The sequence below is a fragment of the Streptomyces sp. MMG1121 genome, from assembly GCF_001280015.1.
Classification (GTDB): domain Bacteria; phylum Actinomycetota; class Actinomycetes; order Streptomycetales; family Streptomycetaceae; genus Streptomyces.
On the sequence record NZ_LGDV01000190.1, the window covers coordinates 1 to 228896 of the forward strand.

At 70.5% G+C, this 228896-nt stretch carries 212 protein-coding genes, 4 tRNA genes, 1 pseudogene and 1 riboswitch (1 of these 218 running past the window's edge); of the genes and pseudogenes, 135 read left to right on the forward strand and 82 right to left on the reverse strand.

Features of this window, described 5'->3' with window-relative positions:
- The 3 genes from ADK64_RS19490 to ADK64_RS19500 all read left to right on the forward strand — a co-directional run.
- On the forward strand, positions 1-1265 hold a 1265-nt coding region (locus tag ADK64_RS19490), incomplete at its 5' end, for a PP2C family protein-serine/threonine phosphatase (RefSeq protein ID WP_053660702.1).
- 151 nt (positions 1266-1416) lie between these two features.
- Complete coding sequence (locus tag ADK64_RS19495) at positions 1417-2904, forward strand: aminopeptidase P family protein (RefSeq protein ID WP_053660704.1); 1488 nt, start codon at positions 1417-1419, stop codon at positions 2902-2904.
- A 67-nt stretch (positions 2905-2971) separates the two neighbouring features.
- The gene (locus ADK64_RS19500) at positions 2972-4339 is read left to right on the forward strand and encodes a PLP-dependent aminotransferase family protein (protein WP_053661185.1); all 1368 of its coding nucleotides are present in this window, start codon (positions 2972-2974) and stop codon (positions 4337-4339) included.
- An 81-nt stretch (positions 4340-4420) separates the two neighbouring features.
- Here ADK64_RS19500 and ADK64_RS19505 read toward each other — a convergent pair whose 3' ends face one another.
- Complete coding sequence (locus tag ADK64_RS19505) at positions 4421-4867, reverse strand: ATP-binding protein (protein WP_053660706.1); 447 nt, start codon at positions 4865-4867, stop codon at positions 4421-4423.
- Between the two features lie 186 nt (positions 4868-5053).
- Here ADK64_RS19505 and ADK64_RS19510 point away from each other — a divergent pair, with 186 nt between their 5' ends.
- The 9 genes from ADK64_RS19510 to ADK64_RS19550 all read left to right on the forward strand — a co-directional run bounded on the left by ADK64_RS19510 (position 5054) and on the right by ADK64_RS19550 (position 14943).
- Positions 5054-5917 (forward strand): hypothetical protein, encoded by an 864-nt coding sequence (locus ADK64_RS19510; RefSeq protein ID WP_053660708.1) that lies wholly within the window; start codon positions 5054-5056, stop codon positions 5915-5917.
- 146 nt (positions 5918-6063) lie between these two features.
- Positions 6064-6816, forward strand: a complete 753-nt coding sequence (locus ADK64_RS19515; protein ID WP_053660710.1) for a YcnI family protein — start codon at positions 6064-6066, stop codon at positions 6814-6816.
- Positions 6817-6894: 78 nt separating this feature from the next.
- A complete protein-coding gene (locus ADK64_RS19520; protein WP_053660712.1) occupies positions 6895-7548 on the forward strand; it encodes an SCO family protein in 654 nt (217 codons plus the stop codon).
- An 8-nt stretch (positions 7549-7556) separates the two neighbouring features.
- Positions 7557-8027: a copper chaperone PCu(A)C gene (locus tag ADK64_RS19525; RefSeq protein WP_053661186.1), complete on the forward strand. Its 471-nt coding sequence runs from the start codon at positions 7557-7559 to the stop codon at positions 8025-8027.
- Between the two features lie 13 nt (positions 8028-8040).
- A complete protein-coding gene (locus ADK64_RS19530) occupies positions 8041-9948 on the forward strand; it encodes a copper resistance CopC/CopD family protein (protein WP_053660713.1) in 1908 nt (635 codons plus the stop codon).
- An 8-nt stretch (positions 9949-9956) separates the two neighbouring features.
- Positions 9957-11240, forward strand: a complete 1284-nt coding sequence (gene efeB, locus ADK64_RS19535) for an iron uptake transporter deferrochelatase/peroxidase subunit (RefSeq protein WP_053660715.1) — start codon at positions 9957-9959, stop codon at positions 11238-11240.
- A 100-nt stretch (positions 11241-11340) separates the two neighbouring features.
- On the forward strand, positions 11341-12273 hold the full coding sequence (gene pheA / locus ADK64_RS19540; RefSeq protein ID WP_053660717.1) for a prephenate dehydratase: 933 nt from the start codon (positions 11341-11343) through the stop codon (positions 12271-12273).
- Positions 12274-12868: 595 nt separating this feature from the next.
- The gene (gene serS / locus ADK64_RS19545) at positions 12869-14146 is read left to right on the forward strand and encodes a serine--tRNA ligase (protein WP_053660719.1); all 1278 of its coding nucleotides are present in this window, start codon (positions 12869-12871) and stop codon (positions 14144-14146) included.
- Positions 14143-14943, forward strand: coding sequence for an HAD family hydrolase (locus tag ADK64_RS19550; protein ID WP_053660721.1), 801 nt, complete (start codon positions 14143-14145; stop codon positions 14941-14943). Before serS ends, ADK64_RS19550 begins: the two co-directional genes overlap by 4 nt.
- Before the next feature lie 17 nt (positions 14944-14960).
- Here the strand turns inward: ADK64_RS19550 and ADK64_RS19555 are convergent.
- The 6 genes from ADK64_RS19555 to ADK64_RS19580 all read right to left on the reverse strand — a co-directional run bounded on the left by ADK64_RS19555 (position 14961) and on the right by ADK64_RS19580 (position 19150).
- Positions 14961-15045: transfer RNA gene (locus ADK64_RS19555), tRNA-Ser, on the reverse strand.
- A 253-nt stretch (positions 15046-15298) separates the two neighbouring features.
- Positions 15299-15550 carry a hypothetical protein gene (locus ADK64_RS19560; protein ID WP_053660723.1) on the reverse strand — a complete coding sequence of 84 codons (252 nt, stop codon included), beginning with the start codon at positions 15548-15550 and terminating at the stop codon, positions 15299-15301.
- A gap of 80 nt (positions 15551-15630) precedes the next feature.
- Complete coding sequence (locus ADK64_RS19565) at positions 15631-16350, reverse strand: ABC transporter permease (protein ID WP_053660725.1); 720 nt, start codon at positions 16348-16350, stop codon at positions 15631-15633.
- Positions 16351-16360: 10 nt separating this feature from the next.
- Positions 16361-17272 carry an ABC transporter ATP-binding protein gene (locus ADK64_RS19570; RefSeq protein ID WP_053660727.1) on the reverse strand — a complete coding sequence of 304 codons (912 nt, stop codon included), beginning with the start codon at positions 17270-17272 and terminating at the stop codon, positions 16361-16363.
- On the reverse strand, positions 17269-18177 hold the full coding sequence (locus ADK64_RS19575; protein ID WP_053660729.1) for an ABC transporter permease subunit: 909 nt from the start codon (positions 18175-18177) through the stop codon (positions 17269-17271). Before ADK64_RS19575 ends, ADK64_RS19570 begins: the two co-directional genes overlap by 4 nt.
- On the reverse strand, positions 18167-19150 hold the full coding sequence (locus ADK64_RS19580) for an ABC transporter ATP-binding protein (RefSeq protein ID WP_053661189.1): 984 nt from the start codon (positions 19148-19150) through the stop codon (positions 18167-18169). Before ADK64_RS19580 ends, ADK64_RS19575 begins: the two co-directional genes overlap by 11 nt.
- A 246-nt stretch (positions 19151-19396) precedes the next feature.
- On the opposite strand from ADK64_RS19580, the gene ADK64_RS19585 reads away from it, so the two are divergent.
- The 7 genes from ADK64_RS19585 (at position 19397) to ADK64_RS19615 (ending at position 26163) form a co-directional block, all read left to right on the forward strand.
- Positions 19397-20239, forward strand: coding sequence for a M24 family metallopeptidase (locus ADK64_RS19585; RefSeq protein ID WP_053660730.1), 843 nt, complete (start codon positions 19397-19399; stop codon positions 20237-20239).
- Entirely contained in the window at positions 20236-21990 is a 1755-nt protein-coding gene (locus ADK64_RS19590) for an SDR family oxidoreductase (RefSeq protein WP_199829652.1), read from the forward strand. The genes ADK64_RS19585 and ADK64_RS19590 overlap by 4 nt, the downstream gene beginning before the upstream one ends.
- A gap of 1 nt (position 21991) precedes the next feature.
- Positions 21992-22948, forward strand: coding sequence for a MerR family transcriptional regulator (locus ADK64_RS19595; protein WP_053660732.1), 957 nt, complete (start codon positions 21992-21994; stop codon positions 22946-22948).
- 120 nt (positions 22949-23068) lie between these two features.
- The gene (locus ADK64_RS19600) at positions 23069-23617 is read left to right on the forward strand and encodes an RNA 2'-phosphotransferase (RefSeq protein ID WP_053660734.1); all 549 of its coding nucleotides are present in this window, start codon (positions 23069-23071) and stop codon (positions 23615-23617) included.
- Positions 23618-23639: 22 nt separating this feature from the next.
- Entirely contained in the window at positions 23640-24110 is a 471-nt protein-coding gene (locus ADK64_RS19605) for a hypothetical protein (RefSeq protein ID WP_053660736.1), read from the forward strand.
- Positions 24111-24152: 42 nt separating this feature from the next.
- The gene (locus ADK64_RS19610; RefSeq protein ID WP_053660737.1) at positions 24153-25055 is read left to right on the forward strand and encodes an LLM class flavin-dependent oxidoreductase; all 903 of its coding nucleotides are present in this window, start codon (positions 24153-24155) and stop codon (positions 25053-25055) included.
- 220 nt (positions 25056-25275) lie between these two features.
- Positions 25276-26163 (forward strand): HAD-IIB family hydrolase, encoded by an 888-nt coding sequence (locus ADK64_RS19615; RefSeq protein WP_199829653.1) that lies wholly within the window; start codon positions 25276-25278, stop codon positions 26161-26163.
- Between the two features lie 60 nt (positions 26164-26223).
- Here ADK64_RS19615 and ADK64_RS19620 read toward each other — a convergent pair whose 3' ends face one another.
- The 4 genes from ADK64_RS19620 to ADK64_RS19635 form a co-directional block, all read right to left on the reverse strand.
- Positions 26224-27912 carry a GAF domain-containing protein gene (locus ADK64_RS19620; protein ID WP_078992727.1) on the reverse strand — a complete coding sequence of 563 codons (1689 nt, stop codon included), beginning with the start codon at positions 27910-27912 and terminating at the stop codon, positions 26224-26226.
- Between the two features lie 117 nt (positions 27913-28029).
- Positions 28030-31548: a thiol reductant ABC exporter subunit CydD gene (gene cydD / locus ADK64_RS19625; protein WP_053660744.1), complete on the reverse strand. Its 3519-nt coding sequence runs from the start codon at positions 31546-31548 to the stop codon at positions 28030-28032.
- A 59-nt stretch (positions 31549-31607) separates the two neighbouring features.
- The gene (gene cydB, locus ADK64_RS19630; protein WP_053660746.1) at positions 31608-32615 is read right to left on the reverse strand and encodes a cytochrome d ubiquinol oxidase subunit II; all 1008 of its coding nucleotides are present in this window, start codon (positions 32613-32615) and stop codon (positions 31608-31610) included.
- Positions 32616-32630: 15 nt separating this feature from the next.
- The gene (locus ADK64_RS19635) at positions 32631-34139 is read right to left on the reverse strand and encodes a cytochrome ubiquinol oxidase subunit I (protein WP_053660748.1); all 1509 of its coding nucleotides are present in this window, start codon (positions 34137-34139) and stop codon (positions 32631-32633) included.
- A gap of 209 nt (positions 34140-34348) precedes the next feature.
- Here ADK64_RS19635 and ADK64_RS19640 point away from each other — a divergent pair, with 209 nt between their 5' ends.
- Complete coding sequence (locus tag ADK64_RS19640) at positions 34349-34726, forward strand: cyclophilin-like fold protein (RefSeq protein WP_053660750.1); 378 nt, start codon at positions 34349-34351, stop codon at positions 34724-34726.
- Between the two features lie 13 nt (positions 34727-34739).
- On the opposite strand, the gene hisC is transcribed toward ADK64_RS19640, so the two are convergent.
- The gene (gene hisC / locus ADK64_RS19645) at positions 34740-35819 is read right to left on the reverse strand and encodes a histidinol-phosphate transaminase (protein ID WP_053660752.1); all 1080 of its coding nucleotides are present in this window, start codon (positions 35817-35819) and stop codon (positions 34740-34742) included.
- Positions 35820-36284: 465 nt separating this feature from the next.
- Between hisC and ADK64_RS19650 the strand changes: the two genes are divergently transcribed.
- The 3 genes from ADK64_RS19650 to ADK64_RS19660 all read left to right on the forward strand — a co-directional run bounded on the left by ADK64_RS19650 (position 36285) and on the right by ADK64_RS19660 (position 39836).
- Entirely contained in the window at positions 36285-37397 is a 1113-nt protein-coding gene (locus tag ADK64_RS19650; RefSeq protein WP_078992728.1) for a LacI family DNA-binding transcriptional regulator, read from the forward strand.
- A 302-nt stretch (positions 37398-37699) separates the two neighbouring features.
- Positions 37700-38779 (forward strand): metallophosphoesterase, encoded by a 1080-nt coding sequence (locus ADK64_RS19655; RefSeq protein WP_053660756.1) that lies wholly within the window; start codon positions 37700-37702, stop codon positions 38777-38779.
- A gap of 181 nt (positions 38780-38960) precedes the next feature.
- Positions 38961-39836 carry a hypothetical protein gene (locus ADK64_RS19660; protein ID WP_053660758.1) on the forward strand — a complete coding sequence of 292 codons (876 nt, stop codon included), beginning with the start codon at positions 38961-38963 and terminating at the stop codon, positions 39834-39836.
- 277 nt (positions 39837-40113) lie between these two features.
- On the opposite strand, the gene thiC is transcribed toward ADK64_RS19660, so the two are convergent.
- Positions 40114-41898, reverse strand: a complete 1785-nt coding sequence (thiC, locus tag ADK64_RS19665; RefSeq protein ID WP_053660760.1) for a phosphomethylpyrimidine synthase ThiC — start codon at positions 41896-41898, stop codon at positions 40114-40116.
- Positions 41891-42068, reverse strand: a riboswitch (TPP riboswitch). It overlaps the preceding gene by 8 nt.
- An 80-nt stretch (positions 42069-42148) precedes the next feature.
- Between thiC and ADK64_RS19670 the strand changes: the two genes are divergently transcribed.
- Positions 42149-43648, forward strand: coding sequence for a YibE/F family protein (locus ADK64_RS19670; protein WP_053661193.1), 1500 nt, complete (start codon positions 42149-42151; stop codon positions 43646-43648).
- Between the two features lie 182 nt (positions 43649-43830).
- Here the strand turns inward: ADK64_RS19670 and ADK64_RS19675 are convergent, their stop codons facing one another.
- From ADK64_RS19675 to ADK64_RS19690, 4 genes are all read right to left on the reverse strand, one after another.
- Positions 43831-44268, reverse strand: coding sequence for an SsgA family sporulation/cell division regulator (locus tag ADK64_RS19675; protein ID WP_053660762.1), 438 nt, complete (start codon positions 44266-44268; stop codon positions 43831-43833).
- Between the two features lie 99 nt (positions 44269-44367).
- Positions 44368-45081 (reverse strand): IclR family transcriptional regulator, encoded by a 714-nt coding sequence (locus ADK64_RS19680; RefSeq protein WP_053661194.1) that lies wholly within the window; start codon positions 45079-45081, stop codon positions 44368-44370.
- Positions 45082-45635: 554 nt separating this feature from the next.
- Entirely contained in the window at positions 45636-45848 is a 213-nt protein-coding gene (locus tag ADK64_RS19685; RefSeq protein WP_053660764.1) for a DUF5326 family protein, read from the reverse strand.
- A gap of 177 nt (positions 45849-46025) precedes the next feature.
- Positions 46026-46343 carry a cupin domain-containing protein gene (locus tag ADK64_RS19690; RefSeq protein WP_053660766.1) on the reverse strand — a complete coding sequence of 106 codons (318 nt, stop codon included), beginning with the start codon at positions 46341-46343 and terminating at the stop codon, positions 46026-46028.
- Positions 46344-46402: 59 nt separating this feature from the next.
- Here ADK64_RS19690 and ADK64_RS19695 point away from each other — a divergent pair, with 59 nt between their 5' ends.
- From ADK64_RS19695 to ADK64_RS19715, 5 genes are all read left to right on the forward strand, one after another.
- Complete coding sequence (locus ADK64_RS19695; RefSeq protein WP_053660768.1) at positions 46403-46780, forward strand: phage holin family protein; 378 nt, start codon at positions 46403-46405, stop codon at positions 46778-46780.
- Positions 46781-46787: 7 nt separating this feature from the next.
- The gene (locus tag ADK64_RS19700) at positions 46788-47279 is read left to right on the forward strand and encodes a low molecular weight protein-tyrosine-phosphatase (protein ID WP_053660770.1); all 492 of its coding nucleotides are present in this window, start codon (positions 46788-46790) and stop codon (positions 47277-47279) included.
- Positions 47276-48424, forward strand: a complete 1149-nt coding sequence (locus ADK64_RS19705) for a cystathionine gamma-lyase (protein WP_053660771.1) — start codon at positions 47276-47278, stop codon at positions 48422-48424. Before ADK64_RS19700 ends, ADK64_RS19705 begins: the two co-directional genes overlap by 4 nt.
- A 233-nt stretch (positions 48425-48657) precedes the next feature.
- Positions 48658-49563: a LysR family transcriptional regulator gene (locus ADK64_RS19710; RefSeq protein ID WP_053660773.1), complete on the forward strand. Its 906-nt coding sequence runs from the start codon at positions 48658-48660 to the stop codon at positions 49561-49563.
- A 134-nt stretch (positions 49564-49697) separates the two neighbouring features.
- Positions 49698-50180, forward strand: a complete 483-nt coding sequence (locus ADK64_RS19715) for an NUDIX domain-containing protein (protein ID WP_053660775.1) — start codon at positions 49698-49700, stop codon at positions 50178-50180.
- Positions 50181-50185: 5 nt separating this feature from the next.
- On the opposite strand, the gene ADK64_RS19720 is transcribed toward ADK64_RS19715, so the two are convergent.
- Both ADK64_RS19720 and ADK64_RS19725 read right to left on the reverse strand, forming a co-directional pair.
- Positions 50186-51643, reverse strand: coding sequence for a globin domain-containing protein (locus ADK64_RS19720; protein WP_199829654.1), 1458 nt, complete (start codon positions 51641-51643; stop codon positions 50186-50188).
- A gap of 324 nt (positions 51644-51967) precedes the next feature.
- A complete protein-coding gene (locus ADK64_RS19725; protein WP_078992729.1) occupies positions 51968-52600 on the reverse strand; it encodes an HAD family hydrolase in 633 nt (210 codons plus the stop codon).
- A gap of 150 nt (positions 52601-52750) precedes the next feature.
- Here ADK64_RS19725 and ADK64_RS19730 point away from each other — a divergent pair, with 150 nt between their 5' ends.
- Entirely contained in the window at positions 52751-53617 is an 867-nt protein-coding gene (locus ADK64_RS19730) for a GNAT family N-acetyltransferase (RefSeq protein WP_053660779.1), read from the forward strand.
- A gap of 80 nt (positions 53618-53697) precedes the next feature.
- Here the strand turns inward: ADK64_RS19730 and ADK64_RS19735 are convergent, their stop codons facing one another.
- Positions 53698-54117, reverse strand: coding sequence for a GlcG/HbpS family heme-binding protein (locus tag ADK64_RS19735; RefSeq protein WP_053660782.1), 420 nt, complete (start codon positions 54115-54117; stop codon positions 53698-53700).
- Between the two features lie 115 nt (positions 54118-54232).
- Entirely contained in the window at positions 54233-55441 is a 1209-nt protein-coding gene (locus ADK64_RS19740) for an MFS transporter (protein WP_053660784.1), read from the reverse strand.
- A 142-nt stretch (positions 55442-55583) separates the two neighbouring features.
- Between ADK64_RS19740 and ADK64_RS19745 the strand changes: the two genes are divergently transcribed.
- A complete protein-coding gene (locus ADK64_RS19745) occupies positions 55584-56042 on the forward strand; it encodes a MarR family winged helix-turn-helix transcriptional regulator (RefSeq protein ID WP_053660786.1) in 459 nt (152 codons plus the stop codon).
- 9 nt (positions 56043-56051) lie between these two features.
- Positions 56052-56504: a GNAT family N-acetyltransferase gene (locus tag ADK64_RS19750; RefSeq protein ID WP_053660788.1), complete on the forward strand. Its 453-nt coding sequence runs from the start codon at positions 56052-56054 to the stop codon at positions 56502-56504.
- Between the two features lie 69 nt (positions 56505-56573).
- Here the strand turns inward: ADK64_RS19750 and ADK64_RS19755 are convergent, their stop codons facing one another.
- A complete protein-coding gene (locus ADK64_RS19755) occupies positions 56574-57959 on the reverse strand; it encodes a serine hydrolase domain-containing protein (protein WP_053660789.1) in 1386 nt (461 codons plus the stop codon).
- Positions 57960-58322: 363 nt separating this feature from the next.
- On the opposite strand from ADK64_RS19755, the gene ADK64_RS19760 reads away from it, so the two are divergent.
- A complete protein-coding gene (locus tag ADK64_RS19760) occupies positions 58323-58889 on the forward strand; it encodes a dihydrofolate reductase family protein (RefSeq protein WP_053660791.1) in 567 nt (188 codons plus the stop codon).
- A 268-nt stretch (positions 58890-59157) separates the two neighbouring features.
- On the opposite strand, the gene dnaB is transcribed toward ADK64_RS19760, so the two are convergent.
- Positions 59158-60636, reverse strand: coding sequence for a replicative DNA helicase (gene dnaB, locus ADK64_RS19765; protein ID WP_053660793.1), 1479 nt, complete (start codon positions 60634-60636; stop codon positions 59158-59160).
- A 481-nt stretch (positions 60637-61117) separates the two neighbouring features.
- Between dnaB and ADK64_RS19770 the strand changes: the two genes are divergently transcribed.
- Entirely contained in the window at positions 61118-62455 is a 1338-nt protein-coding gene (locus ADK64_RS19770) for an MATE family efflux transporter (protein WP_053660795.1), read from the forward strand.
- 126 nt (positions 62456-62581) lie between these two features.
- Here ADK64_RS19770 and rplI read toward each other — a convergent pair whose 3' ends face one another.
- From rplI to rpsF, 4 genes are all read right to left on the reverse strand, one after another.
- Complete coding sequence (rplI, locus tag ADK64_RS19775; RefSeq protein WP_053660797.1) at positions 62582-63028, reverse strand: 50S ribosomal protein L9; 447 nt, start codon at positions 63026-63028, stop codon at positions 62582-62584.
- 18 nt (positions 63029-63046) lie between these two features.
- Positions 63047-63283 (reverse strand): 30S ribosomal protein S18, encoded by a 237-nt coding sequence (rpsR, locus tag ADK64_RS19780; RefSeq protein ID WP_003949403.1) that lies wholly within the window; start codon positions 63281-63283, stop codon positions 63047-63049.
- 81 nt (positions 63284-63364) lie between these two features.
- Positions 63365-63970, reverse strand: coding sequence for a single-stranded DNA-binding protein (locus ADK64_RS19785; RefSeq protein WP_053660798.1), 606 nt, complete (start codon positions 63968-63970; stop codon positions 63365-63367).
- A gap of 77 nt (positions 63971-64047) precedes the next feature.
- Positions 64048-64338 (reverse strand): 30S ribosomal protein S6, encoded by a 291-nt coding sequence (rpsF, locus tag ADK64_RS19790; protein WP_053660800.1) that lies wholly within the window; start codon positions 64336-64338, stop codon positions 64048-64050.
- Positions 64339-64611: 273 nt separating this feature from the next.
- Between rpsF and ADK64_RS19795 the strand changes: the two genes are divergently transcribed.
- From ADK64_RS19795 to ADK64_RS19805, 3 genes are all read left to right on the forward strand, one after another.
- Positions 64612-64929 (forward strand): hypothetical protein, encoded by a 318-nt coding sequence (locus ADK64_RS19795; protein ID WP_053660802.1) that lies wholly within the window; start codon positions 64612-64614, stop codon positions 64927-64929.
- Between the two features lie 178 nt (positions 64930-65107).
- Complete coding sequence (gene femX / locus ADK64_RS19800) at positions 65108-66229, forward strand: peptidoglycan bridge formation glycyltransferase FemX (RefSeq protein ID WP_053660804.1); 1122 nt, start codon at positions 65108-65110, stop codon at positions 66227-66229.
- An 83-nt stretch (positions 66230-66312) separates the two neighbouring features.
- Complete coding sequence (locus ADK64_RS19805; protein WP_053660806.1) at positions 66313-67344, forward strand: alanine racemase; 1032 nt, start codon at positions 66313-66315, stop codon at positions 67342-67344.
- 121 nt (positions 67345-67465) lie between these two features.
- On the opposite strand, the gene ADK64_RS19810 is transcribed toward ADK64_RS19805, so the two are convergent.
- Positions 67466-69016 (reverse strand): glycosyltransferase family 87 protein, encoded by a 1551-nt coding sequence (locus tag ADK64_RS19810; protein WP_199829655.1) that lies wholly within the window; start codon positions 69014-69016, stop codon positions 67466-67468.
- 109 nt (positions 69017-69125) lie between these two features.
- Complete coding sequence (locus tag ADK64_RS19815; RefSeq protein WP_053660808.1) at positions 69126-71849, reverse strand: transglycosylase domain-containing protein; 2724 nt, start codon at positions 71847-71849, stop codon at positions 69126-69128.
- A gap of 396 nt (positions 71850-72245) precedes the next feature.
- Here ADK64_RS19815 and ADK64_RS19820 point away from each other — a divergent pair, with 396 nt between their 5' ends.
- From ADK64_RS19820 to ADK64_RS19830, 3 genes are all read left to right on the forward strand, one after another.
- Entirely contained in the window at positions 72246-72929 is a 684-nt protein-coding gene (locus ADK64_RS19820; RefSeq protein ID WP_053660810.1) for a PadR family transcriptional regulator, read from the forward strand.
- 43 nt (positions 72930-72972) lie between these two features.
- Positions 72973-74055 (forward strand): inositol-3-phosphate synthase, encoded by a 1083-nt coding sequence (locus ADK64_RS19825; RefSeq protein WP_053660812.1) that lies wholly within the window; start codon positions 72973-72975, stop codon positions 74053-74055.
- A gap of 93 nt (positions 74056-74148) precedes the next feature.
- Positions 74149-75420, forward strand: coding sequence for an MFS transporter (locus tag ADK64_RS19830; RefSeq protein ID WP_053660814.1), 1272 nt, complete (start codon positions 74149-74151; stop codon positions 75418-75420).
- A 75-nt stretch (positions 75421-75495) separates the two neighbouring features.
- On the opposite strand, the gene ADK64_RS19835 is transcribed toward ADK64_RS19830, so the two are convergent.
- On the reverse strand, positions 75496-76938 hold the full coding sequence (locus ADK64_RS19835; RefSeq protein WP_053660816.1) for a CCA tRNA nucleotidyltransferase: 1443 nt from the start codon (positions 76936-76938) through the stop codon (positions 75496-75498).
- A 298-nt stretch (positions 76939-77236) separates the two neighbouring features.
- Here ADK64_RS19835 and ADK64_RS19840 point away from each other — a divergent pair, with 298 nt between their 5' ends.
- From ADK64_RS19840 to trxA, 7 genes are all read left to right on the forward strand, one after another.
- Positions 77237-79618 carry a DUF6049 family protein gene (locus ADK64_RS19840; RefSeq protein WP_053660818.1) on the forward strand — a complete coding sequence of 794 codons (2382 nt, stop codon included), beginning with the start codon at positions 77237-77239 and terminating at the stop codon, positions 79616-79618.
- Between the two features lie 44 nt (positions 79619-79662).
- The gene (murJ, locus tag ADK64_RS19845; protein ID WP_053660820.1) at positions 79663-82056 is read left to right on the forward strand and encodes a murein biosynthesis integral membrane protein MurJ; all 2394 of its coding nucleotides are present in this window, start codon (positions 79663-79665) and stop codon (positions 82054-82056) included.
- A 118-nt stretch (positions 82057-82174) separates the two neighbouring features.
- Positions 82175-83896, forward strand: a complete 1722-nt coding sequence (locus ADK64_RS19850; protein ID WP_053660822.1) for a protein kinase family protein — start codon at positions 82175-82177, stop codon at positions 83894-83896.
- 26 nt (positions 83897-83922) lie between these two features.
- Positions 83923-84645 (forward strand): RNA polymerase sigma factor SigM, encoded by a 723-nt coding sequence (sigM, locus tag ADK64_RS19855; RefSeq protein WP_053660824.1) that lies wholly within the window; start codon positions 83923-83925, stop codon positions 84643-84645.
- Positions 84642-85532 (forward strand): anti-sigma factor family protein, encoded by an 891-nt coding sequence (locus ADK64_RS19860; RefSeq protein ID WP_053660826.1) that lies wholly within the window; start codon positions 84642-84644, stop codon positions 85530-85532. Before sigM ends, ADK64_RS19860 begins: the two co-directional genes overlap by 4 nt.
- Before the next feature lie 156 nt (positions 85533-85688).
- Positions 85689-86657, forward strand: coding sequence for a thioredoxin-disulfide reductase (gene trxB, locus ADK64_RS19865; protein ID WP_053660828.1), 969 nt, complete (start codon positions 85689-85691; stop codon positions 86655-86657).
- A complete protein-coding gene (gene trxA, locus ADK64_RS19870; protein ID WP_420713008.1) occupies positions 86650-87030 on the forward strand; it encodes a thioredoxin in 381 nt (126 codons plus the stop codon). The genes trxB and trxA overlap by 8 nt, the downstream gene beginning before the upstream one ends.
- Before the next feature lie 81 nt (positions 87031-87111).
- Here the strand turns inward: trxA and ADK64_RS19875 are convergent, their stop codons facing one another.
- The 9 genes from ADK64_RS19875 to rpmH form a co-directional block, all read right to left on the reverse strand.
- Positions 87112-87729 carry a GNAT family N-acetyltransferase gene (locus ADK64_RS19875; RefSeq protein ID WP_053660832.1) on the reverse strand — a complete coding sequence of 206 codons (618 nt, stop codon included), beginning with the start codon at positions 87727-87729 and terminating at the stop codon, positions 87112-87114.
- A gap of 319 nt (positions 87730-88048) precedes the next feature.
- Complete coding sequence (locus ADK64_RS19880) at positions 88049-89146, reverse strand: ParB/RepB/Spo0J family partition protein (protein WP_053660833.1); 1098 nt, start codon at positions 89144-89146, stop codon at positions 88049-88051.
- Positions 89143-90216 carry a ParA family protein gene (locus tag ADK64_RS19885; protein WP_078992755.1) on the reverse strand — a complete coding sequence of 358 codons (1074 nt, stop codon included), beginning with the start codon at positions 90214-90216 and terminating at the stop codon, positions 89143-89145. Before ADK64_RS19885 ends, ADK64_RS19880 begins: the two co-directional genes overlap by 4 nt.
- A gap of 265 nt (positions 90217-90481) precedes the next feature.
- Positions 90482-91198: a 16S rRNA (guanine(527)-N(7))-methyltransferase RsmG gene (gene rsmG, locus ADK64_RS19890; RefSeq protein ID WP_053660838.1), complete on the reverse strand. Its 717-nt coding sequence runs from the start codon at positions 91196-91198 to the stop codon at positions 90482-90484.
- A gap of 117 nt (positions 91199-91315) precedes the next feature.
- A complete protein-coding gene (locus ADK64_RS19895; RefSeq protein ID WP_053660840.1) occupies positions 91316-91828 on the reverse strand; it encodes a protein jag in 513 nt (170 codons plus the stop codon).
- 15 nt (positions 91829-91843) lie between these two features.
- A complete protein-coding gene (yidC, locus tag ADK64_RS19900; protein ID WP_053660842.1) occupies positions 91844-93130 on the reverse strand; it encodes a membrane protein insertase YidC in 1287 nt (428 codons plus the stop codon).
- A gap of 3 nt (positions 93131-93133) precedes the next feature.
- Positions 93134-93499 (reverse strand): membrane protein insertion efficiency factor YidD, encoded by a 366-nt coding sequence (gene yidD, locus ADK64_RS19905; protein ID WP_053660844.1) that lies wholly within the window; start codon positions 93497-93499, stop codon positions 93134-93136.
- Positions 93496-93867, reverse strand: coding sequence for a ribonuclease P protein component (gene rnpA / locus ADK64_RS43180; protein WP_078992730.1), 372 nt, complete (start codon positions 93865-93867; stop codon positions 93496-93498). Before rnpA ends, yidD begins: the two co-directional genes overlap by 4 nt.
- 20 nt (positions 93868-93887) lie before the next feature.
- Entirely contained in the window at positions 93888-94025 is a 138-nt protein-coding gene (gene rpmH, locus ADK64_RS19915) for a 50S ribosomal protein L34 (protein ID WP_005482975.1), read from the reverse strand.
- Positions 94026-94417: 392 nt separating this feature from the next.
- On the opposite strand from rpmH, the gene dnaA reads away from it, so the two are divergent.
- The 10 genes from dnaA to ADK64_RS19965 all read left to right on the forward strand — a co-directional run bounded on the left by dnaA (position 94418) and on the right by ADK64_RS19965 (position 108015).
- The gene (gene dnaA, locus ADK64_RS19920) at positions 94418-96436 is read left to right on the forward strand and encodes a chromosomal replication initiator protein DnaA (RefSeq protein ID WP_078992731.1); all 2019 of its coding nucleotides are present in this window, start codon (positions 94418-94420) and stop codon (positions 96434-96436) included.
- Positions 96437-97354: 918 nt separating this feature from the next.
- A complete protein-coding gene (gene dnaN / locus ADK64_RS19925) occupies positions 97355-98485 on the forward strand; it encodes a DNA polymerase III subunit beta (RefSeq protein ID WP_053660849.1) in 1131 nt (376 codons plus the stop codon).
- A gap of 199 nt (positions 98486-98684) precedes the next feature.
- Entirely contained in the window at positions 98685-99560 is an 876-nt protein-coding gene (gene gnd, locus ADK64_RS19930) for a phosphogluconate dehydrogenase (NAD(+)-dependent, decarboxylating) (RefSeq protein ID WP_053660851.1), read from the forward strand.
- Positions 99561-99604: 44 nt separating this feature from the next.
- Positions 99605-100729 (forward strand): DNA replication/repair protein RecF, encoded by a 1125-nt coding sequence (gene recF, locus ADK64_RS19935; protein ID WP_053660853.1) that lies wholly within the window; start codon positions 99605-99607, stop codon positions 100727-100729.
- Entirely contained in the window at positions 100726-101265 is a 540-nt protein-coding gene (locus ADK64_RS19940; RefSeq protein WP_053660856.1) for a DUF721 domain-containing protein, read from the forward strand. The genes recF and ADK64_RS19940 overlap by 4 nt, the downstream gene beginning before the upstream one ends.
- Before the next feature lie 363 nt (positions 101266-101628).
- Positions 101629-103698 carry a DNA topoisomerase (ATP-hydrolyzing) subunit B gene (gene gyrB / locus ADK64_RS19945; RefSeq protein WP_053660858.1) on the forward strand — a complete coding sequence of 690 codons (2070 nt, stop codon included), beginning with the start codon at positions 101629-101631 and terminating at the stop codon, positions 103696-103698.
- A gap of 42 nt (positions 103699-103740) precedes the next feature.
- Positions 103741-106338, forward strand: coding sequence for a DNA gyrase subunit A (gene gyrA / locus ADK64_RS19950; protein ID WP_053660860.1), 2598 nt, complete (start codon positions 103741-103743; stop codon positions 106336-106338).
- A gap of 18 nt (positions 106339-106356) precedes the next feature.
- Complete coding sequence (locus ADK64_RS19955) at positions 106357-107082, forward strand: DUF3566 domain-containing protein (protein ID WP_053660862.1); 726 nt, start codon at positions 106357-106359, stop codon at positions 107080-107082.
- A 112-nt stretch (positions 107083-107194) separates the two neighbouring features.
- Positions 107195-107271, forward strand: a tRNA-Ile gene (locus ADK64_RS19960).
- Positions 107272-107592: 321 nt separating this feature from the next.
- Positions 107593-108015 carry a hypothetical protein gene (locus ADK64_RS19965; RefSeq protein WP_053660864.1) on the forward strand — a complete coding sequence of 141 codons (423 nt, stop codon included), beginning with the start codon at positions 107593-107595 and terminating at the stop codon, positions 108013-108015.
- Positions 108016-108147: 132 nt separating this feature from the next.
- On the opposite strand, the gene ADK64_RS19970 is transcribed toward ADK64_RS19965, so the two are convergent.
- Both ADK64_RS19970 and ADK64_RS19975 read right to left on the reverse strand, forming a co-directional pair.
- Complete coding sequence (locus tag ADK64_RS19970) at positions 108148-112254, reverse strand: WD40 repeat domain-containing protein (RefSeq protein ID WP_053660865.1); 4107 nt, start codon at positions 112252-112254, stop codon at positions 108148-108150.
- 505 nt (positions 112255-112759) lie between these two features.
- Positions 112760-113269, reverse strand: a complete 510-nt coding sequence (locus tag ADK64_RS19975; RefSeq protein ID WP_159046297.1) for a hypothetical protein — start codon at positions 113267-113269, stop codon at positions 112760-112762.
- 131 nt (positions 113270-113400) lie between these two features.
- On the opposite strand from ADK64_RS19975, the gene ADK64_RS19980 reads away from it, so the two are divergent.
- Positions 113401-113868, forward strand: a complete 468-nt coding sequence (locus ADK64_RS19980; RefSeq protein ID WP_053660869.1) for a hypothetical protein — start codon at positions 113401-113403, stop codon at positions 113866-113868.
- Positions 113869-113998: 130 nt separating this feature from the next.
- The gene (locus ADK64_RS19985; protein WP_053660871.1) at positions 113999-114196 is read left to right on the forward strand and encodes a ferredoxin; all 198 of its coding nucleotides are present in this window, start codon (positions 113999-114001) and stop codon (positions 114194-114196) included.
- A gap of 3 nt (positions 114197-114199) precedes the next feature.
- Here ADK64_RS19985 and ADK64_RS19990 read toward each other — a convergent pair whose 3' ends face one another.
- Positions 114200-115027 carry a glycosyltransferase family 2 protein gene (locus ADK64_RS19990; RefSeq protein ID WP_199829656.1) on the reverse strand — a complete coding sequence of 276 codons (828 nt, stop codon included), beginning with the start codon at positions 115025-115027 and terminating at the stop codon, positions 114200-114202.
- 149 nt (positions 115028-115176) lie between these two features.
- Positions 115177-115521, reverse strand: coding sequence for a DUF6344 domain-containing protein (locus ADK64_RS19995; RefSeq protein WP_053660873.1), 345 nt, complete (start codon positions 115519-115521; stop codon positions 115177-115179).
- Positions 115522-115870: 349 nt separating this feature from the next.
- On the opposite strand from ADK64_RS19995, the gene ADK64_RS47440 reads away from it, so the two are divergent.
- Positions 115871-115999, forward strand: coding sequence for a DLW-39 family protein (locus tag ADK64_RS47440; protein WP_003999697.1), 129 nt, complete (start codon positions 115871-115873; stop codon positions 115997-115999).
- Between the two features lie 359 nt (positions 116000-116358).
- The gene (locus ADK64_RS20000) at positions 116359-117645 is read left to right on the forward strand and encodes a hypothetical protein (RefSeq protein ID WP_053661198.1); all 1287 of its coding nucleotides are present in this window, start codon (positions 116359-116361) and stop codon (positions 117643-117645) included.
- On the opposite strand, the gene ADK64_RS20005 is transcribed toward ADK64_RS20000, so the two are convergent.
- Together ADK64_RS20005 and ADK64_RS20010 are read right to left on the reverse strand one after the other, a co-directional pair.
- Positions 117609-119018, reverse strand: a complete 1410-nt coding sequence (locus tag ADK64_RS20005) for a serine/threonine-protein kinase (protein ID WP_053660875.1) — start codon at positions 119016-119018, stop codon at positions 117609-117611. The two genes, ADK64_RS20000 and ADK64_RS20005, sit on opposite strands and share 37 nt — an antisense overlap.
- 139 nt (positions 119019-119157) lie before the next feature.
- Positions 119158-119706, reverse strand: a complete 549-nt coding sequence (locus ADK64_RS20010) for a helix-turn-helix domain-containing protein (RefSeq protein WP_053660877.1) — start codon at positions 119704-119706, stop codon at positions 119158-119160.
- Between the two features lie 182 nt (positions 119707-119888).
- Between ADK64_RS20010 and ADK64_RS20015 the strand changes: the two genes are divergently transcribed.
- Together ADK64_RS20015 and ADK64_RS20020 are read left to right on the forward strand one after the other, a co-directional pair.
- Positions 119889-119961: transfer RNA gene (locus ADK64_RS20015), tRNA-Ala, on the forward strand.
- Between the two features lie 104 nt (positions 119962-120065).
- On the forward strand, positions 120066-120266 hold the full coding sequence (locus ADK64_RS20020) for a hypothetical protein (protein ID WP_159046298.1): 201 nt from the start codon (positions 120066-120068) through the stop codon (positions 120264-120266).
- Positions 120267-120398: 132 nt separating this feature from the next.
- Here the strand turns inward: ADK64_RS20020 and ADK64_RS46005 are convergent, their stop codons facing one another.
- Complete coding sequence (locus tag ADK64_RS46005) at positions 120399-120569, reverse strand: hypothetical protein (RefSeq protein WP_159046299.1); 171 nt, start codon at positions 120567-120569, stop codon at positions 120399-120401.
- 108 nt (positions 120570-120677) lie between these two features.
- Between ADK64_RS46005 and ADK64_RS20025 the strand changes: the two genes are divergently transcribed.
- The 34 genes from ADK64_RS20025 to ADK64_RS20185 all read left to right on the forward strand — a co-directional run bounded on the left by ADK64_RS20025 (position 120678) and on the right by ADK64_RS20185 (position 157481).
- Positions 120678-121205, forward strand: a complete 528-nt coding sequence (locus ADK64_RS20025) for an NUDIX domain-containing protein (protein WP_078992733.1) — start codon at positions 120678-120680, stop codon at positions 121203-121205.
- Positions 121206-121443: 238 nt separating this feature from the next.
- A complete protein-coding gene (locus ADK64_RS20030; protein ID WP_234384644.1) occupies positions 121444-122472 on the forward strand; it encodes a LuxR C-terminal-related transcriptional regulator in 1029 nt (342 codons plus the stop codon).
- A 613-nt stretch (positions 122473-123085) separates the two neighbouring features.
- Positions 123086-123241 (forward strand): hypothetical protein, encoded by a 156-nt coding sequence (locus ADK64_RS46010; protein ID WP_159046300.1) that lies wholly within the window; start codon positions 123086-123088, stop codon positions 123239-123241.
- 52 nt (positions 123242-123293) lie between these two features.
- The gene (locus ADK64_RS47445; RefSeq protein ID WP_234384645.1) at positions 123294-124124 is read left to right on the forward strand and encodes a hypothetical protein; all 831 of its coding nucleotides are present in this window, start codon (positions 123294-123296) and stop codon (positions 124122-124124) included.
- A gap of 285 nt (positions 124125-124409) precedes the next feature.
- The gene (locus ADK64_RS20040; protein ID WP_107093023.1) at positions 124410-125654 is read left to right on the forward strand and encodes an AMP-binding protein; all 1245 of its coding nucleotides are present in this window, start codon (positions 124410-124412) and stop codon (positions 125652-125654) included.
- 51 nt (positions 125655-125705) lie between these two features.
- The gene (locus tag ADK64_RS20045; RefSeq protein WP_053660885.1) at positions 125706-126728 is read left to right on the forward strand and encodes a pyridoxal phosphate-dependent aminotransferase; all 1023 of its coding nucleotides are present in this window, start codon (positions 125706-125708) and stop codon (positions 126726-126728) included.
- Positions 126725-128662 carry an alpha/beta hydrolase family protein gene (locus tag ADK64_RS20050; protein ID WP_159046301.1) on the forward strand — a complete coding sequence of 646 codons (1938 nt, stop codon included), beginning with the start codon at positions 126725-126727 and terminating at the stop codon, positions 128660-128662. The genes ADK64_RS20045 and ADK64_RS20050 overlap by 4 nt, the downstream gene beginning before the upstream one ends.
- The gene (locus ADK64_RS20055; protein ID WP_053660888.1) at positions 128637-129893 is read left to right on the forward strand and encodes a hypothetical protein; all 1257 of its coding nucleotides are present in this window, start codon (positions 128637-128639) and stop codon (positions 129891-129893) included. Before ADK64_RS20050 ends, ADK64_RS20055 begins: the two co-directional genes overlap by 26 nt.
- An 84-nt stretch (positions 129894-129977) precedes the next feature.
- Complete coding sequence (locus ADK64_RS20060; RefSeq protein ID WP_053660890.1) at positions 129978-130850, forward strand: TauD/TfdA family dioxygenase; 873 nt, start codon at positions 129978-129980, stop codon at positions 130848-130850.
- Positions 130851-130893: 43 nt separating this feature from the next.
- Positions 130894-131118, forward strand: coding sequence for a hypothetical protein (locus ADK64_RS20065; protein ID WP_053660892.1), 225 nt, complete (start codon positions 130894-130896; stop codon positions 131116-131118).
- A 163-nt stretch (positions 131119-131281) separates the two neighbouring features.
- Positions 131282-132328, forward strand: a complete 1047-nt coding sequence (gene pyrB, locus ADK64_RS20070) for an aspartate carbamoyltransferase (protein WP_053660894.1) — start codon at positions 131282-131284, stop codon at positions 132326-132328.
- Between the two features lie 124 nt (positions 132329-132452).
- A complete protein-coding gene (locus tag ADK64_RS20075) occupies positions 132453-133730 on the forward strand; it encodes an MFS transporter (protein ID WP_053660896.1) in 1278 nt (425 codons plus the stop codon).
- Positions 133696-135711, forward strand: coding sequence for an inositol monophosphatase family protein (locus ADK64_RS45100; protein ID WP_107093024.1), 2016 nt, complete (start codon positions 133696-133698; stop codon positions 135709-135711). Before ADK64_RS20075 ends, ADK64_RS45100 begins: the two co-directional genes overlap by 35 nt.
- Complete coding sequence (cysC, locus tag ADK64_RS20085; RefSeq protein WP_234384646.1) at positions 135708-136289, forward strand: adenylyl-sulfate kinase; 582 nt, start codon at positions 135708-135710, stop codon at positions 136287-136289. The genes ADK64_RS45100 and cysC overlap by 4 nt, the downstream gene beginning before the upstream one ends.
- Positions 136286-137206: a sulfate adenylyltransferase subunit CysD gene (gene cysD, locus ADK64_RS20090; protein WP_053660899.1), complete on the forward strand. Its 921-nt coding sequence runs from the start codon at positions 136286-136288 to the stop codon at positions 137204-137206. The genes cysC and cysD overlap by 4 nt, the downstream gene beginning before the upstream one ends.
- Positions 137206-138510, forward strand: a complete 1305-nt coding sequence (locus ADK64_RS20095; protein ID WP_053660901.1) for a sulfate adenylyltransferase subunit 1 — start codon at positions 137206-137208, stop codon at positions 138508-138510. The genes cysD and ADK64_RS20095 overlap by 1 nt, the downstream gene beginning before the upstream one ends.
- A complete protein-coding gene (locus tag ADK64_RS20100) occupies positions 138503-139852 on the forward strand; it encodes a cation:proton antiporter (protein ID WP_053660903.1) in 1350 nt (449 codons plus the stop codon). Before ADK64_RS20095 ends, ADK64_RS20100 begins: the two co-directional genes overlap by 8 nt.
- The gene (locus ADK64_RS20105) at positions 139849-140292 is read left to right on the forward strand and encodes a hypothetical protein (RefSeq protein WP_053660905.1); all 444 of its coding nucleotides are present in this window, start codon (positions 139849-139851) and stop codon (positions 140290-140292) included. Before ADK64_RS20100 ends, ADK64_RS20105 begins: the two co-directional genes overlap by 4 nt.
- A 43-nt stretch (positions 140293-140335) precedes the next feature.
- On the forward strand, positions 140336-141193 hold the full coding sequence (locus ADK64_RS20110; RefSeq protein ID WP_053660907.1) for a TauD/TfdA family dioxygenase: 858 nt from the start codon (positions 140336-140338) through the stop codon (positions 141191-141193).
- A gap of 52 nt (positions 141194-141245) precedes the next feature.
- Positions 141246-142277, forward strand: a complete 1032-nt coding sequence (locus ADK64_RS46015; protein ID WP_053660909.1) for a hypothetical protein — start codon at positions 141246-141248, stop codon at positions 142275-142277.
- Entirely contained in the window at positions 142274-143596 is a 1323-nt protein-coding gene (locus tag ADK64_RS20120; protein ID WP_053660911.1) for an ATP-grasp domain-containing protein, read from the forward strand. The genes ADK64_RS46015 and ADK64_RS20120 overlap by 4 nt, the downstream gene beginning before the upstream one ends.
- Positions 143597-143637: 41 nt before the next feature.
- Positions 143638-144162 (forward strand): thiamine pyrophosphate-binding protein, encoded by a 525-nt coding sequence (locus tag ADK64_RS20125; protein WP_053660913.1) that lies wholly within the window; start codon positions 143638-143640, stop codon positions 144160-144162.
- On the forward strand, positions 144162-144767 hold the full coding sequence (locus tag ADK64_RS20130) for a thiamine pyrophosphate-dependent enzyme (RefSeq protein ID WP_053660915.1): 606 nt from the start codon (positions 144162-144164) through the stop codon (positions 144765-144767). Before ADK64_RS20125 ends, ADK64_RS20130 begins: the two co-directional genes overlap by 1 nt.
- Before the next feature lie 74 nt (positions 144768-144841).
- Positions 144842-145735: an isocitrate lyase/phosphoenolpyruvate mutase family protein gene (locus ADK64_RS20135; protein WP_053660917.1), complete on the forward strand. Its 894-nt coding sequence runs from the start codon at positions 144842-144844 to the stop codon at positions 145733-145735.
- A 55-nt stretch (positions 145736-145790) separates the two neighbouring features.
- Positions 145791-147248, forward strand: coding sequence for an aldehyde dehydrogenase family protein (locus ADK64_RS20140; RefSeq protein WP_199829657.1), 1458 nt, complete (start codon positions 145791-145793; stop codon positions 147246-147248).
- A gap of 214 nt (positions 147249-147462) precedes the next feature.
- Positions 147463-147660: a tautomerase family protein gene (locus tag ADK64_RS20145; RefSeq protein ID WP_053661209.1), complete on the forward strand. Its 198-nt coding sequence runs from the start codon at positions 147463-147465 to the stop codon at positions 147658-147660.
- A gap of 105 nt (positions 147661-147765) precedes the next feature.
- On the forward strand, positions 147766-149196 hold the full coding sequence (locus ADK64_RS20150; protein ID WP_078992736.1) for an FAD-binding protein: 1431 nt from the start codon (positions 147766-147768) through the stop codon (positions 149194-149196).
- A 41-nt stretch (positions 149197-149237) separates the two neighbouring features.
- Positions 149238-150521, forward strand: a complete 1284-nt coding sequence (locus tag ADK64_RS20155) for a multidrug effflux MFS transporter (RefSeq protein WP_053660923.1) — start codon at positions 149238-149240, stop codon at positions 150519-150521.
- A 186-nt stretch (positions 150522-150707) separates the two neighbouring features.
- Positions 150708-151610 carry a LysR family transcriptional regulator gene (locus tag ADK64_RS20160; RefSeq protein ID WP_053660925.1) on the forward strand — a complete coding sequence of 301 codons (903 nt, stop codon included), beginning with the start codon at positions 150708-150710 and terminating at the stop codon, positions 151608-151610.
- 293 nt (positions 151611-151903) lie between these two features.
- Positions 151904-152842, forward strand: coding sequence for a hypothetical protein (locus tag ADK64_RS20165; RefSeq protein ID WP_053660927.1), 939 nt, complete (start codon positions 151904-151906; stop codon positions 152840-152842).
- Positions 152839-153696, forward strand: a complete 858-nt coding sequence (locus ADK64_RS46020) for a hypothetical protein (protein ID WP_053660929.1) — start codon at positions 152839-152841, stop codon at positions 153694-153696. Before ADK64_RS20165 ends, ADK64_RS46020 begins: the two co-directional genes overlap by 4 nt.
- Positions 153693-155912 (forward strand): isocitrate/isopropylmalate family dehydrogenase, encoded by a 2220-nt coding sequence (locus ADK64_RS20175; RefSeq protein WP_053660931.1) that lies wholly within the window; start codon positions 153693-153695, stop codon positions 155910-155912. The genes ADK64_RS46020 and ADK64_RS20175 overlap by 4 nt, the downstream gene beginning before the upstream one ends.
- Positions 155909-156607, forward strand: coding sequence for an RraA family protein (locus tag ADK64_RS20180; RefSeq protein ID WP_053660933.1), 699 nt, complete (start codon positions 155909-155911; stop codon positions 156605-156607). The genes ADK64_RS20175 and ADK64_RS20180 overlap by 4 nt, the downstream gene beginning before the upstream one ends.
- On the forward strand, positions 156594-157481 hold the full coding sequence (locus ADK64_RS20185; protein WP_053660935.1) for a DUF6282 family protein: 888 nt from the start codon (positions 156594-156596) through the stop codon (positions 157479-157481). The genes ADK64_RS20180 and ADK64_RS20185 overlap by 14 nt, the downstream gene beginning before the upstream one ends.
- Positions 157482-157575: 94 nt before the next feature.
- Here the strand turns inward: ADK64_RS20185 and ADK64_RS20190 are convergent, their stop codons facing one another.
- On the reverse strand, positions 157576-158277 hold the full coding sequence (locus ADK64_RS20190; protein ID WP_053660937.1) for a DUF5324 family protein: 702 nt from the start codon (positions 158275-158277) through the stop codon (positions 157576-157578).
- Positions 158278-158559: 282 nt separating this feature from the next.
- Between ADK64_RS20190 and ADK64_RS20195 the strand changes: the two genes are divergently transcribed.
- Complete coding sequence (locus ADK64_RS20195) at positions 158560-159090, forward strand: peptidylprolyl isomerase (protein WP_053660940.1); 531 nt, start codon at positions 158560-158562, stop codon at positions 159088-159090.
- 112 nt (positions 159091-159202) lie between these two features.
- Positions 159203-160096, forward strand: coding sequence for a rhomboid family intramembrane serine protease (locus ADK64_RS20200; protein ID WP_053660941.1), 894 nt, complete (start codon positions 159203-159205; stop codon positions 160094-160096).
- 236 nt (positions 160097-160332) lie between these two features.
- Here the strand turns inward: ADK64_RS20200 and crgA are convergent, their stop codons facing one another.
- A complete protein-coding gene (crgA, locus tag ADK64_RS20205; protein ID WP_053660944.1) occupies positions 160333-160587 on the reverse strand; it encodes a cell division protein CrgA in 255 nt (84 codons plus the stop codon).
- Between the two features lie 153 nt (positions 160588-160740).
- On the opposite strand from crgA, the gene ADK64_RS20210 reads away from it, so the two are divergent.
- The 6 genes from ADK64_RS20210 to ADK64_RS20230 are packed head-to-tail and all read left to right on the forward strand — an operon-like array spanning position 160741 to position 164966.
- A complete protein-coding gene (locus ADK64_RS20210; protein ID WP_053660946.1) occupies positions 160741-161529 on the forward strand; it encodes a DUF881 domain-containing protein in 789 nt (262 codons plus the stop codon).
- A gap of 25 nt (positions 161530-161554) precedes the next feature.
- Positions 161555-162244 carry a class E sortase gene (locus ADK64_RS20215; protein ID WP_053660948.1) on the forward strand — a complete coding sequence of 230 codons (690 nt, stop codon included), beginning with the start codon at positions 161555-161557 and terminating at the stop codon, positions 162242-162244.
- A 52-nt stretch (positions 162245-162296) separates the two neighbouring features.
- Positions 162297-162458, forward strand: coding sequence for a hypothetical protein (locus ADK64_RS45110; RefSeq protein ID WP_199829658.1), 162 nt, complete (start codon positions 162297-162299; stop codon positions 162456-162458).
- Positions 162455-163093, forward strand: coding sequence for an aminodeoxychorismate/anthranilate synthase component II (locus ADK64_RS20220; protein WP_053660950.1), 639 nt, complete (start codon positions 162455-162457; stop codon positions 163091-163093). Before ADK64_RS45110 ends, ADK64_RS20220 begins: the two co-directional genes overlap by 4 nt.
- The gene (locus ADK64_RS20225) at positions 163090-164199 is read left to right on the forward strand and encodes a class E sortase (protein WP_053660952.1); all 1110 of its coding nucleotides are present in this window, start codon (positions 163090-163092) and stop codon (positions 164197-164199) included. The genes ADK64_RS20220 and ADK64_RS20225 overlap by 4 nt, the downstream gene beginning before the upstream one ends.
- Before the next feature lie 14 nt (positions 164200-164213).
- Entirely contained in the window at positions 164214-164966 is a 753-nt protein-coding gene (locus ADK64_RS20230) for a class E sortase (RefSeq protein ID WP_053660954.1), read from the forward strand.
- 79 nt (positions 164967-165045) lie between these two features.
- On the opposite strand, the gene pknB is transcribed toward ADK64_RS20230, so the two are convergent.
- From pknB to ADK64_RS20260, 6 genes are all read right to left on the reverse strand, one after another.
- Entirely contained in the window at positions 165046-167037 is a 1992-nt protein-coding gene (pknB, locus tag ADK64_RS20235; RefSeq protein WP_053660956.1) for a Stk1 family PASTA domain-containing Ser/Thr kinase, read from the reverse strand.
- A gap of 172 nt (positions 167038-167209) precedes the next feature.
- On the reverse strand, positions 167210-168688 hold the full coding sequence (locus ADK64_RS20240) for a peptidoglycan D,D-transpeptidase FtsI family protein (protein WP_053660958.1): 1479 nt from the start codon (positions 168686-168688) through the stop codon (positions 167210-167212).
- A complete protein-coding gene (locus ADK64_RS20245) occupies positions 168685-170130 on the reverse strand; it encodes an FtsW/RodA/SpoVE family cell cycle protein (protein ID WP_053660960.1) in 1446 nt (481 codons plus the stop codon). Before ADK64_RS20245 ends, ADK64_RS20240 begins: the two co-directional genes overlap by 4 nt.
- Before the next feature lie 27 nt (positions 170131-170157).
- Complete coding sequence (locus tag ADK64_RS20250; RefSeq protein WP_199829659.1) at positions 170158-171702, reverse strand: Stp1/IreP family PP2C-type Ser/Thr phosphatase; 1545 nt, start codon at positions 171700-171702, stop codon at positions 170158-170160.
- A gap of 140 nt (positions 171703-171842) precedes the next feature.
- A complete protein-coding gene (locus tag ADK64_RS20255) occupies positions 171843-172376 on the reverse strand; it encodes an FHA domain-containing protein FhaB/FipA (protein WP_053660962.1) in 534 nt (177 codons plus the stop codon).
- A gap of 10 nt (positions 172377-172386) precedes the next feature.
- The gene (locus ADK64_RS20260) at positions 172387-173244 is read right to left on the reverse strand and encodes an FhaA domain-containing protein (protein WP_053660965.1); all 858 of its coding nucleotides are present in this window, start codon (positions 173242-173244) and stop codon (positions 172387-172389) included.
- Positions 173245-173690: 446 nt separating this feature from the next.
- Here ADK64_RS20260 and ADK64_RS20265 point away from each other — a divergent pair.
- A tRNA-Leu gene (locus ADK64_RS20265) sits at positions 173691-173774 on the forward strand.
- A 137-nt stretch (positions 173775-173911) separates the two neighbouring features.
- On the opposite strand, the gene ADK64_RS20270 is transcribed toward ADK64_RS20265, so the two are convergent.
- Positions 173912-174508: a TetR/AcrR family transcriptional regulator gene (locus tag ADK64_RS20270; protein ID WP_053660967.1), complete on the reverse strand. Its 597-nt coding sequence runs from the start codon at positions 174506-174508 to the stop codon at positions 173912-173914.
- A 157-nt stretch (positions 174509-174665) separates the two neighbouring features.
- On the opposite strand from ADK64_RS20270, the gene ADK64_RS20275 reads away from it, so the two are divergent.
- From ADK64_RS20275 to ADK64_RS20295, 5 genes are all read left to right on the forward strand, one after another.
- Entirely contained in the window at positions 174666-175157 is a 492-nt protein-coding gene (locus tag ADK64_RS20275; protein WP_078992737.1) for a nuclear transport factor 2 family protein, read from the forward strand.
- Complete coding sequence (locus ADK64_RS20280) at positions 175154-176005, forward strand: NAD(P)H-binding protein (RefSeq protein WP_053660969.1); 852 nt, start codon at positions 175154-175156, stop codon at positions 176003-176005. Before ADK64_RS20275 ends, ADK64_RS20280 begins: the two co-directional genes overlap by 4 nt.
- Positions 176006-176215: 210 nt before the next feature.
- On the forward strand, positions 176216-177640 hold the full coding sequence (locus tag ADK64_RS20285) for a DUF2252 domain-containing protein (RefSeq protein WP_053661217.1): 1425 nt from the start codon (positions 176216-176218) through the stop codon (positions 177638-177640).
- Positions 177641-177821: 181 nt separating this feature from the next.
- Positions 177822-178634, forward strand: coding sequence for a hypothetical protein (locus tag ADK64_RS20290; protein ID WP_053660971.1), 813 nt, complete (start codon positions 177822-177824; stop codon positions 178632-178634).
- 69 nt (positions 178635-178703) lie between these two features.
- Complete coding sequence (locus ADK64_RS20295) at positions 178704-179033, forward strand: rhodanese-like domain-containing protein (protein WP_053660974.1); 330 nt, start codon at positions 178704-178706, stop codon at positions 179031-179033.
- A gap of 32 nt (positions 179034-179065) precedes the next feature.
- On the opposite strand, the gene ADK64_RS20300 is transcribed toward ADK64_RS20295, so the two are convergent.
- From ADK64_RS20300 to paaA, 6 genes are all read right to left on the reverse strand, one after another.
- Entirely contained in the window at positions 179066-180196 is a 1131-nt protein-coding gene (locus ADK64_RS20300) for an acyl-CoA dehydrogenase family protein (RefSeq protein ID WP_053660977.1), read from the reverse strand.
- Between the two features lie 179 nt (positions 180197-180375).
- Complete coding sequence (locus ADK64_RS20305; RefSeq protein WP_053660979.1) at positions 180376-181440, reverse strand: 2Fe-2S iron-sulfur cluster-binding protein; 1065 nt, start codon at positions 181438-181440, stop codon at positions 180376-180378.
- Positions 181440-181985, reverse strand: coding sequence for a 1,2-phenylacetyl-CoA epoxidase subunit PaaD (paaD, locus tag ADK64_RS20310; RefSeq protein ID WP_053660981.1), 546 nt, complete (start codon positions 181983-181985; stop codon positions 181440-181442). The genes ADK64_RS20305 and paaD overlap by 1 nt, the downstream gene beginning before the upstream one ends.
- The gene (paaC, locus tag ADK64_RS20315; RefSeq protein WP_078992738.1) at positions 181979-182710 is read right to left on the reverse strand and encodes a 1,2-phenylacetyl-CoA epoxidase subunit PaaC; all 732 of its coding nucleotides are present in this window, start codon (positions 182708-182710) and stop codon (positions 181979-181981) included. Before paaC ends, paaD begins: the two co-directional genes overlap by 7 nt.
- Entirely contained in the window at positions 182707-182994 is a 288-nt protein-coding gene (gene paaB / locus ADK64_RS20320) for a 1,2-phenylacetyl-CoA epoxidase subunit PaaB (RefSeq protein ID WP_053660983.1), read from the reverse strand. Before paaB ends, paaC begins: the two co-directional genes overlap by 4 nt.
- The gene (gene paaA, locus ADK64_RS20325; RefSeq protein WP_053660985.1) at positions 182991-184109 is read right to left on the reverse strand and encodes a 1,2-phenylacetyl-CoA epoxidase subunit PaaA; all 1119 of its coding nucleotides are present in this window, start codon (positions 184107-184109) and stop codon (positions 182991-182993) included. The genes paaB and paaA overlap by 4 nt, the downstream gene beginning before the upstream one ends.
- A gap of 389 nt (positions 184110-184498) precedes the next feature.
- Here paaA and ADK64_RS49065 point away from each other — a divergent pair, with 389 nt between their 5' ends.
- From ADK64_RS49065 to ADK64_RS20340, 3 genes are read left to right on the forward strand one after another with little or no spacing between them, the layout of a single operon-like run.
- Positions 184499-185506, forward strand: coding sequence for a DUF5819 family protein (locus tag ADK64_RS49065; protein ID WP_107093027.1), 1008 nt, complete (start codon positions 184499-184501; stop codon positions 185504-185506).
- Positions 185503-186711 (forward strand): HTTM domain-containing protein, encoded by a 1209-nt coding sequence (locus ADK64_RS20335; protein ID WP_053660989.1) that lies wholly within the window; start codon positions 185503-185505, stop codon positions 186709-186711. The genes ADK64_RS49065 and ADK64_RS20335 overlap by 4 nt, the downstream gene beginning before the upstream one ends.
- A 10-nt stretch (positions 186712-186721) precedes the next feature.
- Positions 186722-187465 carry a TrmH family RNA methyltransferase gene (locus tag ADK64_RS20340; protein WP_053660991.1) on the forward strand — a complete coding sequence of 248 codons (744 nt, stop codon included), beginning with the start codon at positions 186722-186724 and terminating at the stop codon, positions 187463-187465.
- A 2-nt stretch (positions 187466-187467) separates the two neighbouring features.
- Here ADK64_RS20340 and paaN read toward each other — a convergent pair whose 3' ends face one another.
- Positions 187468-189159, reverse strand: a complete 1692-nt coding sequence (gene paaN / locus ADK64_RS20345; protein ID WP_053660993.1) for a phenylacetic acid degradation protein PaaN — start codon at positions 189157-189159, stop codon at positions 187468-187470.
- 159 nt (positions 189160-189318) lie between these two features.
- On the opposite strand from paaN, the gene ADK64_RS20350 reads away from it, so the two are divergent.
- The gene (locus ADK64_RS20350; protein WP_053660995.1) at positions 189319-190833 is read left to right on the forward strand and encodes a 3-hydroxyacyl-CoA dehydrogenase; all 1515 of its coding nucleotides are present in this window, start codon (positions 189319-189321) and stop codon (positions 190831-190833) included.
- The gene (locus ADK64_RS20355) at positions 190830-191432 is read left to right on the forward strand and encodes a TetR/AcrR family transcriptional regulator (protein WP_053660998.1); all 603 of its coding nucleotides are present in this window, start codon (positions 190830-190832) and stop codon (positions 191430-191432) included. Before ADK64_RS20350 ends, ADK64_RS20355 begins: the two co-directional genes overlap by 4 nt.
- A 26-nt stretch (positions 191433-191458) precedes the next feature.
- On the opposite strand, the gene ADK64_RS20360 is transcribed toward ADK64_RS20355, so the two are convergent.
- Positions 191459-191956 (reverse strand): Lrp/AsnC family transcriptional regulator, encoded by a 498-nt coding sequence (locus ADK64_RS20360; protein ID WP_420713002.1) that lies wholly within the window; start codon positions 191954-191956, stop codon positions 191459-191461.
- A gap of 175 nt (positions 191957-192131) precedes the next feature.
- Here ADK64_RS20360 and pdhA (ADK64_RS20365) point away from each other — a divergent pair, with 175 nt between their 5' ends.
- The 5 genes from pdhA (ADK64_RS20365) to ADK64_RS20385 all read left to right on the forward strand — a co-directional run bounded on the left by pdhA (ADK64_RS20365) (position 192132) and on the right by ADK64_RS20385 (position 197999).
- Complete coding sequence (pdhA, locus tag ADK64_RS20365; protein WP_053661002.1) at positions 192132-193286, forward strand: pyruvate dehydrogenase (acetyl-transferring) E1 component subunit alpha; 1155 nt, start codon at positions 192132-192134, stop codon at positions 193284-193286.
- Entirely contained in the window at positions 193283-194287 is a 1005-nt protein-coding gene (locus ADK64_RS20370) for an alpha-ketoacid dehydrogenase subunit beta (RefSeq protein ID WP_053661004.1), read from the forward strand. Before pdhA (ADK64_RS20365) ends, ADK64_RS20370 begins: the two co-directional genes overlap by 4 nt.
- On the forward strand, positions 194287-195642 hold the full coding sequence (locus tag ADK64_RS20375; RefSeq protein ID WP_053661006.1) for a dihydrolipoamide acetyltransferase family protein: 1356 nt from the start codon (positions 194287-194289) through the stop codon (positions 195640-195642). The genes ADK64_RS20370 and ADK64_RS20375 overlap by 1 nt, the downstream gene beginning before the upstream one ends.
- A gap of 90 nt (positions 195643-195732) precedes the next feature.
- Positions 195733-196644 carry an NTP transferase domain-containing protein gene (locus tag ADK64_RS20380; protein ID WP_053661008.1) on the forward strand — a complete coding sequence of 304 codons (912 nt, stop codon included), beginning with the start codon at positions 195733-195735 and terminating at the stop codon, positions 196642-196644.
- Entirely contained in the window at positions 196641-197999 is a 1359-nt protein-coding gene (locus ADK64_RS20385; protein ID WP_053661010.1) for a molybdopterin molybdotransferase MoeA, read from the forward strand. Before ADK64_RS20380 ends, ADK64_RS20385 begins: the two co-directional genes overlap by 4 nt.
- 142 nt (positions 198000-198141) lie before the next feature.
- On the opposite strand, the gene ADK64_RS20390 is transcribed toward ADK64_RS20385, so the two are convergent.
- Complete coding sequence (locus ADK64_RS20390) at positions 198142-199116, reverse strand: potassium channel family protein (RefSeq protein ID WP_234384647.1); 975 nt, start codon at positions 199114-199116, stop codon at positions 198142-198144.
- A 216-nt stretch (positions 199117-199332) separates the two neighbouring features.
- Here ADK64_RS20390 and ADK64_RS20395 point away from each other — a divergent pair.
- Together ADK64_RS20395 and ADK64_RS20400 are read left to right on the forward strand one after the other, a co-directional pair.
- Positions 199333-200019, forward strand: a pseudogene (locus ADK64_RS20395) (potassium channel family protein); the annotation flags it as partial.
- A 167-nt stretch (positions 200020-200186) separates the two neighbouring features.
- Positions 200187-201167, forward strand: coding sequence for an NAD(P)H-quinone oxidoreductase (locus tag ADK64_RS20400; protein WP_053661012.1), 981 nt, complete (start codon positions 200187-200189; stop codon positions 201165-201167).
- A gap of 18 nt (positions 201168-201185) precedes the next feature.
- Here the strand turns inward: ADK64_RS20400 and ADK64_RS20405 are convergent, their stop codons facing one another.
- Entirely contained in the window at positions 201186-201875 is a 690-nt protein-coding gene (locus tag ADK64_RS20405) for a hypothetical protein (protein WP_053661014.1), read from the reverse strand.
- A 207-nt stretch (positions 201876-202082) separates the two neighbouring features.
- On the opposite strand from ADK64_RS20405, the gene ADK64_RS20410 reads away from it, so the two are divergent.
- On the forward strand, positions 202083-202625 hold the full coding sequence (locus ADK64_RS20410; RefSeq protein WP_053661016.1) for a bacterial proteasome activator family protein: 543 nt from the start codon (positions 202083-202085) through the stop codon (positions 202623-202625).
- Positions 202626-202729: 104 nt separating this feature from the next.
- On the opposite strand, the gene ADK64_RS20415 is transcribed toward ADK64_RS20410, so the two are convergent.
- Positions 202730-204367 carry a protein kinase domain-containing protein gene (locus ADK64_RS20415; RefSeq protein WP_053661017.1) on the reverse strand — a complete coding sequence of 546 codons (1638 nt, stop codon included), beginning with the start codon at positions 204365-204367 and terminating at the stop codon, positions 202730-202732.
- Positions 204368-204711: 344 nt separating this feature from the next.
- Here ADK64_RS20415 and ADK64_RS20420 point away from each other — a divergent pair, with 344 nt between their 5' ends.
- The gene (locus tag ADK64_RS20420) at positions 204712-206355 is read left to right on the forward strand and encodes a protein kinase domain-containing protein (RefSeq protein WP_078992740.1); all 1644 of its coding nucleotides are present in this window, start codon (positions 204712-204714) and stop codon (positions 206353-206355) included.
- A 72-nt stretch (positions 206356-206427) separates the two neighbouring features.
- On the opposite strand, the gene ADK64_RS20425 is transcribed toward ADK64_RS20420, so the two are convergent.
- Positions 206428-207444, reverse strand: a complete 1017-nt coding sequence (locus ADK64_RS20425) for a phosphotransferase (RefSeq protein WP_199829660.1) — start codon at positions 207442-207444, stop codon at positions 206428-206430.
- A 119-nt stretch (positions 207445-207563) separates the two neighbouring features.
- Positions 207564-208241, reverse strand: coding sequence for a response regulator (locus tag ADK64_RS20430; RefSeq protein WP_053661019.1), 678 nt, complete (start codon positions 208239-208241; stop codon positions 207564-207566).
- 323 nt (positions 208242-208564) lie between these two features.
- Here ADK64_RS20430 and pdhA (ADK64_RS20435) point away from each other — a divergent pair, with 323 nt between their 5' ends.
- From pdhA (ADK64_RS20435) to ADK64_RS20445, 3 genes are read left to right on the forward strand one after another with little or no spacing between them, the layout of a single operon-like run.
- Complete coding sequence (gene pdhA, locus ADK64_RS20435; RefSeq protein WP_053661021.1) at positions 208565-209758, forward strand: pyruvate dehydrogenase (acetyl-transferring) E1 component subunit alpha; 1194 nt, start codon at positions 208565-208567, stop codon at positions 209756-209758.
- A 1-nt stretch (position 209759) separates the two neighbouring features.
- Positions 209760-210737 (forward strand): alpha-ketoacid dehydrogenase subunit beta, encoded by a 978-nt coding sequence (locus ADK64_RS20440; RefSeq protein WP_053661022.1) that lies wholly within the window; start codon positions 209760-209762, stop codon positions 210735-210737.
- 10 nt (positions 210738-210747) lie between these two features.
- Positions 210748-212148 carry a dihydrolipoamide acetyltransferase family protein gene (locus tag ADK64_RS20445; protein WP_053661024.1) on the forward strand — a complete coding sequence of 467 codons (1401 nt, stop codon included), beginning with the start codon at positions 210748-210750 and terminating at the stop codon, positions 212146-212148.
- Between the two features lie 252 nt (positions 212149-212400).
- On the opposite strand, the gene ADK64_RS20450 is transcribed toward ADK64_RS20445, so the two are convergent.
- From ADK64_RS20450 to ADK64_RS20475, 6 genes are all read right to left on the reverse strand, one after another.
- Positions 212401-213090, reverse strand: a complete 690-nt coding sequence (locus tag ADK64_RS20450; RefSeq protein ID WP_053661026.1) for a contact-dependent growth inhibition system immunity protein — start codon at positions 213088-213090, stop codon at positions 212401-212403.
- Between the two features lie 31 nt (positions 213091-213121).
- A complete protein-coding gene (locus ADK64_RS20455) occupies positions 213122-213427 on the reverse strand; it encodes an RNase A-like domain-containing protein (RefSeq protein WP_053661028.1) in 306 nt (101 codons plus the stop codon).
- Positions 213424-214053, reverse strand: coding sequence for a hypothetical protein (locus ADK64_RS20460; protein WP_159046302.1), 630 nt, complete (start codon positions 214051-214053; stop codon positions 213424-213426). Before ADK64_RS20460 ends, ADK64_RS20455 begins: the two co-directional genes overlap by 4 nt.
- Before the next feature lie 89 nt (positions 214054-214142).
- Positions 214143-215894, reverse strand: coding sequence for an RNase A-like domain-containing protein (locus ADK64_RS47450; RefSeq protein WP_234384648.1), 1752 nt, complete (start codon positions 215892-215894; stop codon positions 214143-214145).
- On the reverse strand, positions 215894-216211 hold the full coding sequence (locus ADK64_RS20470) for a WXG100 family type VII secretion target (protein ID WP_053661032.1): 318 nt from the start codon (positions 216209-216211) through the stop codon (positions 215894-215896). Before ADK64_RS20470 ends, ADK64_RS47450 begins: the two co-directional genes overlap by 1 nt.
- A 59-nt stretch (positions 216212-216270) precedes the next feature.
- Positions 216271-216699: a WXG100 family type VII secretion target gene (locus ADK64_RS20475; protein ID WP_053661034.1), complete on the reverse strand. Its 429-nt coding sequence runs from the start codon at positions 216697-216699 to the stop codon at positions 216271-216273.
- A gap of 132 nt (positions 216700-216831) precedes the next feature.
- On the opposite strand from ADK64_RS20475, the gene ADK64_RS43205 reads away from it, so the two are divergent.
- From ADK64_RS43205 to ADK64_RS20490, 4 genes are all read left to right on the forward strand, one after another.
- Complete coding sequence (locus tag ADK64_RS43205; RefSeq protein WP_107093028.1) at positions 216832-217074, forward strand: DUF397 domain-containing protein; 243 nt, start codon at positions 216832-216834, stop codon at positions 217072-217074.
- Positions 217075-217083: 9 nt separating this feature from the next.
- Positions 217084-218745 (forward strand): murein biosynthesis integral membrane protein MurJ, encoded by a 1662-nt coding sequence (gene murJ, locus ADK64_RS20480; protein ID WP_053661036.1) that lies wholly within the window; start codon positions 217084-217086, stop codon positions 218743-218745.
- Positions 218746-218880: 135 nt separating this feature from the next.
- On the forward strand, positions 218881-219699 hold the full coding sequence (locus tag ADK64_RS20485; RefSeq protein ID WP_053661038.1) for a hypothetical protein: 819 nt from the start codon (positions 218881-218883) through the stop codon (positions 219697-219699).
- 65 nt (positions 219700-219764) lie between these two features.
- Entirely contained in the window at positions 219765-220685 is a 921-nt protein-coding gene (locus ADK64_RS20490) for an alpha/beta fold hydrolase (RefSeq protein WP_053661040.1), read from the forward strand.
- A gap of 36 nt (positions 220686-220721) precedes the next feature.
- Here the strand turns inward: ADK64_RS20490 and ADK64_RS20495 are convergent, their stop codons facing one another.
- The 5 genes from ADK64_RS20495 to ADK64_RS20515 all read right to left on the reverse strand — a co-directional run bounded on the left by ADK64_RS20495 (position 220722) and on the right by ADK64_RS20515 (position 224148).
- Positions 220722-221177 (reverse strand): hypothetical protein, encoded by a 456-nt coding sequence (locus ADK64_RS20495; protein WP_159046303.1) that lies wholly within the window; start codon positions 221175-221177, stop codon positions 220722-220724.
- Positions 221174-221632 carry a sigma-70 family RNA polymerase sigma factor gene (locus ADK64_RS20500; protein WP_078992743.1) on the reverse strand — a complete coding sequence of 153 codons (459 nt, stop codon included), beginning with the start codon at positions 221630-221632 and terminating at the stop codon, positions 221174-221176. Before ADK64_RS20500 ends, ADK64_RS20495 begins: the two co-directional genes overlap by 4 nt.
- Before the next feature lie 115 nt (positions 221633-221747).
- The gene (locus ADK64_RS20505; RefSeq protein WP_234384649.1) at positions 221748-222767 is read right to left on the reverse strand and encodes a DUF1648 domain-containing protein; all 1020 of its coding nucleotides are present in this window, start codon (positions 222765-222767) and stop codon (positions 221748-221750) included.
- Positions 222767-223141: a GntR family transcriptional regulator gene (locus tag ADK64_RS20510; protein WP_234384650.1), complete on the reverse strand. Its 375-nt coding sequence runs from the start codon at positions 223139-223141 to the stop codon at positions 222767-222769. Before ADK64_RS20510 ends, ADK64_RS20505 begins: the two co-directional genes overlap by 1 nt.
- Positions 223142-223236: 95 nt before the next feature.
- Positions 223237-224148 (reverse strand): D-alanyl-D-alanine carboxypeptidase family protein, encoded by a 912-nt coding sequence (locus tag ADK64_RS20515; RefSeq protein ID WP_053661045.1) that lies wholly within the window; start codon positions 224146-224148, stop codon positions 223237-223239.
- Positions 224149-224370: 222 nt separating this feature from the next.
- On the opposite strand from ADK64_RS20515, the gene ADK64_RS20520 reads away from it, so the two are divergent.
- Together ADK64_RS20520 and ADK64_RS20525 are read left to right on the forward strand one after the other, a co-directional pair.
- Positions 224371-225021 (forward strand): GntR family transcriptional regulator, encoded by a 651-nt coding sequence (locus ADK64_RS20520; RefSeq protein ID WP_053661048.1) that lies wholly within the window; start codon positions 224371-224373, stop codon positions 225019-225021.
- Positions 225022-225026: 5 nt separating this feature from the next.
- Entirely contained in the window at positions 225027-226328 is a 1302-nt protein-coding gene (locus ADK64_RS20525; protein WP_107093031.1) for an MFS transporter, read from the forward strand.
- Positions 226329-226401: 73 nt separating this feature from the next.
- Here the strand turns inward: ADK64_RS20525 and ADK64_RS20530 are convergent, their stop codons facing one another.
- Complete coding sequence (locus ADK64_RS20530; RefSeq protein ID WP_053661052.1) at positions 226402-227226, reverse strand: maleylpyruvate isomerase family mycothiol-dependent enzyme; 825 nt, start codon at positions 227224-227226, stop codon at positions 226402-226404.
- A gap of 182 nt (positions 227227-227408) precedes the next feature.
- On the opposite strand from ADK64_RS20530, the gene ADK64_RS20535 reads away from it, so the two are divergent.
- On the forward strand, positions 227409-228209 hold the full coding sequence (locus ADK64_RS20535; protein WP_053661054.1) for a carbon-nitrogen family hydrolase: 801 nt from the start codon (positions 227409-227411) through the stop codon (positions 228207-228209).
- Positions 228210-228249: 40 nt separating this feature from the next.
- Here ADK64_RS20535 and ADK64_RS20540 read toward each other — a convergent pair whose 3' ends face one another.
- Both ADK64_RS20540 and ADK64_RS20545 read right to left on the reverse strand, forming a co-directional pair.
- Complete coding sequence (locus ADK64_RS20540; RefSeq protein ID WP_053661056.1) at positions 228250-228744, reverse strand: LURP-one-related/scramblase family protein; 495 nt, start codon at positions 228742-228744, stop codon at positions 228250-228252.
- A protein-coding gene (locus ADK64_RS20545; RefSeq protein ID WP_053661058.1) for a helix-turn-helix domain-containing protein crosses the window boundary here: on the reverse strand, positions 228741-228896 show its 3' portion. The gene runs 846 nt beyond the window's last position; 156 of the gene's 1002 nt are visible here — the last part of the coding sequence; its start codon lies beyond the right edge, outside the window; the stop codon is at positions 228741-228743. The genes ADK64_RS20540 and ADK64_RS20545 overlap by 4 nt, the downstream gene beginning before the upstream one ends.

Sequence of the window (228896 nt, forward strand, 5' to 3'; positions counted from 1 at the left end):
CCCCCGCCCCCGGCACCCTCCTCCAGGACCGGCTGGCCGGCTGGGTCTCGGACCTCACGACCCTCCACGAACTCACCGAGCGCCTGTCCCGCACGGACACGCTCGACCCCGCCCTGCACGAGCTGCTGCGCGCCGGAGCCGCCCTCGTCGGCGCCCGCCGCGGCCTCGTCGTCCTGGAGCCCGCCGACGGACTCGGCCCGTGCACCACCCTCGGCCTCGGCCTCGGCCACGCCGACCTCGGCCACATCGAGACCGTCCCGCACCACGCGCTGCCCTACGACACCGGCGCGGGCACCGAGATCGCGCACCCCGACCTGCTCGCCGAGGACGGCCTCGACCCCCGGCACCGCGAGGTGGCCGCCCGCCTCGGCTACGCCGCCAGCTACGCCCTCCCCCTCGCCACCGACGCCGCCGGCCGCCTCGGCGCCGCCGTCTGGCTCTACGACGAGCCGGCCGAGCCCGACGAACGCCGGCGCCATCTCGCCGGCCTCTACGTCCGGCACGCCACCGAGCACCTCGCCCGGCTGCTGGAAGTGGAACGCACACGCGCGCGCGTGGCGACCATCACCGAGGAACTGCTGCCCTCCCGGCTGCCCCGCGTGGCCGGCGTCCAGCTCGCCGCCCGGCACCGCACCGGCCCGCGCGGCGGCGGCGACTGGTACGACGCGCTGCCGCTGCCCGACGCCGCCCTCGGCCTGTCCGTCGGCTCGGTCACCGGCTCCGGCCCGAGCGCCGTGGCCGCCATGGGCCGGCTGCGCGCCTCCCTGCGCGCGTACGCCGTGATGGAGGGCGAGGACCCGGTCGCCGTCCTGTCCGACCTGGAGCTGCTGCTGCGGCTGACCGAGCCCGCCCGCTCGGCCACCGCCCTGTTCGCCTACTGCGAGCCCGCCCTGCGCAAGGTCACCCTGGCCGGCGCCGGGCACAGCCCGCCGCTGCTGATCGGCGCGCGGCGCACCGAGTTCGCCGAGACCTCCGTCTCCGCGCCGCTCGGCATGCTCGCCTGCTGGGAGGCGCCCAGCGTGGAGATCCAGGCCGAGGCCGGAGAGACCGTCCTGCTCTACACCGACGGGCTGCTGCACCGTACCGGCGATCCCATGGACCGCGCCTTCACCCGCCTCCACGCGGCCGCCGCCGGCATCCCGCGCGCCCTGCGCCACGACCCCGGCGCCGTCGCCGACCACGTCCTGCGCACCGTCCTGCCCGACGGCCTGGACACGGCCGACAGCGAGGAGGACGTGGCCCTGCTGGCAGTCCGCTTCGACTGAGCCCACGGACATGCATGGCCGGGCATAACAGGTCATCCGGCCCGGTACCACTCCGGTGCGACCGTACGATGATGGAGGCCCCCCGCTCGGACACGATCGCGAGCGTCACGGGCCACCGGGGGAGATCACACGCCGTACCGAGGAGGATCACGTGGCCGACGAGCTCAACCCGGCTGTGCCCGATGACGCTGCTACCGCAGCGGGCCCGGAGACTGAGTCCGAGAAGCCCATCAAGCAGCGGAAGAACGGCCTGTACCCGGGCGTCTCCGACGAGCTGGCCGAGAACATGAAGTCCGGCTGGGCCGACACCGAGCTGCGTGACCTGGAGCCGATCACGCAGGCCGCCGAGACCGCGCGTCGCCGTACCGCGCTCTCCGCCCGCTTCCCGGGCGAGCGCCTGGTCGTCCCGGCGGGCAACCTGAAGACCCGCTCGAACGACACCGAGTACCCCTTCCGCTCCTCCGTGGAGTACGCCTACCTCACCGGCGACCAGACCGAGGACGGCGTCCTGGTCCTGGAGCCGAAGGACGACGGCCACGTCGCCACGATCTATCTGCTGCCCCGCTCCGACCGCGAGAACGGCGAGTTCTGGCTCTCCGGCCAGGGCGAGCTGTGGGTCGGCCGCCGCCACTCCCTCACCGAGTCCGCGACGCTGTACGGCATCCCGGCCTCCGACGTGCGCGAACTGGCGGACAAGCTCCGCGAGGCCACCGGCCCGGTGCGCGTCGTGCGCGGCTACGACGCCGGCATCGAGGCCGCGCTGACCGACAAGGTCACCGCCGAGCGCGACGAGGAGCTGCGCGTCTTCCTCTCCGAGGCCCGGCTGGTCAAGGACGAGTTCGAGATCGGCGAGCTGCAGAAGGCCGTCGACTCGACGGTGCGCGGCTTCGAGGACGTGGTGAAGGTCCTGGACAAGGCGGAGGCCACGTCCGAGCGCTACATCGAGGGCACGTTCTTCCTCCGCGCGCGCGTGGAGGGCAACGACGTCGGCTACGGCTCCATATGCGCGGCCGGCCCGCACGCCTGCACCCTGCACTGGGTCCGCAACGACGGCCCGGTCCGCCCCGGCGACCTGCTCCTGCTCGACGCCGGCGTGGAGACGCACACGCTCTACACCGCGGACGTCACGCGCACGCTGCCGGTCAACGGCACGTACAGCGAGCTCCAGAAGAAGGTCTACGACGCCGTGTACGAGGCCCAGGAGGCCGGTATCGCGGCCGTCCGGCCGGGCGCCAAGTACCGCGACTTCCACGACGCCGCCCAGCGTGTGCTCGCCACGAAGCTCGTCGAGTGGGGCCTGGTCGAGGGCCCGGTCGAGCGGGTCCTGGAGCTGAGCCTGCAGCGCCGCTGGACGCTGCACGGCACCGGCCACATGCTCGGCATGGACGTCCACGACTGCGCCGTCGCGCGGACCGAGACGTACGTCGACGGCACGCTGGAGCCGGGCATGGTCCTCACCGTCGAGCCGGGCCTGTACTTCCAGGCCGACGACCTGACGGTGCCGCAGGAGTACCGGGGCATCGGCGTCCGCATCGAGGACGACATCCTCGTGACGGCGGACGGCAACCGGAACCTGTCCGCGGGTCTGCCGCGCCGCTCCGACGAGGTCGAGGCGTGGATGGCGGCCCTGAAGGGCTGACCTGAGCTTCAATGGCCGGGTGCCGGGGAGGTGCCCGGCCATTGGCACGCCTAGGGGGAGGGTGTTCGTGGACGACTTCTGGTCCGGTGCGGGTGTGGACCTGCATCTCGAGACCGACACGGGGGACGGCCGCCGGATCGGGCTGGAGCGGGCACTCAGGGACGCCATCCGGGACGGACGGCTCACGCCCGGGACCCGGCTGCCGGCCACCCGGCGCCTCGCCGCCGACCTCGGGGTCTCCCGGGGCACGGCGAAGTCGGCGTACGACCAGCTGGTGGCGGAGGGTTACCTGACGGCACGTCAGGGATCGGGAACCCGGGTCGCCGCGCTGCGCCCGCAGGCCGCCGAGGCTCCGCCGGCGCCCGCACACGCGCGTGCACCGCGTTTCGACCTGCGCCCCGGCAGCCCGGACGTCGGCGCGTTCCCTGCGGGAGCCTGGCTGCGCGCGCTGCGCCGCGCCATCGCGACGGCACCCTCCCTGGCGTACGACTACGGCGACCCGCGCGGCCGGATCGAGCTGCGCACGGCCCTGTCGGGCTACCTGGGCCGGGCACGCGGGGTCATCGCACCCCCGGAGCGGATCGTCGTCACCTCCGGGTACGTACAGGGCCTCGCGCTCCTCACGCGCGTGCTGGACGGCGCCACCGTCGCCATGGAGGACCCCGGGCTGCCGTTCCACCGGGAGGTGGTGCGGCGCAACGGCGGGACCGTGCGCCCTGCGCCGGTCGACGCGCGCGGGGTGCGCCCCGAGGAACTGGGCGAGGCGGCCGCGGTGGTGGTCACCCCGGCGCACCAGTACCCGACCGGGGTGACCCTGCACCCCGAGCGGCGGCGGGCGCTCGTCGACTGGGCACGCGCGCGCGGGGCGCTGATCATCGAGGACGACTACGACGGCGAGTTCCGCTACGACCGCCAGCCGGTGGGCGCGCTGCAGGGCATGGCGCCCGGCCAGGTCGTCTATCTGGGCACCGCGTCCAAGACGCTCGGCCCGGGGCTGCGCCTGGGCTGGATGGTGCTGCCCCCGCACCTGGTCGACGCGGTCGCCGACGCCAAACTGCACAGCGACCACCACACCGAGACCATCGGCCAGCTGGCGCTCGCCGAGCTGATCGACAGCCACGCCTACGACCGTCACGTACGCGCGTGCCGGCTGCGTTACCGGCGCCGACGCGACCAGCTCCTGGACCGGCTCGGCACGGACCGCGGGGTGCGCGGCATCGCGGCCGGACTGCACGCGCTGATCGAAGTCCCCGACGAGGCCGGGGCCCTGGCCCGCGCGGAGGCCGAGGGCCTCGCCATCGGCACCCTCGGCGACCACTGGCACACCCCCGCCGCCACCGACCGCCCCCAGGGCCTGGTCGTCGGTTACGGCACACCACGCGAACGGACCTACCCCGAGGCGCTGGAGGCACTGGCGAAGGTGCTGGACGGCTGAGCGGGTCCTCGCGCGGGGCGTCCGGTGCGGGTCCTTGCGCGGGGGCGTCCGGTGCGGGCCTTTGCGCGAGGGACCGTCCCGTCAGGCGGTCAGCAGTGACGGATCCTTCTTCCACTTGAGGATCTTGTCGAAGCTGACCACCGTCCCGCCCCGGCCGGGCTTGGCGCCGATGTGGACGTGATCGGCCAGTTCCCGGATCAGACACAGGCCGCGGCCGTGCTCGGCGTCCGCGCGGGCGGTGCGGATGTCCTGGGTGCGGACGAACCCCGGCCCCGAATCGGCCACTTCGATGCGGCACTTCTCGCCGTCGAGGTACGCCGTCACCCGGTACGCCTGCGAGGAGCCGTCGCGAGCGGTGTCCCCGCCGTGCTCGACGGCGTTCGCGCAGGCCTCGGTCAGGGCGACCGACAGGTCGTAGGAGATGTCGGGGTCGACGCCCGCCGTCTCCATGGTGCCGATCAACAGCCGCCGGGCGAGCGGCACGCTCGCGGCCTCGCGACGCAGATGGAGTGACCACCAGATGCTCATGCTCCAGCCTCCTGGCCGCGGCTCGACATACCGTTACGTATTGCCGCCCAAAGGGGGCCGTAAGCGCACCGTTGACGTGATGCCGCCCATACAGCCGATGCGCCACGGGAGGAATCGGTGTATGAGGGACGGCTCAGGCGCCCTGCCGTAGGGCGCCGATAAGGGCAGTGCGATGATGAGGCCGCCATGACTGCCCCCCACGCGCGCACGGCGCACCCCGGAGCCGGGCTCCGGATCCTGCGGGCCGCGGTGTTCGCCGCGGTCTGTGTCGTGCTGGCCGCGTGCGGGCACTCCCTGGGCGCCTGTGCGAGCGTGCCGTTGTGGACGCTGGGCGTGGGCTTCCTCGGCTGTCTGCTGGTCGTGGTGCCGCTGGCCGGGCGGGCCCGCTCGCTGCCCGGTATCGCCGTACTCCTCGCACTCGGCCAGACCGCGCTGCACACGCTGTTCGGGCTGGGTCAGCACGGGGCCGCGATGGCCTCCGGTGGCATGGCGACGGGGTCGATGAACGCCACCGGCACGACGGGCTCCGCGCTGAGCGACACCGCGCTCGTCGAACAGGCCGCGCGGCTGCTGTGCGGGGCGGGCGCCACCGGCCTCACCCCCGGACACGCCTCCCACCTGCTGCTCGACGCCCATCTCATCAACCGTGCGGGCCGGCCCGTCGCCGCCCCGGGCACCCTGCCCGGCGCGCACGGCGCCACGGGCTCCGTCGGCTCCGCCGCGGCGCTGCTGCCCTCGCTGCCGATGCTGCTCGGCCACGTCCTCGCGGCCGTCGCCGCCGGCTGGCTGCTGCGCCGCGGCGATCTGGCCCTGCTGCGGCTGATCGAACTGTCGGCGCACGGAGTCGCGGAGGGCGCGCTCGTCCGGTCCCTGCGCGCGGCGCTCGCGCTGGCGCACGCCCTGTGCGCCGGGCTGCTGCCCGCCGCCCGCCCCGGCCCGCGCACCCGGCGCGATGCCCGGGACGACGCGCCCGCCCCGCACACCACCGCACTCCAGCACACGGTGATCCGGCGCGGCCCGCCCGCCGCCGCCTTCCTCCTCGCCGCCTGACGCGCTGGGCGCACCACTCCACCGGAGAGTCCGCCGCCGTCGCGCGGCACGCGCGCGTGCGCATCCGGGAACGCTCCGAGCAGCACCGGTGCGCACACGCGTACCTCTCCATGCCACCGGAACTCTCAGAGTGGAGTGCTCCTGCCATGCAGGCTTCTCGTTTCGCCCCTCGCCGCACCGCCTCGCGTCTCGCCGCCGCCACCGCGATCGCCGGCACGGCCGTCCTGGCGCTGTCCGCCCCCGCCTTCGCGCACGTCTCCGTGCAGCCGGAGGGTCCCGCGGCCAAGGGCGGCTACGCGGTCGTCGACTTCAAGGTCCCCAACGAGCGCGACAAGGCCTCGACGACCAAGATCGAGGTCAACTTCCCCACCGACCACCCGCTCGCCTCGGTCATGCCCCAGCCCCTGCCCGGCTGGAACGTGCAGGTCACCAAGTCCAAGCTGGACAAGCCGCTGACCATGCACGGCGAGAAGATCGACGAGGCCGTCACCAAGGTCACCTGGACCGCCGCCGACGGCAAGGGCATCCAGCCCGGCTTCTTCGAGAAGTTCCCGCTGTCCATCGGCGCCCTGCCCGAGAACACCGACCAGCTGGTGTTCAAGGCGATCCAGACGTACTCCAACAAGGAGGTCGTCCGCTGGATCGAGGTGCCGCAGGCGGGCCAGGGCGAGCCGGAGAACCCGGCCCCCGTGCTGGAGCTGTCCGCCGCGGCCGACGGCCACGGCGGCTCGGCGAACGCCAAGGACACCTCCGACAAGACCGAGACCGCGGCCTCCGCCTCGGACTCCGGCTCGCACGACACCGACACCACCGCGCGCGTGCTCGGCGTGGCCGGCATCGTCGTCGGCGCCGCGGGCGTCGGCTACGGCGTCTTCGCGGGCCGCCGACGGACCGCCTAGCCCCCTCTTTCCGGACCGCGCATCGGGGTCGTACGGCCCCGATGCGCACCGGAGTTCTCACATCTGGGACATTTTTCTATGCGCAAGAAGACGTTCGCCGCGGCCGCGCTGCTCGCCGCCGCCACCCTGACCCTCTCCGCCTGCGGCAGCGGGAACGACAGCAAGTCGCCGGTCGCCGTGGTCTCGCAGGAGTCCGACTCGGGCAAGGCCGCCACCGTCCTCGACCAGCCCTTCGACAAGCCGGACCTGGTCCTCACCGACACGCACGGCAAGAAGTACGACCTCCGCAGGGAGACCCAGGGCCATCCGACCCTGGTCTACTTCGGCTACACGCACTGCCCCGACATCTGCCCGACGACGATGAGCAACATCGCCGTCGCCAAGAAGGCGCTGCCCAAGGCCGAGCAGGACGACCTCCGGGTCGTGTTCGTCACCACCGACCCCGGCCGCGACACTCCCGCCGAACTGGGCAAGTGGCTCAAGGGCATCGATCCGCAGTTCATCGGCCTGACCGGGAACTTCGCCACCATCCAGGCCGGCGCCCGCTCGCTCGGCATCTCCGTGGAGCCGACGTCGAAGGACAAGAACGGCAAGCTCGTCTCCGTCCACGGCACCCAGGTCATCGCGTTCTCGCCGAAGACGAACGGCGGTTACGTCCTCTACGGCGAGAACGCCACGGTCGACGACTACACCAAGGACCTGCCCAAGCTCGTCAAGGGGGAGAACCCGTGAACCTGCCCCTGACGCGGCGCCGGGCCGTCCTGACCACCGCCGCGCTCGCCGGCACCCTCGCCCTCGCGGGCTGCTCCGGCTCCGATTCCGGTTCCGGCTCCGCGAAGGCCGAGCTGTCGGTCAGCGGGACGTACATGCCGCAGCCGGTCTCCGCCGACATGGCCGCCGGCTTTCTGACGATCACCAACAAGGGCGGTGCCAAGGACGAGCTGACGTCGGTGAGCAGCCATGCCGCCGGCCAGGTCACCATGCACAGCACCATGGGCGGCGCCATGCAGGAGCAGAACTCCTTCGCCATACCCGCCCACGGTCAACTCGTGTTCAAAAGCGGCGGCAACCATCTGATGTTCGAGAAGCTGAAGCGACAGCCGAAGCAGGGCCAGACGGTCACCGTGAAGCTCACGTTCGCGAAATCCGGGCCCCTCACCGTCGAGATGCCGGTGAAGTCCGCGACGTACAACCCGTCGACCGGCCACTGAGGGAGGGACCACCTTGACGCGGACCATCACCCCCCGACTGCGCACCCTGGTGCTGCTGCTTCTCGCCGTCACCGGCGTGCTGTTCGCGGGGGCCGCACCCGCCTCCGCGCACGCCGCGCTGACCGGCAGCGACCCCGCACAGGGGGTGGTGGTCAAGCAGGCTCCCACGGAGGTGTCGCTCACCTTTTCCGAGAAGGTCGCGACGAACACCAACTCGCTGCGTGTCCTCGACCCCGGGGGCAAGCCGGTGCAGACGGGCCAGCCCTCCAACGTCAGCGGCACGACCTACGCCGTGCAGCTCAAGAGCGGCCTCGGCAAGGGCACCTACACGGTCAGCTGGCAGGTCATCTCGGCCGACAGCCACCCCGTCTCCGGCGCCTACACCTTCTCCATCGGGGCGCCCTCGAAGACCGTCGTCTCCAGCGACGCACCCGTCGTGGGCGGCGGAGTCGTGGGCGCGCTGTACCAGGTCGGGCGGTACGCCTCGTACGCCGGCTTCATCGTGCTCGCGGGCGGCGCGGCCTTCGTGCTCGCCTGCTGGCGGCGCGGCGCCGGCGTACGGGCCCTGCAGCGGCTGGTCGTCGGCGGCTGGCTCACACTCACCGCGGCCACCCTGTGGCTGCTGCTCCTGCGCGGCTCGTACACCACCTCCGGGAAGGCCGACGACATCTTCGACCTCGGGCTGCTCGGCCAGGTGCTCCAGACCAAGACCGGTGCGGCCCTGGTCTCCCGGCTGCTGCTGCTCGCCGCCGCCGCGCTGTTCATCGCCGTCCTCTTCGGCGCCTACGCGAAGCGCGAGGAGGGTGCGGAAAAGCGCGACCTGAGCTTCGGACTCGCCATCGGCGGTGTGGTCGTCGCGGCCGGGCTCGCGACCAGCTGGGCCATGGCCGAGCACGCCTCGGTCGGGATCCAGCCGGGCATCGCCATGCCCGTCGACGTCGTCCACCTGCTCGCCGTCGCCGCCTGGCTGGGCGGGCTCACCGCGCTGCTGGTCGCCCTGTACCGGGCGCCCGCCGAGACACCGGTCGAAGCCGCCGCCGTGCGCCGCTTCTCCCGGCTGGCCTTCGGCTCCGTCACCACGCTCGCCGCGACCGGCACCTATCAGTCCTGGCGTCAGCTCGGCTCCTGGTCGGCGTTCACCGACACCCGGTACGGCCAGCTGCTGCTGGTCAAGATCGGACTGGTCGGGGTGATGGTCGCCGTCGCGTCGGTGTCGCGGCGGTGGACGCGGCGGCTCGCGGACACGACGGTGGCCGCAGGGAGCGCGAAGCCCGAGAAGGAGCGGGTGGCGTCCGGTGCGGCCCAGCAGTCCACCGGCAAGAGCGAGAGCGGCGGCGGCTCCCAGCGGGCCGCGCAGCTCGCCCGGCAGCGGGCCGCCGTGGACGCCGCGCGGCAGAAGCGGCTGCGCGACGGGGACCTCCATCGCTTCGGGCTGCGCCGCTCGGTGCTCGCCGAGGCGGGCGTCGCCGTCGTCCTGCTCGTCGTGACCACGTGGCTGACCCAGACCGAACCGGGCCGCACCGAGCTGGAGGCCAAGGCCGCCACCTCGTCCACCGGCTCGGCCACCGCGCCCTCGAACGGCGCGCTGACCCTGGACATGCCCTTCGACACCGGCGGCACCAACGGCAAGGGCGTCGTCAGCGTCGACCTCGACCCCGCGGGCGTGGGCGCCAACGAGATGCACATCTACGTCCAGAAGCCCAACGGCCAGGCCTTCGACATCCCCGAGGTGAAGGTCGCCTTCACCCTCGAGGCGAAGAAGATCGGCCCGCTTCCCGTGACTCCCGACCACATCACGACCGGCCACTGGTCGGCGAGCGGAGTGCAGATCCCCATGGCCGGCGACTGGAAGATCGCCGTCACCGTGCGGACCTCCGACATCGACCAGGTGACCGTGTCCAAGAACGCGCAGATCGGCTGAACGACACCATGCCCGACCCGTCCATCCCGCAGGCCCGTACAGCCACCGAGGTTCCCGGGGAGCCCGGTCCCCCGAGCGGCCACGGCATCTCCCGGCGCGCGCTGCTCGGTACCGCCGGCGCCACCGGACTCGTCCTCGGCGCGACCGGCGGGGCCGTGGGCTATGCCGCCGCGCCCGCCCGGGCCACGCCGCTGACGTCGGTGGGCTCCGACCGGGCGATGTTTCACGGGAAACATCAGCCCGGCATCACCGAGGGACTCCAGGCGCGCGGCCATCTCGTCGCCTTCGACCTCGCGGCCGGCGCCGGCCGCAAGGAGGCGGCGGCTCTGCTGCGCCGCTGGTCGACGACGGCCGAGCGGCTGATGGCGGGCGAGGCCGCGCCGCACGACGACACCGATGTGGCCCGCGACGCCGGCCCCTCCGCACTGACGATCACCTTCGGCTTCGGGCACGGCTTCTTCGGCCGGACCGGGCTGGAGAAGCAGCGGCCGGGCGCACTGGACCCGCTGCCGGACTTCTCCTCCGACCACCTGGACAAGGCGCGCAGCGACGGTGATCTGTGGGTGCAGATCGGCGCGAACGACGCCCTGGTCGCCTTCCACGCCCTGCGCGCGATCCAGCAGGACGCGGGCGGCGCGGCCCGGCTGCGCTGGCAGATGAACGGCTTCAACCGCACCCCGGGCGCCACCGCGCACCCCATGACGGCCCGCAACCTCATGGGCCAGCTCGACGGCACCCGCAATCCGAAGCCGGCCGACTCCGACTTCGACCAGCGGATCTTCGTGCCCGCCTCGGGCGAGCCGGCCTGGATGGCGAACGGCTCCTACGCCGTCGTACGCCGTATCCGCATGCTCCTGGACGACTGGGAGAAGCTGTCGGTGACGGCTCAGGAGTCGGTCATCGGGCGCCGCAAGTCCAACGGGGCGCCACTGTCCGGCGGCGCCGAGACGACTCCGATGGACCTGGAGAAGGCCGACGCCAAGGGCGAGTACGTCGTCCCGCTCAACGCACACGCCCGTATCACCCGGCCCGACCAGAACGGCGGCGCGGCCATACTGCGGCGCCCGTTCTCCTACCACGACGGCTTCGACACGGACGGCGCGCCCGACGCTGGTCTCCTCTTCGTCTGCTGGCAGGCCGACCCGCTGCGCGGCTTCGTACCCGTGCAGCGCAAGCTCGACCGGGGCGACGCGCTGTCGCAGTTCATCCGGCACGAGTCGAGCGGGCTGTTCGCGGTGCCGGGCGGGGCCGCGCAGGGCGAGTACGTGGGGCAGCGGCTGCTGGAAGGGTGATCCCTCTCCATTCGCTGGTTTTCCGGGTTCAAACCACCCGGTCGAGTGGTTGTCGTGAGACACCCGAGCCGGGGCCGCGCGCGGCCATTAGGGTGAGGACATGCCAGCGAGCTATGCGTATCTCGGCCCCGAGGGCACCTTCACCGAAGTCGCCCTGCGGACGCTCCCGGAAACGGCCACCCGGGAACTCGTCCCGTATGTGTCGGTGCAGTCCGCGCTGGACGCGGTGCGGGCCGGCGAGGCCGAGGCCGCGTTCGTGCCGATCGAGAACTCCGTCGAGGGCGGCATCACCACCACCCTGGACGAGCTGGTCGCGGGCACACCGCTGACCATCTACCGCGAGGTGCTGCTGTCGATCACCTTCGCGCTGCTGGTCCGGCCCGGCACGAAGCTCACGGACATCAAGACGGTCTCCGCCCATCCGGCGGCCCAGCCGCAGGTGCGCAACTGGCTGCGCACCCACCTCCCGGACGCGGTCTGGGAGTCGGCCGCCTCGAACGCGGATGCCGCCCGCCTGGTCCAGGAGGGCCGCTACGACGCCGCCTTCGCGGGCGAGTTCGCCGCCGCCCGGTACGGCCTCGAGGCCCTGGAGACCGGGATCCACGACGCGGAGAACGCGCAGACCCGGTTCGTGCTGGTCGGCCGCCCGGCCCGGCCCGCCGCGCCGACCGGCGCCGACAAGACCTCGGTGGTGCTGTGGCAGCGCGACGACCACCCCGGCGCCCTGCGCGACCTGCTCGGCGAGTTCGCCTCGCGCGGCATCAACCTCATGCTGCTGCAGTCCCGCCCGACCGGCGCCGGAATCGGCAACTACTGCTTCTGCATCGACGCCGAGGGCCACATCTCCGACCGGCGGATGGCGGAGACGCTGATGGGGCTGAAGCGGATCTGTCTCCAGGTGCGTTTCCTCGGGTCCTATCCGCGCGCGGACATCACGCCGGCCGAGGCCCGTACGACGCCGCCGGGGACGTCGGACGAGGAGTTCATGGCGGCGGCGGACTGGGTCGCGCGCTGCCAGGACGGCCGGTTCTGATCCGGTGGCAATCCAGCCATAGACTGCTTCGAGCTTGTCCTACCTGCATATCTTCGTTATCCACAGAAGTTATCCACAGGTCCGCTTCTCGACCTGGGGACAAGTCGACAGGGGTGTGCGACTCAGTCGACAAATCGCCCCTGGAGCCGGTAGCGCGTCCATCACCCGGCAGGTCACCCTTCGTCCACTCGTTTCCTTTGGTTCATCTTTTGGGGCGACCCCTTTCCACCCGAAAGCGGGTGTCGCCCCTGTTTGAACCGGGAATTCTTCAGTCCGGCGACAACTTCCGGAGTGATCAATTCCGAAGTCCACAGACCTTCCACACAGCCTGTGGATAACTTTTCCGAGGGTGTGGATTTCTGTGGACAGCGGGGCCGCGAAGTCCCGTCCTCCACAAGGGAATCCGGTCAACCAGGCGCCCGGAGCGTGCCCCGTCCCAGGGAGTGAGACACTTTTCCTTGACGCGTTCCGGCATCGTTCTGACACGTTCCGCAATTTACGCATAACGGATCGTAAGCGGTCGAACAGGAACGAATCAGAACTCCTCGGAATAGTGATTCGTGAGCGGCGAGCCCGCACCGGTAGCCTTGGCCTCGTGATTGACCTTCGCCTGCTTCGTGAGGACCCCGACCGTGTGCGCGCATCCCAGCGCGCCCGTGGAGAGGACGTCGCGCTCGTCGACTCTCTCCTGTCTGCCGACGAGCGGCGCAGGTCCTCCGGCGTCCGCTTCGACGAACTGCGCGCCGAGCAGAAGCAGCTCGGCAAGCTGATCCCCAAGGCCACCGGCGACGAGAAGGCCGAGCTGCTGGGGCGTGCCGAGCAGCTGAAGGCCGACGTCAAGGCCGCCGACGTCGAGCGGGACGCGGCCGACACCGAGACGCAGGAGCTGCTGCTCCAGCTCGGCAACCTCGTCCACCCCGACGTACCCGTCGGCGGCGAGGAGGACTTCGTCACGCTGGAGACGCACGGCACGATCCGTGACTTCGGTGCCGAGGGCTTCGAGCCCAAGGACCACCTGGAGCTCGGCACGATCCTCGGCGCCATCGACGTCGAACGCGGCGCCAAGGTCTCCGGCTCCCGCTTCTACTTCCTCACCGGCGTCGGCGCCCTGCTGGAGCTGGCCCTGGTGAACGCGGCGATCGCCCAGGCGACCGCGGCCGGCTTCACGCCCATGCTCACCCCGGCCCTGGTGCGCCCGCAGTCCATGGCGGGCACCGGCTTCCTCGGCCAGGCCGCCCAGGACGTCTACCACCTCGACAAGGACGACCTGTACCTGGTCGGCACCTCCGAGGTCCCGCTGGCGGCCTACCACATGGACGAGATCATCGACGCCGACCGGCTGCCCCTGCGGTACGCGGGCTTCTCGCCCTGCTTCCGCCGCGAGGCCGGCTCGCACGGCAAGGACACCCGGGGCATCTTCCGGGTGCACCAGTTCGACAAGGTCGAGATGTTCACGTACGTCACGCCCGAGGACTCCCAGGCCGAGCACCAGCGCCTGCTGGAGTGGGAGAAGCAGTGGCTGACCTCGCTGGAGCTGCCGTTCCGCGTGATCGACGTCGCCACCGCCGACCTCGGCTCCTCGGCCGCCCGCAAGTTCGACTGCGAGGCGTGGATCCCGACCCAGGGCAAGTACCGCGAGCTGACCTCGACCTCGGACTGCACCGAGTTCCAGTCCCGCCGGCTGTCGATCCGGATGCGTGACGGCAAGCAGGTCAGGCCGCTCGCCACCCTGAACGGCACGCTGTGCGCCGTGCCGCGCACGATCGTGGCGATCCTGGAGAACCACCAGCAGGCCGACGGCTCCGTGCGCGTCCCCGAGGTGCTGCGCCCGTACCTGGGTGGCCGGGAGGTCCTGGAGCCGGTCGCCAAGTGACCGGCTTCCCGTACCGACTGATCGCCACCGACCTCGACGGAACGCTCCTGCGCTCCGACGAGTCGGTCTCGCAGCGCACCCGTGACGCGCTCGCCGCGGCCACCGCGGCGGGCGCGGCGCACATCGTGGTCACCGGCCGCGCGGTCCCCTGGACCCGGCACATCCTGGACGACCTCGGCTACCAGGGCCTCGCCGTCTGCGGCCAGGGCGCCCAGGTCTACGACGCCGGGCAGCACCGCCTGCTCACGTCCGTGACGCTGGACCGGCAGCTGGCGCGCGTGGCCCTGGCCAAGATCGAGGCCGAGGTGGGCCCGCTGTATCTGGCGGCCAGCCGGGACGGGCTGGACGGCGAGGTACTGGTGGGGCCGGGGTACGCGGTCACGGGCACGCTGCCCGCGACCCCGTTCACGGACGCGTCCGACCTGTGGACCGCTCCGCTGAACAAGATCTACATACAGCATCCGACGATGAGCGACGACGAGCTGGCGGAGGCGGCCCGGCGGGCGGCCGGCGGTTTCGTCACCGTGGCGATGGCCGGCGAGGGCATCGTGGAACTGCTGCCGCTCGGCCTGTCCAAGGCCACGGGCCTGTCCCTCGCGGCCCGTCGGCTGGGCCTGAAGGCGGCCGACACGATCGCCTTCGGCGACATGCCCAACGACATCCCGATGTTCGCCTGGTCGGCTCGGGGCATAGCCATGGCCAACGCCCACGAAGAACTCCGCGAGGTGGCCGACGAGGTGACGGCCACCAACGAGGAGGACGGGATCGCGGTGGTGCTGGAGCGGTTGCTGGGCTGAACGTTCGGCTTCTTCTGCGGAGGATGCACGGATCGAACGTGCGCGGGGTTGCCCCCGACCATGGCTTAGCAAGCCAGTGCCTTACCACTCGGCCAATCCTCCGGGTGGGCGGCCCACGCAAGCGCAGCGCTCACGTGCTCGAAGCGGCCGCCCCGGGCGGTTCCCGTGGCTCCACGGTGGGGTAACTACACCGGAGCCGGCCTCGGGCCGCCCTGTCGGGAGCCGGGCGTACTGCCGTGCATGGACATCGCCCACCTCCACTCCCGGATCGCGGCGCCGGGACATTCCCGGCGGACGGGGCACAACCACTCTGCCTCGCGGCCGATTTGGGCGCCACCGAATAAAAGGGGCGCTGTCACCGGCGGCGCCACCTGCGCCTGCGCGCCTTGCTGAAGAACCAGCCCGCCGGCGGCTCGTCGGAGCGCCACGGCTGCGGCTCGGGCTCCTCGGAACGCCAGCGGGCGGCGAGCATACGCGCCCGCGCGGACGGTTCGGAGGTCTCGGCGCCGCGTACGAAGGCCTCGTCCAGGACCAGTTCGTCCAGCCCGTCCCAGACGTCACCCTCGGACCGCCCGCGCCCGTCGTTCGCCGGTATCTCCGCTGCCATCGACGACCTCCCAGCCGTACATCCGCTTTGTCCAGTGTGCCCGGGCCGGTGTGAGGCCCCCGTCAAGCCGCCCCGGAGGCCTACTCCTCGCCCGCGAGCTTCAGCGCGCGCAGCTTCTGGCCGGCGTACCAGGTGGCCAGCACGGTGACCGCCACCAGCAGCACGGTGGCCGTCGGCAGGTCCACGGAGGAGGTGACGAGGTCCCCGCCGGCCACCTTGTGGGCGACGGCCAGCGACCACTGCTGGATGCTGAGCGTGCGCGCGCCGGGCACCAGGGAGCCGAACAGCGCCTCCCAGACCAGCGCGTACACGAGCCCGAAGACCACGGCGTGCCGGGAGACCGTGCCGAGCAGCAGGAACAGCGCCGAGTAGGCGATCGAGGAGACCAGCGCGGCGATGGTGTAGGCGACCGCGATCTGCTGGCCGTTGCCGTTGAGGATCAGGCCCGCGATCAGGGTGGGCACCGCCGAGAAGACCATGGTCACGGCAATGGCGACGATCAGTTTGGTGAAGATGATCGTGGGTCGCTTCAGCGGCTTGGACAGCAGGTAGACGACGGAGCCGTCGTCGATCTCGGGACCGATCGCGCCCGTGCCCGCGATGACGCCGATGATCGGCACCATCGTGGCGATCCCGAAGCCGCCGAGGACGTCGGACGCGGTCTGGTCGTCGGCTCCGGTCAGGGCCCGCACGGCGACCGAGAGCACGATCAGCAGCAGCGGCAGCGCGCCGAGGATGAGGGCCCGGCGACGGCCGAGCAGGGCCCGGTAGGTGAGCCGGGCGACGGTGGGGTCGTACATCTTGGGCCTCCTACGCCGCGACCAGATACGAGAACACGGACTCGAGGGACTCGTCGGACGGCGAGACCGTGAGCAGCCGGATGCCGTGGTCCCGGGCGACCTTCGGCAGCAGGGTGGTGAAGCGGCCGAAGTCGACGGCCTGGATGCGCAGCGCGCCCTCGGCGTGGTCGACCTCGATGCCGGCCGTGGAGGGGTCGGCGATCAGCGCGGCCGCGAGGGCGCGGTCGTCGCTGGAGCGGACCAGATAGCGGTGCGGACGGTCGGTCATCAGGCGGCGGATCCTGCGGAAGTCGCCGCTGGCCGCGTGCCTCCCGGCGACGACGACCTCGATGTGCCGGGCGAGCTGCTCGACCTCTTCGAGGATGTGCGAGGAGAACAGCACCGTGCGGCCCTCGTCGCCCATCTTGCGCAGCAGGTCCATCAGTTGCATGCGCTGACGCGGGTCCATGCCGTTGAACGGCTCGTCCAGCAGGAGCAGCGACGGCTCGTGGACCAGGGCGCTCGCCATCTTCACGCGCTGGCGCATGCCCTTGGAGTACGTGGAGATCCTGCGGTCCTGCGCGTACTCCATCTCGACCGTGGCGAGGGCGCGTTGGGCCGCCTTGGCGCCGAGGCCGTGCAGTTCGGCGTTGGCGACGACGAACTCGCGGCCGGTGAGGAAGTCGTACATCGCCTCGCGCTCGGGGACGATGCCGATGTGCTGGTAGATGGCCTCGTTGCGCCACACCGGCTGTCCGTCGAGGGTGACCGTGCCGGTGGAGGGGGCCAGGAAGCCGCCCATCATGTTGATCAGGGTGGACTTTCCGGCGCCGTTGGGGCCGAGCAGGCCGGTGACGCCGGGGCCGATGGTCATGGTGATGTCGTTGACGGCGACCACGTTGCCGAACCAGCGGGAGACGTGGTCGATGCTGAGCGTGGTCACAGTCCCACCTTCTTGTAGCGGCGCATCAGCAGGCCGTAGCTGCCGGCGATGAGGGCGAGGAGGACCAGGACGTAGACCACGCCCTGTCCGGCCGACGGGTCGACCGCACCGGGGCTGCGGGAGGTCGCGCCCAGGAAGGCCGACTGGACGCCGTCGATGAGCGTGATGGGCGAGAACAGGCCGATCCACGGGATGGCGGAGGTGTGGTTCTGCACGTCGGCGATGGCCTGGAGCGTGCTGACCGCGCCGTAGGAGATGGTCAGCACGGCGATCACGGCGGCGATGCCGAAGCCCCGGCGCGGGGTGACGGCGGCGATGACCAGGCCGATGCCGGCGAAGAGCAGGGATAGCAGGGCCACGGAGACCAGTCCCTCGGCGAATTCCTTCGTCTGGTGGGCGAAGCCCAGCTTGGCCAGCAGCGCGCCGACGTACATCACGAGCAGGGGAGCGGCGGTCAGGACGAAGATCGCCGAGGCGAGCGCCGCGAACTTGGCGCGGACGTAGTCGGCGGTCTCGATGGGCCGCGAGAAGTACAGCGGTACGGTCTTGAAGCGCAGGTCGCGGGAGACGGCCTGGGGTGCCTGGGAGGCGACGTACAGGCTGATCACGGCCTGCAGCATGATCGCGTAGCGGGTGTAGGCCACGGGCAGTTCGTGCGCCTTGGTGAAGACCGCGACGGCCACCATGATGGCGGCGGGCACGCACATCACCGCGAACAGCAGCATCGGCAGCACCTTGGACTTCGCCGAGCGGCCGAGGCCGTAGGAGCCGCGCAGGGACTGCGCGTACAGCGAGCGGCGGGCGTAGGCGCGGCCGAGGCGGGGGCCGTCGTAGCCGCGGTAGCCGATGTCGTGGATGCGGGTCTGGTCGCCGGCCGGGGCCGCCGGGGGATGCTCAACCGCCATGTCCGACGGCCTCCTTCCGCTGCTCGTCGCTGCTGTGTTCGCCGTCACCGTCGGTGAACACCTCGGAGATGTGGTGCCGGCGCTGCTCCATGCGCACCAGGCCGAGGCCGAGGTCGGCGACGACGTCCCGGACGAGGTCGTACGTCTCCTCGCCCGCGGCGGTCAGCAGCAGGATGTGGCCCGCGCCGGGGAGTCCGGAACCCTCGCCCCGCGTGTCGACCCCGCGCGCGTGGAGCGCTTCGCGGACCGCGCGGGTGCCGTCGGGGTGGCTGTCGCTGTCGGTGACCTCGATCGCGAGGGTGGTCGTGGTCTGCGTGAAGTCGGTGGTGGAGCTGGAGCGCAGGAGCTTGCCGCCGTCGATGACGACGACGTGGTCGCAGGTGCGCTCCAGCTCACCCAGCAGATGGGAGGTGACCAGGACCGAGATGCCGAAGTCGGTGTGGATACGGCGGATCAGGCCGAGCATCTCGTCCCGGCCGACCGGGTCGAGGCCGTTGGTCGGCTCGTCCAGGAACACCACCTGCGGGTCGTGCACCAGCGCCTGGGCGAGCTTCACCCGCTGCTTCATGCCCGTCGAGTAGCCACCGATGGGGCGGTAGCGCTCCTCGTACAGGCCCACGTGGCGCAGGGTGTCCGCGGTGCGCTCGCGCGCGGCGGTGGGCGGCAGGCCGGACATGCGCGCCATGTGGACGACGAACTCGGTGGCCGAGACGTCCGGCGGCAGGCAGTCGTGCTCCGGCATGTACCCGACGCGCTCACGGATGGCGCCGCCCTTGGTGGCGACGTCCAGGCCGAGCACCTCGGCGCGGCCCTCCGTGGCGGGGGACAGACCCAGCAGGATCTTGATCAGGGTGGACTTGCCGGCGCCGTTGGCTCCGACGAGTCCGGTCACACCGGGTCCGATGTCCACGGACAGCCGGTCGAGGGCGGTCACCCGGGGGAACCGCTTGCTCAGGCTTTCGGTCGCGATCACAGTCACGCCTTCGACGGTAGTGATCCGGACCACCCCGGTCGTCAGACCACAGAGCCGTCTTCGGGTCAGTCCCAGGTATTACGGGACCCTAAGGGATCCCCTGCCCGGGGGTTACCGCGCGTTGTCCACAGCCTGCCGCCCCCCTATTGACGCCGCCTCTAACAACTGTCACATTCACCAGTGTCAAGTTACGGACGCGTACCGCAGCCGACGGGACGAGTCGGCGGCACGACGGGACGGGGCGGCATGACGACGGCAGTGAGCAGCGAACTCTCCGTGCAGCTACGGGGGTTCAGGCGGGTGCAGCGCCTCGCCTACGAGTGCGCGGAGGCGGTCGCGGCCCGTCTGGAGCCGGGCGTGACCGAGCGCGAGGCGGCGCGGATGCAGCGCGAGTGGCTGCGCGAGCGCGGCGTGCGGGACTGGTTCCACCTGCCCTTCGCCTGGTTCGGCGACCGCACGGCGTTCGTGAACTTCCGCATCCCCTTGCAGTTCTTCCCGACCGACCGCGCCCTGGCACCCGGGATGCCGTTCATCCTGGACATGGCGCCGGTCTACGAGGGATACACCGCGGACATCGGCTACTCGGGCTCGCTGGGTGTGAACCCGGTGCAGGACCGGCTGATGGCCGACCTGGAGGCGCACCGCGAGCTGATCCTGCGCGAGGTGCGCGAGCGGCGCCCGCTGCGCGAGATCTACGAGGACGTGGACCGGCTCATGGTCCGCCAGGGCTACGCCAACCGGCATCGCGCGTACCCGTTCGGCGTGATCGCCCACAAGGTGGACCGGGTCAGGCAGCGCCGCCTCTCCCCCCATCTGTTCGGGTTCGGCACGCAGTCCCTCAAGGGCCTGGCCGCCGACGCGCTGCACGGTCACCGCGAGGGCTGGTCGCCCCTGTGGTCGCCGTACCGCTTCTCGGACCACCCGCCGCAGCCGGGCCTGTGGGCGGTCGAACCCCACCTCGGCTTCCGGGGCACGGGCGCGAAGTTCGAGGAGATCCTCGTGGTCACCGACTCGAGGGATCCCGAACAGAGCGCTTTCTGGCTGGACGACGATCTGCCGCACGTGCGGCGCTGGGCGGAGGAGAAGTGACGCTGAAGGGTGCCCGGGAGCGCCGGGTGACGACCGGCGGGGTCGAGCTGTGCGTGGCCGAGCTGGGCGATCCGGAACAGCCGACGGTGGTACTGGTGCACGGCTACCCGGACAGCAAGGAGGTCTGGTCGGAGGTGGCCGGCCGGCTCGCCGACCGCTTCCACGTGGTCCTGTACGACGTCCGGGGCCACGGCGGCTCCACGGCGCCGAAACCGCTGCGCGGCGGCTTCACCCTGCCCAAGCTCACCGACGACTTCCTGGCCGTGGTGGACGCGGTCAGCCCGGACCGGCCGGTGCACCTGGTCGGGCACGACTGGGGCTCGGTGCAGTCGTGGGAGTTCGTCACGGTGGGCCGCACGGAGGGCCGTATCGCCTCCTTCACCTCGATCTCCGGCCCGTCCCTGGACCACTTCGGGCACTGGATCAACGCGCGCGTGAAACGTCCGACGCCCCGCCGGGTGGGCCAGCTCCTCGGCCAGGGCGCCAAGTCCTGGTACGTGTACATGCTGCACACGCCCGTGCTGCCCGAACTGGCCTGGCGCGGGCCGCTCGGCAAGCGCTGGCCGCGGATGCTGGAGCGGCTCGAGAAGGTCCCGGCGGGCGACTACCCGACGGCCTCCCTCTCCTCCGACGCGGCACACGGCGCCTGGCTGTACCGGGACAACGTCCGCGCCCGGCTGAGCAGGCCGCGCCCGGACGCGTACGCACACGCGCCCGTGCAGCTCATCACGCCCCAGGGGGACGCGTTCCTCTCCGAGCGGCTCTACGACGACCTGGAGCGGTGGGTGCCGCAGCTGACCCGCCGCACGCTCCCGGCCAGGCACTGGGTCCCGCGCACCCGGCCCGACCAACTCGCTTCCTGGATCGGGGAATTCATCATGTCCGTGGACGGCGGCCGCCCGGGACCCAAGGCCACCGGCTGCCATGCCGACCGGTTCGGCGGGCAGTTGGTGCTGGTCACCGGCGCGGGCAGCGGGATCGGCCGGGCCACGGCGTTCGCCTTCGCGGAGGCCGGCGCGCGCGTGGTCGCCGTCGACCGCGACACCGAGGCCGCCGCCCGCACCGCCGAGCTGTCCCGGCTGATCGGCGCGCCCGAGGCCTGGGCGGAGACCGCCGACGTCTCCGACGAGCAGGCGATGGAGAAGCTCGCCGAGAAGGTGCACCGTGCGTACGGCGTGCTGGACGTGCTGGTCAACAACGCGGGCATCGGCCTGTCCGGTTCCTTCTTCGCCACCACGACCGACGACTGGCGCAAGGTCCTGGACGTGAACCTGTGGGGCGTGATCCACGGCTGCCGGCTCTTCGGCGCGCGGATGAGCGAGCGCGGCCAGGGCGGCCACATCGTCAACATCGCCTCAGCGGCCGCGTACCAGCCCTCCCGGGCTTTGCCGGCCTACAGCACCTCCAAGGCGGCGGTGCTGATGCTCTCCGAGTGCCTGCGCGCCGAACTCGCCGGGCAGGGCATCGGGGTGAGCGCGATCTGCCCCGGCTTCGTCAACACGAACATCACCTCCACGACCCGCTTCACCGGCGTCGACGAGGCGGAGGAGCGCCGTCGCCAGAAGAAGTCGACCCGGCTGTACGGCAGGCGCAACTACCCGCCGGAGAAGGTGGCCGCGGCGATCCTGGACGCAGTGACCGGCGACAAGGCGGTCGTGCCGGTGACCCCTGAGGCCCGCGGCGCCCACCTCATGTCCCGTTTCGTGCCGGGGGCGTTGCGGCGGATCGCGCGGGTGGAGCCGAGGCTGTGACGTGACCGCCCCGCCGCCCGCGCGGACGTACCGCATCGAGGATCTGGCCCACCACACCGCCACGACCGTCCGGACCATCCGCGCCTACCAGGACCGCGGTCTGCTCCCCCGGCCCGAGCGCCGGGGCCGCGCCAACCTCTACTCCGAGGCGCACGTCGCCCGGCTCCACCAGATCGCCCATCTCCTCGACCGGGGCTACACCCTCGCCTCGATCAAGGAGTTGCTGGAGGCCTGGGACACCGGCCGGGGCCTGGGCGGGGTGCTCGGCCTGGTCACCGAGGTGGAGGGGCCCTGGACCGACGAGCGCCCCGACCGCGTCGGCCGCGCCGAACTGGACGCCCGTTTCGGCGGCACGCCCGACGACGGCGCCGTGGCCGAGGCGGTCGAACTCGGCGTGCTGGAGCGGATCGAGGGCGACCCGGACACCTTCCTGGTCCCGAGCCCCCAAGAGCTGTCCGTGGCCGTCGAGTTGCACGCCGCCGGAGTACCGCTGTCCGCGATCTCAGAGCACCTGAGGGAGTTGAGGGGTCAGGTCGAGCACATCGCCGCCCGTTTCCTGGAGTTCACCACCGAGTACGTCTTCGCGCGCTACCTGGACGATCCAGGCCACCGCACGGACGCGCACGCGGCGGAGGCGGCCTCACTCGTCCGCCGGCTGCGCCCCTTGGCCCAACAGACGCTGGAGGCAGAACTGGCCCGCGCGATGCGCACGTTGGCGACCCGGCACCTGCGCACGCACCTCGGTGCGGAGAGCCCCGGAGAGCCCGCCGAGGAGCTTTCCGCCACCCGTTCCGTGACTCTCCCCGCCGAGACGATCTCCGCTGTGGAAAACCTCGTTGGGCCGGACCATGTCGCCGAGTTCATCGCACTGACGGCCGAACGGGAGGTGCGGGCACGGGGATTGGATCATCTGGTCTCAGATTCCTTGGGGCGTACGGAACTTCGCAAATCACCCTAATCTGCACGCCACTTATCCACAGTCTCGTCAATTCCCCTGTGGATAACCGCACTTGGTTGTGGATCAAACCTGGGGAGAAAAAAACCTGCGTGATCCGCGTCTCTCCCGCACGCTGGACCCATGAACGAACAACGCACCGTGAAGGTGTCGAAATACCTCTCCAAACACCTGCGCCACCAGCCGGAGCGCATCGGGCTCGACCCGGACCCGGCCGGCTGGGTGGAGATCGACGCGCTGATCGCCGCGGCCGCCGCCCACGGCTTCCCGTTCACGCGCGGGGAGCTGGATCACGTGGTGGCCGCCAACGACAAACAGCGCTTCGCGATCGAGGGCGGCAGAATCCGCGCCAGCCAGGGCCACAGCATCGACGTCGACCTCGGCCTGCCCCCGGCGACCCCTCCGCCGTACCTCTACCACGGGACCGTCGCCCGCACCCTGGACGCGATCCGCGCGGACGGGCTCAGGCCCATGAGCCGGCACGACGTCCATCTGTCCGCCGACCGGGAGACCGCCACCCGGGTCGGCGCCCGCCGCGGCCGCCCCGTGGTCCTCGCCGTGGACACGGGCGCCATGCACCGTGACGGCCATGTGTTCCACGTCAGCGCCAACGGGGTCTGGCTGACAAAGGCCGTACCACCGCGCTACCTGCGGTTCCCCGGGCCCGGCTGAGCCCGCGCGCGGACGTGTGGTCATGATCGGTGGTATGGACCACTCGCCCGAGCACCTGCCGACCACCCAGGCCGCCGTCACCGCTCTGCGCACCCTCGCCGCCCGCTTCGCGCGCGAGATCGAGGTGACCGACGACATCGGCGCCGACCAGACCTCCCGCCGCAGCGCCGCGGGCGTCGGCGCGACCACGGACCCGGACGGCTCCCTGCCGCACGAGGCGTACGTCGAGTTCGGCGGCGTCCCCCGGGTGAGCGTGCGGCTGTACCCGGACGACGACGCGCTGATCACCGTCGAGGGCATCGAGTGCCCCGACATCGCGCGCGACGACGTGCCGGCCTTCCTCCGCTCCGTCTTCGAGGGCCTCGCCCATGTCAGGGCGCGCCGCTTCCCGCCCGGCTACCGCCTGGTCGTCCCGCTGCCCGGCGACCGCGCGCACACGGAGTACGTCCCGATGATCCTGCTCAGCCCGTGGCTGAGCCGCAACGTTCGGTGACCTGTTCGTCCGTTGTCAGTGGGGCCGCTTACCCTCGAACGCATGAGTCTGCGTCTGAGCACCGTGATCCTGCCCCACCGCCGCTGGAGCGAAGGCGGCCGCACGGCCTGGACGCGGGCCGAACAGCTCGGCTTCCACACCGCGTACACCTACGACCACCTCTCCTGGCGCAGCTTCCGTGACGGCCCGTGGTTCGGCGCGGTCCCGACGCTGACCGCCGCCGCCGGCGTGACCGAGCGCCTCCGCCTCGGCACGCTGGTGACCTCGCCGAACTTCCGGCACCCGGTGACCCTCGCCAAGGAGCTGATCTCCCTCGACGACGTCTCCGGCGGCCGGGTCACCCTCGGCATCGGTGCCGGCGGCACCGGCTTCGACGCGAGCGCCCTCGGCCAGGAGCCGTGGAGCCCGCGCGAGCGCGCCGACCGGTTCGCCGAGTTCGTGCCGCTGCTCGACCGGCTCCTCACCGAGGACTCCGTGTCGCACGAGGGCCGCTTCTACTCGGCGCACGAGGCGCGCAACATCCCCGGCTGCGTGCAGCGGCCCCGGCTGCCGTTCGCGGTGGCGGCCACGGGCCCGCGCGGCCTCAGGCTCGCCGCGCGCTACGGGCAGGCGTGGGTGACCACGGGTGACCCGAAGCTCTACGAGACCGGCACCCCGGAGCAGTCCGTCGAGGCCCTGCGCGGGCAGATCGGCAAGCTGTCCGAGGCCTGCGCGGCCGCCGAGCGGGACGTGGCCGGGCTGGACAAGGTCCTGCTCACCGGTTTCACCCCGGACCGCGCCCGGCCGCTCGAGTCCCTGGACGCGTTCGTGGACTTCGCCGGCCGGCACCGGGACCTGGGCTTCACCGAGATCGTCATCCACTGGCCCATCCCGGACTCGGACTTCGCCGCGGACGAGAAGGTGTTCGAGCAGATCGCCATGGAGAGTCTCGCCCAACTGGGCTGACGTCAAAGGGCGTCCGGTCCCCCGCCGGGTGTCCGCCCTGGACGCCGCCGCCCGGGTATTGCCCATGGCTTCCGCGCGAGCGTCGTCCTGGCTTGCACGCGCGTCATACACGGCTTGCGCGTGGGAGTCGTTCCTCGCTCCCGCGCGCGTCGTCCACCGCGTCCGCGCGGGCGTCATCTGTGTCTCATCTGTGCATAGGGGCGCACGGCCGTGCGGGCATATGCGCGAGAATGGCCGGGTGACCTCAGCGACCAGACAGCCCGGGACCCCTGCCGCCGCCACGCCCCCGCGGCTGATCGCCACCGACCTCGACGGCACACTGCTGCGCGACGACAAGTCGGTCTCCCCGCGGACGGTCGCCGCGCTCGCCGCCGCCGAGGAAGCGGGCATCGAGGTCTTCTTCGTCACCGGCCGCCCGGCCCGCTGGATGGACGTCGTCAGCGACCACGTGCACGGCCACGGCCTGGCGATCTGCGGAAACGGCGCCGCCGTGGTCGACCTGCACGGCGGCTCCGGCACCCACCGGTTCGTGAAGGTGCGCGAGCTGGCCCGGGCGGGCGCTCTGGACGCCGTACGACTGCTGCGCGCAGCGGCGCCCGGCACGGTGTTCGCGGTCGAGCAGACGTACGGCTTCCACCAGGAGCCCGACTATCCCCAGCTGCACAGGGAGATACCGGACCACCTCCTGCCCGCCGAACGGCTCCTCGCCCCCGACGGTCCGGACGCCGACCAGCCCGTGCTCAAGATCCTGGCCTACCACCCCGATCTCGACCCGGACGCCTTTCTCACCCTCGCCCGGCTCGCGATCGGCGACCGCGCCAACGTCACCCGATCCAGCCCCAGCGCCCTGCTGGAACTGAGCGGCCCCGAGGTCTCCAAGGCCAGCACACTCGCCCTGTGCTGTGCCGAGCGCGGCATCTCGCACGAGGAGGTCGTCGCCTTCGGCGACATGCCCAACGACCTCGAGATGCTGACCTGGGCCGGCCGGTCGTACGCGATGGGCAACGCCCACCCGGACGTCCTCGCCGCCGCGTCGGCCCGCACGGTCGCCAACAACGACGACGGCGTGGCGGTCGTGATCGAGCAGTTGCTCGCGGAACGGGTCTAGAGCCGGTCCAGAGCTGGTCCAGAGTGCCGGCCGCGAAGCGCTCCCGCGCACGCGGTGTTCTCAGTGCGGCGCCTCCCACACCACCGTCGTCCCGCTGCCCCCGGGGCCGATGCCGGGGCCGAGCCGACTGTCCCCGCCGAGGGACTCGGCCCGGCGCTTCAAGTTCCGCAGACCGCTGCGCCGGCCGCCCTCGCGGATGCCGACTCCGTCGTCCGCGACGGTCAGCCGGACACCCGGGCGCGCGTCGGCAAGGGTGACCGTCGCATCGACCACCACGTCGATACGGGAGGCCCCGGCATGCCGGAAGGCGTTGGACAGCGCCTCCCGCAGCGCCGCGATCAGATTCTTGCCGGTGAGGTCGCCGACGAGCGTGTCGAGGGGGCCGAGAAAACGGTGCGAGGGCGTGAACCCCAGCGGTACGGCGGCCATGTTGATCTCGCGCAGCACCCGCGTCCGCAGCCCTGACGGCGCCTGAGCCGGGCCCTGCTGCAACGCGAAGATCGCGGTACGGATCTCCTGGATGGTGACGTCGAGTTCGTCCACCGCCTTACCGACCCCCTCCCGCACCTCCGGCACCACGGCCCGCCGCTGGGCGCTCTCCAGCATCAGCCCCGTGGCGAACAGCCGCTGGATGACCAGGTCGTGCAGGTCCCGGGCGATGCGGTCGCGGTCCTCGAACACCGCGAGCCGCTCCCGGTCGCGCTGTGCCTCGGCCATCATCAGCGCCAGCGCCGCCTGTGAGGCGAACTGCACGGCCAGCGTGCGCTCGGTCCGGGTGAACGGCCGGCCGCCGCGCGCACGGGGCGTGACCAGCGTGCCCAGCACCCGGCCGTCGCTCTGCAGCGGCACCATCATCGCCGGGCCGTAGCCGCTCGCGTACTGCGTCAGCATCCGGGAGTCGGAGGCGGCGTCCGTCACGAACACCGCCTGTCCGTCGAGGAGTTCGGCCACGATCCGGCTCTCCGGCGGGATGATCGCACCGAGCATGCCCGTCGGCTCGCCCGAGGCCACGGCGACGATCTCCAGGCCGCCCTCCTCGGCGGGCAGCAGCACGATCCCGGCCGCCGCTCCGGACAGTCGGCGCGCCTGCTCGGCGACGACCTGAAGGGCCTCGTCGGCGTCCCCGCCCGACAGCAGGGCCGTGGTGACGGCCACGGATCCGTCGATCCAGCGCTCCCGCTGCATGGCGGCCTCGTACAGCCGGGCGTTGCCGACCGCGATGCCGGCCTCGGCGGCCAGCACCTGGACCATGGCGAGGTCGTCGTCGTGGAAGGGCCGGCCGTCGCGCTTCTCGGTCAGATAGAGGTTGCCGAAGATTTCGCCCTGCACCCGGATCGGGACGCCGAGGAAGCTGCGCATCGGCGGATGGTGCACGGGGAAGCCGCAGGAGCGCGGGTCCTCGCTCAGGTCGGCGAGCAGGACCGGCTCCGGGTTCCTGATGAGCGCACCCAGCAGCCCCTTGTGCCCGTCCGGGAGCCGGCCGATCCGGCGGGCCGTCTCCTCCTCCACCCCCTGGTAGACGAAGTCGGAGAGCCCGTCGCCCTCCTCCGCGACGACCCCGATCGCCGCATACCGGGCCCCGGTCAGATCGGCGGCGGTCTCACAGATCCGGTCCAGCGTGGAATGCAGCTCCAGCCCACTGCCCACGGACCGCATCGCCTCCAGCAACTGCGGCACACGCAGAGCGGGCTCGACGCACGGTCCGCGATCGGCGGACCGTGCGGGGTCGGGCGGAGGCGGGACGCACATGCCTTGAGGGTAATTAGTCCCTTTTATCCGGGAAACTCGACGACTCCACCCAGGAACTCGGCAGCCCGATACCCAGGAGCCCGATATGGCTCCGGGACCGCTGCCACCCGAGACCCCTCACCGCGCCTCCACCAGCGACTCCGCCTCCTCCTCGCGCCGTGCCATCGCCCGCAGGGGCCCGTCCACCGCGACGAGTTCCGCGTACGCGCCCCGCTGCACCACCCGGCCCGCGTCGAGCACGATCACCTCGTCCACCGCGTCCAGCCCGGCCAGCCGGTGGGTGATCAGCAGGGTCGTACGGCCCTCCGTGGCGGCCAGCAGATCAGCGGTCAGCGCGTCGGCCGTCGGCAGATCCAGATGCTCGGCGGGCTCGTCGAGGACCAGGACGGGGAAGTCGGCCAGCAGGGCGCGGGCCAGGGCGAGCCGCTGGCGCTGACCGCCCGACAGCCGCGCCCCGTGCTCGCCGACGAGCGTGTCCAGGCCGGCGGGCAGCCCGTCCACCCAGTCCAGCAGCCGGGCCCGGGCCAGTGCCCGGCGCAGGTCGGTCTCGGTGGCGTCCTTCCTGGCCAGCAGCAGGTTCTCGCGCACCGAGCTGTCGAAGAGATGCGCATCCTGCGCACACAGCCCGACGAGCCGCCGTACGTCATCGCCGGCCAGCGCGTACGCGTCCACACCGGCGAGCGTGTAGGCGCCCTCTTCCGGGTCGAGGAAGCGCAGCAGCACCTGGGCGAGAGTGGTCTTGCCGGAGCCGGAGGCCCCGACCACGGCGATCCGGCGGCCCTGTTCCAACGTGAGGTCGAATCCGGCCAGTGCCTCCCGCTGCTGCCCCTCGTACCGCGCGGCCAGCTGCCTGACCACGAGCGGGAACGGTGAAACGGGCGCCCGACGCGGCCGCTCCGGCTCGTGTACGGGCTCGGGGGCGTCCAGGACCTCGTAGACCCGCTCCGCACTGCGCCGCACCCGCTGCCGGTGGCGCACGGCGACCGGCAGCCCCAGTACGGCCTCGAAGGCGGCCAGCGGGGTGAGGACGACCACGGCCATCGCCACGCCGCCGAGCCGTCCCGCGGCCACCGCCTGGGCACCGCACAGCGCGGTGGCCGCGACAGTCAGGCCGGAGATCAGCGCGGTGAGCCCGTCGCCGAGCGCGGTGGCCACGGCGGCGCGCGAGGCGATCCGGGTGAGGGTGCCGTCGGCGCGCCGGGCCGCGTCCGTGCGGGCGGGCAGGGCACCGGCGACGGTCAGCTCGGCAGTGCCGGTGAGCAGATCGGCGACGCGGGTGGCGAGCACGCCCCGGGCGGGTGCGAGGCGCCGCTCGGCCCGCCGGGCCACGGCCGCGGTGACCAGCGGGACGCCGACGCCGGCCGTCACGAGGCCCGCCGCGAGGGCGGCTCCGGCCTCGGGCAGCAACCAGGCGGTGAAGCCGACGGAGGCGGCGCAGACGAGGACGGCGACCGACGCCGGCAGCAGCCAGCGCAGCCAGTAGTCCTGGAACGCGTCCACGTCCGCGACCAGCCGGGTGAGCAGGTCACCCCGCCGGGCGGTGCGCAGCCCAGCCGGTGCGAGTCGCTCCAGACGCCGGTAGACGGCGACCCGGGTGTCGGCGAGCATCCGCAGCACGGCGTCGTGCGACACCAGCCGCTCGGCGTACCGGAAGACGGCCCGTCCGATCCCGAAGGCCCGCGTCGCGGTCACGGCCACCATCAGATACAGCACGGGCGGCTGCTGCGAGGCCCGCGAGATGAGCCACCCGGACGTCGCCATCAGCCCAACCGCGCTGGCGAGCGCCAGAGCACCGAGCACCAGAGCAAGCACAAGCCGCCCCCGCCGAGGCCCGGCAAGCCCACGAACTCGGGCCAGCAGACGCCGGGGCCGCACAGGAGTCGGTTCCGCCGGGTCCCTTTCCGGCCCGTCGAGTCGGGATGGGGGGCCCTCCGCACGACCGGAGCCGAGCGTGGGGGAGGGTGGGCACGGACGAGGATCCACGGGAGCCAGTTCCCTGGCAGGATCACTGCCGGCCAGCCGCACGACGCGGTCTGCCACGTCCAGCAGCGCCGGCCGATGCACGACAAGCAGCACGGTCCTGCCGACAGCAAGCCGTCGCACCGCAGCGACGACCTCCGCCTCGGTCACGCCGTCCAGCGCAGCCGTCGGCTCGTCCAGCAACAGCACAGGCCGATCGGCAAGAAACGCCCGCGCCAACGCGAGCCGCTGCCGCTGCCCGGCCGACAGTCCGGCCCCGTCCTCCCCGAGCACCGTGCCGGCGCCCTCGGGCAGCGCGTCCACGAACTCCAGCGCGCCCGCGTCCCGCAGCGCCCGGCGTACGGCGCTGTCGTCGGCGTCGGGCCGCGCCAGCCGTACGTTCTCCGCGATGGTCCCGGCGTAGAGATGCGGGTGCTGCGGCACCCAGGCGATCCGCGACCGCCACTCCTCCAGGTCGAGGCCGGCGAGATCCACGCCCCCGATCCGCACCTGGCCCTCGGCGGGCCGTACGAAGCCCAGCAGTACGTTCAGCAGCGTCGACTTGCCCACACCGCTCGGCCCCACCAACGCGACCGTCTCACCGGGTTCGACGGTGAGAGACACGTCGGTCACGGCGTCTGCGGAGCGGCCGGGGTAGCGGACGGTGATTCCGTCGAAGTCCACCCCGCCTTCGGGCACCGCGCCGGTGCCGGACGCCGGGAGCGGCGTCTCCAGCACGGTGAAGATCTCCTGCGCGGCGGCGAGTCCTTCGGCAGCCGCGTGGTACTGCGCGCCGACCTGGCGCAGCGGAAGGTAGGCCTCGGGCGCCAGCACCAGGATCACCAGGCCGATGTACAGGTCCATGTCGCCGTGTACGAGCCGCATGCCGATCGTCACCGCGACGAGGGCCACCGACAGCGTGGCGAGCAGTTCCAGCGCGAAGGAGGAGAGGAAGGCGATGCGCAGGGTCCGCATGGTCGCCTGCCGGTACTCATCGGTGATCCGGCGGATGGACTCGGCCTGCGCCTTGGCCCGGCCGAACACCTTCAGCGTGGGAAGGCCCGCGACCACGTCCAGGAAGTGTCCGGACAGCCGGGACAGCAGCCGCCACTGACGGTCCGTCCGGGACTGGGTGGCCCAGCCGATCAGCACCATGAAAAGCGGGATGAGCGGCAGGGTGCCGACGATGATCGCCGCCGAGACCCAGTCTTCGGTGACGATCCGCGCCAGCACCGCCACCGGAACGACCACGGCGAGCCCCAACTGCGGCAGATAGCGCGAGAAGTAGTCGTCCAGGGCGTCCACGCCGCGCGTGGCCAGGGTGACCAGCGAGCCGGTCCGCTGACCGCTCAGCCACCCCGGACCGAGCGACGCCGCCCGGTCCAGGAGCCGCCCGCGCAGTTCGGACTTGACCGCCGCGCTCGCCCGGTGTGCGGCGAGTTCGGTGAGCCAGGAGACCAGCGCCCGGCCGACGGCGACAGCCACCAACAGCAGGAGGGGAGTGCTGAGTTCGCCGGCTGAGCGACCGTGCTGGAAGGCACCGACGACGACTTCGGCGATGAGCATCGCCTGGGCGATGACCAGTCCCGCGCCGACGGCTCCCAAGGCGACGACCGCCACGAGGAAGAACCGGGTGGCGCGGGCGTAGCGCAGCAGACGCGGATCGATTGGTTTCACGTGAAACGTGCCCTTCGGCCCAGAGGGCGTGTTTCACGTGAAACACGCCCTCGGCGGACTCAGTGCGCGATATCGGCGGCGATGTGCTGCGTGCCGATCCGCTTGCGGAACACCCAGTAGGTCCAGCCCTGGTAGAGCATGACCAACGGAGTGGCGATCGCCGCACACCAGGTCATGATCTTCAGGGTGTACGGGCTGGACGAGGCGTTGGTGACCGTCAGGCTCCAGTCCCCGTTGAGGGTGGACGGCATGACGTTCGGGAAGAGCGACAGGAAGAGCATCGCCACGGCGGCCACGATGGTGACGCCGGACAGGGCGAACGACCATCCCTCGCGCCCCATCTGGTTGGCCACCAGAGCGGCCACCAGGGCAACGACCGCCACGATCAGCGCCACCAGACTCCTGCCGTTACCGGTGTCGGCCTGCGTCCACAGCAGGAAGGCGAGCGCCACGACAGCCGCGACAAGGCCGACCCGCAGGGCCAGCTTCCGTGCCCGCACCCGGATGTCCCCCACGGTCTTGAGCGCGGTGAACACCGCTCCGTGGAAGGTGAACAGCGTGAGCGTCACCAGGCCGCCGAGCAGGGCGTAGGGGTTGAACAGGTCCCCGAGAGTGCCGACGTACTCGAAGTGCTGGTCGATCTTCACGCCCCGCACGATGTTCCCGAAGACCACGCCCCACAGGAACGCCGGGATCAGCGAGGTCCAGAAGATCGCGTGCTCCCAGTTGCGCTGCCAGTTCTCCTCGGGCCGCTTCGCCCGGTACTCGAATCCGACGCCCCGGACGATCAGGCAGACCAGGATGACCAGCAGGGGCAGATAGAAGCCGGAGAAGAGAGTGGCGTACCAGTCCGGGAAGGCGGCGAAGGTCGCGCCGCCGGCGGTGAGCAGCCACACCTCGTTGCCGTCCCAGACGGGCCCGATGGTGTTGATCAGCACCCGCCGCTCCGGCCGGTCACGGGCCAGCAGCTTGGTGAGGATGCCGACCCCGAAGTCGAAGCCCTCCAGGAAGAAGTAGCCGGTCCACAGAACGGCGATCAGAACGAACCAGACGTCGTGAAGATGCATGACTGTTCCCCCGGCCTAGTAAGAGAAGGCCATCGGCTTGTCGGCGTCACGGGTGTCGCCGCCGATCTTCGTGGGCGGGTTGAGGTCGGCCTCGGTCAGCTCGGGCGGACCGGCCTTGACGTACTTCGTGAGCAGCTTGACCTCGATCACGGCGAGGATCGCGTACAGCGACGTGAAGACGATCATCGAGGTGAGGACCTCGCCCTGGGAGACCCCGGGGGAGACCGCGTCGCGGGTCTGCAGGACGCCGTAGACGGCCCACGGCTGGCGGCCCGTCTCGGTGAAGATCCAGCCCCAGGAGTTGGCGATGAGCGGGAAGGCCAGAGTCCAGGTCGCGATGCGCCAGTACCACGGGGAGAGCTTCGTGCTGAGCGCCTTGTTCTTGAACAGCACCAGATGCGGCACCTCGTCCTCGCCGACCCGCAGATGCTGTGGCAGCAGGAACTTCTTGCGGGTCAGCCACAGCCCGGCCAGACCGATGGCGAAGGACGCCATGCCGAAGCCGATCATCCAGCGGAAGCCCCAGAAGGCGACCGGGATGTTGGGCCGGTAGTCGCCCGGGCCGAACTTCTGCTGCTCGGCCTTGTTGACGTCGTTGATGCCGGGGACGTACGAGGTGAAGTTGTCGTCGGCGAGGAAGGACAGCAGGCCCGGGATCTCTATCGCCACGGTGTTGTGCCCCTTCTCCACATCGCCGTAGGCGAAGATCGAGAAGGGGGCCGGCTTCTGGCCGTCCCACAGCGCCTCGGCGGACGCCATCTTCATGGGCTGCTGCTTGAACATGACCTTGCCGAGGGTGTCGCCGCTGACCGCGGTGAGCAGACCGGCTATGGCCACGGTGACCAGGCCCACCCGCAGCGAGGTCTTCATCTCGCGGATGTGCTTCTTGCGGGCCAGGTGGTAGGCGGCAATGCCGACCATGAAAGCGCCACCGGTCAGGAAGGCCGCCGACAGGGTGTGGAAGGCCTGGCTGAGCGCGGTGTTCTGGGTCAGCACGGCCCAGAAGTCGGTCAGCTCGGCGCGACCCCTGGCCTTGTCGATCTTGTAGCCGACCGGGTGCTGCATCCAGGAGTTGGCCGCGAGGATGAAGTAGGCCGACAGGATCGTGCCGATCGAGACCATCCATATACAGGCCAGGTGGATCTTCTTGGGCAGCTTGTCCCAGCCGAAGATCCACAGGCCGATGAAGGTGGACTCGAAGAAGAACGCGATCAGTGCCTCGAAGGCCAGCGGGGCCCCGAAGATGTCACCGACGAAGCGCGAGTAGTCGGACCAGTTCATGCCGAACTGGAACTCCTGCACGATGCCGGTGACCACACCCATGGCGATGTTGATCAGGAAGAGCTTCCCCCAGAACTTGGTCGCCCTGAGGTACTTCTCCTTCTCCGTGCGCACCCAGGCCGTCTGCAGCCCGGCCGTCAGGGCGGCCAGGGAGATCGTCAGCGGAACGAACAGGAAGTGGTAGACGGTGGTGATGCCGAACTGCCAGCGCGCCAGTGTCTCCGGCGCCAAAGCCAATTCCACGTCGTCAGCTCCTTACTTCGCCGTGGTTAGCGGCAGTTTGCCCCGTTTGTCGCGCACATCATGGGAGCAACTGGGACACGCTTGTGAACGCGTTCACATTCACAAGCCATTATGACGCACTGATTTTCAGCCCGGCGAAGGGGGGTGGTCCTAGTGCCGCGAAGTCAAGACCTTGGCAGCGACTTCAACATATTGTTGAATTGCGCGCCATGCAGATACGGATTTCCTGGCCCGCGGGGAACATCACCGCGACCCTCGACGCAGACACGCCAACAGCTCAGGCCCTCGCGAAGGCACTGCCGCTCACCTCCAGCGCCCACACCTGGGGCGAGGAGGTCTATTTCGACATAGGTGTCTCTGTTTCACGTGAAACGGACGCCCGGCAGGTCGTGGAGCCGGGCACCGTGGCCTTCTGGACGGACGGCGATGCGCTCGCCCTCCCCTACGGCCCCACGCCGATCTCGCGAGGCGACGAGTGCCGCCTCGCGAGCCCGTGCAACATCCTGGGGAGCCTCGACGGAGACGCCCGGACCCTGGCGACCGTACGAGACGGCGACCCCGTCCGCGTGGAGCTGATCGACCAGTAGGACCGACGCCGGACTACAGCTCCTTGCGGAACGCTTCCGTCACCTTCAGGAAGATGTCGTTCGCCTCGGTCTCGCCGACCGTCACCCGCACACCCTCGCCCGGGAACGGCCGGACCACGACCCCGTGCTGCTCACAGGCCTGCGCGAACGCCACCGTACGCTCCCCCAGCCGCAGCCAGACGAAGTTCGCCTGCGTCTCCGGCACCGTCCAGCCCTGAGCGCGCAGCGCGTCGACCACGCGCGTGCGCTCGCACACCAGCGAGCCGACCCGGCCCAGCAGCTCGTCCTCAGCCCGCAGCGAGGCGATCGCCGCCTCCTGTGCGAGCTGGCTCACACCGAAGGGCACCGCCGTCTTGCGCAGCGCCGCCGCGACCGGCTCGTGGGCGATCGCGAAACCGACGCGCAGGCCGGCGAGCCCGTAGGCCTTGGAGAAGGTGCGCAGGACGCAGACGTTGGGCCGGTTCCGGTACAGCTCGACGCCATCGGGCACCTCGGGGTCGCGGATGAACTCCCGGTACGCCTCGTCCAGCACCACCAGCACATCGCCGGGCACCCGGTCGAGGAACCGCTCCAGCTCGGCCCGCCGCACCACCGTGCCGGTCGGGTTGTTGGGGTTGCAGACGAAGATCAGCCGGGTCCGGTCGGTGATCGCGGCCGCCATCGCGTCCAGGTCGTGCACATCGCCGGGCGTGAGCGGCACCTGCACCGACCGGGCACCGCTGATCTGCGTGACGATCGGGTACGCCTCGAAGGACCGCCAGGCGTAGATCACCTCGTCGCCAGGTCCGCTGGTGGCCTGGACGAGCTGCTGGGCGACACCCACCGAGCCGGTGCCGGTGGCCAGGTGGGAGAGCGGGACGCCGAAGCGCTCGGACAACTCCTCCATCAGCCCGGCACAGGCCATGTCCGGGTAGCGGTTGAAGGCGCCGGCGGCAGCCATCACGCGCTCCATCACACCGGGCAGCGGCGGGTACGGGTTCTCGTTGGAGGACAACTTGTAGGCGACCGGCCCGCCGCCCGCGGCAGGCTTGCCCGGCTTGTAGGTGGGGATACCCTCCAGCTCGGCGCGCAGCTTCGGGCTCGTCTCGCTCACCGCAGTCCTCCTCGCGACCACCGGCGGACCGTCGACGCCGCCGGCTTCCAATACTCCTCACCTTATGAGGATTCGCCTCCGGTGCGTACAGGTGCGGGCACCACAGACGAGGAGATCCCCGCCTCTCCCGCAGGCATCAAGGGCAACTCCGCACGAAGCCCCAAGGGCATCGGGGGCATCCCCGTACGAAAGCGTACGTTTCCGGGGGCGCGCCGTACATATATCTATGCGCCGGTAGCTCACGCCGTGGCGCGCGTCCCCCATGCAGGTGAGTTGAGACCTCTTCGAGACATCGGACAGTTGGCAGGTCCATACGTGCCGTCACGTCACGTCCTACCGCAGGATCGTTCAACTAGCTTTCTTTCCAAGGTAGTTGATAATGATTGACCTTGCAGAAACGTGCCTGTCAACGCGTGCATATGCGTCCGCACTACCCCACCGCATGAGCCCTACTATCGGCTCGCCATGACAGCAGCAGGGAAGCACCAGGTGAGCCGCGCGGAAACCTCACGTCGAGGCAGTCGGCCGGGCCGGGCGGGCATCAGAGACGTTGCCGCCGCCGCCGGGGTCTCCATCACGACCGTGTCCGACGCCCTCAACGGCAAGGGCCGGCTCCCGGATGCCACCCGACGCCACGTCCGCGAGGTCGCCGACCGGCTGGGGTACCGCCCCTCGGCCGCCGCACGCACCCTCCGTACCGGCAAGTCGGGTCTGATCGGCCTGACCGTGACGACGTACGGGGATGAACCTTTCACCTTCACGGAGTTCGCGTACTTCGCGGAGATGGCCAGGGCCGCGACATCGGCCGCGCTCGCCCGCGGCTACGCGCTCGTCATCCTGCCCGCGACCTCCCGCCACGACGTGTGGTCCAACGTCGCCCTGGACGGCACGGTCGTCATCGACCCCTCCGATCAGGACCCGGTGGTCAGCGAGCTGGTCCGACAGGGACTGCCGGTCGTCTCCGACGGCCGCCCGGCCGGCGCACTGCCGGTCACCGCCTGGGTCGACAACGACCACGAGGCCGCCGTACTCGGCATCCTCGACCATCTCGCCGACGCCGGCGCCCGCCGCATCGGCCTGCTCGCGGGCACCACGACGGACACGTACACCCACCTGTCGACCACCGCCTATCTGCGCTGGTGCGAGCGGGTCGGCCAGGACCCGGTCTACGAGGCCTACCCGGCGCACGACCCGTGCGCGGGCGCCGTCGCCGCCGACCGGCTGCTCGCCCGCCCCGACCGGCCCGACGCGGTCTACGGCCTGTTCGACCCCAACGGCACCGACCTGCTCGCCGCCGCCCGCCGCTACGGGCTGCGCGTCCCCGAGGACCTGCTGCTGGTGTGCTGCAGCGAGTCCACGGTGTACGCCAGCACCGAGCCGCCCATCACCACGCTCTCCCTGAAGCCCCGCCGCATCGGCACCGCGGTGGTCCAGCTCCTCATCGACGCCATCGAGGGGGTCGAGTCGGACCAGCCGGTCGAGCAGGTGATACCGACGGAGCTGATCGTGCGCACCTCCTCCCAGCGACGCCTTCCGCGCACGACGGTGAGCCCGCCGCGCACACCGGACGAGACATAGCGTCAACAGAACGGGCAGAGAGCCGACAGAACGGGGCGCTCACCCCGTACTCTCGGGAGTCGGTGACGGGGACCCGGTGGGCCGACGGACGGTCGACCGGGCGTCCGGTCGGCTCGAAGCGGGCCGAACACCTGCCGAAACGGGGCGAAAGCCGCGGTGAACTGGAGTGTTGTTCCGATTCACCACCCCTGGGTCATCACACGGCGCGACGCGCATTCCTATGATGGGCCCACGACACCGCGGACCGCTGCGACCAGGCAGTCCGAAGCGGTGCAGCTGCGGCGCGATGGTGGAGGGGTCTGATGACTCAGGGGGCCGGTCAGGGACCCGAGGTGGAGCGGACGGCGACGCTGCGCGACTTCCGGGTACCGGCGTACGTCCACGAGACCGGTCCGTACGTCGGCACAGCCCAGCCGGGCGACACCGCGCCGCCCGCCGACGAGGCGTACCCCGAGGACTACACGCCCACACAGCGCGACCTTCCGGTCATCAAGCGGACCGACACGGTCCAGGTACCCGTCGAACCGGCTCCCGCGCCGCCGACGCCGCAGCCCGCGGCCGGCCCCGGGGCGCTGTTCGTCGTCGGGGACGTCCACGGGTACCTCGACGAACTGGTGACCGCCCTGCGGGAGCAGGGACTCATCGACGAATCGGGCCAGTGGTGCGCGGGCACCGCCCGGCTGTGGTTCCTCGGCGACTTCACCGACCGCGGGCCCGACGGCATCGGCGTCATCGACCTGGTGATGCGCCTGTCCGCCGAGGCCGCCGCGGCCGGCGGCTACTGCAAGGCCCTCATGGGCAACCACGAACTACTGCTGCTCGGCGCCAAGCGGTTCGGCGACACGCCCGTCAACTCCGGCGCGGGCACCGCCACCTTCCAGGCGGCCTGGCTGCTCAACGGCGGCCAGAAGACCGACATGGACCGCCTCCAGGACCATCACCTGCAGTGGATGGCACGTCTCGACGCCGTCGAGGAGGTCGACGGCTATCTGCTCGTGCACTCGGACACCACCGTCTATCTCGACTACGGCGACTCCATCGAGGCGGTCAACGACACCGTCCGCGAGACCCTCACCCGCAATGACGCGGACGAGTGCTGGGATCTGTTCCGCAAGTTCACCAAGCGCTTCTCCTTCCGTGACGAGGGTGGTGCAGACGCCGTCCGTTCCCTTCTCGATACGTACGGCGGCACCCGCATCGTTCACGGCCACAGTCCGATTCCCTATCTCCTCGGCGAGGTCGGCTCCGAGGAGGGCGAGGAGGGCAGCGGCCCGGTCGTGGAGGGGCCGCACGTGTACGCCGACGGGCTCGCCATCGCCATGGACGGCGGAGTGACCATGGCCGGAAAGCTACTGGTCCGGCAACTTCCTCTGGATAACTGAACGTTCCCCGGGAAGGCGTCCTCCGGACGCAGTACGCGCAGGCCGGAACGCAATTTCCGCAACCCCCTGTCACCGCGTACCGTCACGGCTCTACCATCGGCTTATCCGTAGCAGGCTCCCCTCCGTTTCTGCCCGACGGCTCGCCGGCGTGCGAGCCCCAAGCCCTACGGAGCATCGGGGGATGCACATGAACAGCGTTCCGCAGTACCTGCAGAGCGAGGACCGCCAGGAATTCGAGCGGCTCCTCGATGAGGCGCTGCGCTCCGCACCACACCGACCGGAACTGGCCGCCGTCGGACAGCGGCTCAACCCCGAACAGCTGCGCACCATGGCGCTCAACGCCACCGCCCTGATCACGGCGGCCGCCGCGGCCGAATACCAGCACTACGTCCAGGCCCGCGAGGAGCTGCGCCATCCGGCGATGGCCCCTGTGACCTCGGGCGATTCCGGTTCCGGTGCCGCGGATCCGGGTCCGGGTCCGGCTGCGGCCGACCTCGCCACCACTCTCGGCGAAGCGGCCGAGAGCTCCGGCGCGGGCGCCATCGCGGTCGTCGCCGTGCTGGCGCCCGTCCTCTCCGGAACCGCCGCGGCGATCTTCCTGCTCATCGGCTACATCCTGAAGACACTGAACCCGGAACAGGCCTTCGCCGGCACCATGCTCACGGCCGGCTGGGTGTTCGGCGCGGTGACCGCAGCCGCGGTCCTCGTCGCCGCCGTCGGGCTGCTCCTCACCGCCCTGCGCAACGGCAGTTCGGCGCAGGCCCAGGCGCTCGACGCGGCGCACCAGGAACTGGACAGGGCCAGAGCGGCCTGGCGCGACGCCCTGCTGGAGCGCGGCATCCTGCCGTTTCTGCGCGAGGCACTCGCCGAGCCCGGACCCGCCCCTGCGCGGCTCCGCACGACCCCGCCCAGCTCGACCGGCCGGATGCCGCGCCTGGGCTACGACCGCCCCGGCTTCAGCAGCCCCGACAACGGCTCGGAGTCCGACCGCCCGAGGTTCACCAGCCCGGACTACACGAGCCCGGACTTCGGCGGCCCTGAGCATCGGCCCGAGTGACCCCGCGGCGGCCCGGACACGGCTCGCGCCCCTACCGGCGCGGGCCCGACCGGGCGGCCGACGGGTCCGTACGTCGGCACCGCCATGGCGGTCAGCCGCACCCTCGCCGTCGATTTACAGAGCCCGCGGCTCCAGGCCCTGCACGCATCGGAGCACACCGTGGAGTCCGTCTGTGACAACGGGCCGGGGCCTGGGCGGCAGGTCCCCGAACACCTGTGAGCGCGGCCGTGGGCGGTGCTCACGCCCACCCACAGGTGAGCACCGCCCAGGAGAGCCGTCAGTCGGCGATCGGCAGGTACACCCTGTTGCCGCTCGCCGCGAACTCCTTCGACTTCTGGGCCATGCCCTCCTCGATCTCGCCCCGGCTGCCGCCGTGTTCACGGCGGATGTCCTGCGAGATCTTCATGCTGCAGAACTTCGGCCCGCACATGGAACAGAAGTGCGCCGTCTTGGCGGGCTCGGCCGGCAGGGTCTCATCGTGGAACTCCCGTGCCGTGTCCGGGTCCAGAGCGAGGTTGAACTGGTCCTCCCACCGGAACTCGAAGCGAGCGTCGGACAGCGCGTCGTCCCAATCCTGCGCGCCCGGGTGCCCCTTGGCGAGGTCGGCCGCGTGGGCCGCGATCTTGTAGGTGATGACGCCGGTCTTGACGTCGTCCCGGTTGGGCAAGCCCAGGTGCTCCTTGGGCGTGACGTAGCAGAGCATCGCCGTGCCCCACCAGGCGATCATCGCGGCGCCGATGCCGGAGGTGATGTGGTCGTACGCCGGCGCGACGTCCGTGGTCAGCGGGCCGAGCGTATAGAACGGAGCTTCATCGCAGATCTCCTGCTGAAGGTCGATGTTCTCCTTGATCTTGTGCATCGGGACGTGCCCGGGGCCCTCGATCATGGTCTGTACGTTGAAACGCTTGGCGATGCTGTTGAGTTCCCCGAGCGTGCGCAACTCGGCGAACTGGGCCTCGTCGTTGGCGTCCGCGATCGACCCCGGCCGCAGGCCGTCGCCCAGCGAGTACGTGACGTCGTAGGCGGCGAGGATCTCGCACAGTTCCTCGAAGTTCTCGTACAGGAACGACTCCTTGTGGTGCGCCAGGCACCACGCGGCCATGATCGAGCCGCCGCGCGAGACGATGCCGGTCTTGCGGTTGGCGGTGAGCGGCACGTACGCGAGCCGTACGCCCGCGTGGACGGTCATGTAGTCCACGCCCTGCTCGGCCTGCTCGATGACCGTGTCCTTGTAGATCTCCCAGGTCAGTTCCTCGGCCTTGCCGTCGACCTTCTCCAGAGCCTGGTAGAGCGGAACCGTGCCGATAGGGACAGGGGAGTTGCGCAGCACCCACTCGCGGGTCGTGTGGATGTTGCGGCCGGTGGACAGGTCCATGACGGTGTCGGCGCCCCAGCGGGTCGCCCAGGTCATCTTCTCCACCTCCTCCTCGATGGAGGAGGTCACCGCGGAGTTGCCGATGTTGGCGTTGACCTTCACCAGGAACCGCTTGCCGATGATCATCGGCTCGATCTCCGGGTGGTTGACGTTGGCCGGCAGCACCGCACGGCCCGCCGCGATCTCCTCTCGGACCACTTCGGGGGAAACGTTCTCCCGGATGGCCACGTACTCCATCTCCGGCGTGATCTCGCCCCGCCGCGCGTACGCGAGCTGCGTCACCGCCTCGCTGCCGCGGCCCCGGCGCGGCTGGCGCGGCCGTCCGGGGAAGACCGCGTCCAGGTTGCGCAGCCCGCCGCGCGGCGAGGTGTGCTTGATCCCGTCGTCCTCGGGACGGGCGGGACGGCCCGCGTACTCCTCGGTGTCGCCGCGGGCGATGATCCAGTTCTCCCGCAGCGGCGGCAGGCCCCTGCGGACGTCGGTGTCGACGAGTGGATCGGTGTACGGGCCCGACGTGTCGTACAGCGTGACCGACTGGCCGTTGGTGAGGTGCACCTGGCGAACCGGCACGCGCAGGTCGGGGCGCGAGCCCTCGACATACGCCTTGTGCCAGCCGATGGACTTCCCGGTCTCCTGGGTCTTCTCGCCCTGAGCGGAGACAGGCGTGCGTGCGTCCTTGTTGGTCATGAGACCTACTCCCTACGCCGGCATTACCCGGTAACAGGTTCGGCGGTCGACGCAGCGGATCCCGTCGGTCGATGTTTCCCGTGAAACAGGCTTCGTTCCACGTGAAACATCGCGTATACGGAGGTCAGCGCCCTCTCAGCCCGGTGCTCCGAGCTCCCGCGTGTGCAAAGGTGCCTCCACGCTAGCGTCATATGTGGCGTGCTGAACAGTGGGCCCCTGCCGTTCTTGCGATGATCTGGCGGTGACCAGGATGGAGCAGTACCCGTACCAGCCGCCCGAGCCGCGCCGCCCGGACGGCTCAGCGCAGGGTGCCGGCCACGGCCACACCGCGGCCATGCCGGGCACCGGGCACACCCCTGAGCGGGGTCCTGGCGGGGACGACGGCCAGCATCACGACCACGGGCACCGGCAGGGCGGGCGTGGGCAGGGCGGGCGTGGGCCGGGCCACTCGCACGGCCACAGTCACAGTCATGGGCCTGCCGCCCCCGTCTCCAAGCACCTGCGCAAGGTCATCGCCGCGATCCTGATCCCGTTCACCGCGGCGGTCGTCGTCGGTCTGGTGGTGCTCTGGCCCGGGGGAGCCCCGCCCCACAAACGCACCGGCGTCGGCTTCGACCGGCAGACCCAGCAGGCCACGGTCGCCCAGGTCGTCGAGGTGAGCTGCAAGTCGGTGAACGCCTCCGGCGAGACGCCGACCGGCGACACCTCCACCGCCGAGGGCAGCTCGGCGCAGCAACAGGCGAACGGAGCGTGCAAGAAGGCCACCGTCCGGGTCGACACCGGCAAGGACAAGGGCCGTACGTTCACCGAGATCGTGCAGCCGGACCAGCCGCGGCAGCTGCATCAGGGCGAGAAGGTCGTCGTCGCCTACGAACCCTCGGCGCCGAAGGATCTGCAGTACTCGGTGGCCGATGTGAACCGGCAGTTCCCCATGTACCTGCTGGCGGGAATCTTCGCACTCGCCGTCGTGGTGGTGGGCCGGCTGCGCGGTGTCATGGCGCTGGTCGCACTGACGGTGAGCTTCCTCGTGCTGACCCTGTTCATCCTGCCCGCCGTCCTGCAGGGGTCGAACCCGCTGCTCGTGGCGGTGGTCGGGGCGAGCGCCATCATGCTGATCGCCCTGTACATGTGCCACGGCCTGTCCGCCCGTACGTCGGTGGCGGTCCTCGGCACGCTGATCTCGCTGTCGCTGATCGGCGCGCTCGGCTCGCTGTTCATCGGCTGGGCCGCGCTGACCGGCAACACGGACGACAACACGGGCCTGATCCACGGCCTGTATCCGTCGATCGACATGAGCGGTCTGCTGCTCGCAGGCGTCATCATCGGCTCGCTCGGTGTCCTGGACGACGTGACCGTGACGCAGACCTCGGCCGTCTGGGAACTGCACGAGGCCAACCCCTCGATGGGCTGGCGCGGGCTGTACCGGGCGGGCATCCGTATCGGCCGTGACCACATCGCCTCCGTGGTCAACACCCTCGTCCTCGCCTACGCCGGCGCGGCACTGCCGCTGCTGCTGCTGTTCTCGATCGCGCAGAGCAGTGTCGGGACCGTGGCCAACAGCGAGCTGGTGGCCGAGGAGATCGTACGCACGCTGGTGGGCTCGATCGGCCTGGTCGCCTGTGTCCCGGTCACCACCGCGCTCGCCGCGCTGGTGGTCTCCGCCGACCGGCCCGGACCGGATGCCCCGGCCCACATCGGCGCCCAGCCCGTCCCGGCACGCGGCGGCCGAGGACGGCGGCGGAAGCGGTGAAGCGTCGGCCGAAGCGGTGGGAGGGCGACTGAAGGATGGGAGTGCGGCTGAAGTGATGAGGCGGAAGCGGCCGTTGCGCGATGCCCTACGTCCTGCGCAGCCTGTCCGCCACCCCGCGCAGAAGCGTTACTGCACAGCTCCAGACGGCGTGTGGAGCACTCGGCGCCTCGTGCCGTAACGCTTCAGCCGGCGCTCTGTTCCTCGGCCAGGATGCGGTCCAGGGCCTCTTCCAGATGCGTGTCGAAATCGGCGAGCGCACCCTCCTGGCCGAGCGGCACAAGCTTGTCCGTACGGTCCAGGAAGGCCACGAGCGGCGGCGCCGACGAGCGGAACAGCGCCTGGTCACCGCCGACCTTAAGCCTGATCAGAACCTCACCGAGCACCTCGGAATCGGCGGGGGCGATATGCACATCCCCTTCCCCGCACGGCCGGCCGACGCCATCGATCAGCAACTCGCGACCGAAGGCCCAGGTCACCGGTGCATCACCGGGCAGGTGAAAGGTGAGCCGCACGGCATAAGGATCAGTGGTCTCATAGCGCAACTCCACCGGAATGCGGAAGGAGAGCTCCTCCGAGACAAGAAAGCTCATCATGACTTCTGCCTGTACGGACTCGCGCATCGTCTACCCCGTCATAGGACATCGACTGGCTGGGATTGATCCCTCTAAGCGTGGTCAAATCTTGCTGAAAGTACTCAGCACATTACAAGGAGTAAGTTTTCAGATACTGATAGAGAGCATGAGGTATCCCAGGTGGCGCCCGATCTCGGCCTGTAGCCGACGGGCCGCGGGCAGCAGCCGGTCGGCCTGGTGGGCGGGCATTGACATGGCCATCGTGGCCACGGTGGTGCCGATCGTGATCGGGACCGCCGCACACACCGTCCCGAGCGCGTACTCCTGGCGCTCCACCACCGGCTCCATGCGCTGCAGCCGGGCCAGCCGACGCAGCAGAGCATCGTTGTCACGCACCGTGTACGGCGTGACGGGCTGCACGGGGTAGCGGGCGAGATGGTCACGGCGGGCGCTCTCGTCCAGCTGGGACAGCAGGCACTGCCCGATGGCGTGCGCGTGGCCGGTCGCCCTGAAGTCCGCCCACTCCTCGACCGCGGGGGTCTCAGGGCTGTCGGAGACGCACACGACCTCGATCTCGCCGTCCCGGTACATCGCGTAGTACACCGGCACACCGATGGAATCGCGCCAGTGCGCCAGCAGGTCCACCACCGCGCTGCGACGTTTCTGCTGTGCTCCGCTGCTGCCGAGCCGCTCGGCCGCGTCACCGAGGAAGAACAGCCCTTTCTCACGGCGCAGATAGCCCTCGTGGACCAGGGTGCGCAGCAGATGGTAGGTCGTGGGCAGGGCAAGGCCGGTCTCGCGGGCCAGCTGCTTGGCGGGGGCGCCGTAGACATGCGCGGCGACGGTCTCCAGCAGGCGCATGGCGCGCTGAACGGATCCGATGAGCGTCGCGGCGCCCGCCGGCCCCGGGGCGTTCACGGGGTCCGGCTGGGCGAGCAGGGCCGGGGACAGAGGCCGGCCGGAAGCGTCCGTGGAACGCGGCTGGCCTGAAACCTCGTCAGGGTGCGGGTGTCTGGAGACGTCCGCGGAGTAGGGGGTGGCGGGGGCCTCCGCAGCGTGGGGGTGGGCCGAGACGTCCGCCGACTGCGGTTGGCCGGGGACGGCTACGGCGGACGGGTGCCGCGTGGGAGGCGCGCAGGAGCGCGGTGGGGTGGCGGGTGCGTGGGGATCTGCCGGTGCGGCGTCAACCGTGGCCAAGGGTTACTCCCGGAGCGCGATGGGCAGCCCGTGCCGGGAAGAGCACGGAGGGGTCTGCGCCGCCCACGGGGCCGGACCCCGCGGGGAGTTCCGGACTCTAACCCTCTGCCGCCGCGCGCAGACGGCCTCACGGGGAAACTTCCCTCCCCCGAGGGAACCTCTGATCCCCTGGCCGGGACCGGTGATCGCGTGACTCGGTCACCAGTCCCCGCATTCCGTCACCAGTCGCTGCGCGACGAAGAGTTCGACAGGAACTTGCGCACGATATAGATCAGTCCGCCGACCAGCGCGACGAAGATCAGAGCCTTGAACAGCAGGCCGATCACGAATCCGACGACGGTCGCTATCAGGCTGCCGAACACGACCAGGGCGATGACCGGCACCGCGACCCACTTCACCCACCAGGGCAGTTCCGCGAAGATCTCTCGCATCGCCTTTGTCCTTTGCGTTGTCGTATTGCAGTCGTACGTCTGGGTAGTCGTACGACTGCGTTTTCGTACGTCGTTGATGTTCCGCATTCGATGCTAGAGCCGCGAGGCGGTCTCGCGGGGGCCTCTCGTCCCTTGTCCTCCCCTGACCCGTCCCCTAGGGAACCCCGGGGTCGGGTCTCACGCCTCGGGCGGAGAGAAGACGACGAGAACCCTCAGGTCCTCGCTGATGTGGTGGAACCTGTGGGCAACCCCGGCCGGCACGTACACGACACTGCCCCGCGCCACCTCGGTCGTCTCCGGGCCGACCGTGATCGACGCTCGGCCGCTCACCACGAAGTACACCTCGTCCTGGTTGTGCGGCTTCTGCGGGTCGTGCTCGCCCGCGTTGAGCGCGTACAGACCGACCGACATGTTCCGCTCCCGCAGGAACTGAAGGTAGGCCCCCTCGTTGGCGGCGCGCTCCGCCTCCAGTTCGTCCAGTCGGAATGCCTTCATCGCCGCTGTCGCCCTCGCCTCACTGCTCGGTTCCGTTCCGGTCTGCCACGATCAGACACATGAAGAATTTCGTAGTCAAGACGATCGCCAACGCAGGCGCCCTCGCGGTCGCCGTATGGCTGCTGGACAAGATCACCCTGACCGGTGACAACACAGCCAAGAAGGCCGGCACCCTGATCGTGGTCGCACTGATCTTCGGCTTGGTGAACTGGCTGGTCAAGCCGATCGTGAAGGTGCTCACCTTCCCGTTGTTCATTCTGACCCTGGGCCTGATCACGCTGGTCGTGAACGCGCTGATGCTGCTGCTGACCTCCTGGGTGTGCGACAAGCTCTCCCTGAGCTTCCACGTGGAGGGCTTCTGGACGGCCGTCCTGGGCGGTCTGATCATCTCCGTCGTCTCCTGGGCGCTGCACGTCGTCCTGCCCGACGAGGACTGAGCGCGCCATGACCTACCGCGTCTGTTTCGTGTGCACCGGCAACATCTGCCGCTCGCCGATGGCCGAATCCGTCTTCCGCGCGCGCGTGGCGGAGGCCGGGCTAGAGGACCGGGTGAAGGCCGACAGCGCCGGTACGGGCGGCTGGCACGAGGACGACCCCGCCGACCCGCGCACCGCCTCGGTGCTCGAGGAGCACGGCTACGACAGCGAGCACGTCGCGCGCCAGTTCCAGCCGTCCTGGTTCGGCCGCCTCGACCTCGTGATAGCCCTCGACACCGGCCACCTCAAGGCCCTGCGCCGCCTCGCCCCCACCGAGGAGGACGCCCGCAAGGTCCACCTGCTGCGCTCCTACGACCCCGCCGCCGGCGACGACCTCGACGTACCGGATCCGTACTACGGACGACGCGGCGGCTTCGAGGAGTGCCTTGAGATGGTGGAAGCGGCGAGCGCCGGTCTGCTCGCCGCGGTGCAGGAGCAGCTGGAAGGACGGGCCGCGTGAGCGACGCCACCAGGGGCGCGGGCCCGGCCGGCGACGGCACGCGCGCGGTGCGCGCCGGACTGCCCGAGCCGGTCAAGCATGAACCTACCCTGCCCGGACCGGTGTTCGCGGCGCACTTCCACCTGCCCGGCGAGGCGACGGGCCCGTACCGGTACGGCCGTGACGAGAACCCGACCTGGACGCTGCTGGAACGGGCCATCGGCGAACTGGAGGCGCCCGGACGGGACGACGTCGAGACGCTGGTCTTCGCCTCCGGCATGGCGGCGATCTCCTCCGTGCTGTTCTCCCAGCTCCGCGCCGGCGACGCGGTCGTGCTGCCCTCCGACGGCTACCAGGTGCTGCCGCTGGTCCGCGCCCAGTTGGAGGCGTACGGCATCGAGGTGCGCACGGCGCCCACCGGCGGTGACGGGCAGCTGGAGGTCCTCGACGGCGCCCGGCTGCTGTGGATCGAGTCCCCGTCGAACCCGGGGCTGGACGTGTGCGACATCCGACGGCTGGTGGCGGCGGCCCACGCGCAGGGCACCCTGGTGGCCGTCGACAACACTCTCGCCACCCCGCTCGGGCAGCGCCCGCTGGAGCTGGGCGCCGACTTCTCCGTGGCCAGCGGCACCAAGCAGCTCACCGGGCACGGAGACGTGCTCCTCGGTTACGTCGCCGGGCGGGACGCCGAGGCGATGGCCGCCGTAGGCCGCTGGCGCAAGATCGTCGGAGCTATCTCGGGGCCCATGGAGGCTTGGCTCGCGCACCGGTCCATCGCGACGCTCCAGTTGCGCGTCGACCGGCAGAACGCCACCGCCCTCGCGGTCGCCGAGGCCCTGCGGCAGCGGCCCGAGGTGTCCGCTCTGCGCCACCCCGGGCTGCCCGACGACCCCTCGCACGAGGTCGCCACGCAGCAGATGCGCCGCTACGGCTGCGTCGTCTCCTTCATGCTGCCCACGCGCGCGCGTGCCGAGCGTTTCCTCAAGGCCCTGCGGCTGGTGGAGGACGCGACGAGCTTCGGCGGGGTGCGTTCGACGGCCGAGCGTCGTCGCCGATGGGGCGGGGACGACGTGCCGGAGGGCTTCATCCGGATGTCCGTAGGCGCCGAGGACCCGGAGGACCTGATCGCGGACGTGCTGCGCGCTCTGGACGAGTCCGCCGACTGAGCCACCGCGCGTCCGCGCCCTGACAGCGCGCGGCATCCGGATGCGGCGACGGTCCGAGCCTCCCCCCTCGTGGCTCGGACCGTCTACGGTTCCGCGCGCGAAGAACCGCGCGAACAAGGCTAGTTGACTCTGTGTCAGTGTCCAATCACGTTAGCGACAGCGCCCTATCGACTTATTTATAGTTGGTGCCTGCCTGGGTGCCGGAGGAAGGCAGGGACAGGGGAGGGGAAACCGTGGATCTGGCCTTGCTGCGCACCTTCGTCACCGTGCACCGGGCCGGCTCCTTCACCCGCGCCGCCGCCTTGCTCGGCCTCTCCCAGCCCGCCGTCACCTCGCAGATCCGCACCCTGGAACGCCAGCTGGGAAAGCCGCTCTTCCTGCGGCAGGCGCGCGGGGTGACCCCGACGACCATCGGCGACGAACTCGCGCACAAGGCCGCGCCCCACCTCGATGCCCTGGTGGAGATAGCCGAGAGCGGTCTGGACGACGACTCCTCGCTGAGAACCTTGCACCTCGCCGGCCCACCCGAGTTCACGGCCGAACGCGCCCTGCCCGCTCTCACGGAGCTGACCGGCGACGACGGCCAGGGATTCGCCCTGCGCGCCTCCTTCGGCACGGCCGAGGAAGCACTGGAGGGCCTGGCTGCCGGACACCATGATCTGGCCATCAGTACGGCCCGGCCGCGCGGTGCTCTGCTCACCGCGACTCCGCTCTGCGACGAGGAACACGTGCTGGTCGCCGCCCCCCGTTGGGTGGAACGGATCGGTGCGGAGGAACTGCGCCTGAAGGGGGCTCCGGCGCTGGAGAACCTGCCCGTCGTCGAGGTGCACGAGTCACTGCCCCTGGTCTCGCACTACTGGGCCTCCGTCTTCGACTCCCGACCGGCCGCCTCGGGCGCGGTCATCGTCCCGGATCTGCGGGCCGTGCTGGCCTGTACGATCGCCGGTGCCGGACTGGCGGTGCTGCCCCGCTATCTGTGTGCCCCGGCCCTCGGCCACGGGACGATCGTGTCGCTGCACGAACCGGCGGTGCCTCCGCTGCGCACGTACTTCCTGGTGGTGCGCACCGGCACCCTCGCCATGCCCCATGTGGCGCGGGCTCACGAGTGGCTCCAACGGGCGGCCACTGCCTGGGACTGACCTGCCTGTCAGCGGATCTGTGGGCCCCTTTGCCAGGGGTGTGCACGGCCCTTTGCCAGGGGTCACACACACCGCGGTCGTACGGTGGCGTGTCGCGATGTTTCACGTGGAACCAGGTGGGCCACATTTCTCCCATGACCGTCCGACCCGTGGTCAAGCGCACCGCCCGTGCCGTTCTCCTGGACGGTGACGACCTGATCCTGATCAAGCGCACCAAGCCCGGTGTCGATCCCTACTGGGTCACTCCCGGTGGCGGGGTCGAACCCGGGGATCCGACCGTCGTGGACGCCCTGCACCGCGAGGTGTACGAGGAACTCGGCGCCAAGATCACCGATGTCGTGCCGTGTTTCGTGGACACCGTGGAGCACATCGGTGAGGACGGCGGCGCGACCGGCGTGAAGGTGCAGCACTTCTTCGTCTGTCGCCTGGAGTCCATGGACCCGTCGCTGCGGCACGGTCCCGAAGTGGACGAGCCCGCCGGTGAGTACGAGATCGTCCGCGTCCCGTTCACCCGCGTCGGCATCGCCTCCGTCCACCTCGTGCCGCTCTCGCTGCGTCACTACCTGGACGGCAACATCGAGGGCGTACGGGCCATGCACGCACCCGACCTCGGATAGCGCGCTCAGCTCCCGACGACGATCAGCTCCTCCACCGAGTCATGCCGTATACGGCTCGACGGGACACCGACGCCCCGCAGCGCGTCGACACCGCTGCGGATCATTCCGGGCGGCCCGGAGAGGTAGGCGTCGTACTCGTTCCAGGGGCCGTACTCCCTTATGGCGTCGGGAAGCTGGAGATGGGCCAGCTGGTCGATGATCGCCCGGACCGAGAGCCATGGGTGGGCTTGCTGGAGCCTGAGCATGGTGTCGATGTCGTACAGGTCGTGGTCGGTGCGGGCGCCGTAGAACACCTCGACCGGTCGGCGCACTCCGCGCTCGGCGACGTCCTCGACCAGGGCCTTGATGGGCGCTATGCCGGTGCCGCCGCCCAGGCAGAGCAGTCCGCTGTCGCTGGTGTGGTCGACCGTCATCGAGCCGGCCGGGGGGCCGAGACGTATGACGTCCCCGGGGCGGGCACGGTGGACCAGCGCGTTGGAGACCCAGCCGGCCGGAACGGCCTTCACATGGAACGCCAGCAGACCGTCCGAGCGGGGCGCCGAGGCGAAGGAGTAGTGCCGCCACACCCGCGGCCACCACGGTGTCTCCACGCTCGTGTACTGGCCCGCCAGGAAGGGATAGGGCTGGTCCGGGCGGACGGTGAGGACCGCGACGTCAGGGGTCCTGAGGTCGTGCGTGACCACCTCGGCCTGCCACCAGGCCGGGGACCGCAGTTCGTCCGCCGCGGCCGCGTCGATCATGACCTGGGAGATCGTCGTGTACGCCCGCACCCAGGCGGCCTCGGTCTCCGGGCTCCAGCTGGCGGCGGCATATCTGCTCAACGCGCCGATCAGACATTCCCCCACGGCCGGATAGTGCTCCGCACGCGTCCCGTACTTGCGGTGGCCCCGGCCAAGATGTTGCAGATAGTCGACGAGAACCGCGGTGTTGTCCAGATGCTCGGCCGCCGTGAGCAGCGCCTTCAGCAGACGGTCCCGTTGGGCGTCCATCGCGGCCGGGAACAGTGGGCGCAGATCGGGGTGGCGGACGAAGAGCAGCGCGTAGAAGTAGGAGGTGACCTTGTCGGCGACCGGGCCTATCTCGGCCATCGTGCGGCGGATGAGGATGGCGTCCGGGGACCCCTCCTCGACGACCGGCGCCGACCGCTGTTCCGGTACGCGCTGTGCGTCCACCGGCTGCGAGACGGGTACGTCCGCTGGTCGCTCAGGGGCGTCCACGGTGAGGGTGCCAGGGGCCAGCTGGGCGGCAGCCTGCGTCTGCTGAGGGCCAGGAGTGTCCGCCGGGGACCGTGTGGTGCCCGGCGGACCGGGTCGGCCCACCGGCCGCAGCACCGGAGGCCGGTGCCCCTCGGGCGTCTCCTGGTCACCGTCTGGCGGCGGAGCCGATGACGCCTTGCGCGGCGTGAACCAGCCGCCCCCGCCGGACGTGCCGTTCTCCCCCGACGTGGTGGTCGGAGCGTCCATGGTGTGCCCTCGCCTCGAACGTCTTGCGGTCGGTCTGCGCACCTCCCCTGGGAAGATGCATGCTTTCCCCCGGCGGACAGTCAGCCGTAGCACTCTCCCCGCAGCGTCCCATCCCGATGGCTGCCACGGTCGCGTATCCGGAAACGCGAGTGTCCGATCTCCGCGTCCCGTGAGGCTCCGGACCCTGCTCTCGGCCCACACGGGATACGCGCACTCGATCCCGGACGTGAACCGGACTCGACCCTACCGGCCGTCGCCGTGCGCACAAGTCCCCCCTTCTTCCCTCACGAATCGGGCAAGAAGGCCAACCGTGAGGTCCGTCAACTACCGGGCGCCGGTGACCAATTCATAGGCATCCCACAGATCCCGCCCCGAGTAGGCGTGGGTTGCGAGTCCGGCCAGGTGAGCGTCCGCGTTGACCGCCACGGAGACCGGCACTGCAGCAAACAGATCCTTGTCCGACGACGAGTCGCCGTACGCCACGCAGTCCGTCCGTGCCACGCCGAACTCCACGCAGAGCCGGTCCGCGATGGTGACCTTGGCCGCCGCACTGAGTACCCCGGACGGATCGACCGGCTCGGTGAACGGCACGGCGGGAAAACGTGATCCATGGGCCGCATGAGCGCCCCAGTCGAGAAGGCGTTCCACGAAGAAGGACGGCGAGAGGGACACCACCGCGCAGTACTCGCCCACGTTTCTGATCTCCGCCCAGACCTCGCGGATCCGGGCCAGCCAGGGCGCCGCCTCGAACGCGGCCCTGACATGCGCCTCGGTCAGATCGCCCCACAGGTCGTACACCTGCGCCGCATACTCCGGCGGACCGATCCGCCCCTCGGCGATCGCCCGGTCCAGCGCCACGGTCTCCGCCTCCAGTCCCAGCTGGCGCGAGATCTCCACCGGGGCGGTGGTGCCGTGCAGCAGCGTGCCGTCGAGATCGAACAGATGAAGTCTCGCCATGGCCCGAGGCTAACCGGCTGCCGATGTTTCACGTGAAACACCCCCGGGCCGACCGCGGGCGGTGCTTTTGTCCACACCATGGCCAAAAGCACGTACGTCTCCATCGAAACGGGTGGACGCCGAGGGTGCTGGTCGGACAGCCTGACCTGCGTGCCGACTCCTTCCCTCGCCGCTCTGCCCATCCGCCGTCTGACGCTTCGCGATCTCACCGCCTGCGCCGACTTGTCCGAGGACCGGGGGTGGCCACGCGAGGAACACAAGTGGAGCTTCCTCCTCACGGCCGGAAAGGGCTTCGGCATCGACGACCCGCAGGGTGGTCTCGTGGCCGCGTGCGTCGTCACGGAGTACGGCGCGTGGGGGAGTCCGGATCTCGGTGCCATCGGCATGGTTCTGGTGGCCGAACGCCATGCGCGCCAGGGCGTCGGGCGCCGCTTGATGCGCCATGTCGTGTCGGCCATGGGGGCCACACCGCTGACCCTGCACGCCACGGAGAACGGCCGCCCCCTGTACGAGGAACTGGGCTTCAAGGTGACGGGCCGGGCGGAGATGCTGACCGGCCGCTTCACGCCCGGTGGGCCGGAATCAGGCGTACTCACCCGCGGCGCCACCGCGGAGGACCTCCCCGCGATTCTGCGTCTCGACGAGGAGGTGTTCGGCACGGATCGCACCCCTCTCATCACCCGACTGCCCGCCTTCGCGGACCAGCTCCGGGTAGCCGAGGAGAACGGCCGGATCACCGGCTACACGGCCGCGTGGCCCAACATGGACACCCATGTCGTCGGTCCGTTGATCGCCAGGGACACGGAGACTGCCAAGGCTCTCATCGCCTCACTGGCGGCTCGTACCGACCGTCCGCTGCGCACCGACATCGACGTACGCCACGAGGAACTGCTGGCCTGGGCGAAGGAGCGAGGGCTGGCCTCGGTGGCGTTCAACGCCGTGATGACGTACGGCGTCCCGGACCTCCCGGGGGACTGGACCCGGCGGTTCGCCCCGCTGACGGTGGCGGCGGGCTGAGGCCTCGTACGCCGACTGCCGGCCCCGCCGCTGATGTGGCGGGGCCGGCGGCTGTCCGTCCGAGGCGGGCAGGCATGTGATCAGGCGAGCGCCCGCACAGCCGCCGTGGCGAAACCGTGGTCCTGCTCCGGGGCACCGCCGCCGACGCCGATGGCGCCGATCAGCCGGCCGTCCCGCTGGACGGGCACACCGCCCGCGATGAACAGCAGAGGCCGGTCGAGGGCTGTGGGCAGGGTGTGGAAGAGGCCGCCCGGCTGGACGGCGTCGACCAGGTCGGCGGTGGGCGTGTTCAGCTGAAGCGCGGTGTAGGCCTTGCGGGTGCTGGTCTCGCCGGAGATCAGCACGGCCCGGTCGTCCCGGCGGAAGGCGAGCAGGTGGCCGCCGGCGTCCAGGACGGTGACGCTGACCGTGACTCCGGCATCGTCGGCCGCGCGGCGGGCCGTGGCGACGAGCAGTTCGGCGTCCTCGATGGACAGCGGGGCGACGACGGTGGTGCTCATGAAGCGTTCTCCTTGGGTGTGGCTGAGACCTTGGGTGGTGCCGAGGTCGTCCGTGTGACTGAGGGCTTGAGAGGTGCTGGTTCTGAGTCGCCGCCGAGGCCGTGGTCCCAGGCGCTCAGTGGTGGACAGGCGTCTGCTGCCCGGCGGGCGTCCCGGAGGCGACCACGGTGCTCTGCGCACCGCCGCGGCGCTCCAGGGCCGACGAGAGGACGGCGAGGACCAGGGCACTCGCGGCGAGGGCGGCGCCGACCCAGTTGGGGGCCTTGTAGCCGTAGCCGGCCGCGATCACGATGCCGCCGAGCCATGCGGACAGCGCGTTGCCCAGGTTGAAGGCGCCGATGTTCACCGCCGACGCGAGCGTGGGGGCGCCGTGCGCCTGGTCGAGGACGCGCTTCTGCAGCGGTGGGACGGTCGCGAAGCCGAGGGCACCGATCAGGGCGATGGTCACGGCCGCCGCGATCTTGTTGTGGGCGGTGAGCGTGAAGAGGGCCAGGACGACGGCCAGGGCACCCAGCGAGACGTACAGAATCGGCATCAGGGCGCGATCGGCGAACTTCCCGCCGACGAGGTTGCCGCCGACCATGCCGAGGCCGAACAGGACCAGCAGCCAGGTGACCGAGCCGTCGGCGAAGCCCGCGATGTGGGTCATCATCGGCGCGATGTAGGTGATGGCCGCGAAGACACCGCCGAAGCCGAGAACGGTCATCGCCATGGCGAGCAGGACCTGGGCGTTCTTGAAGGCGGCCAGCTCGTGCCGCAGGTGCACGCCCTCGGCCTTCGGCAGTTCGGGCACCAGCTTGGCGATGCCGGCGAGGCCGACGACCCCGAGGCCCGCGACGACGGCGAAGGTGACGCGCCAGCCGACGTGCTGGCCGATGAGCGTGCCCAGCGGGACGCCGACGACATTGGCGACGGTCAGACCGGTGAACATCATGGCGATGGCGCCGGCCTTCTTGTGGGGCGCCACCAGCCCGGCCGCGACGACCGAGCCGATGCCGAAGAAGGCACCGTGGGCGAGCGAGGCGATCACGCGCCCGATCAGCATGACGGCGAAGACCGGGGCCACCGCGGAGAGCAGGTTGCCGGCGATGAAGAAGCCCATGAGGAGCATCAGCATCCGCTTGCGCGGGACCTTGGTGCCGAGCACGGTCATCAGCGGAGCGCCGACGACCACGCCGAGCGCGTAGCCGGTCACGAGCAGGCCCGCCGTGGGGATGGAGACCCCGAAGTCACCCGCGACCTCGGGCAGCAGCCCCATGATCACGAACTCGGTCGTTCCGATTCCGAAGGCCCCGATCGCGAGGGCCAGAAGCGCGAGAGGCATGAGAGGGATGACCTTCCAGACGATTGCAGGAGCACTTTGCGTGCGTTCACAATAATTGCAGACGCTGGCTAAATGCAACCGCGCACTATTGCGAGACTGCTCTATCCTGGTGACAGCCGCTCCGGGACGGAGGAACACGCCAATGACAGCGACGGACCCCGCGCTCACCGCCCTCGCCCAGGGCTGGTGCGCCCTCTCTGCGTTGCACGGAAGGATCGAGGCGCACATCGAGCGCGCCCTTCAGGCACAGCACGACCTGAGCGTGCGCGAGTACTCCCTGCTGGACGTGCTCAGCCGACAGCACGACGGCGAGGGCGGCCATCTACAGATGAAGCAGGTCGCCGACGCGGTCGTCCTCAGCCAGAGCGCCACCACCCGCCTGGTGACCCGACTGGAGGACCGCGGTCTGCTGGAGCGCTATCTGTGCCCCACCGACCGGCGCGGCATCTACACCAACGTCACCGAGGCGGGCCTGCGCCTGCTGGAGGAGGCGCAGCCCACCAACGACACCGCTCTGCGCGAGGCCCTCGACCAGGCCTCCAAGAACCCCGAGCTGGCCCCGCTGGTGCGGGTTGTGGAGTCCCTGAGCGTGCCCGCATAGGGTGCGGACATGGGAGATCTTGAGATACGGCACGCGACCGCCGACGACCTTCCGGCGATCGTCGCGATGCTCGCCGACGATCCACTGGGCGCCCAACGCGAGTCACCTGACGACCTGACCCCGTACCGGGCTGCGCTGGCCCGCCTGACGGCCGATCCGAACCAGCACCTGGTCGTCACCGTGCGCGAAGGCCGTGTCATCGGAACCCTGCAGCTCACGGTCATCCCGGGGCTCTCCCACAAAGGGGCGACCCGCGCGCTCGTCGAGGCCGTGCGCATCCACGCCGACGAGCGGGGCAGCGGGCTGGGCAGCCTGCTGATCCAGTGGGCGATCGACACCTCCCGGCAGCTCGGGTGCGCGATGGTGCAGCTGACGTCCGACAAGACGCGCATCGATGCCCACCGCTTCTACGAGCGGCTGGGCTTCAGCGCGTCGCACGAGGGCTTCAAGCTGAAGCTCTGACGGGGCCGCTGGACCGGACCAGAGCCGGGGGTGTGTTTCACGTGAAACACACCCCCGGTCGTCTGTGGCCTAGCCGATACCCCGCCACCCGTCGGGGTCCACTCCGCCGGGCACTGGGGCCTCCATGTCGTACGGCTGCCGTGTGAACACGAACGACCCGAGGTCGAGGTGGCTCACAGCCCCGTCCGGGCGTCGTACGGGCCGCAGCAGTTCTCCGGCGAAGTAGCCCTCCAGGCCCGTCCAGGTGCCGTCCCCGTTGGGGCGGAAGCGGGACCGTCGGCCGCCGTCGGTCAGCGGGCCCAGTGCGAGCAGACCGTCGGCGGTCACCCGCAGGCCGAAGGTGTTGGTCCCCCAGTACCACTGTCCCGCCAGTTCCAGGACCGTCGGGTCGACCTCGCGCAGCGGCCGCCAGGGCTCGGGGATCCGTGGCTCCGCTTCGGCGACGATCCGGACGAGGTCTGCACCCACCGCCCCCACCAGTGGCCCACTTGTGCAGTTCGCGAGCACCACGGCGGCCACGTCGTCCTCCACGCTGATGACGAGGTTCGCCAGGAAGCCCGGGAGTGAGCCGGAATGACCGACCAGGAGCCGACCGCCGCAACGCTGGAGCTGCATCCCGAAGCCGTACGTGATCCCGTCCAGCACGTCCGCCACTTCGGCGGGCGCGGCCGGGGTCCGCATCTCACGTACCGACTCCGCGCTCAGGACGCGGACGTCCCCCGTGCCCAGGAACGCGGCGAACCGCGCGAGGTCCCCCGTGGTCGACCACAGCTGCCCGGCCGGCGCCATCCGGCCCAGATCCTCCAACGGCTCGGGCAGCAGCGCGTCCGCCCACGGATGCACGGCCCATCCGCCCGCGTGCGGGGCCTGCGGCTGCCCGCTCGTACGGTGCAGACCGAGCGGTTCGAGGATTTCGCCGCGCAGCACCTCCTCCCAGGGAGCGCCGCGCAGCTCCTCCACCAGCGCGCCGAGCAGGGTGTAGCCGGGGTTGGAGTAGTGGTACCGGCGGCCCACGGGGTGCAACAGGGGGTGCTCGCCGAGCACATCGCTCAGCTCGGGGCGCAGGACTCCGGGGGTCCGCTCCCACCAGGGCGCCGGCGACTCGGCGGCCAACCCTGCGGTGTGCGCCAGCAGTTCGGCGATCGTCGCCTCCCCCACGCCCGTGTCCGGCAAATGCTTCTCCAGCGGATCACCCAGGTCGAGCAGTCCCTCGTCGCGCAGTCGCATCACCAGGACGGCGGTAAAGGTCTTGGTGATGGACCCGATCCGGTACTGCACGTTCTCGTCCGGCCCATGCCCGTCCACCGAGGTCCGCGCGCCGTGCCACACGGCCCGCCCGCCCCGTACGACGGCGGCGACCAGAGACGGTGCCCGCCCCTGAGCCTGCGCGACGGCGATCCGGTGCAGCAGGGCTCGTCGGGTGGCGGGGAGCAGGTCTTCCTGAGGTGTCGTCATGAGCCCAGTCCACCCGGTCGAACGGCGGGCGTCGAATCCGGTTCCCCGGCGCCGAGATGACGGAACGGACCTGCCGACGGCGGCAGCCACCTCCGTGCAGGGTCCCGCCGCTCGTGACATGTCGATCTTGCGTGACCCGGGCGTTCTTGGCTGACTCACGGCCTTGTCACCCATGATCAGTCTCAAATCATGGCATTTCCTCGCGAGGGCGAGGCCGAGATCGGGCGGCTTGTCCGAGTCGGCCGAGTACACCACGCTGAGCCCCGAGCACGAGGGCTACCGGCGAGCCCAGATCGCGCACCGATGAGTTTCCCGCGCCGCGCTGGTCCATACGCCGGACACCCACGGACGGAAGGCTGGGCCATGCGGAAACTGATCTACGGCATGAACCTGTCCCTGGACGGCTACATCGCCGCGGCCGGCGACGACATCGGCTGGAGCGGACCGCCGAGCGACGAGCTGTTCCAGTGGTGGCTCGACCACGAGCAGGCGAGTGGCCTGTCACTGTATGGGCGCAAGCTATGGGAGACGATGAGCTCCTACTGGCCGACCGGTGACCAGCAGCCCAACGCCACCCCGGCGGAGATCGAGTTCGCGCGGAACTGGCGGGACACGCCGAAGGTGGTGTTCTCCTCGACGATCGACAAGGTGGACTGGAACACCCGCCTGGTCACCGGCGACGCGGTCGCCGAGATCACCCGGCTCAAGGCCGAGGACGGCGGCCCGATGGACATCGGCGGCGCAACGCTCGCCGGGGCGGCCATGCGCGCCGGGCTGATCGACGAGTACGTGATCGCCGCCCATCCGGTCCTGGTGGGCGACGGCACGCCGTTCTTCACCGCGCTGGACAGCTGGGTGAACCTGAACCTGGTGGAGACGCGGACGTTTCCCGGCGGTGTGGTCCTGACCAGGTACGAGACCAGGCGCTGAGCAGCTTCCCGCTGTCTCACGGTTTGGATGGGTGTTTCCCCTACCGTCGCGGCGATCTCCCCCACCGCACACCCCCAAGCCCACGAGCGATGCCCCGTGAGCCCACGGTGTCAGCGGGCTTCGACCAGGGCACCAGCATCAGGGCCCCATCACCCGTACGAGTGGGCGGCTTGACCTGCCAGTCTCAGATTCGTGTCAGATATGCCATCGCTTGGCCATCGCTCGTGAGATTTGGCCACGAAATCTAAGACCCCACGCCTCTGCCGGATCAGGTCTGGGCCATGTCCACGAAACGGGAGTAGTGGCCCTGGAAGGCGACCGTGATCGTGGCTGTTGGGCCGTTTCGGTGCTTGGCCACGATGAGGTCGGCCTCGCCTGCGCGCGGGGACTCCTTCTCGTACGCGTCCTCGCGGTGCAGCAGGATGACCATGTCGGCGTCCTGCTCGATGGAGCCGGACTCACGCAGGTCGGAGACCATCGGCTTCTTGTCGGTGCGCTGCTCGGGGCCACGGTTGAGCTGGGAGAGCGCGATGACCGGGATCTCCAGCTCCTTCGCGAGCAGCTTGAGGTTACGGGACATGTCCGACACCTCCTGCTGACGGCTCTCAGCACGCTTGGAACCGCCCGACTGCATCAGCTGGAGGTAGTCGATGACGACCAGTCTGATGTCGTTGCGCTGTTTGAGACGGCGGCACTTGGCGCGGATCTCCATCATCGACAGGTTCGGGGAATCGTCGATGAACAGCGGCGCGGCCGAGACGTCCGGCATACGGCGGGCGAGCCTGGTCCAGTCCTCGTCGGTCATCGTGCCGGACCGCATGTGGTGCAGCGCCACCCGGGCCTCGGCGGACAGCAGACGCATCGCGATCTCGTTGCGGCCCATTTCGAGCGAGAAGATGACGCTGGGCAGGTTGTGCTTGATCGAGGCGGCCCGCGCGAAGTCCAGCGCGAGCGTCGACTTACCCATGGCGGGGCGAGCCGCGATAACGATCATCTGGCCCGGGTGCAGGCCGTTCGTCAGCGAGTCGAAGTCGGTGAACCCGGTCGGCACACCCGTCATCTCGCCGCTGCGCGAGCCGATCGCCTCGATCTCGTCGAGCGCGCCCTCCATGATGTCGCCGAGCGGCAGATAGTCCTCGCTGGTGCGCTGCTCGGTGACGGCGTAGATCTCGGCCTGGGCGCGGTTGACGATCTCGTCGACGTCGTCGTCGGCCGCGTACCCCATCTGCGTGATGCGGGTGCCGGCCTCGACCAAACGGCGCAGAACCGCCCGCTCGTGGACGATCTCCGCGTAGTACTCGGCGTTCGCCGCCGTCGGCACCGTCTGGACGAGCGTGTGCAGATACGACGCCCCGCCGACCTTGTTGATCTCACCGCGCTTGGTGAGTTCGGCGGCGATGGTGATCGGGTCGGCCGGCTCGCCCTTGGCGTAGACGTCCAGGATCGCCTGGTAGATCGTCTCGTGTGCGGGCTTGTAGAAATCGTGGCCCTTGAGGATCTCGACGACGTCGGCGATGGCGTCCTTGGACAGGAGCATGCCGCCCAGCACGGACTGCTCGGCGTCCAGGTCCTGCGGCGGCACCCGCTCGAAGGACGATCCGCCGCCGTCCCAGTCGCCGTTCTCCCGGCCCCGGTCGTGCTGTTCGCCACGGCCCCGGCCGCCGTCACCACGCCGGCGGGAGGCGGGCAGACGATCACTGGGTCCGCTGTCGGCCCACGGATCGTCCAAGGGCTCGGAAATACTCACCGAGCCACCTCCTCCCGTCCGCACGGCGGACCTCGCCGTGTCCTCTTTTGTACGGCACGACACTGACAGATGAGAGGCCCAACTCCGGTTCTGGTGCGTCGGTTTTATGACGGTTCCAGGGCCGAGGAAGAGACGCTTCCCAGGCCGGGGGAAGGAGCGGGCGCCGGTCCACGGTAGGCCTGTCGGCACCGTCAGCCAATCTGGTTATCCACAGGCCATGTGGACGACAGGCCCGATGCTGTGGAGAACTCGCCGAAACCTGTGCACGACCCGGTGGACAGCCCTGTGAACAAGCCCTCGATCTCGCCCACCCAAGATCGCTGACCTGCACGTTTACCGTCCACCGGCTGTGCAGAAGAAAAACTTTCCCAGTCGGACCAAGATCGCTTCGAACACATCACGAAAGGACACGCTCCACCAGGAGAGGTAAGGGTCACAACTCAGTTGCATCTCTTACCTGTGGACGATTAGATTAGCGCTCATGACACAGGCTCCCGCGATACCCCGGGCCACCCATCGACGGCACGACCGAGAGATCGTCGCGCTGGCCGTCCCGGCCTTCGGCGCACTCGTCGCCGAGCCTCTCTTCGTCATGGCGGACAGCGCGATCGTCGGGCATCTCGGCACCGCCCAGCTCGCCGGTCTCGGCGTCGCCTCTGCCCTCCTCACCACCGCCGTGAGCGTCTTCGTCTTCCTCGCCTACGCCACCACGGCCGCCGTGTCCCGGCGCGTCGGCGCGGGTGATCTGCAGGCGGCCATCCGGCAGGGCATGGACGGTATCTGGCTGGCGCTGCTGCTCGGTATCGGCGTCATCGCCGTAGTCCTTCCCCTGGGCCCCGGCATCGTGGACCTCTTCGGCGCCTCCGCGACCGCAGCCCCCTACGCCACGACGTATCTGCGCATCTCCTCACTGGGCATCCCGGCCATGCTCATCGTCCTCGCCGCGACAGGAGTGCTCCGCGGACTCCAGGACACCAGGACCCCGCTCTACGTCGCCGTCGGGGGCTTCGTCACCAACGGCGCCCTCAACGCGGGGCTCGTTTACGGCGCCGGACTCGGCATCGCCGGTTCGGCCTGGGGAACCGTCATCGCCCAGTGCTGCATGGCGGCCGTCTATCTGACCGTGGTCGTCCGCGGGGCCCGTCGGCACGGCGCTTCCCTCCGCCCGGACGCCTCCGGCATCCGGGCCTCGGCCCAGGCAGGTGTTCCTCTCCTGGTCCGCACACTGTCGCTCCGGGCGATCCTCATGATCGCCACAGCGGTCGCGGCGCGACTGGGCGACGCCGACATCGCCGCCCATCAGATCATCCTGTCCCTGTGGAGCCTGCTGGCCTTCGCTCTCGACGCGATAGCAATCGCGGGACAGGCCATCATCGGCCGCTATCTGGGCGCGGACGACGCCCAGGGCGCGCGTGAGGCCTGCCGCCGCATGGTGCAGTGGGGCGTCGCGACCGGCATCGTGCTCGGTGCGCTCGTGGTGGCCGCCCGTCCACTCTTCCTCCCGCTGTTCACCAGCGACTCCGTGGTCAAGGACGCCGCGCTGCCCGCCCTGCTGATGGTGGCACTGTCGCAGCCCATCTGCGGGATCGTCTTCGTCCTGGACGGAGTCCTGATGGGCGCGGGCGACGGGCCGTACCTGGCCGGGGCCATGGTCGTCACCCTCGCCGTGTTCGCTCCGGTGGCCGTACTGGTCCCGGCACTCGGCGGCGGTCTCACCGCGTTGTGGGCAGCGATGACACTGATGATGACGATCCGCATGCTGACCCTGTGGCTGCGCGCCCGCTCGGGCCGCTGGATCGTGACGGGCGCGACCCGCTGACTGTTTCACGTGAAACATGCACCCGTGGCCACCCTTGTCCAGCCATGAGAAAGGGGCCGCACCGGTGACGGTGCGGCCCCTTTCAGAGCTGCTCACATGTCAAGCTGCTCAAGCCGAGCGGAGCGATCAGCCCGCGACGACCTCGATGTTGACCTTGGCGGCAACCTCGGGGTGCAGACGCACGGACGTCTCGTGGGCGCCCAGGGTCTTGATCGGGGCAGACAGCTCGATGCGACGCTTGTCGACCTCGGGGCCACCGGAAGCCTTGATCGCGGACGCGATGTCGGCCGGGGTGACAGAACCGAAGAGACGGCCGGCGTCGCCGGAGCGGACGGCCAGACGGACCTTGACGCCCTCGAGCTGGCCCTTCACCTGGTTGGCCTGCTCGATGGTCTGGATCTCGTGGATCTTGCGGGCGCGGCGGATCTGCTCGACGTCCTTCTCGCCACCCTTGGTCCAGCGGATAGCGAACTTCCGCGGGATCAGGTAGTTGCGAGCGTAACCGTCCTTGACGTCGACGACGTCGCCCGCGGCACCGAGGCCGGAGACCTCGTGGGTGAGGATGATCTTCATGAGTCGGTCACCCTTCCCTTATCGCGCGGTGGACGTGTAGGGCAGCAGCGCCATCTCACGGCTGTTCTTGACGGCCGTGGCGACGTCACGCTGGTGCTGCGTGCAGTTGCCGGTCACGCGGCGGGCACGGATCTTGCCGCGGTCGGAAATGAACTTCCGCAGCATGTTCGTGTCCTTGTAGTCCACGTACGTGACCTTGTCCTTGCAGAAAGCGCAGACCTTCTTCTTCGGCTTGCGCACAGGCGGCTTCGCCATGATGTTTCTCCTGTGTGATCAAGAAGTGTGGGTAACGATCCACCCTCGACCGGGCCGGCCCCGAAGGACCGGATCCAAGGCCTAGAAGGGGGGCTCGTCCGAGTAGCCGCCACCGCTGCCGCCGCTGCCGCCGTTGCCGCCGGAGCTACCGCCGCCCCAGCCGCCACCACCCTGGTTGCCACCGGCGGGAGCCCCGCCGGTCGCCCACGGGTCGTCGGCCGGAGCGCCGCCGCCCTGCTGACCGCCGCCGGGGCCACCGCCCCAGCCGCCGCCACCCTGGCCGCCACCGCCGCCGTAACCGCCCTGGCCACCGCGAGCGCCACCGGCGGTCTTGGTGACCTTGGCCGTGGCGTTGCGCAGGCTGGGGCCGACTTCCTCGACGTCCAGCTCGTAGACCGTGCGCTTGACGCCGTCACGGTCCTCGTAGGACCGCTGCTTCAGCCGGCCCTGCACGAGCACGCGCATGCCTCGCTGGAGCGACTCGGCGACGTTCTCCGCCGCCTGACGCCAGACCGAGCAGGTCAGAAAGAGGCTTTCGCCGTCCTTCCACTCGTTCGTCTGGCGGTCGAAGGTGCGGGGAGTGGACGCGACGCGGAACTTCGCGACCGCCGCACCGGACGGGGTGAAGCGCAGCTCGGGGTCGTCGACAAGATTGCCGATGACCGTGATGACGGTCTCGCCTGCCATGGGGGAACCTCTCGGCGGGTTTGCTGCTGGCTGCTTGGTGCTGCTACTCGAATCCCGAGATCAGCTGAGCGGAAGGCTCAGTGCATCTCGGGGCGGAGGACCTTGGTCCGGAGGACCGACTCGTTCAGGTTCATCTGGCGGTCGAGCTCCTTCACGACCGCAGGCTCGGCCTGCAGGTCGATGACCGAGTAGATGCCCTCGGGCTTCTTCTTGATCTCGTACGCGAGACGGCGACGACCCCAGGTGTCGATCTTCTCCACCTTGCCGTTGCCCTCACGGACGACGGAGAGGAAGTTCTCGATCAGGGGGGCGACAGCGCGCTCCTCCAGATCGGGGTCGAGGATGACCATCACCTCGTAGTGACGCATGTGGAACCCACCTCCTTTGGACTCAGCGGCCACGGTCGTTCCGTGGCAGGAGGGTTGTGATGCGTACGCAACGGTATCGGCCACCCCTGACAATCGGGGGGCTCCGCCGGGGATCCCCTCGATGACCTGGTCAGGCCTGGGCAGACACCGGTGCAGACGGTACAGACTACCTGCACACCCGCTTCCGGTTGAAATCCGGCGGTGAAGGCCGTCAATCTGTACACGTCCGGTGTTTGCGGCGCTACGATGCGCCGCCTTCCGCAGGAGGTGCCCATGGCACAGGCATTGCATCCCAACACCGCTGGCTCCCTCTTCGCCACAGACGGCAAGCCCCATCCGCTCCAGGACAGCTTGATGGCGGCCACGCTCGTCCTCGGCGTGCTGTCCTTCATCACGTCCTTCTTCCACAGCCTCCATCTGCTGACCTCGTGGACAGGCCTGGTGGGGCTGGGCATCGGCATCTACGGACAGTGGGTGTCCGTGACCACGCGGCAGCGCTTCGGCCTGATCCTGGGGCTCGGCGCCGCAGGGGTCGGTTTCCTGATCGGCATGGCACACGGCGGACTGTTCGGCGGACTCATCGGCAGCTGAGGGCCGGACGGCGCCCGCCAGACGCCTTTTCGGACCCCACGGACCGCCCGGGTCGCCCGCACAGCCGGGGTTAAGGCCCGTACGCCCAGTCGGGGCGCTCGCACGGCGCAGTAGGCTTCGGCGCGAGAGCCGGAGCCCCTGTACCCATGGGGACACACCAGCCCGAGGAGCGCCCCGAATGAGCCTGACCCTGAGGACCATCAGCCGCGAGCAGCATCTGGCCTACATCCAGAGCCTGCCGGCGGCGAGCCACATGCAGGTCCCGGCCTGGGCCGACGTCAAGGCGGAGTGGCGCTCGGAGAGCCTCGGCTGGTTCGACGAGCGCACCGGCGAAATGGTCGGCGCGGGCCTGGTCCTCTACCGTCAGCTGCCCAAGATCAAGCGCTACCTCGCCTATCTGCCCGAGGGCCCGGTCATCAACTGGTTCGCGCCGAATCTGGACGACTGGATCCAGCCGATGCTCGCGCACCTGAAGCAGCAGGGCGCTTTCTCGGTGAAGATGGGCCCGCCGGTGATCATCCGCCGCTGGAACGCGGAGACCATCAAGAAGGGCATCCAGGACCAGGACGTCAAGCGGCTGCGCGACATGGAGGCCGACTTCATCGAGCCGCGCGCCTTCGAGGTGGCCGACAAGCTGCGCCGCATGGGCTGGCAGCAGGGCGAGGACGGCGGCGCCGGCTTCGGCGACGTCCAGCCCCGCTACGTCTTCCAGGTGCCGCTGGCGAACCGTTCCCTGGAAGAGGTCCACAAGAACTTCAACCAGCTGTGGCGCCGCAACATCAAGAAGGCCGAGAAGGCCGGCGTCGAGGTCGTCCAGGGCGGTTACCAGGACCTGGCCGAGTGGCAGCGGCTGTACGAGATCACGGCCGTGCGCGACCACTTCCGGCCCCGCCCGCTGTCGTACTTCCAGCGCATGTGGACGGCCCTCAACACCGAGGACCCGAACCGGATGCGGCTGTACTTCGCCCGGCACAACGGGGTGAACCTCTCCGCCGCCACCATGCTGATCGTCGGTGGGCACGTCTGGTACTCCTACGGCGCCTCCGACAACATCGGCCGTGAGGTCCGGCCCTCGAACGCGATGCAGTGGCGGATGCTGCGTGACGCGTACGCGCTCGGCGGCACCGTCTACGACCTGCGCGGCATCTCCGACTCGCTGGACGAGACGGACCACCTGTTCGGCCTGATCCAGTTCAAGGTCGGCACGGGCGGGCAGGCCGCCGAGTACCTCGGCGAGTGGGACTTCCCGCTGAACAAGCTGCTCCACAAGGCGCTCGACATCTACATGTCGCGCCGTTGAGCCGCGGGCGTTTGATTCCATAGGCTTCACAGCTTTCACACCTCTGACAAACCGCAGCTACGAGAAAGGTTCCGGGTCCGGCCATGGCGCTCACGCTCTACGTCGACACCGCGCGCTGGCGTGCGCACCACAAGCACGTGCAGGAGCAGTTCCCGGGCCTCGTCCCGGTCTGCAAGGGCAACGGCTACGGCTTCGGACACGAACGCCTCTCGGAGGAGGCCACGCGCCTGGGCGCGGACCTGCTCGCCGTCGGCACGACCTACGAGGCCGCGCGCATAAAGGATTTCTTCGGCGGTGACCTGCTGGTGCTGACGCCGTACCGGCGCGGCGAGGAGCCCGTGCCGCTGCCCGACCGGGTGGTGCGCTCGGTGTCGTCGATCGACGGCGTCTACGGCCTCGTCGGCGCCCGCGTCGTCATCGAGGTGATGTCCTCGATGAAGCGGCACGGCATCAGCGAGCAGGACCTGCCGCAGCTGCACCAGGCCATCGAGAACGTCCGGCTGGAGGGCTTCGCCATCCATCTGCCGCTGGACCGCACCGACGGCTCGGACGCCGTCGAGGAGGTCATCGGCTGGATGGACCGGCTGCGCGCGGCCCGGCTGCCGCTGCACACGATGTTCGTCAGCCATCTCAAGGCCGACGAACTGATCCGGCTCCAGCAGCAGTTCCCGCAGACCCGGTTCCGTGCCCGCATCGGCACGCGGCTGTGGCTGGGGGACCACGAGGCCACCGAGTACCGCGGTGCGGTCCTGGACGTGACACGCGTGGCCAAGGGCGACCGGTTCGGCTACCGCCAGCAGAAGGCGGCCTCGGACGGCTTCCTGGTGGTCGCGGCGGGCGGAACGTCGCACGGGGTGGGCCTGGAGGCCCCGAAGGCCCTGCACGGCGTCATGCCGCGCGCCAAGGGCGTCGCACGGGCCGGCCTCGCCACGGTCAACCGGAACCTTTCTCCGTTCGTCTGGGGCGGCAAGCAGCGCTGGTTCGCGGAGCCGCCGCACATGCAGGTGTCGATCCTGTTCGTGCCCTCGGACGCCCCGGAGCCGAAGGTCGGCGACGAGCTGGTGGCCCATCTGCGGCACACCACGACCCAGTTCGACCGCATCGTGGACCGCTGAGCCCGGTTCAGGGCGCTGAATCCCTGTCAGCACAGCGAGAAGGCCGTACACGCGTCATTCGTGTACGGCCTTCTTCATGGCTTCTGCCGGGTGCTCTGCGACCTCCGGAGAGTGTGTTCGCTCAGAGCGAACGGTTCTCGGGGGAGGGCGGCTGTGGCCGGCCCCAGTCCACCTGGGGCCCCTCGAAATGGGCGGCGTGCCGCGGCTCATAGGCCGCCGCGCCGAGCACGAAGACGTCCGCCGCGCCGTCGAGCACACCACCCGAGGGGTCGTCATCACCGGACCGGCGTACGACGTCCCGTTCCGGCATGAGGATGTCGCGCACGACGACGGCGCACAGGTACAGCGTGCCCGCCAGGTGCAGCACGATCGCCCAGTGGTAGCCCTGCGTCGGCAGCCCCTTGTGGGCGTCTCCACTGGTCGTGTACGCGAGATACGTCCAGATGCCCAGGAAGTAGGCCACCTCGCACGCCTGCCAGATGAGGAAGTCGCGCCACTTGGGCCGGGCGAGTACCGCCAGCGGCACCAGCCACAGGACGTACTGCGGGGAGTAGACCTTGTTGGTGAGGATGAAGGCGGCCACCACCAGGAAGGCCAGCTGTGCGAAGCGCGGCCGGCGCGGGGCGGTGAACGTCAGCACGGCGACGCCGAGGCAGCACAGCATCATCAGCACCGTGGCGGCGGTGTTCACGAAGCCGGTGGAGGGCGGGTTGCTGGAGTTCTGCGACCAGATCAGCCAGAAGGAGCCGAAGTCGACGCCCCGGTCGTGGCTGAACGTGTAGAACTTCGACCAGCCCTGGAAGGCGAACAGCATCACCGGCAGGTTCACCACGACCCAGGCGATCACCGTGCTGAGCGTGGCCTGGATGAACTCCCGCCACTTCCCGGCCCGCCAGCACAGCACGAGGAGCGGGCCGAGCAGGAACACCGGATAGAGCTTTGCGGCCGTGGCAAGGCCCAGGAGGACGCCGAAGGCGACGGGACGACTCCGGGACCACATCAGCATCGCGGCGGCCGTGAGCGCCACGGCCAGCAGGTCCCAGTTGACGGTGGCGGTCAGCGCGAGGGCGGGCGCCAGGGCGACGAGGAGGCCGTCCCAGGGACGCCGGCGGTGGGTGCGGGCCACGCAGACGGCGAGGACGGCCGCGCACACCAGCAGCATCCCGGCGTTGACGAACCAGTACCACTGCTCCTGGTGCTGGATGCTGCCGCTGTGCGGGGTCAGCCAGGAGGCCACCTCCATGAACACACCGGTCAGCACCGGATATTCGAGGTAGCCCATGCCGCCGGACATGTCGTCCGGGAGCCTGTCGAAGTACGGCACGAGATGGTCGGCGAACCCACGCCCCTGGTAGAGGTGAGGGATGTCCGAGTAGCAGGCGTGCGTGTACTGGCTGCTCGCGCCGAAGAACCAGCCGCTGTTGTAGCAGGGCGCCTTCTGGACCAGGCCGAGGGCGAACATCCCGATCGTCACCAGCGCGACCACCCGCACGGGCGTCCACCAGGACATGCCGAGCAGGGCCCGCCGCCCGATGGGGCCACCGATCAGCTCACTGCCGGCCGCGGCGACCTCGTCCTCCCTGGTCGGCTGCACCGGTTCTGCCATCGCGGACCGCACGGGCTCGGGCTCGGGCTCGTGCACGCTCGAGGGCGTCATCTCTGCACTGGGCATGGGGCACATCCTGCCGTACGTGTCTAAGAAAAAGCCGAGGGCCGCCGCACCTCGAGAGGTGCGGCGGCCCATGTTTCACGTGAAACACCCACGGTGAGCGAAATGGCCGCTAACCGTTCTGGCCCGCGAAGATTCCTCCGTTGCCGTTGCCATTGCCTCGTGTGTTGCCGCCGTTACCGGTCGTCTCCGTCGCGGTGGGCGACGGACTGGTGCCTCCGGTGGTGCCCCCTGTGTCCGTACCACCGTTGCTGGCGCCGTTGCAGGGGTTGCCCCAGCTCCACTGGCAGGTGTCGCTCGCCGACGGGGATGGGGAGGTGGCCGTGTTGCTGGGCGTCGGGGTCGGCGACGGGCTCTGCGACTGGCTCTGCGAGACCGACGGTGTCGGCGTCGGGCTCGGGTCGGCGTTGATCACCTTGCCGATGGACGGCGGGGTCGGGAACGTCATCACCGGCGCGCCCTGCAGGGCCTGGGCCATGTAGTCGTGCCAGATCTCGGCCGGGAACGAGGCGCCATGGATCTTTTCCTGGCCGCCCGTTCCGTACATCTCCAGGAAGGTCCGCGCCTTGTTGTTCGCGTTGTCGTCCAGGCGGAACATGCTGATCGCGGTGGACAGCTGCGGGGTGTAGCCGACGAACCAGGCGGACTTGTTGCCGTCCGTGGTACCGGTCTTGCCGGCCACCTCACGGCCCGGAAGCTGAGCGTTGGTACCGGTGCCCTTGTCGACCACCGTCTTCAGTACGTCGGTCACGTTGTCGGCCACCGCCGAGGTGAAGGCTTCCTGGGTCTGGGTCTGGTGCTTGAAGACCTGCCCGTCCTTGTCCTCGACCGTATCCACCGAGTACGGAGAGTTCTGCTTGCCGCTGGCAGCGAAGGTGGCATAAGCACCGGCCATGCGGATCGCACTGGGGTCGGACGTACCGATCGAGAACGACGGGTAGTCCGAACTGGCGAGGCTGCCCTTCAGGAGGCCCGCGTCCAGCGCCGTCTCCTTGACCTTGTCCAGGCCGACATCCATGCCCAGCTGGACATAGGCGGAGTTGACCGAGAGCCGCATCGCCTCACGAAGGTCGATCTTGTAGTTGGGCGGGTTGCCGACCGACTCGTTGCCGTCGTTGGTCTGCAGCCATTCCTTCCCGTCCTTGTCCGTCCAGACCGACCCGTTGTACGTCTTGATCTTGAGCTTGTTCTGACCGCTGTACAGACTCTTGGGGGAGGCCTGCGTGCGTTCGTCCTGCGCCTGTTCGGGCCCCAGGCCGGGGTTACGAACGCCCCACTTCATCGCCGCGGCCAGCACGAACGGCTTGAAGGTCGATCCCACCTGAGCACCGGTCGAGTCGGCGTTGTCGGTGAAGTGCTTCGTCGCGTCCTCACCGCCGTAGATGGCCCTGATGGCACCCGAGGACGGGTCCACCGAAGCACCGCCGAATTGGACATGGGTGTCCGTCTTCGGCCGCAGCGTGGGTTTGATGTTCGCCTTCTGGACGTTGGTGACCGCGCTCTCCAGCTCGTGGACCTTCTTCTTGTCGAAGGTCGTGTAGATCCGGTAGCCGCCCTGCGCCAGCTTGTCCGCGGTGATCCCGGTCTGGGCAGTGTTGTTGACCAGGTAGGACTTGGCGAGGTCGACCAGGTAGCCGATCTGGCCGCTGAGCCGGCTGTTCGACCTCGGGTTCTGCCACTTCGGGAGGGTCCTGTACTGGGCCCGTTGCGCAGCACCGAGATGACCGTACTGGACCATCTTGTCAAGGGTGTCCTGCATCTGCGCCAAGGCACGTTTCTGGTTCGCCTGGGGAGTGGCCATTGCGTCGAGGGAGATCGCGCCCGCCGGGTCGTAATACGTGGCGCCCTTCAGCATCGCCGCCAGGAAGGCGCACTCGCCCGGGTTCAGGTCCTTGGCGTCCTTGTTGAAGTAGGCGCGGGAAGCCGCCTCAAGACCATAGGCGCCCCGGCCGAAGTACGCCGAGTTCAGGTAGCCGGCCATGATCTGGTCCTTGGGGACCTCGGCACCCACCTTGATCGAGACGAAGATCTCCTTGAACTTACGGGAGATGGTCTGCGACTGGTCGTTCAGCATGGCGTTCTTGACGTACTGCTGGGTGATCGTCGAACCACCCTGTGTCTCGCCGCCCCGCGCCATGTTGAAGACGGCGCGCGCGATGCCCTTCGGGTCGACGCCGCTGTCGGTCTCGAAGGTCTTGTTCTCCTGCGAGATGACGGCGTACTGCATCTCCTTGGGAATGTCGGCGTAGTTGATGATCTGGCGGTTGACCTCACCGCCGGTGGCGACCATCACGGACTTGTCGGACCAGTAGTAGACGTTGTTCTGCGCTTGCGCGATCTTCGCCACGTCCGGCACGCTCACCATCGCGTACCCGATGCCCGCCACCGCCACCAGGCTTCCGATGAAGCCGATGAACAGGCCGGTCACGAGCTTCCAGGACGGAACCCAGCGCCGCCAGCCGAACTTCTCGCCGCGGGGGTAGTCGATGAACCGCTTCTTGCCGGGTGCGCTCGTCGCACGGCCTCTGCCGCGCCCGGGGCCGTTGGGACCGCCCGGGCCGCCGCGCCGACCACCCGGACCTGTGTTGTCGGCGCCTCTGCGGCGATTGCCTCGCTGTGCCGCACGGCGGGCCTCGGCACGGCTGCCGTAGGGACGCTCCTCACCTCCGGGACCGTTGTCCGACCCATAGGAACTGGACCCATAGGAGTCAGCAGGAGACCCGGTGGCGCCTCGCGGTGCCGCCCGGCGGCCGGAGGACGAACCGGACTGACCGCGTCGGGCCGCGGCACGTCCGCCTCCCTGCGGCTGCGGCGGTTTGCGACGGTGCTCGCTCATCGAACGATTACTCCTCGGGCAGGCGCACCCGTGCGCGCCTGGAACGGCGGCTGATTTCCGGTCCCCCCGGAGTACGGATGTGGTCGGTCCTGCATTCACCCGTACTGCACCGGGGACGATGACGCTCCCCGAACGTCACTCGGTTCCCCGTGATGTGCATGCCGCACAGACTACGCACCACCAAAACCCGCCGAGCCCTGAAGTTCACCCCAAAACAGGCAACTTGCATCGTATGAATCGGTGATGTGATCCCGTTCACCGTCGTCCCTCTTGTCGCCTGCGCAAGGCCGTTCTATCGTCGGGATGTATCGAGTCGATACATCAGCACGAGATAATGACGCTGAGAGGCACTACGAGACCCGCGGGAGTGATCTGCGGGACCGAGAGGAGGCGACGATGAGCCGACGTTCCGGCATCCTCGAGTTCGCCGTGCTCGGCCTGCTGCGCGAGTCCCCAATGCACGGCTACGAGCTGCGCAAACGCCTCAACACGTCCCTGGGGGTGTTCCGTGCGTTCAGCTACGGGACCCTGTACCCCTGCCTCAAGACGCTGGTCGTCAACGGCTGGTTGATCGAGGAACCGGGCAACACCCATGAGGACGCCCTCGCCGCTCCGCTCGCCGGCCGCCGCGCCAAGATCGTCTACCGGCTGACGGCTGACGGCAAGGAGCACTTCGAGGAGCTGCTCTCGCAGACCGGCCCCGACGCGTACGAGGACGAGCACTTCGCCGCACGGTTCGCCTTCTTCGGGCAGACCTCGCGCGATGTGCGCATGCGCGTACTGGAGGGCCGGCGCAGCCGTCTGGAGGAGCGCCTGGAGAAGATGCGCGCCTCCCTGGCGCGCACGCGGGAGCGCCTCGACGACTACACACTTGAGCTCCAGCGCCACGGGATGGAGTCCGTGGAGCGCGAAGTGCGCTGGCTGAACGAGCTCATCGAGAGCGAGCGGGCCGGCCGGGACCTGAGAGGTTCCGCGTCCGGGGGGTCCGCTCAGCAGGACACCACCACTGGATCGACGGGCGGCCTGCCCCGTGCCGGGGACACCCCCCGGACGGATACGCCCGGCGACACCGCCACGTGAGTCCCACTCAGGGCCTCACTCGTACACACAGGGAGCAACCGGAATGGGTTCGGTTCGCGTAGCCGTCGTCGGCGTGGGCAACTGCGCTGCGTCGCTGGTGCAGGGAGTCGAGTACTACAAGGACGCCGACGCGGCGTCCAAGGTCCCCGGCCTGATGCACGTGCAGTTCGGTGACTACCACGTGCGCGACATCGAGTTCGTCGCCGCGTTCGACGTCGACGCCAAGAAGGTCGGCCTCGACCTCGCGGACGCGATCGGCGCCTCCGAGAACAACACCATCAAGATCTGCGACGTGCCCAACACCGGTGTCACCGTCCAGCGCGGCCACACCCTCGACGGCCTCGGCAAGTACTACCGCGAGACCATCGAGGAGTCCGACGCCGAGCCGGTCGACATCGTCCAGATCCTGAAGGACAAGCAGGTCGACGTCCTGGTCTGCTACCTGCCCGTGGGCTCCGAGGACGCGGCGAAGTTCTACGCCCAGTGCGCCATCGACGCCAAGGTCGCCTTCGTCAACGCCCTCCCGGTCTTCATCGCCGGCACCAAGGAGTGGGCGGACAAGTTCACCGAGGCCGGTGTGCCGATCGTCGGTGACGACATCAAGTCCCAGGTCGGCGCCACCATCACGCACCGCGTCATGGCGAAGCTGTTCGAGGACCGCGGTGTCATCCTGGACCGCACGATGCAGCTGAACGTCGGCGGCAACATGGACTTCAAGAACATGCTCGAGCGCGAGCGCCTGGAGTCCAAGAAGATCTCCAAGACGCAGGCCGTCACCTCCCAGATCCCCGACCGGGACCTCGGCGAGAAGAACGTCCACATCGGCCCGTCCGACTACGTGGCCTGGCTGGACGACCGCAAGTGGGCCTACGTCCGCCTCGAGGGCCGCGCCTTCGGTGACGTCCCGCTGAACCTGGAGTACAAGCTCGAGGTCTGGGACTCCCCGAACTCCGCGGGTGTCATCATCGACGCCCTGCGCGCCGCGAAGATCGCCAAGGACCGCGGCATCGGCGGCCCGATCCTGTCGGCGTCCTCGTACTTCATGAAGTCCCCGCCGGTCCAGTACTTCGACGACCAGGCCCGCGAGAACGTCGAGAAGTTCATCCGCGGCGAGGTCGAGCGCTAAAGCGACGCTCGCACGCAAACGCTCCTGCCAGGGCTGTGAAGGTCCCCGGGTTTCCTGGCCCGGGGACCTTCCGCATATGTGAGGCTGGACCGCATGCCCGTCGTGCGTGACCTGCGCATCCTGCTGCGTCTTCGGTACTTCCGACGCCTGCTCTACGTCCGTCTCCTGTCCCAGGGCGCCGACGGCGTCTTCCAGGTCGCGCTCGCCGCGTACGTCGTGTTCTCCCCGGAGAAACAGACCTCGGCCACGGCGATCGCCTCGGCGATGGCCGTCCTGCTGCTTCCCTACTCCCTAGTCGGCCCCTTCGCGGGCGTCCTGCTGGACCGCTGGCGGCGCCGGCAGGTCTTCGTCTACGGCAATCTGCTGCGCGCCGTGCTGGCAGCGGTCACCGCCGTGCTGATGGTCAGCCATGTCCCGGCCTGGCTCTTCTACGTCTCCGCGCTGTGCGTCACGGCCGTCAACCGCTTCGTTCTCGCCGGGCTGTCCGCGTCCCTGCCCCGCGTGGTGGACACCGAGCGACTGGTGCTGGCCAATTCCCTGTCCCCCACCGCCGGAACGCTCGCCGCGACCGCCGGCGGAGGCCTGGCCTTTGCCGTACGGCTCGTGGTGTCGGACTCCGACGCGGCGGTCGTGCTGCTGGGCGCGTTCCTGTACCTCTGCGCGGGCCTGGCCTCTCTGAGCCTGCCACGGGCGCTTCTCGGCCCTGACCGGCACCCCACACGGCCACGGCTGCGCAACGCTCTGGCCGACGCGGCGCGGGATCTGGTGGCGGCCATCCAGCACCTCGCCGCACCCCGGCGCAGAGAAGCGGCCTGGGCGCTGGCCGCGATGACGCTGATGCGCTTCTGCTACGGCGCACTCCTGGTGCTGCTGCTCATGCTCTGCCGGTACACCCTCTCCAGCACCCCCGAGGAGGGACTCCGGCTGCTCGGACTGGCGCTGGCGGTCTCGGGGGCGGGATTCTTCGCGGCGGCCGTGGTGACACCCGGGGCAGCGGGGCGGCTCGGCCCCGGTCGCTGGATCGTGGCATGTTCCGCTGCGGCCGCGGTGCTGGAACCCGCTCTCGGCCTCCCGTTCGCCATCGGGCCGCTCCTGGTCGCCGCCTTCGTGCTGGGCCTGATCACACAGGGCGCCAAGATCGCCACGGACACGATCGTGCAGTCCTCGGTGGACGACGGCTTCCGCGGGCGCGTCTTCTCCGTGTACGACGTGCTCTTCAACGTGGCATTCGTCGGCGCTGCCGGAGTGGCAGCCCTGATGCTTCCGCCGGACGGCCGCTCGGCGACGCTGGTCGTCACAGTCGCTGTTATCTACGCAGCGGTTGCCGGCGCTATGGGCCGCTTTGAAAACCGGTGTTTCACGTGAAACACCGCCCCTCACCGTTCTTCAGAGGCCGTACGGGGTCATGTTTCACGTGAAACATGACCCCGCTCTGCCACCTCAGCCCTGCTCGGCCCACCATTCCTTGAGCGCCGCCACCGCCGCGTCGTGCTCCATCGGTCCGTTGTCCAGACGCAGCTCCAGCAGGTGCTTGTACGCCTTGCCGACGGCCGGTCCGGGGCCGAAGCCCAAGATCTCCATGATCTGGTTGCCGTCCAGGTCCGGGCGGATCGAGTCCAGCTCCTCCTGCTTCTGGAGCTGAGCGATGCGCTCCTCCAGACCGTCGTAGGCCCGGGACAGCGTGACTGCCTTCCGCTTGTTGCGGGTGGTGCAGTCCGAGCGGGTCAGCTTGTGCAGGCGATCCAGCAGCGGGCCCGCGTCGCGGACGTAACGGCGGACCGCCGAGTCCGTCCACTCCCCGGTGCCGTAGCCATGGAAGCGCAGGTGGAGTTCGACCAGCCGTGAGACGTCCTTCACCAGCTCATTGGAGTACTTCAGGGCAGTCATGCGCTTCTTGGTCATCTTGGCGCCGACGACCTCGTGGTGGTGGAACGAGACCCGGCCGTCCTTCTCGAAGCGGCGGGTGCGCGGCTTGCCGATGTCATGCAACAGCGCGGCCAGCCGAAGCGTGAGGTCGGGGCCGTCCTGTTCCAGCGCGATCGCCTGCTCCAGAACGATCAGCGTGTGCTCGTAGACGTCCTTGTGCCGGTGGTGCTCGTCCCGCTCCAGGCGCAGCGCCGGCAGCTCGGGCAGCACGTGATCGGCGAGCCCGGTCTCGACGAGCAGGGCCAGGCCCTCGCGGGGGTGAGCGGAGAGGATCAGCTTGTTCAGCTCGTCCCGGACCCGCTCGGCCGAGACGATCTCGATGCGTCCGGCCATCTCCGTCATCGCGGTGACGACCTCGGGGGCGACCGTGAAGTCCAGCTGTGCCGCGAACCGGGCAGCCCGCATCATCCGCAGAGGATCGTCCGAAAACGACTCCTCGGGGGTGCCCGGCGTACGCAGCGCCCGCGCCGCGAGGTCCCCCAGGCCGCCGTGCGGGTCGATGAACTCCTTCTCGGGCAGTGCCACGGCCATCGCGTTGACCGTGAAGTCCCGGCGGACCAGATCCTCCTCGATGGAGTCGCCGTACGACACCTCGGGCTTGCGCGAGGTGCGGTCGTAGGCCTCCGACCGGTAGGTGGTGACCTCGATCTGGTAGCCGTCCTTCTGCGCGCCGACGGTGCCGAAGGCGATTCCCACCTCCCAGACGGCGTCCGCCCATGGCCGGACGATCTTCAGAACGTCCTCGGGGCGAGCCTCGGTGGTGAAGTCCAGGTCGTTGCCGAGCCGGCCGAGCAGCGCGTCGCGCACCGATCCGCCGACCAGGGCGAGGGAGAACCCGGCCTCCTGGAAACGGCGAGCGAGATCGTCGGCGACGGGGGCCACCCGCAGCAGCTCGGCGACCGCACGCTGCTGCGCTTGGCTCAGGGCAGAGGGAGTGTCTTCGTTGGGGTTCGGCACAACAGAAAAGGGTACGTGCCTCGGCGACCAGGGGTGTCCTTGATTTCATCCAGGGGCGGCCCGGTGAAGATCGCGGGACGGCCCGGTGAAAGAGACCGAGGACACCTGTCGGCATACCCGTGCAAGCGCTGCTCTTACGGCGTACGGAAGCTCTCCCCTCGATACTGGATATAGAGGACAGGTCTCCGGAGTTCCTCGATCTTGTCGAGGAGACCGCGGCACTTCCCCTCGGCGCGCATCGTTACCATGCGTGGACGCACATTCCGACGACCACTGACGACGAGGGACGGGCGAGCGCGTGGCCGAGGCGGCTGACTTCCAGGCATCCAGTGCCTCCCCTGCCCGCCGCTGGCTGCGGCGCACCGGGGCGCTGCTCGCCGGGGCGCCGCTGCTGGCCGGTCTGCTCCAGCTGCCCGCTGCCGCGCCCGCACAGGCCGCCTCCTCGGACACGGTGTCCGTCGCCCTGGACTCCCTCGCCCCCAACGCCCCCACGGACGGCGACACGCTGACCGTGTCGGGCACGGTGACCAACAACGGCAAGCAGGCCGTCACCCAGGCCCATGTGGGCCTGGAGGTGGGGCCCTCGCTGACCACCCGGTCGGCGATCGACAACGTCACCCGGCGCTCCGACGATGTACAGAGCGGCATCGGCACCGAGGTCGGCGGGAAGTACGTGCAGAAGTTCACCTCGCTGGCCCCGGGCGTCGCCGAGCACTTCAGCATCTCCGTCCCCGTGGACAAGCTCGACCTCGGCGCGGACGGCGTGTACGAATTCGGGGTCTCCCTGTCCGGCCAGACCTCCGCCCAGCCCTGGGACCAGGTGCTCGGCATCCAGCGGACGTTCCTGCCGTGGCAGCCGTCCGACGCCGACACCAAGACAAAGACGACGTTCCTGTGGCCGCTGCTCTCCACGGTCCACATGACGGCCAAGACGGGCGCCGGTGAGCTCCAGACGCCGGTGTTCCTCAACGACGACCTGGCCAAGGAGCTGGCGCCCGGCGGCCGGCTGACACAGATGGTGGACCTGGGCAAGGACCTCGACGTCACCTGGGTGATCGACCCGGACCTGCTGGCCTCGGTCGACGCGATGGCGACCGGCAACTACCGGCTCCCGGGTGACAACGACACCACCACGCCCGGCCCCAAGGATCATCAGGCGGTCGCCAAGCAGTGGCTGGCCGACCTGCAGGACGCCGTGGCCGGCAAGGAGGTCGTCGCGCTGCCGTTCGCGGACCCGGACCTGGCGTCCCTCGCGCACAACGGCACCAGCGTCACCGGCTCGCTCAGCCATCTCAAGGACGCCACCGACGTCGCCGCCACCACCGTCAAGACCGTGCTCCATGTCACACCGAGCACCGACTTCGCCTGGCCGGTGGAGGGCGCCGTGGATCCGGCGATCATGAAGGTCGCGACCTCCGCGGGAGCCGACCGTGTGATCGCCCGCAGCGACAGCCTCCAAGAGACCACCGGGCTGCCGTACACGCCCTCCGCAGCCCGTCCGGTCGGCGGCGGCACCACGGCGGTGGTCGCCGATGCCCGGCTCTCCACGGCCTTCGAGGGCGACCTGACCAAGGCGAACTCGACGACGCTGGCGGTGCAAGCGTTCCTGGCGCAGAGCCTTGAGGTCAACGAGCAGACGGACAAGCAGCGCAGCATCGTCGTCGCCCCGCAGCGCATGCCCACGGCGAGCCAGGCCCAGGCGATGGCGGCGGCGCTGAAGGCGCTCGAAGGCGCGAACTGGTCACAGTCCCAGAACCTCTCCGCGGCGGCCAAGGACAAGCCCGACCCCGACGCCACCACGCAGATCCCGTCGACGCAGTTCTACCCCTCCTCGCTGCGCAAGCAGGAACTGCCGGCGTCGGCCTTCGGGCAGATCGCGCGCACCGAGGACAAGCTCGACAACTTCCAGGTGATCCTCACCGACCGCTCCCGGGTCGTCACGCCGTTCGGACGGGCCATAAACCGTGAGATGTCCACGTCGTGGCGTGGCAGGAGCGGGGACGCGGACAGCTACCGCGACGGCGTGGAGAGCTGGCTCGACGATCTGGCCGCCCAGGTCAAGCTGATCCAAAAGTCGGAGACCAAGCTCTCCGGCCGCAGCGCCACCATCCCGGTGACCGTCCAGAACAACCTCGTCCAGCCCGTCGGCCATCTGGTCCTGCGCCTGACCTCGTCCAATCCGACGCGTCTGAAGATCGGCGGCAAGGCGTACTCCGAGCAGCCGGTCGAGGTCTCCGGCGGGCACAGCCAGTCCGTGAAGTTCGCCACCTCGGCCAATGCCAACGGCCGGGTCACGGTCGTCGCCCAGCTGTACACCGAGGACGGCCAGCAGTACGGCGACGCCGTCAGCTTCGACGTGAAGGTCACTGAGGTCACGCCCACCGTGATGCTGGTCATCGGCGGCGGTGTGCTTCTCCTCGTCCTCGCCGGATTCCGGATGTACACCCAGCGCAAGCGCGCGGCCGCCCGCCAGGCCGAGGATGACGGCCCGGACGGGGCGGGACAGGACACCGACGCCCCCGGGAACCCCGACGCGCCCTCGGATCGTCTCCCGCAGGAACCGGAGGAATCCGATTCCCCCGCCGGGGCAGACGACCCGCAGCAGCCGAGTGACCCTGCACCGGACACCGCACCGGAAAGCACCGACCCGTCCGGGACGGGTGAGAGAGTGGACCGTTGAGCGATGTCGTGGCCGTGGGCCGGGGACGATGAGGTGGGGTAAGCATGAACGCGCCGTACGACGGTGATCGCGGCCAGGGCGCGGCCGGCTCGGGCTACCCCGAGACGCCGCCGGAGCCCGGTCAGGTACCGCCGCAGCACGCGGCGGACATGTATCTCCAGGACGCCTACGATCAGGACCCCTACCGGGCACACGACCTGACCGCCCAGGACCCGGTGGCCGAGGCGCTCTACGACCGTGCCGCACACCCGCCGCCCCCCGCAGGCAACTACGACCCGCAGCAGCTGTATGCCCCGCCCGCCCAGTCGCCGTACGCGCCCGATCCGCGCGTGTGGGCGCAGACCCCGGCGCCGGAGCCGGAGGGCGCCGCGCAGTACATGCCGTACGGTGACGATCCACGCACGACCCAGTTCGTGGGCGTGGACGACCTGGTCACGCACTCCGGCGAGGAGTACCAGGAGCCGGACGCCTTCGCGCACCTCTTCAAGGACCAGCAGCAGGGCGGCGGGCACGCGCCCGCGGATCCCCCGTCCTTTCCCGGGCCGGCCGCCGCGCCGGGCACCGGGTACGGTCCGGCCGGCCAGTACCCGCAGGCACCCGGTCAGTACCCGCAGGCGTATGGCCAGGGCTCGCAGCAGGCCGCCCCGTACACCGGGGCCGGCTATCCGGCCGGGCCGGGGAGCCCGGGGCCGTCCCCGGTGCCCGGGTCGGCCGTGGCGTCGGGTCCCACCGGGCCGTACGGCGCCGCGGAGCCCGAGGCCGCCCCCGCTGCTGCCCCCGCCGCTCCGGCCGCGCCCGCGAAGAAGGGCGGCAAGGCCTCCGGGCTGCTGAAGTCCAGCGCGGTGATGGCGGCGGGCACGATGGTCTCCCGTCTCACCGGCTTCGTCCGCTCCGCGCTGATCGTCTCGGCGCTCGGACTCGGCTTCCTCGGCGACTCCTTCCAGGTCGCCTACCAGCTGCCGACGATGATCTACATTCTCACCGTCGGCGGCGGCCTCAACTCCGTCTTCGTGCCGCAGCTGGTGCGGGCCATGAAGGAGGACGACGACGGCGGCGAGGCCTTCGCCAACCGGCTGCTGACCCTGGTGATGGTGGCGCTGGCCGTGCTGACCGGTCTCGCGATGTTCGCGGCACCACTGCTGGTGCGCATGCTGTCCAACCCGGTCGCCACCAATCCGGCGGCCAACGATGTGGCGGTCACCTTCACCCGGTACTTCCTGCCCTCGATCTTCTTCATGGGCGTCCATGTGGTGATGGGTCAGATCCTCAACGCGCGCGGGAAGTTCGGCGCGATGATGTGGACCCCGGTGCTGAACAACATCGTCATCATCGTGACGCTCGGCACGTTCATCTGGGTCTACGGCACCGCCGCCGACTCTCACATGACGGTCACGAACATCCCGGCGGAGGGGCAGCGCCTGCTCGGGGTCGGTGTGCTGCTCGGTCTGGTCGTCCAGGCGCTGGCGATGATCCCGTATCTGCGCGAGACGGGCTTCAGGATCCGGCTGCGGTTCGACTGGAGGGGCCACGGCCTCGGCAAGGCCGCCATGCTCGCCAAGTGGACCGTCCTGTTCGTCCTGGCCAACCAGGCCGGCGCCATGATCGTCACCCAGCTGTCCACGGCGGCCGGCAAGGACTCCGCCGTCGCCGGCACCGGCTTCGCCGCCTATGCCAACGCCCAGCTGATCTGGGGACTGCCGCAGGCCATCATCACGGTGTCCCTGATGGCCGCCCTGCTGCCGCGCATCTCGCGCTCGGCCGCCGAGGGTGACGTGGGCGCGGTCCGCGACGACATCTCCCAGGGCCTGCGGACCACCGCTGTCGCCATCGTCCCGATCGCCTTCGGCTTCCTCGCGCTCGGCATCCCGATGTGCACGCTGATCTTCGGCTCCTCGGGCACCGGCGAGGCCACCAACATGGGCTACATGCTGATGGCCTTCGGCCTCGGCCTGATCCCGTACTCGGTGCAGTACGTCGTCCTGCGCGCCTTCTACGCCTACGAGGACACCCGCACCCCCTTCTACAACACCGTCATCGTCGCCGTCGTCAACGCGGGCGCCTCGGCTCTGTGCTACTTCGTGCTGCCCGCCCGCTGGGCGGTCGCCGGCATGGCCGCCGCATACGGCCTCGCCTACGCCATCGGTGTGGGCGTCGCCTGGCGGCGGCTGCGCAAGCGGCTGGGCGGCGACCTGGACGGTGTCCGGGTGCTGCGGACGTACGCGCGGCTGTGCATCGCCTCGGTCCCCGCGGCCCTGCTCAGCGGCGCGGCCTGCTACGGCATCGGGCACACCCTCGGCCAGGGCGTCGTCGGCTCCTTCGCCGCGCTGCTCGCCGGTGGTGCCCTTCTGCTCGGCGTCTTCTTCGTCGCCGCCCGCCGGATGCGGATCGACGAACTCAACTCGCTCGTGGGAATGGTGCGCGGACGACTGGGACGCTGAGGCGGGGGTAGGCGCACAACCTTCGTCCGCTGCCGTGTGTCGTGCATAGCAGCGGACTGTGGGCACAATTGGTTTCGGCGTCGGACAGCATGCAACAGATGGGGAGGCAGGGACGACGGTGGCGGAACGGAGCACGGCTGCCGTCGACGTGGCAGACAACAGCGGTGAGCAGCCGCTGACCGCCAAGGCGGAGCAGTCCACGGCCGACGGGGTGGCCAAGAACCCGGAGCGGGACACGGACAGCGACGAGGCACAGGGGAGCAGCGGAATCGACGGTGCCGGAGAGAAGACGTCGCCTCCAGAACTGCACAGCGGTCACAAGCTCGCCAGACGCTACCGCCTGGAGGAGTGCGTCACCCGTCTGGACGGATTCAGCAGTTGGCGTGCGGTCGACGAGAAACTCCGTCGTGCCGTCGGCGTCCACACCCTGCCCGCGGACCATACGCGGGCCCGTTCCGTCCTGGCCGCTGCCCGTTCCTCCGCGCTGCTCGGCGACCCGCGCTTCGTGCAGGTTCTGGACGCCGTCGAGGAGAACGACCTCGTCTACGTCGTGCACGAGTGGCTTCCCGACGCCACCGAGCTGACCGCGCTGCTCGCTGCCGGACCGCTGGAGCCGCACGACGCCTACCAGATGGTCAGTCAGGTCGCCGCCGCCATGGCCGCCGCGCATCGCGAGGGGCTCGCCCATCTGCGGCTGAACCCGAACGCCGTGCTGCGCGCCTCGACCGGCCAGTGGCGCATCCGCGGCCTCGCCGTGAACGCAGCGCTGCGCGGCATCAGCACCGACACCCCGCAGCGCGCGGACACCGAGGCGATCGGCGCCCTGCTGTACGCGGCGCTGACCCAGCGCTGGCCGTACGAGAGCGACGCGTACGGCCTCTCCGGTCTGCCCAAGGGCGTCGGCCTCATCGCGCCCGACCAGGTGCGCGCAGGTATCCACCGGGGCCTGTCCGAACTGGCCATGCGCGCGCTCGCCAACGACGGGGCCACCGCGTCCCGGCACGAGGCCGCGTGCACCACGCCGGAGGAGCTGGTGAAGGCGATCGGCGAGATGCCTCGCATCCGCCCGCCGGAGCCGGCGTTCACGGCCCCGCCGGAGTACCAGCGCACGACCTACCAGCAGGGCACGTACGGCCGCCCGGCGCCGCACCCCGGCGCCCCCCAGCCGATCGTGTCCCCGCCGCCCCCGCTGCAGAGCCGCACCGGCAAGGCCCTGAAGTGGGCCGTGTCGGCCCTTCTCATCGCGGCCCTCGGTCTGGGCAGCTGGCAGTTGGCGGACGCCCTGATGGACCAGGGGGGCAAGTCCGACGACACCAACAAGAGCCAGCAGACGGACGACGGGGACAAGGGTGCCTCGAAGTCCAAGCCGGTGCCGATAAAGATTCAGAACGCCCAGGAGTACATCGCCAAGGGCGACCCCCAGCGTCCCGGTGACGTCCCCAAGACCTATGACGGCAACACCTCCACGTACTGGCGGACCAGGAGCTTCAACGAAGGCCCGCCCATCGCCCCGTTCAAGCCGGGCGTGGGTATCGTCTACGACCTCGGCTCGGCCAAGAAGCTCAGCACGGCCACCATCGACATGCGCTACATGGGCGACCACACGACGGTCGAGCTGTACGCGGCCGACTCACTGACGCCGGCCTCGATGGACTCGATGGAGCAGATCGGCAAGGTCACCACCACGGACAAGACCGCTGACGTGAAGGTCACCAAGTCGGTGAAGACGCGCTACGTCCTCGTCTGGCTGACGGCCGTGCCGTACTCGGGGTATGACTCCACTCTGTACTCGGACGCCGGCTACAAGCAGGCGATCGGCGAAGTGCAGTTCACGGGCTGACGTCTCACCCGGACCGGAGGGGGCAGATGACGGAGGGCGCCGGATACGACGGGGTGGGCGACAAGGACCTGCTCGCCCGCCACGTGAAAGGCGACCCCGAGGCCTTCGGCGAGATCGTGCGGCGGCATCGGGATCGGCTCTGGGCAGTCGCGCTGCGGACGCTGGGGGACCGTGAGGAGGCCGCCGACGCGGTCCAGGACGCCTTGGTGTCGGCCTACCGGGCTGCCCATACCTTTCGGGGGCAGTCGGCTGTCACGACGTGGCTGCACCGGATCACGGTGAACGCCTGCCTGGACCGTGCCCGCAAGGCCGCCTCCCGGAAGACCGCTCCGGTCGACGACACCGAGCGGCTGGAGCAGCTGCTGGAGCCGCACGAGTCGGCCTCGGCTCCGGCCGAGCGCAACGATGTGCACCGCCAGCTGCTCGAAGCGCTCGGCACCCTCCCGCACGATCAGCGCGCGGCTCTGGTCCTGGTGGACATGCAGGGATATCCCGTGGCCGAGGCGGCCCGGATCCTCGACGTGCCGACGGGCACGGTGAAGAGCCGGTGCGCCCGGGGCAGAGCGAGGCTCCTGCCACTGCTCACTCATCTACGACCCGAGGGCGGGGGCGGAAAAGAACCCGGGCCGGGACGGAACCGGCTGCAGGGGACATCCGTCCCACCGGCAACGGGGACTCCGAGCGAGAGCCCCACGAACACGGGACCGAGCGATTCAGCCGTAGTGAAGGGCGGAGGTGGGCGAGCGTGACTTCCACGACCGACACGGCCGGGCACCCGGACGTCGAGGAGATCTCCGACCTCACCGAAGGCCTTCTTCCTCTGCATCGCAGCAAGGACATACGGCGCCACCTGGAGGGGTGCGAGCCGTGTGCGGACGTCCATGCCTCGCTGGAGGAGATCCGCGGTCTACTGGGGTCCATGCCGGAAGCGGAGCCCATGCCGGCCGACGTGGCCGCCCGTCTCGATGCCGCCCTCGCCACCGAGGCACTCCGCAGCGCCTCCCCCGGGGAGAACACCGAGGGGCATGTTTCACGTGAAACATCGACCCCGGCCGATCGCCCTGCCGGACGCCCGCAAGCGACGACCGGTCCCGGACGGAAGAAGAGCGGGCGCGGTCGGCGCCGCCGGACCATCGTGCTGGGAACGGTACTCACCGCCGCCGTCCTGGGAGCCGGAACACTGGTACTCCAGGCGCTCACCGGCGGTGGCACCACCACGACGGCTCATAACACGCCGAGCCCGTCCGTCAGTGCCTTCTCCGACGCCAGTGTCCAGAACCAGGTGCACGATCTGCTCGCCTCGAAGAAGACTCCGCAGCGGGGCCACGACAGTCAGCGTCCACGCTCCGGGGTCACCGACGACCAGGACACCCCCAAGGGCACCGAGAGCGCGAACACGTTGCTCCAGACGGCCATCCCCGTCCCCGACTGTGTCCGGCGGGCGATCCCGCGGAGCGATCAGGCCCTGGCGGCGAAGACCGGCATCTACGGCGGGAAGAGCGCCTACCTGGTCGTCCTGCCGGACCCCGACGACGGCTCACGCGTCACGGCCTACGTCGTCGACGCCGCCTGCATCAGTCAGCAGCCCGGCACCGCCGGCACCGTGCTCCTGAAGCAGGCTTTCGCCCGGTCTTGAGTCTGCTGGAACGGTCCGTCAGCCACCCCCACCCGGTATGCGTGTGCCCGGACACACTGGGAATGCGCGCCCCGTAGGATCCGTTGGGTGGGGTGAGAGTTCTGAAAGGTACTCCCACCGGTCGACTGACGCAGACCAGAGACGAGGAATATAGCCGTGAGCGATGTCCGTAACGTGATCATCATCGGCTCCGGGCCCGCAGGCTACACGGCGGCGCTCTACACCGCGCGTGCATCGCTGAAGCCCCTGGTGTTCGAGGGGGCCGTCACCGCTGGTGGCGCGCTGATGAACACCACCGAGGTGGAGAACTTCCCGGGCTTCCGCGACGGCATCATGGGCCCCGAGCTCATGGACAACATGCGGGCGCAGGCCGAGCGCTTCGGCGCCGAGCTCATCCCCGACGACATCGTCTCCGTCGACCTGACCGGTGAGATCAAGACCGTCACCGACACGGCGGGCACGGTGCACCAGGCGAAGGCCGTCATCGTCACCACCGGCTCCCAGCACCGCAAGCTCGGCTTGCCGAACGAGGACGCCCTTTCCGGCCGCGGTGTCTCCTGGTGCGCCACCTGCGACGGGTTCTTCTTCAAGGACCAGGACATCGCCGTGATCGGTGGCGGCGACACCGCGATGGAGGAGGCCACCTTCCTCTCGCGCTTCGCCAAGTCCGTGACGATCGTCCACCGCCGGGACAGCCTGCGCGCCTCCAAGGCGATGCAGGAACGCGCCTTCAACGACCCGAAGATCAAGTTCGTCTGGGACAGCGAGATCGCCGAGGTCCAGGGCGAGCAGAAGCTCTCCGGTCTGAAGCTGCGCAACGTCAAGACCGGCGAGCTGTCCGAGCTGCCCGTGACGGGTCTGTTCATCGCGATCGGCCACGACCCGCGCACCGAGCTGTTCAAGGGTCAGCTGGACCTGGACGAGGAGGGCTACCTGAAGGTCGCCTCGCCGTCCACCCGTACCAACCTCACCGGTGTCTTCGCCGCCGGTGACGTGGTCGACCACACCTACCGCCAGGCCATCACCGCGGCAGGTACCGGCTGCTCCGCCGCCCTGGACGCCGAGCGCTTCCTGTCCGCGCTCGCGGACGAGGACAAGGCCGAAGCCGAGAAGACCACTGCCTGACCATCCCCCCTCCGCCCCACCACACGATCAAGCAAAGGAGCCTGCCGTGGCCCTGAAGGCAGTAACCGACGCGTCCTTCGACGAGGACGTCCTCAAGAGCGACAAGCCCGTCCTGGTGGACTTCTGGGCCGCGTGGTGCGGTCCGTGCCGCCAGATCGCCCCGTCCCTGGAGGCGATCGCCGCCGAGCACGGCGACAAGATCGAGGTCGTCAAGCTCAACATCGACGAGAACCCGGCCACGGCTGCCAAGTACGGCGTCATGTCCATCCCGACCCTGAACGTCTACCAGGGTGGCGAGGTCGCCAAGACCATCGTCGGCGCCAAGCCCAAGGCCGCGATCGTCCGCGACCTTGATGAGTTCATCGCCGAGTGACGTTTCACGTGAAACACGAGTGGGCCAGCCCGGAAGGGCTGGCCCACTCGCTTTTGTCCCTGAGCTGAAGGTCGGCCGACGCTACAGCGGCCTCAGCGCCGGCTCCTTCTGGACGGCTCCCAGCAGCCGGTCGAGCGCCATCTCCACGTCTTCCTTCCAGGAGAGCGTCGACCGCAGCTCCAGCCGCAGCCGGGGGTGCGTCGGATGCTGCCGGACCGTCTTGAAGCCCACAGCGAGCAGATGGTCCGCCGGCAGCAGACAGGCAGGTTCCTTCCAGCGGGCGTCACCGAAGGCCTCTATTGCCTTGAAGCCCCGCCGCAGCAGATCCTTGGCGACCGCCTGCACCAGCACCCGGCCCAGCCCCTGCCCCTGATAGCCGGGCAGGACGAAGGCCGTCATCAGCTGGACAGCGTCCGGCGAGACCGGGCTCGTGGGAAAGGCTGTCGACCCCGGGACATAAGCGGGAGGGGCGTAGAGCACGAAACCCACCGGCGCGTCATCGACGTACACCACCCGGCCGCACGACCCCCAGTCCAAAAGGACGGCGGAAATCCAGCCTTCCTTCTCCGGTGCGGAGGTGCCCGCCCTTACCGCCGCTTCTCCGCTGACGGGGTCCAGCTCCCAGAAGACGCACGAGCGACAGCGTGGGGGAAGGTCCTGAAGGTTGTCCAGCGTGAGCGGCACGAGCCGACGCCCCATGAAGGCTGTTCCTCGCTTCCTTCGCCCGCCGCATCGCGCGCGGCTGTCAGAACGCTGCGTTCCCTGAGCAAGCCGCAGACGAATCCGCCGACCGCTCCAAGGCTCAGTCCTGCGCTCACCAGTCCGGTGCGGCTCATCGATCGCATGGCCCCCGTCTCCCCACTCAGAGATGCAGTTGCTGTCCGGTGGATGCGCCATACCATTTCGCATCGTATCCACGATGCGATTCACTCGATACCGCCTCAAAGCAAAGAGCGGGCCGTGTTCCGGTACACACCGGACACGGCCCACTTCCCGCACGACCGAGAGTCGGACGGGATCAGTCGTCCTGGTCCTCCACAACGTCCTCCTGCAGATCATGTTGGAGGACCGGGCCCTCGTCCGGCGCGAGGGTGCTCAGGATCCGCCGGAGATCGTCCACCGAGGCGAACTCGACGGTGATCTTGCCCTTCTTCTGTCCGAGGTCGACCTTCACCCGGGTCTCGAACCGGTCCGACAGACGGGTCGCCAGCTCGTTCAGCGCCGGGGAGAGCCGGGAGCCGGCGCGCGGGCCCTTGGGTCGCTGCGGCTTCTGGGGCCGCGAACCCATGAGGGTCACAATCTCCTCGACAGCTCGCACCGACAGCCCCTCGGCCACGATGCGGTGAGCCAGCCGGTCCTGCTCCTCAGGGTCCGTCACCGACAGCAGCGCCCGGGCGTGACCGGCGGAGAGCACCCCGGCGGCGACCCGCTTCTGGACCGTCGGCGAGAGCTTCAGCAGACGCAGTGTGTTGGAGACCTGAGGGCGGGAACGCCCGATCCGGTCGGCCAGCTGGTCATGCGTGCAGTCGAAGTCCTTCAGCAGCTGGTCGTAGGCGGCCGCCTCTTCCAGTGGGTTCAGCTGCGCGCGGTGCAGGTTCTCCAGCAGAGCGTCCAGAAGGAGCTTCTCGTCCTCCGTGGCCCGCACGATGGCCGGGATGGCCTCCAGGCCAGCCTCACGGCAGGCCCGCCAACGGCGCTCACCCATGATCAGTTCATAGCGAGCGGGCCCCAACTGCCTTACGACGACGGGCTGCAGAAGGCCGACTTCCCGGATGGAGGTGACCAGCTCCTGGAGCGCGTCCTCGTCGAAGATCTCGCGCGGCTGGCGCGGGTTCCGCGTGATGTCATCGAGGGGGATCTCAGCGAAGTGGGCGCCCATGGGAGGTGCGGGCACCTCCGCCACCGGACTGGCCGGGGGCTCTTCGACGTCCTGGGGCACCGGCGGGGGTGCCACCCTTGTGGCGGCCACCCCGCGGTCGGTCGTCAGCAGTGGAACCACCCCGGGTGAGGGGGACGCTCCGCCTCCCAGCACGGCCGGTGCCGGGTTCTTCTCGGTCGGGGCAGCGGGGATCAGTGCGCCGAGCCCTCGGCCCAGCCCCCTCCGTCGCTCGCTCACTGGATCCCCTCCACCATGCTCGGGTCGCTCTGGGCGCCGATATGAGCCTGGCTCGCGTCGTAGCTGATGCCGGTGCCCTTCAGCGCGATTTCTCGGGCCGCCTCAAGATAGGAGAGGGCGCCGCTCGATCCAGGATCGTAGGTCAGCACCGTCTGCCCGTAACTCGGCGCCTCGGAGATACGGACCGAGCGGGGAATGCTCGTCCGCAGCACCTCGTCGCCGAAGTGGGTGCGCACCTCTTCCGCGACCTGGGAGGCAAGACGCGTCCGGCCGTCGTACATGGTGAGCAGGATGGTCGACACATGCAGCGTGGGGTTGAGGTGCCCCCGCACCAGGTCGACATTGCGCAGCAGCTGGCCCAGGCCCTCGAGTGCGTAGTACTCGCACTGGATCGGGATGAGCACTTCCTGGCCCGCCACCAGCGCGTTGACCGTCAGCAGGCCGAGCGAGGGCGGGCAGTCGATGAGGATGTAGTCCAGCGGCTGCTCGTATGCCTGGATCGCCCGCTCAAGCCGGCTCTCCCGGGCCACCAGGGACACCAACTCGATCTCCGCACCGGCGAGATCGATGGTCGCGGGAGCGCAGAAGAGACCCTCGACGTCCGGGACGGGTTGGACGACCTCGGCGAGCGGCTTGCTCTCCACCAACACATCATAGATGGAGGGAACTTCGGCGTGGTGGTCGATCCCGAGGGCCGTGGAGGCGTTGCCCTGGGGATCGAGGTCGATCACCAGGACCCGCCCGCCGTGCAGCGCCAGCGAAGCGGCAAGGTTGACGGTGGTCGTCGTCTTGCCCACGCCGCCCTTCTGGTTGGCGACCACGATGACTCGGGTCTGCTCCGGTCGCGGCAGACCTTCGCCGGCGCGGCCCAGAGCCTCTACCGCCAGTTGGGCCGCACGACCGATCGGAGTGTCGTCCATCGGAGGCGGTGTTTCACGTGAAACATCCGCCCCCATCGACTCGGTTCGGGGACCGGGGACCGGATCGGTCATCGGTCCCGCGATGTTGGCGTCGGACCGCAAGGATTCACTCTCCTCGACTTCAGGCTCGCAATGAACAGAGCCTCCCATGTCTTCAGGGTCGTGAACCAGTGAGGCCTGGTGTTCTGTGGAGAAATCCACCTCTGTGGACAACTCCGGTGCCTCTCTGAGTGAACCGAGAGGCTTTCGGTCGCGAGGTTCGGCCGCAGCGCGACCACGACTGATAATGCCCTGCAGCAGTGAGCGACGTTTCACGTGAAACACGATGCACAGCCGCTACGACCAGACCTCCGCGACACTCCGTCCTGCATAGGTTTGGCAGCTTGTGTGGAGTACGTCTTCTCGTCAGGACGGATCAACGGCGCCGGCGTGCCCGACCCGTCCGTGCCGCCTTCGCCCGCTTCGCCGCGAACCGCACACCGCCGGGGCTCTCCCCGACCTCGACCCGCACCACGGTCGACAGCGGATCCACCACGCCCTCGCCCACATGCAGGATGGACGTCTCCACCGCGCCGAGCTTGCTGAGGGCCGTGGCCGCGGCCTTCAGCTCCTCCTCCGCGGTGTCGCCCTTGAGCGCCAGCATCTCGCCGTAGGGACGCAGCAGCGGAATGCCCCAGGTGGCCAGCCGGTCCAGCGGGGCCACGGCCCGAGCGGTCACCACATGGACAGGCGACAGCTTGCCCAGGACCTCCTCGGCGCGGCCACGCACAACGGTGACGTGATCCAGGCCGAGCAGTTCGACGACCTCGGTGAGGAAGTTGGTGCGCCGTAGCAGGGGCTCCAACAGGGTGATGTTCAGGTCGTCGCGGACCAGGGCCAGCGGGATGCCGGGCAGCCCCGCACCGGAGCCGACGTCGCAGACCGTCACGCCCTCGGGAACGGCCTCCGAGAGCACCGCGCAGTTGAGAATGTGCCGCTCCCACAGGCGCGGCACTTCGCGCGGACCGATCAGGCCACGCTGCACGCCCGCCTCGGCGAGCAGCTCCGCGTAGCGGACCGCATCGGCGAAGCGATCACCAAACACTTCCCGCGCCTGTTCGGGCGCGGGGGGAAGCTCCGCTGCCTCCGTCACGGGGACCGTCCTTCCGTACAGCGCCGGCGCTTCGCGCACCGACCACCAGAACTACCAGGCTGACAAAGTTCGGCCCCGTCTGCTCAACAGACGGGGCCGGTAAAACGTGGGGACCGATCAGGCAGGCAGCACGACGACGAACCGCTGCGGCTCCTCGCCCTCGGACTCGCTGCGCAGTCCTGCGGCCTTGACCGCGTCGTGCACCACCTTGCGCTCGAACGGGGTCATCGGCTCGAGCTTGACCGGCTCGCCGGTGTTCTTGACCTCGGCGGCGGCCTTGGCACCGATCTCGGACAGCTCGGCCCGCTTCTGGGCCCGGTATCCGGCGATGTCCAGCATCAGCCGGCTGCGGTCGCCGGTCTCCCGGTGCACGGCCAGGCGCGTCAGCTCCTGCAGTGCCTCCAGCACCTCGCCGTCGCGGCCGACCAGCTTCTGCAGATCGCGGCCGCCGGAGTCGCTGATGATCGACACGGAGGCGCGGTCGGCCTCGACGTCCATGTCGATGTCACCGTCGAGGTCGGCGATGTCCAGCAGACCCTCGAGGTAGTCCGCCGCGATCTCACCCTCCTGCTCCAGGCGGGTCAGGGTGTCTACACCCTCGGCAGCGGCAGAGGTGGTGCCTTCCGTCACGGGATGGGCTCCTTCTTACTTCTTGGAGGGGGACTTGGGCCGCTGCGGGCCACCCTTGCGCTGGCCGGACTGGGCCTTGCTGCGGGTGCCGGAGCTGGGGTTCCGGGGCTGCTGGGCAGTGGAGGGCTTGGCGTCCTGCGGCTCGTCGGACTTCTCCAGCGAGGTGGACTCGTCGTCCGGCTTGGACCCGCCGGACTGACGCTGGGCCTTGGACTGGCGCTTGGGCTGCTGGCGCTTGGCGGCGGTCGCGGTACCGGTACCGGTACCGGTCGTGGTGATCGCGCCGTCCTCGGTCTGCGCCGCGGCCTGGCTCGCGCTCGTCTCCACGGTGCCGTCGGCCAGGGCGGCGAGACCGGCCTTGTTCAGCGAGTTGATGAACTTGCGCTCGAACTCGTTGCGGTCGCGGCCCTTGGCGACGATGGCCTTGACGATGGTCTTCTCGCTCCGCCGGCGGACCTTGCCGTGGTGCGTGACGTGCTTGGTCAGACGCTCGAGGTAGGCGGCCTGAGCCTTGGAACCCGGGGTCGGGTTGTTGCGGATGACGTACATCTGCTGACCCATGGTCCACACGTTCGTCGTCAGCCAGTAGACGAGGACACCGACCGGGAAGTTGATGCCGAAGACGGCGAACATGACCGGGAAGACGTACATCAGCATCTTCTGCTGCTGCATGAACGGCGTCTTCACCGTGGTGTCGACGTTCTTCGTCATCAGCTGGCGCTGCGTGTAGAACTGCGACGCCGACATCAGGACGATCATGACCGCGGTGACGACCCGCACATCGGTGACCGTGGCGCCCAGGGCGTGGACGGTGGCGGAGCCGTCCTTGAACTTCGCGGCGAGCGGGGCCCCGAAGATGTGCGCCTTACGAGCGCTGGCCAGCAGCGATTCGTTGATGACGCCGATCGTGGTGCCCGACGCGATGCCGTTGAGCACGTGGTAGAGGGCGAAGAAGAACGGGGACTGCGCCAGGATGGGAAGGCACGAGGAGAGCGGGTTGGTGCCCGACTCCTTGTACAGCTTCATCATCTCTTCGGACTGACGCTGCTTGTCGTTCTTGTAGCGCTCCTGGATCTTCTTCATCTCGGGCTGCAGCGTCTGCATGGCCCGGGTCGCCTTGATCTGCTTCACGAAGAGCGGGATCAGGCAGATACGGATGAGGATCACGAGGGACACGATGGACAGGCCCCAGGCCCACCCGGTGTCAGGGCCGAAGATCGCGCCGTACACCGTGTGGAACTGGACAATGACCCATGAAACGGGTGTCGTGATGAAGCTGAAGAGGCTGGCAATCGTGTCCACTAATCATGCTCCTTGGGCATGGGACGAGGTCTCTGCGGCCGGGCTCGGAGAAAGCTCGGAAGCGAGCTTCGCTTCGGTGGCCGGTTCGGCGGCGGAGGGCCCGCCCTTGCGTGCGCGCCAAGCGTTGCGCAGCATTTCGTGCCACCGTGGACGCTTGCGCGGCGGAACATGGTCCACACCGCCCAGCGACCACGGATTGCACCGGAGGATGCGCCAGGCGGTGAGTGCCGTTCCCTTGATCGCACCATGCCGGTCGATGGCCGTGTAGCCGTAGTGGGAGCACGACGGGTAGTACTTGCACACCGGCCCCAGCAATGGACTGATCGTCCACTGGTACAGCTTGATCAGAGCCAGCAGCGGGTACTTCATCGCGCGCCCCCTCCCAGCAGCCGCTGAAGGGCGGCATCCAGGTCTCGGGCCAGCTGTGCATGGTCTGCGTCGCCCGATCCGGGCAGCGCTCGTACGACTACCAGGCTACCGGGGGGAAAAAGGGCGACTCGGTCACGCATCAGATGACGCAGTCTGCGCTTCACTTTGTTGCGCACGACCGCTCCCCCCACAGCCTTGCTCACGACGAAACCCGCACGCGTCGGGGGAGCGCTCTCCCCTGGCGCGTGCGGGTCCGTGGCACCGCTACGAAGGTGGACGACGAGCGTCGGGCGTCCTGCCCGACGACCCCGTCGTACCGCGGTCGCGAAGTCTTCGCGCCGCCTCAGCCGATGCTCGGTAGGCAGCACGACGTCATGACCTGATCAGATCAGGCGGACAGGCTGGCGCGACCCTTGCTGCGGCGGTTCGCGAGAATCGCGCGACCGGCACGGGTACGCATCCGCAGGCGGAAGCCGTGGGTCTTCGCGCGACGACGGTTGTTCGGCTGGAAGGTGCGCTTGCTCACTCGGGGGCTCCAGAAAATCGGTAGTGGCGGGGTGCCGTCTTGGCTGTCACCGTGCGCCCACGAGTAGCTCGCGTCACGCCCGAGTGCACCGCTTCCCGATCACCCGAAGTGACCTGTGCCCATCGGAGGCAGGCGGCAGCAGCCATCGACAACTCGACCTGGTTACGGTACGCGCGGCTACGCCATCCGGTCAAACCGAGGGTCACAGAGAGACACTATCCACAGGCTGGGGACAACAACTTGAACCGTACCCGCCGCGCTGACTACCGTGGCTGAACTCCCATTCGTTCTTTTGTCCCCCGCCCCGGCGGGTTTGCCCCTCCGGACACCCGAAGTACACCCCGACCCGTCCCGCGTCACACGTTCGTGGGACCTGTGAGAGAGCGTGCCCTGTGGCTGACGTACCTGCCGATCTTGCCGCAGTGTGGCCGCGAGTACTGGAGCAGCTCCTCGGCGAGGGCCGCGGACAGGGTGTCGAGGTGAAGGACGAGCACTGGATCCGGCGCTGCCAGCCGCTCGCGCTGGTGGCGGACACCGCTCTGCTCGCCGTACCGAACGAATTCGCGAAGAACGTACTGGAGGGCCGTCTCGCACCGATCGTCAGCGAGACGCTGAGCCGCGAGTGCGGCCGGCCCATCCGCATCGCGATCACCGTGGACGACTCCGCGGGCGAGCCGCCGGTCCCCGCGCCCGCACAGCAACAGCAACAGACCAAGTCGCGCTACGAGGAGCCGGAGCTGCCGTCCGGGTCCTACGAGGGCTACGGCCGCCATCGCGCCACCGACCAGCCGCAGGCCCCCGAGCCGCAGCACCGCGGGGACCAGCACCGCGGGGACCAGCACCGCGCCGACCAGCACCGCGGGGACCAGCACCCCGTGGTCCGCCCCGCCTACCCCTCCGAGTTCCAGCGCCGCGAGCCGGGCACCTGGCCGCGGCCCGCGCAGGACGAGTACGGCTGGCAGCAGCCGCGGCTCGGCTTCCCGGATCGCGACCCGTACGCCTCGCCGTCGTCCCAGGACACCTACGGCTCCGGCCCGGACTCCTACGGGGCATCGTCCCAGGAATACCGCCATCAGGGCATGGACCGGCCGTCCTACGAGCAGCAGCGCGGCGAGTACGACAGCCCGCGCGGGGACTACGAACCCTCCCGCCCGGACTACGACTCCGGCCGCCCCGAATACGACTCCGGGCGTTCCGAGTACGACTCGTCCCGGACCGAGTACGACCAGCGCGACCCCGTCCGCCGGGAGCCGCCCGAGCAGCCGGCGGGCGGCGGCCCGGCACATCGCGGGGGCCACGGCCGCCCGGACGGGCCCGCGACCGGTGCCCCCGGCCCGCTGGCCGCACAGCCGGCGCCGGCGAGCGGTCCCGGTGAGCCGACGGCGCGGCTGAACCCGAAGTACCTCTTCGACACGTTCGTCATCGGCGCCTCCAACCGGTTCGCGCACGCGGCCGCGGTGGCCGTCGCCGAGGCGCCGGCGAAGGCGTACAACCCCCTGTTCATCTACGGGGAGTCGGGGCTCGGGAAGACGCATCTGCTGCACGCGATCGGGCACTACGCGCGCAGCCTCTATCCGGGCACGCGCGTGCGGTACGTCAGCTCGGAGGAGTTCACCAACGAGTTCATCAACTCCATCCGCGACGGCAAGGGCGACAGCTTCCGCAAGCGCTACCGCGAGATGGACATCCTGCTCGTCGACGACATCCAGTTCCTCGCGGACAAGGAGTCGACGCAGGAGGAGTTCTTCCACACCTTCAACACCCTCCACAACGCGAACAAGCAGATCGTGCTGTCCTCCGACCGGCCGCCCAAGCAGCTGGTCACGCTGGAGGACCGGCTGCGGAACCGTTTCGAGTGGGGGCTGATCACCGACGTCCAGCCGCCTGAGCTGGAGACGCGTATCGCGATCCTGCGCAAGAAGGCCGTGCAGGAGCAGCTCAACGCCCCGCCGGAGGTGCTGGAGTTCATCGCCTCGCGGATCTCGCGGAACATCCGGGAGCTGGAGGGCGCGCTGATCCGGGTGACCGCGTTCGCCTCGCTCAACCGGCAGCCGGTGGACCTGGGCCTGACCGAGATCGTGCTGAAGGACCTGATCCCCGGTGGCGAGGACTCCGCCCCGGAGATCACGGCGACGGCGATCATGGGAGCGACCGCGGACTACTTCGGGCTGACGGTCGACGACCTGTGCGGCACCTCGCGCGGGCGCGCCCTGGTCACCGCCCGGCAGATCGCCATGTACCTGTGCCGTGAGCTGACCGACCTGTCGCTGCCGAAGATCGGCGCGCAGTTCGGCGGCCGCGACCACACGACCGTGATGCACGCCGACCGCAAGATCCGCGCGCTGATGGCCGAGCGGCGGTCGATCTACAACCAGGTCACCGAGCTGACCAACCGCATCAAGAACGGGTGACGTACGGCTGACGCCTGCCGTACGCCGACGTGAGGGCGCCTTCGGGATACGCATCCCGGGGGCGCCCTCGTGCGTTCGGGCGGGTGCGGCGCGGGGCACGAGCGGCGCTGTGGAGGAGCGCTCGCGGCCTGTGGAGTGTTGCCCGTCCGCCACCGAGTGTTCGATTACGCGCCGGGTTACGGCCACTCTCCACAGATTCGCCGACTTTCTTCCGTCCACATCCTGGGGACTGCGGAGTTGTCCCAAACGGCGTCCACAGGGAGCCTGTTCATATGGGATCCGCCCAGCTCAGCCCCCTGTGGAATCGTGGACAAACGATCTCCACAGGCTGTGGACGAAGCGAAGATCCACAGGCTGTGCACGAAGTTGTCCACTGGCAACCCACAGGCTGGAGCCGGTTGTCCCCAGTGATCCCCAGCTTCTCCACATGGCTGTCCACTGTTCGGCAACGCGACGCACCCCGTCACCACGTCGAGTGAAAGCCGTCACACAAAGGTGCCGGGTTGGGGTGTGGGAAACGTGGGTAAACCTGGGGACACAGCTGGGGAGAACTGCCCTCTGGCTGTGGGCGAGGTGTGCAGAACTTTCTGTTCTCCACAGACCTGCCTGGTTGTCCACCGGCTCCACCCACAGGCCCGGTGGACAAAATTTCCGCTCTGAGCTGGGAAAACGTGGTTATCCACGGTATCCACAGGCCCTACTACTACTCCCGACTAGAGAGAGTCCGGGAATCGCTTTGAAGTGGGTCCTGTGCACAACTCGCGGTCTCGAGCCCGGCTGCCCCTCGGAGCGACTTGACCCCGACGGGCACCTACTGTCAGTGCCGTGCGTCAGACTGGTCCCCGGTGTCCTTCCCTCCGCAGTGGGCGGTGACACCGAGTCGGAGGACTCAGTAGCAACAGCAGGAGGCGGCTTACGGTGAAGATCCGGGTGGAACGCGACGTACTCGCGGAGGCAGTGGCGTGGGCGGCACGCAGCCTCCCGGCCCGTCCGCCGGCGCCTGTCCTCGCCGGCCTCCTCCTCAAGGCCGAGGACGGCCAGCTGAGCCTGTCGAGCTTCGACTACGAGGTCTCCGCGCGTGTGTCCGTCGAGGCCGAGGTCGAGGAGGAGGGCACGGTCCTCGTCTCCGGCCGGCTGCTCGCCGACATCTCCCGTGCCCTCCCCAACCGGCCGGTGGAGATTTCCACAGACGGTGTACGGGCGACCGTGGTCTGTGGGTCCTCCCGGTTCACCCTGCACACACTGCCTGTGGAGGAGTACCCGGCGCTGCCGCAGATGCCGAACGCGACGGGCACCGTCCCCGGCGAGGTCTTCGCGGCCGCCGTGTCCCAGGTGGCCATCGCCGCAGGCCGGGACGACACGCTGCCCGTCCTCACCGGTGTGCGCATCGAGATCGAGGGCGACACGGTCACCCTGGCCTCCACCGACCGCTACCGCTTCGCGGTCCGTGAGTTCCTGTGGAAGCCGGAGAACCCGGAGGCGTCCGCGGTCGCCCTGGTCCCGGCCAAGACGCTCCTGGACACCGCCAAGTCGCTCGGCGCCGGTGACAGCGTCACGCTGGCGCTGTCCGGTTCGGGCGCGGGCGAGGGCCTGATCGGTTTCGAGGGCGCCGGGCGTCGTACGACCACGCGCCTGCTCGAGGGCGACCTGCCGAAGTACCGCACGCTGTTCCCGACCGAGTTCAACACCGTCGCCGTGATCGAGACGGCGCCCTTCGTGGAGGCCGTCAAGCGTGTGGCGCTGGTGGCCGAGCGCAACACCCCGGTGCGGCTGAGCTTCGAGAAGGGCGTGCTGATCCTGGAGGCCGGCTCCAGCGACGACGCACAGGCTGTGGAAAGGGTCGACGCGCAGCTGGACGGCGACGACATCTCGATCGCCTTCAACCCGACCTTCCTGCTGGACGGTCTGAGCGCGATCGACTCCCCGGTGGCCCAGCTGTCGTTCACGACGTCCACGAAGCCGGCGCTGCTCAGCGGGAAGCCGGCGCTGGACGCCGAGGCCGACGACGCGTACAAGTACCTGATCATGCCGGTGCGGCTGAGCGGCTGACGTTGTCCACAGCTGTGCACAGTGCCGGGCGCCCCTGTGGGTGCCCGGCACTGTGGCTCGGCGGGCGGTGGGCCGTGGCTACCCGAGTTTCCGCAGGTGAGCGCGTATGCCCACAGCTGTGCACGAGGGGTCGGGGCTAGGCTCGGAACGGGTACGCAGGTGCCCCTCACGCCACACAGCAACCGAAGGAACACAACTGATGGAGCTCGGTCTCGTCGGCCTCGGCAAGATGGGCGGCAACATGCGCGAGCGGATCCGCCGCGCGGGCCACACCGTCCTCGGATACGACCGCAACGCGGACCTCGCGGATGTCCACAGCCTGGAAGAGCTTGTGGGCAAGCTCAGCGGCCCGCGCGTGGTCTGGGTGATGGTCCCGGCCGGCGAGCCCACCCAGTCGACCATCGACCAGCTCGCCGAGCTGCTGGAGCCGGGCGACGTGGTCGTGGACGGCGGCAACTCCCGCTGGACGGACGACGAGAAGCACGCCGAGGAGCTGGCGGCCAAGGGCATAGGCTTCGTCGACTGCGGTGTCTCCGGCGGCGTCTGGGGCCTGGAGAACGGCTATGCCCTGATGTACGGCGGTGACGCCGAGAACGTCGCCAAGGTGCAGCCGGTCTTCGACGCACTCAAGCCCGAGGGCGACTTCGGTTCGGTGCACGCCGGCAAGGTCGGCGCGGGCCACTTCGCGAAGATGGTCCACAACGGCATCGAGTACGCGATGATGCAGGCCTACGCCGAGGGCTGGGAGCTGCTGGAGAAGGTCGACTCCGTCACGGACGTCCGTGAGGTCTTCCGCTCCTGGCAGGAGGGCACGGTCATCCGTTCCTGGCTGCTGGACCTCGCGGTGAACGCCCTCGACGAGGACGAGCACCTTCAGGGCCTGCGCGGTTATGCACAGGACTCCGGTGAGGGACGCTGGACTGTGGAGGCCGCGATCGACAACGCGGTGCCGCTGCCCGCGATCACCGCGTCGCTGTTCGCCCGGTTCGCCTCCCGCCAGGAGGACTCGCCGCAGATGAAGATGATCGCCGCGCTGCGCAACCAGTTCGGCGGCCACGCCGTAACGAAGAAGTAGGCCTCCGGCAGGCCGGAGAGAAACAGGGAGTCGGCGAAACGACCATGCACGTCACGCATCTTTCGCTGGCCGATTTCCGCTCGTACGCCCGGGCCGAGGTTCCGCTCGACCCGGGCGTCACCGCCTTCGTCGGCCCCAACGGGCAGGGCAAGACCAATCTGGTCGAGGCGGTCGGCTATCTGGCCACCCTGGGCAGTCACCGGGTGGCCTCCGACGCGCCCCTGGTCCGCATGGGCGCCGACCGGGCGGTCATCCGGGCGCAGGTGCGCCAGGGCGAGCGGCAGCAGCTGATCGAACTGGAGCTGAACCCCGGCAGGGCCAACCGCGCCCGGATCAACCGGTCCTCGCAGGTCAGGCCGAGGGATGTGCTGGGGATCGTACGGACTGTGCTGTTCGCGCCCGAGGATCTCGCCCTGGTGAAGGGGGATCCCGGGGAGCGGCGGCGGTTTCTCGACGAGCTGATCACCGCGCGGTCGCCGCGCATGGCCGGTGTGCGTGCCGACTACGAGCGGGTGCTCAAGCAGCGCAACACGTTGCTCAAGACGGCTGCCCTTGCCCGGCGGCACGGCGGACGGACGGGGGCGGACCTGTCCACGCTCGACGTGTGGGACCAGCACCTCGCGCGCGCGGGTGCCGAGCTGCTCGCCCAGCGGCTGGACCTGATCGCCGCGCTGCAGCCGCTGGCGGACAAGGCGTACGAGCAGCTGGCCCCCGGAGGCGGGCCGCTGGCACTGGAGTACCGGCCGTCCGCGCCCGGCGAGGCGCACACGCGCGAGGATCTCTGCACCCAGCTGATGGCGGCGCTCGCCGAGGCGCGCAAGCAGGAGATCGAGCGCGGGGTGACCCTGGTGGGACCGCACCGGGACGATCTCGTCCTCAAGCTCGGTCAGCTGCCCGCCAAGGGGTACGCCTCGCACGGCGAGTCCTGGTCCTACGCCCTCGCCCTGCGCCTGGCCTCCTACGACCTGCTGCGTGCCGAGGGCAACGAGCCGGTGCTGGTCCTGGACGACGTCTTCGCCGAGCTGGACGCGCGCCGCCGTGAGCGGCTGGCCGAGCTGGTCGCCCCCGGCGAGCAGGTGCTGGTCACCGCCGCCGTGGACGACGACGTACCGGATGTGCTGGCCGGTGCGCGGTACGCGGTGTCCGGCGGGGAGGTGGAGCGCGTATGAGCACGGGCGAGCCCACCCCCGACAAGAACAAGCAGGAACCGTCCGGTGTCGACCTCGCGCGCGTGGCGTTGCGCGCGGCGAAGGAGCAGGCACGCGCGCGTGGCGAGGCGGCGCGGCAGAAGAAGCAGGCACGGCGCGGCGGCGGGCTGCGCTCCGGGGCGCGTGCCGACGGCCGTGACCCGATGGCGCTGGGTGCCGCGATCAACCGGCTGCTGACCGAGCGCGGCTGGGAGACCCCGGCGGCGGTGGGCGGTGTGATGGGCCGCTGGCCGCAGATCGTCGGCGAGGACCTGGCCAAGCACTGTGTGCCGCAGCGCTACGACGAGGACGAGCGTGTGCTGACCGTGCAGTGCGATTCGACGGCGTGGGCGACCCAGCTGCGCCACCTCGCGCCCACGCTGGTCGCCCGTCTCAACGATGACCTGGGGCATGGCACCGTGCGGATGCTCAAAGTGCTCAATCCGGGCGGTCCGCCCCGCCGCTACGGGCCGCTGCGGGCTCCGGGGAGCAGCGGACCCGGCGATACGTACGGGTGACGTACCTCACGTGACGGGCGGGGGTGCGGGATGTCGTCGTACCCCCGTACACGCGTGTGTGACGCCGTTCGGACGGCATCTGACCCGTGAGTAGCCAAGGGTTGACGGCGCGAAGCGCTGAGTGCCGCTGTGAGCCCCTTGGAGCCCCCATCCGCATATCGGGACCCGGCCGAGACCGGTTGAGGGCGGCACATGGGGACTCAGGTACCGGCAAACCCCCATCGATGTCAGCGCTACCGGTAGACTGGAAGCCAATCCCGCCCCAACGTGGGGACCGCCCGGGAAAAGCTGAGCAACGCTGATCAAGGCTTACCAACGCAACATGCCGCAGCCGCTCCGGCAACCTGCCGACGAGCCCGGCTCGTGCTGTGCCAGAAAGGGCGCTTCGTGGCCGATTCCGGCAACCCCAACGAGAACATCCCGTCCACCGACGCCGGCGTGAACGCCGAGGCCACGGCCTCGGCGTCGTACGACGCCAGCGCCATCACCGTGCTCGAAGGGCTGGACGCGGTCCGCAAGCGACCCGGTATGTACATCGGCTCTACCGGCGAGCGCGGCCTGCACCACCTGGTGTACGAGGTCGTCGACAACTCGGTCGACGAGGCGCTGGCCGGCTACGCGGACACCATCGACGTCACGATCCTCGCCGACGGCGGGGTCCGCGTCGTCGACAACGGCCGTGGCATCCCGGTCGGCATCGTGGCGTCCGAGGGCAAGCCCGCCGTCGAGGTCGTGCTGACCGTGCTGCACGCGGGCGGCAAGTTCGGGGGCGGCGGTTACGCGGTCTCCGGAGGCCTGCACGGCGTCGGTGTCTCCGTCGTGAACGCGCTGTCGAGCAAGGTCTCCGTCGAGATCAAGACCGACGGCCACCGCTGGACGCAGGACTACAAGCTCGGCGTCCCGACGGCTCCGCTCGCCCAGCACGAGGCGACGGACGAGACCGGCACCTCGGTCACCTTCTGGGCCGACCCGGACATCTTCGAGACCACCGAGTACTCCTTCGAGACGCTGTCGCGGCGCTTCCAGGAGATGGCCTTCCTCAACAAGGGCCTGACGCTCCGGCTCACCGACGAGCGCGAGTCGGCGAAGGCCGTCGCCGGCGCCGACGAGGCGGGCGCGGACGAGAAGGCCGAGGTCAAGTCGGTCACGTACCACTACGAGGGCGGCATCGTCGACTTCGTGAAGTACCTCAACTCCCGCAAGGGAGAGGTGGTGCACCCCACGATCATCGACCTGGAGGCCGAGGACAAGGACAAGAGCCTGTCCCTCGAGGTCGCGATGCAGTGGAACAGCGGCTACAGCGAGGGTGTGTACTCGTTCGCGAACATCATCCACACCCACGAGGGCGGCACGCACGAAGAGGGCTTCCGCGCGGCCCTCACCAGCCTCATCAACAAGTACGCACGCGACAAGAAGCTGCTGAGGGAGAAGGACGACAACCTCACCGGTGACGACATCCGCGAGGGTCTGACCGCGATCATCTCGGTCAAGCTCAGCGAGCCCCAGTTCGAGGGTCAGACGAAGACCAAGCTGGGCAACACGGAGGCCAAGACCTTCGTGCAGAAGGCGGTCTACGAGCACCTCAACGACTGGCTGGACCGCTACCCGGTCGAGGCCGCCGACATCGTCCGCAAGGGCATCCAGGCGGCCACCGCGCGCGTGGCGGCCCGCAAGGCGCGCGACCTGACCCGCCGCAAGGGTCTGCTGGAGAGCGCGTCCCTGCCGGGCAAGCTGTCCGACTGCCAGTCGAACGACCCCACCAAGTGCGAGATCTTCATCGTCGAGGGTGACTCCGCCGGCGGCTCGGCCAAGTCCGGCCGCAACCCGCAGTACCAGGCGATCCTCCCGATCCGCGGCAAGATCCTCAACGTGGAGAAGGCCAGGATCGACAAGATCCTGCAGAACCAGGAGATCCAGGCGCTGATCTCGGCCTTCGGCACAGGTGTGCACGAGGACTTCGACATCGAGAAGCTCCGCTATCACAAGATCATCCTGATGGCGGACGCCGACGTCGACGGCCAGCACATCAACACCCTGCTGCTGACCTTCCTGTTCCGCTTCATGCGGCCGCTGGTCGAGGCCGGGCACGTGTTCCTCTCCCGCCCCCCGCTGTACAAGATCAAGTGGGGCCGGGACGAGGTGGAGTACGCGTACTCCGACCGCGAGCGCGACGCGCTGCTGGAGATGGGCCGCCAGCGCGGCAAGCGGGTCAAGGAGGACTCGATCCAGCGCTTCAAGGGTCTCGGCGAGATGAACGCCGAGGAGCTGCGCGTGACCACGATGGACCAGGAGCACCGGGTCCTCGGCCAGGTCACCCTGGACGACGCCGCCCAGGCCGACGACCTGTTCTCGGTCCTGATGGGCGAGGACGTCGAGGCCCGGCGCCAGTTCATCCAGCGCAACGCCAAGGACGTCCGGTTCCTCGACATCTGAGTCGGTCTCAGCTGACCGCACCAGAAAGGATCTTCACCAGCAATGGCCGACGAGAACACTCCGCAAAACCCTGACACCGAGGGCGGCGAGATCGTCATGCGCGTCGAGCCCGTCGGGCTCGAGACGGAGATGCAGCGCTCGTATCTCGACTACGCGATGTCCGTCATCGTCTCGCGTGCGCTGCCCGACGTCCGGGACGGTCTCAAGCCCGTCCACCGGCGCGTGCTGTACGCGATGTACGACGGCGGCTACCGCCCCGAGCGCGGCTTCTACAAGTGCGCGCGCGTGGTCGGCGACGTCATGGGCAACTACCACCCGCACGGCGACTCCTCCATTTACGACGCGTTGGTGCGCCTCGCCCAGCCGTGGTCGATGCGGATGCCGCTGGTGGACTCCAACGGCAACTTCGGCTCTCCGGGCAACGACCCGGCGGCCGCCATGCGCTACACCGAGTGCAAGATGGCGCCGCTGTCGATGGAGATGGTCCGCGACATCGACGAGGAGACCGTCGACTTCACGGACAACTACGACGGCCGCTCCCAGGAGCCGACCGTCCTGCCCTCCCGTTTCCCGAACCTGCTGATCAACGGCTCGGCCGGTATCGCGGTCGGTATGGCGACCAACATCCCGCCGCACAACCTGCGCGAGGTCGCGGCCGGTGCCCAGTGGTACCTGGAGAACCCGGAGGCCTCGCACGAGGAGCTGCTGGACGCGCTCATCGAGCGCATCAAGGGCCCGGACTTCCCGACCGGCGCGCTGGTGGTGGGCCGCAAGGGCATCGAGGAGGCGTACCGCACCGGGCGCGGCTCGATCACGATGCGCGCGGTGGTCGAGGTCGAGGAGATCCAGGGCCGCCAGTGCCTGGTCGTGACCGAGCTGCCGTACCAGGTCAACCCGGACAACCTGGCGCAGAAGATCGCCGACCTGGTGAAGGACGGCAAGATCGGCGGCATCGCTGACGTCCGTGACGAGACGTCGTCGCGCACGGGCCAGCGTCTCGTCATCGTCCTCAAGCGGGACGCGGTCGCCAAGGTCGTGCTGAACAACCTGTACAAGCACACGGACCTGCAGACGAACTTCGGTGCCAACATGCTGGCGCTGGTCGACGGTGTGCCGCGCACGCTGTCCCTGGACGCGTTCATCCGGCACTGGGTGACGCACCAGATCGAGGTCGTCGTCCGCCGGACCCGCTTCCGGCTGCGCAAGGCCGAGGAGCGCGCGCACATCCTGCGCGGTCTGCTGAAGGCCCTGGACGCCATCGACGAGGTCATCGCGCTGATCCGGCGCAGCGACACCGTCGAGATCGCCCGCAGCGGCCTGATGGGCCTGCTGGAGATCGACGAGATCCAGGCCAACGCGATCCTCGAGATGCAGCTGCGGCGCCTGGCGGCCCTGGAGCGGCAGAAGATCGTCCAGGAGCACGACGAACTCCAGGCGAAGATCACCGAGTACAACGCGATCCTCGCCTCCCCGCTCCGCCAGCGCGGGATCGTCAGCGAGGAGCTGGCCGCGATCGTCGAGAAGTACGGCGACGACCGCAAGACCATGCTGGTGCCCTACGACGGCGACATGTCCATCGAGGACCTGATCGCCGAGGAGGACATCGTCGTCACGGTCTCGCGCGGCGGCTACGTCAAGCGGACGAAGACGGACGACTACCGGGCGCAGAAGCGCGGCGGCAAGGGCGTGCGCGGTACGAAGCTGAAGGAAGACGACATCGTCGACCACTTCTTCGTCTCCACCACGCACCACTGGCTGCTGTTCTTCACCAACAAGGGCCGGGTGTACCGGGCGAAGGCGTACGAGCTGCCCGAGGCCGGCCGGGACGCGCGCGGCCAGCACGTGGCGAACCTGCTCGCCTTCCAGCCGGACGAGGCGATCGCCGAGATCCTCGCCATCCGCGACTACGAGGCGGCGCCGTACCTGGTGCTGGCCACGAAGTCCGGTCTGGTCAAGAAGACGCCTCTGAAGGATTACGATTCGCCTCGCTCCGGCGGTGTCATCGCGATCAACCTGCGTGAGCGCGAGGGCGGTTCGGACGACGAGCTGATCGGTGCCGAGCTGGTCTCGGCCGACGACGATCTCCTTCTGATCAGCAAGAAGGCCCAGTCCATCCGGTTCACCGCCTCGGACGACTCCCTGCGCCCCATGGGCCGCGCCACCTCCGGTGTGAAGGGCATGAGTTTCCGCGAGGGCGATGAACTTCTGTCGATGAATGTTGTTCGGCCCGGTACGTTCGTGTTCACTGCCACCGACGGTGGGTACGCGAAGCGGACCGGCGTCGACGAGTACCGCGTCCAGGGTCGCGGTGGCCTCGGCATCAAGGCCGCCAAGATCGTGGAGGACCGCGGGTCGCTCGTGGGCGCGCTGATCGTCGAGGAGAGCGACGAGATCCTCGCGATCAGCCTCTCCGGCGGTGTGATTCGTACGCGAGTCAGCGAGGTCAGGGAGACGGGCCGTGACACCATGGGCGTCCAACTGATCAACCTGGGCAAGCGCGATGCCGTGGTCGGTATCGCACGTAACGCCGAGGCCGGGCGCGAGGCGGAGGAGGTCGACGGCGAGGACGTCGTCGACGAGACCGCCGAGGGCGTCGAGGCCGCCGGCACGGACGAGGGTGAGGCGCCCTCGGCCGAGTAGCACGAGGAGTGAGTCATCGTGAGCGGAGCCACGGGCGCCGGATCGGCCGGTACCTCCAGGGGTACGGAAAGGGACGGCGGCGGCCGTGGCTCCGCCGCGCGTGCGGGGCGTGTCAGCGACCCGCACACGACCAACCTGAAGCCGGTGAAGGTGTCCGAGAAGGGCTCCTCCGGCGCGTCTGCACCCCAGGGGGGAACTGTGACGGACACCCGAGGCCCGGTCCAGGCCGGCGAGGCGCAGGCGTCGTCGCCGCTGCCCGGTGAGCGGCGCCCCGAGCAGCCCGCCGGGCCGTACCACCCGCCGCAGGCCTACCCCGCGCAGGAGGCCGCCGGTGCCGTGCGCCGGCCGCGCACCGGTGTGCGGACGGCGCCCCGCACCCGCAAGGCGCGGCTGCGGGTGGCCAAGGCCGACCCGTGGTCGGTGATGAAGGTCAGCTTCCTGCTCTCCATCGCGCTCGGCATCTGCACGATCGTCGCCTCGGCGGTGCTGTGGATGGTCATGGACGCGATGGGCGTCTTCTCGACGGTGGGCGGCACGATCTCGGAGGCGACCGGTTCGAACGAGGCGAACGGCTTCGATCTCCAGTCGTTCCTGTCCCTCCCCCACGTCCTGATGTTCACGACGATCATCGCGGTCATCGACGTGGTCCTCGCCACGGCCCTGGCGACGCTCGGCGCGTTCATCTACAACCTCTCCGCGGGCTTCGTGGGCGGCATCGAGCTGACCCTGGCCGAGGACGAGTGACCGCCCGCGGGTCCCTGACCTGATGGTCCCCGGACAACCGATTTTGGGACTGACGTGGTCGTGCGCTAATCTTCAGGAGTCAGCGCGCGGGACACATACCGCAGAGCGCGGCGGGGCTATAGCTCAGTTGGTTAGAGCGCATCCCTGATAAGGATGAGGCCACAGGTTCAAATCCTGTTAGCCCCACCAGCGAAAAGACCCCCAACCGATCATGGTTGGGGGTCTTTGACGTCCACGGCTCACATCAACGGCCGTGAGTAGCGATGATCAGTCGATGAGTGGGTCTTCCAGGACTTCGGCGAGCATCCCGACAGCGGGTAGCAGACATCTCGATCGTCACACGGATATGCCCCGAACGCGCGCGATGCCAGAAGCCCCTGCCGGCTGGCGACGAGGGGGCCCGTTCCGCCCCGTGCCCGGTCACTGACATCAACCGCCCACAGCTTCTTCGTTCACCGGGCTCACGCGAAGGTCTCGTCCTGGAATCCCCCCGCCCCTACTGTGCGCGGCATGGGATTCGCGGAGCGGGGCCGCATGTTCTGGCGGGGGGTGGTGGGACCGGTGGCGCTGTTGCTCTGTGCGTATCTGGCCTACGAGTCCGGGCCCGTGGTCGCCGCGCGCGACGGGGACGGCCGTTCGGGGGTCTGGACCGCCGATGCCGTCGTCTGCACGCACCACGGCTGTGCACAGGCCGGTGACTTCTTGTCCGCCGACCGTACGGATCACCGCGCCGGGGTGCGGCTCGCGGGGATCGGGTTCGTGCCCGCCGGTGGCGCGCGTGCGGCCGTGGACAGCGGTGGTGACGAGGTCTATCCGCCGGGATGGTCCGGCTGGTGGCACTACCCGGTGGGGGCGGCCCTCGTCGGCGTCGTGGTGGCCTTGTGGCTGTGGACGTTCCCGGTGCGGGTGCTGCTGCGGCGACGGGCGCGGTGAGGGCCGGGCGGGAACGAGAAAGGCCCGACCGCTGGCGACGGGGGATGCACCAGCGATCGGGTTATGGCCAAGGGTAACAAGGTTGAGCGGCTCGCGGGGCCAAGTCGGCCGGGAAATGGGCAGGTTGGCCGATCAGCGACCGCACGGAGGGTCGTAGGAGAGGCGCGGGAGGTACTCGTGCCACTTCTGTGGGGTCAGGACACCGCGGGTGACCGAGCAGATGTGGCTGATCGCCGCGTCGTCGTCCAGGCTCCACAGGCGGACCGTGTCGGTGCCGCTGGAGAGCCCGAGGACGTCGCTGCCGACGCTGAAGGAGAGGAAGGTGCCCGACTTGGCGTTGGGGCTCATCGACTGGCCGATGGCGGTCGCCGAGGCGGGGTCGGTGACGTTCCACAGCCGGACCGTGTTGTCGTTGCCGCCGCTGACCAGAACGTGCCCGTCCGGGTTGAACGTCAGCAGCTTGACCGCCTCGGTGTGGCCGGTGAGCGGTGCGCCCAGCGAGGTCGCCGAGGCGGGGTCGGTGACGTTCCACAGCCGGACCGTGTCGTCGTCGCTGCCACTGGCCAGAACGTGCCCGTCCGGGCTGAAGGCGAGCGCGTTGACCGGACCGGAGTGCTCCGTGAGCCGGCCGAGCGCGGCCGGCCGGGCCGGGTCGGTGACGTTCCACAGGCGGATCGTGTTGTCCGCGCTGCCGGAGGCGAGGGTGTGCCCGTCGGGGCTGAAGACGAGCGCGTTGACGTAGCCCCGGTGGCCGGTGAGGGGCCTGCCGAGCGCGACGGGGCGCGCGGGGTCGGTGACGTTCCAGAGCTGGATGGTGCTGTCGTCGTAGGCGGTGGCCAGGGTGTGGCCGTCCGGGGTGAAGGCGAGCGTGTCAGGCCCCGCGAAGCGCGTCCGCAAGCGGATGGGCGGTCCGGCGGCGACCGGGTGGGACGGATCGCTGACGTTCCACAGATACACGGCCTGGTCGTTGGTGAGGACGGCGAGGGTGCGGCCGTCGGGGGAGAACTGCAGGGCACGGTGGCCGCCGTCCGCTTGCATGAACGGTTTGCTCAGCAGCACCGGGCGGCTGGGCCGCGTCACGTTCCACAGCCGGAGCCTGCCGTCCCGTGCCGCCGTGGCCAGCACCCGTCCGTCCGGCCGGAACGCGCCGGTGCGGCCGACGATGTCCGAGGTCGGCAGCGACCACAGGCGCACCTCGCTGTCGCCGCTGCCGGTGGCGAGGGTCCGCCCGTCGGGGCTGAACCCCAGGGCGTACATCTCCCCGCTGCTGCCCGCGAGCGGTTCCCCGATCTGCGAGGGGGCCGCCGGATCGGCCACGTTCCACAGGCTGGCCGTGCTGTCCGCGCTCGCGGCGGCCAGCCGGCCGCCGTCCGGGCTGAACGCCACCGACCAGATCGGGCCGGTGTGCGCGGCCAGCGGCGGGCCGAGGGCGGAGGGGTGAGCGGGGTCGGTGACGTTCCACAGCCGGATCGTGTCGTCCGCGCTGCCGGTGGCGAGGGTGTGCCCGTCGGGGCTGAACGCCACCGAGTGCACGAGGTCGGTGTGGCCCTTCAGCGCGGTGTCGTACTGCTTCGCGTGGCGCGGGTCGGCCACGTCCCACAGCAGGATCTCGTTGTCGTCACCGCCTGCCGCGAGGGTGCGGCCGTCGGGGCTGAAGGCCACGCTGCGCACGGCGGCGGTGTGCCCGCGCAGGACGTCGATCTGCTTCGGACGCCGCGGGTCGGCCACGTCCCACAGCCGTACGGTGTGGTCCTCGCTCGCCGAGGCCAGGGTGCGGCCGTCCGGGCTGAAGGCGACCAGGTAGATCGTGCCCCGGTGCTCGGTCAGGGGCGCGCCCAGCGACACCGGGTGGGCGGGGTCGGTGACGTTCCACAGCCGGATCGTGCCGTCGTCGCCCGCGCTGGCCAGGGTGCGCCCGTCCGGGCTGAAGACCGCGCTGCTCACCCAGCTGGTGTGGCCGGTCAGCGGCTTGCCGAGCGGCTTGGGGCGGCCCGGGTCGGCCACGTTCCACAGCCGGACCGTCCGGTCGTAGCTGGCCGTGGCCAGGGTCCTGCCGTCGGGGCTGAAGGAGGTGAGGTAGACGGCGCCGGTGTGGCCGGACAGGGGGGTGGCCAGCGGCGCGTTCACGATCGAGATCAGCCTGCTGTACGTCCCCTCGTCGTCCGGGCGCAGCCGGTGGGCGACCAGGTCCAGCTGGGCGGAGAGGGAGGGATCGGTGTGCTGCACCCGGTCGGCCTCGGCGAGCACCTGCTCGAACACGGCGTCGTCCCGCTGCTGCCGGGCGATCACCGCCGAGCCGCCGGCGAGCAGGGCCAGCACGACCAGCGCGGCCACCGCGGCCCGGCTCAGCCACACCGAGCGCCGGCGCAGCCGGACCGCTGCGGCGAGGAACTCCACCGCGCTGCGGGTCAGGAAGGTGTCGCCGGCCGATCTGGCCCAGCCGCGGGCCTGCTCCAGCCGGGAGCCCCGGTAGAGCAGCGAGCTGTCCCGGCCCGAGTCCTCCCAGGCCCGGCCGTCCTCTTCCAGCCGCTGGCGCAGCAGATGGTCGTTGCGGTCGTCGTCGATCCAGTGCCGCAGCCGCGGCCAGGCGTGCAGCAGCGCCTCGTGGGTGATCTCCACGGTGTCCGCGTCCAGCGTCACCAGCCGGGCGCGCACCAGGGCCTCCAGCGACTCTTCTGTCTTGCCGGGGTCCGCCGACTCCTCCGCGAGCTGGCGCCGGGTGCCCCGCCGGCGCGTGGCCTGGGTGTCCTCGCCGAGCCGGACCAGGCGCAGCAGGAGCAGCCGGGCCGCCGTACGGGCCGCGGGGTCGAGCCCCGACCAGGCGCGCTCGGCGGTCGCCGCGACGGCGCCCTGGATCCCGCCGGCCGCGCGGTAGCCGGCCAGTGTCAGCCTTCCGGCCTTCCTGCGCTGCCAGGTGGCGAGCAGGGCGTGGGACAGCAGGGGGAGCACGCCCGCGTCGTGCGCTCCGCGCGGGCCGTCGGCGCTCACCTCGCGCACGATCAGCTCGGCGAGCCCCGGTTCCAGTTCGAGTCCCACCGCCTTGGCCGGGCCGGTCACCGCCTCGCGCAGCTCGCTGCTGGTCAGCGGGCCGAGGACCATGTGCCGGTGCTGGAGGGCGTCGGCGAGTTCCGGGTAGCCGAGGCACTGCTCGTAGAAGTCGGCGCGGATACCGAGCACGACGACGACCGGGGCGGGTCCGTCCGCACCGGCGGGCGGGGTGCAGACGGCGTGCAGGAGCTGGATGAAGGTACGGCGGTCCGCCTCGTCGGGGCAGAGGGTGAAGGCTTCTTCGAACTGGTCGACGATGACGACCGGACGGGCGCCGGTGCCCGTCGGCCGGTTTTCGGCGGGCCTGGTCCCGGCGGACGTCTCGCGGCGCGCCGGCTGGTCCTCGGCGAGGGTCTCGCCGCCCGAAGCCCAGGCCGAGACCGCCTCGCGGGCCGCACGGGCGAACCGGGGGGCGTCGGAGCCGGGGAGCGCCGGGTTGCGCGTCGCCTCCCGCTCGGCCGCGCGCGCGTCGGCGGCGACCGGGCCCAGCTCGGGGATGCGGCGGACCAGCTCGCCCAACGGATCGGTGCCCGGCACCAGCTGGAGTACGGGACCCGCCGCACCGGACCGGCCCTCCTCCAGGGCGCCACCGCGGACCGCGGGGACCAGACCGGCGTTGAGCAGGGACGACTTGCCCGCTCCTGAGGCGCCCACCAGCATCACCAGACCGCCGGTGCGCTCCGCGGTCCTCAGCTGGAGCACGAGCGCGCTCGTGCTGCGCTCCCGGCCGAAGAACCAGCGGGCGTCCTCCTGCCGGTAGGGGGCCAGCCCCCGGTACGGGCACACGCCTCCGGCGACGGGTGGGGTCTGCTCCGGTGGCCGCTGGTCGTCCTCGACGGGCGGTGCGGGCCGGTCGCCGACCGGGTCGGCGAGCGCCCGCTCCCACAGCCGCTGCCAGTGCGCGAGCTCGTACAGGCCGGCGGAGACCGGAGCGGGCCGCAGCCGGCGCGCCTCCGGGATGAGGATGTGCAGAACCGCCGCGAGGGCGGTGAACTGCGCCGGTACGTTCCTGGCCCGACGCCAGTCGCTGATCCGCTGTGCGGACACCCGTACGGGCCGCCCGCGCTCGTCGACCCGCTGCAGCCGTACGACCGCCTCGGCGACGCTCTTGAGGGGAGGGTTTCCGGCCTCCTTGTACAGCAGCGCGAGTCGCTCGGCGAAAGCTGTGCGTGCCCCTGAGTCGGAACTCAAGGTCCCACCCCTTTACTTGCCCCCGCATCTGGACGTCCGGACCGGAAAACTCACCCTATACGCCTGACCTGCGAATAAGCACTGGACCGGATTCCGGAACCTCCTCGCCGACGGCGACAGATGGCAGGATCCGGACCTGGTAGCGGGCCTGTTACGCACTGTCCCGACAGGCCACCGGCCTGGTGGCCGGAGGGGCGGCGCAGGTCGCCGAAGGATCTCGGCCAACTTCCACGGAAGGCGGGCGAGCGGGTTCCGCAGGAGGCAGGGAGCGGCCACGGACCCGTCGCGTGATCCCGCGACCAGTCCAGGAACCGGCTTCCCTCGATCGATCCGTGCCGAGCCGACGTGGCACGGGTCGACAGCCCCGCACCGTTCGGCACCGGTCCCCACGAGGGGAGGGACCGGTGCCGAACGGGCGGCGGCCGTACACCGGCCTCACACCGGACTCATACGTTCACTGGCACGTTCGCGGGTGCTCGGACCAGCCCGCCGTGTTCCCGTGTGCTCAGACCCAGCCCGCCGCCCGAGCCATGGCCACGGCGTGCCGCTCGGCCTCCTCGGCACCGGCGTTCAGGGACGCGTCCTGCCCCCGCGCGCTTCCGCCGGCCGCGGCCGCGGCGGCCCGGGACGCCGCCAGTGCCGCGTGCAGCGCCGAGGCGGAGGCCGGGCCGTCGTCCCGTGCCGCGGCCACCTGGGCGGCCAGCGCCGCGGTGGCGGCGGCGTTGCGGGCGCAGCGGGCGTCCGCCGCGGGGTCCGGGGCGGACGCGGCCAGGGCGGCGAGCGAGTCGGCCGACAGCCGTAGCGCGTTCGCGGCCCGGCCGACCGGGTCCTTCGGTACCACCTCGGCCGCGTCCTGGCCGACACCGGCGTACCGGCACGCGGCGACCGCGCGGTCGTAGGCGCTGTGCGCGCGGGTGCTGTGGACCTGGCGCAGCGCCTCGGCCGCCGTTTCTCCCTGTTTTTCCTGCTTTTGCTGTTCTTCCCGTACGTTCCTTTGTTCCTGTGTGCTCATCATCGGCCTCCCTGGGTGCGGGCAGGGTGCCATGCCGGCCGTGAAGAGACCAGGAGCGAAGGGGGACTCTGGATATCTGACGAACCGTCAGATACGGTTTGGTCCTGCCGGCTGTTCCCGAAGGGGTGAGTGTCATGGAGAAGCGTCGTCCCCCGTGCCCGCCCGGCGCTCCGCGCTGGGTCGCGATGTTCCACCAGCCCGCACAGGACTCCTGGACGGTGGGAGCCCAGTCCCCGGACCGGGCTCCCGTGCTCTACGCCGTCGCGGACATGACCCATACCGTGCGGGCGCGCGGCGAGGAGGTGACGGTCGCGCTGTGGGGGCCCGAGGACGGCGCCTGGCACCTCTTCGACGCCCCGGCCGCCCCGGCACCCGCACCCCCGGCCGACGGGCCCGCGCCGGCCGTCGCCGAACCGGCCAAGCTCGCTGAACGCATGACGGACCGCCGCCACCAGGTGCTGATGGCCGGTCTGGGCAAGGCGGGCCTGTACGACCTGAGCGCCGAGGACGGCGAGGCGGTCCGGACCATGGCCGACCTGCTCGACGAGCCCACGGTCCGCCGGGTGGCCCACTGGCTCTCGGTCGCGGCCGGGGCGCGGTAGCCCCGCGAAGGACGGGCGGTACGGGCGGTACGGGCGGTACAGCGGGTCGGTGCCGGGGCCGGTTCAGCGTGTGGTCCGGCGGGCAGGGACGTCCTGGAAGTCATCGTCATCACTGACGACTGGAGGACGTATGAAGGTCTCCGTCGACCGCGCCCGGTGCTACGGCTCCGCGGAGTGCGCGCACCGGGCGCCCGCCGTGTTCGCGTTCGAGGACGGGTACGGCGTCGTACGGCCCGGGCGCGCGGAGTCCGGCGGCGACCCGGAGGTCCGGGAAGCGGCCGAGAAGTGCCCGTCGCAGGCGATCCTGCTCGCGGGCGGGACGGAGTAGCCCTTACGGGGCGTCCGGGGTCTGCGCTGTCGCCGGCGCGGCGGGCGGATAGGACCAGGCGAAGTCCGTCAGCGCGTGGGCCCTGGCCTCCGCCACCGCCATCCTGGCCGCGCGTTCCACGGGGTCGACGTGGGACGCCTGCCCCGTCACCTGACCCTCCCACTTGCGGTAGAGGAGGCCGACCTCGGCCGAGAACCAGCCACGGCTGACCGCGCTCAGCGCCAGCAGCAGGCCCGTGTCCTCGGAGGCCGGCAAGGCCATCCAGCCGCCCAGGGCGGTCAGCAGGTCCCGGCGGACGCAGAGGGTCGCCGGGTGGACCGGCGCGAGGAAGTCGTGGCGCTTCCAGTGGTCGAGCACCATCCCGCGTTCGAGCGGGCCGTCGTCCGGGTCGCCGGGAAAGCCGGCCGTGGAGCCGTCGGGCAGCAGGTCGAGGACCCGGGAGGTCGTCCAGCCGATGGTGCGGTCGGCCTCCAGCACGGCCAGATCGCGGGCCAGCGTGCCCGGGGTGAGCCGGTCGTCGGCGTCCAGGACCTTGACGTACTCGCCCTCGGCGCGCGCCAGCGCGATCGTCCGCGCGATCCCGGGCCCGCCCGGCCTGCCCTGACAAAAGCTCACGCGCGTGTCGTCCGGGAGGTACGGGCGGACCTCGTCCGTCGTACCGTCCTGCTGGACCACCCACTGCCACTCCCAGCCCCCGGGAAGCCGCTGCGCGTTCAGGGACGCGTAGGCCTGCGGCAGGAACGGCGCGGACGGGCCGTGAACAGCGGTGACAACGGTGATGTGCCGGGGCACGGCAGCGCTCACCACCTTTCCGGGGATGTTGTGGATCATTCTCCCAGGTCAGCGACGGGCTGAGAACAGCGCGAGACCCCCGGCCGAGCCCGGCCGGGGGTCGTTCCGTGTCGACTGATGCGTACGCAAGTCGCCTGTCGTCGAGACGTCTGCGGTGCTGGTGCTCCCGGTGTGGCCGGGGAGGCTGCTCAGCAGTCGAGCGACGCTTCCGAGGGATGGTCGGGGGCCGTGCCTTCCGCTTCCGTCGCATCGAGGGGCTGCTGTCGGCAGTTCGGGGACTTTCCGTGGGCCTCGGCCCGGATCCGCTGCTTCATCGTGGGGGGCAGGGCCCTGCCATGGGACCAGGCCCAGTGGCGTGCCGCCGGGATCGTCGGGACCGTCGGTTGCGCGGTGCCGGTGCGGGGGCTCTCGGTCCGGGGTGCGGCCGCCGCGGTCGTGGCGGTCGCGGCGGTGGTGAGTCCGAGCGCCGTGCACAGCGCGAGGAAGGCGGTGACGATGGCGGTCCACAGCTGCATGACCTTGTTCTGGGTCATGGCCCCTCACTTTCGGGTTGGGCGATTTGCGTACTTTCCTCATGATGTGTATGTGGATCGCGAAGTGGTGGACCGACGCCCGTGGCGCGTCGATGTTCCGATGAACACCACCCGGATGGCCGCAAGCGGGTCGGAAAAGCCTCAAAGTCAGGTGAGAGTGAGCGAAGAGGGAGCAAATTAACCGTCCGTGGGGGTGTGATCACCCTCCGATCGGATCGGCCCCGGACCTGCCCTATTGCGCTGCCGGAGGCGGGAGTTGGCCCCCGGCGCAGGTCACCGATCGATATCGGCCGGTGTGTATAGTCGGGCGGCAGAGGTCCCCTACGTCAAGGAAAGACGAGGTCGCGCGGTGAAGAAGCTGCTCCTGGTCGCACTGGCCGCCATCGGCGGGCTCCTCGTGTACCGCCAGATCCAGGCGGATCGCGCCGAGCAGGATCTGTGGACGGAGGCGACTGACTCCGTGCCCACGGGTTCGTGAGTGTCGATACCGGAATCTGAACAGACCCCGACCGCCTGCGCGGTCGGGGTTTTGCGTTTGCGGGCTCTCGCCGGGTGAGGTAGCCGTGGCACGTGTCCCGCAGGGTGGCGCCGGGCGTTTCGGACGGCCGTTGGCGTTCCCCGGATGCCACAGGGGTGCGCGGGGCAGGATGGCCACGGTCCGGTACGGCTGCTGAGCGACGCGACGACAGGGGAGGCCGGCACGTGCGAGGGCGGGGGCTGCGGCTGGGGCTGGTGCCGGCGCGGCGGACGGTGTGGTGGCGGAGGGACGGTCACCGGGCGGGCTGCGGCGCCGGGCGGACGGCGAACCGTCGCAGGAGCGCGGCGGCGGTGGCCGTCATGGCCCTGCTGCCGGGACTCTGCGCCCTGGTCTCGCCGCCCGCGGGGACAGCGGTCGCTGCCGCCGCCGACGCCGGGCCGGACTCGTACGCGTTCGCGCCCGGCGCCCGTACGGTCGCGGGTGCGCGGGTCGCCACGGACGCCGGGCGGCTGGAGCCGGGCAGCGTGTACCGCGGCTCCCTGCCGAGCAGCGGCAGGCTCTACTACCGGATCCGGCTCACGGCCGCGGACACGGCGTACATCCCCGTCACCGCCGTACCCCCGGCGGACGCGACCGTCTCCAGCACCGACGGCATCAGCGTGTCGGTGCAGGACGCGCGCGGCGCGTCCTGCTCCTACGCCGCCGCCCGCTTCGGCGCCGCACAAAGCCCGCGCCCGGTCACCGCGCTCGGGCAGCGCGAGAGCGGCCGGACGGTGTGCCAGGGCAGCGGGACGTACTACGTGATCGTCCAGCGCCTCGGCACCGGCAGTGCCGGTACGGCCGGCCCGGCGCGGCGCTGGGACCTGGAGATCGCGCCCGCCACGGAACCCCGCCCGGCACGTGCCGGGGCCACCACCGCGCCGCGGACCTGGGACTCCGCCACGCCCGAGCCGCTCGGCGGTGAAGCGCGGGAACGGTCCGGCGGCGCGGGCTTCGCCTCCGCCCGTCCGCTGGACCAAGGGGTCTGGCGCACCGAGCTGACGCCCGGCGAGACCCGGTTCTACAAGGTGCCGGTCGACTGGGGCCGACAGCTGCACGCCTCCGCCGAACTGGACGGTTCCCCGGGCCACGGCTATCTCGGCGGCGCCCTGGACCTCTCCCTCTACAACCCCGTCCGCGGCTACGTCGAGGACGTCGCCCTCGGCTACACCGGCGCCCGCAGGCCCGCCGTACTCGCCCCGGTCCCGCCGGTGGAGTACGACAACCGCTACGCCGTCCCCGCCGCGGTGACCTCCGTCCGCTTCGCCGGTGACTACTACCTGGTCCTGCATCTCAGCGCGCAGCTGACGGGCACGTTCGGGCGGGGGCCGTTCGCCGTGACCCTGCGGGTCCGGGTGGCCGGGCAGGCGCACGCGGGGCCGCAGTACGCCGGCCGGCCCGTGCCGGGGGACGTCTTCACGGTCACGGGGCAGGACCGGCAGGCCGCGCTCCCCGGTGGGACCGGGGGCGGGGGCGGCCCGGCGATGAAGATGGTCGCGGCCGCCGGGCTCGGTCTGGGCACGCTGCTGCTGGTGGGGCTCGGCGGGTGGGCGCTGGCGGCCCGCCGGCCTCAGACCCGGGCCAGCGCCCAGAAACCCACCGCGTAGCAGGCCAGCGCCAGCAGCAGGATCGGTATCACGGCCTTGGCCGGCGGGCCGGGCCGCCGCCGGTCCCGGTGCGTACGACGCGCTCGCCGACCGTGCGCGGGGGCGGGCGCAACCGGCTGGGGCGGGGGAGACGACGGGAGCTGCCGCGGGTCCCGGGCGGTGTACGAGGCGGTGACGGACGGCGGCTCGGGAGCCCAGGGAGCGACGGGGTACGGGGGATTCGAGGGCTGTGGTGGAGGCGGATCCGCCGGACTGTGAGGGGTGACGTACGGCTCGGGGGTGGGGGTCGCCTGGGGAGTCTCCTGAGGCGGTGGGAGCCGGAAGCTTCCGGTGTCCGACAGGGAGCCGGTGCCGGTGCCGCTCATGTCCGTACCGGTACCCGTATCCGTACCCGAGCCCGGGCGTGTACCCGTGGTCGTATCCCTATCCCTATCCCTATCCGTGTCCGTCTCGGCGCCCTGGGCCAGGTCCAGGGCCACTCCGGAGGCCGGTTTGAGGGGGCCGTCGGGGTCGAACCCGGGGGGAAGCCGGCCGAGTTGGTCGAAGATCTCGATCAGCTCGTCGTCGAGGCCGGGCTCCGGGAGGAGTTCCACGGCGGAGGCGAGTGCCTTGCGCGCCCCCGTGGCGGTGCGGAAGCGGGCGGCCGGGTCGGGCTGGAGCAGGGTGGCGACGACCTGCCAGAGCGGTTCGGGGATGCCCTGGGGCGGGCCGGGCGTGCCGTGTTCGGCGAAGTACTGCACGAGCGCCTTGGCGTCGGGTTTGGCGCCCTCGAGGAGATACAGGGCGACCAGGCCCACGGCGAACAGGTCGCCCGGGAAGTCGGGTTCGGCGCCGAGCATCTGCTCGGGGGCGAGGTAACCGGGCGTGCCCACCACGAGGTTGGTCTCGGTCAGACGGGGTTCACCGAGCCGCATGGCGATGCCGAAGTCGGACAGCCGCAGCCGGGGGCGGCCGGTGCCGGTGGCTTCGAGGAGGAGGTTGGCGGGTTTGATGTCCCGGTGGATGACGCCCTCCGCGTGGACGGCGGCGAGACCGGACAGAAGCTGGTCGAGCAGGGTGCACACGAACGCCGGCGGCAGGGGGCCGTAGTCGCCGACGAGGTGGACCAGGGAGCCGCCGGCGACCAGGTCCATGGTGAACAGCACCTTGTCGTCGTCGGCGGCCCAGCTGGCCGGGGCGAGGACATGGGGGTGGTCGATGCGCAGGGCCTGCTCGCGCACGAAGCGCAGCAGGGAGTGGGCGTCGCGCTGCTGGAGCACCTTGGCGGCCACATAACGCCGTCGGCGGTGGTCCCAGGCACGCCATACGGCGCCCACGCCACCGCGTCCGATCGGGTCGGCCAGCTCGTACCGGCCGGCGAAGACCTCACCCATGGCAGCCCGCCGCTCCTCCCCCTGGCTCCGCGATGCCCCCTGACTGCTAAACCCCCACTACCCCCCAGCCCCCGCTGTCACTCTGCCCCCGGCTCCCGCGGTCCACGTGGGCCAGTTCTGGTGGGTCGGAACGGGTGGGTCAGTTCTGGTGGGACTGGTAATGGGCGACGGCGTCGGAAGTGCGGCCGGCGCCGTAGACACGAAGGAACTCCGCCAGTTCGGGATGGGTCGGGGCGAGGCTGTCCGCGGCGTCGATGATGTCCCCCGCGGCGGCCACCGAGCGCAGCAGCGACTGGATCTCGCGGACCACGCGCTTGACCGTCGGCGCTCCAGAACCGCTGGTGGTCTGGGTGGTGTTGCTGAGCACGGAGCCCCCCTGCGACTTCTTGATCTCTTCCATGCGCTCGGTCGCCTCGGCGGCGCTGACGCTGCCGTCCGCGACCTGGGCCGCCAGCTCCTGCAGCAGCTGCACCCGCTGGACCACGGCAGGATTGCCGATCTTGGCGCGCTGGCCGCTCATCAGCTGCGAGAGCATCGGAGCGGACAGGCCGAGGACCGCCGCGAGACGGGCCTGGTTGAGGCCGAGATCTTCGATGAGCTTACGGAAGAGCGCCCCCAACGGCTCTCCGTACCAGTTCCGCTGCAGCTCCCGCGCTCTGGCGGTGGCTTCCTGCTGTGCGGCGTCCATTGCGTCTCCCCATCGCTTCCCCAGAAAACCGCGGTTCGCTGTAGCGAACCACGCCGAGCATCTTACGGAGAGTGGTCATCCGCGGGGACCCCCAATCTTTTTGCGGGATACGGGGGGTGACCCGGTACTCTGGTCTGCGGCACCTGCCGGAACAGGATTCCTCCGGCCGGTCGCTCCTTTCCGGGGCCTTAGCTCAGTTGGTAGAGCGCCGTCTTTGCATGGCGGATGTCAGGGGTTCGACTCCCCTAGGCTCCACTCCTGGAAACCCCTCTGACCTGCGGAAACGCTGTCAGGGGGGTGTTTTTTTGTCCCCTGGTGGTCCGCGCTTGGCGAGTTTCCTCGGGGGCGGGTGCTGGACGGTGACCTGGCCGACTGTCGATGACGAGACGGTCGTAGCCCTGGTGGCGCCGCTGATGGGGGCCGGGCCGCACGGTCTCGAGTACGCCGTCGCCGCGGCCGGGGCGGCGCTTCGGCAGCAGCGGCCTGTGGTCATGCTGACCTGGCATGTCGGCGACATGACCAAGCTCTGTGGCGAGCGGGTACGGCTCGTCGCCGTGTGACTGGTCAGAGGGGCGAATCGGCCGGGCGGCTTCCCGAAGTCGCCGATGAGCAGGCGGATCAGGTGGTGCTCGGTCGCCCCGCGTGGGCCGCCAGGGCCGCTGTGCCGTGACCAGGCGCATCTGTGCCTGGTCTCATGGCCGTTGGAGGTAGGCGACGGGGTCCTCTTCGATGAAGGCCAGGGCCACGGGCCAGGTGCCACCGGTGGACAGAGCGGCGTCCGGCTGTGGAACACGGCCACGGGCCGTACCGCTGCCGAACGCACCGGCAACGGCGCGTTCGGCGTGGCCGGAGTCCTCTGGCACTGCTCAACGAGACTGACCTGAAGGGCGGTTGGGTGCGTGCGCGTATCCGGGCCGCGAGGCCGCGTGCGGGCCGAGAGCCGAGGACATGCCGCTGGCTATGCTCCCCGCATGTCCTCGACTCACACAGACCTGCCTGCCCGGAAGCCTCGGGAAGCGGCCGCGCCGGTGGACCGTCCGACCGCCTTGGCCAAGGCCCGGGTTCTCTTCACCGACTCGGCCGGCCGGGTACTGCTCGTGCGTCTGTGCTCCGTGGCGGCCCGGCCCCACTGGGGCCTGCCGGGCGGGACCGTGGAGGCAGGTTCCGAGACACCGCGTGACGCGGCCGTCCGTGAGATACGGGAGGAGCTCGCGTTGCCCTGCTCACCCGGGCGGCTGCTGAGCGTCGACTGGGTACGCCGTCCCGACGATCTTCCCCGTATGGTCCACGTCTTCGACGGCGGACAGCTGGACGAGCGCGACCTGGCCCGGATCCGTCTCGACGAGACCGAGTTGGGCGAATGGCGCATGTGCGCGCCCGAGGAGGCCCGGCAGCTCATGTCCCCGCAGAGCTGGGGGCAGCTCAAGGAGTCACTGACCGCTCGGGCGGCGGGACGCGGTCCTGCGGAACTGGTGGACGGGACACCGGTGGCCCACTGACGCCGGAAGTCTCCTGGTCCGTGCGGTTGCTGTCGGCGGTCTCCTGGTCCGGGCGGCTGGTGCAGGCAGCCTCGCGGCCCGGGCCCCGAGCGCGGCCCGGCCCGGACGGCCGACCGCGGGCCGACGGGGGTGCAGTGGTTACCCGTCCATAAACCTTGTGGTCAGAAGCTTGACACCTGCGTTTATGATCGGCGCGGCGTATGGCTGCGGCGGGGGTCCTGCGGAAGGGGCACGGTAGATGCACGCGGTGGACGGGGGCATGGACACCGGGGGTTCGGGGACGCTTTCGGCGTTCCTGGGGCTGTCCGACCGTCTGCTGGACGTGTACCGGGCCCTGGTCGGCTACCCCCGCTGGGGTGTCTCCGAGGTCGCCGATCACCTCGGGACCACCGAGACCGACGTGCGGGCCTGCCTCGACGAGCTGGCCGAGTTGTCGATGTTGTACGCCCCCGGGCACGCGTCACAGCCGGTCATACTCAACCCGGAGATCGGCCTGACCGCTCTGCTGAACCGGCGGGAGAGCGAGATCCACGCGCAGCAGGCAAAGCTCGCCGCGGCCCGTACGGAGGCCGCCGAGCTGCTGGCCGTCTACTCCGCCCATCAGCAGCAGCACGGGGGCAACACCGGTCTGGAGCAGCTCAACGAGATCTCCTCGGTCCGGGCCAAGCTGGTCGAACTGGCCGGACAGGCACGGGCGGAGCTGCTGTCCTTCACGCCGGGCGGGGCGCAGAGCCAGGAGGCGCTGGACGCGAGCCGGCCACTGGACGAGAAGAGCCTTGCCTCGGGCATCCGGATCCGCACGCTGTACCTCGACAGCGTGCGGAACGACCGGGCCACCACCGAGTACGCCCGCTGGCTGGCGGGGCTCGGCGGCGAGATCAGGACCATCCCGTCACTGCCGATCCGGATGCTGGTGGTGGACCGGTCCGTGGCGCTGCTGCCCATGGACCCGAAGGACAGCAGGGCCGGGGCGGTCATCGTGCGCGCGCCCGGGGTGCTGGCCGCTCTGGTGCACCTCTTCGAAACGGTCTGGCAGCAGGCACAGTCGCTGGACGGGGTACGGCCCTGCGCGCCCGACGAACCGACGCCCCAGGAGCTGGAACTGCTGAAGCTGCTGGAGCTGGGCAGCACGGACGAGGTGGCCGCCCGCAAGCTCGGGGTCTCGCTGCGCACCGTACGCCGCATGATGGCGGACCTCATGGGACGGCTGGGTGCGCGCAGCCGCTTCGAGGCGGGGGTGCTGGCGACCCGGGCGGGCTGGGTCTGACCACGACTCTGGCCGTCCCCTGCCATGGCAGTTACCGGCCTCGCGGCGGACCGTCCCGGAGGCCTCGGCGTGCCACCATGTGCTGTCATGTACGCAGTCCATCTTCGGCTTGCCGTCCCCGGGCCCGCGCGGAGCCCTCTGGACATCCATGACGTCACCCGTGAACTCACGGCGTCCTCGGATTTCTTTGTCCAGCATGTCTACGCGCCTAGATCGCATGAATTCGGACTTAGTGGAGTGCTCTTCGTCATGGGTCCGTCCGTGCGGGCCGCCGGCGAGCGAATCGTGGCGGCTGTCCGGAATGTGCTGATAGATCGCAGGATAGGTATTGAACTCGTCATTTCCGCAGATCCCCGGTTCGCCGGGCTGTGTGACGCGACGATCCGCATGACGGCGCCCTCGGAAATCCGGCATCCGGCTCCGGACGCAATGGCACCTTGATGCAGGGGCAACTTCAGGCCACCCGAGATCTCTGGAGCACCGCCCGGTCCGTGTGTCACCTTTGCTGCGCCGCCGTTCGGTGAATTCTCGGAGAACAAAGCGGATCGCTTGCCTCCGGAAAGCCGACTCGTGGCGAATCCACAGCCCATCGGTAACCCCGTAGAGGATTTTGATGCTTACGCGCTGTCTGACCGCCCTGTCCTGTGCCGCGGCCCTGCTCGGCGCCACCTTGCTGGCCGGTTCGGCGCTCGAGTCCGCTGCGGCCGAAATGCACGCCGATCAGGCGTCCGTCAAGGTCACCGTCCTGAGCAGCTGGGGCTGGGACTGACCGGGGCGACAGCCACCGCAAGCCGTCCAGCCCCCGCGCCTGAGGAACATCCATGCATCGAGCCGTCGGCGATCCGGACCGCCCTTCGCCGAAGTGTCCGGCCGGCCACCACCGGTCCGCGGCGGATCCCTGGGATGCGCCGGCCCCGGGACTGTGCCGCACGTGCCGGGAGGAACTCGCGGCGGCACTCGTGGAACTGCCGCGGTACCACCGCGAACTGCTGGACCTGGTCGTACCGGTGACACCACAGCGGTACGAGCGCGTCAGCGGAAGCCGGAGCACGGGATTCCTTCTCAAGGAGGAGACCGTGGCGCTCCGCGGCAGCATCACCGGGGTCCTGGCCGGCTGGGCCGGCGCCGTCACCGACGCCGTCCGTGGGCCGGCGCCCGACCGTGCGCCGGGGCCGCTGGCGGCCTTCCTCCTCCGGCATCTCGATCTGCTCGCCGTCCATCCGGCCGCGGCCGAGGCGGCCGAGGAGATCGGCGCCCTGGCGGCCCGGGCGCGCCGGGCGCTCGCCCCGCCGCAGGTGCCTCGCCTCACGCTCGGGCCCTGTGCGAGCCCCGGCTGCGACAGCACGGTGGAGGCCACGACGCTCACCACGGCCGCTACGGAGACGGGCAACGGCCGCGGCGCCGTGCGCTGTGCGTCCGGCCACGCCTGGCAGGCCTCCGAGTGGCTGGCCCTGCGCCGGGCGCTGACGGGGACCGCGGACCGGCCGGCCCAGCGGCCCCGCACCCTGCCCACCAAGCTCGCCGCCCATGCGGCCGGGGTCTCCGAAGCGACGGTCCGCAAATGGGCCAGCCGCGGAAAACTGACCCGATACGGAAGCCTTTCCCGAGCCGAGTACGACGTGGACGAACTCACTGCGCTGGCTTCTCGATAATTCCATAAAGAAGGCTTCCGAAGCTTCGCCAAAGGTCCTCTCGCCGTAATTGTGCGCGCGAAAGGGCCCTTCTGGCGTTTCCTTTTTCATGGGATTCAATCATTTTCACGAGATGTTTGACAGTGCCGCGCGAAAGTGTCACGCTCTTGCCGGCGGAAGAAGTGTGTGGTTTTTCAGCCACGGCCTGTCCCCTTCTCCGGCACGGCATCCACGTGCCTTCGCGGACAAGGGCCTCTTCTTTTTCCTTCCGCTGACACCCGTCCACTCGCCATTGAGGCAGGGTTCATGGTCATTGACGCGGACGACGCCATCGCGAACTCCCTGGCAGCGATCGGCAGGGCCCGTACGGCATGGGAGAACCGACCTCGCGCCGTCTCTCCCGAAGCCGCATACGAGGAGTTCCTGACGTACCTGAGAAGAAACGTTCCTTTCTATCGTGGGCTCGCCCCCGGGGCCGAGCCGCCCCTCGTCGGCCGGGCCGAACACCAGACGGACGGTGACCGGTTCCGGCCACACGGCGCCCCACCCCCGGCCCACTGGCTCTCCTCCAGTGGCACCACGGGAGCGCCGTTGCGGGCCACGCTGGACGAGGCGGCCTGGTACGCCGTCAACTACCACTTCTTCGCGCAGATCCGCGAACTGGCCGGCCTGCCCGCGGCCGCGTTCCGCCGCGCCGAGCCGGCGGTCCTGTTCGTCAGCAACAAGCCGGGCCGTCCCAGCTTCGTACGTCCCCTGCCGTCCCTGAACGACGGTCTCTACCTGCGGCTGCAACTCCCCGCCGCGGCACAGGCCACCCGCGCCCTCTTCGAGAAGTTCCGCGCCCCGGTCCTCTACGGCAAGCCGACCTATCTGCTCGACCTGCGCACGGCCCTGCTCGACCAGGGCCTGGAAAGGGCTCCCTGGTCGCCGCGCGTGCTGCTCGTCAGCGGCGAACCGCTCCATCCCGACGACCGCGAACGGCTCACCGACTACTTCGGGGCGCCCGTGGTCGACGCGCTGGCCTCGACCGAGGGCGGGCTGATCGCCGCGACGCCGCCGGACGAGGCGGAGTACCGCGTGCTGGCCGAAAACGTGCGCCTCGAAGTCCTCGACGCGAGCGGCCGGACCGCACCGTCCGGGCAGGGCGAACTGGTGCTCACCAACCTCGTCAACCGCAGCACCGCCTTCGCCCGCTACCGCACCGGCGACCACGCCGGACTGCGCACCGCGCCGGACGGCACCCAGCGGCTGACCCGGCTGCGCGGCCGGGAGCCGGAGACGGTGGACTTCCGTTCCCGGACCCTGTCGGCGGACGAGGTGACGCGGGCCATCGGCTTCCTGCCGCACCTCGCCGACTTCCGCTTCACCGCGGGCGAGCGGGAGCGCACGCTCCTGCTCTGGTCCGCCGAGATCACCTGCACCGATCCGGTGGCCCTGGCCCGCTCCCTGCGTCACGCCGTGACCGACCTCCTGCCCGACGAGGACGTCGAGCTGCGGCGCTGCGACCGCATCACCCCGCCCGGCGGGAAGAAGCGCCGATTCGCGCTCTGACCCGGCCCGGCCGACCTCACGACCTCACCCCTACCTAGGCGGAGATCCCTCATGACCCTCGATCTGACCTGGACCGGCAACCACTTCCTGGATCCGCGGGAGCAGTCCGAGCGGATGAGGTCGGCCACCGCATCGCTCGACGTCACCACCCGGGGCGACGTCTGGAGCCGTGAGGTCGCCGCCGCCGTGGCCGGACACTTCGACGTACCCGCGCCGTTCGTCCGCGTCGGCGCGGGCGCCACCCAGCTCATCGACACCCTGTTGCGCAGCGCCCGGCCGGGCCTCGTGGTGGACGTCACCCCGAACTTCCACCTCACCGCCACCGTCTCCCGGCAGCAGGGCTGGGACTACCGCAGCGTCCCGGTGCGCGAGTCGGAGGAACTGCTGCCCGCCCTTGCCCCGTATCTGGACCGGCCCGAGGCGATCACCGTGCTGTGCTCGCCGCGAAACCCCCTGGGCTACCAGTTCGACCTGGAGACCATCACCACGCTGCTGAGCCGCGCCCGTGGACTGGTGGTCCTCGACGAGGTGTACGCCGACTTCGCCCCGGACACCGCGCTGCGTCTGGTCTCGCGCTTCCCCCACCTCGTGGTGATGCGCACCTTCTCCAAGGCCTGGGGCATGGCCGACCTGCGCATCGGCTTCGCCGTCTCCCAGATGTTCGCCCGGGACGACTTCCCGTTCTGGCTCATGCCCAACAGTGTCTCCGGCGTGGCCCAGCAGACGGCCCTGCACCTGCTCGGCCGGCCGGAGGCCGTACGGGAGAGCATCGAACGGACCCAGGTGTGCCGGCACCGGCTCGTCGCCGGCCTGGAGCGGATCGAGGGGCTGCGGGTCTGGCCCTCGGACGCCAACTACGTCTGCCTGGAGACCCCGTACGCCGAGGCCGTCGTGGCCGAGCTGCGGGAGGCCGGCTACACCACCCGCCTCCTGCACGACCTCAGGGACTACCCGGCCGACTGGCCGGCCGGCGTGCGGATCAGCGTGGCGCCCGAGTCCGAGACCGACGCCCTCGTGCGGTGCGTCGCCCGGGCCCACGCGGCCGCGGACCGGACGGCACGGACGGCTCCGTGAGCGGGGCCGAGGTCAACGGGCCGCCCGCGCTCAGCGCCGACGGCCGGTTCGCGGCCTGGCTGAACAGCGGCGTCACCGCCCCCCGGCTGGTGCTGTACGACGTGACGGAACGCCGTGAGCTGCACCGCGCCCACGTCGGCGCGGCGCGCTGCCGGGCCTTCACCTGGACGCACCTGCCCGGCGTCGGCCTGGCCGAGGCGGATGCCGACGGAACCGAGAACTGGTCGCTGTTCCTGGTCCGCTTCGACTCCGGGACCTGGCAGCCGCTCGGGGACGGTTCGACCGCGCGGATGCGGATCGCGGGACTGTCCGAACAGCGGCCCGACACCGTGGTGGTCTCGGTCGACGGCCGGGCCCCCGGCCACCGCGACTACCTGCGGATCTCACTGCGCACCGGCGCGACGAGCCCGGTGCTGCGCGCCAGCGGCCACGCCGCCGTGTACTTCGACCGCGCCCTGCGCCCCCGGCTCGCCGAGACCGTGCTCGCGGACGGCTCGCGTGCGCTGCGGCACCTCACCGCGGCGGGCGAGGACGCCGGCAGCTGTCTGCACATTCCGCACGAAGAGGCGCTCACCTCGCGTGTCGTGCGCTTCGGCGGCGATCCCGAGCGGCTGTACATGGTCCTCGCGGACGGGCCCGACGGCGTACGACTGGCCGAACTCGACTGCCGTCCGGGACGGCCCGCGCGGCTGCTGCGCACCCTGCACCGTGTCACGCACGGCGACTGCACCGGGGTCCTCTTCGACGAGGACGCGCAGGCTCCGGACCTGGTCCAGGTGGAGCGGGCCCGGTCGGAGTGCGTACCGCTGGGCGGGCGGTGGGCGTCCACGGTCGAGCGGCTGCGCGAGGACCTCGGCACCGAACCGACGGTCCTGGAGCGCCGCGCCGGACGCTGGCTGGTCGCCGCGCACCGTCCCGAGCGCGATGTGCACTACGCGGTCCACGACACCGTGAGCGGACAGACCCGGCCGCTCAGCCGCGCCCGGCCGGCCCAGGCGCCGCTCCCGGTGGAGTGCGCGCCGGCCATGGCCGCGCTGCGCGGCGGCGGGCGTGCCGTCACCTATGTGACCCGCCCGGCGGGTGCCCGGGGACCCGGTCCGGCGGTGCTGCTGGTGCACGGCGGGCCGTGGCGCCGTAGCCGCTGGCGGTACGCCGAGCGCAGGGCCTGGCTCGCCGCTCGCGGCTACACGGTGATCGAGCCCAACTTCCGTGGTTCCACCGGCTTCGGAGCGGCCTGGGTCAACGCCGCCGACCGGCAGTGGGGCGCCGCCATGCAGGACGACCTGGAGGACGCCCTGGACTGGGCGGTGGCCGAGGGGCTCGCCGACCCGGCCCGGACCGCCCTGCTGGGCGGTAGCTACGGCGGCTACGCCGTGCTCCAGCTGGCCGCGACCACCCGGCGCCCGCTGGCCGGCGTGATCGCCACCTCGCCGCTGACGGACCTGGTGCGCTTCCTCGAGGAGCCGCCCGACTTCTGGCGGTCGGCGGCCCCGATGCTGCACCGCCGGATCGGCGACCCCGCGGACCCCGGGCAGCGGGCGGCTCTCGAAGCGGCCTCCCCGGTGAACCGGCCGGAGGGCTTCGCGTGCCCGGTGCTGCTGGTCCACGGCGCCACCGACAGCCGCGTACCGGCCGACATGGCGACCCGTATGTTCCTGGCCCTGGCGCGGGCCGACCGCGACGCCGTGCTCGCGCTCTTCCCCGATGAGGGCCACGAGGTGGTGACCGCCGGCAACCGGGCCGCACTGCACGCACTGCTGGACCGGTACCTCACCCGCTGGCTGGGGCCCGCGGACGGTCCGGGCGAGCCGCCGGACCCGGCCGCCGACACCACGCTGAAGCTCTTCGAATCCCCCCGGGCGGCCCGCCGGAGCGCGGCCGGCCGGAACCCGAAACTTGGAGTGCACCATGGCCATTCACCTGACGCGCAGTAACGCCCTGCTGCTGCTGACGCCGAAGACGGGCAGCACCTGGATCCGCCGGAAGATCAGGGAACTCGGTCTCGCCTTCGAGGACGTGGGCGACCCGGCGATGCGCGAGCACGACCTGCTCGCCGACTTCGACCGGTCCCGGTACAGCTGCGTCGGGGCGTTCGTGCGCGACCCGCTGGAGTGGTACCGCTCGTACTGGTCCTACCGCATGGAGAAGGGCTGGCGTCCGCAGTACCCGCTGGACGAGCACTGCCAGAGCGAGGACTTCGAGACCTTCGTCCGCCGTGCCGTGACCGTCCTGCCGGGCGCCCTGGGCAACATCTACACCTCGTACGTGGGAGCCCCGGGCGAGGAGGTCGACTTCATCGGCAGACAGGAGAACCTCGCCGAGGACTTCGCCCGCTTCCTGGAACTGGCCGGCGAGACGTTCGACCGCGCGGTGCTCACCGAGGGCAGCCGCGTGAACGCGACGACGATCCGGCCCGACTACCCGGAGGAACTGAAGGAGCTGATCACCCTCTCCGAGTGGGAGACCATGGGCCGCTTCGGCTATCTCGCCGGACGTCCCGACCCCATCGGGCTGGCCGAGATCCAGGCCCGGTACCCCGAGGCCGCGGGCGATCTGCGACTGCTGGCGCTGTGGACCGAGAAGATCCACTGGGCGCCCGACGACAAGAAGCGGGAGGCCGGCCGTCCCGTCCCCGCCGAGACCCGGTGGGCACGCGTCAACAGCAACTACGCGCTGTTCGCCGAGCACAAGAAGCAGGACCCGGAGTACGCCGGTGAGCGCTACCGCGCCGCGCTGCGTCTGGATCCGGCGCATCCGCGGACCCTGTGCAACCACGCCCTGTACGTGGCCCAGCACGAGGGCGACACCGCCGAGGCCCGCCGGCTGATGCTGCGCGCCCTGACGGTGCGCCCCCAACACCCGTACACCCTGGGCAAGTTGGCCTGGCTGACCGCCGAACGGCTCGACGACCCCGAGCTGGCCGAGGTCCTGTACCGGCAGAGCCTCGCGGCCAACGGCGGCCAGGACGAGCTGCGTGCCGAGTTCGCCGGCTTCCTGGCCGGGCGGGACCGCACGCAGGAGGCGCTGGCCCTGCTGGGGCCCGCGGCCGAGAGTGCCACGGCCGACCGTATGACGCTGCTCACCCATGCCTCTTTGCTGGCTCGCGCGGGCCGGCTGGCCGAAGCCCGCGACTTCCAGCGGCGTGCGACGGACGCGGCGGCCTGACCCAGAGTCCGGCGGGCCCCGTCCCCTTCCCCACGGGGGGCGGTACCGCCCCCACCATCCACACGCCTGAGGAGGCAACGGACCATGCCCACGGTGCACCCGCTCGCGCAGGTCATCCAGGACGAACACGTCGGCGCGGCCGGCCGGACGGTCGTGGAGATCGCGGCCGACGCCCGCGCGGCGATGGAGAAGAACCGGATCTGCCTGATCCGCGACTTCCCCCTCGACCCCGACCGCTACCTCTCCTTCCTCGGCCACTTCGGTGAGCCGCTGATGAACTACTCCTCGCTCAGCGAGCTGGCGAAGACCGACCCGCACCCGCAGATCAACCGGGTGAAGTACAAGAAGAAGGCCGCCGGCGCCCAGTCGGTGCACTACGTCGCCGGCGGTCTGCGCCCGCACTCCGCGCGCTCCTGGCGCTCCCCGCGCCCCTCCCACTTCGCGATGCTGATGGTCGAGCCCGGCTGGCGCGAGGTGCCGGCCGGCGAACGCGGCGAGTCCGTCGTGGTCGGCTGGAACGACCTGTTCACCCGGCTCGCCGAGCGCGACGGCGAGGTCTTCCAGAGGCACTTCGCCCGGCTGACGGGCACGCCGCTGAGCTTCCAGGCGAACAACGTCCGCGAGGAAGTAAGCAGCCTGCCGCTGCTGTACCCGCTGGCGGACGCCCGCGGCCCGTACGACGTGGGCGTCCGGCTCAAGCAGGATCTGGGCGACAAGGTGGAGGGCATCCGCGAGCAGATCCCGGAGTTCGAGGAGTACCGGGAGTCCCTGCACTACCTGCTCCAGGCGAGCGCCGACGAGCAGTTCCACGCCTGCTTCCCCCTGGAGAGCGGCGACCTGCTGCTGCTCGACAACCACCGGTTCGCGCACGGCCGGCTCAAGATCGTCGGCGAGTACGTCGTCGACGGCGAGTCCCGCACCAACAACCGTGAGCTGTGGAGCGTCACGGTCAGCTGAGGACTCGTCCCTCATCATCCGTCGTGGAAAAGGAGACCGACCCATGAGCAGTTCCGAGAACGACCCCGGCGCACCGGCCGCCCCGCAGGACGAGAGCGCCGACCTGGTCGCCGCCTGTGCCGAACTGCAGGGCGAACTCGAGGCGTTGATGGGGCAGTCCGGCCCCGACGCGGCCGCCCGGTCGCTGGACACCGCCGTCGCCTCCCTCAAGGAGGTGGAGCAGCGCAACGTCTCGTCGGTCCAGCTGGTCGCCCTGGCCGAAGGCTGACCCGACCGGGCCACCCCTGTCCCTCCCCCCGGGGACCCCGCCCGCCCCGCCGCCCTCCCGGCGGGGCGGGCACCGCGACCGGTACGCGCCGCACCCACCGGGAGGCCCGCCTACACTGTCGGCGCTTCGCACCCAGCTGATCACCAAGGAAGTCGGTCACGTCATGTCACTCACCGGGAAGCACGTTCTCTCCAGCGACCTCTTCGACCGGGAGGAACTGGAGCGGCTCTTCGCGCTGGCGGACCTGCTGACCCCGGTGGCCCGGGGACGCCAGGTCGCCCGGGTGCTGGAAGGCGCCGTGATGGCGAGTCTGTTCTTCGAGGCCAGCACCCGCACCCGGCTCAGCTGCGAGTCCGCGTTCCTGCGCCTGGGCGGCGGGGTGATCAGCAGTACCGGCGCCGAGATCATGTCCATAGCCAAGGGCGAGTCGCTGGCCGACACCAGCCGTGTGGTCAGCGGTTACTGCGACCTCGTCGTCATGCGCCACCCCGAGGAGGCCGCCGTCCACGAGTTCGCGGCGGCCACCCACGTACCCGTGATCAACGGCGGCAACGGGGCGGGCGAGCACCCGACCCAGGCCCTGCTGGACATGTTCACCCTGCACCAGGAGTTCGCCCGCTTCGGCCGCGGTCTGGACGGACGCCGGCTCGCCCTGGTCGGCGACCTGCGGCACGGCCGTACCGTGCATTCGCTCATGAAGCTGGTCACGCTGTACGAGGACCTGACCATCGTGTGTGTCGCCCCCGAGCCGCTCGGCATGCCCGTCGGCCTGCTGGAGCTGGCCGAGAGCCGCGGCCACCGGATCGAGCTGAGCGACCGGCCGGAGACCGGGCTGAAGGACGCCGACCTGGTGTACGCCACCCGTCTGCAGACCGAGCGCTTCGCCGACCGGCCGCTGCCCTACAGCGACGAGTTCCGCGTCGACCGGGCCCTGGTGAGCCGGGTCTGCCGGGAGGACGCGGTGATCATGCATCCGCTGCCCCGGGACAGCCGGCCCGGCTCCAACGACCTCGCGACCGACCTGAACCAGGACCCCCGGCTGGCGATCTTCCGGCAGACCGACGCCGGTATCCCCATGCGCATGGCGCTCTTCGCCTCGGTCCTCGGAGCCGCCGAGGCGGTGCCCGGCGCGCTGCGGCCCGCCGGCTGGTACCGGCCGGACTACACCGGCCCGGACGACGCGCCGTTCTACCGGAACGCTGCCCTCTGAGCCGGCGCGGATCCCCCGGGCGCTCCCCCCGCCCACCACCGCAGCGAACACTCCGACGACGCCGAAGCGGGCCGGTCACCACCGGCCCGCTTCGGCGTTCCCGGCCGCAGACGAGAGGAATGCCATGCAGGGCGCCACGTCCGAGGAGATCCGGGGAGGGGATTTCGCCGTGTACCGAAACCCCCTGGTCCTGGTCACCATGTCCGGCACCTTCGTGCTGAAGCTGGTCTCCTTCCTCTGCATACCGTTCATGACGATCTATCTGAGCAGGAACGTCGACGCACCGCCGTACGTCATCGGCATCATCGTCGGGCTCAACCAGATCGGCTCCCTCGGCGCCGGGTTCTTCAGCGGTGTCCTCGCCGACCGGGTGGGCAGGCGACGGGTGCTGCTGGTCGGCCAGTTCGGCACCGCCCTGGTGTTCCTGCTGTTCTTCCTGACCGCCACCTTCCTGCACGGATCCGCGGCCTTCCCCGTGCTGTTCGGCGTGCTCAACACCTGCTTCGGGGTCATGTCGGCCTTCTTCTGGCCCGTCACCCAGGTGCTGATGGCCGACAGCCTGCCCAAGGAGCGCCGGCCGACGGTGTTCCGCCACCGCTATGTGCTGACCAACTGCGCCGTGGCCGTCGGACCGCCCGCCGGAGCCTTCCTCGGGATCGCCTCCGACCGCGCCGCCTTCGTCATCTCGGGGTGCTGCTACCTGGCCTTCGCGGTCGGCTTCTGGCGGCTCACGCGGAACACCGCCTTCGCCCGGACGGCCGAGCGGTCCGACCAGTCCGAGCGCCGGAGCTTCACCGAGGCGCTCAGGGTGCTGGGCACCGACCGGGTGTTCCGCGGCCTGACGGTCTCGATGATCCTCTTCGCCCTCGCCTACTGCCAGATCGAGACGAATCTCTCCGCGATCGTCAGCGGCCGGTTCGCCGACGGCGTGCGGTTCTTCTCGGTGCTGCTCACCGTGAACGCGATCGCGGTCATCGTGCTGCAGCCGCCCGCCACGGCCATCGCCAAGAGGATCGGCTCCCGCCGGACCATCCTGCTGGGCAACGCGCTGTTCGCGCTGGTGTGCCTGGTGTTCTTCTGCGTCGCGCTCGGCCGGGCCGGCCTGGTCACCCTCGTGGTCCTGGTGAGCCTGGCCGAGGTGCTGGTGGTGCCCACCGCCAGCGTGGTGGTCGACGAGCTGGCGCCCGCCGACATGCGGGCCACCTACTTCGGCGCGTCCACGCTGCGCAACCTCGGCCTCGGAGCCGGACCGGCCACCGGAGGACTCCTGCTGTCGGCGTTCGGCAGTGCGCAGCTCTTCCTCTTCATGGGCTTGTGCGGCGTGGCCGCCTGGGCCGTCGTCCACCTCACCCTCAAGGAGAAACCCGTTGCGGATCCTGGTCCTGCACCAGAACCTGTTTGACCGGCTCGGGTACGAGCGGGCCATCGACCACTCGGCGCACGACGTCACCTATGCGGGCGCACCCGAATACCTCGACAACATCCCCTCTCGCATCCGGTGCGAGAAGGTCTCCTGGGACCCCGCGCGGCCCGTCGCCGACCAGCTGCGTCCGCTGCTGGCAGCCCAGGAGCCGTACGACCGGATCCTCGCCCGGCACGAACAGCTGATCACCCCGGCCGCCGAACTGCGCGCCGAGTTCGGCATCCCCGGCATGCTGCCGGAGGTCGCCCGGAACTTCCGCGACAAGGTGGCGATGAAGCGCTCCGTGGGCGCCGCCGGCTTCCGGGTGCCGCGCTATCTGCCGGCGGATCTGCTCGGCACCGAACCGGCTCCCCGCGCGCCCTGGCAGGGTCCGACCATCGTCAAGCCCCGCGACGAGGGCGGCAGCCAGGGCGTGCGGCTCTTCGCGTCCGTCGCCGAGGCGTGGCAGTTCGCGCGCACCCAACAGGAGCTGGAGGGCGAGGAGTTCGCTTCGCGTTTCGAACTGGAGGAATACGTCGAGGGGCCGATCTGGCACGTCGACGGCTATCTCTTCCAGGGCGAGGCCGTCGTCGTCGAGACCTCCCGGTACATCGGCACACCGCTGCGGTTCGAGAACGGCGAGCCGGTGGGTTCCGTCCAGCTCGACCACCCGGAGCTGGCCGACTGGGCGGTCCGCTGTGTCCGTGCCCTGGGCGGCGAGACGCTCACCTTCCACCTCGAAGCGATCATGACCGCGGACGGACCCGTCTTCATGGAAGTGGCCGCGCGCTGCGGCGGCGGTTACATCGTGCAGGCCACCGAACGCCGCACCGGCGTCCATCTCCACACCCTCGACATGGCCTCGGACGTGGAGGGTGCCCTGGCCACCCGGCTGACCGGCCCGGCACGCCCGGACCTGCACCACGGCTTCTTCCTCTTCCCGGGCCATGTGCACCAGGGCGCCGCCCTCACCGTACGGGTCGCCGACGGGCTGCTCCAGGACCCGTCGGTCATCGGCCACCACCTGGCCGCCCCGGGCACGGCCAGCCGGCGCAAGCACTCCTACCGGCCCGAACACCTCCCCCTGTCCGGGATGGTGGCGGGCCGCGACCCCGCCGGGCTGGAGCGCTGGATCGAGCGGCTGTTCGCCACCACGACCGTCGTCGCCGAGGGGGATACCTCCCGCGCCTACGACGGGACGGGGTGCGCCCCCGACGATCACGAGCTGGCCCATCGGCTGGCCGAGGAGGCGGGCGCGCTGCTGCTCGCGCTCCGCTCCGAGTCCGCCTCGGACGACCCCGGCCCGCTGCGGAAACTCGGCGACTCCCGCTCGCACGCGTTCCTGGCGGCGGAACTGGCCCGGCACCGCCCCTCGGACGCCGTCCTGTCCGAGGAGGGTGTGGCGGACCCCGCGCGGCTCACCGCCGACCGGGTCTGGATCGTGGATCCGCTCGACGGGACCCGCGAGTTCGCCGAGCCCGGACGCGACGACTGGGCCGTGCACGTCGCCCTGTGGTCCCGTGGCCGGCTGGTGGCCGGCGCCGTGGCCCTCCCGGCCCAGGGCATCACCCTGTCCACCGCGCGATCCCACCCCGGCCCGGCCGACGACGCGGCGGCTCTGCCCGTCCTCGGCAGCCGGACCCGTCCGCCCGCGTTCCTGCCCAGGGTCGCCGAGCGGATCGGCGCCGAACTGGCCGGCATGGGGTCGGCCGGTGCCAAGACGGCGGCCGTGCTGCTCGGGCGGGCACGGGCCTATGTGCACGCGGGCGGCCAGTACGAGTGGGACTCGGCGGCACCGGCCGCCGTCGCCCTCGCCGCCGGCCTGCACGTCTCCCGCCTGGACGGCTCGGCCCCGCGTTACAACCAGGCCGACCCCTACCTGCCCGACCTGCTGGTCTGTCGGACCGGTGACGCCCCGCGGCTGCTGGCCGCGATCCGCCGGGAGACGGATGCCGGGACCGCGACGGAGGACAGCCCGTGAACCCCGCCCCGCACCACGCTCCCGTGCACGGGTCCCGTACGGCCCCGAAGGGCGCCACCGTGTGGCTCACCGGTCTGCCCAGCGCCGGCAAGACCACCCTGGCCACAGCCCTGGCCGAGCGGTTGCGCGGCGAGGGCCACCGGACGGACGTGCTCGACGGCGACGAGATCCGCGCGTTCCTCTCCAAGGGCCTGGGGTTCAGCCGGGAGGACCGCTACACCAACGTGACCCGGATCGGTTTCGTCGCCCAGAAGATCGCCGCGCACGGCGTTCTCGTCCTGGTTCCCGTGATCGCCCCCTACGCCGAAGCCCGGGCGGCGGTGCGCACCCGGCACCTGGCCGCCGCGACCCCGTTCCTCGAAGTGCACGTCGCCACCCCGCTCGACGTCTGCTCCGAGCGGGACGTGAAGGGCCTGTACGCCCGGCAGGCCGCGGGCGAGATCCACCACCTGACCGGCGTCGACGACCCCTACGAGGTGCCGAAGACGCCTGATCTGCGGCTGCGTACCGACGGCCGGACCATCGCCGAGTCCGTCGCCGAGCTGCACCGACTGCTCACCCAGAAGGGACTGGCATGACGACCGTGACGCATGCCCCCGTGCTCCGACCCACCCACCTGGACACGCTGGAGGCGGAATCGGTCCACATCCTCCGCGAAGTGGCCGGCGAGTTCGAACGCCCGGTGATCCTCTTCTCCGGCGGCAAGGACTCCATCGTGATGCTGCACCTCGCGCTGAAGGCCTTCTGGCCGGCGCCGGTGCCGTTCTCGCTGCTGCACGTGGACACCGGCCACAACTTCCCCGAGGTCCTCGCCCACCGCGACCGCGTCGTCGCCGAGCACCGGCTGACCCTGCACGTGGCCCGCGTCCAGGACTTCCTCGACGACGGCCGGCTCACCGAGCGGCCCGACGGCACCCGCAACCCGCTGCAGACCGTGCCCCTGCTCGACGCCATCGAGCGCCACCGCTTCGACGCGGTGTGCGGAGGCGGCCGGCGCGACGAGGAGAAGGCGCGCGCCAAGGAACGGGTGTTCTCGCTGCGCGACGAGTTCGGGGCCTGGGACCCGCGCCGGCAGCGCCCGGAGCTGTGGGACCTCTACAACGGCCGGCACGCCCCCGGCGAGCACGTCCGGGTGTTCCCGCTGTCCAACTGGACCGAGCTGGACGTGTGGCAGTACATCGAGCGGGAGGAGACCGAGCTGCCCGGCATCTACTTCGCCCACGAGCGGCAGGTCTTCGCCCGCGCCGGCATGTGGCTCACACCCGGCACCTGGGGCGGGCCGAAGGACGGCGAGCGCGTCGAGACCCGGTTGGTCCGCTACCGCACCGTCGGCGACATGTCCTGCACCGGAGCGGTCGACTCCGGGGCGGCGACCGTCACCGAGGTGATCGCCGAGATCGCCGCCAGCCGGCTCACCGAGCGCGGCGCCACCCGGGCGGACGACAAGCTCTCCGAGGCCGCCATGGAAGACCGCAAGCGCGAGGGGTACTTCTGATGAGCATCACCACCGAGCGTCCCACCGGGCAGCACACGGCGCTGCTGCGCTTCGCCACCGCCGGATCCGTCGACGACGGCAAGTCCACCCTGGTCGGGAGGCTGCTGCACGACTCCAAGTCGGTCCTCGCCGACCAGCTGGAGGCGGTCGAGGCGGCCTCGCGGCGGCGCGGGCAGACCGGCCCCGACCTGGCCCTGCTGACCGACGGCCTGCGCGCCGAACGCGAACAGGGCATCACCATCGACGTGGCCTACCGCTACTTCGCCACGCCCCGCCGCCGCTTCATCCTCGCCGATACCCCGGGCCACGTGCAGTACACCCGCAACATGGTCACCGGTGCCTCCACCGCCGACCTGGCCGTCGTGCTGGTGGACGCCCGCAACGGCGTGCTGGAGCAGACCCGCAGGCACGCCGCCGTGGCCGCCCTGCTGCGCGTGCCGCACGTGGTGCTCGCCGTGAACAAGATGGACCTCGTCGGCTACGACGAGGCCGTGTTCGCCCGGATCGCCGAGGAGTTCACGGCGTACGCGACCCGGCTCGGCCTCGACGCCGTCGTCGCCGTCCCCCTCTCGGCCCTCGTCGGCGACAACGTCGTGGAACCCTCCACCCGCATGGACTGGTACGCCGGACCGACCCTCCTGGAGCACCTGGAGACGGTGCACACCGCACCGGACCCGGCCGGCGTCCCGGCCCGCCTCCCGGTCCAGTACGTGATCCGGCCGCAGCACGGCGAGTTCCGCGACTACCGCGGCTACGCCGGGCGGCTGGCCTCCGGGGAGCTGAGGACCGGCGACACCGTGACCGTGCTGCCGTCCGGCCGTACGGGCACCGTCTGCGGCATCGACGCACTGGGCACCGTCACCGACCGGGCAGCGGCCGGCCAGTCGGTCACCGTACGGCTCGCCGAGGACCTCGACATCTCGCGCGGTGACCTGCTCGTGGCGGACCCGCCGCCCCGTCTGACCCGTGACGTCGAGGCGACGGTGTGCCATCTGCACGAACGCCCCCTGCGCGAGGGCGACAAGGTGCTGGTCAAACACACCACGCGCACGGTGCGGGCGGTGGTCCGCGAGATCCGCCGGCGGATCGACATCGACACGCTCGACGGTCATCGCGCCGACGAGGGGCTGTCGGTCAACGACATCGGACACATCGTGCTGCGCACCGCGGAACCGCTGGCGCTCGATGCCTACACGGACAACCGGACCACGGGCTCCTTCCTCCTGGTCGACCCGGCCGACGGAACCACACGCACGGCCGGCATGGCCGGTGTCCTCCTCGAAAGGCGACCACAGGATGACTGACCTCGATCTGTTCCGGAGCCTGGCCGGGATCGTGACGCTGCTGCTGGCGGCGCATCTGACGGGCCGGCTCTTCGCCCGCTTCCGCCAGCCCCCGGTGATCGGTGAGATCACCGGGGGTCTGCTTTTCGGCCCGTCCCTGTTCGGGCTCCTCGCCCCGCACGCGCAGGAGTGGCTCTTCCCGAAGACGGGCCCGGCCGCCTCCGGCCTGTCCCTGGTCTACCAACTCGGCACGCTGCTCCTGATGTTCCTCGCCGGCGTCCAGATGCGCTCGGTGTTCTCCCGCCGGGACAGCCGCACGGTGGGGATCGTCGCCGTGGTCGGCATGGGCGTGCCGTTCGCCCTCGGACTGGCGCTGGTCTCGGTCGTGGACGTGTCCGGGCTGGAGGGGACGGCCGGCAACCGCACCGCGCTGATCCTGATCCTGGCCTGTGCCGTGGCCGTCACCAGCATCCCGGTGATCTCGCGCATCATGATCGACCTCGGCATCATCGGCACCGCCTTCGCCCGCGTCGTGCTGTCGGTGGCCGTCCTGGAGGACATCGCCCTCAACGTCGTCATCGCGATCGCGCTCGGCATCGTGCACGACGGCAAGCACGACGCCTTCGGAGCGGGGGAGTTGCTCGGCATCGGCTCGGGGGGCGCCGGTGTCGTCTACCACGCGCTGGTGTCGGTCGCCTTCCTCGGCCTGGCGGCCGCGGGCGGCGTGGCCTGGCGCAGGCTCGGCACCCGTGGCCGGGCCCCCGGTGCCGCCCTGCGGCCCACCCCGGTCGCCGTCCAGCTGGCCCTCGTACTCGCCGCCGCCGCGGTCTGCCTCTTCCTCGGCGTCACCCCCATGTACGGTGCCTTCGCCGTCGGGCTGGCGACGGGCTGGCGCGGCGCCGGGACGACCCGCGACCAGGACACCCAGGCGGTGCACGTCTTCGCGGCGAACTTCTTCATCCCGGTGTACTTCGCCGTGGTCGGCCTGAAGCTGGACCTGGTCCACTCCTTCGACCCCGTGCTGACCCTGCTCTTCCTTGTCTTCGCCTGCGCGGTCAAGGCGGGCAGTGTGTACGCGGGGGCGCGCTGGGCGCGGTGCACTCCGGTCAAGTCGCTCAACCTGGCCGTCGCCATGAACGCCCGGGGCGGCCCCGGCATCGTCCTGGCCACGTTGTCGTACGACGCCGGGATCATCGACGCGACGCTGTTCACCACGCTGGTGCTCCTCGCCGTCCTCACCTCGCTGATGGCGGGCGGCTGGCTGGAACGGGCGATCGCCCGCGGTCAGCTGGAGCGCACCGAACCGCTGCGGCCGGTGCCCGACGACCGGACCGCGGCCGCGGCCACCGTGGAGGCAGCGTGAGCACCGCGCCCGTCGTCTGCACCTGCCGCCCCGGCGCCACGCTGTGGCTCGCGGGACCGGTCCGACCCGCCGTCGCCGCCGAACTCGCGGACGTGCTGCGCACGCGTCACCACCGCCGGGTCGAGGTGCTGGCGCTGCCCGCCCCCGGCACCGGCGACCAGCTCTGCGAAGCCGACCGGAGCGCCGGGTCCGCGGTCCGGCGGGTCGGCATGATCGCCGAGATCCTGGCCCGCAACGGGATTCTCGCGCTGGTGATTCCCGCCGGAGCGGACACCGCGGACCCCGAGCCGGTGCGCACGGCGCGGGCCGAGGTCCGTGACCGGCACCGGCGCGCCGGCACCGCGTTCCTCGAGCCGCCGGCCCGCGACGACGCCACGCCCCCGACGGCCGGGTGGCTCCTCGCCCTGCTCGACGAGCACGGCCTGCTGCCACCCCGCTGACCGCTTCGCGGGCTCAGCCCTTCTTCCCGGGAGACCCCAACTCATGTTCGCGCACCTCGCCTTCGACTGCTCCGGCCGCTCGCCGCAGGAGATCGAAACGGCGGCCCTCGCCTCCGTCGCGGAGCACCGGCTCGCCTACCTCCGCAACTTCCCCGTGGACGTGGACCGGTACACCGCCCTGCTGTCGAGGCTCGGCGACCTCTGCCCCAATTACGCGGCCGGATCAACGAAGTCGGCGTACACGCTGCACGAGGCCGTCAACGTCGTACGCTGCCGGGCCCCGCACGCCGACGGACCCGAACGGGTCCAGGAGAAGGCCGGATCGCTGCCGATGCACTCGGGCCGCTCCTTCGCCCGGCGTCGCCCGCTGTTCCTGGCCATGCTGATGACCGACCCCGGCTGGCAGGACTTCGACCCCGGCCACAACGGCGAATCACTGATCGTGCGCTGGGGCGACGTCCTCGCCGAGCTGCGCACCCGCCACCCCGAGCACTGGGCGGAGGACCTGCGGCTGCTCACCGGACTGGCGATGAGCTTCCCCGCCTCGCACCTGGACGAGCCGCCGTCCGGACTGCCCTTCCTGTACCTGCCCGGCACCCCCCGCCGCACCCCCGTGGCCGACGACTGCGCGGCCCGCCTGCCGCAGAACCTGGACCGGCTGCGCAAGGCCGCCGAGTCCCTCGACGGCGGCGAGCGCTGGTTCGAGGCCGTCACCCGCTTCCAGCTGATCGCCAACGACCCCGCCGTACGGCACTCGTACGTCATGCGGTCCGGCGACCTCGTCGTCATCGACAACGACCGCTACGGCCACGGCCGCGAGGAGGTCGTGGCCGCGCGGGCGGACGGCGCCGGCGCGCAGTCGGTCAATCCCCGCACGATCTGGAGCGTCAACATCCAGTAGCCGCGGGCCGCCGCACCCGAGACATCCCCCTTCCCCTTTCACGGAACGAGACATGAGCACAGTCATCGCGAGCTGCACCCGTGGCGCCCAGGCACTCACCGAGCGGCCGACGGCCGTCGAGGGCACCGGGCGGGCCGGCGACCTGGTCATCGCCCGCGTCATCCGCGTGGGCGCCTATCCGCGGGTCGAGAACACACACGGCCGGGACGTCCGCATCCGACCCGGTGACGAGATCGTCGGCGTCCTCGGCGAGCGCCACTCCACCACGTCCATCTACGGCGGACTGCCCGAGGGCGGTCTGCCCGTCACCGCCGGTGCCCCCGCCGATCTCCTGGCGGTCGGCGGTGTGATCGGCACAGCGGCCTCCTCGCCGGCCTCGCTCGGCCCGGCGACCGCGCTGGAACTCGTCGGGCTCGCCGCCGACGGACAGGGCCGCGTGATCAGCCTGCGCCCCCGCACCGCGCCCTCGGCCCCCGCCACCCCGGTGGTGTTCGTGGGCGGCACCGCCGCCGAGGTCGGCAAGACCACCTTCGCCTCGGCCCTGGTCCACCAGCTGGCCGCCCGGCACGGGATGCGGGTGGGGGTCACCAAGCTCGCCGGCACGGGCCGGCTGCGCGACCTGCTGACGCTCGCCGACGCCGGGGCCCACTGCGCGGCCGACTTCGTCGACGCGGGCCTGGCCACCACCTACGGCCACCCGGCCGACACCGTGGTCGGTGCCGCCCGCCATCTCGTGGGCCGGCTCACCGAAGAGGGCGCCGAGATCGTCGTCGCCGAACTCGGCGGCGACCTGTGGGGCGCCGGCATCCCCGGCATCCTGCGCGACCCCGGTCTCGCGGCCGCTGCCCGCGCCCTGGTCCTGGTGCCCTCGGACACCATGGCCTCGCTCGGCGCGGACGCCTGGCTGACCCAGAACGGCATCACCATCCCGCCGGTCCACGGCGTGCCGCACCGCAATGTGCTGGCGGCCCGGGAACGCGTGGGCCGTGGCATGGGCGTCGAACTGGTCGACCCGCACGACGAGGACGACCTGGAGCGGCTCATCGCGGGCCTGCGCCAGCCCGTGGCGGCGGGCGCCCGGTGAGCGCCGGGCCGTCCCACCTGGTCCTGTTGCTGGGAGCCGGGGGCATCTCGCCGGACGCCGCGCTCGCCGCCGCCGGTGCCGTGACCACCGAGGTCAGCGTCGTCTGGTACCAGGGCGGCACGCCGGCCGCCACCGTGGAGCGCGTCCGGGAGCACTGGAAGCGGACCTTCGACGGCGCGTGGCTCACCACCGACGACCACCACCGCATCCCCGACCTGCTGGCGGACCTCCACCGGCGGCGGCCCGTCCATGGGGTGGCGACCTTCGGCGAGCCGCTGATCGTCGCCCAGGCCGAGGCCCAGCAGCGCCTCGGACTGCCCGGAAACCCGCCGGAGACGGTGCGCACGGCGCAGTCCAAGCTCGCCCAGCGGCGCCGGCTGCGCGAGGCCGGCGTCGAGCGGATCCGGTTCCGGGAGATCCGCGGCGAGGCGGACATCCCCGCGGCCGCCACCGAGGTGGGATTCCCCGCCGTGCTCAAGCCGGTGCACGGCGCGGCCAGCTTCCTGGTGACCAAGGTGGCGGACGAGGCCGAGCTGCGCCGCCGGCTGCGCGAGGCGCTCGCGGCGTACCGGGAGTCCCCGCTGTTCGACCCCGAACCGCTGTTCGTGCTGGAGCAGTTGCTGGTCGGCGACGCCTGGTACGAGGAACCCGGCTTCGGCGACTACGTCAGCGTCGAGTCGCTGGTCGAGGACGGCCGGATCACCCATGTGGCGATCACCGACAAGCTGCCGCTCGACGGGTTCGTGGAGACCGGCGACGTGATGCCCACCTCGCTGCCCGAGGCCCGGCGCCGGCAGGTGCTGGACCATGCCGGGCGGATCATCGAGGCGATGGGCATCCGCTGGGGCGCCACCCACCTGGAGTTGAAGCTCACCCCGGACGGACCGGCCTGCATCGAGCTCAACGCCCGGCTGGGCGGGCCGATCGGCCACCTTCTGCGGGCCGCCGGCGGCTCCGACATCGAGGCGGACATCATGCGTCTGGCGCTCGGCCGCCCCGCCGAGGGCCGCTACCCGTCCGTCCGGTACGCGCTCTACCGCTCCGTACCGCCCCCCAACGAGGCCGTGACCCTGGTCCGCCAGACCTCGCGCGAGGAACTGCTCGCGGCCTTCCCGCAGCTGGTGTTCTGCAAGACCCGCTTCGCGCCGGGCGCCGAGCTGCACCCGGACCGCCCCTACAACATCCTGACGTTCCTCGTCACCGGCGAGGACGTGCGGACCAGCCTGGACGCGGCCGAACGGGTCGTGGACAGCTACCGGGCCGAGTTCGCCCCGCTCGCCGCCGACGGCCGCCAGCCGTCCCCGGCCCCGACGTCCTGAACCGTCCGAACGCCCTGAACCATCCGAAACGGAAGGTGCCCATGCACACGTCCACCGTGGGCTCGACCACCGCCCGCGATCTGCTGCACAGCCTCGTCGACCACGGCTACCGCCTCGCCACGGGAGTGCCCTGCAGCCTGCTCAACGGCGCGTTCCGGCTGCTGGAGGAACCGGGCGACGACGCCCGCCTCGCCGCCCTGCGCTATGTGCCCGCCCCCCGTGAGGACAGCGCCGTCGGCATCGCCTCGGGCGCCGTGGTCGCCGGAGAACGGGCCGTGGTCCTGATGCAGAACTCCGGGCTCGGCTACTGCCTGAACGTCCTGACCTCGTTCAACCTCATCTACGACGTCCCGGTGCTGCTCGTCGTCAGCTGGCGCGGCCACGACGGCAACGACGCCGTCGAGCACGACGTGATCGGCGCCGAACTGCTGCGTCTGCTCGACCTGTTCGCGCTGCCGCACACCGTGCTGGACTCCGCCGATCCGGCCCGTTCCGTCTCCGAAGTCATCGACCGCATGGACCAGGAGCAGCGCTGCGGCGTGCTCATCGTCCGGGAAGGCATCTGATGTCCGCACAGCCGTTCCCTGCCGCGCCCGCGCTGAGCCTGACCGAGGTGGCCGGCGAGCTGCTCACCCGCCACCCGGACGCCGTCATCGTCTCCACGTGCGGTTTCACCAGCCGGGAGCTGTTCAACGCCGCCGACCGCCCGGAGAACTTCTACCTCGTCGGCTCCATGGGCATGGCCGCGCCCATCGCCCTCGGCGTCGCCCTAGCCCGGCCCGGCCGCACCGTCATCGCCCTGGACGGCGACGGCTCGCTGCTGATGAACCTCGGCGTCCTGCCGTTGATCGCCGCGTCCGATGCCGAGCTGCTGCACGTGGTCGTCGACAACGGCATGCACGAGAGCACCGGCGGTCAGCACACCGTCCAGCGCTCCGACTTCGTCGCCCTGGCACTGGCGTCCGGCTACCGCGACGCCGCACGCGTCGAGGACGGTGCCGCTCTGCGCGCGGTCCGCCTGACCACCGGTGAGGGGCCGGTTCTGCTGCACGCCCTGACGGCCCCGCGCACCGGCGGCCCCGGCCGCCGGGTGACCCACACCCCGCAGGAAATCGTCCAGCGCGTGCACGGTGCGCTCAACCCGCCCGTGGCAGCGGCGCCCGCAGCCTGATCGTGTCGTCAACTCCCTTCCGTTCCCCCTTTCTTCCCCTTCGTTCTTCTTCACCGACCTCCCAGGAGCACCCCATGTCCAAGACCCGCACCCTGCGCGACGGGCTCACCGGTTCCTCGATCACCCGTCTGATGGGCGCGCACAGCGCGCTCAGCGCCAAGCTCGGCGAGGAGGCCGGCTTCGAGGCGATCTGGGCCAGCGGTCTGGAGATCTCCGCCGCCCGTGCGCTGCCGGACGCCAACATCCTGTCCATGGCGGAATGTCTGGAGGCGGCCGCCGAGATCGCCGGCGCCGTGGACATACCGGTGCTGGCGGACTGCGACTCCGGCTTCGGCGGCGTCGGCAACGTGGCCCACATGGTGCGCTCGTACGAGTCGCGCGGCCTGGCCGGTGTCTGCATCGAGGACAAGCAGTTCCCCAAGCTGAACAGCTTCGTGGAAGGACACCAGGACCTCGCGCCGGTCGGTGACTTCGCCGCCAAGATCACGGCGGCCAAGGAGGCCCGGCGCGACGAGGACTTCGTCGTGGTGGCCCGTATCGAGGCCCTCATCGCCGGGGCCGGCATGGACGAGGCCCTGCGCCGCGCGGCGGTCTACGAGGCGGCGGGCGCCGACGCCCTGCTCATCCACTCCAAGCGCGCCACCCCGGACGAGGTCTACGCCTTCCGGGCCGCCTACGACGGCGCCCTGCCGGTCATCGTCGTCCCCACCACGTACCCGCAGGTGACCGCGGCCGAGCTGGCCGAGCGCGGCTTCGGCGCCGTGATCTACGCCAACCAGGGCCTGCGGGCCTCCATCACGGCCATGCGCGACGTCCTCGCCCAGATCGGCGCGGCCGGCTCCACCCTCGCGGTGGAGGAGTCCATCGCCGGCCTGAAGGACGTCTTCGCCCTGCAGAAGGTGGACGAGCTGCTGGCCCGCCAGGAGCGGCACGACGAACTGACCGCCACGTACTCCGCCCTCGGCTGATCCGAGCCGTCCGCACCGAGCCACAGAAGGGACCACAATGGAGCCTCGCCGAGCCGTGGCCGACCGAGCCGTTGCCGACGCCCGCAACCACATCGCGGGCCGGTGGTGCGACGCTCGATCGGGCCGCACCCAGGAACATCGCAATCCGGGCGACCTCACGGAGGTCGTCAGCCGCAGTGCCGACTCCGCGACCGCCGACGCACAGGCGGCGGTCGCGGCCGCGCGGGCCGCGCTCCCGGCCTGGCAGTCGCTCGGTTCGGTACGGCGCGGCGAGATCGTGATGCGGGCGGCCCGGCTGGTGGCCGAGCGCCGTCAGGAGTTCGCCGAGACGATCACGCGGGAGCACGGCAAGCTGCTGTCCGAGGCGTTCGGCGAGGTCGACCGCACGGTCGACGTCCTGGAGTACACGGCCGGTGAGGGCCGTCGGCTGGGGGGCGCCACGCTGCCCGCGGACAACCCGCGCACCCTGGCCCTGACCCGGCGTGAGCCCATCGGCGTCGTCGGCCTCGTCACCCCGTGGAACTTCCCGCTGGCGATCCCGGCGTGGAAGGTCGCCCCCGCCCTGCTCGCGGGCTGCACCAGCGTCCTCAAGCCGTCCCCGCTCACCCCGCTGACCGCATCGCTCCTGGTGGACTGCTTCGTTCAGGCCGGTGCCGGGGGCGGGGCGCTGAACCTGGTGCACGGTGGGCGCGAGGTGGGGGAGGCGTTGGTCGCGGACCCGGTGGTGGCCGGCATCTCGTTCACCGGTTCGGTGGAGGTGGGCCGGGCCATCCATACCGCGGGCGCCCCGCGTTTCCTGCGCACCCAGCTGGAGATGGGCGGGAAGAACGCTGCCCTGGTCCTCGCGGACGCCGACCTCGACGAGGCCGCGGACGCGATCACGGCCGGTGCCTTCGGGCAGGCGGGACAGCGGTGTTCCGCGACCAGCAGGGTGGTGGTGGACCGCTCCGTGCACCGCGAGCTGGTGGCCCGCCTGGCGGAACGCGCCGCCGGGCTGCGCGTCGGCACCGGCATGGACACCGCGGCCGCGCTGGGCCCGGTGATCAGCGCCGAACGCCTCGAGGCGTGTCTGAACGGCATCCTGCTGGCGACCGCGGAAGGCGCTGTCGTGGTGAGCGGAGGCCACCGCGTCACCGAAGGGGTGCCGGAGGGCTACTTCATGGCCCCGACGGTGCTGGACGGGGTACGGCCGGACAGCTACATCGCCCAGGAGGAGATCTTCGGTCCGGTCCTGTCGGTGCTCGTGTGCGACGGTCTGGACGACGGGCTGCGCATCGTCAACTCGGTGCGCTACGGAATGGCCGCCGCGGTGTTCACCCGGAACCCGTCGCTCGCCCTCGAGGCCCTCGACCGTGTCGAGGCGGGCATGCTCCACGTCAACCGTCCCGGCGTGGGCGCCTACCCGCACATGCCCCACATCGGTGCGAAGGAGTCCCAGTACGGCCCGGCCGAATGCTCCCCCCAGGTCTGGGACTTCTACACCCAGTGGCGTACGGCCTGTATCTCGTACTGACGTCTGCCGCCACGCAAGTGCCCCCTGGAACTGCGACATCGCAGTTCCAGGGGGCTTTTTTTCGTTCCCTCATCACGATTCGTGATCGGTGCCAGATCGGATTGCGTCTTGGACGGCCTCCGGCCCGGTGTTGGACTGGATCCACGCCGGTTCCCCGGCCCGCGGGCCCGGAACCGTACGGCGTCCGTTCCGCCTCGACCTCCCGGAGAACACCATGCCTCTCATCCACGTGCAGCAGACCCCCGGCAAGACCGCCGAGCAGAAGGCCGAGCTGGTCCGTGAGCTGACCGACGCGTATGTGAAGGCCACCGGCGCCAAGCCGGAGAGCGTGTGGGTGACCGTGCAGGAGATCGGTACCGACAGCTGGTCGATCGCCGGCGAGACGCTCGCGGCCCGAGCCGCCAAGCGCTGACCCCGCAGCCGCCCCGCAGCCGCCGTTTCCGGGCCGAGTCTCCCCCGTCCCGGTCCGGAAACGGCTCCCCGGCCCCCGCATCCGAACAGGAGTTGAAGAGCCGCCGTGAGCGATGTGCCCGACACCGCCGCACTGTCGTCCGACGCCGCGGATCCCCTGGATCTGCTGGTCGTGGGGTGCGGTGCGGGCGGCCTGGCGACCGCGGTCAGCTTCGCGGAGAACGCCCCGGGCAGCCGGGTGCTGGTCCTGGAGCGGTCCAGCCGCTACAACCGCGGCGGGAACACCGCCTGGACCGGCTCGTTCTTCCGGCTCGCCGCGGACGGCACGCCGGCGGACGACTTCGCGAGCCGGATGCACGAGCTGGGCGAGGGGCAGTCGGACGCCGAGCAGATCTCGGCGCTGTGCGAGAACGCGGAGCCGACCGTGCGCTGGCTCGCCGACCACCACGGCGTGCGGTTCGAGACCCGGCCGACCTACTTCGTCACCTCGCGCGGCCCCCGGCTGATGCCCGTCGGCGGCGGCGCCGCACTCGTGGCCGGGCTCGCCACATCGCTGGAGAGGCTGGGCGGTTCGATCGCCTACGGGGCACGGGCCACCTCGCTGAGCACCGATGCCTTCGGCGCCGTCGACGGAGTGCGGGTGCAGGAGGGCGGCAGGCTGCGGCACATCGCCGCCCGGCGGGTCGTCCTGGCGTGCGGCGGATTCCAGGGGAACCCGGAACTGCTGGAGCGTCATGTGGGCCCCACCGGCGGTGAGTTGCGTCCCGTCGCACCCGGCGGCAAGAACAACAGGGGCGAGGGCATCGAGATGGCGGTGGCGGTGGGGGCCGCCCGCAGCGGGCAGTACGACCGCTTCCACGGCGAGCCCGTGGACCCGCGCAGCCATCAGGCCGAGGCACTCGTCATGGCCTACCCGTACGGGATCCTCGTCAACGCGGACGGGCGGCGCTTCCTGGACGAGGGGGCGGACACCCCCGACAACACCTTCGGTGAGGTCGCCTACCGGATCTGGCGGGAGGCCCGGCAGTCCGCGTATCTGATCTGCGACGCCAAGCTGGTGCGGATCGAGGGGCACGAGCGGTCGCTGCTGACGGACAAGGACCCGATCACCGCCCCGACCATCGACGAGCTGGCCCGCAAGCTGGACCTCGCGCCCGACGAGCTGAGCTGGACCGTCGCACGGTTCAACGACGCCTGCCGGTCCACCGCCGCCTACGATCCGGCGCGGCTGGACGGCAAGCACACCGTCGGCCTCGTGCCGCCGAAGTCCAACTGGGCCGTGGAGCTGGACACCGGTCCGTACATGGCCTGGCCGGTGCACTGCGCCATCACCTTCACCTTCGGCGGCCTGCGGACCGACGCCCGGTCGCGGGTGCTGACCGAGCGGGGCCGGCCCATCGAGGGCCTGTACGCCGTCGGCGAGACCGCCGGGCTCTACTACAGCCGCTATCCGGGGGCCACGTCGGTGCTGCGGGCGCTGACGTTCGGCCGGACGGCCGGGGCGGAGATCGCCCGGGCACCGGCCCCCGCCGGGTGAACCCGCCCCCGACCCGCTTTCGACCCAGGAAGTCGCCTGCCATGAAGACCGCATCGACACGCACGCCCTACGCGCTGTTGCTCGCCGTGCTGTGCTCGCTGAACGCCGGTGGCCTGTTCGCCTCCGACATCAATCTGCCGGGCGTGCCGGCCACCGCGCACGCCTTTCACACCCCGGTCGCGTCCGTGCAGTGGACGTTCAGCGCGTTCATGATCGGCATCGCGGTCTCGCAGGCGGTCTACGGGCCGATCTCGGACGCGTACGGCCGCAAGGGCGTCATCGTCTCCGGGCTCGGCCTGTTCGTCGTGGCCTCGCTGGTGTGCGCGATGGCGCCCACGGTCGAGGTGTTCGGCGCCGGCCGACTCCTCCAGGCGCTGGGCGCCGGATCGGGCATGGTGCTCGGCCGGGCCGTGATCAGCGACCTGTACGAGGAGAAGGACGCGGCCCGGATGTTCGCCACGGTCATGCCGATCGTGGGTGTCTCCCCGTCCGTCGCCCCTCTGGTCGGCGGCTATCTGACCACGTACGTCTCCTGGCGCGCGCCGTTCGTGGTGACCGCGCTGCTCGGCCTGGTGACGCTGGTCGTGATGGTCACCTCGATCCCCGAGAGCCTGCCGGCGGAGCGGCGCAGCAAGCATCTCGGTGCCACGCTCAAGGGCTACCCGAAGCTGCTGACCCGTCCGCTGTTCTGGGCGTACACGGTCAATCTGGCGGTGGCGTACGGCGGTTACTTCGGCTACCTGGCCGCCTCCCCGCTCGTCTTCGAGAAGATGGGCCTGGCGACCGAGACCACCAGCTACTGCTACATCACCGTCTCGATCGCGTACGTCGCGGGCAACCTCACCTCGCGCACCCTGGTCCGCAAGCGGCCCGTCAACCAGCTGCTGTGGATGGGCCACGGGTTCTTCCTGGCCGGTGCGCTGATGATGCTCGGCCTGGGGCTGAGCGGGGCCGGCCGGCCCTGGGGCCTGCTGGTCCTCGTATTCATGCCGGTAATGACCTTCGGCAACGGCTTCCTGCTGCCGCTGTCGATGAGCGCGGGGGTGACGACTTTCCGCTCGACGGCCGGGTCGGCGTCCGGACTGATGGGCGCACTCCAGTTGCTGGCCGCCTCCCTGGGAATCTTCCTCTCCAGCCGGCTGCCGGCGGGCGATCTGTTCGCCCTGGGCTGGTTCGTGGTGGTCGCCGCACTGGTGGGAATCTGCGCCTTCGCTCTGTTTCTTTCGCTGGCGGCGCGACAGTCCTCCGGTGTGCAGAGGCGGGACGATGAATTCCGCGCCGACGACAAGCGGGCCGGTGATTTGCAAGGAGCTACCGCTGAGTAAACAAAACCGGTCGTGATGAATAAAAAAACATCCGGCCGTAAATAAAACCGCACGATCGTGAGAGCGGCTCCCGCCCGGTGGCGGGTGCCGCCGCCCGGTGTGCGAGGATCCTGCCGCGGCGATCCCGCGGGCAGGAATGCTTCACCGTTCAGTAACAGGGATCGTCCTGAGCAGTAGGGGGATCCTGTGGAACTACGCCAGATTCAGTACTTCGTCGCCGTCGCCGAGGAGCTCCATTTCGGCAGGGCGGCCGAGCGGCTGCACATAGGCCAGCCCGCGGTCAGCCAGCAGGTGCGCCGGCTGGAGCGGGAACTGCGCACGCAGCTCTTCGACCGTTCCAGCCGTACGGTCACCCTGACCGCGGTCGGCCGGGCGCTGCTGCCCGAGGGCCGGGAACTGCTGAAGGCGCTGGACTCCTTCGCCGACAAGGCCCAGCGGCTCGCCGAGCAGAGCGCGTCCACCTTCCGCGTCGGCATCAGCTCCGCCCTGGGGCAACGGCTGGACGACTTCCTGGACGCGCTGCCCGACCGCGGTGCCGGCACCCGCTTCGAGTTCCAGACCCTCGACGCCCACACCCGCCTGGAGGAGGTACGCGCCGGACGACTGGACGCGGCCTTTGTGCGAGGCGTCGACCACGCCCCTGGCCTGCGGCTTCTCACGCTCTGGTACGACCCGCTGGTGGTCGCGCTGGCCGCCTCGCACCCGCTGGCCGAACGCGACCGCCTGGACCTGGCCGACCTGGCCGGGCTGCCCCTGCGCATGGCCTCGCGCGGGGAGAACCCGGTGCTCTTCGACACCGTCGTCTCGGCCTGCCGCGAGGCGGGTTTCGAGCCGGCCTTCGGACCGCCCTCCACCGCGCTCCAGGACACCCTCGCCGAGATCGGCGCGGGTGCGGCCGGCTGGACCCTGATGTACCCGACGGCGGCCAATACGGTGTCCTCCCGCCGGATCGCGCTGCTTCCGCTCACCGGGGAGCCCATCACCATCCGGATGTCCCTCGCGCTGCGGGAAAACGCGGACCCGGCACGCCTGGACTTGCTGACGGCAACAAGTACGGAGGTTCGCCGGAAAGTTGCGGGGGAGAACTGAAGGAGCCGCATGGTCGTTTCTTTACTCTTCCGTTGGGCTTTGCTGGAGGACATGCGATACGTTCTGAGCAGACGAACTTCCGGTTTTTGCTCCGCCGACGTTCTTTCCGGCTGAAGAGTATGGGCAGTCGAATCGTGAAGTTCGTCGACGGGGTGATGTGTGGTATGGGATTTGGTTTGCCAAAAATCCCGCCGAAATAACAGCGTGTTAACTCTCATTTAATCCGTCGTGTCGCGACGGATTTACACGCGCCTGTCACCCCGCCAACTGCATGCGCCATACATGGAGGGGTAATGATCGTCAATCTTGATGTGACGCTGCGCGACGGGGGCTACCGCAACAACTTCGACTTCCCGCTGGAGTACGCGCTGCACCACGCCCGGGAGAGCGTGGCCGCCGGCATGGAGTGGGTCGAGATCGGCTACCGCAACGGCTCGTTCAAGCCCAAGCCCGGCATCGGCCGCACCGGCGCGGGCGAGGACGACTACATACGCGCGCTCGCCGAAGTCGTCCCCCCCGACCGCCTCTGCATGATCCTGCACCCGAAGAACATCACCGAGGACGACCTTCCGCGCATGTACGAGGCCGGCGTCCGGCTCGTACGGTTCTGCCTGCCCTCCGGCGCGCCCGAGCCGGGGCTCGCCCTGCTCTCCCGGGCCGCCGACCTGGGCTTCACCACCACCGTCAACATCACCCGCGTCAGCCAGCTGGACCGGCGCCGGCTGGTCGAACTCGCCGCGATGTCCGGCGACGCCGGCGCCGACGTGGTCTATCTGGCCGACTCCAACGGCAGCATGCTGCCGCGCGAGGTGTCCCAACTGGTCACCCTGGTGCGCTCGGTGACCGACGCGGCCATCGGTCTGCACGCACACAACAACCTCGGACTGGCGCTGGCCAACGCCATCGCGGCCGTCGACGCGGGAGCCACCTGGATCGACTCCTCCGTCCTCGGCATGGGCAAGGGCCCGGGCAACCTGGTGACCGAGCAGTGGCTGGCCTACCTCGGCCGGCGCACCGACACCGGCACCGACGCCTACGACCTCGGCCGGGTCCTCAGCCTCGCCCACCGCATGGAGTCCGAGATCGAGCAGGCCACGCCCTCGCTGCCGCTGCCCGACCTGGTCCTGGGCCACTTCGACCTGTCCGTCGAGGAGCGCGCCAAGCTCCCCGTGGACCGCATCGGCGACGCCTTCTCGGCAGCCCGCGAACTGACCACGGCGGGCGCCCGGTGACCTCGCGTCCCCCGTGTCCGGAGCCGGCGCGCACCACCGCGCCGGCCCCGGCCCTCGCCGTGCTGGGCGCCACCGACGCACCGCGCCACGCGGTCGTCCTCGCGCCCGTCATGCCCCGCTGGGACCACGGCGCGTTCTTCCACCAGGTCGCCGAGCCGCTGCTCGCCTCGGGGCACCGGATCACGATCTACGACACCCTGTCGCTGCTGCACGACGGTGACGACCTGAAGGCGCTCGTGCACCGCTGGGCACGCCATCTCGCACCCGACGGCGACGGCCCGTACGGCCCGTCCTCGGCCGCCGCCCCCGACGTGCTGGCCGGCAACGCCCTGGGCGGCGCCGTCGTCCAGGCCCTGCTCACCCACGAGTGGACCCACCGCGCCAAGGTGCTGCTGCTCTCCGGCCCCACCGTCGCCGACGACGAGCTGAACACGAAACTGGAGCGGATCGCCGCCGCCGTCGGCGCCCAGGGCCTTGCCCCGGCGCTGCGCCTCCTCGAAGACGTAGTCCGCGGCCCCGGCCATCCGTCCGGCGCTGCCACGCGGCCGCGCACCGCACCCGACGCCGACCGACCCGCCCCCTTCGAAGAGGAGCCGGCCGGCCGGCGGCTCTCCGCCGGCCTGCGGCTGCTGCACGACGCCGACGTCCTCGAACCCGTACGGGACTTCCCCGGCGCCCTCCTGCACGTGTACGGCGAACAGTCGCTGCTCGTCCAGCGCAAGCACCTGGCCACCGGCCCCCGCCCGCACCACCACCTGGTGGGCATCCCGCAGGCCGGAATGCGCCCGCACGCCGACCGGCCCGCCCTCACCCGAGACACCATCGCCCGCTTCCTGGGAGCTGAACACTCATGAACCGCAAGACCGTCGCAGTCCTGCCCGGCGACGGAATCGGGCCGGAGGTCCTGGACGCCGCACTGCCGGTGATCGAGGCCCTCGGCCTGCCCATCGACCTGGAGTTCGGCGACATCGGCTGGGGGTGCTGGCGCACCGAGGGCACTCCCGTCCCCGACCGCACCTGGGACCTGATCGGCCGCAGCGACGCCGTCCTGCTCGGTGCCACCACCAGCAAGCCGCGCCGCGAGGCACTGTCGGAACTGGCTCCCGAACTACGCGAGTCCGCCCCGCAGTACATCTCGCCCATCATCCAACTCCGCCAGCGCCTGGACCTGTTCGCCAATCTGCGCCCGGTCGAGAACTACCTCGGCGGCGGCACCCCGTACCGCTTCTGCGTGGTCCGGGAGAACACCGAGGGCCTGTACGCGGGCCTGGACTGGAACCACGTACCGGACGCGATGTGGCCGCTGGTCGCCGAGCACCCCAACGTCCGCCGCAGCGGGCGCCCGGGCGCCACGGCCAGCATCCGGCTGCAGACCTCGCACGGCCTGGACCGCATCCTGCGCTTCGCCTTCGAGACCGCCCGTGGCCACGGCTACGAGCGGGTCACCCTCGCCGACAAGCCCAACGTCCTGCGGCAGAGCAGCGCATACGTCCTCGAACGGCTGGAGGCGATCGCCGCCGACTACCCGGAGATCCCCTTCGAGGTCCTCAACGTGGACGCGGTCGCCCTGTGGATGGCGCGCCGCCCGGAGCGCTTCGGCGTGATCGTCGCCGAGAACATGTTCGGCGACATCCTCTCCGACCTCGGCGGCGGCGTGATGGGCGGACTGGGCCTGGCACCCAGCGCCAACATCGGTGAGGCCGGCAACTACTTCGAGCCGGTGCACGGCAGTGCCCCGGCGATGGCCGGACGCGGACGCGCCAACCCCGTCGCCGCGTTCCTCACCATCGGCCTGATGCTGGAGCACCTCGGCTTCCAGGACGAGGCGGGCGGCATCCAGGACGCCGTACGCCACGTCACCCGCCGGCGTGACCGGGTCACCTACGACCTGGGCGGCGACGCCACCACCGCCGAAGCCGCCCAGGCGGTCATCGACGCCTGCCGGGAGGTCCCGCACACCCCGACCGCCGCCATCGTCACCATCGGCGACGAACTGCTCCGCGGCGATCTGGCGGACTCCAACGCGGCGAAGGCCTCCCGGATGCTCGGCGAGCGCGGCATCCCGGTCCGCGTCCGCCACACCATCGGCGACGACGAGGCCACCATCGCCGACGCCATCCGCCCCTCCATCGGCCGCGACGACGTGATCGTGGTGATGGGCGGACTCGGCCCCACCTCCGACGACGTGACCCGCGGTGCCGTGGCCCGCGCACTGGGCCGCCCGCTCGAACACCGCGAGGAGGCATGGCAGGGGGTCGTGGAACGCCTCACCCGCTTCGGCGTCGCCATCCACGACGACAACCGCCGCCAGGCCCTGTTCGCCGAGGGCGCCGACCTGCTGCCGAACGCCAACGGCACCGCCTGGGGCTGCCGCACCGAGGCCCAGGGCAGCACCGTGATCATGCTCCCCGGCCCGCCCCGCGAATGCCTTCCGATGCTGGAGGCCGTGCTGCGCGACGACCTGTCGCACATCCCCGAGCCTCCCGAGGTGACCACCGTCTTCCGCCGCACGCTCGGCATCATCGAAGCGGACGCGGCGGCCCTGGTCGACGACCTCGTACGGGACAGCGGTGCCCCGGTCAAGCCCGCATACCGCTGGCACTATCCGTACGTCGACATCCGGCTCGGCTGCCCGCCCGAGACCGCCGACGACCTGGCCAAGCGCCTGGACGCGGCGCTCGCCGAGTACATCGTCACCGACCGGGACCGCACCGCCGTCCAGGAGCTGGCGCTGCTGCTCGACGAGCGCGGCCTCGTCCTGGACCTCGACGACCAGCTCACCGACGGCGTCTTCGCGACCGAACTGGCCCGCACCCGCGAGACCGGCGAAGCCCCGGGCGTACTCGGCGTCCTCCTGTCCGGCGGCTGGCAGGGCGGCGACCGTACGACCTACAGCGGAACGGTCGCCCTCACCTGCGTCGTCCGCGACGAGACCGGCGAGCACAGCTACACGTCGACCGTCCCCAACCGCGGGCCCGAAGTCACCACCTACTTCGCCCAGTTCGCGGCCTGGTCCCTCGCCCGGCACCTCACCGGCCGCTCCCACCCGCTCACGGAGGAACCCGCATGACCACCGCCGCTCCCGCGGAAGCCGAAGCGCTGCGCGCACGCCTGTCCCGACTGGACACCGCCGCGCTCTCGGACGCCATGGACAGCCTGCGCACCCCGCCCTGTGTGCTGCCCGGCATAGCGACGCGCACCCCCGGCACCATCGCCTGTGGACCCGCCTTCACCGTCCGCTACCGCGCCGTCGACGACGACACCACCTTCCACAACGCCGCCAACTACATCGACGACGTGCCGGCCGGCTCGGTCGTCGTCGTGGACAACGGCGGCAGCCGCACCTGCACCAACTGGGGCTCCCTCCTCAGCTCGGTCGCGCTGCACCGCGGCATCTCCGGCACCGTCGTACACGGCTCGGTGCGCGATGTGAAGGAGAGCCGCGCCGCCGGATACCCGCTGTTCAGTACCGATGTGACGATGGTCAGCGGCAAGAACCGGGTGGTGCTGGACCGCACCGGCGCCGAGATCGACATCGCGGGTACGCCGGTCCGCCCGGGCGACTGGGTCTTCGCCGACGACAACGGCGCGCTGCGCATCCCGGCCGACCTCGTCGAGGAGGTCGTCCGCCGCGCCGAGGCCGTGGAGCGCACGGAATCCCGTATCCGGGAAGCCGCGCTCGGCGGCGACCGGCTGGACGAGGCCCGCGCCCGCTTCGGCTACGCCCGTCCATGGGAGGACGGAGGCGACCATGACGACCGCTGAACCCACCCGGCCCGCCCCGCTGCCCCCGCAGCACGCCCGTTTCATCGACGTCCACTACCACGTGGGCCCGGACGCGTATCTGCGCCGCCACACCGCCGCCACCGCCGGTGCGCTCTACGCCGAGCACGAGGGCTGGGTCGTTCTCAAGAACCACCTCGGCTCGACCGCGGCCCAGGCATGGGAGGCCCGCCAACAGGGCCTGCCCGTCTCCGGCTCGATCGTCCTCAACGACCTGGCGGGCGGTTTCGACCCCCGGGCCGTGGAACAGGCCGTCATCCAGCACGGCGAGGACAGCGGGCTGCGCCTGATCGTCCACCTGCCCACGGTCACCGGCCGCACCCATCGCAGCCGGCTGACCCGCACCCCCTCCCATCCGCTCCTCGCCGACGGCCAGCGCCCGCTCACCGTCGCCGACGACAACGGGACGCTGCGCCCGGAGGTCCGTGAACTCCTGCGCGCCGCCCGGGACCTGCCGGTGGTCATCTCCACCGGTCACGCCGACGCCCACGAGGTGCGGCTCCTGGTCGACGAGGCCGTACGGCTGGACCTGCCCCGTCTGATGCTCAACCAGCCCGCCAACCCGATGACCGGGCTGACCTGCAAGGACCTCATGGAGGTGGCCGCCGCGGAGCAGGTCTGGACCGAGCAGACCGCGCTCACCGTCCTCCTCGAATACCAGGACCGGACCGACTTCGCCGACGTCCTGTCCCTCCTGCCCAGGGTCGTCTACAGCTCCGACCTCGGACAGCCGTCCCAGATGGACATCGAGCCATGGCTGGACTGGAGCCGCACGTCCTTCCAGCAGGCCGAGCTGACTTCTGAGCGGATCGCGGAGATCACCCACGCCGGGCCGCTGAGGATGCTGAGCCTGTAACCGCACCGTCGGCGGTGGTGGTTTCACGTGAAACAGGCCGCAGGGCCGACGAGCGTCGACTCGTCGGCCCCCGACCTGCTTCTCAGCTGGCCGGCTAGTCCCGGTCCTCCCCGTTCGCCCTCTCCTCCTCGGCCTGCTTCGCCTGGACCTCGGGGTCCAGGGAGGAGTCGTCGGCGGTGTCCACCGACGCGAGGCGGACCGGTTCGGGGACCTCCGTCGCCGCCGGGGGCTCGACCAGCCAGTCGGGGTTGGCCTGCTTGTCCCACCACTTCCAGGCCGCGAAGGCGCCACCGGCCAGCAGGGCCAGCAGCGCCAGTCCCTTGACGGCGCGGGCGGTCCGGCACCGGCGCTCGTTCCGACGGGCCAGTTTCCGGATGTCCTGGGCCGAGACCTGGCCGCGCAGCGCGACCAGGGCGGCGGCGCCGCGAGCGGCCGCCTCGTCACGCACCGGACCGGCCGCGGCCACGGCCTGCTCGATCCTCGGGCGCGAGTACTCGGCGGCCTGCCGGGCGGCCTTGCGGGTACGGACAGCGGCCTCCTGCGCGGCCAGGTCCACCTTCGGCGGCACATGCGCGCGGGCCTGTTCCAGACGCGGGGCGAGTCGGGCGTCGTACTGCACACGGGCCTGTTCGGCGGCCTGCGACATCACGGGCGCCAGCCGTACGCGTGCCTCCTGCGCGTAGAGCGCGGCACGCTCCATGGCCGTGTCGGCGTAGGGCGCCACCACGTCCGCGGCGTGCAGCACGCTGTCCTTCGCCGAGCCGGCTGCGGCGCGCACGCTGTCTTTGCGGGTCACGGGTTCCTCCTCCTCGGTGGCGTACGGTATTTCGACTTTCCACCCATTTACGGATCATGCCTGCCCGCAGCCTGCGCGGCATGCGAGGGCGGGCATATGGGTGCTGATCGCGCTCTTCTGCTCGATTCCAGGTGAATGCCGGGCAACCCGAGCCTCCCGTCGACCCTGCCACGAATCGGTGCCGAGCGCTGCCTTCCCGGCGGAACCGGCGGCCGTCAGGCGACGTACGGGTCCCGTCGTGCGAGGATCGGGGAGTCACAGGAAGACAACGGAAGGCAGATCGTGGCTGAGGAGCTTTACGCCACCCTGAAGACCAACCACGGCGACATCGAGGTCCGGCTGTTCCCGAACCACGCGCCTGTCACGGTCAAGAACTTCGTCGAGCTGGCCCAGGGCGAGCGCGAGTGGACGAACCCCACGACGGGTGAGAAGGGCAAGAACCGGCTCTACGACGGTACGGTCTTCCACCGTGTCATCAGCGGCTTCATGATCCAGGGCGGCGACCCGCTGGGCAACGGCACCGGTGGCCCCGGCTACCAGTTCGAGGACGAGTTCCACCCGGATCTGTCCTTCAACAAGCCCTACCTGCTGGCCATGGCCAACGCCGGCCCGGGCACCAACGGCTCGCAGTTCTTCATCACCGTCTCCCCGACGGCGTGGCTGACCCGCAAGCACACCATCTTCGGCGAGGTCACCGACAAGGCCAGCCAGGGGGTTGTCGACAAGATCGCGGGCGTGCCCACCGGCCGTAACGACCGTCCGGAGAAGGACGTCGTCATCGAGTCGGTCGTCGTCGAGACGCGCCAGGGCTGATCACCGCAGTCCAGCCTCCCCGGTGGGGAACCAAACGCCCCGCTCGTCCGTACCAAGGATGAGCGGGGCGGGGCGTTGCCGGGGGCGGGACCACCACGAGCAAGGGGAACCGATGGACCAGGCAGAAGGCAGTACGCAGGACGCCGCTCACAGCGTGCCCGTGTGCTACCGGCACCCGGACCGCGAGACCGGCGTGCGCTGCACCCGCTGTGAACGCCCCATCTGCCCCGAGTGCATGGTCAGCGCCTCGGTCGGCTTCCAGTGCCCCGAGTGCGTGCGCGGCGGCTCCGGTACGGGGCACGCCCCGGACGCCTCCCGTCCGCGCACGATCGCCGGCGGCACGATGACGGCCGACCCCCGGCTGTTCACCAAGGTGCTGATCGGCATCAACATCGCCGTCTTCCTGGCCCAGCAGGCCGTGGGCGACACCCTCACCGAGCACTTCGAGCTGATCGGCCGGGCCCAGTACTCCCTGTTCAGCCCCTTGGAGGGCATTGCCGAGGGCCAGTACTACCGCCTGCTGACCGCGATGTTCCTGCACGGAGGCATCACCCACATCCTGTTCAACATGCTCAGCCTGTGGTGGATCGGCGGCCCCCTCGAGGCGGCCCTGGGCCGGGCCCGCTATCTCGCCCTCTACTTTGTCTCGGGCCTGGCCGGCAGCGCGCTCACCTATCTCCTCGCCGCGCCCAACCAGCCCTCGCTGGGCGCCTCCGGAGCGATCTTCGGCCTCTTCGGCGCGACCGGCGTGCTGATGCGCCGGCTCAACTACGATCTGCGGCCGCTCGTCGCCCTGCTGGTGATCAACCTGATCATCACCTTCACGCCCGCCATGCACATCGCCTGGCAGGCCCACGTCGGCGGCCTCGTCGCCGGTGTCGCCGTCGGCTACGCGATGGTCCACGCCCCGCGCGAGAAGCGGACGCTGGTCCAGTACGGCGCGTGCGCGGTCGTCCTCGCCCTCGTGGTGGTGCTCACGCTGGTCAGGACCGCTCAGCTCACCTGATACCGAACCGTTGTCCACAGCGTGTGCCGGATCTTGTGCACCGCGTGCGGGCACAGCTGTGCCCCCTGTCGCTCGGATGTGTTTCCGCAGGTCGAGCAGGGGGCGAACAGATGTATGAGGGCCGGTGAGGCAGTCACACCGGCGTCAACACTCGATGAGTTATCCACAGATCGTCGTTCTTTTTCCCCACTGTGGAAAACGGCTGTGGATAACTCAGTGGATAGCCCTGGGGAGAGCTACTTCCACTGCGTGGAGACACCGAAGCCGGCGGCGATGAAGCCGAAGCCGACCACGATGTTCCAGTTGTCCAGCGCGTCGATGGGCAGCGAGCCGTCCGTCACGTAGAAGACGACGATCCAGGCCAGGCCGATGACGAACATGGCCAGCATGACCGGCGCGACCCAGGCGCGGCTGTTCAGCTTGATCGCCTGCGCCTGCTTCGCCGCCGGTGGCGTGAAGTCGGCCTTCTTGCGGATACGTGACTTCGGCACGAGGGTCTCTCCTGTCGATGCGCTGCGTGGCCGCGCAGGTAACTGGTCCGGGGCTCGGGGCAGCGTACAAGGGGCCAACATGACGACTCCGTGTGCTCCCCCGGGCGTCCGTTAGCGTAGTGCTTCCGTGGCGCTGAAGGAGATAAGGGTCCGTTGAGCAATTCTGCCGACTCCCCCGGGACGGGGGCAATGGGCTCCGGCCCGGGCCGCTGGAAGCGGCCACGCCCCGTGCGCATCCTCACGGCGGCCGTCTTCGCCCTCGCGGGGCTCATCTTCTTCACCAGCTTCAACACGGCCAAGGGCACCGACATCCGCCAGGACGGCTCCCTGCTGAAGCTCTCCGACCTGATCCAGCAGCGCAGCCGCAAGAACAAGGACCTGGACGAGTCCAACGCCACCCTGCGCGAGGGCGTCGAGTCCCTCGCCAAGAGCGACGGCGGCACCAGCAAGGCCCAGGACCGCAAGCTCGGCGGGCTGGAGTCGAGCGCGGGCACCCGGCCGCTCAGCGGCCACGGCGTCACCGTCACCCTCAACGACGCCCCGCCCAACGCCACCGCCAAGCTCCCCGGCTATCCCGCGCCCCAGCCCGACTACCTGGTCATCCACCAGCAGGACCTCCAGGCCGTGGTGAACGCCCTGTGGCAGGGCGGCGCGACGGGCATCAAGGTCATGGACCAGCGGCTGATCTCCACCAGCGCGGTGCGCTGCGTCGGCAACACCCTGATCCTCCAGGGCCGCGTCTACTCACCGCCGTACAAGATCACGGCCGTCGGGGACCCCGGGAAGCTCCAGCAGGCGCTCGCGGCGAGCAAGGCGATCCAGACCTACATGGTGTACGTCAACGTCTACGGCCTCGGCTGGAAAGTCACCGACGACGGGGCGGTGACTCTTCCCGGCTACTCGGGCACAGTGGATCTGCACTACGCGAAGCCGGTGGAGTAGCCAGGTCCCCTGTCAGGAGCCTTTGGTGCGCGTGATCGTCAGGACCGTCAGCGAACTGTGCATCACCGTCGGCACCCTGATCGTGCTCTTCGTCGCCTATGTGCTGTTCTGGACGGGCGTGCGGGCCGACGGTGCGATGAGCGACCAGATCGACCAGCTGCACCGGCAGTGGTCCCAGGGGAGCGTGCCGAAGAAGGACACGCCGGGCGAGGCGACGGCGTCCGTGAACGACCCGGGGCCGTACCACTACGGCAAGGCCTTCGCGATCATGTACATCCCGCGGTTCGGTTTCACGTGGAACAAGCCCGTCCTGGAGGGCACCGGCCGGGACGTGCTGGCGAAGGGGCTCGCCCACTACCAGGGCACGGCCCAGCTCGGCCAGGAGGGCAACTTCTCGGTGGCCGGTCACCGGCGGACGTACGGCGATCCGTTCCTGGACTTCCCGGAGCTGCGGGTCGGGGACGCGGTGGTGCTCACGGACGGGACGACCTGGTTCACGTATCGGATCGACAAAGGACCCTACAAAACCGTGCCGACGGACGTCGAGGTCATCGACCCTGTGCCACGTAAGTCCGGGTACACGCGTCCGGGCCGGTATCTGACGCTGACCACGTGCGATCCGGAATGGGGGCACAGTCACCGGCTGATCGTCTGGGCGCACCTGGATTCCACCCAGCCCGTGGACACAGGCGAACCGGCGGCTCTGCGCCGTTAGTCTGGTGGCGTACGGCGTGAGTCTGGTGCCGTGGGGATACGGAAGGAACGGCATGTACGGCTGGATCTGGCGGCATCTGCCGGGGAACGCGTGGGTGAAGGCGCTCGTCTCGCTCGTACTGATCCTGGCCGTGGTCTACGTCCTCTTCCAGTACGTCTTCCCGTGGGCCGAACCGCTGCTGCCCTTCAACGATGTGACGGTGAACAACCAGTGAGTGCCCGGATCCTCGTCGTCGACAACTACGACAGCTTCGTCTTCAACCTCGTCCAGTACCTGTACCAGCTGGGTGCCGAGTGCGAGGTGCTGCGCAACGACGAGGTCTCGACCTCACACGCCCAGGACGGTTTCGACGGCGTGCTCCTGTCGCCCGGCCCGGGGACGCCGGAGCAGGCGGGCGTGTGCGTGGAGATGGTCCGCCACTGCGCGGCCACCGGCGTCCCCGTCTTCGGCGTCTGTCTGGGCATGCAGTCGATGCAGGTGGCGTACGGCGGTGTGGTGGACCGGGCGCCCGAGCTGCTGCACGGCAAGACCTCGCCGGTCGAGCACGGGGGCAAGGGCGTCTTCGCGGGCCTGCCCTCCCCCTTCACGGCGACGCGCTACCACTCGCTGGCCGCCGAGCCGGCCACGGTCCCGGCCGAGCTGGAGGTGACCGCCCGCACGCACGACGGCATCATCATGGGGCTGCGCCACCGTGAACTGCCGGTCGAGGGCGTCCAGTTCCACCCCGAGTCGGTGCTGACCGAGCACGGGCACCGGATGCTGGCCAACTGGCTGGTGGAGTGCGGCGATCAGGGTGCCGTGGCGAGGTCGGCGGGGCTCGCCCCGGTGGTGGGCAGGGCCACGGCGTGACCGCGCTGCGCCCGGAGCGCGAGACCGATGCCTCGTACGGGGATCAGTCGTACGAGGCTTCCGGTGCGCTTGGGCGGTGGGACGCGACGGGTCCGGGTGCCCGGGAGTCCGACGCGGGGTACGAGGAGCCCTACCGGGTCCCCCTCGACGACGAGACGATGGCGCTGCGGGTCCCCGATCCGCAGTCCGGCCCGGAGAGCGGGCTCATGGGCGCCTCTGCGGTCGCTTCAGCCTCATCCTCACCCGAGGCCGCCGTCGGCGGTCGTGCGGCCCGCAGAAAGGCCGCCAAGCGCCGTGGCGGTGGCGGTGGGCGGCACGGTGGGAGCCGGGAGACCGGAACCCCGGCGTCCCCGACGGAGTCCTCCGCGAGTCCGGAGGGGTCCGGGCGGCCGCTGTCCCGGGTGGAGGCCCGGCGGCAGGCGCGGCTGCGCAAGCCGTCCCCGGCCGTGATCGCGAGCCGGGCGATCGGCGAGGTGTTCATCACCACCGGCGTGCTGATGCTGCTGTTCGTCACCTACCAGCTGTGGTGGACCAACGTCCGCGCCCATGCGCAGGCGGGCAGCGAGACGCACCAGCTCCAGGACGACTGGGCGAACGGCAGGCGCAACCCGGGCGTCTTCGCGCCGGGGCAGGGCTTCGCCATCCTGGACATCCCCAAGCTGGACGTGGTGGCGCCGATCGCGGAGGGCGTCAGCAACGCGAAGGTGCTCGACAAGGGCATGGTCGGGCACTACGGCGAGGCTCCGCTGAAGACGGCGATGCCCGACGCCAAGACCGGCAACTTCGGTCTCGCCGCGCACCGCAACACCCATGGTGAACCGTTCCGGTACATCAACAAGCTCCAGCCCGGCGACGCGGTCGTGGTCGAGACGCAGGACACGTACTTCGTGTACAAGGTGACGTCGACGCTTCCGGTGACCTCGCCGTCCAACACCAGCGTGCTGGATCCGATCCCGAAGGGTTCCGGTTTCACGCGGCCCGGCCGTTACATCACCCTCACCACCTGCACGCCGGAGTTCACCAGCAAGTACCGGCTGATCGTCTGGGGCAAGATGGTCCAGGAACGCCCGCGCAGCGAGGGCAAGCCGGACGCGCTCATCGAATAGGGGCAAGAGGAACAGTGGCAGCGACCGCCGACGAGACCGAAGAACACACGGACGCGTCCGAGCCGGTGCCCGCAGCGCGCCGCCGGCGTCCCGGGCGGATAGCGACGGCGGTCAGCGTCTTCGGCGAACTCCTCATCACGGCAGGGCTGTTGCTCGCCCTGTTCGTCGTCTACTCCCTCTGGTGGACAAACGTCATAGCGGACCGCAAGGCCGACAAACAGGCCGACAAGGTCCGTCAGCACTGGGCGCAGTCCAAGGACTCCGGGCCCGGCGCGCTGGACACCAAGGACGGCATCGGCTTCCTGCACGTGCCCGCGATGAAGAACGGCGAGGTGCTGGTCGAGAAGGGCACGGGCACGGACGTCCTCAACGACGGCGTGGCCGGCTACTACACCGACCCGGCCAAGGCCGCGCTGCCGATGACCGGCAAGGACGGCAACTTCACCCTCGCCGCCCACCGGGACGGCCACGGCGCCAAGTTCCACAACATCGACAAGCTGAAGAAGGGCGACCCGATCGTCTTCGAGACACGGGACGACTGGTACGTCTACAAGGTCTACTCGATCCTCCCCGAGACCTCGAAGTACAACGTCAAGGTCCTCTCCCAGGTCCCGAAGGAGTCCGGCAGGACGAAACCGGGCCACTACATCACCCTGACGACGTGCACCCCGGTGTACACCTCGGAGTACCGCTACGTGGTCTGGGGCGAGCTGGTCCGGGTGGAGAAGGTGAACAGCGAGCGGACACCGCCGGCGGAGCTGCGCTGACAGGGTTCTCCGGGCGACGACGACGGCCCCGTAGCTCTCCGGAGAGCTACGGGGCCGTCGTCGGGCGAAACGGGGCCGGTCAGCCGTTGTTGCCGCCGAAGATGCCGCCGGTGTTGCCGTTGTTGTTGCCACCGCCGACGTCGACGGTGGTCAGGACGATCTGGGTGGTGCTCGGGTCGGCCTGGGTGCCCTGGGGCGGGGTCTGGCTGATGACCCGTGCCTTGTCGTCGGTCGGGCCGCTGACCTGGATCTGCGTGAAGCCGCTCTGCTGCAGGGTCTGCTGGGCCTGCTTCAGGGTCTGGGTGACGACGTTCGGCACCTGCCCCTGCTGCTGACCGCCCTGGAACTTGCCGACGTTGATCGCGATCGGCGTGTTCTTGGTGACCTGCTGGCCCGCCTGCGGGTTGGTCGAGAGGACCTTGCCGTCCTGGGTCTGGTCGGTGGTCGGACTGTCGTTGCAGCTCGGCGCCAGGCCCAGCTGGGTCAGCTCGTTCTTCGCGTCGTCACAGGACTTGCCGACGAGGTCACCGGGGATGGTGACCTTCTCCACGGCCTTGGCGACGGTGAGGGTGATCGTGGAGCCCTTCTCCTTCTCCGTGCCGCCCTGGGGGTTCTGCGTGATGACGACGCCGGGGGTCTGGGAGGACTCCACGTCCTTCCTGTCGACCTCGAAGCCCTTGTCCTTCAGCTGGGACTCGGCCGCGTCGAACTGGGCGCCGCGGACGTCCGGCACCTGGACCTTGGGCGCACCGGTCGACACGACCAGCGTGATCGTGTCGCCCTTCTTCACCTGCGAGCCCGCCGTCGGGTCCTGGGAGCAGACCGAGCCCTTCGGCTGGTTCTCGCAGGCCTTGCGGGTGGGGGCGGCCAGTTTCAGGTCGGAGTTGACCGCCATCTTCTGGGCGTCGGCGTAGGTGTGGTCGACGAAGTTCGGGGCGTCGAAGGACTGGTCCGCGCCGTTTCCGCTGAAGGCCCACTTGCCGATCAGGATCGCGCCGACCAGCACCAGCACACCCGCGACCACCAGGAGGACCGTGGAGGTGCTGGACTTCTTCGGCTGCTGGCGCCGGCGGCCCTGGGAGTCGTCGTAGCCGTAGCCGTCGTCCGGGTTCATCGGCGGGAGCATGGTGGTCGCCCCGCCGCCCGCCTCCGGCCGCAGTGCGGTCGTCGGCTGGTCGTCGGGGTAGCCGCCGTAGCCGACCGCGCCCAGCGCGGCCGTCGCCCCGACGGGCTGGCCGTCCAGGCAGGCCTCGATGTCGGCGCGCATCTCGTCGGCCGACTGGTAGCGGTAGTTCGGGTCCTTGACCAGCGCCTTCAGGACGATCGCGTCCATCTCGGGCGTGATCTCCGGGTCGAAGACGCTCGGCGACTGCGGTTCCTCGCGGACGTGCTGGTAGGCGACCGCCACCGGGCTGTCGCCGACGAAGGGCGGGCGGACCGTCAGCAGCTCGTAGAGCAGACAGCCGGTCGAGTAGAGGTCCGAGCGCGCGTCGACCTGCTCGCCCTTCGCCTGCTCCGGCGAGAGGTACTGGGCCGTGCCGATGACCGCCGCCGTCTGCGTCATGGTCATGCCGGAGTCGCCCATGGCGCGGGCGATGCCGAAGTCCATCACCTTGACCTGGCCGTTGCGCGTCAGCATGACGTTGGCCGGCTTGATGTCACGGTGCACGATGCCGTTGCGGTGGGCGTACTCCAGGCCCTGGAGGATGCCGATGGTCATCTCCATCGCGCGCTCCGGCAGGAGCTTGCGGCCGGAGTGCAGGAGTTCGCGGAGCGTGGATCCGTCTACGTACTCCATCACGATGTACGGGATGGAGACCCCGTCGATGTAGTCCTCGCCCGTGTCGTAGACCGCGACGATCGCGGGATGGTTGAGCGAGGCGGCCGACTGGGCCTCCCGGCGGAACCGGGCCTGGAAGGACGGATCGCGCGCGAGGTCAGCTCGCAGCGTCTTCACCGCCACGGTGCGGCCGAGGCGGGTGTCATGCGCGAGGTAGACCTCCGCCATGCCACCACGACCGAGCACCTGGCCCAGTTCGTACCGGCCGCCGAGGCGACGCGGCTCTTCCATAGCTACCTACCAGCCCTCTCCGTCGGTCCCGGCCGCACACGGTCGTGCGCGTCCGGAGGCTGCCGTCCGGGCCTACCGTACCCGGCTCTCTTTGTGTGACCTGGCCAAGCCCGCAACCCGATACAGGACCGGTATCGCAACGTGCAACGATGTGAAGAAGGCGTGACGGGTGTCACTTCTTGGAGTTGATGACCGCCTGCATGACGTTCTTGGCGATCGGCGCGGCCAGGCCGCCACCGGAGATGTCGTCGCGGTTGGCGCTCTCGTCCTCGATGACCACGGCCACCGCCACCGGCGAGCTGCCGTCGGGCATCTTGGCGAAGGAGATGAACCAGGCGTACGGGTTGGCACTGTTCGCCACACCGTGCTGCGCGGTACCGGTCTTGCCGCCGACCTTGACGCCGCTGATCTTCGCGTTCGTACCGGTGCCCTTCTCGACCACCGTCTGCATCATGTCCTGCAGGATCTGCGCGTTCTGCGAGGACAGCGGCCGGCTCAGCTCCTGCGGCTCGGTCTGCGTGACCGTGTCGAGGTTGGACGACTGGAGCTTGTCCACCATGTACGGCTTCATCAGCTTGCCGTCGTTGGCGACCGCCGAGGCGATCATGGCCATCTGCAGCGGGGTCGCGGCGGTGTTGAACTGGCCGATGGAGGACAGCGCGGTCTGCGACTGGTTCATCTTGTCGGAGAACACCGACGCGTTGGAGCGGACCGGCGTGAACTGCTCGGAGTCGAAGCCGAACTTCTTCGCCTCGGCCAGCATCTTGGCGTTGCCGAGGTCGGCGCCGATCTTGCCGAAGACGCTGTTGCACGAGTACTGCAGAGCGGTCCGCAGGGTGGCGTCCTTGCAGGGGATGTTGCCCTCGTTCTTCAGCGGCGTCGTCGTACCGGGCATGATCCACGGCAGCGGCGAGTTCGTGTTCTCGTCGGCCGACTTGTACAGCCCGTTCTCCAGCGCGGCCGCCGCGGTGACCACCTTGAAGGTGGAGCCCGGGGGGTAGGTCTCGCGCAGCGCCCGGTTCAGCGTCGGGTCGGCCGGGTCGTTCTTCTTCTGGAGCTTGTTCCAGTTCGTGGTGTCCGAGCCGAGGGAGTTGCCCGCGAAGGACGAGGGGTCGTACGACGGGTAGGAGGCCAGCGCCAGGATCTTGCCGGTGGACGGCTCCAGGGCGACCACCGCGCCCTTGCCGCCCTGCTTCGACAGCCCGTCGAACGCCGCCTTCTGCGCGGCCGCGTTCAGCGTGGTGACGACGTTGCCGCCCTGCTTCGGCTTGCCCGTGATCATGTCGAGGGTGTTGCGGAAGAAGAGCCGGTCGTCGTTGCCGGTGAGGATGCCGTCGTCGATCTTCTCCAGCTGGGTGCTGCCGAACGCCTGCGAGGAGTAGCCGGTGACCGGGGACCACATGGGCCCGTCCTTGTAGGTGCGCTTGTACTTGAAGTCGCCGTTCTTGACCTCGACGGAGCCGGTTATCGGGTTGCCGTCGACGATGATGTCGCCGCGCGGGTACGCGTACCGCTCGATGGCGACCCGGCGGTTGTCCGGGGCGGTGCGCAGCTCGTCGGCCTTGACGTACTGGAGCCAGTTGTCGCGGATCAGCAGGGCCATCACGAGGAGGCCACAGAAGATCGCGATCCGGCGCAGGGGCTTGTTCATGACGGGCGGACCACCTGGGTCATCTCGGCGTCGGGGTTGGCGGCGGGGGCGGGCGCCGGGCGGCGGGCGGTGTCGCTGATCCGGATCAGGATGCCGATCAGCGCCCAGTTGGCGATCACGGAGGAACCGCCGTACGCGAGGAACGGCATGGTCATACCGGTCAGCGGGATGAGACCCATGACGCCGCCGGCCACGACGAACACCTGGAGCGCGAAGCCACCGGACAGTCCGATGGCCAGCAGCTTGCCGAACGGGTCGCGGGCGGCGAGCGCGGTGCGGATACCGCGCTCGGCGATCAGGCCGTAGATCAGCAGGATCGCCATGATGCCGGCCAGGCCCAGCTCCTCGCCGAAGGTGGCGAAGATGAAGTCGGAGTTGGCGGCGAACCGGATCAGCTCGGAGTGGCCCTGGCCCCAGCCGGTGCCGAGGGTGCCGCCGGAGCCGAACGCCCACAGGGCCTGCTGGAGCTGGTCGGAGTGGGCGATGCCGTCGTGGGTGATCTGACGGCTCAGCTCGTACTCGCGCATCGGGTTGAGCCAGGCCTGCACACGGGTCTGGATGTGCGGCTCGAAGCTCGCCACGCCGACGGCGCCGACCGCGGACATCAGCAGACCGAAGACGATCCAGCTGGTCCGCTCGGTGGCGACGTACAGCATGATCACGAACATGCCGAAGAACAGCAGCGACGTACCGAGGTCGGTCTCGAAGACCAGGATGAGGATCGAGATCGTCCAGACGACGAGGATCGGGCCGAGGTCACGGCCGCGCGGCAGGTAGAGGCCCATGAAACGGCGGCTGGCGAGGGCCAGCGCGTCCCGCTTGACCATCAGATAGCCGGCGAAGAACACCGCGAGCACGATCTTGGCGAACTCACCGGGCTGGATGGTGAAACTGCCTACGTGGATCCAGATCTTCGCGCCGAAGACGTTGGCGCCCAGGCCCGGGACCAGCGGGAGCAGCAGCAGGACCAGCGCGCACACCATGGAGATGTAGGTGTAGCGCTGCAGGGCGCGGTGGTCCTTGAGGAAGACCAGCACCGCGACGAACAGCGCGATGCCCATCGCCGTGTAGAGCAGCTGGTTGGTTGCCTTGCCGCCCGCGACATGGAGCTGTTGCAGCAGCTTGGACTGGTCCAGGCGCCAGATGCAGACCAGGCCGAGCCCGTTGAGCAGGGTGGCCAGTGGCAGCAGCAGCGGGTCGGCGTACGGCGCGAACTTCCGTACGGCGAGATGGGCGACTCCGGCCAGCAGACCGAGGCCGAGGCCGTAGCTCAGCAGCCCGGCCGGTACCTGGTCGTTGATGGCCAGGCCCACGTTGGCGTAGGCGAACACCGGGATGGCCACGGCGAAGACCAGCAGGGCCAGCTCGGTGTTGCGGCGGCTCGGCGCGCCGATCGCGCCGATCGTGGACGTGTGATGCGTCGGCGAGTTAGACGTGCTCATCGTGTGACAGGGCCTCTCGCGGCTGGACTACTGCTTGCCGCACTGATCGACGACCTTCTGCTCATCCTCGGAGAGGCTCGGGCCGGGGTTGGGACTGGCAGTCGAGGTCGGGGGCTTCGAGGTGGACTTCGAACCGGGCGCTGACGACGACGGGTGCGGCGTCGGTGTCGCCTTGGACGTGAGGGACGTACGGGTGGTTCCCGTGGTGCCTCCGGCCTCGCCCTGCCCCGTCCTGCCGCCCCGCTGCGACTCGGCGGCCGTGCGCTCCGCCTGCTTCTTGCACGCGGAGGCCTGTACCGACAGCGCCTCGATCTTCGTCTGTGCCTGCTGCAGACCGCCCGCGGCGATCGTGGCCTTCACCTGCTTCTGCTGGTAGGGCGGCAGGTACTTGAGTTCGATCTCGGGATGGTCCTTCTCCACCTTCGACAGCGACACCCAGGCCAGGTCCTGGCTGATGCCGCGGTACAGCGCCACGTGCTCGTCCTTGGAACCGACGTAGTACTGCGTCTGCGTCCAGCGGTAGCCGCCGTAGAGGCCGCCGCCGATGACGGCGAGGGCGAGGGCGCCGTAGAGGGTTCCCCTCAGCCACCTGCGCTTGGCGCGGGGCTTGGTGAAGTCGTCGTCGGCGTAGTCGCCGAAGCCGTCGGCCGGGATGAAGCCGGTGGTGTCGCCGGAGCCGGGCGGGCCGAACTCGCCGCCGCCGTGCCCGTGTCCCTGGCGGCCCAGGTGCGAGGCACGGCCGGCCGGGGTCTGCATGATGCCGTTGTCGTGCAGATGGTGCTGGTTCTCGGCGACCGCGCCGACCACGACCGGCTGGTCGGAGAGCTGCCCGGCGAGGGTGTCGCCGGTGTCCAGGTCGAGCACGTCCGCGATGATCACGGTGATGTTGTCGGGGCCGCCGCCGCGCAGCGCGAGCTGGATCAGCTCCTGCACGGTCTCCTGCGGGCCCTGGTAGCTGGCAAGGGTCTCCTCCATCGTCTGGTGGGAGACGACGCCGGACAGCCCGTCGGAGCAGATCAGATAGCGGTCGCCGGCCCGGACCTCGCGGATCGACAGGTCCGGCTCGACGTGCTCGGCGCTGCCGAGGGCGCGCATCAGCAGGGAGCGCTGCGGGTGGGTGGTGGCCTCTTCCTCGGTGATCCGGCCCTCGTCCACGAGCCGCTGCACCCAGGTGTGGTCCTGGGTGATCTGGGTGAGCACCCCGTCACGCAGCAGATAGGCGCGCGAGTCGCCGACGTGCACGAGGCCGAGCCGCTGCCCGGTCCACAGCAGTGCGGTCAGGGTCGTCCCCATGCCTTCGAGCTGGGGGTCCTCCTCGACCATGGCGCGCAGCTGGTCGTTGGCGCGCTGCACGGCCTGGCCGAGGGAGGTGAGGATGTCGGAGCCGGGCACGTCGTCGTCGAGCGTGACCAGGGTGGAGATGACCTCGGAGGAGGCGACCTCGCCAGCCGCCTGGCCGCCCATGCCGTCGGCGATCGCGAGCAGCCGAGGACCGGCGTAACCGGAGTCCTCGTTGCCCTCCCGGATCATGCCCTTGTGCGATCCGGCGGCAAAGCGCAGTGACAGACTCATGCCCACCTCGCCCGTCGGTTCCGGGTACAGCCGGTCGTGTCGAGCCACACTGCCCACCCTCCGGTCGGGAGCGCGCCGGCAGCCGGATGGCGGCCTGCCGCTGCGTGCTCGCTCCGCTCGCGCTCACTCATGACGTAGCACTACTTCCGCAGCTCGATGACGGTCTTGCCGATGCGGATCGGCGCGCCCAGCGGGATCGGTGTGGGGGTCGTCAGCCGGGACCGGTCCAGATAGGTGCCGTTGGTGGAGCCGAGGTCCTCGACGATCCACTGGCCGTCGCGGTCCGGGTAGATCCTGGCATGACGGCTGGAGGCGTAGTCGTCGTCCAGCACGATCGTGGAGTCGTGTGCCCGGCCCAGGCTGATCGTCTGGCCCTGCAGGGACACGGTGGTGCCGGTCAGTGTGCCTTCGGTCACCACCAGCTTGGAGGGGGCGTTGCGGCCGCGCCGGCCGCCGCCCTGTTGCCCACGCTGCTGGCCGCGCTGCGGCGGAGGCGTGGCGGCCTGCTGCCGGGGCGCCTGCTGCTGCTGGCGTCCGGCCTCCCTACGCGATCCGCGCTGGGTGACGCGCGTACCGAACAGGTCGCTGCGGATGACCTGCACGGCCACGATCACGAACAGCCACAGTACGGCCAGGAAACCCAGCCGCATGACCGTGAGGGTCAGCTCTGACATTGCCCCCGCTTCACCCTTCGGCTTGCCTATAGATAACGGTGGTGCTGCCCACGACGATCCGCGAGCCGTCGCGGAGCGTAGCGCGGGTGGTGTGCTGCCCGTCCACCACGATGCCGTTGGTGGAGCCGAGATCCTGGATCGTCGAGGGCGTTCCGGTCCGGATCTCACAGTGCCGGCGGGAGACGCCGGGGTCGTCGATCCGTACGTCGGCCTCGGTGCTGCGACCCAGTACCAGCGTCGGGCGGGAGATCTGGTGGCGGGAGCCGTTGATCTCGATCCAGTAGCGGGTGCGCCCGCCGCTCGCGGGGGCGGCCGGGGGCCGCTGGCCGGCGGGCTGGGGGTAGCCGTAGCCGCCGGGCCGGGTGCCGGGCGGCGGCGCGGACGGCATCGGGGGCGCGCCGGGCGGAGTGGCCGGCGGGTAGCCGGGGGCACTCGGTCCGGGGCGGCCGGCCGCCGGGCCTGCGGGGGCCTGCGGAGCCTCCGGCTGGCTGCTGGAGGAGGCGAGGGTGCGGCTGCGCACCCGGTACAGACCGGTGTCGAGGTCGTCGGCCTTCTCCAGGTTGACCTTGATCGGTCCCATGAAGGTGTAGCGCTGCTGCTTGGCGTAGTCGCGCACCATTCCGGCCAGCTCGTCGCCGAGCTGCCCGGAGTAGGGGCTGAGGCGCTCGTGGTCCGGCGCGCTCAGCTCCACGATGAAGTCGTTGGGTACGACGGTCCGGTCGCGGTTCCAGATCGTGGCGTTGTTGTCGCACTCACGCTGAAGCGCGCCGGCGATCTCCACGGGTTGGACCTCGGACTTGAAGACCTTGGCGAAGGTGCCGTTCACCAGACCTTCGAGACGCTGCTCGAACTTCTTCAGGACTCCCATGGGGCACCTCCTCCGTCCCTGCCGTTGCGTTGCCCTGCTTACTGATCGTATCTACGCGTCCGGCAATCAGCCGGTTCCCCCAGCGGCTCCCCTTCGAACTCCCGGTACACACTCTCGCTGCCATGGATCGTAGAGGGGGGCGCAGACCAGTGTCCCGCACCGGGCTGTGGACCCGGCCCGCCTTCTGGGCAGACGGCTGGGACCGGTACGAGGTTGATACGTGAACCGCGTCTGGTTGATACGTGAGGTGTCCGTGGGGCGTCTAGGGGCGGTCTAGTGGGGCGTCCTGCCGGAGGAGACGGGCGAGGTGGGGCGGCGGCAGCGACCGGGCCGTGGCCGGGCGGTGGCCAGGGAAAGGGATGTGAACCCACCCGGTACGACGTGCTAATGTTCTGGATGTCGGAAGGGGCCAGCCCGAAAGGGAAGGACCGGAAGGCACACCCAATGCGCGGGTGGCGGAATAGGCAGACGCGCTGGATTCAGGTTCCAGTGCCCGCAAGGGCGTGGGGGTTCAACTCCCCCCTCGCGCACAGAAGAGACTCGGGTCTCTGCCGGTGACGGAAGTCACGGCAGGGGCCCGTTTCTCATTTCCGCTCCGACTCGGCCGTTGCGGCTGTGAGGCTTCGCACAGCCGTGTCGGGGCGTACGCCGGGACCCGGCTCGTGAGCTATCTCACGGGCGGTGCAGGGGTGCTGAGGGTTCTGGCGGTGAACTCGGCCAGCTGTGCCCGCATTTCGGCGCGGGGCAGGCCCTTCTCGTCGGCCAGGTGGGCGACGAGGTCGGCCCGGGTGGCGGCGAGCAGGGCGTGGGCGGTGAAGTCGCTGCCGGTCAGGCCCGGGATCTGCGCCAGCAGGCTGTGGAGCAGGGTGTGCCAGCGCTCGTAGTGCTCGGTGTCGTAAGGGCTGTCCGAGCCAGTCTGCTCCAGCGCCAGTGCGAGATGGCGGTTGTCGAGCTTGAAGCACAGGACGGCGTCGAGCAGGGCCGGAACGCGGACCTGTGGCGCGGTTGCGGGCCCCAGGGGCGGTGGGCCCGCTTCGACGGCCTGCCTGACCGGCTCCAGCCGTGCCTCGTACAGCGCGCGGATCAGCCCGGTGCGATCACCGAAGGCGCGGAACAGGGTCGCCTTGCCGACGCCGGCCGCGGCCGCGATGTCGGCCATGGTGACGCTGTCGGGGCTCTGGCAGTGGGTGAAGAGCGTGTCGGCGGCAGCGAGCACGGCCGCTCGGTTGCGCGTCGCGTCCTTGCGGGGTCTGCGCTCGGTCACGGGGGCTCCTCCGTCGGTCACTGGGCTTCTCTCCCGATCGCTGGGCTTCTCTCCGGGGTGCGGGACCACTTCGCTTGCGATCCGGACCGGCGGTCCGTATCGTCCGTCTACATTGAAGCGGACCGCGGGTCCGTATCGTATGGGATGTGAGGAAGCCATGCCCAATCAGACCTCCACCACCTCACGCACCTCCACCACCTCACCCACCTCGTCTACCTCCACCACCTCGTCTGCCTCCTCGGAGAAGCTGTTCCGCCACAGCCTGCGCCTGCTCCTCGACAAGGACATCTCCGCCTGGGTCGGTCTGTGGGCCGAGGACGGCGTCATGGAGTTCCCCTTCGCGCCCCCGGGATGGCCCGGGCGACTGGAGGGCCGGGAGGCCGTCGCCGCCTACATGCGCGACTACCCCGACCACATCGACCTGCACGACTTCCCAGACCTGCGGATCCACCGGAGCACCGACCCCGGGACCATCGTGGTCGAGATGCGCGGGGTCGGGCGGCTCGTCGCGACCGGGAAGCCTTTCGACGTGACCTACATCGCCGTCGTGTCCGTCCAGGACGGCCGTTTCACCTCCTACCGGGACTACTGGAACCCCCTCGCCGTCCAGCAGCCCGGCCTGGACTTCGTGGGGAGTGATGTCCGATGACCGCCACCGGCACCACCCTGGTCATCGGGGCCACCGGCACCACCGGCCGCCGGACCGCCGCCGGGTTGATCGCCGCCGGCCGCCGGGTCAGGGCCGCGAGCCGCGGTGCCGGCCGGCTGCCGGGCGCGGAACCGGTCCGCTTCGACTGGTACGACCCCGCCGGCCACGGCGCCGTCCTCGACGGAGTCGAGCGCGTCTACCTCGTCCCGCCGGTCGGTGACCCGGATCCGGCCGCGGTCATGCTGCCCTTCCTCCACCAGGCCCGCGCCGCGGGCGTCCACCGTGCCGTGCTGCTCAGCTCCTCGGCCATTGCCGAAGGCGGACCGGGAGTGGGCGTGGTGCACCGGGCCCTGCCCGGACTGTTCGACCAGTGGGCGGTGCTGCGGCCCTCCTGGTTCATGCAGAACTTCACCGGCGCGCACCCCCACGCCCGCAGCATCCGCGAGGACGGCGTCATCCTGACCGCGACCGGGACCGGCCGGGTCGGCTTCGTCGACGCCGACGACATCGCCGCCGTCGCCGTACACGCCCTGACCGACGACCGCGCGCCCGATACGGATCTGGTCCTGACCGGCCCGGAGGCGCTCGGTCACGACGACATCGCCGCCGTCATCACGGAGGTCACCGGCCGCCCCGTGGTCCACCGTCGTCTCACACACGAACAGATGCGTGACCGGCTGGCCGCGTCCATGCCCCTGGAGTTCGCCGAGCTGCTGGCCGGCCTGGACCTCGCCATCGCACGGGGGGCCGAGGAGCGCACGACCGATACGGTGCGGCGCCTCACGGGACGGCTGCCGAGTGACTTTCGGGCGGTCGTGGAACGGGAGTTGGGGCGGAGCGGGCGCTGAGCGGGGGCGGATGATACGGGGCGACGCCGTCCACACGGCCCGGTCGTGCGGGGCTGGCTGTAGCGTCTGCACGAGTTGCTGTTCGTGCAGGGTTGTTCGGGGGAGGCGGTCGCGGTGACCGGTGCCGGTGGGGACGTTTCTGATGTGGTGGACGCGGTGATCACGGTGGATGCGCTGGACGCCGTGGGCGGAGTGGGCGGAGTGGGCGCAGTGGGCGCAGTGGCCACGGTGGACGCGGTGGGGCAGAGGGTGCGGAGGCTGCCCCGGGTGCGTGGGTTCGCCGAGTGGCCGCGGCAGGGCTCGCCCAAGGACGAGGGCAAGGCGCTGCGGACGAGCGTGCCGCGCGACGCCCACCGCATCCTCGACATCGACGCCTGCCGCCCCGACGCGGTGAGCGCGGTCGTCGAGTCCAACGTCGGCCGGATCCCGGAGCTGACCCCCATCCGCGTCGGACGGATGGCGGCCACCCCGTTCGCCTTCCTGCGCGGCTCGGCCGGACTCATGGCCTACGACCTGGCCCGCACGCCGATGACCAGGATCGGCACCCAGATATGCGGAGACGCGCACGCGGCCAACTTCGGCCTGTACGGCGACGCCCGCGGCGACCTCGTCATCGACCTCAACGACTTCGACGAGACCGTGCACGGTCCCTGGGAGTGGGACCTGAAGCGGCTCGCCGCCTCCCTGGTGCTCGCGGGGCGCGAGGCCGGCGCCGACGAGGACATGTGCCGGGCGGCGGCGCGGGACACGGTCGGCGCCTACCGGCGCACCATGCGGCTGCTGGCCAAGCTGCCGGTGCTGGACGCGTGGAACGCCATCGCGGACGAGGAACTGGTCTCCCACACCGACGCCCACGATCTGCTCGGCACCCTCCAGCGGGTCTCGCAGAAGGCCCGGGCCAACACCAGCGGCCGGTTCGCGGCGAAGTCGACCGAGGCGGTCGAGGACGGCGGGCGGCGGTTCATGGACGCCGCGCCGGTGCTGCGCCGGATCCCGGACGCCGAAGCCGCGGCCGTCGCCGCGTCCCTGGAGCCGTACGTCCACACCCTCGGCGAGGACCGGCACCCGCTGCTCGCCCGGCACGCCGTGCACGACGTGGCCTTCCGCGTGGTCGGCACCGGCAGTGTCGGCACCCGGTCCTACGTCGTACTGCTCCTCGACCACCGCGAGCAGCCGCTGGTGCTCCAGGTGAAGGAGGCCCGCCCCTCCGCGCTCGTCCCGCACCTGGCCACGGCCGGCTTCGACGCACCGCCGGCGGAGCACGAGGGACGCCGGGTGGTCCTCGGGCAGAAGCGCATGCAGGTCGTCAGCGACATCCTGCTCGGCTGGACGACCGTCGACGGGCGCCCCTTCCAGGTACGCCAGTTCCGCAACCGCAAGGGCAGCGTCGACCCCGCTGCCCTCGCCCCCGACCAGATCGACGACTACGGCCGCATGACCGGCGCCCTCCTGGCCCGTGCCCACTCGCACAGCGCCGACCCCCGGCTGATCGCCGGCTACTGCGGCAAGAACGCGGAGCTGGACGAGGCGATAGCCGCCTTCGCCGTCGGCTACGCCGACCGCACGGAGGCCGATCACGCGGCGCTGGTGAGGGCGGTCAGGGCGGGGCGGATCGCGGCCGAGACGGGGGTGTGAGGTGAAGCGCGCCGAGTGGCGGGCGGAGGCGGGAGACGAATCGTAGGAGCGGCGTCGCATCCGGAGCCTCGTCGCATCCGGTCGTCGTGGTGGGCGGTGTCGGGTGCGGTTGTCGGGGCGGGCGGAATCGGATGCGGTCGTCGTGGTGGGCGGGCTCCGGTCGTGGCCTACGCTTGGTCGGGTGACGACCCCGGAAGCCGATGAGTCCCAGGCACCGCGGCCCGAGGAGCGGCTCGAGCGGGCCGTGCGGGCCGCCGAGCAAGCGTTGATCGAGTACGAGATCGCGGTGGAGACCTTCCGCGTCGAGGTCGAGAACTTCTCCCGGCTGCACGACCAGCGACTCGGCCCGCTCTACGCCCGCATCGAGGAGCTGGACGCCCAGATCGCCGAGGCGAAGGCCGCCCGCACCGGCGACCCGGAGGACCTCCGCCGTGCCGAGGAGGCTCGTGCCCGGGTCCTGCCGATGCCCGGCGTGGAGGAACTGCTGCACGGCTGGATGGACGGCGACGGCCTGTTCCCGGAGGCCGCGGCCATGCTCACCGACCAGGCCGTACGGCCCCCGGAGCGGGTACGGCCCAGCGAGGAGGCCCGCAAGCTCTACCGCGAGCTGGCCCGCAAGGCCCACCCCGACCTCGCACAGGAGGCGGCGGAGCAGCAACGGCGTGAGGAATTCCTCATCCGCGTCAACGCCGCCTACGCCCGCGGCGACGAGGCCCTGCTCAGGGAGCTGGCCGAGGAGTGGGCGGCCGGCCCGGTGCCGCCCGAGCGGCGGCCGAGCGCAGCCGAGGAGCTGTACGCCCGCCTGGAGTGGCTCGCCCAGCGCAAGGAACTGCTCACTCTGGTCGCCCGCGAACTGGAGGACGGCGCGATCGCCGGCATGCTCCGGCTCGCCCCGGACGACCCCGACGGGCTCCTGGAGGAGATCGCCGGCCGGCTGCGCGCCGACATCGCCCAGCGGGAGACCGAACTGGCCGGTACGCAGGCCCAGGGCTGAGCCGCACCTCGCTTCCGTCGGCGCCGTCGGCCTTCGGGTAGCGTCGGGGACATGAGTTTCGGAGCTGGTGTGCCCACGGTCGGGGTCATGGACCTCAAGGACGGCGACTTCCTGCTGGACGTCCGTGAGGACGACGAGTGGCAGGCGGGCCACGCCGAGGGGGCGCTGCACCTCCCCATGAGCGAGTTCGTGGCCCGCTACGGCGAGCTGACCGAGGCCGCCCCGCAGGACGGTCGCGTCCACGTCATCTGCCGCTCCGGCGGCCGCTCGGCGCAGGTCACCATGTATCTGGTCCAGCAGGGCATCGACGCGGTGAACGTCGACGGCGGCATGCAGGTCTGGCAGGCCGCGGGCCGCCCGGTGATCACGGACGAGGGCAAGCCCGGCCAGGTCGTCTAGCCTCCCTCGCCCGGGGGGACGGGGACGCGTGGTCAGCCCAGCGGATGGGCCGCCAGCAGGTCCCCGAGCCGCTCCTCGTACGCCGCCGCCGGGCCGAGCGCCAGCTCCAGGTGCTTGGCCCAGGCGTGATAGCGGTGCAGCGGATAGTCGGTGTCGGCGCCGAACCCGCCGTGCAGATGCTGTGCCGTCTGCACCACCCGGCGCACACCCTCGGCCGCCCAGATCTTCGCCACCGCGACGTCCCCGGCGGCCGGCAGTGTCCCCGGCGCCCCCGAGGCGATCCGCCACGCCGCCTGCCAGAGGGTGGCCTCCATGGCACGCAGATCGATGTACCGGTCCGCGGCCTGCATGGCCACCGCCTGGAAGGTCGCGATCGGATACCCGAACTGCTCCCGCTTGCCCGTGTACTCGGCGGTCATCCGCAGCACCCGCTCGCCCAGCCCTAGCGCCAGCGCACAGGTGCCGGTGGCGAGCAGCGCGTGCAGCCACTCCCAGGCGCCGTCGGCCTCGATGACCTCGCCCGCGCCGACCCGTACCGACGTCAGCCGCAACTCGGCCAGCCGCTCCCCGCTGGTGGACACCTGCTCGGCGAGGACCACCCCGTCCCGCACACGCGGCACCAGCGCGAGCACGGTCGTCCCCTCACATTGCGCGGGTACGACGACGAGGTCCGCGTCGTACGCCCACGGCACCGCCGTCTGCACCCCGTCCAGCACCCACGCCGAGCTGTCCCGCCGTGCGCCGACGGCCAGTTCGGCCAAGTCGTGGCCGCTGCGGCCGTTCGCCGCGACGGTCAGCACCAGCTCGCCCCGGCCGGCCCGCGCGAGCACGCGCTCCGCCAACTCCGGCCCGCCGTAAGTCTGTACGGCCGCCGCCGCAGCGCTGTGCTCCAGCAGTGGCACCCGGGCGAGCACCTGGGCGGACTCGCGCAGCACCAGACACAGCGCGATCGCGTCCAGGCCGGAGCCGCCGTGCGCCTCGTCGAGCAGCAGACTGAGCAGGTCCGCCTCGGCGAGCCGGGCCCACAGCTCCCGGTCGAAGCCCTCGGCCACGGCCCCGCTGGTGAGCGCCGGGCTGGGCACCGCGTCCGGTGCGACGCCCGCGAACACCCCGCGCGCCGCCTCGGCCGCCGCCCGCTGCTCCTCGGTGAAGGTGAAGTCCACGGCCTGTCCCTTCGACGGTGCGGTATCTGACGGGCCGTCAAGATAGAACAGGTTCTAGGAGAAGGGAACGGGGGGCGGGAAAGCCGCGTCGGAAAGCCGTGTCGGAAAGCCGCGCGAAGAGCCATGCCGGAGAGCTGCTTGGCAGAGCTGTTCGGGAGGGCTCTTCGGGAAGCGTTGCGTCAGCGGTCGAAGTCCAGCTCCACTCTCTCCGTCAGCGGATGCGACTGGCAGGCCAGCACATACCCGGCCTCCGTCTCCTCCGTCTCCAGGGCGAAGTTGCGGTCCATGCGGACCTCGCCGGAGACCAGGAAGGCACGGCACGTGCCGCACACTCCGCCCTTGCAGGCGTAGGGCGCGTCGGAGCGGTTGCGCAGGACCGTCTCCAGCAGTGACTCGCCCTCCCGCACCGGCCAGGTGCCACCGCGTCCGTCGAGCCGGGCGGTGACCGTGCTGTGCGCGGGGGTCTGGGCCGGGGCGGCCGGGGGCGAGCCCGCGTCCACGTGGAAGATCTCCTGGTGGATGCGCGACCGGTCCACGGCCAGCTTGCGCAGCGCCTGCTCCGCGCCCTGCACCAGCCCGTACGGCCCGCACAGGAACCATCCCGCGACCCGGTCGACCGGCAACAGCGCGGGCAGCAGCCCGGTCAGCCGCTCCCGGTCGAGCCGGCCGGACGGCAGTCCCGCCTGCTGCTCCTCCCGGGAGAGCACGGTCACCAGCTGAAACCGCTCCGGATAGCGGTCCTTCAGGTCGGCGACCTCCTCCAGGAACATCGTCGAGGCGGCCGTCCGGTCACCGCGTATCAGACAGAACCTGGCCTCCGGCTCGCGGGCCAGCAGCGTGGAGATGATGGACAGCACCGGGGTGATGCCGCTGCCGCCGACGATCGCCGCGTACAGACCCGGCGCCGGGTCCAGGGTGAAGCGGCCGGCCGGGGTCATCACGTCCAGCTCGTCGCCGACGTTGATCTCCTTCAGCGCGTAGGCGGAGAAGGCGCCGCCTTCCACCAGCCGTACGCCCACCCGCAGGGTGTCCGGGCCCGCGCCGGCCGGGTCGGGGGCGGGGGAGCAGATCGAGTACGTGCGCCGGATCTCCGTGCCGTCGACTCTCCGGCGCAGCGCCAGATGCTGGCCGGCCGCGTGCCGGTACTCCTCGCGCAGTCCAGGCGGGATGGTGAGGGTGAGGGCGACGGCATCGTCGGTGATGCGGTCGACCGCGGCCACCTGGAGCGGGTGGAAGCGTGCCATCACAACTCCTTGAAGTGGTCGAACGGTTCACGGCAGGCCAGGCAGCGGCGCAGCGCCTTGCAGGCGGTGGAGGAGAACCTGCTCAGCAGCTCCGTCTCGGCCGAGCCGCAGTGCGGGCAGCGGACGGGGTCCAGGGACGTGGCCGGGTCCGGGGCCGCTGCGAGGGTGCGGGTCGGGCCGAGGGCCAGTGGAACCGGGCCCGACTCGTCACGCACGCGCGGGGGAGCTATGCCGAACTCCTGCAGTTTGCGGCGGCCTTCGGGAGTGATGTCGTCGGTCGACCAGGCGGGCGCGAGGACCGTACGGACAGTGACCTCGCTCATGCCGTGGGCGTGCAGAACCTGCTCGATGTCGAGGGCCATCGCCTCGATGGCGGGACAGCCGGTGTAGGTGGGCGTCAGGTCGACCTCGACCGTGTCGCCACCCTCGACGCGCACCGCGCGCAGCACGCCCAGCTCCCGCAGGGTGAGCACGGGCAGTTCGGGGTCGGGCACCGAGCCGGCCAGCTCCAGCAGCTGCGCCTCCAGGGCGGTGGCGGTCACCATGTCGCCCCCGGGTGGCTGCGGTGCAGATGTTGCATCTCGGCGAGCATCCGCCCGAACGGCTCGGTGTGCAGGCCCTGGCGGCCGGCGCCCGCCGACCAGGCCCCGGTGCGCGGGGTGTCGGGCACGGCCAGGGTGGCCCGGCCGAGGACATCGGTGACGGACTGGAGCCAACGGGCCTCCATACCCGCCCAGTCGGCGTCCAGGCCCTCCACCGGCTGGAACATTTCCCCGGTGAACCGCCACAACGCGTCGCACGCCCGCCGCATCCGCTCACGGCTCGCCTCCGTGCCGTCGCCGAGCCGGAGGGTCCACTGCTCGGCGTGGTCGCGGTGGTAGGCGACCTCCTTCACCGCCTTGGCGGCCAGGGGAGCGAACGGGCCGTCCCCGGTGGCCAGTTCGGCGTAGAGCAGGTGCTGGTAGGTGGAGAAGTACAGCTGGCGGGCGATGGTGTGGGCGAAGTCGCCGTTGGACTGCTCCACCAGCTGGAGGTTGCGGAAGGAGCGCTCCTCGCGCAGATAGGCCAGCTCGTCCTCGTCGCCGGCCAGCGACAGCAGCACCCGGGCCTGGCCGAGCAGGTCGAGCGCGATGTTGGCGAGGGCGACCTCCTCCTCCAGGACGGGGGCGTGGCCCGCCCACTCCCCCAGCCGGTGGGAGAGCACCAGGGCGTCGTCGCCGAGGGCGAGCGCGGCGGTCACCGGGACGGTGGCGGGGCCGGTGGCGGTCACAGGTGCTTCACCCCTTCCGGGATGTCGTAGAAGGTCGGGTGCCGGTAGGGCTTGTCGGCAGCCGGCTCGAAGAACGGGTCCTTCTCGTCCGGCGAGGACGCGGTGATCGCGGTGGCCGGGACGACCCAGATCGAGACGCCTTCGCCGCGCCGGGTGTACAGGTCGCGGGCGTTGCGCAGGGCCAGCTCGGCGTCGGGCGCGTGCAGGCTGCCGGCGTGGGTGTGGGAGAGGCCGCGCCGGGAGCGCACGAAGACCTCCCACAGGGGCCAGTCGGTGGTGCTCATGCTCGCTCCGCTCCTGTCTCGTGACCTGACGTGTGTCCGGTCTCGTGGTGGGCCTCGTGGCCGGCCTCACTGGTGCTGTCGGTGCTGTCGGTGCTGTCGGTGCTGTCGGTGCTGTCGGTGCCGCTGGTGCCGCTGGTGTGCTTGGCCGCGTGGGCCGCGGCCGCTTCCCGTACCCAGGCACCCTCGTCGTGCGCACGCCTGCGCTGGGTGATCCGCTGTTCGTTGCACGGGCCGTTGCCCTTGAGGACCTCCCAGAACTCCGTCCAGTCGATCGAGCCGAAGTCGTAGTGCCCGCGCTCCTCGTTCCACCGCAGGTCCGGGTCGGGGAGGGTGAGGTCCAGGGACTCGGCCTGGGGGACGCAGATGTCCACGAAGCGCTGGCGCAGCTCGTCGTTGGAGTGGCGCTTGATCTTCCACTCCATCGACTGTGCGGAGTGCTGCGACTCGTCGTCGGGCGGTCCGAACATCATCAGCGAGGGCCACCACCAGCGGTTCACCGCGTCCTGCGCCATCGCGTGCTGCTCCGCGGTGCCCTTGCCGAGGGCCAGCAGCAGTTCGTAGCCCTGGCGCTGATGGAAGGACTCCTCCTTGCAGATCCGCACCATGGCGCGCGCGTACGGGCCGTAGGAACAGCGGCACAGCGGGACCTGGTTGGTGATCGCGGCACCGTCCACCAGCCAGCCGATCGCGCCTACGTCGGCCCAGGTCAGGGTCGGGTAGTTGAAGATCGAGGAGTACTTCTGGCGGCCGCTGTGCAGTTTGTCGAGCAGCTCCTCGCGGCTGGTGCCGAGGGTCTCCGCCGCGCTGTACAGGTACAGACCGTGGCCGGCCTCGTCCTGGACCTTGGCCATGAGGATCGCCTTGCGGCGCAGGCTGGGGGCGCGGGTGATCCAGTTGGCCTCCGGCTGCATGCCGATGATCTCGGAGTGCGCATGCTGGGCGATCTGCCGGACCAGGGTCGCGCGGTAGGCGTCGGGCATCCAGTCGCGTGGCTCGATGCGCTCGTCGGCGGCCACGGCCGTGTCGAAGGCGTGCTGGTAGGCCGTCGTGTCGACGGTGTCCGGCGCGCCGTCCGTCCCCGTACGGGCCGTGCGCTGCGCGGCTGCTGTGGCCATTGCGGTCCCCCTGACCTCGGGCTCTGCGGTGAACATGGTCCCGACCGATCGTTCGGTCCGTGCAGCATCAATGGTGTGCCGGGCCGCCGTGGAGTGTCAACCGCTGTGGAAAACTCCGGCGGGCGGCCTGTGGACAACGCAGGCGGGGGCGGGTACGGGCGGGTTCCGGTGCCGTACGGCGTGGCGAGGACCACGAGGTCGGCGCGTACCCGGGGCTGCGCCCGGTGGCCAGGTCTGAGTACCGTTCCGTGCGGACGTCGTGCAGTGGCGCGTGCGAACCGTGGGGCGCTCGGGACGGGTGCCGCAGCACTGAGCCGGCCGAGTGAGCCTGCCCACTGAGCCGAACGACTGAACCGAGACGACGGAACCGAGACGGGGGACGGGACGGAATGGACGCGTACGACGAGGACTCGGGGGCCCGGCCCGGTCCCGACGGGTCGACCGGGGCGCGTCTCCCGGAAGAGCCTGCGGCGGGTGCCGGTGCCGGTGCCGGTGCCGGTGCCGGTGATGGTGATGGTGATGGCTTTGGCGCCGGCGGGTCGGGCCGTGGTGAGTCGGGCCGTGGTCAGTCGGGCGGCGATGAATCGGGTGGCGGCGGGTCGGCCCGGACAACTGAGCCGGACCGGGTCGCCGCGTGGGTCCGGGCAGCTGGTACGGGCCGGGCAGCCGAGCCGGACCAGGTGTCTCCACCCGCCCAGGCCGTCGGGTCCGCCCAACCGGACGATCCCGCGTCCCAGCCCCCCGTGCCCCGTACCGGTGTCGCCGCCCTCTCTTTCCGTTACCAGGTCGGCGCGGCGCTGGCCCTCGCGGTGGTCGGTGTCGCCGCCTGTGTGCATCTGCTGATGGTGTTTCTCAGCCTCGCCCCCGCGAACACGGTGACGAAGCAGCACGGCAAGGCGGTCGAGGAGTGGGTGTATCCCGAGTTCGAGCAGAACTGGAAACTGTTCGCCCCGAACCCGCTGCAGCAGAACATCGCCGTCCAGGTGCGCGCCGAGGTGCGGACGAAGGACGGCGGTGTACGCACGACCGGGTGGACCGACCTGTCGGCCGAGGACGGCGCCGCCATCGACGGCAACCTGGCGCCCAGCCACACCCAGCAGAACGAGCTGCGCCGGGCCTGGGACTTCTTCACCACCACGCATGGTGCCGACAACCGGCCCGTGGGCACGCGCGGCTCCCTCTCCGAGCAGTACCTGCGCCGGATCGTGGTGATGCGGCTGTACCGGAACGATCCGCCGGACAAGCTGGGCGTCATCCAGCAGGTGCAGGTCCGCTCCAGCACCACCAATGTGCAGCCGCCGAAGTGGAGTCCTGAACGCGTGCCCGACGAGCCCGTCTACCGCCTGCTGCCCTGGTGGACCGTGACCGCCCAAGAGGCTGCCGGGGGTGTGAGGTGAACCGTCTTTCCCTGACTCTCTCGCGCGGGATCGCCCGGGTCACCGGGGCCGCCCTCGGGCCGTACCAGAGCGCCGTGATCCGGCTCGGGTTCGCCGGGACCTGGCTGCTGTTCCTGCTGCGCGAGTTCCTGCACCGCCAGGAGCTGTACGGCCCGGCCGGGCCGTGGGGCTGGAACCTCGCCAAGGAGCTGACCGCCGACAACCACGCGTTCACGGCCCTGCTCTGGTCCGACGGGCAGCTCTGGTTCGAATGCTTCTACGCGCTGTCGATCCTTGCCAGCGCGGCGCTGCTGCTCGGCTGGCGCACCCGGACGGCGTCCGTGCTGTTCATGGTGGGCGTGCTGTCGCTGCAGAACCGCAGCGTCTTCGTCGGCGACGGCGGCGACAACGTCCTGCACCTGATGTCCTTCTACCTCGTGTTCACACGCTGCGGACAGGTGTGGTCGCTGGACGCGCGGCGGGCGGCGCGGGCCGAGGCGGCACGCGCGCGTGGGGAGCAGATTCCCGCCGATTGGGTGGGGCCGGCCCTGTGGGCGGTCCTCGCTCTGGCGCTCGTCCTCGCGACGGTCACCGGCCGGTTCGACAACGGCTGGCTGATCCCCGCGCTGCTGTGGACCGTTCTGGTGGTGCTCGCCCTGTGGTGGGCCGTCTGCCGCTGGGCGAAGACGCCGGACCCGCGCATCCTGCTGGACGTCGTCGCCAACATCGTGCACAACGGCGCTCTGGTCGTGATCATGGCGGAGGCCTGTCTGATCTACGCGACGGCCGGCTGGTACAAGATCCAGGGCTCGCGCTGGCAGGACGGCACCGCCGTCTACTACCCGCTCCACCTGGACTACTTCTCGCCCTGGCCCGGTCTCGCCGATCTGATGTCCTCCAGCGGCACGATCATGATGGCCGTGGCCTACGGGACGGTCATGGTGCAGGTCGCCTTCCCGTTCACCCTGTTCAACCGGCGGGTCAAGAACGTCCTGCTGGTGCTGATGATGCTCGAGCACGCGGTGATCGCGGTCGTCCTGGGCCTGCCGTTCTTCTCACTGGCGATGATCACCGCGGACGCGGTCTTCCTGCCGACGTCCTTCCTGCGCCGGCTGGGCGTGCTGGCGGCACGCGCGCGTGAGCGGATCGTCCGGCGCGGGGAGCGTACGGTGCCCGCGCCGCGGGCCGCGGAGGAGAGCACGCCGGGCCGGGTGGGGGCCGCGTAGGGTTCACGGCATGACCGACCCGCTGAACCGCTGGCGCGAGCACGCCGGGAGCGCCGTGCTGCTCGACGGCTTCCATGCCCTGAAGCACGCGCTGCGCTTCGGGGCCGAGGTGCCGGTGGCGGTCACCACCGACCGGGCGGCCGCGCTCGCGCTGGCCGAGGAGTTGGCCGGGGACGTGCGGGAGGCGCTGGAAGCCCTGCTCACCGAGGTGCCGGCGCAGACGTACGCCGCGCTCGTGCAGCGGCCGCACCCGACGGGTGTGGCCGCGCTGGCCGTACGGCCGTCCCGCGAGGCCAACCTGCGCACGCTCGCCCGCACCCCGCGCACGGCGCCCGTCGTCGTGCTGGACAATCCCCGCAACCTGGGCAACGCCGGTGCCGTGATCCGACTGGCGGCCGGCTTCGGTGCGACCGGGGTGGTCACCACGGGCACGCTCGACCCGTGGCACCCCACGGTGGTGCGCGGCGGCGCCGGGCTGCACTTCGCGACCGCCGTGGAACGCCTCGGCGTCGACGAGCTGCCCGCCGGCCCGCTGTTCGCGCTCGACCCGGAGGGCGAGGACGTCCGGGGCACCAAACTGCCCGACGACGCCGTGCTGGCGTTCGGCTCGGAGCGCAGCGGGCTGTCGGCCGAGCTGCGCGCGCGTGCCGACCATCTGCTGGCGCTGCCGATGCGCCCCCAGGTCTCCAGCTACAACCTGGCCACCAGCGTGGCCATGACGCTGTACCACTGGAGCGTCACCGGGGGCGCCTAGCGTCACGCGTCGCGGCGGACCTCCACCACCCGGAAGCGGTTGGCCACGAAGGCGCCGTCGGTGAGGGCCGCGTTGGCCGCCGGGTTGCCGCCCGAGCCGTGGAAGTCGGAGAACGCGGCGGTCTGGTTCACATAGACCCCGCCGGTCAGGTTGAGCGAGAGCTGGGCCGCCTCCTCCAGGCAGGCCTCCTCGACGGACCGCTCGACCTCGGGATCGGTGGTGTAGGCGCCGACCGTCATCGCGCCCTTCTCACGGACCGTGCGGCGCAGCAGCTCCACCGCGTCGGCCGCCGAGTCGACCGCGACGGCGAAGGAGACCGGGCCGAAGCACTCGCTCATGTAGGCGGCCTGGTCGTCCGGCTTGGCGCCGTCCAGCTTGACGATGACGGGGGTGCGCACGACCGCGTCCGGGAAGTCAGGGTTGGTGATCTCCCGGGAGGCGAGGGCGACCTCGCCGAGCCCGGCCGCGGCTTCCAGGCGGCCCTTGACGTCCGGGTTGACGATCGCGCCCAGCAGGGCGTTCGCGCGCGCGTCGTCGCCGAGGAGGCCGTCGACCGCGCGGGCGAGGTCGGCCGTGACCTCGTCGAAGGTCTTCGTGCCCGCGTCGGTGCGGATGCCGTCGCGGGGGATGAGCAGGTTCTGCGGGGTGGTGCACATCTGGCCGCTGTACAGGGACAGCGAGAACGCCAGGTTGGACAGCATGCCCTTGTAGTCGTCCGTGGAGTGCACGACCACCGTGTTGACGCCGGCCTTCTCGGTGTAGACCTGCGCCTGGCGGGCGTTGGCCTCCAGCCAGTCGCCGAAGGACGTCGACCCGGTGTAGTCGATGATCCGGATCTCGGGGCGGGTGGCCAGGGTCTTGGCGATGCCCTCGCCGGGGCGCTCGGCGGCCAGGGCCACCAGGTTCGGGTCGAAGCCGGCCTCGGCGAGCACGTCCCGGGCCACCTGCACGGTCAGCGCGAGCGGCAGCACCGCGCGCGGGTGGGGCTTGACCAGGACCGCGTTGCCGGTGGCGAGGGAGGCGAACAGGCCCGGGTAGCCGTTCCAGGTCGGGAAGGTGTTGCAGCCGATGACCAGGGCGATGCCGCGCGGGACCGGCGTGAACCTCTTGGTCAGGGCGAGCGGGTCGCGCTTGCCCTGAGGCTTGGCCCACTCGGCCGTCCGCGGCGTGCGGACCTGCTCCGCGTACGCGTACGCCACGGCCTCCAGGCCGCGGTCCTGGGCGTGCGGGCCGCCCGCCTGGAACGCCATCATGAAGGCCTGGCCGCTGGTGTGCATGACGGCGTGCGCGAACTCGTGGGTCCGGTCGCTGATCCGCTTGAGGATCTCCAGACAGACCACCGCGCGCGTCTCCGGGCCGGCGTCCCGCCAGTCGCGCTGCCCGGCCTTCATCGCGGGCAGCAGCACGTCCACGTCCGCGTGCGGATACGCCACGCCCAGCTCGATGCCGTACGGCGAGACCTCGCCGCCCACCCAGTCGTCCGTGCCGGGCTGGCCCAAGTCGAGGCGGGTGTTCAGCAAGGCGTCGAAGGCGGCTTTGCCCGCCGCCGCGTCCAGGCTGCCGTTCTCGCCGTAGGCCTTCGGGTGCTCGGGGTGCGGGGACCAGTACGCGCGCGTACGGATCGCTTCCAGTGCCTGGTCGAGAGTGGGCCGGTGCTTCGCGATCAGCTCCGGCGTGGGCAGTTCGGCGGACATGCGGGACCAACTCCTCGTCTGGGGAACTCTTCGTAGAGTTCGCGACCTGGCAGAAAGAGCAGCGGGATGAGACGGTCAGAGCTAGAGTAACCGAACGATCGGTCGGGACAAGGGGGACCGGCGCATCTGTGGAAAACCCCGTGCGGGAGGATCGCGCACATGACAGCACTCGACCTCAGCAGCCCCGTGGCCGTCGTCGGCACCGGCACCATGGGCCAGGGCATCGCCCAGGTCGCGCTGGTCGCCGGCCATCCCGTACGGCTCTACGACGCCGTCGCCGGGCGGGCCCGGGACGCGGCCGAAGCGATCGGCGCCCGACTCGACCGGCTGGTGGAGAAGGGCAGGCTCGGCGCCACCGACCGGGACGCGGCCCGTGCCCGCCTCAAGCCCGCGGAGAGCCTTGCCGAACTGGCGGACTGCGCGCTGGTCGTCGAGGCCGTCCTGGAGCGGCTCGACGTCAAACAGCAGCTCTTCGGCGAGCTGGAGGGCATCGTCGCCGAGGACTGCCTGCTCGCCACCAACACCTCCTCGCTGTCGGTGACGGCCATCGGCGGCGCCCTGCGCCATCCCGGCCGCTTCGTCGGCCTGCACTTCTTCAACCCGGCCCCGCTGCTGCCGCTGGTCGAGGTCGTCTCCGGGTTCGCCACCGACGTCACGTCGGCCACGCGCGCGTACGAGACCGCCCGCGCCTGGGGCAAGACCCCGGTGGCCTGCGCGGACACCCCGGGCTTCATCGTCAACCGCATCGCCCGGCCGTTCTACGCCGAGGCGTTCGCCGTCTACGAGGCCCAGGCGGCCGACCCGGCCACCATCGACGCCGTCCTGCGCGGCAGCGGCGGCTTCAGGATGGGCGCCTTCGAGCTGACCGACCTGATCGGACAGGACGTCAACGAGTCCGTCACGCACTCGGTGTGGCAGTCCTTCTTCCAGGACGTGCGGTTCACGCCCTCCCTCGCACAGCGTCGGCTGGTGGAGTCCGGCCGCCTCGGCCGCAAGACCGGGCACGGCTGGTACGACTACGCGGAGGACGCCGAGCCGGCCGGGCCGCACACCGCCGACAGGGAGCAGCCGCCCGCGTACGTCGTCGTCGAGGGCGACCTCGGCCCCGCGGCCGACCTGGTCGCGCTGATCCGCGAGGCGGGCATCCAGGTCCGCGAGGAGGACGAGGACAACGGCACCCGCCTGGTGCTGCCCGGCGGCGGTCAGCTGGTCCTCGCGGACGGGCAGACCTCCGTGGAGTTCCGGGACGTCGTCTACTTCGACCTCGCCCTTGACTACCGCACGGCGACCCGCATCGCCCTGTCCGCCGGTCACGACAGCGCGACGCAGACCCTCGCCGAGGCCATCGGTCTGTTCCAGGCGCTCGGCAAGGACGTCAGCGTCATCGGCGACGCCCCCGGCATGATCGTGGCCCGCACGGTCGCCCGGATCATCGACCTCGCCCATGACGCCGTGGCCAAGGGCGTGGCCACCGAGGAGGACGTCGACACGGCCATGCGCCTCGGGGTCAGCTACCCGCTCGGCCCGTTCGCATGGGACCGCAGGCTCGGCCGTGACTTCGCGATCGACGTCCTGGACGAGATGCACGAGCGTGACCCGTCCGGACGGTACGCGCCCTCGCTCGCGCTCTACCGCCACGCGTACGCCATCGACAAGCGGGAGGGCGCCTCATGACCACGGCCAGACGCGACACGTACACCCCGGAGACGCTCCTGTCCGTCGCCGTGCGGGTCTTCAACGAGCGCGGCTACGACGGCACCTCCATGGAGCATCTGTCCAAGGCGGCCGGCATCTCCAAGTCGTCGATCTACCACCACGTCAGCGGCAAGGAGGAACTGCTGCGCCGGGCCGTCAGCCGCGCCCTGGACGGCCTGTTCGCGATCCTGGGCGAGGAGCACGCGCGCGCGGGGCGGTCCGTGGACCGGCTGGAGCACGTGGTGCGCCGCATGGTCGAGGTGCTCATGGGCGAGCTGCCCTACGTGACGCTGCTGCTGCGCGTGCGCGGCAACACCGAGACCGAGCGGTGGGCGCTGGAGCGGCGGCGCGACTTCGACCACCAGGTCGCCGAACTGCTGAAGGCCGCGGCCGCCGACGGCGACGTCCGCGGCGACGTGGAGGTCCGCCTCGCCACCCGGCTGGTCTTCGGCATGATCAACTCGATCGTGGAGTGGTACCGGCCGGACCCGCGCGGTGCCGGTGAGCGCGAGGTGGCCGACGCGGTCGTCCGGCTCGTCTTCGCGGGGCTGCGCCGGGACCAGGCCGACGAGGCCTAGCCTTCACGCCTCCGGCACCCCCTTGGTCACGCTTCCGGCTCCAGGTCCTCCTCCTCGAACACCAGCAGCGTGCGTGTGCTGAGCACCTCGGGGATCGCCTGGAGCCGGGTGAGCACCAGCTCGCGCAGCGTCCGGTTGTCGGGCGTGTGCACCAGTAGCAGCACGTCGAAGTCGCCGCCCACGAGGGCGATGTGGGAGGCGCCGGGCAGCAGCCGGAGCTGCTCGCGGACCGTGCGCCAGGTGTTCTGGACGATCTTCAGCGTGATGTACGCCGAGGTGCCGTGCCCCGCCCGCTCGTGGTCCACGCGCGCGCTGAACCCGCGGATCACCCCGTCCTCGACGAGCCGGTTGATCCGCGCGTAGGCGTTCGCGCGCGAGACGTGGACGCGTTCGGCGACGGACCGTATCGAGGCGCGGCCGTCCGCCTGGAGGATCTTCAGGATGTCCTGATCGATGGCGTCCAGCGGGCGCGGCGGCAGCGGTGCGCCGTCCTGCGGTCCGTCGGCCAATTGTTCAGCTGCCATGTCCCCCCGCTCCCTCTCAGTGGACGTCCTGCGTTCATTCCAGGCTGTGGAGAACCGTTTGTCCACAGCCTGAAGGTGCCTGTAGCCAAAATGTGCCGACGACCGAACAATCGGTAGGTGAGGCGAGTCACAGCCGACGCGCCTCCCGTAGCCGCTCCCACGAGGAGGTGCCGTCATGACGGTTCTGGAGCAGCGGGGCGCGTACCGGCCATCGCCGCCGCCCGCCTGGCAGCCCCGTATGGACCCCGCGCCGCTGCTGCCCGACGCCGAGCCCTATCGCGTCCTCGGCACCGAGGCGGCCGCCAAGACCGACCCGGACCTGCTGCGCCGGCTCTACGCCCAGCTGGTGCGTGGCCGCCGCTACAACACGCAGGCCACCGCGCTCACCAAGCAGGGCCGCCTCGCCGTCTACCCCTCCAGCACCGGTCAGGAGGCCTGCCAGGTCGCCGCCGCCCTGGCCCTGGACGAGCGCGACTGGCTCTTCCCCAGCTACCGCGACACGCTCGCCGTCGTCGCCCGCGGCGTGGACCCCGTCGAGGCGCTCACCCTGCTGCGCGGCGACTGGCACTCCGGCTACGACCCCCACACCCACCGCGTGGCCCCCCTCTCCACCCCGCTGGCCACGCAGCTGCCGCACGCCGTCGGCCTCGCGCACGCCGCCCGCCTCAAGGGGGACGACGTGGTCGCGCTCGCCCTGGTCGGCGACGGCGGCACCAGCGAGGGCGACTTCCACGAGGCGCTGAACTTCGCCGCCGTCTGGCAGGCACCCGTCGTCTTCCTGGTGCAGAACAACGGCTTCGCCATCTCCGTCCCGCTCGCCAAGCAGACCGCCGCTCCCTCCCTGGCCCACAAGGCCGTCGGGTACGGCATGCCGGGCCGGCTGGTCGACGGCAACGACGCGGCGGCCGTGCACGAGGTCCTCAGCGACGCCGTGCGGCATGCCCGCGCGGGCGGCGGCCCCACCCTGGTGGAGGCGGTGACGTACCGCATCGACGCCCACACCAACGCCGACGACGCCACCCGCTACCGCGGCGACACCGAGGTCGCGGACTGGCGCGCGCACGACCCCCTGCAGTTGCTGGAGGACGAGCTCACCGCGCGTGGGCTGCTCGACGAGGCCGGCCGCGAAGCCGCCCGGCAGGACGCCGAGGAGATGGCAGCCGACCTGCGCACACGCATGAACCGCGAGCCCGAACTCGACCCCATGACCCTCTTCGACCACGTCTACGCCGAGACCACCGCCCAACTGCGCGAACAGCGTGCCCTGCTCAGGGCCGAGCTGGACGCCGAGCAGGAGCAGCACGGCGAGCGGGAAGGCGGCACTCGATGACCACCGTCGCCATCAAGCCGGCCACCATGGCGCAGGCCCTCACGCGCGCGATGCGTGACGCCATGGCCGCCGACCCCACCGTGCACGTCATGGGCGAGGACGTCGGCACGCTCGGCGGTGTCTTCCGGGTCACCGACGGCCTCGCCAAGGAGTTCGGCGAGGACCGCTGCACCGACACCCCGCTCGCCGAGGCGGGCATCCTCGGCGCCGCCGTCGGCATGGCCATGTACGGCCTGCGCCCGGTGGTGGAGATGCAGTTCGACGCCTTCGCCTACCCGGCGTTCGAGCAGCTCGTCAGCCATGTCTCCCGGATGCGCAACCGCACACGCGGCAGGATGCCGCTGCCGATCACCGTTCGCATTCCCTACGGTGGCGGCATCGGTGGCGTCGAGCACCACAGCGACTCCTCCGAGGCCTACTACATGGCCACCCCGGGCCTGCACGTCGTCACGCCCGCGACCGTCGACGACGCCTACGGCCTGCTGCGCCAGGCCATCGCCTCCGACGACCCGGTCGTCTTCCTGGAGCCCAAGCGGCTGTACTGGTCGAAGGACACCTGGAACCCCGAGCACCCCACGGACGTCGAGCCCATCGGACGGGCAGTGGTCCGGCGGCCCGGCCGCAGCGCCACGCTCGTCACCTACGGCCCCTCCCTGCCGGTCTGCCTGGAGGCCGCCGAGGCGGCACAGGCCGAGGGCTGGGACCTGGAAGTGGTCGACCTGCGTTCGCTGGTGCCGTTCGACGACGAGACGGTCTGCGCCTCCGTCCGGCGCACCGGACGTGCCCTCGTCGTCCACGAGTCCACCGGATTCGGCGGCCCGGGAGGCGAGATCGCGGCCCGGATCACCGAGCGCTGCTTCCACCACCTGGAGGCGCCGGTGCTGCGCGTGGCCGGCTTCGACCTCCCCTACCCGCCGCCCATGCTGGAGCGGCACCACCTGCCCGGCGTCGACCGCATCCTGGACGCCGTGGCCCGGCTGCAGTGGGAGGCCGAGGGCTGATGGCACAGGTGCTGGAGTTCAAGCTTCCCGACCTCGGCGAGGGGCTCACCGAGGCGGAGATCGTCCGCTGGCTGGTCCAGATCGGTGACGTCGTCGCCGTCGACCAGCCGGTCGTCGAGGTCGAGACGGCCAAGGCCATGGTCGAGGTGCCCTGTCCCTACGGCGGCGTGATCACCGCCCGCTTCGGCGAGGAGGGCACCGAACTGCCCGTCGGGGCCCCACTGCTGACGGTGGCCGTGGGCGAACCGGCGGCGCAGCCGGAGGGCTCCGGCAACGTCCTGGTCGGCTACGGCACCCAGGCGCCCGCGGCCCGGCGGCGCCGGGTGCGGGCCGCGACGACGGCCACGACAGCCCCGGCGGCCCACAACGGCCGTGCGAGGGCGCCCGAACCGACTGCGGCGCCCTCCGCGCGCGTGGCGGCCCCGACGCCGGTGCCCGCGCTCGCGGAGGGACCGGTCCCGGTGATCTCCCCGCTGGTGCGCAAACTCGCCCGGGACAACGGCGTCGATCTGCGGGAGCTGTCCGGCTCCGGCCCCGACGGACTGATCCTGCGAGCCGATGTCGAGGACGTCGTGCGGGCCAAGGCCGTGCGCCCCGCCACAGCCGGGGAAACGCCGGTACGGGCCCCTGCCGTGGCCCCCGTGGCCACCGCGCCGCCCGCCGAGGCCGGTGTCCGCATCCCCCTCAAGGGTATCCGCGGTGCCGTCGCCGACAAGCTCTCCCGCAGCCGCCGGGAGATCCCGGACGCCAGCTGCTGGGTCGACGCCGACGCGACCGAGCTCATGCGCGCGCGTGCCGCGATGAACGCGGCGCAAGGACCGAAGATCTCCCTGCTGGCGCTGCTCGCCCGGATCTGCACCGCCGCGCTCGCCCGGTTCCCCGAGCCGAACTCCTTCGTCGACACCGAGGCCCGCGAGATCGTCCGCCTCGGCCAGGTGCACCTCGGATTCGCCGCGCAGACCGAACGCGGACTGGTGGTGCCGGTCGTCCGGGACGCCCACGCGCGCGATGCCGAGTCGCTGACCGCCGAGTTCGCGCGGCTCACCGAGGCCGCCCGCGCAGGGACGCTGACGCCCGGGGAACTCACGGGCGGGACCTTCACGTTGAACAACTACGGGGTCTTCGGTGTCGACGGCTCCACCCCGATCATCAACCACCCCGAGGCGGCCATGCTCGGCGTCGGCCGCATCGTCCCCAAACCCTGGGTGCACGAGGGCGAGCTGGCGGTGCGTCAGCTCGTCCAGCTCTCGCTCACCTTCGACCACCGGGTGTGCGACGGCGGCACGGCGGGCGGCTTCCTGCGGTACGTGGCGGACTGCGTGGAACAGCCGGCGGTGCTTCTGCGCACGCTGTGACACCCGTGGGGCCCGACATGGGGCCCCACGGCACCCGCAGGACACCCGCACGGCGCATACAAGCAGGCCCTGGCGGGACATACTCGGGGGATGAGCGACAACACCCCCGTTGCCCCCGGGACGCCCGAGCCGTACGACGCCGTCGTGCTGGCCGGCGGCGCCGCACGGCGGCTCGGCGGTGCCGACAAGCCGGGGGTGCGCGTCGGCGGCCGGGCGCTGCTCGACCGGGTGCTCACGGCCTGCGCGGGCGCCCGTACGACGGTTGTCGTGGCCGCGCGCCGGTCCACCGCGCGGCCGGTGCGCTGGACGCGCGAGGAGCCGTCCGGCGCCGGACCGGTCGCCGCCCTGGCGGCCGGCCTGCGCCTCACCACCGCCGAGCACACCGTCGTGCTCTCCGCCGACCTCCCCTTCCTCGAACCGGCCACCCTCCAGCGCCTGTTGGCCGCCCTGCGCGACACCGGCGCCGACGGCGCACTGCTCACCGACGGCGGTGGTCGCGATCAGCCGCTCGTGGCCGCCTACCGCACCGGCGCGCTCCGCCGCGAACTGGCCGCCCTCGCGGCCGGACCCGACGGCCTCACCGGGCTGCCGCTGCGCCGGCTGACCGGCGCCCTTCGCCTCACCCGTGTCCCGGACCCGCTCGCGTCCTTCGACTGCGACACCTGGGACGACATCGCCGACGCCAGGGCACGCATCAGGGAGCATGGGCACGTGTTGGATGAATGGATCTCCGCAGTCAAGGACGAGCTGGGCATCGACCTGGACGTCGACACCGGCGTGCTGCTCGACCTGGCCCGGGACGCCGCGCACGGTGTGGCCCGGCCCGCAGCCCCGCTGACCACCTTCCTCGTCGGTTACGCCGCTGCCCAGGGCAAGGGCGGCCCCGAGGCCGTCGCCGAGGCCGCCCGCAAGGCGGCCGCGCTGGCGCTGCGCTGGGAGGAAGAGAACAACGGGGGCGGGACCGGGAAAAGCGACGCCCCGAGCGCCCCGGACGCCGGATGACCGCCCCCGGAACCCGGGCCGGCGCGCCCGCGCAGGACAGCGACGACCTCGACCTCGAGGAAGCCCTGGCCCTCGTGAGGGAAGCGAAGGACGACGGCTGGGGCCGTCCGCCCGCCCCGGAGCCGCAGGACCCGGAGCAGCCCACCGAACGGCACCGCGCCACCCCCTGGCACCAGGCCCGCGAGATCGCCGCCCGCGCCGGCCGCGCCCGCCCCCGGCGCACCACCGTCGCCGTGCCGCTCGCCGACGCCCTCGGCCTGGTCCTGGCCGCTCCCCTCGACGCCCTCACCGACCTGCCCTCCTTCGACACCTCCGCCATGGACGGCTGGGCAGTCGCCGGACCCGGCCCCTGGCAGGTGCGGGACGAGGGCCTGCTCGCCGGGCACGCCCAGCCCCAACCGCTCACCGACGGCGAGGCCGTGCGCATCGCGACCGGCGCCCGCGTCCCCGCCGACACCACCGCGGTCCTGCGCAGCGAGCACGGCCGTACCGACACGCAGGGCCGGCTGCACGCTGCCCGGGACATGGCGCACGGCCAGGACATCCGCCCGCGCGGCCAGGAGTGCCGCAGCGGCGACCAGTTGCTGCCCGTCGGCACCCTGGTCACCCCCGCCGTCCTCGGCCTCGCCGCGGCGGCCGGATACGACACCGTCACCGCCGTACCCCGTCCGCGTGCCGAAGTCCTGATCCTCGGCGACGAGTTGCTCAGCGAGGGACTGCCGCACGACGGGCTGATCCGGGACGCGCTCGGCCCCCTGCTGCCGCCCTGGCTGCGTGCGCTCGGCGCCGAGGTCGTCGCCGTGAGCCGGATCCGCGACGACGCCGAGGCCCTGCACCGGGCCGTGACCGGATCCGACGCCGACCTCGTCGTGACCACCGGCGGTACCGCGGCCGGGCCCGTCGACCATGTCCATCCCACGCTGGAGCGCATCGGCGCGGAACTCCTCGTCGACGGCGTCAAGGTGCGCCCCGGCCATCCCATGCTGCTGGCCCGCACCAAGGACGACCAGCACCTCGTCGGCCTGCCCGGCAACCCTCTCGCCGCCGTCTCCGGCCTGCTCACGCTCGCCGAGCCGCTGCTGCGCACTCTCGCTGCCCATCCGGCCCCCGAGCGGTACACGCTGCCGCTCAGCGAGGCGATCCAGGGGCACCCGTACGACACCCGGCTCATCCCGGTGGTGCTGCGCGGCGACCACGCCGTACCGCTGCACTACAACGGCCCGGCCATGCTCCGCGGTGTCGCCGCCGCCGACGCGCTGGCCGTCGTACCGCCCGGCGGGGCGCGGCAGGGTGCGGAGGCGGAGCTGCTGGACCTGCCGTGGGCGGCTGCCGGGATCGGGGTGTGTTTCACGTGAAACATCCGGGCCATGACGCCAACGCCCGCCAGGCAGCCGACCATCCGGCGACCCGTCGGGTGAAACTCCCGGCAGTTGTCCCGGGGATCTGCATGTCCACCGGGCAGACCGCTGAACGCACCCGTGGGCTCCGGCGCCGGGATCAGGGTTGGGGCACAGCCCGCTGAATGGTGATCAACCGGTCCCCGGCCCGGAGAGTCTCCGCTCGGGGATCGGTGAAGTCCAGCATCTCCTTGTCCCGCATGACGGCGACCACAAGATCGGAGCTCTGGCGTGGAGAGTGCCCCACCTCGCCCGAGGACACCGGACGCTCCACGAGATCCAGCCCGCTCCCGTACGTCATGAGGTCCTCCAGGACGTCCGCGCTGCGCTCGCTGGACATGGCCACACCGAGCAACCGGCCGGCCGAACTGGAGCTGGTGATCACGGCGTTGGCGCCGCTCTGCCTCAACAGCGGCACGTTCTCGTCTTCTCGGACGGCAACGACGATCGAAGCTCCCTTGTTGAGCTGCCGAGCAGTGAGTGTGACCAGTGTCGCGGTGTCGTCGCGCTGGGGAGCGACGATGACGTGAGCTGCCCGGTGCAGCTCGGCTCTGCGCAGCGTCTCTGTGCGGGTGGCGTCGCCGAGTACCGCGGCAAGCCCGTCACCGCTGGCAAGGTCCACCGCTTTCTTCTGCGGATCGACCACGACGATCTGGTCCTTTGACGTCCCTTGCCCAAGGAGGGTCTCGACGGCATGACGACCCTTTGTGCCGTAGCCGATCACGACCACGTGATCGCGGATGCGGGCGCGCCACCGTTCGATGCGGACCTGATGCCGGGTGCGTTCGGTGAGGACTTCCAGCGTGGTGCCGACCAGGATGATCAGGAACAGCACGCGCAGCGGCGTGATGACGAAGATGTTGGTGAGCCGGGCGCCGTGGCTGACCGGGGTGATGTCGCCGTAACCGGTGGTGGAGAGGGTGACGGTCGCGTAGTACGCCGAGTCGATCAAGTCCACGGTGCTGTCCGCGCTGTCCCGGTAGCCGGTACGGTCCAGCCATACGAGCAGTGTCGTGAGGACAAGTACCAGCAGTGCCAGAGCCAGGCGCCTGAGCACCTGTTGGAGAGGTGGCATCTTCGCGCCGACCGGCAATCGGACCGATTGACCGTCGTCGACTCTGGACCAGTACCGGAGGGACCGCAGGGGTGAAAGGCGAGTGCTGTCCGATCCTGGTTGCCTTGGGGCACTCATCGTGCGTTTCCTCTGCTGTCGGTGTCGTGACGCTGGAGACCGTTCCGACATTGTTGCCCTTGACTCCCCTGGCCGGCGTGGGGATCACTGATGAGTCGGAGGCATACCTTGCGTGATCACACTGTCGTCATCGGCTTCGGCACGAAGGGGCGGTCGGCGATCCGGACCGTGTGCGCGACCGGGCTGAAGAAGGAACAGGTGGTCGTGGTCGACCCGAGCGCCAAGGCGGTCGACGCGGCGACCGCCGAGGGCTACGCGGGGGTCATGGGCGACGCCACTCGCAGTGATGTGCTCAAGCGGGCCGAGCTGCACAAGGCCCGGCAGATCATCGTGGCCCCGCAGCGCGACGACACGGCCGTCCTGGTCACGCTGACGGCCCGGCAGCTCAACCGGGGCGCGAAGATCGTGGCCGCCGTGCGCGAGGAGGAGAATGCCCCGCTGCTCAAGCAGTCCGGCGCCGACGCCGTCATCACCAGTGCCAGCGCGGCCGGCCGACTGCTCGGCCTGTCCGTGCTCAGCCCCGCCGCCGGCACGGTCATGGAGGATCTGATCCAGCAGGGCAGCGGGCTGGACCTCGTCGAACGGACGGTGGTCCGCGGCGAGGTGGGCAAGCGACCGCGCGAGACCGACGACCTCGTGGTGAACGTCGTGCGCGGGCACCGCGTGCTCGGCTACGACGACCCGGCCGTCGGCACCCTCCAGTTGACCGACCGGCTCATCACGATCGTCCGCGCGTCCCCCGGCAACCAGGTCACCCCGGACATCCGGCCCCTGCCGCGGGCCTGAACCGGCGGCCTCGCCAGCGGAGCATGGACCGGCGACCGGCGACCGGCGACCGGCGACCGGCGTGGCCAGGGTCCGGGTATGCGGAGCGCTGCCCCGGAAGCGGGCGCGCGTGCGTGCGTGGGGAGTCTGCCCCGGGGACCGGGGCTGTGGGGGGTAGCGTCACCGGCATGTATGCGATCACGATTCCCGAACCTGGTGGTCCCGAGGCGCTGGTGTGGGCGGAGGTGCCCGACCCGGTGCCCGGCGAGGGAGAAGTGCTGGTCGAGGTGGTGGCCAGCGCCGTCAACCGTGCCGACATCCTGCAGCGGCAGGGTTTCTACACCCCGCCGCCCGGCGCCTCCCTCTACCCCGGCCTGGAGTGCTCTGGCAGGATCGCCGCGCTCGGCCCCGGAGTCACCGGCTGGGCCGTCGGCGACCCGGTGTGCGCGCTGCTCGCGGGCGGCGGTTACGCCGAGAAGGTCGTCGTACCGGCCGGGCAGCTGCTGCCCGTGCCCGAGGGTGTCGATCTCACGCGGGCGGCAGCGCTGCCCGAGGTGGTCTGCACCGTCTGGTCCAACGTGTTCATGATCGCCCACCTGCGGCCCGGCGAGACGCTGCTCGTGCACGGCGGCTCCAGCGGCATCGGCACGATGGCGATCCAGCTCGCCAAGGCCGTCGGCGCCAAGGTCGCGGTGACGGCCGGGACGAAGGAGAAGCTGGAGCGCTGCGCCGAGCTGGGCGCGGACATCCTCATCAACTACCGCGAGCAGGACTTCGTCGCCGAGATCAAGCAGGCCACCGGGGGTGCGGGGGCCGATGTGATCCTCGACAACATGGGTGCGAAGTACCTGGACCGCAATGTGCAGGCGCTCGCCGTCAGCGGACGCCTCGCGATCATCGGCATGCAGGGCGGGGTGAAGGGCGAGCTGAACATCGGCACCCTGCTCAGCAAGCGGGCCGCGGTCAGCGCGACCTCGCTGCGCGCCCGTCCGCTGACCGAGAAGGCCGCCATCGTGGCCGCCGTACACGAGCACGTGTGGCCGCTGCTCGCCGCCGGGCACGTCCGCCCGGTCGTGGACCGCGAGCTGCCCATGCCGGAGGCGGCCGAGGCGCACCGGGTGCTGGAGGCCAGCGGCCACGTCGGCAAGGTGCTGCTGGTGGCGCCGTAGCGGCACACGCCCGGCCGTTCAGTCCCTGCGCAGGCGCAGGCCCAGGAAGGCCAGGCCCAGGCCGAGGCCGATGAGGACCAGGCCGCTGCCCAGCGGGAGGATCCGCAGGACCGGCCCGCCCGCGCCTTCGCCCTGCTGGACGGCGTTCTGGGCGGTGGGCTGCGTCGCCGGACCGGCGGTGCCGAGATCGGCCTCGCCCCTGGCGGCCGGGGTCGTCGGCGCCCCGGTCGGGAGGTCCGCGGTCTCCGGCTCCTCCGGACGGCCGGTGCCGGGGGCCTGGGTGGGCACGGAGTCGTCGCCCTCCACCTCGGCGCCGGGCCCGTCCGGCCGTCCCGGCCGCAGCCGTCCCTCGCCGGCCAGGCTGCCCGCCCGGGTCGGCTCGTCGGCCGGGGGGCGGTAGGAGGCGGAGGCGGAGTCGGAGGGCATGGGGAGCAGCGAGGTGCCGTCGGCAGGGGAGCCCCGGTCGTCGTGACCGGGTTCCGCCGGCCGGCCGTTGTCCGTGCGGCTGTCGTCCGAGCGGCCGGGGCGGTCCGCGTGGTCGCGGTCGTGGCCGTGACCGTGGCCGGGGCCCGCAGCCGGCCGGTGCGGGTGTTCCGGGCCGGTGGAGGTCCCGGCGCCGGGTTCGACGGCGTACGCGGCCGGGGCGCAGGCGACGGCGACGCCGTACGCCGGCAGGGCCGCCATCGCGAGGACGAGCAGCAGTCGCACGGAGCGGAGTGTGAGTCGCAGCCATGGAGTCACGTCAGTGACCTCTCGGAGCCCGGATGCCGTGATGGATGGATGACCGACGGAAATAAGCCTCACATTCATGGGCGAACGAGGCATTTCAGGATGCTCCGTCGGGTCTAAGCGGTGGATCAGTCCCAGGAGGGGGCACCACGGTGATGAGGTGTACGGGTGCGAGAGAATGGCGGCATGGAGATGCCGAGGAACGAACGGTCACCGGAGAACCCGCAGATCCTGGTCGTGGGGCAGGACGGCATGGCGCTCAATGGCGGCACCGGGGACGGGGACTCCCGCGAGACGCCGGTGACGGACCAGGTGGAGCAGCCTGCCAAGGTCATGCGCATCGGCAGCATGATCAAGCAGCTGCTGGAGGAGGTGCGTGTCGCTCCTCTGGACGAGGCGAGCCGGGCCCGGCTCAAAGAGATCCACCGCAGCTCGGTGAAGGAGCTGGAGGACGGCCTCGCCCCTGAGCTGGTCGACGAGCTGGAGCGGCTCTCCCTGCCCTTCATGGACGACGTGACCCCCAGCGACGCGGAACTGCGGATCGCGCAGGCCCAGTTGGTGGGCTGGCTCGAAGGCCTCTTCCACGGGATCCAGACGACGCTGTTCGCCCAGCAGATGGCCGCGCGGGCCCAGCTGGAGCAGATGCGCCGCGCGCTCCCGCCCGGCATGACGGGCCACGAGGGCGACGACCCCCACACCGGCGGCCGCTCGGGCGGGCCGTACCTGTAAGGCAGTTCGGACGAGCCTGTTCCGACGAACCTGTTCCGACAAACCTGTTCACAAAGAAGGGCCCGGCGGACGACCGCCGGGCCCTTCCCGTCACACCACGCGCATCACTGCGCGGGATTGCCCGTCGAGACGGACAGATTGATCGTGCCCGGGTCCTTCTTGCTGACATCCGTGTCCTGGGAGGGGAACTGCGCCAGGACCGTGCCCTGGCCCCAGGTGTTCTCGTCCTCGGTGTCGATCTTGTACTTCCAGCCCGCGGCCTGGAAGCAGGCCTTCACCGAGTTGATGTCCTTGTAGCGGAAGTCCGGCAGGCTGATCTTGGTCGGGTCGTCCGCGGACTCCTGGGGCTCGGTGCACTTGGTCGTGTCGATGACACGCGTGGTGTCCGGGCCGCGGAAGCCCCCCTTGTGGGAGGAGGACGTCGAGGCGCTCGGGCCGCCGCTGCCGCCCGTGTCGTTGCTGTTGTCGTTGTTCAGGGTCAGCGCGACGATCAGGCCGATCACCGCGACCAGCGAAACCCCCACCGCGCCGATGATCACGGGCTTGTTGCTCTTGCCGCCGCCGGAACCGGACGGCTGCGTGGCCGTCTGGGGCGAGATCGTGTACGGCGGCGGGGTCGCCGCCTGCGGGGACTGCGGGCCGTAGCCCACCGGAGGCGGCGTCTGGTAGCCGCTCTGCTGCGGGTAGCCGTAGGCCGGGGCGGGCGTCTGCGGTGCGCCGTACGGGCCCGGCTGGTACGGCGTCTGCACCGGGCCGGGGGCCGGCTGGGCGGTCTGGCCGACCGGCGGGAACACCGCCGAGCCGACGCCCGAGCCGCTCTGGGCCGGCGCTCCGCCCGGCACGATGCTCGGCGCGGCCGCCTGGAAGGAGGCGGCGACGCGCAGGCACTCGTCCCGCATGGCCTCGGCGGTCGGGAAGCGCTCGTTGGGGTTCTTCTTCAGTGCGCGGGCGACCAGCGCGTCCACCGCGGGCGGCAGGGAACGGTTGATGGAGGAGGGAGCGACCGGCTCCTCCTGCACGTGCGCGTACGCGATCGCCAGCGGCGAGTCCGCCTCGAACGGAAGCCGCCCGGTGACCAGCTGGAACAGCATGATGCCGACCGAGTACAGATCGGAGCGGGCGTCCACGCCGCGGCCGAGGGCCTGCTCCGGCGAGAGGTACTGCGGGGTGCCGACGACCATGCCGGTCTGGGTCATCGAGGTGACCCCGGACTGCATGGCGCGGGCGATACCGAAGTCCATGACCTTGACCACGGAGCGCTTGGTCATCATCACGTTGCCCGGCTTGATGTCGCGGTGCACCAGCCCCATCTCGTGGCTGATCTCCAGCGCCGCCAGCACATCGGCGGTGATCTTGAGCGCCTTGTCGGCGGGCATCGCGCCGTACTGCCGGACGTCCTCGTCGAGGACCGAGCCCAGCGGGCGGCCCTCGATGTACTCCATGACGATGTAGGGCGTCGCCATACCGCCCAGATCGTCCTCGCCGGTGTCGAAGACCGAGACGATGTTGGTGTGCGTGAGCTTGGCCACGGCCTGGGCCTCGCGGCGGAAGCGCTCGCGGAAGGCCTGCTCCCGGCCCAGCTCGGTGTGCAGTGTCTTGATCGCGACCTGGCGGTCGAGCACGGCGTCGTACGCCAGGTGCACCGAGGCCATGCCGCCCTCGCCGAGCAGATCCCGCAGTTGGTAGCGACCGCCGGCCAGGGCCTGCCCCGTGTACCGGCCGTGTGCGCCGTCCTGGCTCATCTCTCCCCGTCCCCCATTGGCCGCCCGGCGCCTTCGCTCATCGCATGGGCCTTGATCGAAAGTGTCATTCCCGGCCAAGTCTGCCCGAGGGCACCGACACGTCAAGCGCGGTGCCCGTTCCGTGACCGTACGCGCAAGAAGCGTCGCGCAAGCGTTACAGGGGGCGTACGACCGGCACACAGAATTTGCACGACAGCGCGTGCTAGAGGTTTCATGGCCGGTCCGGCTCGTGGCCGGTCCCGGTTCCGGTTCCGAACCGGTGGTCCCCACGGAGGCTGTAGCGTGGCCGACGGAGACCGTGACAACACCGCGCGCACCGCGGGCAGAAACGACGGCGAGGACTGATGGCACAGACGCAGCGCGCCCAGGGCCCGTCCGACCCTGAGGCGACTGGCGGCGGCATGTCGGACGCGCCGGAGATGTGGGGCAACGGAGGGCTCGTCGGCGACGGCCGGTACCGGCTCACCCACCGGCTGGGCCGGGGCGGCATGGCCGAGGTCTTCGCCGCCGAGGACGTCCGGCTGGGCCGGACCGTCGCGGTCAAGCTGCTGCGCGCGGATCTCGCCGAGGACCCGGTCTCCAAGGCCCGCTTCACCCGCGAGGCACAGTCGGTCGCCGGCCTCAACCACCACGCGATCGTCGCCGTGTACGACTCCGGCGAGGACTTCGTCGGCGGCCAGTCCGTGCCGTACATCGTCATGGAGCTGGTCGAGGGCCGCACCATCCGCGACCTGCTGATGAACGCCGAGGCGCCGGGCCCCGAGCAGGCCCTGATCATCGTCTCCGGCGTGCTGGAAGCGCTTGCTTACTCGCATCAGCATGGCATCGTCCACCGTGACATCAAGCCGGCGAATGTGATCATCACCCACAGTGGCGCCGTCAAGGTGATGGACTTCGGCATCGCCCGCGCCCTGCACGGCGCGCAGTCGACGATGACGCAGACCGGCATGGTCATGGGCACGCCGCAGTACCTCTCCCCGGAGCAGGCGCTCGGCAAGGCCGTCGACCACCGCTCCGACCTGTACGCGACCGGCTGCCTGCTGTACGAACTCCTCGCGCTGCGGCCCCCGTTCACCGGCGAGACCCCGCTGTCGGTGGTCTACCAGCACGTCCAGGACATCCCGACGCCCCCGTCCCAGCACTCCGACGCCGTGCCGCCGGAGCTGGACGGCCTGGTCATGCGCTCGCTCGCCAAGGAACCGGACGACCGGTTCCAGACGGCCGAGGAGATGCGCGGGATGGTCCAGTACGGCCTGCAGATGCTCTACGAGGCGGGCGGCCACACCGGCACCTGGAACACCGGCCCGGTGGAGTCGCACGACGGCCGTGGCACCCCGGAGGGCGGTTTCGCGGGGACGACCGCGATGCAGCACCCGGGCGACTTCGGCTCGGGCACCGCGCAGATCCCGCAGCCGATCCTGCCGTCCGGATACGGCAACGGCGACGACGGCGGTTTCGAGGGGCACGGCAACAAGGGCAGCGGCCGCGGCAAGCTGTGGATCGTCGCCGTCCTCGCGGTGATCGCGATCGCCGCGGGCGTCGCGCTGGCGCTGAAGGGCGCCGGGAACAGCGGCAGCACCGGCGGCGACACCAAGCCGCCGACGACGCAGTCCACCTCCTCGAAGGACGACTCGAACTCCCCGAGCCCGTCGGACAGCGCCACCGACCAGCCCACGGACTCCAGCACGGACAACGGCTCGGACACGAGCTCGGGAGGGTCCGGCTACACCCCGTCGTACACGCCGTCGCAGTCGCAGAGCACGGATCCGACCGGCGAGCCGACGGACCCGCAGACCTCGCCGTCGCAGTCCCAGGACCCGTCGACCGGCGGTACGGACGCCGGCACCACGACGGGCGGTACGGACGCCGGCACCACGACGGGCGGTACGGACGCCGGCACCACGACGGGCGGTACGGACGCCGGCACCACGACGGGCGGTACGGACGCGGGTGTGACGGTCGGCGGCGCGGGTGCCCCCACCGGTTGAAGGACACCTACGGCGGCGCCCGTGACGGCGTCACCGTGAGCAGGCGGCCCGGCGGCCCGGGGCGCGGCACCGTCAGCCGGTGAACGCGTCGCACACCGCGTCGTACTCGCGCGTCCACCACACGGCGAGCGCCGACGCGGCCGGGAACTGGCAGTCCGCGCGCGTGTCCCCGCGCTCGTAGTGCCAGCGCAGCATCCAGAAGTCGTTCAGCCGCTCCCACCACACCCGGTGCACGGCTGCCGCCAGCTCGGAGGGCGTGGCGCCGGCCGCGCGCCGGTACGCGCGCGCGTAGGCGCGTACCTTCGGCACGTCCAGCGTGCCCGCGGGGCGTACGAAGAAGATCACGGCGGCGCGTACGGCCTCCTCCGCGCGGGGCTGCACACCGAGCCGGTCCCAGTCGACGATGGCCGCGGGGATGTCGCCCTTGTAGAGCAGGTTGAAGGGGTGGAAGTCCCCGTGCACCCAGCCCACCGAGCCGCCGTGCGGGGGGCACCGGTCGGCGTGCTGCTCCAGGAGCGCGCGGCGTTCCAGGAGCCGGTGCCGAGCCAGTTCGTCGAAGGCATCGGCGGGCCGGTGGCGCTTGACCTGGCCGAGCAGGTCGTCGATGAGGGCGAAGGTGTCGGCCGGGTCGGCGCTCTTCACGGGGTGGGGGCTTGTGGCCGGGCGCGTGCGCCCCTTGGGTGGCATCACGCGCTCCAGACAGGCGTGCACGGCGCCCAGGAGCGCCCCCAGGCGTGCGCTCTCGGCGCGGGTGAGTTGGCCGCCGTGCCGGTGCCGGCCGTCGATCCATGGATGCAGGGCGTAGGCGTGGCCGCCGACGACGGCGACCGTACGCCCCTCACGGTGTGCGAGCGGCACGGAGACGGGGACGCCGAGGTCGGCCAGGCGCTGGGTGGCGCGGTGGCGGCGCTCGATGGCGGCCGGGTCGGCGGTGTCGGGGTCGAAATGGTGCTTGAGGAAATAGTGGCCGCGCGTGGTGCACAGTCGGTAGCCGCGATTGAGCAGGCCCTGGTCGACGGGTTCACAGGTGAGGGCGGTACCGGCGGCGTACAGGCGGAGCAAGGCGCCCAGAGGGGGCGCGTGGGGCACGACGGGTGGTACACATGAGCGCGGCACGCCGCAGATGCTAGGGCACGAAAAGCCGCCGTGAGCTGGGAGTTGTCACAGGCAGTCGCCGATGATCTCTTTCGGTCACACGGCACGCTTTATCAATGAGTTCCGTTGCTTCCGCTCTTTTCCGCCTGCATGCGAGCGACATAAGCGGCGGCCTGGGAACGGCGTTGCATACCGAGTTTGGAAAGCAGACTCGAAACGTAATTCTTGATCGTCTTCTCGGCGAGATGCAACCGCTCGCCGATCTGGCGGTTGGTGAGCCCTTCGCCGATCAGGTCGAGGATCTTCCGCTCCTGCTCGGTGAGCTGCGCGAGCCGGTCGTCCGTGCGCGCGCCGCCGCCGTCGCGCAGCCGCTCCAGCACGCGCGCGGTGGCGACCGGATCCAGCAGGGACTTGCCGGCGGCCACGTCCCGTACCGCCTGGAGGAGTTCGTTGCCGCGGATCGCCTTCAGCACGTATCCGGACGCGCCCGCCATGATCGCGTCGAAGAGGGCCTCGTCGTCCGCGAACGAGGTCAGCATCAGGCACCGGACCGTGTCGTCCTTGGAGCGGATCTCCCGGCACACCTCCACCCCGCTGCCGTCCGGCAGCCGCACGTCGAGGACCGCCACGTCGGGCCTGGTGGCCGGAATGCGCACGAGGGCGTCGGCCGCCGTGCCGGCCTCGCCGACCACCTCGATGTCGGGTTCGACGGAGAGCATCTCGTGGACGCCCCGGCGGACGACCTCATGGTCATCGAGGAGAAATACCCTGATTTTTCCGATTTCGTGCACAGAATGAGTCTCACACACAAACTCTTCCCGTGACCTGGGTGTGCGGGATAACGTGCGGTTGCTCCGGCCTTTCGCAAGGCTGTGACCAGCACGCTTCCGCATCCCCTCGAATTTACTTGGAAATCCAAGCAAAGTCGCAGGTCAGATGGGGTTTCACAGAAATGTGAGGCACTGGGTAACGTGATGGTTGCAGGGCGCTCGCCGGGGCACCTGTCACGCCTGTTCCCGGCCGAGTGGCACCCACCCCGTGCCCGGTGGTCGAAACAGGTGAGCCGCACTGGCCTACCGGCAACCCCGGGGGCCGGAACGACGGAGGAGCACACGTGACCGTGGACAGCAGTGCCGCGCGCCAGCCGCGACGCAGCGCCGCAGGCAAGGCCGGCACCACCGGCAGCAAGCGCACTACCCGCACCGCCGCGAAGAAGAGTGCCGAGCCCGAGCTCGTGCAGCTCCTGACGCCCGAGGGCAAGCGGGTCAAGAACGCCGAGTACGACGCCTACGTCGCCGGCATCACTCCCGAAGAGCTGCGCGGCCTGTACCGCGACATGGTGCTCACCCGCCGCTTCGACGCCGAGGCCACCGCCCTGCAGCGCCAGGGCGAGCTGGGCCTGTGGGCCTCCCTGCTGGGCCAGGAGGCCGCCCAGATCGGCTCCGGCCGGGCCCTGCGCGACGACGACTACGTCTTCCCGACCTACCGCGAGCACGGCGTCGCCTGGTGCCGCGGGGTCGACCCGACCAACCTGCTCGGCATGTTCCGCGGCGTGAACAATGGCGGGTGGGACCCCAACGGCAACAACTTCCACCTGTACACGATCGTCATCGGCTCCCAGACGCTGCACGCCACCGGCTACGCGATGGGCATCACCAAGGACGGCGCGGACAGCGCGGTGATCGCCTACTTCGGCGACGGCGCGAGCAGCCAGGGCGACGTGGCCGAGTCGTTCACCTTCTCCGCGGTCTACAACGCTCCCGTCGTGTTCTTCTGCCAGAACAACCAGTGGGCGATCTCCGAGCCGACCGAGAAGCAGAGCCGGGTGCCGCTGTACCAGCGCGCGCAGGGCTTCGGTTTCCCGGGCGTACGGGTGGACGGCAACGACGTGCTGGCGTGCCTCGCGGTGACGAAGTGGGCCCTGGAGCGCGCCCGCAGCGGCGAGGGCCCCACCCTCGTCGAGGCGTACACGTACCGCATGGGCGCCCACACCACCTCCGACGACCCGACGAAGTACCGGGCCGACGAGGAGCGCGAGGCCTGGGAGGCGAAGGACCCGATGCTGCGCCTTCGCCGGTATCTGGAGGCCTCAAACCACGCGGACGAGGGATTCTTCGCGGAACTCGAGGCCGAGTCCGAAGCGTTGGGCAAACGAGTGCGCGAAGCGGTCCGCGCCATGCCCGACCCGGACCACTTCGCCATCTTCGAGAACGTGTACGCGGACGGGCACGCGCTCGTCGACGAGGAGCGAGCGCAGTTCGCCGCCTACCAGGCGTCGTTCGCGGACGCAGCTGAAGGGGGTCGCTGAGATGGCCGAGAAGATGGCGATGGCGAAGGCCATCAACGAATCGCTGCGCCGCGCCCTGGAGGAGGACCCCAAGGTCCTGGTCATGGGCGAGGACGTCGGCAAGCTCGGCGGTGTGTTCCGGGTGACGGACGGCCTGCAGAAGGACTTCGGCGAGAGCCGGGTCATCGACACCCCGCTGGCGGAGTCCGGCATCGTGGGCACGGCGATCGGACTCGCGCTCCGTGGCTACCGCCCGGTGGTGGAGATCCAGTTCGACGGCTTCGTCTTCCCGGCCTACGACCAGATCGTCACCCAGCTCGCGAAGATGCACGCGCGCTCGCTGGGCAAGGTCAAGATGCCGGTCGTCGTCCGTATCCCCTACGGCGGCGGCATCGGCGCGGTCGAGCACCACTCCGAGTCCCCCGAGGCGCTCTTCGCGCACGTGGCGGGCCTGAAGATCGTCAGCCCCTCCAACGCGTCGGACGCGTACTGGATGATGCAGCAGGCCATCCAGAGCGACGACCCGGTGATCTACTTCGAGCCCAAGCGCCGCTACTGGGACAAGGCCGAGGTGGACGCGGAGGCGATCCCCGCCCCGCTGCACAAGGCACGCGTGGTCCGCGAGGGCACCGACCTGACCCTGGCGGCCTACGGCCCCATGGTGAAGCTCTGCCAGGAGGTCGCGGCCGCGGCGGCCGAGGAGGGCAAGTCCCTGGAGGTCCTGGACCTGCGTTCGGTCTCCCCGCTCGACTTCGACGCCATCCAGGCCTCCGTCGAGAAGACCCGTCGTCTGGTCGTCGTCCACGAGGCGCCGGTCTTCTTCGGCTCCGGCGGGGAGATCGCCGCCCGGATCACCGAGCGCTGCTTCTACCACCTGGAGGCGCCCGTCCTGCGCGTCGGCGGCTATCACGCCCCGTACCCGCCGGCCCGCCTGGAGGAGGAGTACCTTCCGGACCTGGACCGCGTGCTCGACGCCGTCGACCGCTCGCTGGCGTACTGAGGAGAGGGTCGTGACGACGATGACGGAAGCGTCCGTACGCGAGTTCAAGATGCCGGACGTCGGCGAGGGACTCACCGAGGCCGAGATCCTCAAGTGGTACGTCCAGCCGGGCGACACGGTCACCGACGGCCAGGTGGTGTGCGAGGTCGAGACCGCCAAGGCGGCCGTCGAACTGCCCATTCCCTACGACGGCGTGGTGCGCGAACTGCACTTCCCCGAGGGCACCACGGTGGACGTGGGTACGGTCATCATCGCGGTGGACGTGGCGGGCGGCGCGCCGGTACCGGCGGCGGAAGCCGTCACGCCCGCGGCGGCTCCCGTGGAGCCCGCCGCGGCCGCGGAGGAGCCGAAGCCGGCGGCCCGCCAGCCGGTCCTGGTCGGCTACGGCGTGGCGGCCTCCTCGACCAAGCGCCGCCCCCGCAAGGGCCCCGAGGCCGGCATCCCGGTGCCGGCGCAGGCGATCCAGGCAGAGCTGAACGGCCACGCCCCGGCCGTGGAGAAGCCCCGCCCGCTGGCCAAGCCGCCGGTGCGCAAGCTGGCCAAGGACCTCGGCGTCGACCTGGGCGCGGTCACCCCGTCCGGCCCCGACGGCGTCATCACGCGCGAGGACGTGCACGCGGCGGCCGCGCCGCGGCCCGCCGAGCCGGTGGCGGCCCCGGTCGCGGTGGCCCCCGCCGTGACGCCGGCGCCCGTGGAGTCGTACGACACGGTGCGCGAGACCCGTGTACCGGTCAAGGGCGTCCGCAAGGCCACGGCGGCGGCGATGGTCGGCTCCGCCTTCACGGCGCCGCATGTCACAGAGTTCGTGACGGTCGACGTGACCCGCACGATGAAGCTGGTCGAGGAGCTGAAGCAGGACAGGGAGATGCAGGGGCTGCGGGTCAACCCGCTGCTGCTGATCGCCAAGGCCCTGCTGGTCGCCATCAAGCGCAACCCGGACATCAACGCGTCCTGGGACGAGGCCAACCAGGAGATCGTGCAGAAGCACTACGTCAACCTGGGCATCGCGGCGGCCACCCCGCGCGGCCTGATCGTGCCGAACATCAAGGACGCGCACGAGAAGACACTCCCGCGGCTGGCCGAGGCCCTGGGTGAGCTGGTGTCGACGGCCCGCGAGGGCAAGACGTCCCCGGCCGCCATGCAGGGCGGCACGGTGACGATCACCAACGTCGGCGTCTTCGGTGTCGACACCGGCACGCCGATCCTCAACCCCGGCGAGTCGGCGATCCTCGCGATCGGCGCGATCAAGCTCCAGCCATGGGTCCACAAGGGCAAGGTCAAGCCGCGTCAGGTGACGACCCTGGCCTTGAGCTTCGACCACCGAGTGGTCGACGGTGAGCTGGGCTCGAAGGTCCTGGCGGACGTGGCCGCGATCCTGGAGCAGCCGAAGAGGCTGATCACCTGGGCGTGAGGGCTCCGGTTGGGTAACCGCGTTGTCCGCAGAGGGCGGCCGCACATGCGATGTGCGGCCGCCCATACGTCTTGACGTCTTGCGTCACGGAGAGGCGTTCGCGCCAGTCGGGCAGAACGGGTTCCGTGGTGGTCGGTACGCCGACGTGCCCGCCAGACGTGCGACGGTCCAGCACGAGGGGGCCGAGCCGGTCCGCGGTGCGTTCCATCGCCCGGACCATGGCCTGTTGCACCAGCACGCTCGCACGACACTTCAGTTCCCTGAGACGGACGGGCCGTGGTCGGTACGCGGCGTGGCAAGCTGCTCGGCGCTCCGCGCCAGCCAGCCACTGGCCGAATACGGCGCCGGCGGGTCGACCTCCATGCCCAGTTCGGCAACGGCGAGTGCGTAGTCGCCCTCGTCCAGGCCCAGGGCGAGCAGCTCATGGAACTCTCCGACGAGACGGGCCACGACCTGGGGGTCGGTGAAGGTCCGGTAGTCGTCGACAGCGGCGTCGTGATCGTCGAACTCGTCCGGCATGTCCTGCGAGAACCAACCGCCGAGGAATTGGCCGAGTTCGGGGAAGCGGGCGTGCCATTCCCAATGGGTGACAGGAGTGGCCGGGGGCGGTACTTCTCCGGTCTCGATGCTGTGCTTGATGTGGTCGCCGAGGCAGTACAGCCACTGCTGGATCCCGTCCTGGGGCAGGCCCACATCGGGAATGGCGTAGAACTCGCCGAGGCGGAGCCGGAGCCGTCCCGGAGGGTTGTCGGCGTAGTCGCGCAGCTGCCGCTCGGCGATGGCGAGGGCCCAGGGACGGTTGTGCCAGGTGTGGCGGAGGTAGGCGGTAAGGGCCTGACCGGGCTGGTCAGGGGTGTCGTCAGCGCGCTGCCCCACGTAGGCACGCATCACTTGGTCGAGCTCGCCGTAGCGGCAGTCGTGTTCGAGGGGGCTCAGGGGCACGGTGGTCAGCCTCTACAGATTCTTCAGATCGCTACAGATAGACCGGAAATGTGGCCTGGACGGCGAAGCCGTGCGGACGGGACGCGTCCCGCTTGAGGATCACCCTGGCCGCATGCACGTCGACCGGATCCCGGCCGGCCAGCATCATTGCTCGCAGCAGCACGCGCCCGACCGGATCGGACCGGGAGGGCCAGGACGCCTCGATGGTCAGCCGCGCACGTGTGGACTGGGCGAGCCAGCGGTGGATGAGCTGCTCGTTGGCGGTGACGACCTGCTGGGTGGCCCATTGGGCCGTCTCTCGGTCAGGGTAGGTAGCGGTGCGCTGTGTGGTGGTCATCGACGGTCCTGGTCCGGCGTCGCGAGCGGGGCGGGGTGTTCGTGTCGCATGTGGCCGTTGACGGCGTCCAGCAGCGTGGTGAGCGTCTCCGCGGTGGCCCAGGGCATCGTGGACGAGAGGCCGGCTCGTGAGGCGGCCGAATCCAGGACGTGCACGAGGGCGAACTCGGCTTCTGAAGCCACAGGGCCGAGAAGGTCCCCACAGAAGGGATGCTCCGAGTCGATCGCAGCACTGATCGCTTCCTCCAGCGACTCGTACTCGCCTGACCCGATCCAATTGTCGTAGAACCCTCGGAGCATGCGGAATCGGATGCCGGTATCCCACCCGGCGCCCGGAGGCGGGGCGGTCTCACCCGCAGTGTCCTGTTCGATGGTTCGAAGGACCCCCGCCAGGGTGCGCAGGTACTCGGCTCCGTTCATGCCGGCCGCGGCACGAGTGAGCTTGGCCGTGAACTCTCGTGGCAACTTCCCCTCCTGCCGGTCGAGATGCTCGGCGGTGAGGTCGAGAAGGGCCGTCACCGTGGTGACGGGACAGAGCCACTGGGCCTCGTTCGACGACTGCACCAGGCGTACGAAGGCCGTCAGCTCGTCGGTCAGCGAGTATGTCCCGCCGGATTCCTGACACATGACGGCCAGATCCAGGATTCTGTCCGTCGGACCTCTGTCGAAGGCGGACCAAGTGAACGATGACAAGGTATTTCCCTCCGCGGAATTTCTCAGTTCACCGGCATGGAGGTGACAACGGTGAACGGAGGATTGAGTCCGTCGCGGTATCTTAGTACAACCCGGACTTTGTGGGTGTCGCTCGCCTGGGCTCGGTCGCCGTTCTGCGCGTAGTCGGTACCGCTGATGGTGGATCCGGTCACGTCGTTGAAGGAGAGTTCGATGGGAGGCTGGATCTTTGAATTGTTCGGGTCCCAGCCTGGATTGTTCTGCTTTCTCCTCTCGACCCTCTCGATCCATTTCTCGATTCGATCGGCGTTGTCGACGTCATCGAGGGCGGCCTGGGTGAATCGCTGAGCAGATGTCAGGTCCTTGAAGCTCGACGCCGAACTCGCGCTTGAGTCGTCCCGGAGCCGTGTCCTCAGCTGGTCATCGGTCAGGCCCACGTGCTTTTCGATGGAATGCCCGCCGTAGAGACCTTCGTCACTGGCCAGGTCGATGGGATAGAAGTGGTTCTTCTCGTCCTGGTCGACGGTGTATTTGTGCTCGTTCTTGAAGTCGTTGAGCGACCGGCTGCCGAAACCCTCGGCCCTGGCCTCCTCCGCGGCGAATGTCGGCGCACTTTTGAGTGCTTCGTCCAGTTCCCATTCCAGAGCGAGTAGCGTGGCGGCGGCTTCGTGGAATTTCTGCTGGTAGATTTCGACGGCCTTGTCGGCCGCTTCTCGATCCATGTGCTTCCGGAAGGTCCAGACCAGCGTCGCGAACATCTGGGGGCCCGCGAGTCCGAGTATCTCCAGCGGGTTCCCGCTCGTCAGCTCTCCCACCATCCCCTTGGCGGCCTGCTCGGCGAGATGGGTGGTGGTCTGCCTGCACGTCTGCGCGGCCTGGACCAAGTCGGAACAGGTCTTCTGCATGGTGTCGGCGGTGTGTTGCAGAACCTCCAGGATCGGTCGGCGCTGTGCTGGCGCGACGGTCCCCGAAGTGGTCCAACTGCGGCCGCCCTGCTGTGCGATCTGCCCTTGCGCGTCACGGGTTTGACCCCAAGGGGTGGTCCCCCAGATCGACTGGCAGAAGGACTTCATCGCGCTCTGCCACTCGTTGTTCCCGTGGGGGTCCGTCATGTACTCGATGGCGGACGTGAAATTGTCCCCCGATTTAAGAGCGGTCTTTCCGGCCTCCTGCCATGCGCCGGCCATACCTTTGAGATCGTCTTCGCGGGCGCCGGGGGTTATTTCGTGAGTCTTGCCCAGGTTCAGGCCGTATTCGATGGCGGGACGGATGGCGCCCGCGAGGAAGTCGGGAATCTCGCCGAGGGCTCCTGAGATCGCCCACGAGTCGGCGTCCCGGCCGGTCCCGGACCATTTGATGTCATTGATCTTCCCGTAGTCGGGCGCACTGTCGATGACGGCGGGCGGTGTACGGCGTGGCGGAGGACCGTACATGCCGCGCGAGGCCCAGTCCGCGGCCTGGTAGTTGTTGGCCGTCAGGGTCAGGCCGACGGCGACGCCGCCGACGCTCACCACGCTGGCCGCCCAGACCTTGACGAATTTCTCGGCGATCTGCATATAGGCCTTGGCGAAGGCGTCGGGTCCCGCCCCCGTGCCCGCCGATTGGCTGTACTGATTGAGGGCGTTGACCAACGTCGTCGCGCCCTTGTCATAGTCGAACTGCCCGTCGCGCACCACGGCCGACGTGTAGTACAGGTGCTGTGGCTTCAGCTCGAATCCGCCGCTGGAGCCGGGCGCCGCCGTTTTGAGCTGGTCCCGTTCCTGCTGGCGTTCGGCATCGCTCGGACGGGTTCCCATCAGGCTGCTCCCCAGCCACGCAGGACCGTCCTGTGGGCGGCCGAGTAGTTGGCGTGGCCGGTGGTGACGTACGCGTGGAGCCACTTCTGCGCCGCTTGGAGATCCTGGGCGGAGCGGTCCCATTCATCGAGTTTCTGGACGAAGATCTCGCGGGCCTCGCCCTTCCAGGACAGGACGACAGGTTCGACGCGGTCGTAGAGGTCGTCGAGCCTGCCGTTGAGCTTCTTGAGGATGTCCTCCAACTCGACGGCGAGTTCCTGAAGTGTGGCGAAAGACACCGATATGTGGTCGTCGGCAGGATGGGATCCGGTCGACATGTCACCCCCCGTTGCTTCCTGCGTGCGCCGGTGCCGCAGGTACGTCATGGCTGCTCGTATCAGTACGAGTCGAGACTGCTGCGTGGTTGCGACGGACCGGCGGTCGCCTCGGTCTCCGTATTCGGGGTGGAGAGCCTGTCCACTTCGCTGTCGATGTCGACATGGATGCGACGCATTCGTTCGAGCACGCCCAGATCCCGTTCGGAGAAGCCGTCTCGGCTGAGCCGTACCGCTTCCTCCAACTGCTTCATCACCTCACGGATGCGCACGGCGTCCTCGGCGGCCGCTCGGTGGAACTGCCGGTACGTCGTGGCCGCCGGCCCGCGCCAGCCGGCTTCGATGCGGTCGACGAGTTCGTCCATGCGCCGGACCTGCTTGTCGAGATGATCCTGCATGCCGTCGAGGTCTTGCGCGAGTTTCGTCAGGTCCTCGGACGAAACGCGGAGGTCGGTGCCTCCGCCGTGCTCTGGTCCTGTTCCTCGAACCATGTCCTATGCATCCCCCCGGACATAGGCAACACCTCTGCCTCACTGATGACTTCATCCTACGGAAGATGACTGACACCGGGACCAGGCCTTTCACCAGCCGTGTTCAAAAGCGCACAAAGTGAATACAGAAATGTGACGGAGCGGCAGCGCAGCACACCTGGGGCGCCGTGCGGGAAGGGAGGCGAAGCGAATCACCGAGCTCGGTACGTCCTTGGCCGGGCAAAGGGGACAAACGCAGGAGCGACTCAGCAACACCCCCGCACCGTCGCCGTCCGTGACTCCAAGGACCCCTCCGGACCGATACCGGCTTTCGGCCCCGTCGCCTGGGCCCGGTTCGCCGATCACCTTGCCGAAGAGGTATCCCAACTACCGTAAATTGAAAGCATGGTGACGGGGGCGAAGAACACTTCTCGGCATGCCCGGCATGCGAAACGCCGGACCGGTACGGAGAAGGGCGGGGTTGCGCGGTCGTCCGTGCTGATGGCCGGCGGCACCGTCGTATCGAGGGGGACCGGGCTGATCCGGCAGGTGCTGCAAGGGGCGGCGCTCGGGACGGGGCTGCTCGCCACCACGTACAACACGGCCAACACCGTGCCGACCAGCCTGTACACCCTGCTGATCGGCGGCGCGCTCAACGCCGTGCTGGTGCCGCAGCTGGTGCGGGCGCGGGCCACGCATGCCGATGGCGGGCGGGCGTACGAGCAGCGGCTCGTGACCCTTGTCGTCAGCGTGCTGGCCGTCGGGACCCTGGTCGCCGTGTGGGCGGCGCCGGAGATCGTGAGCCTGTACATCCGGGACACGCCCAAGGAGCATGACGCGTTCCGGCTCACCGTCGTCTTCGCGCGGTTCCTGCTCCCGCAGATCTTCTTCTACGGCCTGTTCGCGATCCTCGGCCAGGTTCTCAACGCCCGCGAGAAGTTCGGCGCCATGATGTGGACGCCGGTGCTCAACAACGTCGTGCTCGTCACGATGTTCGGCATCTATCTCGGGATGATGGCCATCCCGCACTCCATCGCCGACGTCACCGACGCCCAGGTCCGCTGGCTCGGCATCGGCACCACCGCAGGGATCGCCCTCCAGGCCCTCGCCCTCATCCCCTTCGCCCGCGCCGCCGGTTTCCGGTTCCGGCCCCGGTTCGACTGGCGCGGCTCCGGGCTCGGCTCCGGGATCCACGCGGCCAAGTGGACCCTGCTGTTCGTGCTGACCAACCTGGTCGCCCTCACCGTCGTCACCAACTACGCCAACGCCGCCGACCAGCAGCTGCCGAAGGCGGGCGTGGGCTACACGGCGTACAGCTACGCGCAGACCATCTGGATGCTGCCCCAGTCCATCGTCACCGTCTCGCTCGTCACCGCTCTGCTGCCCCGGATGAGCAAGGCGGCGGCCGAGGGCCGGATCGCCGACCTGCGCGCCGATCTGTCCCGGGCGCTGCGGGTCAGCGGGGTCGTGATCGTCCCGGCTGCCTTCCTGTTCACCGCGCTGGGCCCGGACATCGCCACCCTCCTGTTCGCGCACGGCACCGCCGACGCCGCCTCCGCGCAGCCGCTCGGCCATATGCTCCAGGCTTTCGGGCTCGGGCTGATCCCGTTCTCCGCCCAGTACCTGCTGCTGCGCGGCTTCTACGCCTTCGAGGACACCCGTACCCCGTTCTTCATGGCCGTGTGGATCGGTGTCGTCAACATCGTCCTCACCACCGCCTGTCATCTGCTGCTGCCCGCACGCTGGGCGGTGACCGGCATGGCCGGCGCCTACACCCTCTCCTACCTCGTCGGCCTCGTTCTCACCGCCCGGCTGCTGGCCCGCCGCACCGGCGGCCGGCTCGACGACGGCTCCCTGCGCGGCACGTACGCCAGGCTGCTGTGCGCCGGGGCCGGGGGCGCGGCGGCGGGCTGGGCGTTGGCGCGGGGCTGTGCCGATGCCGTGGGCGACGGCACGGCGGGGACGGCCCTGACGACCACGGCCGGCTCGCTCGCCCTCGCGCTGGTCTATCTGCTGCTGGCCCGGGTGTTGAAGGTCGGCGAAGTCCGCCGGCTTCGGGGATGGTAGGCGGACCCGAAGCCGGACGCGCGGCCTGAACGGGCCCGGTGAAACCTGCCCTGACGTTGCATCAGGGGAGTGTCAGGGTGGGACCCGGGATGTCACCGATGGTGGTGATGTGGTGCGGGGCGGCACGCTGGTGGCATGACGAAAACCGCTGCTGTTCGTCCGGGTTCCTCCCTCATCCGCCGCGTCGCGGGCGTCACGGGCGTCGCCGTCCTCGCCGGTACGGCGGCGATGGGCGCACCGGGCGTGGCCTACTCCGCACCGGCCGCCGCTTCCAGTCTTTCCGAGCCCCCTTCCGGGACCTCTTCTGCGGCCTCCTTCGCGGACTGCCCAGCCCTGCCCGAGGGTGTCGACCCGGCGCGGTGGAGATGCGAAGTGCACACCGCGGCGCCACGGTTGACGATGGGCAAGGTCACGGTGGCGCTCGCCCCGATCACCATGACGCACGCCGAGGGCCCGTTGCCGGACGGCAGCAACGGACAGGTGTGGGGTGCGATGCACAGCTCTCCGACCGCCATACGGGGAGGACTGACCGGCACCCCCGCAGGCGATCGCACGGCCGTCCTGGGCCTGGCGATACAGCCGGAGTACGGGGGTCGGTTCGACGCCTACACCGGGCAGTTCAGCCTCCGCTTCCGGATCCTGAGCCCGCTGCTGCCGCACGGCTGCACCATCGGGGCGAGCGAACCCGTCGACTTCCAGCTGAAGCGCTCAGGCCCCTCCAAGTGGGTCTCCCAGGATCCCCCGGTGATCGAGTTCTCGGCGTACGACGACAGCTTCACGGCCCCGGCCGCCGAACACTGCGGGCCGCTGACCGCATTCCTCGACCGACGGCTCGGCCTGCCGGCGTCGGAGGGGAACCTGATGTCGTACGACGCCTCGTACACCTTCAAGACCTACGACCAGCTCCCGGCGAGCGACGACAAGGAGAAGAAAGAGGGGAACCTTTCGCACTGATCGCGGCTCCTGACCCGGCGATGCGGGACCGACAGCGGACCGCACCGGACCGAGAGGGGTTCCGTATGGCACCGCACACCGTGGTCGTGTCCGAGCGGCCGATGCCCGAGGACATACGCAGCGCCCACCGTCGGATCGACGTTCGCGGAACCCGGCTGCATCTCGCCGAGTACGGCGGCACCGGCACCCCGGTGCTGATGCTGCACGGTTTCCCACAGCACTGGTACGCCTGGCACCAGGTCGCCGCGCAACTTCTCGACGGATACCGGCTCATCTGCCCCGACCTGCGTGGCTTCGGCTGGTCCGGGATCACCCCGCGCGGCTACGACATGGACGGCCTGGCGGCTGACGCGCTCGCGTTGCTCGACGCGCTCGGGCTGGAGCGGGTCGGGCTGGTCGGGCACGACTGGGGAGCGCATCTGGGGTTCCGGTTGTGTCTGCGGGCGCCGGAGCGGTTCACCGGGTATCTCGCGCTCAACATGTCCCACCCCTGGCCCCGGCACCGCGCGGTCCTGCCCAACCTGTGGCGGCTGTGGTTCACCGCATGTGTCGAGTACCCGCTGCTCGGTCGTGCCGTGCTGCGGCATCTGCCCGGCTTCACTCGGTACCTGCTGCGCCACCAGGCCGCCGACCCGGCCGTGTGGTCACCGGCGGAGCTGGCCGAGTACGGTGCCGCGACCTCGGCGAGCGCCGTCGCCGCGCAGTCGCTGTTCTGGCAGTACGTCGTGCACGACATCCCGGCGCTGGTGCGGGGCACCTGGCGGCGGCACCGGCTCACCGTGCCGACGCTGCTGCTCGGCGGGGAGCGGGACAACGTCGTCGTACCGTTGATGCTGGCGGGCGCGGAGCCGTACGCCGACGAGCTGACCGTGCGGGTGGTGCCGGGGGCGGGGCACTATCTGCCGCAGGAACGGCCGGAAGAAGTGGCGGAGGCGGTCCGTGAACTCTTCGGGCCGCGCACACCCCTCCCGTCCGTCGCGCTCTAGGCCTCCTCCGGATCCGGCTCCGGGACTCTTGCGGATCTAACGGAGGGCCGCCCGCTCGGCGACCCGGTCGACGAACGCCTGGCCGCGTCGTTCGCCGAGCAGGCGGCGGTAGAGCCACTGCGCAGGGCGCAGGGCGGTGGGGCGGGTGGCGCCGAGGACGGCGAAGCGGGTGCCGCCCGCCTCGGGGGCGGCCGCCATGCCGCCGATGACGAGCCGGGACTGCATGAGGCACCAGCCGGGAGCGAGCCGTACCTCGAAGGCCTCGGTCAGGCCCGAACGGCCCACGGCCAGGGCCGGTTTCCGGTCCGTGTCGCCCGGCCGCACGCGGAAGTCCCGCAGGAACGGCACCAGATGGGGCAGTTCCGTCTGGAGGTCAGCGGCCACCGCCCACACCCGGTCGTAGGGCAGCGCCAGATGCTCCTCGGCATACATACCGGCGTGCAGGCCCGCCGCCAGTACCCGCAGTCGTCGTACAGGATCGGAGGAACTCATCGTGACCATGCCTTCCGGAACGAGGAACGGGCCCGGTGCAGCCGGGACTTGACGGTGCCCTGGGGTACCCCGAGCAGGGCGGCGACGGTGGCCTCGTCCAGGCCCTCCAGTTCACGCAGGACCAGGATCGCGCGGTGCCGGACCGGCAGCCGGGCCAGTACGTCCCGGACGTCGGCCGGCAGTTCCCCGTCGCCGTCCGCGTACAGTCCGCCGAGGCGGGCCAGGTCGGAGGGGTCGGCCGGTTCCTCGGCGGAGGTGCGGCGGGCGACCCGTACCGCCTCGCGCACGGTGGCCGTGCGGACCCAGCCGTAGAAGGCCTGGGGGTCGCGCAGGGTGCGCAGCCCCTTGAACACCGCCAGCAGAGATTCCTGTACGGCGTCGGCCACGTCGTGCGGGGCGATCGGCCGGCACAGCCGGGTCACATACGGCGTCACGAGTGTCAGCAGCTCGTCCATGGCCAGGGCGTCCCCGCCCTGCGCGGCCCGGACCAGCGGAGCGGCCGTGTGCCAGGGCGCCGCGGGGCCGTCCGCCGCTTCCGGGCGGCCTTCCCCCCTGGGGGTCCATGCGGGCTCAGGCCCGCCGTCGGAGTGCGTTCAGCAGGGCCGCGCCGCGCTCGGCGTCGTCCACGCTGACCGCGAAGTCCGTACGGCGGCCCCGGGCGCGGACGACCAGGCAGTCGCCGGCGCGGAGCATGACCGTCGTACCGAGGCCGCTGAGGCGGAAACCCCAGCCGCCGACCTGGGACGGCCGGCGCCGCTCGGCACGGGCGGACTCGATGGCGGCCGGGGACCAGTGGCGGGCGGGCCAGCCGAGCGGGCCGAACGCCACTTCCAGGCCCGCTTCCGACACCTTCGCCCGGACCGAGGAGAAGGCGGCGCAGGCGAGGCCGGTGACGGCGCAGACCGCGCACACCGGCCACAGTGCGGCGGGGCTGGCCAGGCCGACGGCCAGGGCCAGCAGTGTCGCGGCGGCGATCAGGACGGCTGCCGCCGACAGCAGTTGCAGCCAGGGGTTGGTCGCCTGGGAGAACCACACCAGCCGCTCGCCCTCGGGCAGGTCCAGCTCGGGAAGCGTGGTGGTGGGCGTGGCGGAGCCGGTGGGGACGGTCATGCGCCAGGCCGCGACGCCCGCGATCGCCGCCAGGGCCAGGATCAGCAGGATGCCCCAGACGGGTTGACGGGCCTGATGCCAGTCCGCGCGGTCGAGGTTGGCCCGGACGACGGACGCCTGCGCGCCGACGAGGATCACACCTGTGGGTACCAGTGTGATCGCCCGCCAGGGGCGTATGGCGGAGCGGCGTCGGCGCACGGACACCCCGAGGGCGATGAGCAGCCAGAGCCCGGCCGGGAACAGGGCTGCCGCCCACAGCGGCATCGAGCTGTCGGGGGCGTCGCCGCCGCTCCAGTGGGTGGCCAGCCGGTCCGGGAGCCGGTCGTGCGCGGCCCAGGGCAGGCACGTGAGCAGCGCGGCGACGGCCACGACGTATCCCGCGCTCCCCCAGCGCGCGGACCGCCCGCCGCCGGACGTCGGGGCGCCCCCGTCTTCCCCGGCCCGCTCCGTTGTGTCCTTGTCCGTTGTGTCCTCGTCCATCAAGAGATCCCCCGGATCATGTCGATGAGGTCGGTGCGGCTGTAGCCGAGCCGGGATGCCTCCGCGACCAGCTCCCGCACCCTGATCTGCAGTCCGGAGTGCTGGGTGGCCCCCTGGGCGACGGTGATCCCGCGGCCCCGGCGGAACTCCAGCAGGCCCTCGTCCCGCAGTTCGCGCAGGCCGCGCAGGACGGTGTTGACGTTGATGTCCAGGGCCTCGGAAAGGTCGCGGGCGGAGGGCAGCCGGTCGCCGGCGCGGCATTCGCCCTCGGCGACGGCCCGCCGGATCGCCGCCGCGACCTGCTCGTGCAGGGGGCGGGTGTCGGTCTTGTCCAGACGCAGCAGCGTGGTGCTAATAACACTAGCACCATGCACTCCATTGCGAGGGAACCCGCCGCCCGGGTCCGGGTCCGGGAACGACGACGGGCCCGCCGCTTTCCGCGACGGGCCCGTGGCTGCCTGAGCAGGCGTCAGCCGAGCTTGGTGAAGCCGTAGGAGAGGAGCTTCTTCGCGTCCGACTCGCGCTGGGGGATGGACGAGGAGGCGAGGACGGTGCCGATGACCGTCTTGCCCTTCCGGGTCGCGGCGAAGACCAGGCAGTACTTGGCCTCCGGGCCGGAGCCGGTCTTCACGCCGATGGTGCCGCTGTAGCTGCTGAGCAGACCGTTGGTGTTGGTCCACGTGCCCATCGTGCGGGTGCCGCCCGACTTGGTGACCGTCTTGGCGGTGTACGACTTGGTCTTCACGATCGTGCGGAACGTGGAGTTCTTCATCGCGCTGCTGGCGATCTTCGTCAGGTCGCGCGGCGTCGAGTAGTTGTTGCCCTGGCCGATGCCGTCGAACGAGTCGAAGTGCGTGTTCTTCAGGCCGAGGCTCTTGGCGGCGCTGTTCATCTTGCCGATGAAGTTCTTCACGCGCGCGTCGCGGGAGGAGCCGGAGCCGTACGTGTCGGCGAGGGCGTAGGCGGCGTCGCAGCCGGACGGCAGCATCAGGCCGTACAACAGCTGGCCGACGGTGACCTTGTCGCCGACGATCAGGTGCGCCTGGGAGGCGTTGTACTTGACGACGTAGTCGCTGTACGCCTTCTGGATCGTCACCTTTTTGCTGAGGTTGAGGTTCGACTGCGCGAGCACGACCTTGGCGGTCATGACCTTGGTGGTCGAGCCGGTGGACAGCGGCGTGTCCATCTTCTTGTTGTACAGCGTCGCGCCGGTCGCGCTGTTCATCAAGTAGCCGCCCTTGGCCACGATCGAGGGCGTCGTGACGGCCTGCGCGGGCACCGCGGTGAGGGCGCCGCCCGCGAGCAGCGCGCCGGAGGTGACGGCGACGGCGGCGGTTCTGCGGATACGCGTCCTGCGGGTGCCGTGAATGCCGGTAATCAAAGTGAAGTACCCCGATTGTCTTGAATGCCCCTGGAGTGCGGCCGGATTGAGGTGGCGAGAGCAGGGGGCCGCACATGTGTGACACGTAAGTAGCACAGAAGGTTGTGCGGTTGCTGCCGGGGATTTCCGTCACGTCCGTATGGTGGACGTGGCCGCTACATGCGTACGTGTTGTATCTATCATGTGGCCATGAAAACGGCCGTCCCGCAGCCCACCCAGCCGATGAACCAGTCGATGAAGCAGCCACCTGCCGCCGACCGTGTCTACACCCATGTCAAACAGGGCGTACTGGACCGCCGTTACGAGGGCGGGACGCTGCTCACCGAGGGCGAGCTGGCCGAGGCCGTCGGGGTCTCGCGCACCCCCGTGCGCGAGGCGCTGCTGCGGCTGGAGGTCGAGGGGCTGATCCGGCTCTACCCGAAGAAGGGCGCCCTCGTGCTGCCCGTCTCCGCGCAGGAGATCGCCGACGTCGTGGAGACCCGGCTGCTGGTAGAGGAGCACGCGGCGCGCAAGGCCGTACCCGCCCCGCCGGGGCTGCTGGAGCGGCTGACCGAGCTGCTGGAGCGGCAGAAGACGCAGGCCGCCGCAGGCGATCTCGCCGCTGCCGCGGTGACCGACCGCGCCTTCCACGCCGAGATCGTGCGCAGCGGCGGCAACGAGATCCTGTCCCGGCTCTACGACCAACTGCGCGACCGCCAGCTGCGGATGGGCGTCGCCGTCATGCATTCGCACCCGGACCGGATCGCCAAGACGCTCGCCGAGCACGAGGAGATCCTGGACGCGCTGCGGGCCGGGGACGCGGGCGCGGCCGTCGGGATCGTGCACCGGCACGTGAGTTGGTTCTCGCACCTCGCGCGAGGTGAGGTGCGATGAGCGTCATGACTCCCAAGGCCACCCTCCCGGGTGACCCGCCGGGCGGCCGACGCGCCGTCACCGTGTGGTCCATAGGCGTCGCCGTCTACTTCGTCGCCGTCATCTTCCGTACGTCACTGGGCGTCGCAGGCCTGGACGCGGCCGACCGCTTCCACGTCAACGCCTCCGCGCTGTCCACGTTCTCCATACTCCAGCTGCTGGTCTACGCCGGCATGCAGATACCCGTCGGCCTGCTGGTCGACCGGCTCGGTACCAAGAAGGTGCTGAGCATCGGCGCCGTGCTGTTCACGGCCGGGCAGCTCGGCTTCGCCTTCTCCCCGTCGTACGGCACCGCCCTCGCCTCCCGCGCCCTGCTGGGCTGCGGGGACGCGATGACCTTCATCAGCGTGCTGCGGCTCGGCAGCCGCTGGTTCCCCGCCCGGCGCGGGCCACTGGTCGCACAGCTCGCGGGGCTGGTCGGCATGGCGGGCAACCTGGTCTCCACCCTGGTCATCGCCCAGCTGCTGCACGGCATCGGCTGGACCCCGGCGTTCGCGGGCAGCGCGTTCGCGGGAGTCGTGGTGCTCGTGCTGACGCTGCTGTTCCTGAAGGACCACCCCGAGGGGTACGAGCCGGAGCCGTCACCGCATCAGGGCGCGGCCTATGTCCGCCGGCAGATCGCGGCGGCCTGGCGGGAGCCGGGAACGCGGCTCGGGATGTGGGTGCACTTCACCACCCAGTTCCCGGCCATGGTGTTCCTGCTGCTGTGGGGCATGCCCTTCCTGGTCGAGGCGCAGGGGCTCAGCCGGGCCACGGCCGGTGAGCTGCTCACGCTGGTGGTGCTGTCCAACATGGCGATCGGGCTCGTCTACGGCCAGATCGTCGCCCGGCACCATGCGGCGCGGTTGCCGCTGGCGCTGGGGACGGTGGGGGTGACGGCGCTGCTGTGGGCGGGGACGCTGGCGTATCCGGGTGCGCGTGCGCCGATGTGGCTGCTGGTGGTGCTGTGCGCGGTGCTCGGGGCGTGCGGGCCGGCGTCGATGCTCGGCTTCGACTTCGCCCGGCCGGCCAATCCGCCCGAGCGGCAGGGGACGGCGTCGGGGATCACCAACATGGGTGGGTTCATCGCCTCGATGACGACGCTGTTCGCTGTCGGCGTGCTGCTGGATGCCACGGGTGACGACTACGGCGTGGCGTTCTCCGCGGTGTTCGTGCTGCAGGCGCTGGGTGTCAGCCAGATACTGCGGTTGCGGGGGCGGGCGGCTCGGCGTGAGCGTGAGCGGCTGGTCGCCAGCAGGGTGGAGACGGTGCACGTGCCCGCGGCCTAGCCGCGCCCTCCCACCGGTCCACCCCCCGTTTCCGGTCCGCCGAGAAACCGGCCGACCAGCAGCCGCGCCGTCGCTACGGCGTCACCGTGAAGTTCTGCAGGATCGCCGTCGTCAGGTCCGGGTCGCCCTCGGTCTTCACCCGGTCGGTGACCGCCTCGGGGGCCACGCGGCCGCAGGCCAGGCGGACGTAGGTTTCCCAGTCGAGGGTGAGGGTGGCGGCGGGGCCGAGGGCCGGGGCTGTTTCCAGGGTGCCTCGGCCCTGGATGTCGACGCGGATCGTGCGCAGGAACTCGACCGGGCCGTGCACGTCGAAGACGATCGCCGAGCTGCGCGGCGCGGCCGCGTCCTTCGCGACGACCTTGGGGAGTGCTTCCAGCAGGACGTCCCGGGCCACGTACGCGCCCGGCGAGTCCAGGTTTCCGGGGTGGCCGAGGGCCGCGCGCAGATCCTGCTCGTGCACCCACACGTCGAACGCCCGGTTGCGATAGGCCCGTTCCATGGTGATCTCCGTGCCGAGCGGGCCGCGCAGCGTGGTGCCGGGGTCGCGGGACTCGCCCCGCAGCTGGCGGTTGCGGCGGATGACCGTGTACTCCAGCTCGGCCGTCATCTCCGGCGCCGTGTGATGGCGGCGGACGTCGACCTGCATCTCCATGTACCGCTGGTGCTCGGTGGTGACGTGGAAGAGGTCGCGGGGCAGGGAGTGGATGGGACGCGGGTCGCCGAGTATCTCGCAGTCCATGCCGATGACGTGCGACACGATGTCCCGGACCGACCAGCCGGGGCAGGGGGTCCGCCGGTTCCACTCGCCCTCACCGAGCTGCTGCACCAGCTCGGATATCGCTTCGATGGAGTGCGTCCAGGCGTCGGCGTAGGGCTGGAGGGTGGGATGCAGACTCACGGAACGGGACCCCTCGGCGGTCGGTACACGGGCAGGTGGTGGCGGCGTTGCCAGCGGGCGGCGGCGGCACGGCGGCGGGTGTCTGAAACGCTAAGTTACGCTGCCTCCAGGCAACCCGGCAGTGCTTTCGTGTGACGATCGTAGGCCTGTGTGGACGACTCGAATGCCAGGACGGTGGTAGTGTGCGCGCCTCGCTGATCCAGATCGCCGTGAACGAGGACGAATCGGTCGACTCCCGGCGGCAACGGGCGGCCGCGCTGGTCCGGCAACAGGCCGGGGCCGACCTCGTGGTCCTGCCCGAGCTGTGGACCACCGGCGCCTTCGCCTACGAGGAGTTCGGCCGTGCGGCCGAGCCGCTCGAAGGGCCGACGTACGAGACGATGGCCAAGGCCGCGAGCGACGCGGGCGTGTGGCTGCACGCGGGGTCGATCCCGGAACGGGACCCCGAAGGACCCGTCTACAACACCTCTCTCATCTTCTCCCCCTCCGGTGAGCTGGCAGCCGCCTACCGCAAGATCCACCGCTTCGGCTTCGACAAGGGCGAGGCCGTGCTGATGGGCGCGGGGCAGGAGCTGGTGACGGTCCGGCTGCCCGAGACCACGCTGGGCGTGGCCACCTGCTACGACCTCCGCTTCCCCGAACTCTTCCGCTCACTCGTCGACGCCGGCGCCGAGACCCTCGTGCTCCCGGCGGGCTGGCCCGAGCGGCGACGCGCGCACTGGACGCTGCTGGCTCAGGCGCGGGCGGTGGAGAACCAGGCGTTCGTGCTCGCATGTGGAACGGCCGGGACCCATGCGGGAGTTCCGCAGGCGGGTCACTCGATCGTGGTGGATCCGTGGGGCGAGGTGCTCGCCGAGGCGGGCCCGGACGAGGAGATCCTCACGGTCGACTTCGACCCGGCGAAGGTGGCGGCCACCCGCGAGCAGTTCCCGGCCCTGAAGGACCGGGTGCTCGGCCTGGAGCCACCGCGGAACCGGCGCTAGCCCGGCGCCGGTCCGCCGTCGGACAGGTCCCGGCCCTGCCCTAGTCCTCCGCCCGCTCCTTCTCCGCCAGGTGGATCACGCACACCGACACCGCGATCAGCAGTGCCGGGTCCGAGTCCTCCCGTACGACGTCGACGCCGTAGGTCTCCCGCAGGTGCAGCCAGCGGCGGGAGATCACCGCGAGGAGTTCGCCCTCGTACTCGACGACGAACTCGCGGTCCAGGACCTTTCCGCTGACGTCCAGTTCCGTGCCGTCCGCCAGGGTGACCCGGTAGTGGTTGCGCAGCAGGGACAGCCGCTTGCGCCTGATCCGGGCCAGGCCCTCGCCGTCCCGCTCGATCACCATCGTGTCGCGCAGGGCGAACATCTTCTGGTGGATGTCGATCAGGACGCGTCCATGGGCGTCCTTCAGCTCGAAGGTGTCCCGCAGCCGCATCGCCTTGCCGTCGACGAGGAACACCTTCCGGCCGTGCTCGTCCTCGATCCAGTAGTCGTCACCGATGCCGAGGATCCGGTCGCGTACGAGGAATCTCATGTCCGTACCCCTTCCCTGGGCGCCGCCCCGAAACGCCGTCGGTAGGCCGACGGGCTCAGCCCCGTCTCGCGGCGCAGCCGGGCCCGCAGGTTGGCCGCCGTACCCAGGCCGCTGCGGGCCGCGACGACGTCAAGGCGCTCCTCGCCCCGCTC

Bases quoted from the DNA above. Each gene is read 5' to 3' on its own strand.
- ADK64_RS19575 (WP_053660729.1), bottom strand. From the start codon at position 18,177: ATGGCGGTTGAGCATCCCCCGGCGGCCCCGGCCGGCGACCAGACCCGC.
- ADK64_RS20460 (WP_159046302.1), bottom strand. From the start codon at position 214,053: ATGTGTCAGGAATCCGGCGGGACATACTCGCTGACCGACGAGCTGACG.
- ADK64_RS19670 (WP_053661193.1), top strand. From the start codon at position 42,149: ATGGAGCAGTACCCGTACCAGCCGCCCGAGCCGCGCCGCCCGGACGGC.
- paaA (WP_053660985.1), bottom strand. From the start codon at position 184,109: ATGGCCACAGCAGCCGCGCAGCGCACGGCCCGTACGGGGACGGACGGC.
- ADK64_RS19660 (WP_053660758.1), top strand. From the start codon at position 38,961: ATGCACATGAACAGCGTTCCGCAGTACCTGCAGAGCGAGGACCGCCAG.
- ADK64_RS20275 (WP_078992737.1), top strand. From the start codon at position 174,666: ATGCCCAATCAGACCTCCACCACCTCACGCACCTCCACCACCTCACCC.
- rplI (WP_053660797.1), bottom strand. From the start codon at position 63,028: ATGAAGATCATCCTCACCCACGAGGTCTCCGGCCTCGGTGCCGCGGGC.
- pdhA (WP_053661002.1), top strand. From the start codon at position 192,132: ATGACGGTTCTGGAGCAGCGGGGCGCGTACCGGCCATCGCCGCCGCCC.
- ADK64_RS19885 (WP_078992755.1), bottom strand. From the start codon at position 90,216: ATGGGAGGCTCTGTTCATTGCGAGCCTGAAGTCGAGGAGAGTGAATCC.
- ADK64_RS20540 (WP_053661056.1), bottom strand. From the start codon at position 228,744: ATGAGATTCCTCGTACGCGACCGGATCCTCGGCATCGGTGACGACTAC.
- ADK64_RS19875 (WP_053660832.1), bottom strand. From the start codon at position 87,729: ATGGGGCGTCGGCTCGTGCCGCTCACGCTGGACAACCTTCAGGACCTT.
- ADK64_RS20005 (WP_053660875.1), bottom strand. From the start codon at position 119,018: ATGGGTGAGGTCTTCGCCGGCCGGTACGAGCTGGCCGACCCGATCGGA.
- ADK64_RS20185 (WP_053660935.1), top strand. From the start codon at position 156,594: ATGACGACCGCTGAACCCACCCGGCCCGCCCCGCTGCCCCCGCAGCAC.
- ADK64_RS20100 (WP_053660903.1), top strand. From the start codon at position 138,503: ATGACTGACCTCGATCTGTTCCGGAGCCTGGCCGGGATCGTGACGCTG.
- ADK64_RS20025 (WP_078992733.1), top strand. From the start codon at position 120,678: ATGTCCTCGACTCACACAGACCTGCCTGCCCGGAAGCCTCGGGAAGCG.
- ADK64_RS46010 (WP_159046300.1), top strand. From the start codon at position 123,086: ATGCTTACGCGCTGTCTGACCGCCCTGTCCTGTGCCGCGGCCCTGCTC.
- yidD (WP_053660844.1), bottom strand. From the start codon at position 93,499: ATGAAGTACCCGCTGCTGGCTCTGATCAAGCTGTACCAGTGGACGATC.
- cysD (WP_053660899.1), top strand. From the start codon at position 136,286: ATGACGACCGTGACGCATGCCCCCGTGCTCCGACCCACCCACCTGGAC.
- ADK64_RS20375 (WP_053661006.1), top strand. From the start codon at position 194,287: ATGGCACAGGTGCTGGAGTTCAAGCTTCCCGACCTCGGCGAGGGGCTC.
- rpsR (WP_003949403.1), bottom strand. From the start codon at position 63,283: ATGGCGAAGCCGCCTGTGCGCAAGCCGAAGAAGAAGGTCTGCGCTTTC.
- ADK64_RS19600 (WP_053660734.1), top strand. From the start codon at position 23,069: ATGAACGAACAACGCACCGTGAAGGTGTCGAAATACCTCTCCAAACAC.
- ADK64_RS19830 (WP_053660814.1), top strand. From the start codon at position 74,149: ATGCCCGTCGTGCGTGACCTGCGCATCCTGCTGCGTCTTCGGTACTTC.
- ADK64_RS20370 (WP_053661004.1), top strand. From the start codon at position 193,283: ATGACCACCGTCGCCATCAAGCCGGCCACCATGGCGCAGGCCCTCACG.
- ADK64_RS47450 (WP_234384648.1), bottom strand. From the start codon at position 215,894: ATGGGAACCCGTCCGAGCGATGCCGAACGCCAGCAGGAACGGGACCAG.
- ADK64_RS19515 (WP_053660710.1), top strand. From the start codon at position 6,064: ATGCAGGCTTCTCGTTTCGCCCCTCGCCGCACCGCCTCGCGTCTCGCC.
- ADK64_RS20440 (WP_053661022.1), top strand. From the start codon at position 209,760: ATGGCCGAGAAGATGGCGATGGCGAAGGCCATCAACGAATCGCTGCGC.
- ADK64_RS20130 (WP_053660915.1), top strand. From the start codon at position 144,162: ATGTCCGCACAGCCGTTCCCTGCCGCGCCCGCGCTGAGCCTGACCGAG.
- ADK64_RS20065 (WP_053660892.1), top strand. From the start codon at position 130,894: ATGAGCAGTTCCGAGAACGACCCCGGCGCACCGGCCGCCCCGCAGGAC.
- ADK64_RS19615 (WP_199829653.1), top strand. From the start codon at position 25,276: ATGCGCGAGAATGGCCGGGTGACCTCAGCGACCAGACAGCCCGGGACC.
- ADK64_RS19720 (WP_199829654.1), bottom strand. From the start codon at position 51,643: ATGGACGCTCCGACCACCACGTCGGGGGAGAACGGCACGTCCGGCGGG.
- murJ (WP_053661036.1), top strand. From the start codon at position 217,084: ATGGTGACGGGGGCGAAGAACACTTCTCGGCATGCCCGGCATGCGAAA.
- ADK64_RS20250 (WP_199829659.1), bottom strand. From the start codon at position 171,702: ATGAGTCTGTCACTGCGCTTTGCCGCCGGATCGCACAAGGGCATGATC.
- ADK64_RS19650 (WP_078992728.1), top strand. From the start codon at position 36,285: ATGACAGCAGCAGGGAAGCACCAGGTGAGCCGCGCGGAAACCTCACGT.
- ADK64_RS19680 (WP_053661194.1), bottom strand. From the start codon at position 45,081: ATGCGCCTGCTGGAGACCGTCGCCGCGCATGTCTACGGCGCCCCCGCC.
- ADK64_RS19725 (WP_078992729.1), bottom strand. From the start codon at position 52,600: ATGGCGAGACTTCATCTGTTCGATCTCGACGGCACGCTGCTGCACGGC.
- ADK64_RS19980 (WP_053660869.1), top strand. From the start codon at position 113,401: ATGGAGAAGCGTCGTCCCCCGTGCCCGCCCGGCGCTCCGCGCTGGGTC.
- ADK64_RS19985 (WP_053660871.1), top strand. From the start codon at position 113,999: ATGAAGGTCTCCGTCGACCGCGCCCGGTGCTACGGCTCCGCGGAGTGC.
- murJ (WP_053660820.1), top strand. From the start codon at position 79,663: ATGAACGCGCCGTACGACGGTGATCGCGGCCAGGGCGCGGCCGGCTCG.
- ADK64_RS20390 (WP_234384647.1), bottom strand. From the start codon at position 199,116: ATGCCACCTCTCCAACAGGTGCTCAGGCGCCTGGCTCTGGCACTGCTG.
- ADK64_RS45110 (WP_199829658.1), top strand. From the start codon at position 162,297: ATGTACGGCTGGATCTGGCGGCATCTGCCGGGGAACGCGTGGGTGAAG.
- ADK64_RS20030 (WP_234384644.1), top strand. From the start codon at position 121,444: ATGCACGCGGTGGACGGGGGCATGGACACCGGGGGTTCGGGGACGCTT.
- ADK64_RS20145 (WP_053661209.1), top strand. From the start codon at position 147,463: ATGCCTCTCATCCACGTGCAGCAGACCCCCGGCAAGACCGCCGAGCAG.
- ADK64_RS20415 (WP_053661017.1), bottom strand. From the start codon at position 204,367: ATGAGCCAGGACGGCGCACACGGCCGGTACACGGGGCAGGCCCTGGCC.
- ADK64_RS19965 (WP_053660864.1), top strand. From the start codon at position 107,593: ATGGGATTCGCGGAGCGGGGCCGCATGTTCTGGCGGGGGGTGGTGGGA.
- ADK64_RS19805 (WP_053660806.1), top strand. From the start codon at position 66,313: ATGGCGCTCACGCTCTACGTCGACACCGCGCGCTGGCGTGCGCACCAC.
- ADK64_RS19755 (WP_053660789.1), bottom strand. From the start codon at position 57,959: ATGACGACACCTCAGGAAGACCTGCTCCCCGCCACCCGACGAGCCCTG.
- ADK64_RS49065 (WP_107093027.1), top strand. From the start codon at position 184,499: ATGGACGCGTACGACGAGGACTCGGGGGCCCGGCCCGGTCCCGACGGG.
- ADK64_RS19815 (WP_053660808.1), bottom strand. From the start codon at position 71,849: ATGAGCGAGCACCGTCGCAAACCGCCGCAGCCGCAGGGAGGCGGACGT.
- ADK64_RS20385 (WP_053661010.1), top strand. From the start codon at position 196,641: ATGACCGCCCCCGGAACCCGGGCCGGCGCGCCCGCGCAGGACAGCGAC.
- ADK64_RS19620 (WP_078992727.1), bottom strand. From the start codon at position 27,912: ATGTGCGTCCCGCCTCCGCCCGACCCCGCACGGTCCGCCGATCGCGGA.
- ADK64_RS19820 (WP_053660810.1), top strand. From the start codon at position 72,246: ATGAGCCGACGTTCCGGCATCCTCGAGTTCGCCGTGCTCGGCCTGCTG.
- ADK64_RS19785 (WP_053660798.1), bottom strand. From the start codon at position 63,970: ATGGCAGGCGAGACCGTCATCACGGTCATCGGCAATCTTGTCGACGAC.
- ADK64_RS19605 (WP_053660736.1), top strand. From the start codon at position 23,640: ATGATCGGTGGTATGGACCACTCGCCCGAGCACCTGCCGACCACCCAG.
- ADK64_RS20060 (WP_053660890.1), top strand. From the start codon at position 129,978: ATGCCCACGGTGCACCCGCTCGCGCAGGTCATCCAGGACGAACACGTC.
- ADK64_RS20520 (WP_053661048.1), top strand. From the start codon at position 224,371: ATGAACCAGTCGATGAAGCAGCCACCTGCCGCCGACCGTGTCTACACC.
- ADK64_RS20505 (WP_234384649.1), bottom strand. From the start codon at position 222,767: ATGGACGAGGACACAACGGACAAGGACACAACGGAGCGGGCCGGGGAA.
- ADK64_RS20095 (WP_053660901.1), top strand. From the start codon at position 137,206: ATGAGCATCACCACCGAGCGTCCCACCGGGCAGCACACGGCGCTGCTG.
- ADK64_RS20485 (WP_053661038.1), top strand. From the start codon at position 218,881: ATGACGAAAACCGCTGCTGTTCGTCCGGGTTCCTCCCTCATCCGCCGC.
- ADK64_RS20180 (WP_053660933.1), top strand. From the start codon at position 155,909: ATGACCACCGCCGCTCCCGCGGAAGCCGAAGCGCTGCGCGCACGCCTG.
- ADK64_RS20135 (WP_053660917.1), top strand. From the start codon at position 144,842: ATGTCCAAGACCCGCACCCTGCGCGACGGGCTCACCGGTTCCTCGATC.
- gnd (WP_053660851.1), top strand. From the start codon at position 98,685: ATGGAGCTCGGTCTCGTCGGCCTCGGCAAGATGGGCGGCAACATGCGC.
- ADK64_RS19990 (WP_199829656.1), bottom strand. From the start codon at position 115,027: ATGATCCACAACATCCCCGGAAAGGTGGTGAGCGCTGCCGTGCCCCGG.
- ADK64_RS20525 (WP_107093031.1), top strand. From the start codon at position 225,027: ATGACTCCCAAGGCCACCCTCCCGGGTGACCCGCCGGGCGGCCGACGC.
- ADK64_RS20340 (WP_053660991.1), top strand. From the start codon at position 186,722: ATGACCGACCCGCTGAACCGCTGGCGCGAGCACGCCGGGAGCGCCGTG.
- ADK64_RS19510 (WP_053660708.1), top strand. From the start codon at position 5,054: ATGACTGCCCCCCACGCGCGCACGGCGCACCCCGGAGCCGGGCTCCGG.
- ADK64_RS20355 (WP_053660998.1), top strand. From the start codon at position 190,830: ATGACCACGGCCAGACGCGACACGTACACCCCGGAGACGCTCCTGTCC.
- ADK64_RS20165 (WP_053660927.1), top strand. From the start codon at position 151,904: ATGATCGTCAATCTTGATGTGACGCTGCGCGACGGGGGCTACCGCAAC.
- ADK64_RS19655 (WP_053660756.1), top strand. From the start codon at position 37,700: ATGACTCAGGGGGCCGGTCAGGGACCCGAGGTGGAGCGGACGGCGACG.
- ADK64_RS19520 (WP_053660712.1), top strand. From the start codon at position 6,895: ATGCGCAAGAAGACGTTCGCCGCGGCCGCGCTGCTCGCCGCCGCCACC.
- ADK64_RS20420 (WP_078992740.1), top strand. From the start codon at position 204,712: ATGGCACAGACGCAGCGCGCCCAGGGCCCGTCCGACCCTGAGGCGACT.
- paaN (WP_053660993.1), bottom strand. From the start codon at position 189,159: ATGTCCGCCGAACTGCCCACGCCGGAGCTGATCGCGAAGCACCGGCCC.
- ADK64_RS20400 (WP_053661012.1), top strand. From the start codon at position 200,187: ATGTATGCGATCACGATTCCCGAACCTGGTGGTCCCGAGGCGCTGGTG.
- ADK64_RS20245 (WP_053660960.1), bottom strand. From the start codon at position 170,130: ATGAGCACGTCTAACTCGCCGACGCATCACACGTCCACGATCGGCGCG.
- ADK64_RS20380 (WP_053661008.1), top strand. From the start codon at position 195,733: ATGAGCGACAACACCCCCGTTGCCCCCGGGACGCCCGAGCCGTACGAC.
- ADK64_RS47445 (WP_234384645.1), top strand. From the start codon at position 123,294: ATGCATCGAGCCGTCGGCGATCCGGACCGCCCTTCGCCGAAGTGTCCG.
- sigM (WP_053660824.1), top strand. From the start codon at position 83,923: ATGACGGAGGGCGCCGGATACGACGGGGTGGGCGACAAGGACCTGCTC.
- ADK64_RS20155 (WP_053660923.1), top strand. From the start codon at position 149,238: ATGAAGACCGCATCGACACGCACGCCCTACGCGCTGTTGCTCGCCGTG.
- ADK64_RS19770 (WP_053660795.1), top strand. From the start codon at position 61,118: ATGACACAGGCTCCCGCGATACCCCGGGCCACCCATCGACGGCACGAC.
- ADK64_RS46015 (WP_053660909.1), top strand. From the start codon at position 141,246: ATGAGCACAGTCATCGCGAGCTGCACCCGTGGCGCCCAGGCACTCACC.
- ADK64_RS19505 (WP_053660706.1), bottom strand. From the start codon at position 4,867: ATGAGCATCTGGTGGTCACTCCATCTGCGTCGCGAGGCCGCGAGCGTG.
- ADK64_RS20200 (WP_053660941.1), top strand. From the start codon at position 159,203: ATGGACCAGGCAGAAGGCAGTACGCAGGACGCCGCTCACAGCGTGCCC.
- recF (WP_053660853.1), top strand. From the start codon at position 99,605: ATGCACGTCACGCATCTTTCGCTGGCCGATTTCCGCTCGTACGCCCGG.
- ADK64_RS19795 (WP_053660802.1), top strand. From the start codon at position 64,612: ATGGCACAGGCATTGCATCCCAACACCGCTGGCTCCCTCTTCGCCACA.
- pyrB (WP_053660894.1), top strand. From the start codon at position 131,282: ATGTCACTCACCGGGAAGCACGTTCTCTCCAGCGACCTCTTCGACCGG.
- ADK64_RS20490 (WP_053661040.1), top strand. From the start codon at position 219,765: ATGGCACCGCACACCGTGGTCGTGTCCGAGCGGCCGATGCCCGAGGAC.
- ADK64_RS20045 (WP_053660885.1), top strand. From the start codon at position 125,706: ATGACCCTCGATCTGACCTGGACCGGCAACCACTTCCTGGATCCGCGG.
- ADK64_RS19825 (WP_053660812.1), top strand. From the start codon at position 72,973: ATGGGTTCGGTTCGCGTAGCCGTCGTCGGCGTGGGCAACTGCGCTGCG.
- ADK64_RS20455 (WP_053661028.1), bottom strand. From the start codon at position 213,427: ATGACCACCACACAGCGCACCGCTACCTACCCTGACCGAGAGACGGCC.
- ADK64_RS20240 (WP_053660958.1), bottom strand. From the start codon at position 168,688: ATGAACAAGCCCCTGCGCCGGATCGCGATCTTCTGTGGCCTCCTCGTG.
- ADK64_RS20470 (WP_053661032.1), bottom strand. From the start codon at position 216,211: ATGTCGACCGGATCCCATCCTGCCGACGACCACATATCGGTGTCTTTC.
- ADK64_RS19715 (WP_053660775.1), top strand. From the start codon at position 49,698: ATGACCGTCCGACCCGTGGTCAAGCGCACCGCCCGTGCCGTTCTCCTG.
- cydB (WP_053660746.1), bottom strand. From the start codon at position 32,615: ATGCATCTTCACGACGTCTGGTTCGTTCTGATCGCCGTTCTGTGGACC.
- femX (WP_053660804.1), top strand. From the start codon at position 65,108: ATGAGCCTGACCCTGAGGACCATCAGCCGCGAGCAGCATCTGGCCTAC.
- ADK64_RS19810 (WP_199829655.1), bottom strand. From the start codon at position 69,016: ATGCCCAGTGCAGAGATGACGCCCTCGAGCGTGCACGAGCCCGAGCCC.
- ADK64_RS19585 (WP_053660730.1), top strand. From the start codon at position 19,397: ATGACGACGGCAGTGAGCAGCGAACTCTCCGTGCAGCTACGGGGGTTC.
- ADK64_RS19695 (WP_053660768.1), top strand. From the start codon at position 46,403: ATGAAGAATTTCGTAGTCAAGACGATCGCCAACGCAGGCGCCCTCGCG.
- ADK64_RS20495 (WP_159046303.1), bottom strand. From the start codon at position 221,177: ATGAGTTCCTCCGATCCTGTACGACGACTGCGGGTACTGGCGGCGGGC.
- ADK64_RS20305 (WP_053660979.1), bottom strand. From the start codon at position 181,440: ATGGCACGCTTCCACCCGCTCCAGGTGGCCGCGGTCGACCGCATCACC.
- ADK64_RS20255 (WP_053660962.1), bottom strand. From the start codon at position 172,376: ATGTCAGAGCTGACCCTCACGGTCATGCGGCTGGGTTTCCTGGCCGTA.
- ADK64_RS19735 (WP_053660782.1), bottom strand. From the start codon at position 54,117: ATGAGCACCACCGTCGTCGCCCCGCTGTCCATCGAGGACGCCGAACTG.
- thiC (WP_053660760.1), bottom strand. From the start codon at position 41,898: ATGACCAACAAGGACGCACGCACGCCTGTCTCCGCTCAGGGCGAGAAG.
- ADK64_RS20040 (WP_107093023.1), top strand. From the start codon at position 124,410: ATGGTCATTGACGCGGACGACGCCATCGCGAACTCCCTGGCAGCGATC.
- ADK64_RS20010 (WP_053660877.1), bottom strand. From the start codon at position 119,706: ATGGACGCCGCACAGCAGGAAGCCACCGCCAGAGCGCGGGAGCTGCAG.
- ADK64_RS19685 (WP_053660764.1), bottom strand. From the start codon at position 45,848: ATGCGAGAGATCTTCGCGGAACTGCCCTGGTGGGTGAAGTGGGTCGCG.
- ADK64_RS19745 (WP_053660786.1), top strand. From the start codon at position 55,584: ATGACAGCGACGGACCCCGCGCTCACCGCCCTCGCCCAGGGCTGGTGC.
- pknB (WP_053660956.1), bottom strand. From the start codon at position 167,037: ATGGAAGAGCCGCGTCGCCTCGGCGGCCGGTACGAACTGGGCCAGGTG.
- ADK64_RS20260 (WP_053660965.1), bottom strand. From the start codon at position 173,244: ATGGGAGTCCTGAAGAAGTTCGAGCAGCGTCTCGAAGGTCTGGTGAAC.
- ADK64_RS20000 (WP_053661198.1), top strand. From the start codon at position 116,359: ATGGCCCTGCTGCCGGGACTCTGCGCCCTGGTCTCGCCGCCCGCGGGG.
- ADK64_RS20075 (WP_053660896.1), top strand. From the start codon at position 132,453: ATGCAGGGCGCCACGTCCGAGGAGATCCGGGGAGGGGATTTCGCCGTG.
- ADK64_RS20110 (WP_053660907.1), top strand. From the start codon at position 140,336: ATGTTCGCGCACCTCGCCTTCGACTGCTCCGGCCGCTCGCCGCAGGAG.
- ADK64_RS19740 (WP_053660784.1), bottom strand. From the start codon at position 55,441: ATGCCTCTCGCGCTTCTGGCCCTCGCGATCGGGGCCTTCGGAATCGGA.
- ADK64_RS20055 (WP_053660888.1), top strand. From the start codon at position 128,637: ATGGCCATTCACCTGACGCGCAGTAACGCCCTGCTGCTGCTGACGCCG.
- ADK64_RS19565 (WP_053660725.1), bottom strand. From the start codon at position 16,350: ATGTACGACCCCACCGTCGCCCGGCTCACCTACCGGGCCCTGCTCGGC.
- ADK64_RS20475 (WP_053661034.1), bottom strand. From the start codon at position 216,699: ATGGTTCGAGGAACAGGACCAGAGCACGGCGGAGGCACCGACCTCCGC.
- ADK64_RS19995 (WP_053660873.1), bottom strand. From the start codon at position 115,521: ATGACCCAGAACAAGGTCATGCAGCTGTGGACCGCCATCGTCACCGCC.
- ADK64_RS20350 (WP_053660995.1), top strand. From the start codon at position 189,319: ATGACAGCACTCGACCTCAGCAGCCCCGTGGCCGTCGTCGGCACCGGC.
- ADK64_RS19700 (WP_053660770.1), top strand. From the start codon at position 46,788: ATGACCTACCGCGTCTGTTTCGTGTGCACCGGCAACATCTGCCGCTCG.
- ADK64_RS20125 (WP_053660913.1), top strand. From the start codon at position 143,638: ATGCACACGTCCACCGTGGGCTCGACCACCGCCCGCGATCTGCTGCAC.
- ADK64_RS19760 (WP_053660791.1), top strand. From the start codon at position 58,323: ATGCGGAAACTGATCTACGGCATGAACCTGTCCCTGGACGGCTACATC.
- ADK64_RS19750 (WP_053660788.1), top strand. From the start codon at position 56,052: ATGGGAGATCTTGAGATACGGCACGCGACCGCCGACGACCTTCCGGCG.
- paaD (WP_053660981.1), bottom strand. From the start codon at position 181,985: ATGGTGACCGCCACCGCCCTGGAGGCGCAGCTGCTGGAGCTGGCCGGC.
- ADK64_RS19675 (WP_053660762.1), bottom strand. From the start codon at position 44,268: ATGCGCGAGTCCGTACAGGCAGAAGTCATGATGAGCTTTCTTGTCTCG.
- pheA (WP_053660717.1), top strand. From the start codon at position 11,341: ATGCCAGCGAGCTATGCGTATCTCGGCCCCGAGGGCACCTTCACCGAA.
- efeB (WP_053660715.1), top strand. From the start codon at position 9,957: ATGCCCGACCCGTCCATCCCGCAGGCCCGTACAGCCACCGAGGTTCCC.
- paaB (WP_053660983.1), bottom strand. From the start codon at position 182,994: ATGAGCACCACCGACTGGCCCCTGTGGGAGGTCTTCGTGCGCTCCCGG.
- ADK64_RS20280 (WP_053660969.1), top strand. From the start codon at position 175,154: ATGACCGCCACCGGCACCACCCTGGTCATCGGGGCCACCGGCACCACC.
- ADK64_RS20500 (WP_078992743.1), bottom strand. From the start codon at position 221,632: ATGGACGAGCTGCTGACACTCGTGACGCCGTATGTGACCCGGCTGTGC.
- ADK64_RS19640 (WP_053660750.1), top strand. From the start codon at position 34,349: ATGCAGATACGGATTTCCTGGCCCGCGGGGAACATCACCGCGACCCTC.
- ADK64_RS20360 (WP_420713002.1), bottom strand. From the start codon at position 191,956: ATGGCAGCTGAACAATTGGCCGACGGACCGCAGGACGGCGCACCGCTG.
- ADK64_RS19610 (WP_053660737.1), top strand. From the start codon at position 24,153: ATGAGTCTGCGTCTGAGCACCGTGATCCTGCCCCACCGCCGCTGGAGC.
- ADK64_RS20410 (WP_053661016.1), top strand. From the start codon at position 202,083: ATGGAGATGCCGAGGAACGAACGGTCACCGGAGAACCCGCAGATCCTG.
- ADK64_RS19940 (WP_053660856.1), top strand. From the start codon at position 100,726: ATGAGCACGGGCGAGCCCACCCCCGACAAGAACAAGCAGGAACCGTCC.
- ADK64_RS19690 (WP_053660766.1), bottom strand. From the start codon at position 46,343: ATGAAGGCATTCCGACTGGACGAACTGGAGGCGGAGCGCGCCGCCAAC.
- rpsF (WP_053660800.1), bottom strand. From the start codon at position 64,338: ATGCGTCACTACGAGGTGATGGTCATCCTCGACCCCGATCTGGAGGAG.
- ADK64_RS19560 (WP_053660723.1), bottom strand. From the start codon at position 15,550: ATGGCAGCGGAGATACCGGCGAACGACGGGCGCGGGCGGTCCGAGGGT.
- ADK64_RS19975 (WP_159046297.1), bottom strand. From the start codon at position 113,269: ATGATGAGCACACAGGAACAAAGGAACGTACGGGAAGAACAGCAAAAG.
- ADK64_RS20175 (WP_053660931.1), top strand. From the start codon at position 153,693: ATGAACCGCAAGACCGTCGCAGTCCTGCCCGGCGACGGAATCGGGCCG.
- gyrA (WP_053660860.1), top strand. From the start codon at position 103,741: ATGGCCGACGAGAACACTCCGCAAAACCCTGACACCGAGGGCGGCGAG.